Origin of the sequence: Neorhizobium galegae bv. orientalis str. HAMBI 540 (assembly GCF_000731315.1) — a bacterium.
GTDB lineage: Bacteria > Pseudomonadota > Alphaproteobacteria > Rhizobiales > Rhizobiaceae > Neorhizobium > Neorhizobium galegae.
Genome location: NZ_HG938353.1, coordinates 1,339,103 through 1,562,065, shown reverse-complemented (window position 1 = coordinate 1,562,065; position 222,963 = coordinate 1,339,103). Strand labels below are relative to the sequence as shown.

Sequence of the window (222,963 nt, the reverse complement as noted above, 5' to 3'; positions counted from 1 at the left end):
GTCGCGAAGTGCCGCCATCTCCTCGCCGGCGCGACCATAGACCAGCGGATCGCCGGACTTCAGGCGGACGACGCGCTTGCCTTCACGGCCGAGCCTGACCAGCAGCCTGTTGATCTCGTCCTGGGATTTCGAATGGCAGTTCTTGCGCTTGCCGACCGACAGGCGCTCGGCATCGCGGCGGCCCATGTCGACGATCGCCTGTGGCACCAGCGCGTCATAAACGATCGCGTCGGCTTCCATCAGCACGCGCTGGGCACGCAGCGTCAAAAGGTCTTCGGCGCCCGGGCCGGCTCCGACCAGCCAGACATGGCCTGCGGCGCGACCGGTGGTCGACAGAAGCGCATTGGCCGAGCGGCGGGCGGCGGCGATATCGTTGGCGTCGACGGCGCTCGCGACATCGGCGGAGAAAAAGCGGCGCCAGAAGATGCGGCGCGACACGCCGCGCGGCACCAGGCGTTCGGCGGCATCGCGATATTCGGCGGCGAGGCGCGCCAGTAGCCCAAGCGACGGCGACAGCATCCGGTCGATGCGGGCACGGATCATCTGGGCGAGAACGGGGCCGGCGCCTTCGGTGCCGATGGCGATCGCGACCGGCGCGCGGTTCACGAGAGCCGGCGTGTAGAAGTCGCAGAAATCGGGCTGATCGACCGCATTGGCCGGAATCTTCTCAGCGCGGGCGGCAGTGACAATCGCACGGTCCAGGGCGGCGTCGCCGGTTGCAGCAAACACCATCACCGCGCCCTTGACCTGATCTGCGAGCTGATCCGGCGAAAAATCCGAATGAACGGTGCCGATGCCCTGAGCGACCAGCCAGTCCGCATAGTCCTGATCCGGTGCGGAGACGCAAGCAACGATCTCCGCATCGGTGTTGCGCAGCAGCCGGGCCTTGGCATAGGCTTCGTCACCATTGCCAAACACGACAACGCTCCGTCCGCTGACGCGGAAGAAAGCCGGAAAGACCGACAGGCGTTGTTGGCTTGGAGACATGCGGTTATCCTGAATCATATGACAGCAATATCCACAATAAGACAGCGGAATTGAAGGAATGGATATGCGAAGTGGATTGTGAGCCGGTATTTCTGTTTTACGATCAACCGGTTCTTGAGCAAAAGCCACCGCAGACGATATTTCTCCAGTATTTCTGTAGACTACAGTGTTTTTTTGCCCCGATCCTTTCGTTCCGCGCCATAAACTGCCTAGACACCTTGCGATAAAGAGTTCCCATGACAATCGCCGCCCGCCTTCTCGACGTCATCGAAAACGACATCCTGCCCCTGACGGAAAAGAGCGTCGCCACCGGCAACAAGGTTTTTGGCGCGGCGATCCTGAAAAAATCCGATCTGTCGCTGGTAATTGCCGAGACCAATAACGAGCTCGAAAATCCGCTGTGGCACGGCGAAGTGCACACGCTGAAGCGCTTTTACGAAACCACACGAGATCTTCCTACCAAAGACCTGATTTTCCTATCGACTCATGAACCGTGCACAATGTGCATGTCGGCGATCACCTGGGCCGGTTTCGACAATTTCTACTATTTTTTCAGCCACGAGGATTCCCGCGACGCCTTCGCCATCCCGCATGACCTGAAGATCCTCAAAGAGGTTTTCGGCCTGGAGCCTAGCGGCTACCGGCGCAACAATGCCTTCTGGCATTCCTACGCAATTGCCGACCTGGTCGAAAGCGAAGACGAGCCGCTCCGTGCCGGCCTCAAGACCCAGACCAGCCGGATCAAAGCCCGATATGACGGGCTTTCCGGCGTCTACCAGTCCGGCAAGGACAAAAACACCATTCCGCTCGCCTGACATCCGGCATTGAAGGACAAGATGATGGAAGCATCGAAGGATATTTCGCGGCTGATCGAGATCATGGCGGCGCTCAGGACACCCGTCACCGGCTGCCCCTGGGACCTCGAACAGAATTTTTCGACCATCAAGCCCTATACGATCGAGGAGGCCTATGAGGTCGCCGATGCGATCGAGCGCAACGACATGGACGATCTCTGCGAGGAGCTGGGCGACTTGCTGCTGCAGGTGGTCTTCCACGCCCGCATGGCCGAGGAAGCCGGCGAATTCTCTTTCGGCGACGTCGTCCAGGCGATCACCAAAAAGATGATCCGCCGGCATCCGCATGTCTTCGCCGTCTCCGATGCGGCGACGCCGGACGCGGTGAAGCTGCAGTGGGACGACATCAAGACGGAAGAGAAGCGCGCGCGGGCCGAGCGGCGGGCGCGGCGCGGCATTACCGAGGATTTCAAGCTCGGATACCTTGGAAGCGTCCATCGAGCCCAGCCAGCGCTGACCGAGGCGCTGAAGCTGCAGCAGCGGGCGGCAAAGGTCGGCTTCGACTGGTCGGCGGCCGAACCGATCCTCGACAAGATCGAGGAGGAGATCGGGGAATTGCGCGAGGCTCTGCGCGACGGCAGGCAGGACAAGGTGTCGGACGAACTCGGCGACCTGATCTTCGCGCTGGTCAATATCGGCCGACATGTGAGGGCCGATCCGGAAGAGGCGCTTCGCGGCACGAATACAAAATTCCGGCGACGGTTCAATTATATAGAAACATCTCTTCAACAATCGAATGAGACGCTGGAGGCTGCCACGCTGGAACGCATGGAAGAACTCTGGCAGGCCGCCAAGGCGATCGAACGGAAGCTCGACTGACGGGTGCGTTGGCCAGCCAAGCCGTCAGGACATGATCGTCTCCTGATCCTCAACGCACCGACAACCGCCACGATGGACGGCGATGGCAATTTCTATGCCGTTCGGCCAGCGGTAACGACTTTCTCCACGCGGTTCTGGAAGAAGCGATTGAGCGCCGTTCGGGAGGGTTTTTCCACGAGGTAGAAGCTGACGAGCGCGACAAGCACGGCAGCCAGAAGCAACAACGGGGTTGGAGCCGCTCCCTCGCGATAGAGCTTGTAGAAAGGCTGTTGCCACAGATAAAGCGAGAAGGACCACAGGCCCGCATAGGTGAGAAGCTTGGCGGACAGGATCTTGCGGAAGACCGGAGCCGCGCTGTCGATCGTAGTGATCGATAGCGCCAGCATGGTGGTCGACAGGCCGAAGGAGAGGACCTGAAAAGGCGCCATTTTAGCCACGACCGCGATCAGCAGCGCCAACGGGGATACCCACCAGGGGGCCTGACGCTTGCGAAGCAACAGCCACAGGCCGCCGGCAATGAATATCCCGGCGACGGAGACGTCGCTGCGCCAATGGGTATACAAGACGCTGGCGCCGAGTTCGGTGCGGATGAGGCCATTCAGCGTTGCCGCGGCGCCAAGGGCGATGATGAGAGCGCCGACCGGAAACAGTCTGCGGCGGGACAGGAACGCGACACCTGCCAGAAGGATATAGGCATGCTCCTCGACGCAAAGCGACCAGAGATGATCAAGCAATGCCACCGGATGGGTATAGACCATGGCATAGTTAAGCGTGAACGTCAGGGCCAGCAATGCTGCAACGGGGCCATGCGAGATCTCGCTACCCTGGAAAGCAAGCGTGGTGATGACCACGAATGCGAAGAGAGCCGGATAGATGCGTGAGAAGCGCCTGAAGAAGAAGGTCGGCAATTCTGCCCGCTTGACGAACAGGATTTCGGACATCAACCGGCCGGACAAGACAAAGAACAGGTCTACACCGAATGTACTGAACCCGGGCTTGAAATCATCCAGCCAGAAATGGCCGACGATCACGAAGATGACCGCAATACCTCGCCATCCGTCGAGATAGTCCAGATGTTTTCCGGTCTCTTCGTGCGGCTGACTCTGTATCATTACGCCACCTTGTTGCCGGCCCGTGAATGAGAACTGCGGGAATCGCGGCCGTCCTCGTCGGCTTATGTTGCACCGCAAAAAACGGGCAACATCATGGCGCTGCCGCCCGGTACCAAGTCACGTAACCGGGCTTCCTATCGTTCCCAGTCTTCCTTGTCCGCTTTTGGACCATTGCCGAGCTTGCGCTCGAACTCGGCAGCCTCGGCTTCGGACATGCGGACATCCAGGGTCACCGAACCGTCCTCGTTGTCCTCGCGGCCGTCGACGACGGCATTGCCGTAGACCCAGGAGACGAGGCCAAGCTTTTCCGGCGGGATGGTGATCGAGGTTTCGGTGAGAACGCCGGAAAGGCGTTTCGAAATCTCGTCCATCAGGGGCTCGACGCCCTCGCCCGTGATCGCCGAGACCGCCATGACGTTCTCGCGGCCGACGGCGCGTTCGGCGATTGCCTCGTGGGCCTCCGGATCAAGCCGGTCGATCTTGTTCCAGACCTCGATGATGCGAGCGGCTGCTTCCTTCTCGTCGATGCCAAGATCGGCAAGGATGCGCATCACGTCGCTGGCCTGCGCGGCATTGTCCGGGTCGGACATGTCGCGCACATGCAGGACGAGATCGGCTTCCAGCACCTCTTCCAGCGTGGCGCGGAAGGCAGCGACCAGGTGGGTCGGCAGGTTGGAGATGAAACCGACCGTATCGGAGAGGATGACCGTGCGGCCATGCGGCAGCTTCATGCGGCGCAGCGTCGGATCGAGGGTGGCAAACAGCATGTCTTCGGCGAGCACGCCGGCACCGGTGATGCGGTTGAACAGCGTCGACTTGCCGGCGTTGGTATAACCGACCAGCGCCACGATCGGGTGCGGCACCTTGCGGCGTTTGGCGCGGTGAAGCTGGCGGGTGCGCACGACTTGTTCGAGCTCGCGCTCCAGCTTGACGATGCGCTCCTGCAGCAGCCGGCGGTCGGCCTCGATCTGGGTTTCACCCGGGCCGCCCATGAAGCCGGCGCCACCGCGCTGGCGTTCAAGGTGGGTCCAGCTGCGGACCAGGCGGCCCTTCTGGTAATTGAGATGCGCCAGATCGACCTGCAGCGTGCCTTCCTTGGTGGAGGCGCGGCGGCCAAAGATTTCGAGGATCAGGCCGGTCCGGTCGATGACCTTGGCCTGCCATTCCTTTTCGAGATTGCGCTGCTGCACCGGGGTCAGCGGATGATCGACGATGACGAGGCCTGCGTCGTGCTCGTCGAGCAGCGCCTTGATTTCCTCGATCTTGCCGCTGCCCATCAGCGTTCCCGGACGCGGCTGGCTGATCGGCACGATCAGGCCCTGGACGATCTCCAGGTCGATCGCTCGTGCCAAGCCGATCGCCTCTTCGAGGCGGGCTTCATTGGAGCGCTGCGGTGCGGGTGCCTGACTTGAGTCGCCCTGCCCGGCCTTCGACCGTGCCAGCTTGAGGACCGGCACGATGACGAGCGCGCGCATGTCGTCCCGGCGCTTTTCAGCCTCCGGGACCATGGATTCGTTGGAAGTATCGCGATTTGAAATCTGTTCTGTCCTGTTAGGCGGCGTTCTCTTCGGTTTCGAACATCTGCATGGGCTGGCCCGGCATGATGGTCGAGATCGCGTGCTTATACACGAGCTGAGAATGGCCGTCACGGCGCAGCAGGACGCAGAAGTTGTCGAAAGAGGTCACGACACCTGTCAGCTTGACCCCGTTGATCAGGAAAATCGTCAGGGAAATCTTCTGCTTGCGAACGGTATTGAGAAATAAATCCTGCAGGTTCTGAGAACGTTCCGCCATAGCGCCGCTTCTTTCTTTTTTGCCGGCGAATAGCCGGGATCATGATCAAGCTTGATAAGAGGCGACCGGAAAGCGCCCCGTGCTTCCCTTCCCCGATGTTTGACTATCAAATCGCCGTCTTTTCCGCAACGTCGAAAAAGGTGTCGCGAATACTTGACGACACGGTGCCCGGATGGCCGTTGGCGACGGGCTTTCCGTCGATTTCGACGATCGGCACGCAGATCCCGGTGGCGGAGGTGAAAAACACCTCGCGGGCGGCCAGCATCTCTTCCGTCTTGAACTCGCGCTCGACGACCTTGAGGCCGAGCTTCTTTGCGACGTCGATGAGCGTCGTGCGGGTGATTCCCTTCAGGATGCCGTGTTCGGCCGGGCGGGTGACGAGTTCGCCATCCGGCGTGACGATCCAGACATTGGAGGACGCGCCTTCCATGACGATGCCATCGCGGTCGATGAAGATGGCGTCCTGGGCACCGGCTTCCTTCGCCTGCTGCTTGGCGAGCACGTTCGGCAGCAGGCCGACCGTCTTGATGTCGACGCGGTCCCAGCGGTTCTCGGGCAGAGTGATCACCTTGATGCCGTTTGCATATTTCTTGGCGGCGGCCGAGGGATCGGTGCTCTTGGCAGTGATCGTGATGGTCGGCGGCGTGCCCTCGGCGGGGAAGTAGTGATCGCGGCGGGCGGCGCCGCGGGTCACCTGCATGTAGAAGATGCCGTTCTTGACCCGGTTGCGGCGGAGCACTTCGCGGATGACGAAAGTGAGCGCTGCGCGGCTCATGGGAGCGGCCATCCTCAGTTCGCTCAGCGAACGATCGAGGCGGCTCAGGTGGCGGGTCAGGTCGACGATCATGCCGTGACGCACTTCGCAGACCTCGTAGACGCCGTCCGCGAACTGGAAACCGCGATCCTCCACATGCACCGCAGCTTCGGAATGGCGAACATATTGTCCGTTCACATAGGCAATTCTCGACATCGATATCCCCTGCTCTCTTCAGAATGCTGGTCAGAAATACTGGATGGAAACGCGGAAAAGCTGTTCCACATGGCGCACGGCTTCGGCGGCGGCAAACAGCACCACCCGGTCTCGCGCCTTGATCCTGGTGTCGCCGTTCGGGCGGATCACCGCCTCGCCGCGATAGATGGCGCCGATACGGACGCCGTCCGGCAGGTCGAGCTCGCGGAAAGCCCGGCCGACCAGCGGCGACGTTTCGAGCGCCTCGGCCTCGATGATCTCGGCAGCACCATTCTGCACCGCATAGACCGAGCGGATGCGGCCCTTGCGGACATGTTGCAGGACGCGGGAGATCGTTACGGCGCGCGGATTGATCTGCGCATCGATGCCGAGCGCGTCGGTGACCTGATGGAAGGACGTGGAGTTGATCAGCACTAGGTTCGACTTGCAGCCGAGCGATTTCGCCATGACCGCGCCTAGGATGTTGATCTGGTCGTTGTTGGTCAGCATCACGATCAGGTCGGTATCCTGGATATCCGCCTGGGTGAGGATGTTCTGGTCGAGCGCCGAGCCGTGCAGCACGATCGTATTGCGCAGCTGCTCGGAAACCGCCATCGCCTTGTCACGGTCGCTCTCGATGATCTTCAGCCGGGTCCTCGGCTGGTGTTCCTCGATGGTGCGGGCGACGTAATAGCCAATATTGCCGCCGCCGGCGATGATGATGCGGCGTGCCTCCTGCTCCTCGTGTCCGAACAGGCCGAGCGTGCGGCGAATGTGTTCGCGCTGGCAGATGACATAGGCGAGATCGCCGACCTCGAGCTCATCAGCCGAACGGGCAACGGTCAGAACACCGTCCCTGAAGATGCCGACCACCGTCGCCATCAGGTCCGGGAAGAGGTCGGAAAGCTGATGCAGGGGCGTGGCGACGACCGGGCAATCCTCCATGCACTCGATCGCCACCATGGCGATGTGATCCTCGGCGAAGCGGACGACATCGGTAGCGCCGGGAAAGGATATCCGACGCAGCACCATCTTGCCGACCTCGATCTCCGGCGAGATCGTCACGTCGATCGACATGTTCTGGCGGCTGAACAGATCGGCATATTCCGGCTTCAGATAGCTCTGGGCGCGGATGCGGGCAATCTTGGTGGGCACGGAGAAGAGCGCCTGCGCGACCTCGCAGGCGACGATGTTGACCTCGTCGTAGAGGGTCACCGCGATGATCATGTCGGCGTCTTCGGCACCAGCCTTTTCCAGCACGTCCGGATGGGCGCCGTGGCCGACATAACCCTTGACGTCGAGGGTCTCGGTGATCGCGGCGATCAGGGCCGCTGAGGTATCGATGACGGAGACGTCATTGTCCTCCTGCGACAGCCGTTCGGCGATGCCGTAGCCCACCTGCCCCGCGCCGCATATGATCACTTTCATAGGTTACATACCGGCATCGGCTACACACCGAGCGACTTGAGCTTGCGGTGCAGTGCCGAGCGTTCCATGCCGACGAATTCCGCGGTGCGCGAAATATTGCCGCCGAACCGGTTGATCTGGGCGATCAGATAATCGCGCTCGAACATTTCGCGGGCTTCGCGCAGCGGCAACGTCATGATGTGGTAGTCGCCCTTTGCCGACACCTTCGGCAACATGTCGCCGAGGTCGGTTGGCAGCATGTCGGCAGAAATCGGCGAATCCGGGCCGTCGGAGCGGGCGAGGATCATCAGCCGCTCGATATTGTTGCGGAGCTGGCGGATATTGCCCGGCCAATCGTGGGCCTGCAGGACGGCCATGGCGTCCTCGCCGATCTTGCGGGGGCGGATACCGGCCTGCTCGGAAATCTGGCGCATGAACATATCGACCAGGAAAGGAATGTCCTCGCGGCGTTCGGCGAGCGCCGGCACCTTGACCGGCACGACGGCCAGCCGGTGATAAAGGTCTTCGCGGAACGAGCCGTCGGCGATCAGGCTTTCGAGATTGTAGCAGGTCGAGGAGATGATGCGGACATCGACCTTGACGCGCTTGGAACCGCCGACGCGCTCGAACTGCTGGTCGACCAGCACGCGAAGGATCTTGTTCTGCGTCTCGCGCGGCATTTCGCCGACTTCGTCGAGATAGAGGATGCCGCGATGGGCCTCTTCCAGAGCGCCGATCTTGCGCGCCTGGCCGGGAGCGCCTTCGGTGCCGAACAGAGCAACCTCCATGCGATCGGGCGTGATCGTCGCGGCGTTCAGCGCCACGAACGGACCGGCGACGCGCGACGAGCGCTTGTGGATCATCCGCGCCACCAGTTCCTTGCCGGAGCCGGAGGGGCCGAGGATCATCACGCGGCTGTTGGTGGGCGCGACCTTTTCGATCGTCTGGCGGAGCTGCGAGACGGCAACGGAGGTACCTACCAGCTCGGCGGCGTCGCCGGTGCGCTTCTTGAGCTCGGTCACCTCGCGCTTCAGCTTGGAGTTTTCGAGTGCCCGCTCGGCGATCAGGATCAGACGGTCGGCCTTGAACGGCTTTTCGATGAAGTCGAAGGCGCCGCGCTTGATCGCCGACACCGCCGTCTCGACATTGCCGTGGCCGGAGATCATCACGACAGGCAATTCGGGATGCCGGCTCTTGACTTCGTCGAGCAGCGCCAGGCCGTCGAGCCTGGAGCCCTGCATCCAGATATCCAGGAAGATCAGCCGCGGCACGCGATCGGATATCGCTGCCAGCGCGCTGTCGCTGTCATGTGCCGTGCGGGTTTCATGGCCCTCATCGGACAAAATACCTGAAACGATATCGCGGATATCCGCCTCGTCATCTACGACCAGAATATCAGACGCCATAAGCCAATTCCTTGTTATTATCCGTTCCCGGCACGACCGCCTGCTCCAGATGCGGCAGCAGCACCCTGATCATGGCGCCCTTGCCATGATCGAAATCGGCGGGAGCATCGTGGAGTTCGAGCTGCCCGCCGTGTTCTTCAATGATCTTCTTGACGATGGCGAGGCCCAGTCCCGTGCCCTTGTCGCGCATGGTCATGTATGGCTCGAGGATGCGGTGTCGATTTTCGCTCGGCAGGCCGCTGCCATTGTCAATGATGTCGACCACATAGGTGTCGCGCTCCGCATCGTAGACCGAGCGCACCTTGACCTTGCGGCCGTCGCGTTCCTGATCGCTCGGCACCGCCTCGATCGCCTCGACGGCGTTCTTGATGAGATTGCCGAAGGCCTGGCCGAGCATGCGCGCATCGAACATGCCCTTCAGCGGCTCCTCGCCGAGTTCACGGATGAAATCGACATGGGTCGTGCCCATCTCGCGCAGGAAGATCGCGTCGCGCAGGATATCGCGCAGATCGGCCTCTTCCTTGGCGGGTTTCGGCATGCGGGCAAAGGAAGAGAATTCGTCGACCATGCGGCCGATATCGCCGACCTGGCGCACGATCGTGTCGGTGCACTGGTCGAATACGGCGCGGTCATCCTCGGCGATCTGCTTGCCGTAGCGACGCTTGAGGCGCTCGGCGGAAAGCTGGATCGGGGTAAGCGGGTTCTTGATCTCGTGGGCGATGCGGCGGGCGACATCCGCCCAGGCGGTGGAGCGCTGGGCGATGACGAGATCAGTGATATCGTCGAGCGTCACGACATAACTGTCGTGCGCGGCGCGCTGTTCCTCGCGGGTGACCTGAACCGACAGCGTCCGCTCCTTGCCGCCGCGCATCAGGTTCACCTGTTTGCGGAATTCGCCGCGGGCCCTGCTGCGCGCCTCGGTGAGGACGTGGTCGATCTCGGGCGCAACATCCTGCAGCTTCTCGCCCATCAGCTTTTCGGCGGGAACGTCGAGGAGATGTTCCGCCGACGGATTGACGATGGTGATACGGCGGTCTTCCTCGACGCCGATAACGGCAGCGGTGACGCCGGATAGTACCGCCTCAATGAAGCGGCGGCGGTCATCGACCTCGTCCTTGGCTTCGAGGATCTCGTCGCGCTGGCTGCGTATTTCGGAAATCATCTTGTTGAAGGTACGCGACAGGCTGCCGACGTCGCCATCGGCGGCGCGCACCGGCACGACGACGTTGAGATTGCCGGTCGCCACGCTGTCGGCGGCGCTGATCAGCAGCCGGATCGGCCGGACGATGCGGTCGGCGACCGCGATCGCCGTCCAGATCGCCGCGAGCAGCACGATCAGCGCGAAACCGAGATAGAGCACCGCAAAGGCGATCTGCAGCGATGTGCGGCCAGCCTCCATCGCCTGGTATTCGGCGGTGTTCTCCTCCATCAGCCGCATGGCCGAGATGACCTTCGGATCAACGGCGCGGATCGTATAGAGATAGGAGCCCGGAATGGCATCGAGCTTGATGACGGCGCCGACGAGATTGGTGACACCAGGCGGGATCAGGGTCGGCTGGCCGGCCGCCGCGGTCTTCAGCGCATCCGCCGGGATCGCCGGCAGCGGCTTTTCGGTCTTGATGTCGGCCTGAACGATCGCCTGGCCGTCTTCGCGCACCAGGAAGGCGCCGAGCATGCCGCGGCCGCGTGCCTGGCGGGTCATCAGCTCCACGAAACCGGTACGGTCGAGATAGAACATCGGCCGGTTGCGCTCGAGGTCGTTCGACATCGACACCGTCTGGCCCTGGAGATAGCTGGCATTCTCGAGCATATAGGCGCGGGCGACGTCCTGGGAGGACTGCACGATCGACTGGGTGCGCAGCGAGAACCAGCGGTCGAGACCAACATTGAGCGTGAGGCTGGCGAAGATCGCCACCAGAACCGCCGGGGTGATCGCCACGATCGAGAACAGCACCACGATACGGACATGCAGGCGGGCCGCGGCGCGGCCGCGGTTGCGCGCCTTCACCAGCCGGACGATCTCACGGCCAATCAGATACATCAGGCAGAGGATGAAAAGCGAATTCAGCGCAGCCGACGCGATCACCACATTGGTGGTCGGGGCGATCGGGGTCAGGCCGAGCAGGATGAACAGCGTCACCGACGCACAGATCAAAGCTCCGCCGGCGAGCAGAAGGCCGGGGAGCGCGAAGGACGCGCGCCGATCCTGCACTGACACCAATGGCTCGTCTTCGGCCATCGGCGCTGTTACGCCTTCAGTCATCGAATCCACTCCGATCCCCAAAACCCTCGCGGGAGATCATTTCAACCCGGTCAGACCGAGCGAAGCGACAGCCACTTTCCAGAAAAAGGGCCGGCCTACCCCCTCGACGGCCGCCACTCCGTCGAGCATTCACCAAACCCTGCGTGACCTTTAAGCAACGCAATGTGGCGAAAATGCAACGATGAGCGGAAGGTGTCAAGCAGCTGGGAACAAACTAACGCATCAGGCGCCACGAGAGCTGCGATAGACCGAGACACCCAGTTCCCGGATCTTCTTTCGCAGGGTGTTGCGATTGAGGCCGAGGAGATCGGCCGCCTTGATCTGGTTGCCGCGAGTGGCCGTCAGCGCCGCCAGGATCAGCGGATATTCCAGCTCCGTCAGGACGCGATCGTAGAGGCCGGGCGGCGGCAGGTTATCGCCGAAGCTCGCGAAATAGCTGCGCATGTTCTCTTCCACAGCCTGCGCGATGGTGAGCGAACCGTTGCGCGTGCCCATTTTATCGATCGGGCTGTCGGGAACGTCCGAGCGCAGCTCCGATTCGATGATCTCGCGGCTCATGACCTCCTGCGGATACAGCGCCATCAGGCGGCGGACCAGGTTTTCCAGCTCACGCACGTTGCCCGGCCAGGCATAGGCCTTCATGAGATCCAGCGCCTCGGTGTCGAAACGCTTGCCGTCGAGTCCCTCCTTTTCGGCCATCTGCATGAAATGGCGAACGAGATCGGGAATATCCTCGGCGCGGTCGCGCAAGGGAGGCAGGCGCAGCGGCACGACGTTCAAGCGGTAATAGAGGTCCTCGCGGAACAAGCCCTGGTTGATGAGGTGCTTCAGGTCCTTGTTGGTGGCCGCGACGATGCGCACGTCGGTACGGATCGGCGTGCGGCCGCCGACAGTGGTGTATTCGCCCTGCTGCAGGACGCGCAAAAGACGCGTCTGGGCGTCCATCGGCATGTCCCCGATCTCGTCGAGGAAGAGCGTACCGCCCTCGGCCTGCTCGAAGCGGCCGGTGGAGCGGTTCTGAGCGCCGGTAAACGCGCCTTTCTCATGCCCGAAAAGTTCCGATTCGATCAGGTCGCGCGGGATAGCAGCCATGTTGATCGCCACGAACGGGCCGTTGCGGCGCTTGCCGTAGTCGTGAAGCGCACGGGCGACCAGTTCCTTGCCGGTGCCGGACTCACCGGTGATCATCAGCGTCAGGTCGGTCTGCATCAGACGCGCGAGGACGCGGTAGATTTCCTGCATGGCGGCGGAGCGGCCGACCAGTGGCATGCCGTCCTGCATGTCGTCGTCGAGGCGGGCGGGCTTACGCTTCGGTTCCGCAAGTGCCCGGCCGATGATGGCGATCAGCTCGGTCAGGTCGAACGGTTTCGGCAGGTAATCGTAGGCACCCTTTTCGGAGGCCTTGATGGCGGTCATGAAGGTGTTCTGGGCACTCATGACCAGCACCGGCAGATCGGGCCGCGCCTTCTTGATGCGCGGCAGCAGGTCGAAGGCGTTCTCGTCGGGCATGATCACGTCGGTGACGACGAGATCGCCCTCGCCGGCCGAGATCCAGCGCCACAGGGTGGCGGCATTGGAGGTGATGCGCACTTCGTAGCCAGCCCTGGTCAAGGCCTGGTTCAGAACAGTGCGGATGGCCGCGTCGTCGTCGGCGACAAGGATCGTGGCAGTCATTTTAAGTTTCCTGTGGAGTTCAAGGCGCGGCCGTCGATGGCCTCTTCCTTGTGCATGGGCATCAGAACACGGAATATCGTCCGGCGCGCCTGGCTGTCGCATTCGACGATGCCGCCATGGCCACCGATGATCTTGGCGACCAGGGCCAGGCCCAAGCCGGAGCCGTTTGTCTTGGTGGTGATGAAGGGATCGAAGAGATGCGGCACGAGATCGGTCGGAACGCCGGGTCCGTTGTCGATGACGCAGAATTCGAGCGGCAGGGAAATCTTGTCCCGCGTGCCTGCGACCGAGAGCTTGATGCCCGGGCGATAGGCGGTCGTCAGCATGATTTCGCCATCCGGCTGGTCACCGACGGCTTCGGCCGCGTTCTTGATGAGGTTGAGGAAGACCTGCACCAGCTGGTCGCGGTTGGCAAAGACCGGCGGCAGCGACGGATCGTACATTTCGGAAATCTTGATCTTGCGGGCAAAGCCGGCCTTGGCGACCGCCTTCACGTGATCGAGGACCGAATGGATGTTGAGGGCTATGCGATCGACCGGACGTTCGTCGGAGAAGACTTCCATGCGGTCGACCAGCGAGACGATGCGGTCGGTCTCGTCGCAGATCAGCTGGGTCAGCGCCCGATCGTCGTCGGGGACGACGCTTTCGAGAAGCTGGGCGGCGCCGCGGATGCCCGACAGCGGGTTCTTGATCTCGTGCGCCAGCATGGAGGCCAAACCCGTCACCGAACGGGCGGCGGCGCGATGGGTGAGCTGGCGGTCGATCTTGTCGGCCATGGAGCGTTCCTGGAAGACGACGACCACCGAGCCCGGCTCGCTGACGACAGGCGCGACATAGAGGTCGACCAGTTTATCCTGGCCGAGGCGGGGCGACGACAGGTCGACGCGGTACTCGTTGACCGGCGCTTTACGCTCGCGCACCTGGTCGATCAGGGCGAGCAGCGGGCTGCCGAAGGGGATGAAGGTGGAGATCCTGTTCTTGGCGAGATGGGCGGCGCTGGCGCCGAAGAAGGCCTCCGCCTCCCAGTTTGCGAACGCGACCTTGCCCGCCGCATCGACCAGGATCACCGGGTTCTGCACCGAATTGAGGACCGCCATGGCGAGCGCATTGCCGATCGTGGCATCCTGCGCCTGGGACTTGCTCATGCGGCCTCCTTCTGGGCGGCGACGGATTGACCGCCGAGCGCTGCTGTCATCCGGCGCGAGACATCGGCCGGGTCTTTCGAAATCATGATGGCGGCCTTTTCTTCGACCGGCAGGCCGGCCGCATAGCGGTCGAGATACCAGCCGAGCTGTTTTCGCGCATGCCGGAGGCCGGCCTCGCGGCCGTAAAGCTCCAGCATCGCCTCGTAGTGTTCGACGACCAGGCCGGGGATTTCCGACCTTGTAGGCCCCGCATGACCGGCGAGCCAGCCGACATGCCAGGGCCGCCCCTGCGCGCCGCGGCCGACCATGACCGCATCGGCGCCTGAGCGCGCCAGGATAGCTTGAGCGTCCTCGGGTGATTCGACGTCGCCATTGGCGATCAGCGGAATGGAGATCGCGTCGCGCACCGCGCGGATCGCATCCCAGTCCGCCCTGCCCTCGTAGAACTGCATGCGGGTGCGGCCGTGGATGGTCACCAACCGGACGCCGGCCTGTTCGGCGCGGCGGGCGATCTCCGGCGCATTGATGGAATTTTCGTCCCAGCCGAGCCGCATCTTCAGGGTCACGGGCACGCTGACGGCGTTGACCGTCGCCTCGATCATGGACAGCGCGTGGTCCGGATCGCGCATCAGCGCCGAGCCGGAATAACCGCCCGTCACCTTCTTGGCCGGACACCCCATGTTGATGTCGATGATATCGGCGCCGTTGTCGGCAGCGATTTTCGCGGCTTCCGCCATCGGCTTCGCCTCGCGACCGGCGAGCTGGACCATATGCGGCGAGATGCCGGCCCCCTTCAGCCGTGCCCATGATTCGCCGCGGTTCAGAATGAGCTCACCGCTGGCAACCATTTCCGTCACGACGAGCCCGGCGCCATAACGCCAGGCAAGCTGCCTGAACGGCAGATCGGTGACGCCGGACATCGGCGCCAGGACGACGCGATTGCGAATGGCGACAGGCCCGATCTGAAAAGGCTTGGCAAGATCTTGGAAACTCAAATGATGATCTTTCGGGCACATGAGATAGTTGCACTATTTTTATTCATGTCTCGGGCGTTTGCCAAGAGCAATTCCGGAACTGCGTTATTTTTGAGCGGCATGCTGGAATTCAGGCTTTTGGTCCTATAGTTCTGCGCCTGTCAATCCAAAACGAGTTACGGGTCGAGGACGACAAAGCCATGACAATCGGTTCCATGACAATCGGTATCGTCATCGTCGCCGCGGGCCGCGGGGAACGAGCAGGCTCCCTGCAAGACGGTCCCAAGCAGTACCGACGGATCGGCGACAGACCGGTCATCGCCCATACGCTCGAGCGATTTCTGACCTGGCGCCGAAGCGGCCCGATCGTGGTCGTCATCCACCCGGACGACGAGGCGTTGTTTGCGGCGGCAACGGCCGGCATCCAGGGGGCGGCGGCCGTGATCACCACGTTCGGCGGCGAGACCCGGCAGCGCTCGGTCTACGAAGGCCTGCGGGCCCTCTCCGGCACCGAGGCCACCCATGTGATGATCCACGATGCGGCGCGCCCCTTCGTCGATCACGGCGTGCTCGAGCGGGTGGCGCAGGCGCTCGACGAGGGACAGGACGGCGTGCTGCCGGCCATTCCCGTCAGCGATACGCTGAAGCGCAGCGGTTCCGACGGGCTGGTGCACGAGACCGTGCCGCGCTCCGGCCTCTACGCCGCGCAGACGCCGCAGAGTTTTCTTCTCTCCGAAATCCGCACCGCCCACGAGAAAGCGGCGGCACTGCGCCGCGAGGATTTCACCGACGACGCCTCGATCGCCGAATGGGCCGGCCTGCCGGTGACCCTGGTGGAAGGATCGGTCGACAATATCAAACTCACCGTAAAGCGGGATATCGCCATGGCCGACGAAAAACTCTCCCAGAGCCTGTCCTCGGCCGCCCTCCCCGATGTACGCACCGGCAACGGTTACGATGTGCACCAGCTGGAACCAGGCGACGGCGTGACGCTCTGCGGCGTGTTCATTCCCCACGACCAGAAGCTCAGCGGCCATTCGGATGCGGATGTCGCGCTGCATGCGCTGACCGATGCGCTGCTCGCCACCTGCGGCGCCGGCGATATCGGCGACCACTTTCCGCCGTCCGACATGCAGTGGCGCGGTGCGCCGTCGAAGATTTTCCTCGACCATGCGGCAAAGATCGTCCGCGAGCGTGGCGGCACGATCATGAATGCCGATATCTCGCTGATTGCCGAAGCGCCAAAGATCGCACCGCACCGCCAGGCGATGCGCGAAACCCTCTGCGAGATTCTCGGCATTTCGCTCGACCGCTGCTCGGTCAAAGCGACCACCAACGAAAAGATCGGCTTCATCGGCCGCCGCGAGGGCATTGCGGCGATCGCCACGGCGACCGTCGTTTATCGCGGAGATGCTGCGTGAGCCTGTTTCCCGCCGATATCGAGGACCAGGCCAGACGGATCATCATGGATTTCAGCGCGCGCGGAAAAATGGTCGCGACCGCCGAATCCTGCACGGGCGGGCTGATCGCCGGGGCGTTGACGGAGATTTCCGGCTCGTCCGCCGTCGTCGACCGCGGTTTCGTCACCTATACGAACCAGGCGAAGATGGACATGCTCGGGGTGGCGGACGCCACGCTCGCGACGTATGGCGCGGTGTCGAAAGAAACCGCGCTGCAGATGGTGCACGGCGCGCTGTATCGCTCAAAGGCCGCCGTGGCGGTTGCGGTCACCGGCATCGCGGGGCCTGGCGGCGGATCGGCGGAAAAACCCGTCGGGCTGGTGCATGTGGCTGCGAAAAGCCGTTCGGGAAATATCCTGCACCGGGAAATGCACTACGGCGATATCGGCCGCACGGAGGTCAGGCTTGCGACCGTCAGAACCGCGCTGGAAATGCTGACCGAGGTGGCCGCTCAGGCGTAGATCTTGTCGGCCCGCTTTTCGAAGGCTTCGGCGAACATGCGGAAGGCGCGGTCGAACATCGACCCCATCAGGGCGCCGAGGATCATGCTCTTGAACTCGTAATCGATGTAGAAATGCACGACGCACCCCTCTGGGCCGGCATTCGGCGAGCCGTCCGCCGGCTCGAAGCTCCAGCGGTTGTCGAGGTATTTGAACGGTCCCTCGATATATTTCACGTCGATGATCCGCTCGGCCGGATTGAGCAGGACCTGGGTGGTGAAGGTCTCGCGGATCGCCTTGTAGCCGACCGTCATGTCGGCCACGAGCAGCGTCTTGCCGTCACGCTCCTTGGAGGAGCGCACGGCCAGCGCTTCGCAGAGCGGCAGGAATTGCGGATATTTTTCGACATCAGCGACGAGCGCGTACATCTTTTCGGCGCTGTGCTTCACGGGACGGCGGATTTCGAACTTTGGCATGATCCCGAGTTAAGCGCCCGCTCCGATAAGATCAAGAAGATCGCGCATTTCGCGACGGGATTTCAACACCAGAACCGGCTTGCCGATCGCGTGTGCCGCCAACCCGGCAGCCACGCGCGGGCCATAGACCTTCTCCCAGGTCCAGACGAAGCGGAGGAATTGCCATTCCATCTTCTCCGGGCAACCGGGCGCCACTTCCGGACGGGTGCGGCCCCTGTTCGTGATCCAGCGGCTGAGAATTCCCCAGACGCACAGCCAGCGCGGCATGCGCACCCAGATGACCAGATCGCTGCGCGGCACGCGAATGTCGAACGTGGAGGTATTGGTGCCATCCATGATCCAGCGTTCGCCAGCGGCCAGCTCGACGATGAGGCGATGCTGTTCGAGCTTGTCCCGCTGCACCCAGCCCGGCAACCAGAGCACATCGCGGTCGATGGAGATGTAAGTAAGCTTGAAACGGCGGGCGATCTTCTGCGCCAGCGTCGATTTACCGCCGCCGGAACAGCCGATGACCAGAATTCTGTCCGCATTGGAGACCTTGTCTGCCGCCTCGGCAATTCCCACGTAACGGATCGCATTCACGCCAGATTCCATATCCATGATGATCTCCCGTGAATCAGACTCGCTGCGTCGTGATTGGCGGTAGACGCCGATGATGACAGGAGGATTTCAATGTCGCGCAGACGGCGCTATAGAGGTCGCCGAACGCGATTGTGACGTAGCTTTGACACGGATGTCAGAGTGGCTGGTTCAACCACCGGTCATTTGTCGATGTCAGATGGCATTCAGATTAATAAGATTTAATGTAGGATTCATCCGGTTGTAGTGATCCAGAGTCGCAAGCCAGCGTACAATTGGTATAATCAACCGATAGCAGACCGGGCGCACCCGAAAGAAGCATCCATGGACGATTTCTCGCAGATGATAAAGCTGCTCGAATCCGCAAAGCAGCTTGCAGACATGAACCAGCTTCCCATGCTGGTCTATCTTATTGAAATGGCGAAGAGCGAAGCGCGCGGACACCGTTTCACGCTGCGCGAACGCCGGCGTGGCCAGGACAAGCACGAAAAGGTTCAGGCAGCCGAATAAGATTTAAGACCGGCTCGCCGCCCTACTCGGCGGCGGCCAGCACTTTCCTCTCGCGTGCAGCCCTGAGGCGAGCGAAATCATCACCAGCGTGATGCGAAGACCGGGTCAGCGGGCTCGAGGACACCATCAGGAAACCCTTGGCATAGGCCACCGTCTCGTAGGACTTGAACTCTTCCGGCGTGACGAAGCTTTCTACCTTGTGGTGCTTGCGGGTCGGCTGCAGATACTGGCCGATCGTCAGGAAATCGACGTCGGCCGTGCGCAGATCGTCCATCAGCTGCAGCACTTCGTTGCGCTCCTCGCCGAGCCCCACCATGATGCCCGACTTGGTAAACATGGTTGGATCCAGCTCCTTCACCCGCTGCAGCAGCCGGACGGAGTGGAAATAACGGGCGCCGGGGCGCACCGTCAGGTAGTTGCCCGGCACGGTTTCCATGTTGTGATTGAACACGTCCGGCTTGGCGGCGACGACGCGCTCCAGCGCACCGGGCTTCTTCAGGAAGTCGGGCGTCAGGATCTCGATGGTCGTTGCCGGCGATGCGGCGCGGATCGCCCAGATCACCTTTTCGAAATGCTCGGCACCGCCATCCGCCAGGTCGTCGCGGTCGACGGAGGTGATCACCACATGGGTGAGGCCCATCTGCTTGACGGCCTTGGCGACGTTTTCGGGCTCTTCCATATCCAGCGCGTTCGGCTTGCCGGTCGCGACGTTGCAGAAGGCGCAGGCGCGGGTACAGATCTCGCCCATGATCATGAAGGTGGCGTGCTTCTTGTCCCAGCACTCGCCGATATTGGGGCAGCCCGCTTCCTCGCAGACCGTCACCAGCTTGTTTTCCTTCACGATCGCGCGGGTTTCTTGGTAGCCCTTGGAGACCGGCGCCCGGACGCGTATCCATTCGGGCTTGCGCATGACTTCCTGATCCGGCCGGTGGGCCTTTTCCGGATGACGGACGCGCTTTTCATCGCCGGATGCGATCGTGTCGAGAATGGTGACCATAAGAACCTGCTTTCAACCGCCTGTATCGCGGGGTTCGTCAGCGCCTGACGAGTTTGGCAAGAAATAGCAAAATGCAGGAGCCGATGAAACCTGCAACCAGGTAACCCAGCCATCCGTCTGCAACATGGATGTTGAACCAGTTGAAGATGCCGTTGGCCAGCACCGCGCCGACGATACCGATGACGATGTTCATGAAAATGCCGAAACGGACGTCCATCAGCTTGCCGGCGAGCCAACCCGCCAGGCCGCCGATGATGATCGCCGCAATCCAACCTACCTGCATGCTACGCTCCCGTTCCAGAGACACTCATATGGGCGGCGCCCGGCCGTGGAACAATCCCCGGCAGGGCGATCTCGTCAGGCATTCAGCGCCCGGCCGTAGGCGTCGAGCACGCTTTCCTTCATCGTCTCGGAAATGGTCGGATGCGGGAAGATGGTGTGCATCAGTTCCTCTTCCGTCGTCTCCAGGTTCATGGCGACGACGAAGCCCTGGATCAGTTCGGTGACTTCGGCGCCAACCATGTGGGCGCCGATCAGTTCGCCGGTCTTTTTGTCGAAGATGGTCTTGACGAGGCCCTGGTCCTCGCCGAGCGCGATCGCCTTGCCGTTGGCGACGAACGGGAAGCGGCCGACGCGGATGTCGCGGCCTTCGGCCTTGGCCTTGGCTTCGGTGAGGCCGACGGAGGCGACCTGAGGGTTGCAATAGGTGCAGCCCGGGATCTTCAGCTTGTCCATCGGATGGACATTCGGCAGGCCGGCGATCTTTTCGACGCAGATGACCGCTTCGTGCTCGGCCTTGTGGGCGAGCAGCGGCGGACCGGCGACGTCGCCGATCGCATAGAGGCCGGGCACGTTGGTCTTGCCGTAGCCGTCGATGACGAGGAAGCCGCGGTCGGTCTTCACGCCGAGCGCCTCGAGGCCGATGCCTTCGATATTGGCCTGGACGCCGACGGCCGAGATCATCCGGTCGGCGGTGATCTCCTGCGTCTTGCCGTCCTTCAGCTCGATCGTCGCGGTGACCGAGTTGGCGCCCTTCACGACCTTGGCAACCTTGGCTTCAAGCAGGATCTTCATGCCCTGGCGCTCGAACTGCTTCTTGGCAAGCGCCGAGATGTCCGCGTCCTCGACTGGCATGACCTGGCTCATGATCTCGACGACGGTGACCTCGACGCCCATGGTGCGATAGAAGCTCGCGAATTCGATGCCGATGGCGCCCGAGCCCATGACCAGCAGCGACTTCGGCATCTCTTCCGGCTTCATCGCCTCGAAATAGGTCCAGATCAGCTTGCCATCCGGCTCGATGCCGGGCAGCGCGCGCGGACGGGCACCTGTCGCAATGATGATGTGTTTGGCGGTGTAGGTGCCCTCGCCGAGCGTATTCTTCGGGATCGGGCCGATCGGCTCGACCGGTTTCTTGGTGGTCTTGGAAACGACGATCTCGCCGGGCTTGGTAAGCTTCGCCTCACCCCAGATGATGTCGACCTTGTTCTTCTTGAACAGGAAACCGACGCCGTTGTTCATGCGGTGGGCGATGCCGCGCGAGCGGTCGACGATCGCCTTGACGTCCGGCTTGATCGTGCCTTCCAGCGTCAGGCCGTAGTCCTTCGCATGGGTCGCGGTGTGCATCACGTCGGCCGAGCGCAGAAGCGCCTTGGTCGGAATGCAGCCCCAGTTGGAGCAGATGCCGGCGAGGTGCTCGCGCTCGACGACGGCGACTTTCAGCCCGAGCTGGGATGCCCGGATGGCGGCGATATAACCGCCGGGACCGGAACCGATGACGATGACGTCGTAGGATTGAGCCATTGCTTTCCTGCCTTCTCATTGGGGGGCCAGCTCCAAGCGGCCCGCCTCGGGAAATCTTGTTCTAGATACCCAGCATCATCCGGACGATCGGCTCAAGGCCGCGTCCGATCGCGCGGGTATTTTCTGCATCGAGATGCACGCCGTCGATCGGCGTCGTTTTCGCCACCGATCCCGCATCGAAGAAACCGCAGCCGAGGTCGTCGGCGAGGTCCCGATAAAGCGAGGCGAGCATGGAAGACTGCTCGACGCCGCCCTTGAAGATCGCCGAAAAAATCGGGTCGGCGGTCTCGCAGAGCGGCGGCGGCGAAACGATCAGGATATCCGGCGCGTCGTAGTCGAACGAATATTCGTGGTGACGGATCAGCCCCACCAGACGCTGAATGCCGGCACGCGCCGCATGGGCAGTGCCGGCGATCATCGGCTTCATGTCGTTGGTGCCGAGCATGATGATCACCAGATCGAGCGGCATGTGGGTATGCAGCACAGTCGGCAGGTTCGTGACGCCGTTGCGGTCGCAGTCGGCAAGGTGATCGGCGTAACCCGTCGTGCGGCCGTTCAGCCCCTCGGCGATGACGGTGACGTCGGAACCGAGCGCAGCTCCGAGGACGCTCGACCAACGGTCCTCGAACGCATGCCGGCCCGGTCCTTCAGGATCGAAACCCCAGGTGAGCGAGTCGCCGAAGCACAGAACGGTTTTCATGGATATGTCTCCGCTTCCCCTCCCTTGCGGATACCTCTCCGCAAGGGCGAGAGAAAACCGTTTACACCAGCATCGCCATCGGGTTTTCGATGTAGCGCTTGAAGGCGGACGCGAGTTCCGCACCGAGCGCGCCGTCGATGACACGGTGGTCGAAGGCGAAGGTTGCGGTCATCACCGTGCCCACCTTGATTTCGCCGTTCTTGACGATCGGCTTCTCGACGCCTGCGCCGATCGAGACGATCGAGGCCTGCGGCAGGTTGACGATCGAGGTGAAGTTGGAGACGCCGAACATGCCGAGGTTGGACACGGAGGTCGTGCCGCCCTGGTACTCTTCCGGCTTCAGCTTCTTGTCGCGGGCGCGTCTCGCAAGATCCTTCACCTCGTTGGAGATGACGGACAGCGTCTTCGTTTCTGCCTTGCGCACGATCGGGGTGATCAGGCCGTCGGGGATGGATACGGCCACGCCGACGTCTGCATGTTTGTGCAGCACGCGGGCCGTCGAGGTCCAGGAAGCATTCGCCATCGGGACATCGCGCAAAGCGAGCGCCATCGCCTTGATGATGAAGTCGTTGACCGACAGCTTGAAGGCGGGAACATCGCCCTTGTCGGTCTTCTTCATCGGCGAAGACTTGTTGATCTCGGCACGCAGTTTCATCAGCGCATCGAGCTCGCAATCCATCGAGACGAAGTAGGAGGGAACCGTCTGGCTCGACTCGGTAAGGCGCGAGGCGATCGTCTTGCGCATGCCGTCATGCGGCAGAAGCTCGTACGAACCCTCGGGGAAAAGCTTCAGGACGGTATCGTCTGCCGGACCCTTGGCGATCGCCGGAGCCGGTGCGCCGGCAGTTTGCTGAGCAGCAGCCGGAGTAGCCTTTGCGCCGCCGGAGGCAACTGCCTTTTCGATATCGGCCTTGACGACACGGCCGTGCGGGCCGGAGCCGGAAACGGCCGAAAGATCGAGGCCGGCTTCCTTTGCGAGGCGACGGGCGAGTGGAGACGAGAAGGTCTTTGCGCCGGACGACGATGCCGGAGCAGCAGCCGGAGCCGGTGTCGCGACAGCAGGCGCCGGTTCGGACGCCTTCGGAGCCGGAGCGGCTTCCGCCTTCGGAGCGGGTGCAGCCTCGGCCTTCGGAGCCGGAGATGCACCACCGCCCGAAGAGGCGGCAGCCGAGACATCCTCGCCGTCGGCGGCAAGAATGGCGATCAGGGCATTGACCTTGACGCCTTCGGTACCGGCCGCAACGACGAGCTTGGCAACTGTGCCCTCATCGACGGATTCGACTTCCATGGTCGCCTTGTCGGTCTCGATCTCGGCGAGCACGTCGCCCGACTTGACCTTGTCGCCTTCCTTGACCAACCACTTGGAAAGATTGCCCTCTTCCATGGTCGGGGAAAGGGCAGGCATGGTGATGTTGATCGGCATCGAAACATCCTCCCCTTATTTGTAGCAGACGGTTTTCACCGCCTGGACGACTTCGCCGACATTCGGCAGCGCCAGCTTTTCGAGATTGGCCGCATAAGGCATCGGAACGTCCTTGCCGGCGATCGTCAGGATCGGCGCGTCGAGATAATCGAAGGCCTGCTGCATGACGCGGGTGGCGATTTCGGTGCCGACCGACGACTGCGGATACCCTTCCTCGACGGTGACTAGGCGGCCGGTCTTCTTGACCGATTCGATGACAGTCGGCAGATCCATCGGACGGATGGTGCGAAGGTCGATCAGTTCGACGTCGATGCCTTCCTTTTCCAACTCGGCGATTGCCTTGAGGGAATAGGTCATGCCGATGCCGAAGGACACGATGGTAACGTCCTTGCCCTTTTTGTGGATGCGGGCCTTGCCGATCGGCAGGACGAAATCGTCGAGCTTCGGCACCTCGAACTGGTGGCCGTAGAGGATTTCGTTTTCGAGGAAGATAACCGGGTTCGGATCGCGGATGGCCGCTTTCAGGAGACCCTTCGCGTCGGCTGCGGTGTACGGCATGACGACCTTGAGACCCGGGATCTGGCTATACCATGCGGCATAATCCTGGCTGTGCTGGGCGCCGACGCGGGCGGCGGCACCGTTCGGGCCGCGGAACACGATCGGCGCACCCATCTGGCCACCCGACATGTAGAGCGTCTTGGCGGCCGAGTTGATGATCTGGTCGATCGCCTGCATGGCGAAGTTGAAGGTCATGAACTCGACGATCGGCTTCAGGCCCGCCATTGCGGCACCGACGCCGACGCCGGCAAAGCCGTGTTCGGTGATCGGGGTATCGACGACGCGGCGAGCACCGAATTCCTGCAGCAACCCTTGGGTGATCTTGTAGGCGCCCTGGTATTCGGCGACTTCCTCACCCATGACGAAGACGTTCTCGTCGCGGCGCATTTCTTCGGCCATCGCGTCGCGCAGTGCTTCGCGAACGGTGGTCATGACCATTTCGGTGCCGGCCGGAATATCCGGGTCGGCAGCGGCCTCGACCTTCGGCTGGGCCGGGACCGAGGCGGCAGCAGGCGTCTCTTCCGTTGCTTCGCGGGCCTTGCCGCCTGCGGCGTCGGACGTTGCAGCCGGCGTATCCGCGTCAGCCTTCGGGGCTTCTTTGGCAGGAGCCGAAGACCCGATCGAATCAACGCTCTCGCCATCTTGCAGGAGCACGGCGATCTTGGTGTTGACCTTGACGTTTTCGGTGCCGGCCTCGATCAGCAGCTTGCCGATCACGCCTTCATCGACGGCTTCCACTTCCATGGTCGCCTTGTCGGTCTCGATTTCGGCGATCACGTCGCCGGAGGTGACCTTGTCACCCTCTTTTTTCAGCCACTTGCTGAGCGTGCCTTCCTCCATGGTCGGAGAAAGGGCGGGCATCAGGATATCGATTGGCATTGGGTTCCCTCCCCGCGATCAGAGCAGAATGTCGGTGTAGAGCTCGGACGGATCCGGCTCCGGATCGGCCTGGGCGAAATCGGCGCTATCCGAAACGACGTCGCGGATATCCTTGTCGATCGCTTTCAGCTCGTCCTCGGTGGCCCAGCCCTTTTCGATCAGGCGCAGGCGCACCTGCTCGATCGGGTCGTGCTCGGAACGCATCTTCTGCACCTCGTCCTTGGAGCGATATTTCGCCGGGTCGGACATGGAGTGGCCGCGATAACGGTAGGTGAGCATTTCGAGAATGATCGGGCCCTTGCCGGAGCGGCAGTGCTCGAGCGCCTCGTCGCCGGCGGCCTTCACGGCGCGAACGTCCATGCCGTCGACCTGGATGCCCGGAATACCGAAGCCGGAACCACGCAGCGAGTAGTTCGACTGCGCCGTCGCACGGGCCGTCGAGGTGCCCATCGCATAACGGTTGTTCTCGACGATATAGACGATCGGCAGCTTCCAGAGGGCCGCCATGTTGAAGCTCTCGTAGACCTGGCCCTGGTTGGCCGCGCCATCGCCGAAATAGGCGACCGAGACGCTGTCATTACCACGATACCTGTTGGCGAAGGCGAGACCGGTTCCGAGCGAAACCTGGGCGCCGACGATGCCGTGGCCGCCGTAGAAATTCTTTTCCTTGGAGAACATGTGCATCGAGCCGCCCTTCCCTCGGGAATAGCCGCCCTTGCGTCCGGTGAGCTCGGCCATGACGCCACGCGCGCTCATGCCGGTTGCCAGCATATGCCCATGGTCGCGATAGGCGGTAATAACCTGGTCACCCTCCTGCTGCGCCATCTGCATGCCGACGACGACAGCTTCCTGGCCGATATAGAGGTGACAGAAACCACCGATGAAGCCCATGCCGTAGAGCTGGCCGGCCTTTTCCTCGAAACGGCGGATCATCAGCATCTCACGATAGGCGTGAAGATCCTGATCCTTGCCGAAATCCGGGGTGTTCTTACCCGTAAACTCCTTGGCGGAGGATTTCGAGGCTGATTTGATTGCAGACTTTGCCGCTGGTTTGCGGCCGGATACAGACGCGGTTTTTGTCGGCGCCATTCATCCCTCCCTTTGAGTTCTGCGTTGAGAGCGAGATTACGCCCTGACGTGTATCGCCAGATTCCCACTCTGGTGTCGGGCCGTACCATAGGCAAGAAAAGCTGCCCCAGCAATGCCATAAACGCATGGCTCACATTCCGCGCAACACGATGAAAAGGTTACAGAAATATGAAATTAACTGGATTTCGGTTAATTTAGAAGTAGTTGTTGAAGATGACGATTTCGTCGCCGCGCGAGACATTCAGCTGATAACGGGCGATCTCGTCCAGCATATCCTTGTCAAGCGAACCATCGCTCATCAGCTGAACCTGCCGCTCCAGCGTCTCGCGCCGTGCGGTCAACTTTGCGAGCTCGCCTGCACGCGCCTGCCGCTGACGTTCGAATTCCTCCGTGGCGATCAAGCCGAGATCGCCGTGGATGGAATGATAGCCGAAGTAGCAAAGAAACGCGACTGTGATGGCGGGAAGAACAAAACGGCCGAATTTTCTTTTCTTATGATGCTTTGTCCACATACCGCTCTAACGCCTTGCCACGCTTACGGGATCTCAAATCGATCCGAAACAGAGCTTCAAATTCGCAGAACTTGCTTAAGCAATCGTTGACCAGAATCGAGTCCGAAAAAAGCCCGCGTCTTTCGGCGCGGGCTTCCATGAAAATGTCGAACCTAGGAGGCTGTCAGGCCTTCAGGACGCTGCGGCCGGCATAAACGGCCTGCGGACCGAGCATTTCCTCGATGCGGATAAGCTGGTTGTACTTGGCAAGCCGGTCGGAGCGCGACAGCGAGCCGGTCTTGATCTGTCCGCAATTGGTGGCGACGGCGAGGTCGGCGATCGTCGAGTCTTCGGTTTCGCCCGAGCGGTGCGACATGACGGCGGTGTAGGCCGCCTTGTGGGCAGTCTCGACGGCATCGAGCGTTTCCGACAGCGAGCCGATCTGATTGACCTTGACGAGGATCGAATTGGCGACGCCCTGCCTGATGCCATCGCGCAGGCGCGACGAGTTGGTGACGAACAAATCGTCGCCGACGAGCTGGCACTTGGCGCCGATCTTGTCGGTCAGGTACTTCCAGCCGGCCCAATCGTCTTCGGCCATGCCGTCTTCAATCGAAATGATCGGATATTTGGCTGCAAGCTCGGCGAGGTAATCGGCCATGGCTTCCGGCTCGAGCGTGCGGCCCTCGCCTTCCATCTCGTACTTGCCGTTCTTGAAGAACTCGGTCGAGGCGCAGTCGAGCGCCAGGCAGACGTCGTCGCCTGGGGTGTAGCCGGCCTTCTCGACCGACTTCATGATGAAATCGAGGGCTTCCGGAGCGCTCTTCAGGCCCGGTGCGAAACCGCCTTCGTCGCCGACATTGGTGTTGTGGCCCTGGGCCGCCAGTTCCTTCCGCAGGACGTGGAAGATCTCCGAGCCCATGCGCACGGCGTCCTTCAGCGTGTCGGCGCCGACCGGCATGATCATGAATTCCTGGAAGTCGATCGGATTGTCGGCATGAGCGCCGCCGTTGATGATGTTCATCATCGGAACCGGCAGGACATGCGCATTCGGACCGCCGACATAACGGTAGAGCGGCAGGCCCGAGGTCTCGGCGGCAGCCTTTGCAACGGCGAGCGAGACGCCGAGGATGGCATTGGCGCCGAGGCGCGACTTGTTCGGCGTGCCGTCGAGCGCAATCATGGTCTTGTCGATATGGATCTGGCTCTCTGCATCGAAACCGCCGATCGCATCGAAGATCTCGGTGTTGACGGCTTCGACCGCCTTTTCGACGCCCTTGCCGTGATAGCGCTTGCCGCCGTCACGCAGCTCGACGGCTTCATGTGCGCCGGTGGAGGCGCCCGACGGAACGGCCGCACGGCCCATCGAACCGTCTTCCAGATAGACATCCACCTCAACGGTCGGATTGCCGCGGCTGTCGAGAATTTCGCGGGCGATGATATCGGTGATGGCGGTCAAGGGTCTCTCCCTGGGTTTGGACTTGACGTCACGAGGTCACTGAAAATGTCTCATAATCAATGACACGAAAATTACAATCGAAGCAGTTTGCGTGCTTTTTGTGGGCGCGCTCAGGCCGCCTTGGCGACGGCGTCGAGGGCGAGCAGCTTTTCGAGGAGCTGCGGCATGTTCTTCAGATGCACCATGTTCGGGCCATCCGACGGAGCGTTGTCCGGATCCTCGTGAGTTTCGATGAACAAGCCCGCAATGCCGACGGCAACCGCTGCCCGTGCAAGGACCGGCACCATGCTGCGGTCTCCTCCGGTGGAGCCTCCCTGCCCGCCAGGCTGCTGCACAGAATGCGTCGCATCGAAGATCACCGGTGCGCCCATGGACGCCATGATCGGCAATGAACGCATGTCGGAAACGAGTGTGTTGTAGCCGAAGGACGCGCCGCGTTCGCACAGCAATACGTTGGGATTGCCGCTCGCGGTGATTTTGCCGAGTACGTTCTTCATATCCCAGGGCGCCAGGAACTGGCCCTTCTTAACGTTGATGACGCGGCCGGTCTTGGCAGCGGCGACAAGCAGGTCCGTCTGGCGTGACAGGAAAGCCGGGATCTGCAGGATGTCCACCGTCTTTGCGACGACAGCGCATTGTTCTTCCGTATGAATGTCGGTCAGAACCGGAAAGCCGAACTCCTGCTTCAGGTCTGCGAAGATTTCCATCGACTCTTCGAGCCCGATGCCGCGCTTGCCGGAAATCGACGTGCGGTTGGCCTTGTCGTAGGAGGACTTGTAGACGAGGCTGATGCCGAGCTTGCCGCAGAGTTCCTTCAACGCGCCTGCCATCATGAAGGCGTGGTCGCGGCTTTCCATCTGGCAGGGACCGGCGATCAGCGACAGTTTTGCGTTCTGCGCGAAAACTACCTTGCCGCCTCCTTCGCCGACGGAGACGCTGGAGTTTGCGGTAACTTCCATGATCTATTCCTCGAAGCCGAACAAAACACCCTGGCCGGGTGCCGCCGAGACGAGAACGCGGCCCTCCCGGCGGACGAATGCGACGTCATTAGCAGCAAGGGTGATCTCTGTCACGGCAAGATCGGCGGTTTTGAAGATGACCGCCCGGCCGCGCAGTCCTTCGGCGCCCGGGGTCGGCTGAAGCGCAAATTCCGCCTCGAGCTCCCGATCCTGCAGTATCCGGATGCGGGCATTGGCCGCGGCAAGCTGGAGCGGTGCAGCCTCCGGCGCGGCCTTGGTCAGCAGCACCTGTTCGACCAGCGGAGCGAAATCGGCAGGCGTCGGGGCCGACAGGATGATTTCGCTCAGGCCGGTAACGGTATTGGCATGCCGCTCCAGCCCACTGCGATCTGCGGGCAGCGGGTTGATGCGCTGGCAGGAAAACAGGAAGAATTCGGGCGCGCGATGATCGCCGGCGAATGCCAGCCGGAAGCTCGCCTGCGTCTCGGAACCGTCAGCCAGGGTCATGCCGCGGGAAAATTCCAGCACCTCGCCTGCCGAGACGCCGCGCATCTTGAAACGCGCATGATCGGCCATCGCGTCCCGGGTCGCGACAACGAGAGCGGAAAAGCCCTGCCGGTTGGACGTCTTGCGGAAGGCGAGATCGCGGGCGGTGAAAACGTTGCCGCGCTTTGCCGCAACACCCGCATGGCGTCGGTTGGCAAGAGCCAGCGGCTCCAGGTAGGTCCCATCCGAGAAGAACACACAAGCATTGGCGGTGCCGAAAGGATGAAAAGCGTCCGGCGCAACTGTAAAACCGAGCTCCGTGAGCCTGGAACGCGCAGCGGTAAGTCCCGCCACCGGCAGCACGAGATGATCGATCGGTCTTGCGTTCACGCGAGGGCCCCCTGAATTGGAATCGCAAAGCTACTTTGGCAGCGGGCTGGCGCCGCGCAAGTGGTGTGACACCAGATATCTGGCACGCATCTATGAAGAAAAAATCATCATACTTCACAGAAATTTAGGGACTTGCGGAACACATATGGAACATATAGTGTCCGTTCTGGATTTGTTTCCGACTCTGAGGGTGCCAAAAGATGCTCACGCGCAAACAACAGGAATTGCTTCTGTTCATTCACGAACGCATGAAGGAATCCGGTATCCCGCCGTCATTCGACGAAATGAAGGACGCGCTCGACCTTGCTTCCAAGTCCGGAATCCATCGTCTGATCACGGCGCTCGAGGAGCGCGGCTTCATCCGCCGCCTGCCGAACCGGGCCCGCGCGCTGGAAGTCATCAAGCTCCCGGAGGCTTATTCGCCAAGCATCCAGCCGCGGCGCGGTTTTTCGCCTAGCGTCATCGAGGGCAGCCTCGGCAAACCGCAGCCGGTCGCAGCACCTCAGAAACTCGCAGCCAACGATGGCTCGTCGAACGCCACGACCGTTCCCGTCATGGGCCGCATCGCCGCCGGCGTGCCGATCTCGGCGATCCAGAACAACACGCACGACATCTCCGTGCCGGCCGAGATGCTCGGCTCCGGAGAACATTACGCGCTGGAGGTCAAGGGCGATTCGATGATCGAGGCCGGCATTCTCGACGGCGACACCGTGATCATCCGCAACGGCACGACAGCCAATCCCGGCGACATCATCGTGGCGCTAGTGGACGATGAAGAAGCGACGCTGAAGCGTTTTCGCCGCCGCGGCGCCTCGATCGCGCTCGAAGCCGCCAACCCCGCCTACGAAACCCGCATTTTCGGGCCTGATCGGGTGAAGATCCAGGGCAAGCTCGTCGGCCTCATCCGCCGTTATCACTGATCAGCTGCCGGAGCGGTTCCGGCAACGCGTTGTCGAAACTCTGGCTTCGCCAATCATGGTGGCGGTGCCGGGTCCAGGGCCTGTCCTCGGCTGCCATTGCGGCACGGACCTGCCAGCGTCGTATGTCGCCCGTGCCGTTCAACGAAATCTCCAGCGCGCCGGTCTTTCTGAGCGTCGTGCCATTGATCATCAGTCCGCCGGACCGGCATCGGTCGAAGCGTGCCCGCGGGGCGATGACAAGATCGGCGGCGTCGCAGGCAGCGCCGGCATAACGGCCGTCTTCTACGGCCACGATGATGGCGTTGTCCGTGCTTGCGGCGCACCAGGCCTTCGGTTCGCAGGTGAAGCGGGCGGAAGTCACCTGGCTTATTCGCAACCTCACGGTTTCGAGTTCCGCCGAGGTCAACTCACGGCGCTTATCGTTTTTTGCGCCTGATGGCTTGCGGTCGGGCGGCTTGTCTCTGGCTGGCGACATATCCGGTTTGGTCGGGTCGCCGAGCAGAAGCGCCCTCTTCCACTGATCATAGATGAAATCAGGCGGGCGGGCGCGATTGGTAGTAACCCGTCCCTCGTCTACGAGCGCCACCATCGTCCCGTCTTCCGAGACCAATATATCCGCCAGGGGCATCGATCGCTCATGCCAGGAAAACAGCAGAGCGGTCACCATCAGCGGCGGGCCGATCAGCCTTAGCTTCGTCCTGAGCAGGGTCAGCAGCAGGAAGCCTGCCGTCGAGACCGTCAGGAACCATGGATGCTGGCGGCCTATCCCGACATCACCGCCCCAGGCGGCCACGTGCCCGGCAATGGCGATCACCGCTTCCAGACCGAGGCCCATGAGCTTCATGAAAGGAGCATCAAGACCGAAGGGCATCAGCAGCATGCCGACCAGACCGGCCGGCATCACCACGAAAGAGATGATCGGCATGGCTGCGAGGTTTGCGGCGAGGCCATAGGTGGCGATGCGATGAAAATGCTCGACCGAAAACATCGCGGTCGAAACGCCGCCGATCAGCGAGGTGACGAAAACGCCGGCTGCGAAATTCCGGGAGGCTAGGACGGGCATCACCATGGGGTGACGGAACGGCAGAGGCTGAGGATCGCGGCCTTCGGCTCTCTGTTTCCAGAGCGCGTAACCGGCGACCAAGGCGGCGGTGGCAGCAAACGACATCTGGAAGCTCGGCCCGAGCATTTCCGAGGGCGACATGGCGATGATGACGAGCGCGGACAGCGCCACATTGTGCAGGCTGATCGACGGTCGGTCGAAGAGGACGGCAACCAGCATGATGGCCATCATGATGTAGGCCCGCTCGGCCGAAACGCCGAAACCGGAGATCAGGTAATAGGCGGTGACCATTATCAGGGCGCCGAGTGCGGCGATCTTCTTCACCGGATAGGCATGGCCGAAGCCCATAAAGACCGAAAGCGCCGTCCGCACGCCGACAAAGAAGATACCGGCGGCGAGCGCCATGTTCAGCCCGGAAATGGCGACGATATGGGCTAATCCCGAAAGCCGCAAAGCCTCGGTCGTCCCTTTGGAGATCGCCCGGCGTTCGTCCGTCACGATTGCCGCGGCAAAGGCGCCGGGATCTCCCGGCACGGTCTCACGGATACGAGTGGCGATTGCGCTGCGGAGATCGAAAAGCCGGCTTTCGATGTCGGCAATCCAGCTCCGCCCGGACGGACCGGCAGCCTGTTTTTTCGGCGCTCCATAAAAAAATCCGACCGCGCCGATGCCGTCGAAATAGGAGGAGAAGGCAAAGTCGTTGAGGCCAGGCAGTGCCGGTCCGGAGGGCGGTGAAAGGCGCGTGCGGCCGCTGATCGTCTCGCCGATCTGGGCGGGCTCATGTCGGGACCTTGCAAGCAGCGATACACGCTCCGGCGGGCGCCTGACTTCCGGATTGGATGTCCGGTCGATAAGGACGACATAGCGCCAACGGCCCTGGGCATCGATCTCCCTGCGCTCGACCACGCCGGCAAGCTCGGTGGTCACCGGCATATCGAGAACGACGGTGGACCGTCGCCAGGTCTCGAACTGTGCCAGCATCATGCCGCCCAGAAAGAGTGCGACACCGAGCGGCAAGAGATGGATCGTGCCGGAGCGATGGCGCGAGGCGATGACGAAGATTGTGCAAACGCAGAAAACGAGGAAAAACGGCCAGAAAGCGGGGTTCTGGGGCAGTGCGAACCAGCAGACGGCCCCTGCCCCGACGACGACCGGCAGGAAAAGGAAGCCATGGCCGTAGACCGTCTCCTCCTCCAGCATGACCGGGAGACGGCGTCGCAGCCGATCGAGGCGTCGGCTTGCGGAGCGGCGAAAGCCTCCGTCCAGCGTATGGACCGGCGGGCGGCGCTCGATCGCGGGGAAAAGCTCGGCCAGATTTCGGAGCTTGCCCGAGTCGGGAGCGCTTGTGTTTATGCGGGGGTCCGGCGGCCGGGATATCAGCTTCCCTGCCTCGGCATGCGTCGGAAATGCATCTTCCTCCGGCATGAAACGCTCTGTTCGCCCCACCGCCAGACATGCGGCAATACAACCTGCGCGTTAATTCCTCGGTCGTCAACTGGCGGTTAAATATCGGGAATTCCGAGGCGTCGAGAGGGCATGCAACAGGAAGTTGGACATCCAAGCAAAAGCTGTTGCCCAATAATTTTTCGCGCTGCACAAAATGCCGTCACGACAGCTTGGCATCAGCTTTCGGATCATATAGCTAAACTGGTGGACGCTTAATTCTTGTGGCGCTTTTAGGGCGCCATGCCGCCAAAAGGTTGGAGGATCAGCATGACGGAAACAAGCGCAAATCTGGTAATCGGTGACAGACAAGTCGATCTGCCGGTCAAGTCGGGGACCATCGGTCCCGATGTGGTCGATATCGGCGCTCTCTACAAGCACACTGGCACCTTCACCTACGACCCCGGCTTCACCTCGACGGCGTCTTGCGAATCCAAGATCACCTATATCGATGGCGACGCCGGCATCCTGCTGCATCGCGGTTATCCGATCGAACAGCTGGCCGAGCATGGCGACTTCCTGGAAACCTGCTACCTGCTGCTTTACGGGGAACTGCCGACCGCTGCCCAGAAGAAGGACTTCGACTATCGCGTGACCCATCACACGATGGTGCATGAGCAGATGAGCCGCTTCTTCACCGGCTTCCGCCGCGACGCCCATCCGATGGCCGTCATGTGCGGCTGTGTCGGGGCGCTGTCTGCCTTCTATCACGACTCCACCGACATCACCGATCCGCACCAGCGCATGGTCGCTTCGCTGCGCATGATCGCCAAGATGCCGACGCTTGCCGCGATGGCCTACAAGTACCATATCGGCCAGCCCTTCGTTTATCCGCAGAACAACCTGGACTATGCGTCGAACTTCCTGCGCATGTGCTTTGCGGTTCCGTGCGAAGAGTATGTGGTCAATCCGGTGCTGTCGCGCGCCATGGACCGCATCTTCATCCTGCATGCCGACCATGAGCAGAACGCTTCGACCTCGACGGTCCGCCTCGCCGGCTCGTCGGGCGCCAACCCGTTCGCCTGCATCGCGGCCGGTATTGCCTGCCTCTGGGGCCCGGCTCACGGCGGCGCCAACGAAGCTGCGCTCAACATGCTGACGGAAATCGGCACGGTCGACAAGATCCCGGAATATATCGCCCGCGCCAAGGACAAGAATGATCCGTTCCGTCTGATGGGCTTCGGTCACCGCGTCTACAAGAACTACGATCCGCGCGCCAAGATCATGCAAAAGACCACGCATGAAGTGCTCGGCGAACTCGGCCACAAGGACGATCCGCTGCTGCAGGTCGCGATGGAACTGGAACGCATCGCGCTTACAGACGAGTATTTCATCGAGAAGAAGCTCTACCCGAATATCGACTTCTATTCGGGCATCACGCTGAAGGCGATGGGCTTCCCCACCACCATGTTCACCGTGCTCTTCGCTCTCGCCCGTACCGTCGGCTGGATCGCCCAGTGGGCCGAAATGATCGAAGATCCGCAACAGCGCATCGGCCGCCCGCGTCAGCTCTATACCGGCGAAGCGCAGCGCGACTACATCCCGGTTTCCAAGCGTTAATCGGCAATCATCACCAAATAAAAACCCGGTCAGAAATGGCCGGGTTTTTTCATGTCCAGAACCTGGAGAACGATGCCGGCGGCCGCCTCGCCGGGTGGCACGGGCACCTGCAGACGCTCCCACGTAAGATCGAAACCTTCGATCATGGCGCGACGCTGCATCGTGTCGGAGGACAAGCGCTCGGCCCAGCGGCATAAGCTTGCCGGCCGCACCACCTCGTTGACGTATTCCGGCACGACGACATAGTCGGCGATGAGGTTCGGCAGGGCGCCGGACCAGGTCTTGATGCGTTTTGCGAGCATGGTGATCAGCCAGTCGGTCTTATAGGCCGAGACCAGCGGAATTCCGGCTAGACCGAGTTCCAGGATAACGGTGCCCGAGGCTGCAAGCGCTGCATCGGCTTCGGCGAATGCCGCCCATTTGCCGTCCGTATCAGCGGTGATCTCCGGCTTGACCTCGAAGCCGGCAACGATCTCGCGCACCAGCTTTTCCTGGCGGGCAACCGTTGGCAGCACAAACCGGGTCGGTCCGTTGCGGGCGACGAACTCACGGGCCGCCTCGCCGAAGATCGGCAGCAGCGCCTTGATCTCAGCCGACCGGGATCCCGGCAACAGCATGATCGTCCTCTGTTCGCCCTGCGCCTTTACGGGGCGTTCGGCACGGATACCGCGGACCTTGAGGAGCGACCGATCGGCGGTCAGGCGGTGACCGACGAATGTTGTTTCGGGTCCGCCAAGACGCTTCATGGCCGCGGGCTCGAACGGCAGCACAGCCAGGACATGATCGACATAGGCGAGCATCGCCTTGGCGCGGTACTCCTTCCATGCCCAGACGCTCGGGCAGACATAATCGACGATCGGCAGGTCCGGCAGAGCGGCCCGCACCTTCTTGGCGACGCGATGGGTGAAATCGGGACTGTCGATGATGATCAGCACATCCGGCTTTGCAGCCACGATGGCCGCCACCGTCTGATTGATCCGCTTGATCAGGTTCGGCAGGCGAGCGATCACCTGGGTAAACCCCATGATCGACAGCTCCGAAAAATCGAAGAGCGGATTGAGGCCCTGCGCTTCGAGCGCCTCGCCGCCGACGCCGATGAGTTCGACCTCGCCGCCACAAGCTGCCTTCAAGGCCGTAATCAGATCGCCGCCGAGGAGATCGCCGGATACTTCGCCGGCGATGACGCCAACCTTCAAGGTCTTGACCATCACAATCCTCCTTGCGGCAGGCCGGGATCGATACCGCAGACGAAAATACCGGCAGCATCGGCCGCGGCAATCATCTTCGCTTCCTCCAGCACAAGTGCGCGTCCCGCCTCCACCGCGATGCCTGCGAGCCCGGCGCGGACAACATTCTCCACGGTCGACGGCCCGATCGTCGGCAAGTCGGCGCGCATATCCTGCTGCGGCTTGCAGAGCTTGACGAGGACGCCCTTGCGGCGGGCCGAAATACGGCCCTCGGCGCGCAATGCCGTCACCCGTTCGAGCATCCGGTCCGTGCCTTCGACGCCCTCAAGCGCCACGACACGTCCACCGACGCTGACGGCGCCCTGGCCGATATCGAGTTCGCCGAGACGCTTGGCAGCTTCGGACGCGCTATCGATGTCGCGGCGATCATCATCGGATGGCGTATTAGCACCGATCGGTCCGGTCTTGGCGAGTAGGCCGGGGACGATGTCGTGGGCGCCCAGCACCTCGCAGCCCATCGCCTCGATGAGCTTGATGACCATCTGGAGCACCGAATCGTCACCGCCGGACAATAACGTGCGAACTACCGAGGGGACTTTCAGGATGGTGCGGAAGGTCGGGTGGATGTCACGCCAGTCAGGCCTTCGCGCCACGCCTCCCGACAGGATGACGCGGGTGATGCCCTTCTCGCGAAACAGACGCTCGATCGCCGAAAGATCACCGACGCCGACGGAAACCGCCTCGAAACCATCAAAGCTGTGATCGGATTCATTGGCGAGCGCGAGAATGAGCGGCGCTTCACCGGCTTGCTGCGCGGCTTTTGCTACATAGAGGGGTAAAAAGCCCTTCCCGGCGATGATCGCCAGCCGGCCCTTCGGCGCAAGGCTCGGGAGGCCGGCCATCGCGGGTCAGCCCTTGCCGCGGAACGTCGAGGAAATGGCGCGATCGCTATCGGCCGCGATAAAATCAAGGATTTCCATCGCTTCCTTGCAATCGGCGTAGTCGTTACGGATCGCCGCTGCGTTGGCGCGGATATTGCTCTCGCCTTCGAAGATTTGCTTGAAGGCGCGGCGGACGACATGGATGGTCGCCCGTTCAATGCCGGCGCGGGTCATGCCGACCACGTTCAGGCCACCGAGCACCCCGGGATTGCCGTTCAGCATGCCATACGGGATGACGTCGTAATTGACGGCGGTAAGTCCCCCGATGAAAGCCTGGCGACCGATGCGGGTGAACTGATGCACGGCGCAGCCGCCGCCGAGGATCGCCCGGTCCGCCACATGGACATGGCCTGCGAGCATAACATTGTTCGACATGATGATGTCGTTGCCGAGCTGACAGTCATGCGCCACGTGCGAATTGGCGAGGAATAGGCAGTTGTTGCCAACGACGGTCTTGCCACCGCCGCCGACCGTGCCGCAGTTCATCGTAACGCCTTCGCGCATGACGCAATTGTCGCCGACCGTCAGCGTCGAATCCTCGCCAGCCTCGTGAAGACTCTGGGAGACGCCGCCGATGATAGCCATCGGAAAAATTCGGCAGTTGCGGCCGATCTCGGTGCGGCCGCTTACCACGGCATGCGAAACCAACTCGACGCCATCCTTCAGCACCACACGCGGGCCGACATGCGAAAACGGGCCGACGACGACATTTTCGCCGATGACGGCGCCGTCCTCGACCAAAGCTAACGGATGGATGCGTGCGCTGGCTGCGATGCTTTTCATTCTTCTTCCTTGCGCCGGATCATCGCGCCGATATCGGCTTCGGCAACAAGTACGCCGTCTACCTTCGCGTCACAATGGAATTTCCAGATATTGCCGCGCTGTTTCTGCTTGGTGACATGGAACTCGACCCGGTCGCCCGGCACGACCGGCTTGCGGAAGCGGGCATTGTCGATGGTCATGAAGTAGACGAGATTGCCACCCTCGCCTTCCTTCCTGGCGCAGATTGCGCCTGCGGTCTGCGCCATGCCTTCGATCAGCAGCACGCCCGGCATGATCGGCCGCTCCGGGAAATGCCCGGTGAAATGCGGCTCGTTGGCGGTGACGTTCTTGATGCCGATCGCGGAATTGTCACCATCGATCTCGACGATCTTATCGACCAGGAGAAAAGGATAGCGATGCGGCAGCAGCTTCATGATTTCCTGAATATCGGCCGCGCCGAGCACCGGCTTGGTCTCATCAGTCATTCTTCTTTTCTCCTCTGCGTTTCGCCCGCTCGTCCGAACGCATCAAGACTTCCGCGGTATCGCGGAGGAAATCCGGCATCGGGCGGGCGGGAATACCGCCATAACGCGCGCCGGCGGGAATATCTCCCACCACACCGCTCATCGCAGCGATCTGCACGCCGTCTCCAATCGAAATGTGTCCATTAATACCGGATGCGCCACCGATCAATACTCCGTCGCCGATCCGCGTCGAACCGGCAATACCTGCGCCGCTCGCAATGCCGCAATGACGGCCGATGCGGACGTTGTGGGCGATCTGAACCTGGTTGTCGATCTTGGTGCCTTCGCCGATGACCGTATCATCCATGGCACCGCGATCGACGGTCGTGTTGGCGCCGATCTCGACATTGTCCTGGATGATGACGCGGCCGATCTGGACGATCTTCAGCATGCCTCTCGGACCCGGAGCAAAACCAAAACCGTCCTGGCCGATGCGAACGCCATTATGGATGATCACGCCATTGCCGATGAGAGCTGCAACGACGCTCGCACCCGCAGCGATCGTGCAATCCCGGCCGATCTTGACGTCGGCGCCGATGATGCTGCCGGCACCGATGCGGCTGCCGGTGCCGATTTCCGCCCGCGCGCCGATCACGGCCATGGGCTCGATTTCGACGCCGGGTTCGAGTTTTGCGGTTGGATCCACGAAAGCGGCCGGCGAAATGCCCGGCGGAAACGAGGTGATCGGAGACGGTCGCATCGCGATCGGATGCAGGATAGCACCTGCCTGCGCAAACGCCGTGTGCGGCGTCTTGGTCAGCACAACCGGGATATGGGCCGGAATGATCGAACGGATCGCCGTGTCACAAATAATCGCGGAAGCCTTGCAGCTTTCCAGTTCGCGACGGCTTTTCCGGGACAGGATATAACAGATCTCGCCTTCGCCGGCCCGCGCAACGGGTGCAACGGAACGGATCAGCCGATCTCCGGCGCTGCCATCAAGCAACTCGGCCCCAAGAAGGGCGGCCAACTCGCGTAGGCTCACGCCATCATGGGGCGGAAAGAATTCATTGTGGTCCATAAAGCTAAAGCTCCAGAACAGATTTCCGCCCGCAACCGCGAGCGGAAATGATCAGAACTGGTTCGCCATGCTGAACCGGAATTCCTGGGTTTCGTCGAAGTCTTCCTTCATGACGGGATGCGCGTAGTCGAAGCGGATGTTGCCGAACGGCGACGCCCACATGATACCCGCACCGACCGAAGCACGCCAGTTCATGCTGGTGCCCTGCGCGGTGCTGGTGCCGAGCGGAACATCGTTTCCGTAAAGTGTACCAGCATCGGCGAAGACAGCAGCACGCAGGCCGAAGTCCTCCGGAACAGCCGGCATCGGCATCGTCATTTCGGCAGAGGCCGTAAAGTAGGTCGTGCCGCCAAGCGCGTCGCCATGATCGGTCGTACGCGGACCGATACCGTCGTTTTCGAAGCCGCGGACCTGACGACCGCCGATCGTGAACTGGTCGAAGACATGCAGATTGTCGCCGGTGGAAACCACATGGCCGGCGCCGACTGCGATGGAGCCGATCAGGTCAGCTTCGGTCGACAGAAGCTGGAAGTAACGGGCACGACCGGAAATCTTGTAGAAGTCCGAGTCGCCACCGAGACCTGCATATTCATGCGTGATCGTCGCGTAGATGCCTTCGCGCGGCAGCGTCTGGCTGTCGAGCGTATTGTAGGTCAGCGTCTGCGAAATCGACGATTGAACGAACTTGCCGTTGTCGATCATCGAGATGTAAGGCGACGAAAGATTATCGTCTACGGTGCCAGGAACGCCATCAGCGCCGAAGGCACCGTCGTTGGAGTATTCGATTTCCTTGTAGGTGTAGCGGAACGTCGTCGCCAGATCTTCGGTGATCGGCGCCGTAACGCGCAGGGTGATGCCCTGCTCGTCGTAATCGTAATAGCTGTTCGAAGAGGTCTTGCTCTTGAAGAGGTCGAAACCGGCAGCCAGACGATAACCGAGGAAGTACGGCTCGGTGAACGAAAGATTGTAGCTGCGGGCTTCGTCAAGACCACCGCCGACTGCAACGCGGATGAACTGGCCGCGGCCGAGGAAGTTCTTTTCTTCGATCGAGGCTTCGAGCAGGAAGCCATCGCCGCCAGCGGAGTAACCGGCACCGATACCGAACGAACCGGTCGGCTGGTCTTCGACATCGACAACGATGACGACTCGGTCGGGCGACGTGCCCTGCGAGGTCGAGATGTTGACCGAGGTGAAGTAACCGAGCGCTTCAAGGCGACGCTTGGCGCGCGAAATCATTTCCTGGTTGAAGGCGTCGCCTTCGCTGAAATCGAATTCGCGGCGGATGACATAGTCACGCGTGCGGGTGTTGCCACGGATCTCGATACGCTCGACGTAGGCGCGCTCGCCTTGGTCGACCAGGTAGGAAACACCGACCGTATGGTTTTGCATATTGCGGTCGCCGCGCGGCGTGACGCGGGCGAACGGATAACCGGCCGCTGCGACGCGCTTGGAGATCGCTTCCATGGTCTTCTGGATTTCGCGGGCATCGTAGACGTTGCCGGCACGGGTCTTAACCAGACCTTCGAGGTCCTGGCTGCTGATCCCCTGGACCGTGGATTCGACCGAGACGTTGCCGTATTCGTAACGCTGGCCTTCCTCGACCGTGAAGCTGATATTGTACTTGTTGCCCGATGCGTCGAGCACAGCTTCCGACGAGATGACGCGGAAGTCCGGATAACCGTGATTGTAATAGAACTGGCGCAGCGCTTCTTCGTCGGCGCGCAGCTTGTCCTCGCTATAGACGTCCTTGCGGGTCAGGAAGGACAGCGGACCGGATTCCTTGGTGATCAACACCGACTTCAGGCGGCCATCGCCGTAAGCCTGATTGCCGACGAAATTGATGTCGGCGATCTTGGTGCGGTCGCCTTCGTTGATGACGAAGGCGAGGTTGACGCGTCCCTGGCCGACGTCAGCGGTCTGAGTGGTGATCTGGACGTCGCTGCGGCCGATCGCACGATAGGCTTCGCGCAGACGCTGGATATCCGCATCGATCAGGGCCTGATTATACGGGCCGAGCGGCTGGGTCTGCACCACGGCCTGGAGCTTCTCGTCGGTGATCTTGCGGTTTCCGTTGAACACGACCTGGTTGATGAGCTGATTTTCGCTCACCGACACGACGAGCGTGCTGCCGGAAACACTGATTTTGACATCCGAGAAGTAGCCGGTCGAATAGAGCTTGCGGACCGATTCATCGATGTCATTGTTGGAGAAGTTGACGCCCGGGCGGATGGTCAGGTTGGAACGGACGGCCTCCTCGCCGGCGCGCTGTGCGCCGCGGACCTGAACGCTCCGGATAACCGCCGCTTCGGCAGAAAGTGCGGAAGCAAGTACCAGTACACCTGCGCCCGATGCAACAACACTAGCAGACAGCGCAAACGCCGACACTGCGTTCAAAAACTTTGAACCAGCCTTCATTTCAATTCTTACCTTTTCCCGTTGTCCCTCGGCGGGTGGTGCCCGACTCCGGCCACGTGTGTCGTTTTACCTTCTTTTGACCTACAAGCAAGGTATCGCGTTAATTTCTGTTTACTTACTTCCCTTGCGTGACCCAATGGCCACGCAACTGTTGGAAACATGGTGAATAAACGGTTTCTTTTACGATTTGAAGGACATCAGCCGATCAGATTGCTGATGTCGTTGAAGGTCGCGAACACCATCAGGCTCAAAACCATCGCAAGCCCGATACGAAAGGCGATCTCCTGCGCCCCCGCGCCAAGCGGTCGGCCACGGATGGCCTCGATCGCGTAGAAGACGAGATGGCCGCCGTCCAGAACTGGCACAGGCATAAGGTTCAAAAGCCCGATCGAGACGGAAAGAACAGCTGCGAGCTGGACCACTGCTGCAAAGCCGAGCGACGCCATCTGCCCCGATGCCTGGGCGACCCTGACCGGCCCGCCGAGCTGGTCGGCCTTCATCCGGCCGGTCACCAGATTTCCGATATAGCGGAAGGTGCCGGTGACGATATGGCCGGTCTCGGTGACGCCTTCGGCAACGGCCTGCAGCGGCGTGAACGTCTCGATGCGGAAATTGCCGCGCTGTTCGTTGGTGACGATGCCAATCAGGCCGAGCTCGACCTTGTTGCCGAACTGGTCGGTGACCTCGGAGCGCTTCGGCACCATCGGCAGATCGAGATCCTGGCCGTTGCGCTCGACCGTCACGACGATCGGGGTCTCCGGCCTGATGCTGACATAACGCCGCACGTCGTCGAAAGTCCGGATGCGCGAACCGTCAAGCGCCACCAGCCGATCGCCGGGCTGCACGCCAGCGGCAAGGGCGGCGCTATTCGGCTGAACTTCGGCAACCACCGGATCGGCGACCACCTTGCCATAGACGCTGAAGAGGACGGCGAAAATCGCGATTGCCAGAATGAAATTGGCGATCGGGCCGGCCGCAACGGTGGCGGCCCTCTTCCAAAGTTTGGCGCCTGCAAGCGTCCTGGCCTTGTCTTCCTCGCTCATGCCCGCAAGGCCGCTCGCATCCGGCATGCTCGCGGCGTCCTCGTCGCCGAAGAATTTGACATAGCCGCCAAGCGGGATCGCCGAGATCTTCCAGCGGGTGCCGTGACTATCGGTGAAGCCTATGAGTTCCGGGCCGAAGCCGACCGAGAAGGCGGTTACCCGGATGCCGCACCAGCGCCCGACGAGATAGTGTCCCATCTCGTGCACGAAGACGAGCAGGGACAAGACCAGCACGAAGGGGATGATGTAGCCGGTGAAGAAGCTGAGGATGGCCATCAAAGTTTCCGTTTCAACATTGTAGCGGCCGCCCAGTCCTCAAAACCCGAAGAGAAAGCCTGCAACCGATATATCAAGATGGCCCGTCGTGGCCGCATAAACAAGCGTCAGCAGGAACGCTGCGAAACAGGCGAAAACGAGGCCGTCGACACGGTCCATGACGCCGCCATGCCCCGGGATGAGGTGGCTGGAATCCTTCACCCCAAACCGGCGCTTGATGAACGATTCGAACAGGTCGCCTATCTGGCTTGCGACCGAGAGCAGAAATGCGATCGCCACCGTCCAGATCGACAGCCGGGAAAACACGCCGAGCGTCAGGGCCGAGCTCGCAATCACGCCCGACACAGTGCCGCCGATCGCGCCCGACCAGGTCTTGCCGGGAGAAATCCGCGGCGCCAGTTTTGGCCCCTGCAGGGCACGACCGACAAAATAGGCGAGAATGTCGGTCGCCCAGACGACCGCGAAAATGAAAAGCGTCGCGACGAACCCCGCCTGGTCCTCGGCACGGATCGCGGCGAGCGAGATACCGCTCAAGCCTGCGTAAAAGATGCCACCCGGCAGCCACCAGCTTCCCTTGCGCAGCAGCACGAGAAGAATGGCGGTGATCATCGCGCCGCCGAGAATCGGCACAGAGAGCTCACCTTCGTCAGCGACGAGGTCAATGGCGATCAGAACAATGGAGAGCCAGCCGAAGGCGTTGGCACGAAAATCGCGCTCGGCGGCCCGCGTGATCGTCGACCATTCGTAATAGATCAGCACCGCCATGACGGCCGCCACGATGCGGAATGTCAGGCCGCCATACCAGGTGGCCGTCAGCACCACGACCGCCAGAACCAATGCGGATGCAATGCGGCGCTTCAGTTCAGCGCTCATCAACCGCCCACCGCTATCGTCTTGTCCGACAGGCCACCGAAGCGGCGGTCGCGCGAGGCATAGATCTTCAGGGCGTCGAGGAAGAGCTTCCGATCGAAATCCGGCCAGTAGTCCGGCAGGAAGACAAGTTCGGAATAGGCCGCCTGCCACAGCAGAAAATTCGAAAGCCGTTCCTCGCCGCTGGTGCGGATGATGAGATCCGGATCGGGAATGCCGGCGGTATCCAGCTTTGCGCTGATCTTGTCCGGGTCGATCTCGGATGCCTTGAGGATGCCGGCCTCGACGTCGCGGGCAAGCATCGCGACGGCACGGGCGATCTCGTCGCGGGCACCGTAGTTGAAGGCGATGATCAGTGTCAGCGACGTATTGAACTTTGTGGTTTCCTCGGCCTCGAGAAGAAGCGGGAGGATGTCGCTACGCAGTTTTTCGCGCTCGCCAATCACCCGGATGCGGATGTTCTCGCGGTGCAGTTCGGCCAGATCCTGGCGGATGAAGCGCCGGAGCAGACCGAGGAGATCCCTCACCTCGGTTTCAGGCCTGCTCCAGTTTTCCGAAGAAAAAGCAAAGAGCGTCAGATATTTGACGCCCGCATCGCCGGCAGCCCGCACCGTTTCGCGAACCGCTTCGACGCCCTTGCTGTGTCCGACCGTACGAGGAAGCCCGCGCTTGTTGGCCCAGCGTCCATTACCATCCATGATGATGGCAACGTGTTGAGGGATGATTGCAAGCTCGGGGTTCACCATATTCTATGCGGCTCCTTTGGCCGCCGGGAATATGGCGGCAAACCAGGCCTAAATTAGACCTGCATGATTTCCTTTTCCTTGTCGCCAAGCAAGCGGTCGACTTCGGAAATCGTATCATCCGTCATCTTCTGCACTTTTTCCGACTGCGAGCGACTTTCGTCCTGGCCGATGTCGCCGTCCTTTTCGGCCTTTTTCAGGCCGTCCATGCCATCGCGGCGGACGTGACGTACAGCAACCTTCGCCTTTTCCGCATAATCATGCGCGACCTTGACCAGCGACTTGCGGCGCTCTTCATTGAGCTCGGGGAGCGGAATGCGCAGGCTCTGGCCATCGACGATCGGGTTGAGGCCGAGGTTTGATTCGCGGATCGCACGGTCGACGGCGCCGACCATCGACTTGTCCCAGATGGAGACGCCGAGCATGCGCGCTTCCGGAACGGTGATGTTGGCCACCTGGTTGAGCGGCACGCGCGAACCATAGGCTTCGACCATCACCGGATCGAGAATATTGGCCGAGGCGCGGCCGGTGCGCAGCGACGCGATATCGCTTTTGAACGCGTTGATCGCGCCTTCCATGCGACGCTTGATGTCGTTGAGGTCGATTCCACTCATCCGTCTACTCCCGTATGTTGTCTGGGCGGCCCGCGACGCCGCGCCTCAATTGTCCGCTACGATGGTCTTGCGGCCGCCGCCGGTCAAGATTTGGGCGAAGCCGCCCTTCTCATGGATCGAAAAAACAATGATCGGGATGGAATTTTCGCGAGCGAGCGCCACCGCCGCCACGTCCATCACCGCCAGACCCTTTTCGAGCACTTCGCCGTGCGTCAGCGTCTCGAACCGGGTCGCCGTCGGGTCCTTCTTGGGATCGGCCGAATAGATGCCGTCCACCTGGGTGCCCTTGAAGATCGCTTCCGCACCGATTTCGGCCGCGCGCAGGGCGGCCGCCGAATCGGTCGTGAAGAAGGGATTGCCGGTGCCGCCGGCGAAGATCACCACCCTGCCCTGCGCCATGTGATGCAACGCCTGGCGCTGCGAAAAGCTCTCGCAGATTTCCGGCATCGAGATCGCCGACAGAACCACGGTGTCAACGTTCAGCTTGCGCAGCGAGGTGGCCAGCGCAAGCGCGTTGATCACGGTGCCGAGCATCCCCATGTGGTCGCCGGTCACCCGGTCGCCACCCTTGGAAGCGACCGCGACGCCGCGAAAGATATTACCGCCGCCGACGACCACGCCGACATCGACGCCCATGGCGCGCGCTTCGGCGATATCGGAGGCGACCCGATCGGCAACTGCGACATCGATGCCGAAACCCTGGCTGCCCATCAGAGCTTCACCGGAGGCCTTGAGCAAGACACGCTTGTAGAGGGGCTGAGGCGACATGGGGGCTCCTTGAAATCGAAATGCGGGCAGAGGGGGCAAACGGGTTGCGGATACACGAAGGGCACCGGCTTGTCACCGGTGCCCTTGCGCTTTCGACAGCTTTAGCTAACGAATATCAGCCTTTGGCGACTGCCGCGACTTCAGCGGCAAAATCCGTTTCTTCCTTTTCGACACCTTCGCCGAGCAGAAGACGGGCCATGCCGACGACTTCGATCGAAGCGCCGGCGAGCTTTTCAGCGTCCTTGACGGCCTGGCCGACGGTCACTTCCGGGTTGACGACGAAGGCCTGCGACAGAAGGGCAACTTCTTCGAAGAACTTGCGCATGCGGCCGTCGACCATCTTTTCGATGATGGCGTCCGGCTTGCCGGAAGCGCGCGACTGCTCGATGAAGACGTTGCGCTCGCGCTCAGCCACAGCCGCATCGACTTCTTCGGCGCGGATGGCGAGCGGGTTGGTGGCAGCAATGTGCATGGCGACCTGGCGGCCGATCGAGCTCAGGACTTCCTTGTCGCCGACCGACTTCAGGGCGACCAGAACGCCAAGCTTGCCGATGCCGTCGCCGGCAGCGTTATGGACATAAGTCGCAACGACGCCGTGCTCGACCTGCAGCAGGGCGGCGCGACGCAGCGTCATGTTCTCGCCGATCGTGGCGATCGCGTCCTTGATGGTGTCGGCAACCGGCTTGCCGGAAGCCGGATAGGTGGCAGTCGAGATTGCTTCGACGGAACCGTCGGTTGTCAGGGCGACGCTTGCAATGCCGCGGACGAGGTCCTGGAAGGCATCGTTGCGGGCAACGAAGTCGGTTTCCGAGTTGAGCTCGATGACGACAGCCTTGTGGCCGGCGCTGGCGATGCCGATCAGGCCTTCAGCTGCGGTGCGGCCGGACTTCTTGTCGGCCTTGGAAATGCCCTTGGCACGCAGCCAGTCGATCGCCGCTTCGATGTCGCCGTTCGTTTCGGTCAGCGCCTTCTTGCAGTCCATCATGCCTGCGCCAGACTTTTCGCGCAGTTCCTTTACCAGTGCAGCGGTGATTTCAGCCATTGTTTTGCCTCTTGTCGGTTCAAGTGCTTCTCGCCGGAAAAACGTCGGCGGACTCAAAAGTTTTGGGACGAATGTACCCGGAAGTGTGACAGCGTGATGAAGACATCACGAAAGCGATCGCCTCGACGACCAAGCGGTGGCGGCTCGCCTTGAAACGACCAAGGCCAGGGATCGGTATCTCTGGCCTCGATCGAATTTCAGAAAGGAGGAGCGGCCAGGCCGCTCCATCCGAGCTTTAGGCTTCTGCTTCTGCTTCGCCTTCGAGCGCCGGCTCGATCGGAGCTTCGGCAGATGCGCCGATGTCGCGGCCCGAAGCGCCCTGCTGGCGCGCGATGCCGTCGATGGCGGCGCGAGCGATCAGGTCGGTGTAGAGAGCGATAGCGCGCGATGCGTCGTCATTGCCCGGGATCGGGTAATCGATGAGGTCCGGATCGCAGTTCGAATCGATGATAGCAACGACCGGGATGCCCAGGCGCTTGGCTTCGTCGATGGCGATCTTTTCCTTGTTGGTGTCGATGATGAACATCAGGTCCGGAGTGCCGCCCATGTCGCGGATACCGCCGAGAGCCTTGTCCAGCTTTTCGCGTTCGCGCTCGAGGTTCAGGCGTTCCTTCTTGGAGTAGCCGGACTGTTCCGAGTTCAGGATTTCGTCGAGCTTGCGCAGGCGCTGGATCGAGTTCGAAATGGTCTTCCAGTTGGTCATCATGCCGCCGAGCCAGCGGGAGTTGACGTAATACTGGGCCGAACGCTTGGCCGAGTCAGCGATCAGTTCGGACGCCTGGCGCTTGGTGCCGACGAACAGAACGCGGCCGCCGCGGGCGACGGTGTCGGACACGACCTGAAGGGCGCGCGACAGCATCGGAACGGTCTGGGCCAGGTCGATGATGTGGATGTTGTTACGGTCGCCGAAGATGTACGGCTTCATCTTCGGGTTCCAGCGGTGAGTCTGGTGTCCGAAGTGAACGCCTGCTTCGAGAAGCTGGCGCATAGAGAAATCGGGCAATGCCATGCCTTGTTATCCTTTTCCGGTTGAACCTCCGCAAGGCGAACAGCACTCTCTTCGAGAATGCCACCGGGCGGAACAGTCCGGATTTCTCCCGGACAATCCCATGCCTTACGTGTGGAATGCGGCTGCCCATACATTCGATTTGCCGCAAAAGCAAGTGCTTTTGCCGGAAATTCCCTCAGCGGACCAGCCCGTGACCGGCAATTGACAGAGGACGGCTATTTCGCCGGCGCGGGGCACGGATCCTGCGGTTTCAGGAGCTCCAGTTTGACCAGGCTGCCGGACAGCACGAAGTCGCCGTAATCCATAGTGAGATCGCGGGTGATGCCGTTTTCGTAGAGCTTGAACGACATATTGTAGACCGGGGTGGGATCGCCGGCGGCATTTTCGTTGAAATAGGCGATCGTCACCGGCCAATAGGGCGTCTTTGCGAACTCGCCCGCCTTGTCGGCATCCACATCGTCCTTCTGCACCGTCTGCGACTTGCCGATCACCGTCGTCGTCAGGAGCGCCTGGTCGCCGTTTTCCGAACCGTCGAAGACCCGCGCCTCGAAGAAGTTCTTACCCTGCTTGGCATTCGCGATGACGTCCAGCATATGGCTGGTCGGAAAATCGCTCGCCGGCAGGTCGATCTCGCGGCCGTCGGGCTGGGTAATTGCCACCTTGACGCCCTTGTCGGCGATCGACGCATCGCCGGTCAGCTGCTTGTCGAGCTGCTCGTCGGTGAAGGACTTGGTCTCGAAATGGAACTGGTTTGCGGCCATGTCCTCGAAGGTCGTGGTCTGCTGGTCGCTGAGGCGCGTCTCCTCGCCCGTGTCGATCTTGGTGACCAGCCGGAAATTGGTGGAAAAACCGGTGCAGGCCGAGCCGGTGAACTCATAGACCATGCGGCCGAACATGCCTTCGATGCCGGAACGTTCCGAGGCATTCTTGAGCTTCAGGTCGTAAATGGCGCGATGCGGGACGAGCAGCCGGGCGGCACCGTCGGTAGTCGCGTCCGCGGAGGTGGCAGCCGCAAGGCTCAGACCGCCGGCAAGGATCACCCCGAGGCTCATTCGCAACATTCACATTCTCCTGTTGGACTCAGTCGGGGATGTTATAAGAACGCCATCTGACCAAGCTAAGGCCTTGATGCAGGATTTTTGAAGAATTTACAACAAAACGGGAGTCGAAAATGACCGAAGCCATCGAAGGCCGCCTGAAGGAACTGGGGATCGAACTCCCCGTCGCGGCCGCACCCGCTGCCAATTATCTGCCCTATGTGATCACGGGCAACCTGCTGTTCATCTCCGGCCAATTGCCGAACGAAAATGGCAAGGTGGCTGTTACAGGCCTTGTGGGGGCGGATGTCGACGTGCCGGCGGCCAGCCGTGCTGCGGAACTCTGCGCCATCAATATCCTCGCCCAGGCGAAGGCGGCATTGGACGGCGATCTCGGCCGGATCAAGCGGGTGGTCAAGCTTTCGAGCTTTGTCGCCTCGGCGCCCGGCTTTACCGAACAGCATATCGTCACCAACGGCGCATCGAACTTGATCGCCAATGTTCTCGGCGACGCCGGCAAGCATGCGCGCGCCGCCGTTGGCATGGCGGCGCTGCCGTTCAACGCCTCCGTCGAAATCGAAGCCATCATCGAGATCGAAGCATGACCGACGCCACCTGGATCAAAGACCTTCCGGTCGCCCATCGTGGCTATCACGACATGAACCAGCAGGTCTGGGAAAACACCCTGTCGGCGTTTTCCCGCGCGGTCGAGGCCGGCTTTGCGATCGAATGCGACGTGCAGCTTGCCTCCGACAGCGTGCCGGTGATCTTCCACGATCACGATCTCGAACGGCTCTGTGGCATCAAGGGCGATATCCGCGAAAAGACCTCAGCCGAACTCGGCATGCTTTCGGTCGGTGCGACCAAGGACAAGGTGCCGACGCTGAAGCAGATGCTTGCCCTTGTCGCCGGCAAGGTGCCTCTGGTGATCGAGGTCAAGGGACGCGAAGGCGACGGCGACGATGACGGATTCGCCGAGGCGGTGCTCGAGGTCCTCGAAGGTTATCAGGGCAAGGTGGCGCTGATGAGCTTCGACTACCACATCCTGCGTGACCTTAAAAATGCCGGTTCGCCCTACCCGCTTGGCCTCACCGCCATGGGCGACAAGCCGGAGGAATTCTTCGAGCACGACGAGGCCATGCAGCTCGGCCTCGACTTCATTTCCTACCACTACCCCCACCTGCCGAACACGTTCATCACAGCCCAGAGGGCGACCGGAATTCCGGTCATTACCTGGACCGTGAGGGATGCAAACGGCCGCGAACATACCTATAAATATGCAGACCAGATGACCTTCGAAGGTTTTGATCCGCGGGAGGTTTCCTCCCCCTCCCTGTAAAGCAGAGCATGACCGGCAATCTTACCATCCGCATCGAAAAATCCCTCTGCGCGATCAGCCCGGCAAGCTGGTCGCGCCTTTCGGGCACTTCCAAGTCCTCCTCTTCGGAAACGCCCTACAATCCGTTCCTGTCGCACGCCTTTCTCTCGGCGCTGGAGGAATCGAGCTCCGCCACCGCCAAGACCGGCTGGCTCGGCCATCACCTTCTCCTCGAAGACGACAAGGGCACGCTGATCGGCGCGGTGCCCGGTTATCTGAAAAGCCATAGCCAGGGCGAATACGTCTTCGATCACGGCTGGGCCGACGCGTTCGAGCGCGCCGGCGGGCGTTATTATCCCAAATTGCAATGCACCGTGCCGTTCACGCCGGCGAGCGGGCCGCGCCTGCTCGTCTGCGAAGGTTACGACAGGGATTCGACCGAACTGACGCTGGCGGCCGGTCTCCAGGAGGTGACACGCCAACTCGGCATCTCTTCCGCACATGTGACCTTCGTCGCGGAGGACCAGGTCGCCGCTTTCGAAGAGGCCGACTACCTGCACCGCACCGACAAGCAGTTCCATTTCATCAACGAAGGCTACGAGAACCACGACGCCTTCCTCGAAACGCTCGCCTCGCGCAAACGCAAAGCCCTGAAGAAGGAACGGCGCTCGGCCCTGGAAAACGGTATTTCGATCGATTGGCTGACCGGCAAGGACCTCACCGAGGACATCTGGGACCAGTTTTTCGAATTCTACATGGACACCGGCGGTCGCAAATGGGGCCGGCCTTACCTGACGCGAAAATTCTATTCGCTGATCGGCGAGCGCATGCCCGAAGACATCCTGCTGGTGATGGCCAAACGCGAGGGGAAATACGTCGCCGGCGCGATCAACTTCATCGGCGGGGACGCGCTCTACGGACGCCACTGGGGTTGTGTCGAGGACCATCCCTTCCTGCATTTCGAGGTTTGCTACCATCAGGCGATCGATTTCGCACTCGCCAAGGGCTTGAAGCGCGTCGAGGCGGGCGCGCAAGGGGAACACAAGCTGGCCCGCGGGTACCTGCCTGTCACCACCCATTCGATGCACTATATCGCCCATGCGGGGCTGAGGCGCGCGATTGCCGACTATCTGGAACACGAGCGCGAAGACGTGGAGCAGATGACGGAATATCTCGCCGAGCACAGCCCGTTCCGCAAGGGCGAACGCCAGCAGGAACAGGATTAGGGCCCGGAAAGATCGGGCCGGCAAAACAAGGAGAGGACATCGCGATGAGCGGCCAGGCTTACGACAGCAACAACATCTTCGGAAAAATCCTGCGCGGCGAGATCCCGTGCCATAGGGTCTATGAGGATGCCGATACGCTTGCCTTCATGGATGTCATGCCGCAGTCGCCCGGTCACCTGCTGGTGCTCCCGAAAGCCCCGTCGCGCAATATTCTCGATGCCGATCCTGCCGTGCTTTCGAAGGTCATCCCGGTGGTGCAGAAGCTCGCCAGAGCTGCCAGGCAAGCCTTCGAGGCGGACGGCATCACCGTCATCCAGTTCAACGAACCGGCCGCCGGACAGACCGTGTACCATCTGCATTTCCACGTCGTCCCGCGCTACGAGGGACAGCCGTTGAAACCCCATTCGGGCCAGATGGAAAACAATGAAGTACTCGCGGCGAATGCCGAGAAGATCATCGGCGAATTGGGCAATTAAGCTTTCTAAAAGCCGACCCACCAGAGACCGGCAACAAGCAGCGTCATCGGCACCGCAACGCCGATCCAGACCTTGCGGCCGGTCGCCAGGAAGATGGCGAAACCGATGCCGGCCGCCGCCAACCTCAACCAGAGCGGCGAACCGGCGAGCGTGCCGTTCGGGAAAACGATCAGTTTTGCGGTGACGGCCATGACTAGCGCAGTCGCCACCGCCCTCACCCAATAAAGCGCTTCGGAGTCTTCGTTTAGCCGGTTGCCGGTAAAAACCCCGAGCCACCGCCAGATATCGGTCGCCAGGAAACCGGCGACTGCGATGACGATAAAGGTCCAGTATTCGGCAATCATCGCCTGGTCTCCTGCCCGGCACGCTTTCTGTTGCGGCGCGCCCTGTCGATCAGATAGGCGGTCGTGCCGCCGCCGAGGCCGGCGCACAGCACATCGAATTGCGGGATCACCAGCGCCAGCGTCGGGCCGAGGATCACCCCCATGACGAAAGCTATCTGCACCACCGGCTGGCGCGCGCTCGCCCAGATGGAGGCGTTGAAATAGACGGGCGTCAGGAAGAAGAGCACGCCCGCGACGGCCGGCGGAAAGGCTGAAACGATATCGTAGAAGACCGCGACGACCAGCGTGCCGGTCAAAGTCAGCGTCACGCCGAAACCGGCGAAATAGATCGCCCGGTGCTCGCGCGGCACGTTGCGAAGCGTGGTGATCGCAAAGACCCAGGACGTGATGGCGATGAAATGCGACAGGATCAGCAGCAGCCAGATCGGCGTGCGCCTTGTTCGCATCTCCGGGACGACCGAGGCGACCATCGGCGTCATGCGAATCGAGGAGAGCGTCACCGCGAGAAAGCAGGCGGCAATATTGGCGCCGCTCGCCATTGTCCCGATCAGGATGACCTGCGCCGGCAGCGCCCAGATCGCCAGCGACATGAACACCGCCTCGCCACGCGTCAGGCCCGATTCCAGCGCAAAGGCGCTGAAGCCGACGATCGAGGTTAGAAGAATGAGGGCCGGAAGCGAAAGCAGCCCCCGCATGCCGGTAAAAAACCAGGATAGGGCGCTGCGATCGTCACTGTCTGGAGACATAAGTATTCCGGCGGGTATGGGAAACGGTCAGTCATGAAAACAGCGATGCCGGGACAAGCCCGGCATCGCCAAAATTCCATCCGAAAGAGTTATTTGCTCTTCGGCACGCGCGGCACCGTGGTGCCCTTGCGGGGCGGCGTCTTGGGCGCGTCATCCGAAGCGATCACGTCCGCATCGACCATGGCGCGAGCCCTGGCCGGGCCGCCGTCCTTGTCCTTCGGCGCCGACTTCTTCGGCGCCTTGGCCTTGACGACCTTGGTTTCGGCTTCCTCGGCGGCCTCTTCCACCTCGGCCTCCGGCTTCGGCTTCACGGGGGTCGCCTCGGAGATCGAGTCGAGGACGAGCTTGTCCTTGCCATCCTCGCCCTTGCCCACCGTGACGCGGACCACACCACCCTTACGCAGCTTGCCGAACAAGATCTCGTTGGCGAGCGGCTTCTTGATGTATTCCTGGATGACGCGAGAGAGCGGACGGGCACCCATCTTCTCGTCGTAACCCTTTTCCGCCAGCCAGGCGATCGCGTCCTGATGCAGGTCGAAGGTGACGTTGCGTTCCGAGAGCTGCGTCTCGAGCTGCATGACGAACTTCTGAACGACCTGATGGATGACCTCGGTCGGCAGCGGTGCGAACTGGATGATCGCATCGAGGCGGTTGCGGAATTCCGGCGTGAACAGGCGGTTGATCGCCTCTTCGTCCTCGCCGGTGCGCTTGGACGAACCGAAGCCGATGGCGGCCTTGGCCATTTCCGATGCGCCCGCATTGGTCGTCATGATCAGGATGACGTTGCGGAAGTCGATCTTCTTGCCGTTGTGATCGGTCAATGAACCATGGTCCATGACCTGCAGCAGGATATTGTAGATATCCGGATGCGCCTTCTCGATTTCGTCGAGCAGGACCACTGAGTGCGGATGCTGGTCGACGCCATCGGTCAGGAGACCGCCCTGGTCAAAGCCGACATAGCCGGGAGGTGCGCCGAGCAGCCGCGAGACCGTGTGGCGTTCCATATATTCCGACATGTCGAAGCGCAGTATCTCGACGCCGAGCGAGGCGGCAAGCTGTTTGGCGACTTCCGTCTTGCCGACGCCGGTCGGGCCGGAAAAGACGTAGGAGCCGATCGGCTTGTTCGGTTCGCGCAGGCCCGCACGGGCAAGCTTGATCGCGGTCGACAGCGCTTCGATTGCCGCATCCTGGCCATAGACGACCGAACGCAGTTCCTTTTCCAGGTTGGCGAGAACCATCTCGTCATCCTTGGAGACGGTCTTTGCAGGGATCCGCGCCATCGTGGCGATCGTAACTTCGATCTCCTTCTCCGTGATCAGCTTGCGGCGCTTGGAAGCGGGCAAGAGCATCTGGGCCGCACCGGTCTCGTCGATCACGTCGATCGCCTTGTCCGGCAGCTTGCGGTCGGAGATGTAGCGAGCCGAAAGCTCGACGGCCGCCTTGATCGCGTCGTTGGTGTAACGAAGCTTGTGGTATTCCTCGAAATAGGGCTTCAGGCCCTTCATGATTTCGATCGCATCGTCGATCGACGGTTCATTGACGTCGATCTTCTGGAAGCGGCGAACCAGAGCCCGGTCCTTTTCGAAGAACTGGCGGTATTCCTTGTAGGTGGTCGAACCGATGCAGCGGATCGCGCCCGAAGACAGAGCCGGCTTCAAGAGGTTCGAGGCATCCATCGCGCCGCCGGAAGTGGCCCCGGCGCCGATGACGGTGTGGATCTCGTCGATGAACAGAACCGCACCCGGATACTCTTCAAGTTCCTTGACGACCTGCTTCAGCCGTTCTTCGAAGTCGCCACGATAACGGGTGCCGGCGAGCAGCGTACCCATGTCGAGCGAGAAGATGGTGGCGTCGGCGAGCGCCTCCGGCACCTTGCCTTCGATGATCCGCTTGGCGAGGCCTTCAGCGATCGCCGTCTTGCCGACACCCGGATCACCCACGTAGAGCGGGTTGTTCTTGGACCGGCGGCACAGGACCTGGATCGTCCGGTTGACTTCGGCATGGCGGCCGATCAGTGGGTCGATGCGGCCGTCGCGGGCCTTTTCGTTCAGATTGACGCAATAGGCCTTGAGGGCATCCTGCGGTTTCTTGGCCGAACCTTCCTCCTGGTCGCGAGCGGAGGGCTTGGCTTCCGACTCGCTGTCCTCGGCGCCGCGCGGCGTGCGGGTCTGGGAGGTGCCAGCACGCTTGCCGATGCCGTGAGAAATGTAGTTGACCGCGTCGTAGCGGGTCATTTCCTGCTCCTGCAGGAAGAAGGCCGCATGGCTTTCCCGTTCCGCGAAGATCGCGACGAGAACGTTGGCGCCGGTCACTTCCTCGCGGCCGGAGGACTGGACGTGGATGACGGCGCGCTGGATGACGCGCTGGAAGCCGGAGGTCGGCTTGGAATCCTCGTCATAACCGGTGATCAGGTTGGCAAGTTCATTATCGACATAGTCGGCGACAGTCTTGCGCAGGGTTTCCAAATTGACGTTACAAGCGCCCATGACCGCGGCTGCATCGGCATCGTCGATCAACGCCAAAAGCAGGTGCTCGAGCGTGGCATATTCGTGATGCCGCTCGTTGGCAAAGGTCAGTGCCTGATGCAGCGCCTTTTCTAGACTAGGCGAAAATGTTGGCACGTCGGGTTCCTCACTTCTTTTCCATGACACATTGCAGCGGATGCTGGTGTTGCCGGGCGAAGTCCATGACCTGGGACACTTTGGTTTCCGCTACTTCGTATGTAAATATTCCGCATTCCCCCACGCCGTGATTGTGGACGTGGAGCATGATACGTGTCGCTGCCTCCCTGTCCTTCTGAAAGAAACGCTCCAGAATGTGGATGACGAACTCCATCGGCGTATAATCGTCATTCAGCAGCAGTACGCGGTAGAGATTTGGCTTCTTTGTTTTCGGCTTCGTACGAGTGATGACCGAGGTACCGCGATTTGCGTTGTCTCCGTCGCCACCCTTTTCAGCTTGCATCAAGATCGGCAGTGCGATCATCTTCATTCATTCCCCAGTCATCCGGCGGGTTCGTCCGAATGGCCGAACGGCCGGACTTTAGTCTTCCTAACTTAGTTCATTGAACGCGGATTTTAAGCCCCCTTTGCGGCCACGCAATCACTATTCCGCTAAAGAGATGATGGAACACGCCGAAAGTCGGGTATTTCCGCATTGGCATGAATCAAAAAGGCCGGCAGCGCTGAACGCCGCCGGCCTTCTATGATAAAGGCGTCGCTTGGAGGGGCCGCTATGCGCGTTACGCGGCGTTTGCGGTCACCACGGCGGTCGACTTGGCGACCGGCGCTTCGTAGGGCTTGTAGGCCGTCTTGGCGAGATCGGCATACATGTCGGTGATCTTGGTCGACTCGGCAATGAAGCTTTCATAAGCCGATTTCACGTACTTGGTCTGGAGCTCGAAGGCCGCCTCGACGCTGCGGGTGGAGGCGAGCTCTTCCATGAAACCCGTCATATCCTGGAAGGACTTCTTGGAATAGTCGGTCGCTTCGGTGGCGATCGCCTGATAACTCTTGGCGATCTCGGAATAGCTCTTCAGCATTCCGTCCATCGCTTCCTTGCTCTTCTTATTGGCCTCATCGAAATTGAACATCGCCTGTCCCTTTGTTCTATTCGTAGACGCTGATAGAAAGCGGCATGCCGATAAAAGTCAAGGCTGATTTGTGCGGCGCAAAATCACCTTTGGTTGCAACAGGATTCATGCAAATGCATAGATGGATTCAGGCGTCTGATTTTGCGAAGATATATCAGCGGATCGCGACCTGCCGCGCAAAAACGCCGCAGCCATTTTCTTTCCACCTGGCGGTGCCCTCCGCACGAATCAAAAAGCGGGCCTGTGAGCCCGCCCTGAGGTGCCGCGGTCGGTTCGATCAGAGATCGACCTCCAGGATCGCCATGGAAAAATTGTAAGAGCGGTCGCCATCCTCGTCATCGATATAGACGACGCCGAGAAACTCGTCTCCGAGGTAAACTTCGGCCGAGTCGTCCTTGCGCGGACGCGCCTTGACGATCGCCTGCGGATTGATCACGCGCTTGAAATAGGCGTCGAGCTTCTTGATTTCGTCCGGTTTCACGTTTCTCTCCGTCAGCGGTTCTCGATTGCGGCGCTTTTGGCATGGGACAAAGGCGAAAGTAAAGCCGCCAGAAATAGCCTTTGCCGCTCTTTCCCCGATGTTCAGTGGCTCACGATATTCCGTGAGCCGTCGATATCGGGCGAGCGGCAAGGCGAACGCAGACGAATCAGTCGTCAGCCCCGAGAATCTGGTCCATCAGGCGCGACGGTTCCGAACACCCGGCACTCCCGACCACCTTTGCCGGCACGCCGGCGACGGTCGACTTCGGCGGAACGGCCTTCAGCACCACCGAGCCCGCGGCAACGCGAGAGCACGAGCCGACCTCGATATTGCCGAGGATCTTGGCGCCGGCACCGATGAGGACGCCGTTGGCTATCTTCGGATGGCGGTCGGCGCCTTCCTTGCCGGTGCCGCCGAGCGTCACGCCGTGCAGGATCGAGACGTTGTCGCCGATGACGGCCGTCTCGCCGACCACCAGGCCAGTGGCGTGATCGAGGAAGATGCCCTTGCCGATGCGGGCTGCCGGGTTGATGTCGGTCTGGAAGACGCTGGAGGAGCGGCTCTGCAGATAGAGCGCGAAGTCGCGGCGGCCGCGGTTGAACAGCCAATGCGCCAGCCGGTGGGTCTGGATCGCGTGGAAACCCTTGAAATAGAGGACCGGCTCCATGAACCGCAGGCAGGCAGGATCGCGGTCGTAGACCGCCTGGATATCGACGCGCATGATCGCGCCCCATTCCGGCCAGTCGGCCAACATTTCCATGAAGGTCTGGCGCAGGAGAACGTCCGGAATATCCGCATGAGCGAGGCGCTCGCAGATGCGGTGCACGACGCATTCCTCAAGCGAGCGATGGTTGAGCACGGCAGAATACAGAAATGCGGCGAGCAGCGGGTCCTGCTCGGTCGCCGCGCGCGCCTCCTGGCGCAACGTATCCCAGATGGGATCCATCGTCGCGACCGGCTCCTGGCGGATTTCAGTTCTCGCGGCCATCGCCGTCTCCTCGTTTGCCGTATGGCAGAGCTTCGTACGGCCAGTATATAGAATAAGTTTACGCCGAGACCAATGGGCGCAAAATCGCATTCCGTTGATCGTAAGAATGAAGAAACCTACGGCCTTGCGGAGAGTTCCGCGTAAAAGTCCAGAACCGCCTTCTTGAACACCCGGTCGCCGACTGCGAGCATATGGTCGCGGCCGGGGATATCGAGGGCAATCGCATGCGGCATCAAAGCGGCGAGCTCCTGCGCGGAACCGGCAATGTCGTCGTTGGTTCCGACGCCGATCAACGTCGGCGCGTCGATACGGCCCATGTCGGCCCGGGTCACCAGATCCCTCGAACCGCGGATACAGGCGGCCAGAGCTTCCCTGTCGCTCTTCGTCTGGTCGGCAAAGGCGCGGAACATGCGGCCGCGGGCATGGCTGACGTCATCGAGCGAGGGGGCAAGCAAGGCGTCTGCGATCGGGTCCCAATCCCCTACCCCGTCGGTCATGCCGATGCCGAGGCCTCCAAGCACCAGCGAACGTACCCGATGCGGATGCGCAAGTGCGGAAAAGACCGAGATGCGGGCGCCCATCGAATAACCGAAGACATGCGCTTCCGGGATCCTCAAATGATCGAGGAGCGCCATCGAATCGTCGGCCATCACCCACGGCCGATAGGCTTCCGGATCGAGCGGCTTGTCGCTTGCTCCATGCCCGCGATTGTCCATGGCAATCACCCGGTAGCCAGCGTCGCCCAGCGTCTTCAGCCAACCCGGATGTACCCAGTTGACCAGCGCGCTCGAGGCAAACCCATGGATGAGCAATACCGGATCGCCGGACGGATCGCCTTCGTCGAAATAGGCTAGATCAAGACCCTCATGGGAAAACGTGGAGAAGGCAGGGGCGTTGAGATTCATCGGGCAGTCCTCATTGACGCCCGGAACATAAGGGATGATCCGCGGCGTTTGAACCCGTGCCCGACACGAAATCGACGCGCCTGCGGCGGTTTTCCCACTACACAATCGCCAAGCGGGCGGCTAATGTCCGGCGCAAATCAGACGCGCCGCATTCAAGTATCGGAGACCATCATGGCCGGGCACAGCATTCCCCATTTCCAGAACGACGGCGGACATCGCTTGATCCAGATCGGCGTCAAGGAATTCATGTGCACTGGCGCTTCGGTTCCCTTCGACCACCCGCATATCTTCATCGACATGGGCGACGACAACGAGAAGGTTTGCTCCTACTGCTCGACCCTCTACCGCTACAATCCGTCGCTGAAGGCCGAACAGACCGACCCGCCAGGCTGCGTCTTCCACGTCAAGGCCGCCTGATCGGCATTCCGACATGCCCATTGAAAGTGTAGCGATCATCGGTGCCGGCATGGCCGGGCTGACGGCCGCGCTCGCCTTCGCCCACCACGGCATAGCCTGCGACATTTTCGAAGAAGCAGCCGCCCTGATCGAGGTCGGGGCCGGCCTGCAGATATCGCCGAACGCGTCGCACGTGCTCTCCGAACTCGGTGTCCTGCCCGCACTTGAAGCCGTCTGGACCGAACCGGAACGGATTGCGCTCGTTTCGGGGACATCGCTCAGACCGCTTGCGCATGTGCCGGCCGGGCGTTTCGCCCGCGAGCGCTGGGGTGCGCCCTATGGGGTCCTCCACCGTGCGACGCTTCAAAAGGCGCTGCTTGAGGCCGTCGAACAAAGCCCGCTCTGCAAAATCCATCTGGATACGCCTGTCCGCAAGGATCCGCACGGGACGCTGGCCGGGATCACCGGCAGAACCTATCCCCTGATCGTTGGCGCAGACGGCGTCTGGTCCAATCTGCGCGCCGACATGCCGGACAGCCCGCAGCCGGATTTTTCGCGCAATGTCGCCTGGCGCTTCACAATTCCCGGCAGCGCCAGACCCGACTGGCTGGCCGCGGACCAAGTCACCGCCTTTCTCGGGCCGTCGACCCATGTGGTTGCCTATCCGCTCAAGGAAATCGACGGGTTCAACGTCGTCGCAATCGCCTCCGGCATCAGCCCCGGCAAGACGTGGGATGCACAAGCCAGCGATGCGCAGCGGCGCATGCTGCTCGGCCAGTTCCATCGCTGGGACCGGCGTATCATTCAACTGATCGAAAGGGCCGAACAGCCGACCTTCTGGCCGCTCTACCAAGTCGGCGCCGGCCGCTGGCACAACGGTCGTGACAGGGTGCTGATCGGCGATGCGGCGCATGCGATGATGCCGTTTGCGGCCCAGGGCGCATCGATGGCGATCGAGGACGCGTTCGTGCTGGCAAACCGTGTGGCCGGTCCCCTGTCACTTACGCAGGCGCTGGCCGATTTCGAGAGCGAACGCACGCGGCGGATCGCCAAGGTTCGCGCCCGCGGCCTGTTCAACCGCTTCGCCTATCACGCCCGCGGCCCGATCCGGCTCGGCCGCGATATCGTCCTGTCGCTGCGTCCGCCGCAATCGCTCGCGGCGGATTTCGACTGGCTTTACGGCTTCAAGGCGCGGTGATCAGATCTCGGCCGCGGCCGCGAAACCGATTTCCAGGTCCTTCTTCAGGTCCGCTACGTCTTCGAGGCCGATCTGCAGGCGAATGACCGGACCTTCCGGCGGCGCTTTGCGGATGGTGCGGTCCGACAGATTGACCGGCACGGCGAGGCTCTCGTAACCGCCCCAGGAATAACCGAGGCCGAAAAAGGACAGCGCGTCCAGGAAAGCGTGCGCCTTGGCTTTCGCCTTGTCGCCCTGCGCCTTCAGCACGAAAGAGAAGACGCCGCTGGCGCCCTTGAAATCGCGCTTCCAGATCGCGTGGCCCGGAAAGCTCGGCAGCGCCGGGTGCAGGACGCGCGCGACGTCGTCTCGGCGCTCCAGCCACGTGGCGATATCGAGTGCGCTCTTCTGATGATGTTCGAGACGTACGCCCATGGTGCGCAGGCCGCGCAGGATCTGGTAGGAATCATCCGGTGCGCCGCAGATCCCGAGCGCAATGCGGGCCTCCTCGAGCTTGGGCCAGTGCTTGGCATTGGCCGAAACCGAGCCCATGATGATGTCCGAATGGCCGGACGGATATTTCGTCGTCGCATGGATCGACACATCGACGCCGAAATCGAGCGGCCGGAAATAAAGCGGCGTTGCCCAGGTATTGTCCATCGTGACGACGCAGTCGTGCCGGTGAGCCGCGTCGGCGATTGCCCTGATATCCTGCATCTCCATGGTGTTGGAGCCCGGAGCTTCGGTATGGATCAGCCTGGTGTTCGGCTTGATCAACGCTTCGATGCCGGCGCCGATTTCCGGATCGTAATACTCGATCGAGACGCCGAGGCGCTTCAGCATCGTATTGCAGAAATTACGGCACGGCGTGTAGACGGAATCGACGATCAGGGCGTGGTCGCCGGCCGAGAGATAGGCGAGAAACGGCACCGAAATCGCTGCCAGGCCCGAGGGAACAAGAATGGTGCCGGCCGAGCCCTCCAGCTCGTCGAAGGCCGCGCAGAGCGCATCTGTCGTCGGCGTGCTGCGGGTCCCGTAGGTGTATTTCTGGGCCCGCTTCTCCATCGTCGCAGCGTCGGGAAACAACACGGTCGAAGCGTGGACGACCGGCGGATTGACAAAACCGTGGTAGTCGGACGGATCGTTGCCCATATGGGCGAGACGCGTGTTGGGGCCAGCACCGGTGAACAGGGACTCGTTCGTCTTTTTCATGTCGGGGAGAGCTTTCTTTGGCAATGGAGGCACAAAGTTTTGCCGCCGCAACAGGGCCCGGTCAACCCCGCGACAGGCGCTTAAATCAGATACATCAGGCAACCTTCCATCTCACGGAAAACGCACCTCTTTTGATCATATGCTGCCTAAACTTTAGGTAACTGAGCGTTTTCTGAGCCGGGTTAACGAATTTACCTCATTTCAGACGCAATTCGAAATGGCGACACTTGACCCTGCGTTGTTTTGCGAATGAGATAGCAACGCCTGCACCGGGAGGGTTAGCGGGCGGCCGGCCGTATTCGAAAAGACAGGGGAGCGGTTGGTGCCATCAAGTCACAGAAAACCACAGATAAAGGTTGGGAAAATGAAAAAGACGCTTCTGTCAGCCGCGATTGGCGCAGCGGTCCTTGGCTTCGCATCGGCGGCATCGGCCACCACGCTGGATACCGTCAAGTCCAAGGGTTTCGTTCAGTGCGTCGTCAACACCGGTCTCGCCGGCTTTGCCGCACCGGACGCATCGGGCAACTGGTCCGGTTTCGACGTTGACTACTGCAAAGCCGTTGCTGCTGCCATTTTTAATGACGCAACGAAGACCAAATACACCCCGACCACCTCGCAGACCCGCTTTACGGCGCTGCAGTCGGGCGAAGGCGACGTCCTGTTCCGCAACACGACCTGGACGATCAACCGCGATACCGCGCTCGGCTTCAACTTCCGTACCGTCAACTATTACGACGGTCAGGGCTTCATGGTACCGAAGAGCCTCAACGTAAAGTCGGCTCTGGAACTCTCCGGCGCTGCCGTCTGCGTTCAGTCCGGCACCACCACCGAGCTTAACCTCGCCGACTTTTTCAAGGCTAACAAGCTCGAATACAAGCCGGTCGTCTACGAAAAGCTGCCGGAAGTGAACCAGGCCTACCAGGAAGGCCGTTGCGACGTTTACACGACCGACCAGTCCGGCCTCTATTCGCTGCGCCTGTCGCTTTCGAACCCGGATGAGCACATCATTCTGCCGGAAATCATTTCCAAGGAGCCGCTCGGCCCGGCCGTTCGCCAGGGCGACGACCAGTGGTTCGACATCATTTCGTGGACGCATTACGCATTGGTGCAGGCTGAAGAATTCGGCATCACCAAGGCCAATGTCGACGACATCCGCAAGTCCTCCACAAACCCGGACGTCCGCCGCTTCCTCGGCGTCGAGAAGGATACCAAGATCGGTACCGACCTCGGCCTGACTAACGACTGGGCCTACAACATCATCAAGGCCGTCGGCAATTACGGCGAAGTGTTCGAGCGCAACATCGGCCAGAACACTCCCCTCAAGATCCAGCGCGGCCTCAACGCGCTCTGGACCAAGGGCGGCCTGCAATACGCTCCGCCGGTTCGTTAATCGGCCAAACCAAGACGGGATAAGGCGGCTCAGCCGCCTTATCCCCGGCATAAAAAGAAAAACGCATAAAAAGAAAAAGACCTCAAAAACGAGGTCACAGGGGAAAAGGCCAGCATGACAGATCACGCTGCAATTGCGCCTTCCGAAGCGCGAACTCTCAGATCCTATATCTACGACCCAAAGATCCGGGCTATTTTCTTCCAGATCCTCACGCTCGTCATCGTCGTCGGCGTCGGCTGGTCGATTTTTGACAACACCGTCGCCAACCTTGCGCGCTCCGGTACCGCTTCCGGATATCAGTTCCTCAAAGGCCGCGCCGGTTTCGACATCGGCGCTTCGCTCATCGATTATTCGAGCGATTCGACCTACGGGCGCGCCATCCTCGTCGGTTTTCTCAATACGATCCTGGTGGCGTTTTTCGGTATCATTACCGCCACGACCATCGGCTTCATCATCGGCATCGGGCGTCTTTCGAAGAACTGGCTGATCGCAAAACTCTGCACCGTCTATGTGGAAGTCTTCCGCAACATTCCGGTGCTGCTGATCATCTTCTTCTGGTACAAGGGCGTGCTTTCGTCCCTGCCGCAGGTTCGGGACTCGGTCAAACTGCCGCTCGGCATGGTGCTCAACAACCGCGGGCTGGCCTTCCCGAGGCCCGTCTGGGGTGACGCCGCATGGGTCATCCCCATCGCGCTGCTGGTCGCCATCGTCGCGACTTTCTTCGTCGCGCGCTGGGCAAAACAGCGGCAGATGCGCACCGGCAAGCAGTTCCACACGATCTGGACGGCGATCGGGCTGATCGTCGGCCTGCCGGTCCTCGTCTTCCTGGCCGCCGGTGCTCCGCTGACCTTCGATTTCCCGATCGCGGGCCGCTTCAACCTCTCCGGCGGATCGGTGATCGCCCCGGAATTCGTGGCCCTCTATCTGGCCCTGTCCTTCTATACGGCCTCGTTCATCGCTGAGACGATCCGCGCCGGCATCCGGGCCGTGGCCAAGGGGCAGAGCGAAGCGGCCGCGGCACTCGGCTTGCAGCCCGCCACCACGACCCGCCTCGTCGTCGTACCGCAGGCAATGCGGGTCATCATCCCGCCGCTGACCAGCCAATATCTCAACCTTACGAAAAACTCGTCGCTCGGCATTGCCGTGGGCTTTCCGGAACTGGTCGCAACCGGCGGCACCACGATGAACCAGACCGGACAGGCGATCGAAGTCGTGTCGATCTGGCTCGTCGTCTATCTCAGCATCAGTATCACGACCTCGCTGTTCATGAACTGGTTCAACTCCAAAATGGCCCTGGTGGAGAGGTAAGATCATGAACACGAAAAACCTTGCCTATGTCCGCCCGGAAATGATCGCCCCCGCACCCGCTCCGCTCAGCACCAGGAGTGCCTCGGGCTGGATCCGCATCAACCTTCTGGCCACGCCGAAAGATGCCGCGCTGACGATCCTTGCGGTTGCGCTTCTGGTCTGGCTCCTGCCGGGCATGATCAACTGGCTGTTCGTCCAGGCTGCGTGGTTCGGGACGGACCGCTCGTTCTGCACCACCGCCGTGCAGGGCGGCATCAAGCCGAACGGCTGGAGCGGCGCCTGCTGGGCTTTTGTCGGCGACCGTTTCCAGCAATTCATGTTCGGGCGTTATCCGCTGGACGAACGCTGGCGGCCGGTGCTGGTGGCGATCCTGTTCATCGCCCTTCTGGTGCCGATCCTTATGCCGAAACTGCCTCGCAAGGGCCTGAATGCGCTGCTGCTTTTCGTCGGCCTGCCGATCGTCGCATTTTTCCTGCTGCATGGCGGTGCGTTCGGGCTCCAGAAGGTCGAAACCCCGCTGTGGGGCGGCCTGATGGTGACGCTGATCCTGTCCTTCGTCGGCATCGCCGTCTCCCTCCCCGTCGGCATTCTGCTGGCGCTCGGGCGACGCTCGACGATGCCGGTGATCCGGGTCATCTGCGTCACCTTCATCGAGGTCATCCGCGGCGTGCCGCTGATCACGGTGCTGTTCATGGCGAACGTGATGCTGCCGCTCTTCCTGCCAACCGGCTGGACGATCGACAACTTCCTGCGCGCATTGGTCGGCGTGGCGATATTCGCCTCTGCCTACATGGCCGAAGTGGTTCGCGGCGGCCTGCAGGCGATCCCGAAAGGACAGTTCGAAGGCGCCGATTCGCTCGGCCTCAGCTACTGGCAAAAGATCCGGCTGATCATCATGCCGCAGGCGCTGAAACTGGTAATTCCGGGCATCGTCAACACCTTCATCGGCCTCTTCAAGGATACGTCGCTGGTATCGATCATCGGCATGTTCGATCTTCTCGGGATCGTACAGCTGAACTTTACCGACACGACCTGGATCAGCCCGGTCACGCCGATCACGGGCCTCATCTTCGCAGGCTTCATCTTCTGGCTGTTCTGCTTCGGCATGTCGCGCTACTCCGCCTTCATGGAGCGGCACCTCGATACCAACCTGAAGCGATAGCTGGCCTGAAGCAATAACCGGCACAAACGATAACTAAGGGGATATAAATGGCAGACGCCCAACCCAAAAAAATGACCGTCTCGGCTACCGACGTTGCCGTCGAAATCATCGGCATGAACAAGTGGTACGGCGATTTCCACGTGCTGCGCGACATCAACCTGAAGGTGATGAAGGGCGAGCGCATCGTCATCGCCGGCCCGTCCGGCTCCGGCAAGTCAACGATGATCCGCTGCATCAATCGTCTTGAGGAACACCAGGCCGGCAACATCATCGTCGACGGCATCGAGCTTACCAACGACCTGAAGAAGATCGACGAAGTGCGCCGCGAAGTCGGCATGGTGTTCCAGCACTTCAACCTCTTCCCGCACCTGACGATCCTGGAGAATTGCACGCTCGCGCCGATCTGGGTCCGCAAGATGCCGAAGAAGCAGGCGGAAGAGATCGCCATGCATTATCTCGCCCGCGTCAAGATCCCGGAACAGGCCAACAAATATCCGGGCCAGCTTTCCGGCGGCCAGCAGCAGCGCGTGGCGATCGCCCGCTCGCTGTGCATGAAACCGAAGATCATGCTGTTCGACGAGCCGACCTCGGCGCTCGATCCGGAAATGGTCAAGGAAGTGCTGGATACGATGGTGAGCCTTGCCGAAGAAGGCATGACCATGCTGTGCGTCACCCACGAAATGGGCTTTGCCCGCCAGGTCGCCCATCGGGTGATTTTTATGGACCAGGGCCAGATCGTCGAACAAAACTCGCCGGCCGAATTCTTCGACAATCCGCAGCACGAGCGCACGAGGCTCTTCCTCAGCCAGATCCTGCACTGATCGGGCTTGTCTGAGATGCAATCACGGGGCGCTTCGGCGCCCCGTTTTCGTTTCACCAGCGGAAGGAATAACGAGCATTGACGCTCGTGACCGGGTCGGGCGCATCCGAGGTGCGGTCGAGCGCGCCGCTGACCGTCATGTACCGGCCGAGCCTCTTCTCCACGGAGACGCCTGCCCCGACCGTGCGAAACCCGTTGCTGCCGCTTGCCCGTCCGACCAGCGCCGTGCGGCTTGGGCTGTGCAACAGGCGAACCGACTGGCTCGCATCGAGGCCTCGCCATTCTCCCGAGGTCCCGTCATACCGCAGGCCGTAGCTGCTGCGCCTCTCGATATCGATCGTCGGCGTGGCGATTTCCTTTTCGTAATAATTCATGGTGATCCCGGCGCTGCCGGTATTGCCGTCGAGATCGACACCGACGCCGCGGTTCAGCTGATAGGCGGGCGTCTGGATCTTTTCCGCCGTGAAATTGCTCCAGAATTTGATGGGCGTATCGACCGGAGTTCCGCTCGTCGACGTATCGACACCCATCGAGATGCCGGCCTCGGTTTCGAGCCGGGTCGGCAGCTTCAGGCCGAGCTTGACGGAATAGCTGGTTTCGGAGTTGCGGATCGGCTTCCAGATCAGCGGCTTATCCTCCGCAAACCCCGGACCCGCCGTCAAAAAACACGCAAGCGCAAGACCCGCGCCGGCAGACAATATCCTGTTCATATCAAATCCCCACTCGAAGGCTCAAAAACAATGCAAGGGGTCCGGGCAGTCTGAACTGCCCGAATGAAAACCATTTCAATGTGTTGAAGGCGTTTGCCGAGGCCTGTGGCCGCAAGATCGCCGGTCTGCCTTCCGCGCGCGTGACGCTACGGAACTGACATCACCCATAATACGAAACAATGCGGCCATTCCGAATCCGCAATGCGGCAAGAATAGGATTTCGTGGGTCCGGCCATATTGGCGGCCGTGGCGTCTTGCGCGTCGGTCTTAGCCGAACCGCTCGTCTATGTGTTGCACCGACGCCGATATCACATTGTCGATGACGACGTGGGAGAGAAGTGTTGGCCCCACTTCCCAAAGCGCTCGCATGTGATCGGTATCCTCGTGTCGGCGATGCGCTTCCTCACTGGTAAAGGCCTCCGCGAGCAGGATCTTGTCGGGATGATCCGGCATCGGGACTAGTTCGATATAGAGGCAATCGGGGTCGAGCCGGCTTTTCTCCCAGATGATCACGCGCCGCCTCGAGATATTGCTCACACTTGCCAGGCTTGGTCGTGAAAAATCCGATGATGCATTTCATCTTCCCCTCCCAAGGTTGAACCGCGCCGACCGACGATGGATCGGAGATAGGGTGCCTTAGAATATAGGACACCGAGCTTAGGAACAAATCGCCCGACATCGCGTTCCCCGCGGCATCGTATCAAGCGGAGAGCGAACAGATGAACCTCAAGCTCGCAATGGGCGTGGCGCTTAGCCTGATGTGCATACCGATGGTGGCAGAAGCCCGGTCGAATTTGCAGCTCTACGGAGCAGTGCCCGTGGAAAGCAGCCCTCAACTTATGCAGGCGTACAACAGGGCGCTGGCGCGATGCCTTCCGGAAGCGGGTCTGGCAGAGGCAGGAGCGATCGCTGAGGCCAGCCTGCCAGCGGTGCGGCTGCGGGGTTGTCTGTATCGCAAAGGGTTCTTTTACCGAGGCGTCTATGCCTACCCGGTGGGTATCTCTGTTTATTATGTCAGGTAGTCGCGCGGCTCAGTCTCCGGCTGCGAAACATGACAGAAAATCCAACGATTTCAGCAATAAAGCGTGGCGACCCCTGCAGGACTCGAACCTGCGACCTGCTGCTTAGAAGGCAGCTGCTCTATCCAGTTGAGCTAAGGGGCCGATCTCGGCAGCAGCGCTCGGGAAGGCCCGAGCGGCTAAAAATCAATGCGTCCAGGGCTGGGTGCGGCTGAAGCGGAAATTGTCGGTGTAGGAAACGATCTGGCGATTCGGATCCTTCGGCTGGATGACGCGGTATTCGATGCCTTCGCGCTTGGCATAGGCTTCGGCCTGTTCCTGGCTTTCAAAGGTCAGGCGAAGCTGCTGTTTCATGTCGCCGGAGGAGGTGTAGCCAAGGATCGGATCGATGCGACGCGGCTGTTCCTGGTCGAATTCCAGCACCCAGAGATGGGTCTTGGCCTTGCCGGACTGCATGGCGGTCTTTGCGGGACGATAGATCTTGGCGGCCATTCCTGTAACGCTCCATGGAATGGAACGGATAAGGAGCCTCACCCAAAAGCGTGGTCGGAGTGGAGAGATTCGAACTCCCGACCCTCTGGTCCCAAACCAGATGCGCTACCAGGCTGCGCTACACTCCGTTCCTACGGTGGTTGCGAGATACACGGTTCCCCCTTGTGTCGCAACTGCAAAATGGACCCTTGGCCATTCTGAAGCCAAGAGTTTGAAAATTACCACTGATTGCCGATGCGTTTGCTGATCACCTTGTCGCCCACCTTTATCCCGAGCGCCTTCGAGCGGCCGGCATTGAGCTCCAGCACGAATTTCACCGGACCGTGCGAATCGATGATGTCGCGCGCATAGGGCACGGCGTTCTCGCGGATATGCGAGATCGTGCCGTCGCCTTGGATGAACAGCATGTCGAGGGGAAGGATGGTGTTCTCCATCCACATGGAGACCGGCCGCGGCGTGCCGAAATCGAACAGCATGCCGGCATCCGGCGCCATCACCTTGCGGTACATCAGTCCGCGCTCACGCTGCGCGTCGGTGAAAGCGAGTTCGATCGTGAACTTGTAGGTCTGGCCGGCCGCGGTCTTGATCGACAGCTCGTCGCGCGGGAAGGTCACGTCCTGCGCAACCGCACCGCCTGCCAAGATAAGAAAAAGCGCCGCAAGGGCGCTTTTGAGAAATGCTGGAAACGAGATACGCATCAGTGCGACCGGCTCACGGGATTTGGATTGTCGGGATGGATTTCCGCCGCCATCAGACCCTTGTCACCCGGCCCGAAACGGACCAGCACGACCTGGCCGGGGCGCAGCTCGGTGAGGCCGAAACGTCGCAGCGTTTCCATATGCACGAAGATGTCTTCCGTCCCCTCGCCGCGCGTCAGGAAGCCGAAACCCTTGGTGCGGTTGAACCACTTCACCAGAGCCCGTTCCAGACCGCTGGTCGCGGTCACCTGCACGTGAGTGCGCACCGGTGGAAGATCCGACGGGTGGACGGCGGTGGACTGGTCCATGGAGAGGATGCGGAACGCCTGGTAGCCGCGATCCCGCTTCTGGATCATCGCGACGATGCGCGTGCCTTCCAGAATGGTCTGGTATCCGTCGCGGCGAAGGCAGGTGACGTGCAGAAGCACATCCTGCATGCCGTTGTCGGGAACGATGAAGCCGAACCCCTTCGCCACATCGAACCATTTGACGACGCCGGTGATTTCGATCAGCTCGACCGGCTCGCCCGGAAGCTCTTCGAAACTGCCAACGTCTTTCGATGACATTCTGTCTGCCATATCCTGTCGGCCCCTCGATTACGCGTTACGACGTGACGATCAACTGATTCTCAGAGGATAGATTAACATCTTGCTAACCATTTAGCGCAAGTCCCTGCCTTGGCTTTATCCACCTTCATCTCTATCTAGAGTGGCTTGCTCCAGGCTGGCGTCTGCGCCATATCCAGCGCGGGCCCGCTGAGGGGTTCATCGGCGACCGGCCTTGTCGGAGGGAGACACCATAATGCGTTATCTTCATACCATGGTCCGGGTGAAAGACCTGGACGCCTCGCTTCATTTCTACACGACGGTCTTCGGCCTCAAGGAAGTTCGTCGCATCGACAACGAGAAGGGCCGCTTCACGCTGGTTTTTCTCGCGGCCCCCGACGATCTCAGCGACGCCAAGGACGTTCTCGCTCCCTGCGTCGAGCTGACCTACAATTGGGACACCGAGGATTATACCGGCGGTCGCAACTTCGGTCACCTCGCCTATGAGGTCGATAACATCTACGATTTCTGCCAGCATCTTTCGGACAACGGCATCATCATCAATCGTCCGCCGCGCGAAGGCCGGATGGCTTTTGTCCGCTCGCCGGACGGCATTTCGATCGAACTCCTCCAGAAGGGCGACAACCTGCCCGTCGCCGAACCCTGGGCTTCTGCACCGAATATCGGCAGCTGGTAGGATTTTTCAACGCGGCGGCATCTTTTTACTCAACCGCCGCGTTCTTTCCCCAACCTTGCCCCAGGCTAACCTCGTCACGGCTCGCCTGCCCCAAGCGGCTTGTCCGTGCCGCTCTTCCGCGAGATGCTCCAACACGATGATTCGCGACATGACGTGCGCGAGACGAGCTGACGGGGCACATCTTGCCGAAAACGCCTTTCCTTTGTTCGAATGTCCGCATGACGCTGGCGATCGCCTGTCTTTCTGCGTTGATGCTCGGCGGCTGCACCACCACGAAAAAGACGGCTGACGCCACGACGCCCGCGCCGCGCACCACGGTACCGGCGAGCGCCAAGGGCATCTTTGCCAAGGGCGGCACCACCGCCGCTAACCGTTATGTCGATCCAGCGATTGCCAAGGGCTCAGCGCAGCAGGCCCAGACATCGGCGGCGCCGGCTGCCGTTCCCACTGCGGAAAATACGTTCCCGCCAGCGCCTGCACAGCCGCAGCAGGCCTCGATCGCGGGTCTTGCGACGCAGCCGACCGGCGTGCGCGCCGATAGCGGCACGATCTTTTCGTCAAACCCGCCGATGGCCGCCGCTGCACCGTCCGGCAACGGTCCGGTTCCGGCCAACCTGCCGAGGCGGAATTTCAACGCCACCACCGCCAGCGTCTACAGCACCCAGCAGGCGACGCCTGCGGCCGCTTGTGGTGCAGACGCACAGGGCAATCCTTTAAGCTGCTGATTCGGCGCGATTTTCGCTTGGGTGACCGGCAACAAAAGGACCGTCATTTTTTTGTAAAAAAGATGGCTTTGGCGCTTGCGGGAAAGAAATCCCCTCTCTATAAGAGCGCCACGAAGCGCAGGCGCCCTTCGTCTATCGGTTAGGACACCAGATTTTCATTCTGGGAAGAGGGGTTCGACTCCCCTAGGGCGTGCCACTTCAACCTCCCCCAAGCTTTTGTTTTTATTCCTGTATCCAGCTTTCGCGCGCCGTTTTTCAGCCGTGTGATTTTTTGCGTACGCAAGCGCTGGAAAATGCAATTTTGCGCTTGCGAGATAGAAACACCCTGACTATAAGGGCGCCACCACGAAGCGCACGCGCCCTTCGTCTATCGGTTAGGACACCAGATTTTCATTCTGGGAAGAGGGGTTCGACTCCCCTAGGGCGTGCCACTTCTCTCACCGCAAAAGCAGATCCCATCCCAAAAAAAATTGACACGCCTCCTTACAGCGCCTTCACGGCGTCGAGCAAGCGAAGCTGCATGCGGCGCGTGCCCTGCCATTGGTCGGCAGTGAGGCAGCCGGCGGCGTGGATCTGCGCGCCCCTCGAATTCAGCAGCATATTGCCGAGCGGCGTTTCGGAGGCCCGGAAGGCGATCCCTTCGAGCCGTGAGCCGTCGGCCGCCTCCAGCGTCACCTTGATATGCGCGGTGCCAACCAGGCGGGCATCCTTCAGCCGGTGGGCAGGTATCGCGAAAACGGGCTGCGAATGACCGGAACCATAGGGGCCGGCCTGTTCGAGCTGGTCGAAGAGTTCGACCGTCGCACCGGAAGCCGAAAGCGCGCCATCGATCTTCAGTACGTGATTGGCGACCAGTGCCGGCACGCCCTCGCCCGCCATTTCCTCGAAGAAAGCCCGCAGGCGGCCGAGATTGCTGCGCTCGACGGTCAACCCCGCCGCCATGGCGTGGCCGCCGCCCTTGACGAGCAAACCTGAGTCCACCGCAGCGCGGACCATGCGGCCCATGTCGAAGCCGTTGATCGAGCGGCCGGACCCGGTGCCCCTGCCAGACGGATCGAAGGCGATCGCAAAAGCCGGGCGCTTGAATTTCTCCTTCAGCCGCGCCGCGATCAGCCCGACGATGCCGGGATGCCACTTGTCGCGCGCCGTGACGATCACGTTTGCCCCCTCACCGTTGCCGTATTCGGCCAGCACCTCGGCTTCCGCCTCCGCGAGCATGGCGGCTTCCATCGCCTGCCGCTCGCGGTTGAGTTCGTCCAGCCGCTCGGCGATCACCTCCGCCTCGATCGGATCTTCCAGCGTCAGCAGGCGGCTGCCGAGCGCCGCATCGCCGATCCGTCCGCCGGCATTGATGCGCGGGCCGATCAGGAAGCCGAAATGATAGGGCGTCACCGGGCCGCCGAGCCCCGCCTTGCGGAACAGCGCCGAAAGCCCGGCATTGCCCATATGGCGGGCCGCAAGCAGGCCCTTGACCACGTAGGCACGATTGAGACCCTTCAGCGGCACCACGTCGCAGACGGTGGCCAGCGCGACGATGTCGAGCCAGGCGAGCAGATCGAGCGATCCGGCGCGCGGATCGCCGATTTGCCGCATGTGGCGCGCGGCGGCGACCAGAACCAGGAAAACGACGCCGGCGGCGCAGAGATGCCCCTGGCCCGAGAGATCGTCCTCGCGGTTCGGATTGACGAGCGCCAGGCATGGCGGCAGTTCGTGGCCTAGCTGGTGGTGGTCGATGACCACGACGTCGCAGCGTTCGTCGCGCGCTGCGGCAAGCGCATCGTGGCTGGTGGAGCCGCAATCGACGGTAACGATGAGGCTTGCGCCATTTGCGATCAGCTGACGGATCGCCGTCGGATTGGGGCCGTACCCTTCGAAGATGCGGTCGGGAATATAGATTTCCGCCTCGACGCCGAAATGGCGGAGGAACCGGTAGAGCAATGCTGAAGAAGACGCGCCGTCGACGTCGTAATCGCCGAAGATCGCCACCTTCTGCTGCCGGGCGATCGCATCGGCGAGCCGCAGCACCGCCTTTTCGCAATCGGTGAGTGTGTAAGGATCCGGCATCAGCGAACGGATGGTCGGGTCGAGGAAAGCGGGAGCATCGTCGAGCGTAACGCCGCGGCCGGCCAGCACCCGGGCGACGAGATCGGGTATGCCGTGGACCTGGGCGATCGCCAGCGCCCGGTTCTGGGCCGCCTGATCGAGGCGCGACACCCAGCGCTGGTCGCCAGCGGAGCGTTCGACGCCGAGGAATGCGCGCGGGACGGGATCAACCGTTTCCGCCGTGGACGAAAGCGCGGAGAAAATTCTGGTCATGGAGCGCTTTTAGCGTATCGCGAGGGCGAGAGGAATCGATTTGACAGGATCGCCGGGCGGATCGGGCCATCTTTCGGTAACCGGCCGTTCACAACATCGACCAGACGAATGCCGAGCCGCTGATACCGGCCGCGGCGGCGAAGAATACCAGCAGGAAAGCGAAACTGCGCCGCCCTGCAAACTCGTCTCTGCCGGGCTGATCGTTGGCGTGGATGCGACGCGTGGGCCGCGAGCCATGTGGCTTGGGGCAGGCTCCACCGAGCCGCAGCCGGTATCCCTTGTTCCGCGTGTTCAAGTTTCGCGTCTTGACGGCCCGCGTATTCATGGCGATCGCGCAAGTGCCTCCTCGACGGTGATTGCCATTGGCAATTTACGTCCAGAGGCCCCCGAGCGGCCAGTCCGAGAGCCTTTGCGGCCCTTGTTTTCGAAGATGTTCTCGAAAAGTTCCGGCGTTACCCACAGGAAACAGCAGCGCCGGCTTTTCGAAGCGATCCGCTTTCTTAAAAAGCCTTGGGCCGCTCGATGCGAATCACCTGGGGCTCGCCGACGAGATAGCTCTCGGCCTTGATCGCATCGACCGCCTTGCGCACCGAATGCTCGGTGGTCGCGTGGGTGACGAGGATGATCGTCTTCGGTGTGTCAGTCGCGGCATCCGGCTTGGATCGCTGCATGATCGATTCCAGCGAGATGCCGTTTTCAGCCATGCGGGCAGCGATGCTGGCAAACACGCCGGTGCGATCGGCCACCGTCAGGCGGATGAAGTAGCCGCCCTCATGGCTCTGCATGCGAGCCCGCTTGTAAGGCGCCAGCGATGCGGCCGGGGTTCCGAGGACTGGAACGCGCTGCGCGCCCGGGCTGCTCTTAGCGATGTCGGCGATATCGCCAAGAACGGCGGAAGCGGTCGCGTTGCCACCGGCGCCGGGGCCGACCATCAGCAGTTCGCCTAGAATATCGGATTCGATCGCCACCGCATTGGTGACGCCGTCGACCTGGGCGATGACCGAGTCGTGCGGCACCATGGTCGGATGGACACGCTGCTCGATACCGCTGTCAGTCAACTGCGCAACGCCGAGCAGCTTGATCCGGTAGCCGAGGTCGGCGGCCGCATGGATGTCCTCGATCGAGATATTGCTGATGCCCTCGAGATAAATCTCGTCGGCGGCGATCTGCGTGCCGAAGGCGAGCGTCGTCAGGATGGCAAGCTTGTGAGCCGTATCGTTGCCCTCGATGTCGAAGGCCGGGTCGGCCTCCGCATAACCGAGGCGCTGCGCTTCCTTGAGGCAATCGGCAAACGACAGGCCTTCCTTCTCCATCCGGGTCAGGATGTAGTTGCAGGTGCCGTTCATGATGCCGTAGACGCGCGACACGGTATTGCCGGTCAGCGACTCGCGAAGTGCCTTGATGACCGGAATGCCACCGGCGACGGCTGCTTCGAAATTGAGAAGGACACTTTTCTCTTCGGCGATCTTGGCAAGCTCGACACCGGACGCTGCAAGCAGCGCCTTGTTGGCTGTCACCACATGAAGACCACGCGTCAGCGCTGCCTTTACGGAATCGGCGGCAGCACCCGAGGCGCCGCCTATCAACTCCACAAAAACGTCGATATCGGCCTCGTTGGCCATCTTTTCCGGCGTGTCGAACCAGGCGATGCCGGAAATATCGATGCCGCGGTCGCGCGACCTGTCGCGTGCCGTGACCGCCGTGATCTCGATCGCACGGCCGCACGTCGTTGCCAATTCATTCGCGCGGGTCTGGATGATCCGGACGAGCGAGGCACCCACAGTGCCGAGACCCGCAATGCCGACTTTGAGGGCGTCTGCCATGCTATTCTTCCTGATTACCTGGGAGGTGGCGGCCCAAGCGGGCCGCCGGAAATGCTGGTCCGATCAGCGGCGCGTGTTGAGCGAGATGACGTTGTGCATCGTCTCGTCGGCCGTCGACAGGAACTTCTTGATGTTGCGGGCCGCCTGACGGATGCGGTGTTCGTTCTCGACCAGCGCCAGACGAACATAGTCGTCGCCCATCTCGCCGAAACCGATGCCCGGCGCGACGGCAACGTCCGCCTTCTCGACCAGCAGTTTTGAGAATTCGAGGCTGCCGAGGTGGCGGAACTTTTCGGGGATCTTGGCCCAGGCGAACATGGTGGCTGCCGGCGGCGGCACTTCGAAACCGGCCTTGCCGAAAGCATCGACCATCACGTCGCGGCGGCGCTTGTAGACGTTGCGGACTTCGGCAATGTCGGCACCGTCGCCGTTGAGCGCATGCGTCGCGGCGACCTGGATCGGCGTGAAGGCGCCGTAATCGAGGTACGATTTGACGCGGGTCAGCGCCGAGATCAGCCGTTCGTTGCCGACCGCAAAGCCGATGCGCCAGCCGGGCATGGAAAAGGTCTTCGACATCGAGGTGAACTCGACGGCGATATCCATCGCGCCGGGTACCTGCAGCACCGACGGTGGCGGTTCGCCGTCGAAATAGATTTCCGAATAGGCAAGATCGGAGAGCACGATGATGTCGTGCTTCCTGGCAAAGCTCACCACTTCCTTATAGAAGTCCAGCGAGGCGACATGCGCCGTCGGGTTGGACGGATAGTTGAGGATCAGCGCCAGCGGCTTCGGAATCGAATGCTTCACCGCGCGTTCGAGCGGCGGGAAGAAGCTGTCGTCCGGCTCTACCGACATCGAGCGGATCACGCCGCCAGCCATCAGGAAGCCGAAGGCGTGGATCGGATAGGTCGGGTTGGGGCAGAGGATAACGTCGCCAGGCGCGGTGATCGCCTGCGCCATGTTGGCGAAGCCTTCCTTGGAACCGAGTGTCGCCACGACCTGGGTATCCGGGTTGAGCTTCACGCCAAAACGGCGAGCGTAGTAGGCGGCCTGGGCGCGGCGAAGGCCGGGAATGCCCTTGGACGACGAATAACGATGGGTGCGCGGGTCCTGAACCACTTCGCACAGCTTGTCGACGATCGCCTTCGGGGTCGGAAGGTCGGGATTGCCCATGCCGAGATCGATAATGTCCGCGCCACCCGCTCGCGCGCTCGCCTTCAAACGGTTGACCTGTTCGAAGACGTATGGCGGCAGGCGTCGGACTTTATGAAACTCTTCCATCTTTCTCCCCGTGGAGGGCGCGCAGCGTCAGACGCGACGCGCCGGTGTCGCATGATTGGCGATTTTTTGCTTTGCGACCAAAAGCGCCGAAAGGCAAGTGCTATTTGCCGATACCGGGTGGCCCGGATGACTTGGTTTGCCCAGACTACTTGGCGATATGAGCTACTTGGCGATATGCGCCAATGCGTCCTTGCCGTGCTCAGCGGCAAGCTTGCGGTATTCGGCGACCCGGCGTTGATATTCGGCTTCGGAGATCGAACCGGATCTGCGCAGGCGAGCGAGCGATGCAAGGCGCGGCTCGCTCTTGTTGTAATCCTCGTCCTCGATCTGCTCGGCCGCAGCGCGCAGCGTCGGATCGAAGCTCGGATAAACGCCGGTGTTCTGCCTAGTGACAGGGCCTGGCGGCGGCGCGGTCTTGGTCTGGACGACCACGGCCGGCGGTGCGGTGTTCGGAATACCGTCATCCAGAGCAAAGGTGTTGCTGTTGCAGCCGGCCAGCAGAGAGAGCGCGCCAAGACCGATGAAAAGCGGTAAGCTGCCGATCCGATGCCTCAGTTTTTCCATTTCCGTAACCCAGTTTCCGTCATCGGCCAAATGCACCTGAAGGCGCCGATCGCTGGCACTTGTATTCGCTTTCAGGCACAATGTACAAACGAAAACAACTAACAAACTGTGGGGAGGCCGCACGTGGCGGAAAAGACCGACGACAAAGGGCAGACCGGACAGGAATTTCCGGGATTCGACCCCAAATCGGTCGAGGCCTATGTGGTCAAGGACCCGCAGGCGCTCGCCATGAACTTCGCCCGGGCGCTCGAGAATCTCGGCAAAGCGGCGTCGGAATGGCTCGGCCCGCGCGAACGCGGCGAGATCGGCGATTCGGTCGCCGACCCGATGACCGACCTCGTGAAGACCCTTTCCAAGGTCACCGAATACTGGATTTCGGATCCGAAGCGGACGCTCGAAGCCCAGACCCTGCTGTTTTCCAGCTATATCGGCATCTGGACGCGGACGCTCAATCAGTTTTCGGGGCAATACTCCGGCCAGCCGGTCGCCTCCGAGACCGATACCCTGCCGAAGGACAAACGTTTCGCCGACGACGACTGGATGAAGAACCCGTTCTTCGCCCTCCTCCGGCAGCTCTATCTCGTCACTGCCTCCTGGGCGGACAAGCTGGTCAACGAAGCCGAAGGGCTTGACGAGCACACCCGCCACAAGGCCGCCTTCTACGTAAAGCAGGTGACGGCAGCCCTTTCGCCGGCCAATTTCGCTCTCACCAATCCGGAGGTGTATCGCGAGACCGTCGCCAGCAACGGCGCCAACCTGGTGGCGGGCATGAAGATGTTCGCCGAGGACATCGCCGCCGGCGGTGGGGACCTCAGGCTGCGCCATACCGACGCGACCAAGTTCGCGATCGGCCGCAACATGGCGCTGACGCCGGGCAAGGTGGTCGCCCAGAGTGAGGTCTGCGAGGTCATCCAGTACGAGCCCTCGACGGAAACGGTGCTGAAGCGCCCTCTCCTCATCTGCCCGCCGTGGATCAACAAGTTCTATATCCTCGACCTCAACCCGCAGAAGAGCTTCATCAAGTGGTGCGTCGACCAGGGCCACACGGTGTTCGTGATCTCCTGGGTCAATCCCGATGAACGCCACGCGAAAAAGGACTGGGAATCCTACATGCGCGAAGGGATCGACTTCGCGCTGACGACGGTCGAGAAGGCAACCGGCGAACGCCAGGTCAATGCGATCGGTTATTGCGTCGGCGGCACGCTGCTTGCCGCAACGCTTGCCTATCACGCCCAGAAGAAGAACAGCCGCATCGCGTCGGCAACCTTCCTCACCACCCAGGTGGATTTCACCCATGCGGGCGATCTCAAGGTGTTCGTCGACGAGGAACAGATCGCGGCGATGGAAAAGCAGATGAATGCGGTCGGCTATCTCGACGGTTCTAAGATGGCGACCGCCTTCAACATGCTGCGCGCCTCGGAACTGATCTGGCCCTATGTCGTCAGCAACTACCTCAAGGGCAAGGAACCGATGCCCTTCGACCTGCTCTACTGGAATTCCGACAGCACGCGCATGGGGGCGGCCAACCACGCCTATTACCTGCGCAACTGCTACCTCAACAACACCCTCAGCAAGGGCGAGATGAAACTCGCCGGCAAGACGATCTCGCTCAAGGACATCAAGATCCCGGTCTATAATCTCGCCACCCGAGAAGACCATATCGCGCCGCCAAAATCGGTCTTCCTCGGCTCCTCGCTGTTCGGCGGGCCGGTGGATTTCGTGCTGACCGGCTCGGGCCACATCGCAGGCGTCGTCAACCCGCCCGACAAGCAGAAATACCAGTACTGGACCGGCGGCAAGGCCGAGGGCCAGTACGAAGATTGGCTGAGGGGCGCCGAGGAAAACAGGGGATCATGGTGGCCGCACTGGCATGCATGGGCCGAGGCAAAGGACGACGAGCGCGTGCCGGCGCGCAAGCCCGGCGGCAAGGCGCTCAATGCGATCGCCGATGCGCCCGGCACCTACGTGCTCGAACGCGTCTGATCCTTATCCCGATGCGTTTCGATCCGCCGCTGGTGCCTGCGACACTCCTGCAACGCTACAAGCGCTTCCTGTTCGACGCCGTGCTGGAGGACGGCACGCCGTTTACCGGCTCCTGCCCCAATACCGGTTCGATGCGAGGGCTGACGACGCCGGGCTCGAAGATCTGGGTGTCGCTGCATGACAGCCCCACCCGCAAATACCGGCACATGTTCGAGATGGTCGAGGTGGACGGCGAGCGCGTCGGCATCAATACCGGCCTGCCGAACCGGCTCACCGAAGAAGCAATCCGCGCCGGGCTGATCCCGAGCCTTGCTGGTTACGAGACGATCCTGCGCGAACAGCGCTACGGCCGCAATTCACGCATCGACTTCCTGCTTCTGAATGGCGATCTGCCGAATGTCTATGTGGAGGTCAAGAACGTCCATTTCTGTCGTGAGCCGGGGCTGGCCGAATTTCCCGACACCGTCACCAAGCGCGGTGCCAAACATCTGGAAGAGCTGGGCGACATGGCGGAGGCCGGCCACCGAGCGGTGATGATCTACCTCATCCAGCGACACGACTGCTCGCGTTTCCGTATCTGCGGAGATCTCGACCCATTCTATGCGCTCGCCTTCGAGCGCGCCAAGTCCCGCGGCGTTGAGGCCTATGCCGTCGATTGCCACGTTTCGCCGGAGGAAATCGCGCCGTCGGGGCTGATCCCGATCGAAGATCTCGGCTATCGTTTTTCGGCCCCTTTGTAGACCGCATCTCGATCCCGTCTGCCGACGGCGACTACCAAGACGATCAGTTGCGTATCGCGAACTTCATAGACGAGGCGATAGCCGATGGAGCGCAGCTTAATTTTGTAGCGGTCCTTGGATACATGAAGCTGGGCGGCAGTGACGCGCGGATCTTCGAGGCGTTCGGCCAATTTCTTCTTGAACTGCTCGCGGATATTCGAGTCGAGCTTGCGCCATTCCTTCAGCGCAACATCCAGAAACGCGAGCTCATAGCTCATCCAGCGTTACCTTGATGACGGTCTCGCCTGCCCGGCTGTCGGCAAGCGCATTGAGCTCAAAGTCTTCCAACCGGTCCATCATAGCTTCGTAAGCCTTTGCAGGCACGCAGTAGAAGGCGGGCTCGTTGCGATTGAGGATGGCGACAGGAGCTCCATCTCCTGCTGCGACGGTACCCATCGGGTTGCGCTTCAGTTCGGAAACACTAGCGGTGACCTCGGCGAGGACGATGCTGACCATGGTGGCTCCAATGCTCCAATTCGCACCTTATATAGACCCATAAGAAGCACTTTAAAAGGCTCGTTTTAAATCCCATCATTCGGATTGTCGGGAAGAAAAGCGCTGAAATCTCCGATCGCCATGGACGAACCGGGGCCGGCTGCTTTATGAACGGAGAGATTGCGAGAGAAGAACCATGGTCAACTATATCGAGGCGGTTTCCGCCCCCCTCAAAAACACGGGCGCGATCCGGCTCTACACTGCGGACGACTTTGCCGGCATGCGCAAGGCGTGCCTGCTGACGGCGCGCTGCCTCGACGAGCTGGCGGCGATCGTGCAGCCCGGCGTCACCACCAACGCGATAGACCGCTTCGTCTTCGAATTCGGCATGGACCATGGCGCGCTGCCGGCGACGCTGAACTATCGCGGTTACACGAAGTCTTCCTGCACCTCGATCAACCACGTCGTCTGCCATGGCATTCCGGACGACAAGCCGCTGCGCGAAGGCGATATCGTCAATATCGACGTCACCTACATCCTCGACGGCTGGCACGGGGATTCGAGCCGGATGTATCCGGTGGGGGTGATCAAGCGCGCCTCCGAGCGCCTGCTCGAAGTCACCTATGAATGCCTGATGCGCGGCATCGAGGCGGTCCGTCCCGGCGCCCGCACCGGGGCGATCGGCGAGGCGATCCAGACCTATGCGGAAGCGGAACGCTGCTCGGTGGTGCGCGATTTCTGCGGCCATGGCGTCGGCCGGCTTTTCCACGATTCACCGAACATCCTGCATTACGGCCGTGCCGACGAAGGTCCGGAAATGAAGGAAGGGATGATCTTCACCATCGAGCCGATGATCAATCTCGGCAAGCCGCATGTGAAGGTGCTGTCCGACGGCTGGACCGCAGTCACCCGCGACCGGTCGCCGTCGGCGCAATACGAACACGCAATCGGCGTCACCGCCACCGGCTGCGAGATTTTCACGCTCTCGCCGGGGGGCTTCGACCGGCCCGGCCTGCCGCCGCTTTCGAGGTAACGGATGGCCAACCGCTCCGCTCCTCCGCCGGACGAACAGGCGTCCTTCGTCGAGGACGAGCGCGGCTTTTTCGCCGAACAGCTGACAAAGCCAAAGGCCATCAAGAAGCCCGCACTTGCGGAGGACGACGAGCCGGCGGCGCATTACCATGGCCACCGCGAACGTCTCAAAACCAAATATCGCGAACATGGCGATACGGGGCTTGCGGACTACGAGATCCTGGAACTCCTGCTCTTCCGATCGATCCCGCGCCGGGATACAAAGCCGCTTGCCAAGGCGCTGATCGCCCGCTTCGGAACGCTTGCCGGAGTTCTGGGCGCGCCGCTGGGATTGCTGCAGGAGATCAAGGGCGTCGGCGAGGCGGTGGCGCTCGACCTGAAGCTCGTTGCGACCGTCGGGCAGCGGATGCTGAAAAGCGAACTGCGCGGCAAGCAGGTCCTGTCGTCCTGGTCTTCCGTGATCGACTATTGCCATGCGGTCATGGCGTACGAGCCCCGCGAACAGTTCCGCATCCTTTTTCTCGACAAGCGTAATGCTCTGATTGCCGACGAGGTGCAGGGCCACGGTACCGTTGATCATACGCCGGTCTATCCGCGCGAAGTCGTGCGCCGGGCGCTTGAGCTGTCAGCGACCGCGATCATCCTCGTCCACAACCACCCGAGCGGCGACCCCACGCCTTCCCGTGCCGATATCGACATGACGAAGACGATCGTCGACACCGCGAAACCCTTGGGTATCACGGTGCACGACCACATCATCATCGGCAAGGACGGCCATGTCAGCCTGAAGGGACTGAGGCTGATCTGAGTTTTGGAGTGGCGGTGCCGAGTATCCGCATGCCTAATCCGATCCGGCGGCTCCAGGGATTGAGCACTGGCAGTCTACCGAAAGAGCATCTTTCGCTGCAGGTTATCGTTGCGTCACGCCACCTGCACCATGTGGCCTGCGGACACTTCGCGGTATTCGCGCGCCGGCGGCTGGAAACCCATCGGACGAACCGGGCTCTTCAGCTCGTCGTTCGAAATGCTCCGACGGATGCCACGGCGGGCCGGGTCCGGCACCGGAACGGCGGCCATCAGCTTTTTCGTATAGGGATGCTGCGGATTGTCGAAGACCGCGGCGCGCGGGCCGATCTCGACGATCTCGCCGAGATACATGACCGCCACCCGATGGCTGACCCGTTCGACGACCGCCATGTCGTGGCTGATGAACAGGAATGCGAGGTTGAGGCTCTGCTGCAGGTCGAGGAGCAGGTTGCAGACCTGTGCCTTGATCGACACGTCGAGCGCCGAGACGCTTTCGTCGGCGACGATCACCTTCGGATCGAGCGACAGGGCGCGGGCAATGGCGATGCGCTGGCGCTGGCCCCCGGAAAATTCGTGCGGATAACGGCCTGCCATGTCGGGCGACAGACCGACCTTGCGGAGCAGGTCGGCGGTCTTTTCCCTGGCGTCCTTGGCGTTGCCGAGCTTGTGCTTGACGAAGGGCTCGGAGATTGCGGCGCCGACCGTCATGCGCGGATTGAGCGACGAGAACGGATCCTGGAAGATCATCTGGATGGTCTTGCGCATGTCGCGCAGGCCCGTCTGGTCGAGGCGCAGGACGTCGTAGCCATCAAGCGCCACGTCGCCGCTGGTTGGCTCGATCAGCCGCATGATCGAGCGGCCGGTCGTCGACTTGCCGCAGCCGGATTCACCGACCAGCGACAAGGTCTCGCCCTGGAAGAGATCGAAGGAAATGTTCTCGACCGCATGGACGGAACCCGTCTGCGTCGCGAACAGGCCGGAGCGGACGGCGAAGCGGGTGACGAGGTTCTTGACCGCCAGCACAGGGGTCTTGCGGGTATCGACGGTGCCGGCGACTTCCTTGGGCTCGGCGGTCTCGCCGGTCGCGATGTCGACGACCGGGAAACGGGTGGGCCATTTGCGGTCCTGCATTGAGCCGAGCCGCGGTACGGCGGAGAGAAGCGCCCGCGTATACGGGTGCTTGCCGCGATGGAATATCTCTTCGGTCGGACCGCTTTCGACAGCCTCGCCGCGATACATGACTATGGTGCGGTCGGCGATCTCGGCGACGACACCCATGTCATGGGTGATGAAGAGCACCGACATGCCCTCCTCCTCCTGCAATACCTTGATCAGATCGAGGATCTGTCCCTGGATGGTGACATCGAGCGCGGTGGTCGGTTCGTCGGCGATCAGCAGCCTCGGCTTCGATGCCAAGGCCATCGCGATCATCACGCGCTGGCGCATGCCGCCGGAGAACTGGTGCGGGTAGTCGTCGAACCGGGCACCGGCGTTCGGGATGCGGACCTTTTCGAGCAGCCGCACGGTTTCGGCGCGCGCCTGCGACTTCGACAGTCCTTTGTGGCGTGTCAGCACTTCCGAGATCTGCCGCCCGATCGTGAAGATCGGATTGAGCGAGGTCATCGGCTCCTGAAAAATCATCGAGGCGTCGTTGCCGCGCACGCCGCGCATCTCCTTTTCGGAGATCGACAGCAGATCTCGCCCGGAAAGCAGGATGCTGCCCTCGATCTTGCTCGTGTTGGCCGCAAGCAACCGCATGATCGACAGCGAGGTAACGCTCTTGCCGGAGCCGCTCTCGCCGACGATCGCGACCGTTTCGCCGGGATGGACATCGAAGGAGACGTCGCGGACGACGCTTTTCCATTCGCCGTCGACCAGGAAGGATGTCGTCAGGTTCCTGACGGAAAGAACAGGTGTCTCGGTCATTGGGGCTTCCGTCTTGGGGGCTTCCGTCATTGGGGCTTCCAGGGGGTGGCAAAGGAGGCCGAGGCGCGGCCTTCCGCCTCGCGGGTGGCTTCCAGTTCGGCGATCTTCTGGTCGATGACCCGGCGGTCGATCATGCCGTGCGGGTTTTCTCGGGTCGGCATGGTTTCGGCGACATGTAGGAAACGCTCCTGCGCTACCGCATAGAGCCGGCGCAGTTCGCCGAGCGGGTCGGCGTGATCGTCGGCATTGATGCGCAGCCAGGGGTAATCCTGGTTGCGATAGAGAACCATGGCGGCAGACTGCTTGCCGCGCTTGTCGCCGCCGGCGGCCTCGCCTGCATCCATGGCGGCGAGCAGGCGTTCGGCAAGCGGCGCCCCTTCGACCGTCTTTTGCTTATAGACCCGTAGCGTCTCGGCGATCACCTGCGGCCCGGCCAGCATGTTGCCGGCGACGGAGACGTTGTCGTCGACCAGATGGCCGGCCCAGTCGACGCAGATTTCGCCGGTATAGGCGGCGTTGCGGCCGCTGGCGTCAATCAGGTGGAACTGGCGCTGGCGCCGGCCGTCATCGCGCGCCGTCAGCACCTCGATGATCTCCTGCGGGCTCTTGCCCTCTTCCAGAAGCTTCAGCCCGTCCGTGCCGTAGAGCGGGTTGACGAAGGCCTGGGTGGCAACGGCGCCCACCCTGCCCTTGATATGCGGGACCGCGGCGCCGACCGCGAAGAAGCGGCTGGCGACTGCGATGCCGAAATGACCCGTCGCGGGGTCGCGTGCGACGATCGACCAAGTCATGGCTTATCTCCCGACCGCATAGGCCTGCATCAGGCGCGGCGTCGCTGCGGCCCGCAGCAATCCGTCCGCGTCGCGGCGTGCGGCGGTCAGCCGGCCGACGCTCCAGGGATCGGCAACGGTGATCTGATGGCCGCGGCGGCGCAGTTCGGCTAGCACGTCGGCGCCGATATTGCTTTCCACCATGATGTTTCCCGGCTGGCTGGTGCGCGGATAGAAGGAGCCCGGGAAATGGGTGGTGTGGAACAGCGGCATGTCGATCGCCGCCTGCAGGTTCGGCTTGTGGTGGACGTAGCGCAGGAAGAAGGGCAGCTGCCACTGGTCCTGCTGGTCGCCGCCGGGTGTGCCGAACACCAGCGTCGGGCGGCCCTGATGCAGCGCCAGCGACGGGGTCAGCGTCGTGCGCGGACGTTTTCCCGGTTCCAGCGAGGTCGGCAGGCCGGGTTTCAGCCAGAACATCTGCGCGCGGGAGTTCAGCGCGAAACCGAGGCCGGGCACGATCGGCGAGGATTGCAGCCAGCCGCCGGAAGGCGTGGTCGAGACCATGTTGCCCCAGCGGTCGATGACGTCGATATGCACCGTGTCGCCGCGCTTTTCGGTAAGGTGCGACATGGTCGGCTCGTAGACCGCGCCCTTGCCGCTCACTTCCGCCAGCATGCCCATGGTGAGGTCGAACTGGCGGTCGTAGCCCGGCACGCGGCCCGGCCGCAATTCGAGCGAGGCTTGGCTGCCGATCAGCTTGCGGCGCTCGGCATTGTAGCCTTCCGATAACAGATATTCGGTCGGGATCTGCGCGAAATCCGGGTCGCCGTAATAGACTTCGCGGTCGGCGAAGGCGAGCTTCATGGCCTCGACGACGACATGCACGAAATCCGGGCCGGCCGGATCCATCGCCGAGAGGTCGAAACCCTTCAGCAGCGCCAGCGATTGCAAGAGCACCGGCCCCTGCCCCCATGCCGGCGTCTTGGCGACGGTCCAGTCGTGATAGTCATAGGTCTGTGGCGCCTCGACGGTGGCCCGCCAGTTGGCCATGTCGTCGGCGGTCAGCACGCCCTTGTGGCGGGCGCCGCTCGCGTCCATGACTTCCGCCGTCGAGACATAACGGTCGATCGCCTCGGCGACAAAGCCGCGATAGAAAGCGTCCCGAGCGGCCTCGATCTGGTTTTCGCGGCCGGTCTTGGCTTCGGCCTCGGCAATGAGGCGCTTCCAGGTCTCGGCGAGCACCGGGTTTTTGAAATTGCTCTGCGCCTCGGGCGCCACGCCGCCGGGTAGCCAGGTCGCGTAGGAGGTCGGCCATTCCGTCTCGAAGAAGCTCGCCAGCCCCTTGATGGTCGCGGAAACGCGGGCAAGCATCGGGTGGCCCTGTTCGGCATAGTAGATCGCCGGCTCGAGCACGTCGCGAACGCTCATCGTGCCGTAGTCGCGCAACATCAGCATCCAGCCGTCGAAGGCGCCGGGGATGACGGTCGCGAGCAGGCCGTCGCCGGGGATCAGCTTCAGGCCTTCCGACGTATAATGCTCGATGGTGGCGCCAGCCGGCGCCGGCCCCTGGGCACAGATGACTTCGACCTTGTCCTTCTTCTTCGAATAGAAGACGGCCGGCATGTCGCCGCCCGGGCCGCAGAGATGCGGCTCGACGATCTGCAGCACGAAGCCGGTTGCAACAGCCGCATCGAAGGCATTGCCGCCCTTTTCGAGGATCGCCATGCCGACGGCCGAGGCGATCCAGTGGGTCGAGGTGACGACCCCGAACGTGCCGAGGATTTCCGGCCGTGTGGTGAATTCAGTCATGGGTATAGGTCCTTTCACATCACGCTTCGCGCGGTCATCATGCTTCGCGGGGATCCAGCGCATCGCGCAGGCCATCGCCCAGGAGATTGAAACCAATCACGACGAGGAAGATCGCCGCACCCGGCCACATCGCCATCCAGGGCGCCTGGCTCAGGAAGTTCTTGGCAACGTTCAGCATCGAGCCCCAGGACGGGGCCGGCGGCTGCTGGCCGAGGCCGAGGAAGGAAAGGCTCGCCTCGGCGATGATCGCGGTTGCGATCGTCAGCGTCGCCTGGACGATGATCGGGGCAAAAACGTTGGGCAAGATGTAACGGGTCATGATTTCAAAGTGGTTCAGGCCAACGGCGCGTGCGCCTTCGACATAATCCTCCGTCTTGACCGCCAGGACCTGACCGCGGGTCAGCCGCACGAAGATCGGCATGGCGGACAGGCCGATGGCGATCATCGCGTTCATCAGGCTCGGGCCCAAAAATGCCGCAAGCGCGATCGCCATGATTAGAAATGGCATGGCGAGCAGCGCCTCGGTAATGCGCGAGATCACCATATCCACCCAGCCGCCGAAATAACCGGAGACGAGGCCGAAGGGCACGCCGATGCCGACCGCTATCGCAACCGAGAACACGCCGGCCATCAGCGACGCCCGGGCGCCCCAGATCATGCGGGACAGGATATCGCGGCCGAGATCGTCGGTGCCGAGCCAGTGCATGGCCGAGGGCGCCTTGCGGATCGCCGTCCAGCTCGTTGCGACGGGATCGATGATCGGCAGGATCGGCGCGCTGGCCGCCAGGATTGCGAAGAACAAGACGATGACGGCGCCGACGAGCGCGCTCCGGTTCTTCTTCATCTTTCGCCAGGCGCGGCTCCTGTCGCGCTTGGCTGCCGCAACCGGCGGCGCTTGGTCGATCGTGGTCATAGGGTGGCCCTCAGACGCGGATTGAGCAGGACATAAAGAACGTCGGCGACGAGGTTCATCAGGATGAAGCCGACTGCCGTGCAGAGCACGACGCCCTGCACGACCGCATAGTCGCGGTTGAAGACGGCATCGACGATCAGCTTGCCGAAGCCCGGAATGGTGAAGATCTGTTCTGTCAGGACGGCGCCGGCCAGCAGTTCGCCAAACAGCAGCGCCGACAGGGTCACCACCGGCAGCAGCGCATTGCGGAAACTGTGGCTCAGAATGACTTCCCGCGGAGAAAGCCCCTTGGCGCGGGCGGTGCGGATATAGTCGGCGCTGAGCACGCCGATCATCGCCGAGCGGGTATGGCGCATCAGGGTCGCGGCCAGCGCATTGCCGAGTACGAAGGCCGGCATGACCATGGTCTGCAGGGACCGGACAGGATCGACGAAGATCGACTCAAAGCCCGAGGCCGGCAGCCAGCCAAGCTGCACCGAGATCAGCAGGATGAGCATGATGCCGAGCCAGAAATTCGGGATGGACAGGCCGGTCAGCGCCAGCACATTGGCGATGTAGTCGATAAAGGTGTTCTTCTTGACCGCTGCCAGGATGCCGATCGGAATGCCGATCAGCATGGCGAAGAACATCGCCATCACGGCAAGCTGGATCGTCACCGGCAGCTTCTGAAGGATCAGCTCCAGGACAGGCTGGTTGGTGCGCAGCGAGATTCCGAAGTCACCCACCAGCACGCCGCCGAGCCAGTAGAAATATTGCACCACGACCGGATCGTTCAGCCGGTATTTGTCGCGCAGGAACTCGATGACGGCAGGGTCACGCTCCTCGCCGGCCATGGCCAGAATGGGATCGCCGGGCAACAGTTTCTGCAGTGAAAAGACAAAAATGGAGATGATCAGCAAGGTCGGGATGGCGACCAGCAGACGCTTTCCGATGTAGACAGGCATGACGCCGTCCCCCGTTGAGCAACGTTGTTACAAAATGATGCAGGAAAAGTGCCGCATGGGTCCACTCCCATGCGGCACGGGAGGCTTAGCCTTTCTTGACGCCTTGCAGGCGGATCATGCCGTCAGGGCTGGGCACGAAACCCGTGACGTTCTTCTTGTAGGCCCAGATCCACGACTGATGACCGAGATAGATGACCGGCATGTCTTCGTTGAGGATCACGCCCGCAGCATCATATTTCTGCTTGCGGACCGCATCGTCGGTCGAGGCGCGTGCTTCATTGAGCAGCTTGTCGACGTCCGGATTGCAGTATTTCACGTCGTTGATGCCGCCCTTGCAGGTGATGAACTGATGGATGTTGCCATCGGGATCGACACGGCCAGACCAGTCGGAGCGGCTGAGCTGGAAGTTGCCACGGGTCTGCTCTTCGAGCAGGGTGGCGAACTCGGTCGACTTCAAGCTGACGTCGAAACCGGCTTCAGCGACCATCGACTGCAGGATCTGCATCATCTGCTGGGCGACCGGGTTGTTCGGGATCTGCAGTTCGACCGGCACGCGGTCGAAACCGGCGGCCTTGATCAGAGCCTTGGCCTTGGCGACATCGCGGGCCGGAACCGGGATTGCCTTGTTGAACCACGGGCTGTTCGGCGGGAACGGCTGATTGCCGCCAACGGCGGTGCCTTCATAAACGATCTGGTTCATGGCGTCGCGGTCGATCGCCAGCGAGAAGGCCTGGCGCAGGCGCTTGTCCTTACCGAACGGATTGTCGGCACGCGCGCCGTTGGCGATATTGGCGTAAAGCGCCATATAGCCGATGTTGACGGTCGCATCGTATTTAAGGCCCGAATTGCCCTTGACGGCGGTAACGTCGGTCGGAGCCAGACGCTCGATGAAGTCGAGGTCACCCGACTGCAGGTTGGCAAGGCGCACGGTCGTATCCGGGATCGGCAGGTAGGTGACCTTGTCGACGAAGATCTTGTCCTTGTTCCAGTAATCCTTAAATTTTTCGAGCACGATGCGGTCTTGCTGGACGCGCTCGACAAACTTGAACGGACCGGCGCAGACAGGCTTGGAGCCGAAATTGGCGCCGAGCGCCTTGGCGGCGGTCGGCGAGACGATCATGCCGGCGCGGTCGGAGAGCTGGGCGAGCAGCGTCACGTCTGGTGCCTTCAGCGTGAACTTGACTTCCAGCGGACCAGATGCCTCGACCTTGGCGACGGACGTCAGTTCGCTCTTGCGGCGAGATTCCGGCAGGGTCATGTTACGTTCGATGGTGGCAACGACGGCGGCGGCGTCGAGCGGGGTGTCGTCATGGAACTTGATGCCCTCGCGGATCTTCATCGTCAGTTCCTTGCCGTCGGCGGACCATTTCCACTCGGTGGCGAGTTGCGGAACGATCTTCAGATCGGGCGAAACGTCGACCAGCTTGTCGCACAGGGCGGTATAGACGATACGGCCGACGAAGGTGCGGGACTGGGCCGGATCGAGAACGTCGGCATCGTCCTGCAGGCCGATGCGCAAATCGACCGCAAGCGCCGGAAAGGCGAAAAGCGCGCCGGCCAGCAGCGCGGTCGTAAGCTTGGTAAGTCGCATCATGATGAACATTCCTCTCTTGTTTTTAGGTTCCTGTTTTTTAGTCTTGGCCGGTTTCCGGCTTCTGGTGGTGGGCCGCGTGGCGACCGTTCAGCTTGCTTCGCTGAGCGATCCCTGTTCCACGGAGCCAAGGGACGTCGCGCGGATGAGCCGCTCCTGAAGCATCAGCAGATGTTCGCGCATCGCCTCCCCTGCCCGTACCGGATCACGTTCGGCGATCGCCTCGATAATGATCTTGTGCTGCGCAAACGAGATGCTGACCGCGTCGCCGCTCGAACGGGCACGCTCGCGGATCGCCCGCCATGCCTCGTCCTGGCGGACGCGATTGATGACGTCGAAGATTGACAGGAAAAGCTGGTTGCCGGCGCTCTGGGCAATCAACCGGTGTAGCGTTCCATCCCACAGTTCGCGGGCGTCAGCATCGCTGCTCTCGATGATCTTCAAGGCGATCTCTTGCATCTTGACGATATCCGCCGGCTTGGCACGCATGGCGGCCAGTTGGGCAAGCTGCGGTTCGATCCTCAGACGGACTTCCATGATCTCCATGAAGTCCGTGCCGGCGACGATCGCGCTCACATGGTTGCTCCACTCACTCGGTCTTTCGCCGATAAAGGTGCCTGAACCCTGGCGGCGCCAGATGAGGCCTTCGGATTCAAGCACTTCGAGTGCACGTCGCACCGCGCGGCGGCTGATGCCGAGCATATCGGTCAAAGCGCGTTCGGTCGGCAGGCGGCCTTCCGAACCCAGTTCCCCCGCTCTCAAAAGCTCTCTCAAGCGATCCAGCGCATAGCTCGAATTATCGTGAGCCTCGCCCGCTTTCCCCTGTACCATTCTCTGTACCAATTTTTAATTGGTTCGAATGGACGGCATTTGCCCACCTCCGTCAAGTTAATTTTTCGGCAATTCTTGCGGTGCACAAAATTGATGCATGCAGATTGAAATCAAGGCTTGGACGAGCCGCAATCAAAACTTTAGAATAGGCGGCTACAAAGGGATTCGTGAGTGCTGCCGCATCGCGGCAGCCGACAGATTCGGAGCGGAGCATCCCATGAACCAATACGACCTCATCGTCGTCGGCAGCGGACCGGCCGGTCGCCGTGCGGCCATCCAGGCAGCCAAGCTCGACAAGAAGGTTCTGGTCGTCGAACAGGGCAAGAGGGTCGGAGGCGTATCGGTCCATACGGGCACGATCCCGTCGAAGACGCTGCGCGAAACGGCGCTCAACCTGTCCGGCTGGCGCGAACGCGGTTTCTACGGCAAGGCCTACCGGGTCAAGCAGGAAATCAGCGCCGAGGACCTGCGTCGCCGCCTGCTGATCACGCTCGACCATGAAGTCGAAGTGCTGGAACACCAGTTCGCCCGAAACCGCGTCCAGAGCATCCGTGGCAAGGCGACTTTCGTCACGCCCGACACGATGGCAATCGCCAAGGACGACGGCGACGTCATGCATGTCATGGGTAAGTCGATCCTGCTTGCGGTCGGCACCAAGCCTTTCCGTCCCGACTACATGCCATTCGACGGCAAGACGGTTCTCGACAGCGACGAACTGCTCGAAATCGAGCAGCTCCCCCGGTCGATGGTGGTCATCGGCGCCGGCGTCATCGGCATAGAATATGCGACCATCTTCAGCGCGCTGGACACGGCGGTCACCGTAATCGACCCCAAGTCGACGATGCTGGATTTCATCGACAGGGAGATCGTCGAGGACTTCACCTACCAGCTGCGCGACCGCAACATGAAGCTGCTGCTCGGCCAGAAGGCGGACAAGGTGGAACGGCTGCCGGATGGCAAGGTTATGGTGCACGTGGATAGCGGCCGCCAGATCATTACCGACATGGTGCTGTTCGCCGCCGGCCGCATGGGCGCCACCGACACACTGAACCTCGCCGCGGCCGGCCTTGAGGCCGACAGCCGCGGCCGCCTCAAGGTCAATCCGGAAACCTTCGAGACTTCCGTTCCCAACATCTATGCCGCCGGCGATGTCGTCGGGTTTCCGAGCCTTGCTTCGACCTCGATGGAACAGGGGCGCGTCGCGGCCCGTGTCGCCGTCGGCGCGATCGCCAAGGAACCGCAGAAATATTTCCCCTATGGCATCTATGCCGTGCCGGAAATTTCCACCTGCGGCCTCACCGAGGAGGAAATGAAGGAGCGCGGCATTCCCTACGAATGCGGCATCGCCCGCTTCCGCGAGACCTCGCGTGGCCACATCATGGGCCTCGATACCGGCCTCCTGAAGCTGATCTTCTCGCTGAAGACCCGTCGCCTGCTCGGCGTCCACATCGTCGGCGAAGGTGCGACCGAACTCGTCCACATCGGCCAGGCCGTCCTGAACCTCAAGGGCACCGTCGAATATTTCGTCGAGAACACGTTCAACTACCCGACACTCGCCGAAGCCTACAAGATCGCCGGCCTCGACGCCTGGAACCGCATGGGCGAAGGCCCGAAGGAAGCACCGGTTGCAACCTCCCAGTCCACGGACACGACCGCGACCACCACGGAACCTGCCAGCGAGAAGAAAAAAGCCGCCTCCAAGTGAGGCGGTAGTTCTCGCCAAGCCATCCGGTCAAACGAAAAAAGCCGCCTCGAAAGGCGGCTTTTCTTTGGTGTCGCGGAACCGCCCCGAAGGGCAATTCATCAACGCGAGTAGAATTCGACGACCAGCTGCGGTTCCATGATGACGGCGTAAGGAACGTCGCTCAGGCCCGGAACGCGGGCGAAGGTGGCAACCATCTTGTTGTGGTCGGCTTCGATATAGTCCGGAACGTCGCGCTCAGCGAGCGAAACGGCTTCGAGAACCGTAACCATCTGCTTCGACTTCTGGCGGACTTCGATGACGTCGCCGGCCTTGCAACGGTAGGAACCGATGTTGACGCGAACGCCGTTGACGGTGACGTGGCCATGGTTGACGAACTGGCGGGCAGCAAAGACCGTCGGAACGAACTTGGCGCGGTAGACGATCGCGTCGAGGCGCGATTCGAGCAGACCGATCAGGTTTTCCGAAGTGTCGCCCTTGCGGCGGTTGGCTTCGTCATAGATCGAGCGGAACTGCTTTTCGCGCAGGTCGCCGTAATAGCCCTTGAGCTTCTGCTTGGCGCGCAGCTGCACGCCGAAGTCGGAAAGCTTGCCCTTGCGGCGCTGGCCGTGCTGGCCAGGACCGTATTCGCGGCGGTTCACCGGGGACTTCGGACGACCCCAGATGTTTTCGCCCATACGGCGGTCGATCTTGTATTTAGACGATTCGCGCTTGCTCATCGTATTTCCTTTCAACAGGTTACACCGACTTGTTGCCAAGTCGGATCAAGGAAACACGCCCTCCTCTGAGCCCTGATTTAAGAGCTCTGACAGGTCTCTCACGAAAGCGTCCGGAGAAAACCACGGGACATGTCAGTGAAACACCGGGTCTTTCGGCCCGGCGTTGGCGCGGTGTTTAGGCGGATGTCACAGGAATGTCAACTGCACCGGTCTCTTAACCTTTTGGCAAGGCTGTCTGCAGGCTTTTTTGACGGGGCAAGCGGTTCGCACCATCTTATGGAAAGGAGGTGTCGTGTCATGAAACCGAAACTTTGGAGCAGCCCGATCAGGATCGAAAATCCCGAAACCGGCATGGTCCGCACCGTCAAGACCGTACGCGAAGCGAAGACCGTCCTCGACCGCTTCTGGCCTGCTTATCACGGCAGTCAGCATCATCTGGCGGAACAGGTCTGCGACGAAGCACTGAAGGGAAAGTCGAGGCCTTCGGAAGCCCGGCGCGCCTTTATCGCCGCGGCGGTGGAAGCGCATTTTCACATCCACTGACGGCTTATTCGGCAGCGGCCCTTGCCTCGCCCTCATCCGGCGCGTCGGCACTGCCGGGCGCAGTCTCCGCCTGCAGGTCCGGGAAGGCAACGATGCGCTTGCCCGAAAAGTCCGCATGCACGACAATCAGGCCCTGTTCCTCGAAATAACCGAGCAGGCGACGGGCGCGACGCGCCGAGTGGGTGCCGTAGGCGCGGGCGATCCGTGCGTCCGAGGGACACGGCTCCCCTGATATCGCCGCCTTCGCCATCAGCAGGAAAACGCCCTGCAGGTCATCCGAAACGCCTGATGACAGCGACAGCGCTGTCCCCCAGGCCTCGCCGGAAGCGGTTTCCACGTCGACGCCGGAACGGGTGATTGCCGTGCGGCGACGGAATTCACTGAGCGAGAGCGGCGGACCCGGCAGGCGCCGCATCCGGGCGCGTACCAGAAAATCCTGATATAGGACGGAATCCGTCCGGTAGGCGGATTGCGGATCGTCGAGAATTTCCGACAGCACGGCGGACAGCCGGTCTTCGCGCTCTTCGGCGGACAATTCCGGCTGGGCGACACGCGGCTCCTGCGGTGCCGCCACGGCAGCAGGCGTCGAGCGCGACAGTTCGGCCAGGATATCCGTCGTCGGCCGCGGCGCTGGCGGGGCACGGCGGACCATCGGCCGAGTGAACTCTTCCGGATCCGGCGTGAAGATCAGGTCCTCGACGTCCTGCGGCGCATCCGGCAGCGGCATCAGCTTCGGGCTCGAAGAGCGCGCCGACGTCTCGACCGTACCGATGACGATCGGCAACGGCCGGCGCGACAGAGCCGGGCCGAGAGCGACGAAATTGCCCCGTTTCAGATCGCGGAACATTTCCGCCTGGCGGCGATCCATGCCGAGCAGATCGGCGGCGCGGGCCATGTCGATATCGAGGAAGGTGCGGCCCATAAGGAAGTTCGAGGCTTCGGCGGCGACGTTCTTGGCGAGCTTTGCGAGGCGCTGGGTCGCGATGACGCCGGCAAGGCCGCGTTTTCGGCCACGGCACATCAGGTTGGTCATCGCACCGAGCGAAAGCTTTCTGGCGTCTTCCGACACATCGCCGCCGACCGATGGCGCAAACATCTGCGCCTCGTCGACCACGACCAGAACCGGATACCAGTATTCGCGGTCGGCATCGAACATGCCGTTCAGGAAGGCGGCGGCGGCGCGCATCTGCTCTTCGAGATCGAGGCCTTCGAGCGTCAGGACGCAGGAGACGCGATTCTTGCGGATACGGTTGGCGATGCCGGCAAGCTCCGCCTCGCTGCGCTCGCCATCGACCACCACATGGCCGAATTTTTCAGACAGCGTGACGAAATCGCCTTCCGGATCAATCACCACCTGCTGCACCCAGGGCGCGGACTGTTCCAGAAGGCGGCGCAGGAGATGTGACTTGCCGGAGCCGGAATTTCCCTGCACGAGCAGACGGGTCGCCAGAAGCTCCTCGATATCGAGCTTGGCCGGATCGCCCCCGGACACAATTCCCATATCGATGCCGACCTGCAATGCACTTACCTCGTATGCTGTCTCTTCGCGGTGACCGTTAGAAGCCGCGACTCCGGAACTCTAACAGAGATCGGGATTCGTTTCGCCGGGCAAGATCGAAAATGCACAGGCCTTTAGGAGCTACTCGAAATTGAGCTGCCAGGAGATGCCGAAACGATCCTGAAGCCAGCAGAATTTCCGGCTGAACCCGTAATTGTCGGTGGGCATCAGGAACATCCCACCCTCGCTCAGAGCCTCGGCCAGCCGCGTGAGCTCCTCTTCCGCCCCGCATTCCACAAAAAAGGAAAAGGACGGCGTGAAATCGAAGACATGTTTTACCGGGCTGTCGATGCAGACCACCTGCTGGCCCGCGACCTCGAAGGTGGCGCGAAATACGCTGCCTTCCGGCCCCGCCTCGCCCGGTCCGTAACGCCTGATGTCGACGATCCTGCCGGCCGGCAGCACCGAGGTATAGAAGGTGATCGCCTCCTCGCAGGTGCCGCCCTGGAACATCAGGAACGGGCGAACGGATTTCACGGGACCAGACATCGGGTTCTTCCTTTACGAAGCCGCCCTTCGGTAGAGCGCGAGAGACCCCGCGAGCGCCAGAAGCGCGCCGCCGCAGAGCCGGTCAAGCCAGAGCGCGCCTTTCTTCTTCAACAGATGCACCGCCCGCGAGCCGAGCAACGCATAGGCGAACATAACGGCGAAATCGATGAGCGCAAAAACGAGCGCCAGGATCGCATATTGCGGAAACTGCGGCGCCTCCGGCGCTATGAACTGCGGCAGGAAAGCCGAGAAGAACAGGTATCCCTTGGGATTGGTAACCGCGACGAGGAAGCTCTTCAGGAAGATTGACGTCGCGGAACCCGAACCGGCCGCAGCATCGCCTGACGTTACGTCAAGCGAGCCTTTCGAGCGCAGAAGCATGAACCCGAGAAACGCGAGATAACCGGCACCCAGCCACTTGACGACCGAAAACCAGAATTCGGAGGCCGCAAGCAGAGCGCCGAGGCCGAGCGCCACCGCGCCGATCAGCACGAAATCGGAGATCATCGCACCGGCCATGCCAGGCAGCGCACGACGCAGGCCGTAGCGCGAGCCATTGGTGAGCGCCAGGAGCACGGTCGGCCCGGGCGTGGCGATGCCGATGAACGCAACGATCGCAAAAGCAAGCAAGGTAACGTCACTCATCGCTTTTCTCCTACCAGAGATGCCGGCCGTCGATGACCGTGTGAGGCCATTCCTCGGCGTCGAAATCGTCGAACAGCCGCGCATTCACGGCGATGCGCCGGGTCTTGCCGTCCCAGGTGCCGTCCATCTGGAAATCCGGGCTGTCGCTATAGGTGGTGCAGCCGCATGTGCCGCAGAAATGATGCGCCACCATTTTCGAATTCCAGCGATAGACCTTGTCGCTCGCGGCATTGGCCGTGACCTTCAGCTGCGCCGGCTCGTAATAGGCATGCAATGAGCCGCGCCTTGAGCAGTAAGTGCAGGTGCAGCGGGTGAGCGCCTGCGGCAGTTCGCCCTTGATCTCGAAAACGGTCTCGCCGCAATGGCAACGCCCGGTGATCATCAGTTGCTCCTCCTTGACGACGCTCAGACGGCTGCGCGCTTGAAGCCGACCGACAAGAGCCCGGCGCCGATCATCAGCGAACCGCCGGTGCGGTTGACGATCCGCTGGACCTTCGGCTTGCGGATCGTGTTGCGGGCCATCGAGGCCAGCAGGCCGTAGAGCATGGCATTCAGGGTTGCGAGCACCAGGAAGGTCACTTCGAAGACCACCATCTGGAAGAACAGGGGCTGGCTGAGGTCCAGGAACTGCGGCAGGAAGGCCACGAAGAAGACAATGCTCTTCGGGTTCAGCGCCGTGACCACATAGGTATGCAGGAAAATCTTGAACGGTTTTACCGACGTCACCTCGGCCTCGCCGAGATCGGCGGCCCGCTCGGAAACCGGTGCGCGCCAGAGCTTGATGCCGAGATAGATGAGGTAGGCGGCACCCACCCATTTCAGCACGGTGAAGAGTGCAGCCGAGGTCGCAAGCAGAGCGCCGAGCCCGAGCATGGAAGCGGTCATCGCCGTGAAATCGCCGAGCGCCGTGCCGGCGACGGTAGCCGATGCCACCTTGCGGCCATGGCTCAGCGCATAGGAAATGACGAGCAGGATCGTCGGCCCCGGAATGGCTAGGAGAACCGACGAAGCGGCGACGAAAGCGAGCCAGTGTTCAAGCGACATGCGGATTCTCCTCCATGGAATAGAGGGAGCAAGCCACCGAATCTTTAGGTTTGCAAGTGGGTTCTTGGCAGGCATCGCTTTCGCGATCAGGCCGCCTTGGGATCCAGGGGGCGAACCGGCGGCTGCTCGCGTTCCATGGCCTGCGCCAGGTCATAATTCGCCTGCATCGACAACCATGCGCGGGCAGTGCTGACGCCCGCTCGCTCCAGGCGTACCGCCAGATCAGGGCTGATCCCCGCGCGTCCATGCAGCACGCGCGACAGAGCGACCCGTGACATGCCGAGACGTGTCGCCGCTTCCGTCACCGACAGAGCGAGCGGGACAAGTACATCCTCTCGCAGAAGCTCGCCGGGGTGTGGAGGAGATTTCATCATCGTCACGGCTCCTTTCAGTGGTAATCTTGATAATCGACGAGTTCGACGTCCGGGCAGACAAAACGAAACGTCACCCGCCAGTTGCCGTTGACCCAGATCGACCAATGGCCTTTCAGGTTTCCTTTGAGCAGATGCAGCTTGAACCCAGGTAAGTTCAAATCTTCCGGACCGACGGCGACATCGAGCAGGCCCAGAATGCGCGCCAATTTAGCAGCATGAGCGGCCCGAATGCCTTTCGTCGTACCGGAACGGTAAAAAGCCTCGAGTCCCTTGTGTCGAAAGCTGACGATCATGGCGCACCGTATCGTGTATCGCAACGCGATACAAGCTTGACTATGCGGTCCGGCGGTGGAGTCGCAAGTCGCGAAGAGATGCCCTCTCCAGTATCCGCGATCTTCCTCCGGCGTGTGAAGCTGAGCCAGCCAGGGCAGCCGCTCGTCGAAGGAAGTACGGTGAACGCTCGCGGCTTCCGTCATATCGTCACGGCAAAGCTTGCGGAAGACGGCCGTCATTCTTTCAGCTCCAGACCCATAGGACCTCCACGTGAGGCCCCGGCGGAAGCCCCGCCGGGGACCCATCTCAGTCCATTCACAGCCGGAGGTCCCAAAGGATGAACCGGACATTGCCGCGGTCATCCTCGAGTTCGGGGAAACCGACATCGCGGCGCATCCGATTGGAAAGATCAGAGATTTGGTTCACTTCCTGACGACGTCTCCAGGCTGCCAGGAGCAGTGCACCGGCCGTCTTCCAGACGCCATGTTCGCGGCAGAGGTCATGAACCGCAGCCGAAAGGGTGTCAGCAACCATAAATTGTGATTCACGCATGATTTTCCGTCCCGGCGCAAGTCGCGACCAGGTCCTCTGAGATGAAGAAAGACGTGCGGATGCGGACGAGGAAACGCGGTAAATCGCTTCGTCAGCCGGTCACGTCAGATCAATGGGAAAGTGCCAAAAACGGCGTAAATCCAGTCTTACATAGACTAGAAGCACATGCCGGCCGGCATCGATGTGCGATACACCGAAGCCATAATAGCCGTTCCGCCAGAAAGGCGCATATACATGGTAATGGACTTCATTTCACGCCTCCTGTGTTCGATTTGCGGAATAGATAAATAATACACGAGATCGCCCGCCGAGCAAGCACACAATCGCGAATTGCAGTCATCACCAAAAAAGCGTGGCAAATAAGCCACATTGCTCGATAGCGCTCAGGCCCTCAGCCCAAAACCCTGCATCAGACGGCGGGTGGCGAAGTCGGGATTGCCGGAGGTGAAGACCGCGAAATCGTAATTATCCGGATGCTCGGCGCCCTCGACCAGCGGCACTTTTCGACGTGCCTGTCTGGCGATCGCCTCGGCCGGGTCGAGCCAATCCACCGGCCAGGGGGCGAGCCGGCGGAACACATTGGCCATGAAGGGGTAATGTGTGCAGGCGAGCACGACGATATCGGTTTTCCTGCCGTCCTTCTCGACGAAACACGGCGCGATCTCGGCCAGCACCGCTTCGTCGGAAATCGTCTCACCGCGGATATAGGCTTCCGCCATGCGGGCGAGGTTCTGGGAGCCGACGAGGCGCACGTGACATTGAGTGGCGAAGGACTGGATGAGGTCGCGCGTATAGGCGCGCTTGACGGTGCCCGGGGTCGCGAGAACGGAGACGAGGCCGGAACGAGTGCGTTCGGCAGCCGGCTTGACCGCCGGAACGGTGCCGACAAAGGTCATCTTCGGAAAGGTTTCGCGCAGGTCGGCGCCGACCAGGGTGAAGGCGGTATTGCAGGAGATGACGCAGACCTCGGGATCGTATTCGTCGAGCAATTTTGCAAAGAGCGTGATGATCCTCTCGCGCAAAGCCGGCTCTTCCCAGTCGCCATAGGGAAAACCGGCATCGTCGGCGACATAGATGAAGCCGCGTTCCGGGATCAGCACGCGTGCCTCGCGCAGCACCGTCAGCCCGCCGATGCCCGAATCGAACATCAGCACAGGTTTCGATTCATTCGTCTGCGTCATTCCCCGTCTTCTCCCCAGATGCCCCTTTGGGCAGATCCGCCTTTTCAGGCTTCGGCCCGTCCTTTTTCGACCATCCGCGGGGAAAACGGTCGAGCGAGTTGATGACGCCCCGGAACACGCTGATCTCCTGTTCCGTAAAACCCCGCCGCGAGATGACGGCGCGGAGGTTGTCGATCATTCTTGGCTTTTTCGCGGGCGGATGGAAATAATTGCGGGCGTCCAGCGCCTCTTCGAGGTGCTCGAACAGGCCAATGACCTGTTCCTTGGTGGAAGGACGCTGTTCGATCGGTAGAAAGACTGTCTCGGTAAGATCTTCCATGCCCGATTTCATCCATTCATAGGACATCAGCAGCACGGCCTGAGCGATATTTAGCGAGGCGAAAGCGGGATTGACCGGAAAGGTGACGATCTCGTCGGCGAGCGCCACTTCCTCGTTGGTGAGACCCCAGCGTTCGCGTCCGAACAGAATGCCGGTCTTCTCGCCCACCTTGAACTTGGTGCGCAGGGTCTCGGCCGCGGTCACCGGCGAGCGCACCGGCTTGAAGCCGTAACGCTCGCGCGCCGTCGTCGCGTAGACGAAATTGAGATCGGCAATCGCCTCTTCCAGCGTCTCGAACACCTTCGTGCCGTCGATGACGTGGTCGGCCTTGGAGGCGGCGGAGCGAGCCTTTTCGCTCGGCCAACCGTCGCGCGGCTTGACCAGGCGCAGTTCCGCGAGGCCGAAATTGGCCATGGCGCGTGCCACCATGCCGATATTCTCGCCGAGCTGCGGCTCGACCAGGATGACCGCCGGTCCTTCGGCTATGAGTTCGCGCTCGCTGTTAGTGCCTGACATGTCTGTTTCCGTATCCAAATCCAAGGCCGGAATACCGGTGACCGGGGCAATCGGCAAGTCTTATGCGGCTGCGGGATAAAGCCTACCCAGCATCGTGCCGATCATCTCGACGCCAACGCGACTGCCGTGCTTGAAGATCGGCAGATGGCGGCTGCCGCCGCGGCTCAGCTTACGCGTCACCACGAAACATTCCGAGCCACGCGCGGAAAGCGCGTCGATATTGGCCAACGTATCCTCCAGTGCCGTCAGCACAGGGCCTTCTGGTTTGTGTCCCGCCTGGACCGCATTGCGGGCGAAGATCCGCGCCCAATAGGTGGCGCCGAGAAAGATGCCGAGCGTCTGGCGAACCTGGCCCGGACGACTGACGACCGACCAGGTGGTGCCAAGCGGACGCGCGGCGAGCGTGATCTCGCGATAGGCGGCATCGAGCTTGTGAGAAAGCGCGATGATCTCGAAACCGCTCCGGCCCTCCCTGACCGCGGAAAGAAGCTCGTGAAGGCCATCGAACCAGCGCCCCAACGCAAGATCGAGGGTCGAGCGTGTTGATGCCGGGAAAACGAGGAAGGCGACGATGGTTCCCGCTAGAGCGCCGATCAGCGTTTCCTCGATCCTAAGCTGCAGGAGGTCGAGGGTCAGCACGCCGGTCATGCCATAGATCAGGCAGAGCACGATCGAGATGAAGAAGGTCATTGCCGCATAGGAGATCTGCAGGCAGTAGAATCCGAGGAATATGCAGAGCACTGCGATCGGCGCGGACACCAGCGGATAACTGCCAACCAGCGTTGCCAAGACGAGCCCCGCCGCGATGCCGAGCAGCGTGCCGATAGAGCGCTGAAGGGCTCTGATCGCCGCGTCACCGCGCGACTTGGTGTTTGTGAAGATCAGGAAGGCGGTCAGCACGGCCCAGAACCAACGGTCACGCGACAACATCAGGCCAAAGGCCATTGCCAGGCTCGACGCGATGGTGATCTGCACCGCGGATCGCATCACTGGGTTCTTGAGCGAGAAATCGATCTTTGCCGAGGCCGGCGCGGCAACCGCATCGTCGATGGCCCGGAAACGGTCCCGCCGCCCCTCCTCGATGGCTTCCGTCAAGGCCACCCTCGCCGTCTGCAGCCAGATTAAAGCGCGGGCGTTCTCCGCCACCCGGTCGTCGCCGGCGACCGCCGGGCTGGCTGCGATCTTCTCGGTCATATCCCCGTCGTCCTCGATCAGGGCGTGAACGAGCAGGAAGGGCGGCAGCGCCTCGAAGGAGAGCACGATCACGCTTTCCGCAGCGAGATGCACGTCGAAGATCTTCATCGTGAGAGACGTGAGCGGCTCGTCTTCCGGATCGATCGTGCCGTCGGCCGTGCGGGGAAGGAAACCCTCGGCCATGAGCACCACGTCCTTCAACCGCTCCTCGAGTTGCCGCAATTCGCGCCGATCGCCGTCGGTCATGGCCCCGCCGCTCGACAGAACCGCGAGCTTCATCAGGATATCGCCCACCCTGCCCTGGATCGCCACCAGCGACTGCAGAAGGTCGCGCCGCCAATCGTCCGGCAGAAGATAGGTGCGGACCAAATGGCCGGTGACGACCGCAATCACCGGACCGATGGCCCCCAAAGGAAGGTCGGAAAGGTTCGGCTTGAGGTAGGCGCCCATGAAATAGGACGTAAACGCGAACATGCCGACTGCAAATCCGCGCGGCCCGTAGACGCGCCCGACGGTAGCGCCGGCGATGACCACCAGGAACATCGGATCGGAAATATAGCGGTAGTCTTCCAGCGCCGCGGCGAGCCCGACACAGAGCAAGCTGACGGCGCCGCCGATCAGCCGCGTCTTCAACTGGTCCGACGGCAGCCGGTCGCGGACAGCAACGCCTCCTTCGATCGAAAGGATGATCGCAAGCCCGTAAGCGATCGTCGGCAGCGCCAGGCCGGCGATGTGGATGAGCACAAGGCAGGCCACAGCGGCGATGACGGTCAGCGTCACGCGTCCTGCCATGCGCAGGCGCGACAGCGCCGGGTCGTTGGCGAGCAGCCAGTCTCGGATCTTTGCGGCAAACGTCATCAACTACCCCAGGCGGATGCCGGTACCCGCTCCTGGCCAGGGAATATATCGCTTTGATAAAGTTTGGCGATACCGTGCATGGGGCTGAGGGCCACGATCGACAGATCGGCGGACTGCCCGATCACCGGCGCAGTTACTCGCCCTTGGCGATCGAATGCATCTCTTCGATCACCGAATCCCGCTCGCCGTCGGCGACGCGGTGGATGTCGTCGATGACAGGCTTGCCGGCTTCCTGGATGACGTCGAAGTGCAGTTCGTTGACGCTGTCCTTCACCGCCGCCTCATCGACGCAGGTCCACATCTTGAAGGTCACCGTAACATCGGTCATGCCGTTGGCGCCCGGTGCAGAGGTGGTCTTGATTTCCTTCAGCGGACAGCCGTCCTGCGATGAGGTGATCACATCGTAGCCGAAGGGGTCGCCCGGCTGGTTGTTCTCCGTGTCATAGGCCGGGTGCTTGGCGGCTTCCGCATAGGCGCCCTGGAATTTCTTGCTGAACAGGCGCGACAACGGATCGGCATCGAAGATGTATTTCCATTCGCTGTCGACGGTGTTCCAGTTGTCCTCGGTGATCTTCATCACCTCTTTCACCGGATCGGTAACATCAGCCGCCGAAGCGAAGGTCGAGATTAATGAAAAGGCAAGGGCAAGCGGCAAGGTCCGCATGAGATCAAATCCGGCTGTTGGAGAGCGATTTCGCCGGACATTAATCAGGCTTTGTGGTTTGGCAAGGGCAATCGTCCGCAGGTCCGGACGCACCGCGATTTCTCGCGCGAAAAGCCGCATATGATGGCCTCAATGCCTTTGCGTTCCGGCCCGGCGATGTTATAGCGCACCCACTGGTGTCCACCCGTCGGGACCTTGAGGTCCCTTCTATGTCCAAGAGGAATTCCATGCAAAAGATCAAGGTAGCCAACCCGGTCGTCGATCTCGACGGCGACGAGATGACCCGCATCATCTGGCAGCTCATCAAGGACAAGCTGGTCCTTCCCTATCTCGATCTCGACATCGAATATTACGACCTCTCGGTCGAGAACCGCGACGCCACCAACGACCAGGTGACCATCGACGCCGCCAACGCCATCAAGAAGCACGGCGTCGGCATCAAGTGCGCGACGATCACGCCGGACGAAGCCCGCGTCAAGGAATTCAACCTCAAGGAAATGTGGAAGAGCCCGAACGGCACGATCCGCAACATCTTGGGCGGCGTCATCTTCCGCGAGCCGATCATCTGCAAGAACGTGCCGCGCCTGGTTCCGGGCTGGACCAAGCCGATCGTCGTCGGCCGTCACGCTTTCGGCGACCAGTACAAGGCGACCGACTTCAAATTCCCGGGCAAGGGCACGCTGTCGATCAAGTTCGTCGGCGAAGACGGCCAGGTGATCGAGAAGGAAGTGTTCAAGGCTCCGGGCGCCGGCGTGGCAATGGCCATGTACAACCTCGACGAATCGATCCGCGATTTCGCCCGCGCTTCGCTGAACTACGGCCTGATGCGCAAGTGGCCGGTCTACCTGTCGACCAAGAACACCATCCTCAAGGCCTATGACGGCCGCTTCAAGGATATCTTCGAGGAAGTCTTCAACGCCGAATTCAAGGAACAGTTCGACGCGCTGAAGATTACTTACGAACACCGCCTGATCGACGACATGGTCGCAGCGGCCCTCAAGTGGTCTGGCGGCTACGTCTGGGCCTGCAAGAACTATGACGGCGACGTCCAGTCCGATATCGTTGCCCAGGGCTTCGGCTCGCTCGGCCTGATGACCTCGGTTCTGCTTTCACCCGACGGCCGCACCGTCGAAGCGGAAGCTGCCCACGGCACCGTTACCCGTCATTATCGCCAGCACCAGAAGGGACAGGAGACCTCGACGAACTCGATCGCTTCGATCTTCGCCTGGACCCGCGGCCTCGCGCATCGCGCCAAGCTCGACGATAATGCAGCGCTTGCCAAGTTCGCCGCCACGCTCGAAACCGTCTGCGTCGACACAGTCGAAGCCGGCTACATGACCAAGGACCTGGCACTGCTCATCGGTCCGGATCAGCCGTGGCTCTCGACCACCGCCTTCCTCGACAAGGTGGACGAAAATCTCAAGGTTGCCATGGCTGCCTAAGTCCGAAAAATCGGCTAATCATTCGACGGCGGGGAGCAATCCCCGCCGTTTTCTTTTGTGAGGGAATTTCGCCATGACCGCCACGACGACGCCTGCGATCATCCGTCCGCTCGAACCAGCGGACCGCACCGCCTGGGAGCCGCTCTGGGAAGCCTATCTGCGCTTCTACGAGACCGTGTTGCCGAAGGAGATGTACGATCTCACCTGGAGCCGGTTTCATGATCCTGCCGAGCCGATGCATGCGCTCGGCGCATTCGACGAGACCGGCAAGATGATCGCCATCGCACATGTCATCTTCCACCGATCCTGCTGGCTGCCCGAATCGACCTGCTATCTGCAGGACCTCTATGTCAAGAACACGTTGCGCGGCCGCGGAACCGGCGCAGCCCTGATCGAAGCGGTTGCAGATCTCGCGCGGGCAAACGGCGCCGGGCGGCTCTATTGGCTGACGCAGGAGAGCAATGCCGCGGCGCGGCGACTTTACGACCGCATCGCCCAAAACTCCGGCTTCATCCAGTACCGAAAGGCGCTCTAATTCGCCTTGGCGCCTTGATTGAAAAGCAAGCTGCACCAAAACATAGACATCACTGCCCGGAGGACCACATGTCAGATGAACTTGTGCTTTACACGAACCCGATGTCACGCGGCCGGATTGCCCGCTGGATGCTGGAGGAGGTCGGCGTCCCCTATCGTACCGAAATCCTGCATTTCGGCACGACGATGAAGGGCGACACCTACAGAAGCGTCAACCCGATGGGCAAGGTGCCGAGCATCACGCACGGCAAGACTGTCGTCACCGAATGCGCAGCGATCTGCGCCTACCTGGCGGATGTCTTTCCGCAGGCGGGTTTTGCGCCCGCCCCCTCCAAGCGAGCCGACTATTACCGCTGGATGTTCTTTGCGGCCGGTCCACTGGAAGCAGCCATCAGCAACCGCGTGCTCGGCTTTGAGGTGCCGAAGGAACGCGAGCGGATGGTCGGTTACGGCACCTATCAGGATGTCATGGATACGCTGGAAGCGGCCGTTCGGGCGAACGCCTATATCGCCGGCGACACGTTCAGCGCCGCGGATGTCTATGTCGGCTCGCAGCTCGGCTACGGACTGCGGTTCGGCACGATCGAAAAACGCGCAGCATTCGAACAGTATTTCGGACGACTTGCGTTACGCGAGGCTTATCAGCGGGCCAACGACAAGGACAATGCCGCGGCTGCCGAGCTGCAGAACGCGGGATAGGCTTCAGGGATCAGCGGTCGACACCGCCCGGCGATCGCTTGGGCGACGGGGTGGGTGTCGGCTTTGCATTGCCGGCGTCGAAACGCAGCATCCACTCATTGCTCATGGAGCTGGCAAGGATCACCGGCCCGACAGGAGGCTTTACGGATTGCGTACCAGTCGGCTGGATGCTGGCCGAACGGACCGCCAATGGATCCGGCCGCTCGATCGGAACCGGGACATTCATCGCTACCATCGGATCCGTGCCGGTTGATGGAATGGACGCAACGTCGAATTCCTTGGCCTGGATCAGGCTGAACGGGTCGGGATTGCTCCGCACGAGTGCGAGCACGTATTCGTCGGCGGGTTTCGGCGGCGGCGTCTGCAGCTCTCCGTCCCTGTCGCGCTTCTCGTAGAAGGCGTTGCCGCCGGCGACCGTCACATAATGCATGTTCTGATAGGGGAATCGTAAGCCGGCCGTGTGAAAGAACATGGCGTCCCTGACTTCCGAGTTCCGCTCGCCGCGAATGATCGCATCGACCGCCGCATCGAGCTCCGGAACGGTTTCTTCGTTGATCGGTCGCGTCAGGACACCCGGCGCAAACTGCTTTTCCTGAGCAACGATGCCGCAAATGCTGGGCGGATAGGCATCCGAGGTCAACCTGTTCATGATCACGGTGCCGACCGCCATCAGTCCCTCACGACTCGACCGCTGCGACTCGAAATACATTGCCCGCTTCATGCAGTCACGATCGGCCGGCGTGTAGTGATAGACCAGTTTCCTGGAGACCGGCGCAGGCTTCACGGTCGTGCTCGCGGGTGAGATGGACGAAGTCGTCTGCGCCGACGTGCATGCCGATAGAAGCATCATTCCAACCAGGCCTACTGCCGGCCGGAGAAGGGCCTTATCGTTCGCCGTCATTGAATATCCCCCCTGCGGTATAATTCCAGAAATCGCTACGGCGCGAAAAGGGATACCTTAAAAACTGATTCAGATCAAACGGCATATGAGACAATCAAAACTGTGCAGAAAATCGTTCCGAGCGCGGGCCGGCCCAGCGGCAAACCCCTTCGAAACCGAGGCCTTGCCAGACGTGCCGGAACGACGTCTTACGACGCTCTCCCTAACGGAAAGTTGACTTCCCACCCTGCCGTCCACGGAGATTCGGCGTAGAGCAGTTCTGGAACCAAAAGCGTCCGGAGCTGGAATCCAAAGCCAGAAGCGATAGGGGCCGACGCCGCTCCGCCTCTATCCGCTTCCCTAGCTCCGCAGCCCCGGCGCCTCGTAACCGGTGCGTTCCACATATTCCGTATAACCGCCGTCATAACGGTGGATGCCCTCGGGCGTCAGTTCGAGCACGCGATTCGACAGTTCGGCGAGAAAATGCCGGTCGTGGCTGACGAACAGCATCGTGCCCTCGTATTCCGACAGCGCCTTGATCAGCATTTCCTTGGTGTCGAGATCCAGGTGGTTGGTCGGCTCGTCGAGGACGAGGAAGTTCGGCGGGTCGAACAGCATCGCAGCCATCACCAGACGGGCCTTCTCTCCGCCGGACAACACCCGGCACTTCTTCTCGACATCGTCTCCTGAAAAGCCGAAGCAGCCGGAAAGTGCCCGCAGCGCCCCCTGCCCCGCGCGCGGAAACTGTTCTTCCAGCCATTCGAAGACGGTCAGATCGCCGTCGAGGAGATCCATGGCGTGCTGGGCGAAATAGCCCATCTTGACGCTGGCGCCGATCGAGACACTGCCTTCGTCCGGCTCAGTCGAACCCGTCACCAGCTTCAGTAGCGTCGATTTGCCGGCGCCGTTGATGCCCATGATGCACCAACGCTCGCGCCGCTTCACCATGAAGTCGAGACCCTCGTAGATCGAGCGGCTACCGTATCGCTTGGCGACATTCCTGATGTTGACCACGTCTTCGCCGGAACGTGGCGCCGGCTGGAATTCGAACGCGACCGCCTGGCGGCGCTTCGGCGGCTCGACACGCTCGATCTTGTCGAGCTTCTTGACCCGGCTCTGCACTTGGGCTGCATGACTGGCGCGGGCCTTGAAGCGCTCGATGAACTTGATCTCCTTGGCAAGCATCGCCTGCTGGCGCTCGAACTGGGCCTGCTGCTGCTTTTCGTTCTGGGCCCGCTGCTGCTCATAGAAGCCGTAGTCGCCGGAATAGGTGGTGAGCGATCCGCCGTCGATCTCGATGATCTTGGTAACGATTCGGTTCATGAATTCGCGGTCGTGCGAGGTCATCAGCAGCGCGCCGTCGTACCCTTTGAGAAACTGTTCGAGCCAGATCAGGCTTTCGAGATCGAGATGGTTGCTCGGTTCGTCGAGCAGCATGACGTCCGGGCGCATCAGCAGGATGCGGGCGAGCGCCACGCGCATCTTCCAGCCGCCGGACAGCTTGCCGACATCGCCGTCCATCATCTCCTGGGTGAAGCTGAGGCCGGCAAGCACTTCGCGGGCGCGGCCTTCGAGGCCGTAGCCGTCGAGCTCCTCGTAACGCGCCTGCACCTCGCCGTAACGCTCGATGATCTGATCCATCTCGTCGAGGCGGTCCGGATCGACCATCGCCGATTCGAGTTCGTGCAGTTCGGCGGCGACGACGCTCACCGGACCGGCGCCATCCATCACCTCGGTGACCGCACTGCGGCCGGCCATCTCGCCGACATCCTGGTTGAAATAACCGATCGTCACGTTCTTTTCGACGCTGACCTGCCCCTCGTCCGGCGCCTCCGAACCGGTGATCATCCGGAAGAGCGTCGTCTTGCCGGCGCCGTTCGGGCCGACGAGACCGATCTTCTCGCCCCGGTTCAGCGCCGCGGAAGCCTCGATGAAGAGAATGCGGTGGCTGTTCGATTTGCTGATGTTTTCAATACGGATCATGGGGGGCGGGCTCGAAAGGTTTCATCACAACAAAAAGCCGGGTCGTCGCCGACCCGGCTTTTCTACACAATCAATGCGAAGGTTATTCGGCGCTGTCTTCAGCGGCCTTCTTCTTCGGGGCAGCCTTCTTCTTCGGAGCGGCAGCTTCTTCGCCTTCGGCGGCTTCATCAGCAGCCTCAGCCTTTGCAGCCTTCTTCGGGGCGGCCTTCTTCTTGGCCGGCTTTTCAGCGCTTTCCGAGCCTTCCTCGTCTTCAGCCATCAGCTCTTCCTTGGTCACGACCTTGTCGGTGACCTTGATCTCGGAGAGCAGCTTGTCGACGACCTTCTCTTCGAAGATCGGCGCGCGGAGCGAAGCCGATGCGCCGGGGGTGTTGCGGAAGAAGTCGAGGATTTCCTTCTGCTGGCCCGGGAACTGCTGGAGCTGCGCATAAAGGGCGCGCTGCATTTCCTCTTCGGTCACCTCGACGCCAGCCTGTTCGCCGATTTCGGAGAGAACGAGGCCGAGACGAACGCGGCGCTCAGCCAGCTTGCGATACTCGACGCGTGCGTCTTCCTCGGTCGTCTCTTCGTCTTCGAAGGTCTTGCCGGACTGCTGCAGGTCGGTGTTGATCTGGCGCCAGATGTTTTCGAACTCGGCGTCGACGAGGCCCTGCGGGGTGTCGAACTGGTACATGCCATCAAGCTGGTCGAGGATCTGACGCTTGACCTTCTGGCGGGTGACGCTGCCGTACTGGCTTTCGATCTGGCCGCGGACGATTTCCTTGAGGCGATCGACGGATTCGATGCCGAGCTTGGAGGCGAGTTCGTCGTTGATCTCGAGAGCGGCGGGAGCGGCAACTTCCTTGACGGTGACGTCGAAGGTAGCTTCCTTGCCGGCAAGGTTCGCAGCCGGATATTCGGCCGGGAAGGTCACGGTGATGGTCTTGTCTTCACCGGCCTTGACGCCGACGAGCTGGTCTTCGAAGCCCGGGATAAAGCGGCCGGAACCGAGAACCAGTTCGGCATCTTCGGCGGTACCGCCGTCGAAGGCAACGCCATCGACCTTGCCGAGATAGTTCATGGTAACGCGGTCGCCATCGGCGGCCTTGCCGCTCTTGGTTTCGAAGGTACGGGCGCTCTCGGCGATCTTCTCGATCTGCTCGTTGACTTCGTCTTCGGTGACTTCGACGACTTCACGAACGACGGAAAGGCCGTCGGTCGACTGCAGCTCGATGTCCGGGATGACTTCGTAGGAGAGCGTGAATTCGAAATCGACCTCGGCGTTGAGGATCTTTTCGGCTTCGTTCTCATCCTCGGTCATGGCGACCGACGGCTGGGTCGCCGACTTCTCGCCGCGGTCGGTGAGGATCTCGGTCGGGCGTTCACGGACAATCTCGTTGACGAGATCCGCCATGATCGACTTGCCGTACATCTTCTTCAGATGGGCGATCGGCACCTTGCCCGGACGGAAACCGTTGATGCGGACCTTGTCCTTGGCGTCGGCGAGGCGCACGTTCAGCTGCGCTTCCATATCCCGCTTGGGGATTACGACCTTGATTTCGCGCTTCAGCCCTTCAGCGAGCGTTTCGGTAACCTGCATTTTCATACCTTCATATCGTGGCGGCGGTGCTCAGACAGCCGTTGGTTTCAATGAGCACATCGCCGGAACTTTGAGAGACCGGCCGCGGCTTCAAGGAGCGCCGATCCTTTAGCCAGAACCGGCTCGGACCGCACTCCTGGCGGTTTTGATGCGGGGCGGTTCTGGTGCGGGTAGAGAGACTTGAACTCCCACGCCTTGCGGCACCAGAACCTAAATCTGGCGTGTCTACCAATTTCACCATACCCGCGCCCCAGCCGCGTCGAAAATCCTCGTCGCACAAGGCCTTCCGGAGCGCGCGTCTCTATATCACCCGTTTCGGCGCACGCAAAGGGAAAATGACGCTTTTTTGGCAGCTCCGAGAAACCGCAGTGGATAGGCGAATTTGCTCCCGCCGCACCCGGTCGAACCAGCGATTATCGGGATATTTAACTTTTTATTAAATTCTAATGTGTACATTGGAATCAACGGCGATATGAGCCATGCAATAACCGCATGCCATCCATACGGATATTGCACTGCACAATTTCGCTGCAATCTCATATTATGCAAATACAGAGATTGATTGAAGGTTTCGGTCTCTCTGGTCTGGACGGCTTGGCGCCCGCCCTGAACGATGCAGATGCCCTCGGGGAGTTTCCCGTGACAGGAATTCGAGCCGCGCACTCCTCCTCCCAGCGCGGGCTTGATGGGACTGGCGATCCTCCTCCTCCCAAGTCGCCAGTCGTTACAAATGACGCCCACCGGACCTCCTCCCCCGGTGGGCGTTATTTTTTGTCCTGCAGCATGCGATCTGCCTAAAACTCGCGCATCATTTCATCACTGGTGCATGGTAAACGATCTCGTAATGCGTCAGATGCATAGGTGGCATTCCGAATAGGCGCTGTTACTTTTTGCAGCGCAACATATATTGGTTGTCATGAGATTGAAGTCAGCGCCGAACGGGCTGCTGGCAAGGGCCTAGAAAGGGACAAGATCATGAACATCGCACAGAAGCTCACCACCTGGCGCAAGTACCGCGAAACCGTCAACGAGCTCGGCCGCATGAGCGACCGCGAACTCAGCGACCTCGGCATCGGCCGCGCCGACATCCGCCGCGTTGCACGGACCGCCGTCGGCTTCTAAGCCTCGCGCAGACATTGCTACACCATCCAAAAGCGCCTCCTCCGGGAGGCGCTTTTCTTTTTGTTCATAGAAATTTCACACTTGAAGCATCTGCCTGATTTTTGGCCTCCGCCGCAAACTTCAGCGATCCCCTGCACATTTGCATGGCAGTCGCACATTTTTTGCACTGCACATTCTTATTATGCGGATGTATAAGACCCTCATCGCTGATGACGACAGAGCATCAGGAAAAATCTTGAGGAAACAACCATGAACCCGATCCGTATCGCCAAGAACTGGATCAGCTACCGCCGCACGATGAACGAGCTTGGAAATCTTTCGAGCCAGGCCCTCAGCGACATCGGTCTGACCCGCTACGACATCCGCCACATCGCGGCTCGCTCTTTCCGCTAATCCGGTTCTCGCAGGCGGACCCGCACGGCTCGAGGCCTTGCGGCGAGGATCAAGCGGTCCGAGAGGACATCCAAGGACGTATCAAAGGCACCTTTTCGGGTGCCTTTTTGATTCCGGTCCGGCAAATGGCGTGATAATGAGCCGGCCATGAGCAACATTTCTTCCTCCCCTACCTCTCCTGCCGCCATCCACGTTGTCGGCGGCGGCCTCGCGGGTTCCGAAGCCGCCTGGCAGATCGCCTCGGCCGGCGTCCCGGTGATTCTCCACGAGATGCGCGGCGTGCGCGGCACCGACGCCCACAAGACGGACGGACTTGCCGAGCTTGTCTGCTCGAATTCCTTCCGCTCCGACGATGCGACCGCGAATGCCGTGGGCGTCATCCATGCGGAGATGCGGCTGGCCGGTTCACTGATCATGGCATGTGCCGACAGACACCAGGTACCGGCCGGCGGGGCGCTTGCCGTCGATCGCGACGGATTTTCCGACGCGGTGACCGAAGCGATCGAAAAACACCCGCTCATCACCGTCGTGCGCGAGGAGATCCAGGGCCTGCCGCCAAAGGAATGGGATCTGGCGATCATTGCCACCGGCCCCCTCACCTCGCCGGCGCTGGCAGCCGCGATCCAGGTGGAGACGGGCGAGGACCAGCTCGCCTTCTTCGACGCCATCGCACCGATCGTGCACCGTGATTCGATCGACATGGACATCTGCTGGTACCAGTCGCGCTACGACAAGGTCGGCCCCGGCGGTACCGGCAAGGACTATATCAACTGCCCGATGGACGAGGCTCAGTACAATGCCTTCGTCGACGCGCTGATCGCCGGCGATTCGATCGGTTTCAAGGAATGGGAAGGCACGCCCTATTTCGACGGCTGCCTGCCGATCGAGGTGATGGCCGAACGTGGCCGCGAAACGCTGCGTCATGGGCCGATGAAGCCGATGGGTCTCACCAATGCCCATAACCCGACGGTCAAGGCCTATGCGGTCGTGCAGCTCCGGCAGGACAATGCGCTCGGCACGCTCTACAACATGGTCGGTTTCCAGACGAAGCTGAAATACGGCGCCCAGGCGGACATTTTCCGGATGATTCCGGGCCTGCAGAATGCCGAATTCGCAAGGCTCGGCGGCCTGCACCGCAACACCTACATCCATTCACCTGTTCTTCTCGACAAGAGCCTGGCGCTGAAAAGCCGGCCGGGCCTGCGATTCGCCGGCCAGATCACCGGCTGCGAAGGGTATGTGGAAAGTGCAGCGATCGGACTTCTTGCCGGCCGTTTCGCGGCTGCCGAACGCAAGGGCGAAACGCTCCCCGCACCGCCTGCAACGACCGCTCTAGGTTCGCTGCTCGGCCATATAACCGGTGGGCATCTGGTTTCGGACGACGAGCCGGGCAAGCGCTCGTTCCAGCCGATGAACGTCAACTTTGGGCTGTTTCCTGATCTGGAGCCGGGCTCCATCGTCAAGCCGGAGGGGGTCAAGCGTTTCCGCGGCAAGGACAAAACGGTAATGAAGCGGCAACTGCTCGCCGTCCGGGCGCTCCGGGATTGTGCTAGTTGGCTTGATCGGGGCTGATATCCCCGGTCGGCGGCCTCGGCTTTTCCTCCAGATCGCGATCGGCAACGCTGACATAGTTGTCGAGCAGCCAGAGGGCGACTTCGGCCGCCTCCTTTTCCGTGGAAAACAGGTAGGTGCCGTTCTGGGTCGACGCGTCCAGGAATTCGACGGTGAAACCCTTGGCGTTCGGCAATGGGGTGACGCGGACCCTGCCCGGCTCGATCAAAAAGCAGGCGTAATGGTTGCGGTGGCTGCGCATGAAGCCGGCCTTGTTGTCGTGCAGGCGTACGAAGATCGCCTCACCATTGGCGGTCACATGCAGGCTACGGATCGCTTCGTTGGGAAAGGCGCGGCCGAATTCGAGAATGGCCATGCCTGTATCGTGCAGGTTGCCGTCCTTGTCCCGGTCCTTGCCCGACATCCGCGTGATGTAATAGGCGAGCGCCATGAGGAGTACGAAGATGATGGACCAGACGACAACGGGGCTCACACCGCTTCTCCTTATGATGGCGCCGGATTTCTAGTCTCGTCCCTTAGCGCGCGAGCCTTGCGCGAATTTGACGTCCATCAAAAGCGCCTGGTAACCGAGGCCTTCAAGAGCCGCAATTGCCGCCGCCACTGCGGAAGTTGCAGCGCCGTATCGAACACCGAGGCACCGGCGCGCGCCGCGCGGCGCAGCACTGGTTCGGCGAGCGCCACCGGCAGATAGGCCGGAAAGACGGCGGCCGGGACGGTTCCTGACTTTCTGGCCTTGGCCAGATGTTCCAATCCAAGGCCGGCAAAGGCCTCGATCGCAGCGGAAATGCGCGACCTATCCTCGCCGCGCAAGAATGTATCACGGTCGAGCCCGGTCGCCGAGAGGATATCGAGCGGCAGATAAAGCTGATGACGACGTCGATGGATGGGCATCAGCAGCAGGAAGCCGGCGATCGACTGGGCGACACCCGCGTGTCCAGCCGCCTCCGAAGATTTTGCCGCGTCGGTGGGAGAGAGAATCAGGCTCGCGAGCTGGATGACTGCCGAAGCGGTCTCGCCTGCATATCCTTCGAGTGCATTCCGGTCGGTCAGCGGGTCGTCGTAGAGATCGAATATGCGCGCCTCGATCATGTCGACGAGCGTCTGGCGCGGCAGGCGATAGGTCTCGATCGCCTCAAGCAGGCTGGCGGCGATGGGGTTGCCGGTGCTGTCGCCTTGAGCGTTGCCTTCGAGGAGGTCGCGCCACCATTGCAGGCGGATTTCGCCGGGAAGCGGTTCACGCACCACGTCGCGGACGCGGGCGATCTCGGCGTTGAAGGCATAAAGGGCCGCAAGTGCGCCGCGCTTGTCTTCCGGCGACAGGAGGCAGGCGAGATAACGGTCGCGGTCCGTATCCCTAAGCGTTGCGAGGCAGATGTCGCCGTTCTGTCTGGCTGGATCGGCCATCTGTCAGACGGCAATCAGAGCTGCGGCGACGGCGCGCGATTCGGCGAGCATGATGTTGAACGTGCGCACGGCGGCACCGGTGCTCATCGGATCGGAGGCGATGCCCTTGGCCTTCAACGCCGCCTTCACATCCGCCGGAATGGGCTTGAGGTTGGCGCCCATGCCGACAAGCAACACTTCGATCTCGTTTGATTCGGCGAGCACCTTCATCAGGGAAGCGACCGTCAGCGGTTCACCTTCCTGCAGTTCCCAGCCGTGGATACCCGAGGGAAGGCAGAGCAGCGAGCCGCGATGCGACATGTCTGCAAAACGGAAACCGCCATTGCCATAAGCGTCGATCGGAGCACGACCGGGAAAATGGGCGTCGCGGATTTCGATGCCTTTCACCATGGGCCGCATGCTTTCTCGAAAAGGTTACGAGCCGGATGATGGCCCGGCTCTTTGGATCCAAGGCCCTGCAGCACACAGGGCCTTTACATCGGCGATAACGTTCAGGAAGCCGTTCCGGTCTTCGCCGGTTCGGTCTTGACCGGCTCGCCCTTGACGCGGACTTCGGCAATATAGGCGCGCATGGCGCGGATCTTCACGCCTTCGGCGATTTCGACTTCCACTTCGGCGTCGTCGATAACCTTGGTCACCTTGCCGGTGATGCCGCCGCCAAGAACGACCTGGTCGCCGCGGCGGACGTTAGACAACGTCTCCTGGCGCTTCTTGGCAGTGGCGCGCTGCGGACGGATCAGAAAGAAATACCAGACCACCATCAGAGGCGCGAAGAGGAAGAGCATCTCAAGGCCGGAGCCGAACGCGGAAGCTCCCGGTGCTGCGGCTGGGGCCTGGGCGAATGCTTCGGTAATGAACATCGAAAACTCCTAAGATTACCGGAGGCGCCGGGCCCCCGTTTCAAGCCGCCGGAATATAGTTGCGATAGGCCGGAATGCAACAGAAACACGCCGAGCGGCGTACCGAATTCGCGGCTCTCAGGCTTTTGATGCACCAACGAGCATGTTACCGCAGCGAAAAGGCTCAAAAACTGGCCGATGCGACCGGAGAAACACCATGAGCGACGACTTCAACACTCTGATCCTGACCGAGGTCCGCAGGCTTGCGGATGCGCTGGAACGGCTTGCCGGCCCTCCGCCCGCCGTCAACGACTGGAATGCCGCCGACTGCTTCGTCTGGATCCCGGCAAACCAGCGCCTGCAGCCGGTGCCGCGTCCGAACCGGGTCGCCCTGACGCTGATCCGCGGCGTCGATCACGTGCGTGACATTCTTCACGAAAACACCCTGCGGTTTGCGGAAGGCTTTGCCGCCAACAACGTGCTGCTGTGGGGCGCCCGCGGCATGGGCAAGTCCTCGCTGGTGAAGGCCGTGCACGAAGACGTGCGCGCAGCGACAGGGATCTCGCTGAAACTCGTCGAGGTGCATCGCGAAGACATCGCCTCGCTCCCCGCCCTGCTCGATATCCTCAAGGCTTCCGGCCAGCGCGTCATCGTCTTCTGCGACGATCTGTCCTTCGACCACGACGATACCGCCTACAAGTCGCTGAAGGCGGCACTCGACGGCGGCATCGAGGGCCGGCCGGACAATGTTCTGTTCTACGCGACCTCGAACCGCCGCCATCTCCTGCCGCGCCACATGATGGAGAACGAGCAGTCGACGGCGATCAATCCGTCCGAGGCGGTCGAGGAAAAGGTGTCGCTGTCGGATCGTTTCGGCCTGTGGCTCGGTTTCCACAAATGCAGCCAGGACGACTATCTGAAGATGATCGATGGTTACGCCGAACATTTCGAACTTGGCCTCGACCAGGAGACCCTGCATCACGAGGCGCTCGAATGGGCGACCACCCGCGGCGGGCGCTCGGGCCGTGTCGCCTGGCAATATATCCAGGATCTCGCCGGGCGGCTGCGGAAACCGCTTTCCCGAGATTGAAACCTGAAAAAACACTGAGAACGCAAAAAGCCCGGCACTGCCGGGCTTTTCTCCGTCCCCTGAAACGCACTACTTATTCAAGGAAGGTAATCGGGTTGACCGGGGTCGCGTCCTTGCGGACCTCGAAGTGGACCTGCGGGCGCTTGGCGTCGCCGCTCATGCCGGAGGCGGCAACCGTCTGGCCGCGGGTGATCTTCTGCCCGCGGGTGACGTTGATGCTGCCGGCGTGGCCGTAAACGGTGACCTTGCCGTCGTCGTGACGGACGAGAACCGTGTTGCCGAGCTGCTTCAAGCCGTTGCCGGCATAGATGACCACGCCGTTTTCGGCAGCCTTGATCGGGGTGCCTTCCGGAACCGAGATGTCGATGCCGTCATTGCGATTGCCGTCGACGTTCTGGCCGTAGCCGGCGATGACCGCACCATTGACCGGCCAGCGATACTTGCCGATGCCGGTGGACTGCGGCGCCACGGAGGCGGTGTCCGACTTCTTCTCGACATCGGCGACGGAGGCGCCATCGACAGCGGCCTTGGCAGCGGCAGGCGCCACAGCAACCTGAGCGACCTGGGCCGTGGCAGGAGCAGCCGGCTTCGGTGCCGCGGCTGCGGCCTTTTCGACCGGCTTCTGCGGAATGGACGCGGTCTTGACCGGATCGGCGACAGGAGCCGCAACGCCGTTGGCGACCTTCAGCGTTTGCCCGATCCGGACGCCGCCGGAGGTCAGGTTGTTGGCCGCTTTCAGCTGATCGATCGGCGTGCCGGTCTCGCGAGCGATCTTGTTGATCGTGTCGCCCGGCTTGACCACATAGGTACCACCAACCGGCTTGCCGCCCGGAGGCGTCAACTTGGCGGGTTCGGCCATCGCCTTGTCGCGTGCCGGGGTCGGCAGAACCGCGAGTTTCTGCTCGGGCTCGTGGGCTGGTGCCGGAGCCTTGTTCTGGAGGTCGATCGTGCCGGCGGCGTTCTTCGCAGAATTCTGCGCCGTGCCGAAGGTCGGGATAAGGACAGACTGGCCGGGAGCAACGGCGCCGCCATTGGCCTTCAGGATTTCCTTTTCCGGAACGCCATAACGCTTGGACAGCGTCGAAACCGTTTCACCGGGCCTCAGCGTCACCTTCGGCGCGTTGACCGCGGACCAGCCGGACATCGGCTTTGCGGTCGTGCCGGTGACGACATTGTCGGCCTTCAGCGTCGATGAAGACGGAGCGACGAGCGTGTGGCTCGCTGATTGACGACCGGGGAATGGTTGGGCGAGCGCTTCCTGGCGGTTCGCCGGATCACGGCCCATCGGTGCGGTGTTACGCTGCGCCGTGGCGCCGGTCGGGGCCGCGAGTTCGGAGCGCTGGACGGCGACGGGAGCGGATGCGGTGCGCGCCGGCGAGGTATAACCGCCGGAATTACCGGGATACGGTTGAGCCATGGCGGTATTGCGTGAACCGTAGTCGTTCCGCGGAATTGGCGGCAACGCCTGAGCCTGGCCGGATCCAAGATCGGCCTGCGGCGTCGGTGCTTGGCCATAGGCCCCACCCCCCTGCCGCTGCGGAATGGACGCCGTCGTTATGTTGTCGGACTTCGAAAAGAGCCCCGAGAAACGCGTCGCGTCCGAACTGCACCCTGTCGCTGCGCTGGCAAGCAGTGCCGCGACAGCAAATTTGATTACGGATTTTCCGAATTTCGGAGAACTCTTCATACGCATGACTCGCTTACAGATACGCCACCATCGTGAGAGTCATTAAAGCGCGTTAGTCTTACTGCACTGTTAAAGGGCAGGCATTGTCCTAAATTTTTTGGGAAATTGATAACCATGACCGCCAAAAGGCCGGCATGGCATGGAACCAACCGTCTACAGCGCTGCAGCGATATGCGGAACGATCGGCAGAAAAGGCACCGGGAACAGGTCTTCACGTTCGAATCGGCTGCCGGTCTTGGTGAGGCGCACCATCATGCAGGCCTCGCCATCCATCAGCGGAGCAAGCATCGAACCGCCGTGCGTGAGTTGCTCGGCGTAGAATCGCGGCAGTGACGGAAAGGCTGCCGTGACGAAAATGCGGTCGAACGTGCCCTCGCCCGGCATGCCGTTGCCACCGTCCGCCTGACGCACGACGACATTGCGCAGCCCCAGCGCATCCATGCGGCTCTGGGCTGCGGTGACCAGGGTGCGGTAGCGCTCAACGGTCAGCACCCGCTCGGCGATGCGGGCGATAACGGCGGCGGTGAAGCCGCTGCCCGTGCCGATTTCGAGCACCCTGTGCCCGGGCTTGACCTGGAGGCGATGCAGCAACCGGACGGCGAGATCAGCGCCTTCCATGAAGGATCCGCAATCGATCGGCACCGTGCGGCTGGAATAGGCATCTTCGGCAAGCGGCGGTGGCACGAACTGTGAGCGCTGCGTCTGTTCAACGGCGGTCAGCAGATCGAGGTCGGAAATGCCTTCCGACCTGAGGCGCAGCACGAGCGCCGCAAAACCTTCTTTTTCGACCATGCCCGATTTCAATCGGCAGCTCCGAATCCCAGTGCTTTCGCCACACGATCCTGAACCGAATGATCGGTCAGGTCCAGCTTCAGCGGAGTCACGGAAATCTTGTTTTCCTTGAGCGCCTGAATATCGCTGCCCTCGCGGAAATGCCCTTTCCGTTCGCCGAATCGCAGCCAGTAATATGGCAGACCGCGGCCGTCGTTGCGGGCGTCGATCGTCAGGCCGAAATCGAGCTTGCCCTGCGACGTCACCTCGACGCCCTGAACCTCGCTGGGCTCGCAGTTCGGGAAATTGAGGTTGAGGAAGGTGCCGTCGGGCAGGTCCACGTCGATCAGTTTGCGAATGAGGTCCGGTGCATAGGATTCGGCGACTTCCCAAGGCGCAAAACGACCGTTCTCGCGACGCACTGCCTGGCTCAGCGAAAACGAGCGCACGCCCTGGAGCGTGCCTTCGATAGCGCCGGCGATAGTACCGGAATAGGTGACGTCATCGGCCATGTTGGCGCCGTCGTTGACACCCGACAGTACCAGATCCGGCTTCTCGGGCAGGATTTCGCGGATGCCCATGATGACGCAGTCGGTCGGCGTGCCGCGCAACGCAAAGTGCTTGTCGCCGACTTTGCGCAGACGGAGCGGTTCGGAAAGCGTCAGCGAATGGGCAAGACCGCTCTGGTCGGTTTCCGGTGCCACGATCCAGACGTCGTCCGAAAGTTTCCGGGCTATCCGCTCGAGAACGGCGAGGCCTTCGGCGTGAATGCCATCATCGTTGGTCAGAAGTATCCGCATCAGGCCGCCCGCTCGATCTTGGTCAGACCACCCATATACGGCAGGAGCGCGTCCGGAATTGTGACCGAACCATCCTCGTTCAGGTAATTTTCCATGACCGCGATCAGGCAGCGGCCGACCGCGACACCGGAGCCGTTCAGCGTGTGAACGAACTTCAGCGCCTTGTCGTCCTTGGACCGGTAGCGCGCGTTCATGCGGCGCCCCTGGAAATCGCCGCAGACGGAGCAGGACGAGATTTCGCGGTAGGTATCCTGGCCCGGCAGCCAGACCTCGATGTCATAAGTCTTGCGTGCGCCAAAACCCATATCGCCGGTGCAGAGCGTCATGGTGCGGAAATGCAGGCCAAGGCGCTTCAGCATATTCTCGGCGCATTCAGTCATACGCTCGTGCTCGGCGATCGAGCTTTCCTGATCGGTGATCGATACGAGTTCGCACTTCCAGAACTGGTGCTGGCGCAGCATGCCGCGCGTATCGCGGCCGGCGGAACCGGCTTCCGAGCGGAAGGATGGCGTCAGCGCCGTGAAGCGCAGCGGCAACTTTTCCTGTTCCAGGATTTCCCCGGAAACGAGGTTGGTGAGCGTCACTTCAGCCGTCGGGATCAGGTAGCGGCCATCCGTCGTCTTGAAGAGGTCTTCCTCGAACTTCGGCAGCTGGCCGGTGCCGTACATGGCGTCGCCCTTCACCATCAGCGGCGAAGAAACTTCCGTATATCCGTGCTCCGTGGTGTGCATGTCGATCATGAACTGGCCGAGAGCCCGTTCGAGCCTGGCGAGCTGGCCGGTGAGCACGGTGAAGCGCGAGCCTGAGAGTTTCGTGGCCCGCTCGAAATCCATCATTCCGAGCGCTTCGCCGATCTCGTAGTGCTCCTTGGCCGCATGGTTCCAGCGCGGCTTTTCGCCGACAACATGCTTGACCACGTTATCGTGCTCATCCTTGCCGACCGGTACGTCATCAAACGGGATGTTCGGGATACGCGACAGGGCGTCTTCGAGCGCCGCGACGGCCTCGCGCTCTTCCTGCTCGGCAACCGGCATCGTGTCCTTGATGACGGCGACCTCTGCCTTCAGCTTTTCGGCAAGCTCGGAATTCTTCTGCCCGAGCGCGATGCCGATCTCCTTGGAAGCGGCATTGCGGCGGGACTGCATGTCCTGAAGCTTCTGGATGACGGAACGGCGCGTGTCGTCCAGCGCCAGGAGGGTTGCCGCCATGGGCTCTGCGCCACGCTTGTTCAGCGCTGCGTCCAAAGCCCCTTCGTTTTCACGGATCCACTTGATATCGAGCATCTTGCCTTGCCTTTAGAGCGGAACGCCGCGGACTCGCAAGGCAGGCCGGAAGGCTTCAGGCCTTGTCCGTCTCCGCAACATCCGAAGGTTCCTGCTCCGAAAGCTTTTCCTCGGCACGTTTGCGCTCGACGAGTCGTGCGGCGTAGATGGAAATCTCGTAGAGAAGGATGGTCGGCAGTGCAAGACCGATCTGGGACATCGGATCGGGCGGCGTCAGCACGGCGGCTACGACGAACGCAAGCACGATCGCGTATTTGCGTTTCTGCCGAAGCCAGTCGCTGGTGAGAATGCCGACGCGGGCGAGCAGCGTAGTGACGACCGGAAGCTGGAACACCAGTCCAAAGGACAGGACCAACGTCATGATCAGGCTCAGATATTCCGAAACCCGTGGCAGAAGTGAAATGCCGACTTCGCCTTCGGTCGGCGCCTGCTGCATGGCAAGGAAGAACCACATGACCATGGGAGTGAAGAAGAAATAGACCAGAGCGCCGCCCATCAGGAAGAGGATCGGCGAAGCGATCAGGAACGGCAGGAAAGCCGCCCGTTCGTTCTTGTAGAGACCCGGTGCCACGAACTTGTAGATCTGCGAGGCGATCACCGGGAAGGCAATCACCAGCGCGCCGAACATCGCCACCTTCACCTGCGTGAAGAAGAATTCCTGCGGCGCGGTATAAATCAGTTCGGACTTGGCAAGATCGAGGTGGGCCCAGAGAACCGCCCACTTATAGGGGACCACGAGCAGGTTGAAGAGCTGCTTGGCGAAGAAAAAACAGACGACGAAGGCGACGAAAAACGCGCCGATCGACCAGATCAGCCTCGTGCGCAGCTCCATCAGATGCTCGATGAGCGGCTGCGGCTTGTCTTCGATGTCACCGCTCATGCGTCGTCCTTCGGAGTATCGGCCTTCTTCGGCGTGCGCTTACGGGCCGGAGCCTTGACGACCGCCTCTTCCACAGCCTGGGTCACGGGCGCCGGCTTGGGCGCCGCGCGGCTGCGCTTCGGTTTTTCGACAATAGCGGCCGGGGCCGCAGGAGCTTCAGCGGCCTCGGGAACCGGCTTTGCCTTGGAGGCGGTCTTGCGGACCGGCTTTGGCTTTTCAGCAACAGCTGCCACAGCCTCCGCCTCCGCCGCGGCCGGCACGGACTGGGCCGGAGCGGTGGTAACCGGCGGCATTGTCGACGTCGGCGTCGCAGTCGGGAAGTTTGCCGGGATCTCGGGAGCCGCATCGACGGGCGACGTGCCCTCGACAGCCTGCTGAGCCTCGGCATCGGTCTGGCTTACCCCCGCCGTCGGCAGCTGCGTCGCCTTCTGCAGGTCGGCGCGGATTTCCTGCCCCATCTGCCGGAGCGGGTTGATCGCGTCCCTGAGCGCATTCGTCGGGTTCAGCCGCTGCGCATCCGAAATCGTCTTGCGCACGTCGTCGAGTTCCGACTCCTTCAGCGCTTCATCGAATTGCGCGCGAAAATCGCCGGCCATCTTGCGCAGATTGGTCGTCATCTTGCCGAAAGCCCTGAGCATGGGCGGCAAATCCTTAGGACCAACCACGACGATCAGCACGATCGCTATGACAAGAAGCTCGGTCCAGCCGATATCAAACATTCAATGAGGCTCCTGGAACCCGCCACTCGGACATTACGACCGGTTGGTTTCCTTGGCCTCTTCAGCCTTGAGATCAACGGTCTTCGTCGTGGTCGTCGCGCCGTTCGCCTCAGGGGCGTCCTCGTCGCTCATGCCCTTCTTGAAGCTCTTGATGCCCTTGGCGAAATCGCCCATCAGTTCCGGAATCTTGCCGCGTCCGAAGAGAACGAGCACGATGACCAGAACGATCAGCCAATGCCACACACTGAAAGAACCCATAAATCCAACTCCATTGGTACCGTTTCATCGATGTAAGCTTTTTATGATGCTTTTTCAAACACCAAAATGTCCTCGGACGGCACCGGTATCGAGACGTCGTTTACCTCGGCCGACAACTGGCCGGCACGGAACGATTCCGAAGCTCCGAGAACCCAAGTTGCCAGGTACTCCACACCGCCGAGGAGCGGTCGCATCCGGAGCCCAGCAAGGCAATCACCAGCCAAATGCAACACGCTGCTGCACTTCGCCGGAGAGCGCATACAGCTATTTCTGCATATGGCGCGACAGACCGACGCGCTCCGGGCTGAACCCTCTCCGATGGCTGGCACCCGCTGAGCCAAGCCTTCAGAGAAAGTTGGGTTCATTCCTCTGCATCACCGCCCGGCGTCAACAGGCCGAGTTCCTCGAGGTCGAGTTGCGTGATCGGGTCCTCGTCCTCGGAAAGATCGTCGACATTCAGCGGGATGGGTATCGCAAAGCCCGGCGGGATGCGACCGGAAAGCAGGCCTGCGCCCTTCAATTCTTCGAGACCGGGCAAATCACGCAGTTCCTCCAGGCCGAAATGATCAAGGAAATCAGGTGTCGTGGCGAGCGTGACCGGCCGTCCCGGAGTTCGGCGGCGGCCTCGAAAGCGAACCCAGCCAGCTTCCATCAGCACGTCGAGCGTTCCCCTGGAGGTCTGGACGCCGCGGATCTCCTCGATCTCGGCGCGGGTGACCGGCTGGTGATAGGCGATGATGGCCAGCACCTCGAGCGCCGCGCGCGACAGCTTCTTCGTCTCATTGCCGTCCTTGTGGATGACGAAGGAGAGATCGGCAGCGGTACGGAAGGCCCAGCGGTCGCCGGTCCGGATCAGATTGACGCCACGCGGCGCATAGACCTCCGCCAGCCGCTGCATCACGGCATTCACATTGGTGCCTCGCGGCAGGCGTTCGGCCAGAAACGCTTCCGAGACCGGCTCGGACGAGGCGAAAACCAGTGCTTCTGCGATCCGCTCGACCTCCACCAGTGAAAAAGATGAGGGTTCGGCCTCCTCTTCGTCAGCGATAGGCAGATCGTCGTCATCCTGCGGCGTCAACAACGCCTCCCGTGACGGGTTGCGGCGAAGCCGGCTGATGCGGCCCAGGCCCCTTGCGCAAATAGATCGGCTGGAAAGCGCCGTCCTGGCGGATTTCGAGCTTGCCTTCGCGCACCAGTTCCAGCGAAGCGGCAAAGGCGCTGGCGGTCGCCGTGACACGATCCTCCGGCGCAAGATATGGCAGGAGATAGTGCTGCAGCGCCGTCCAGTCGGCGACCTCGCCAAGCATGCGGGTCAAGAGCTCGCGGGCATCGACCAGCGACCAGACCTTGCGCCTTTCGATTGTCACTTGGGTGACGGCGGTGCGCTGGCGCAGGTTGGCATAGGCCGCAAGCAGGTCATAAAGCGTCGCGTCATAGGCGGATTCGACATTGTGCGGGATATGTTCCGGCGCGCCGCGGGCAAACACGTCGCGGCCAAGCCGGTTGCGGTTGACCAGCCGGGTCGCTGCCTCCCGCATCGCCTCCAGTCGCTTCAGGCGGAAGGCGAGCGTGGCGGCCAGTTCCTCGCCGCTCGGGCCGTCGTCGCCTTTGACCTGCTGCGGGATCAGAAGTTTGGACTTCAGGTAGGCAAGCCAGGCGGCCATGACCAGGTAGTCGGCTGCAAGCTCGATGCGGACCCGACGGGCGCTATCGATGAACAGGAGATATTGTTCAGCAAGCGCCAGGACAGAGATGCGGGCGAGATCGACTTTCTGGGTGCGGGCAAGGTGAAGCAGCAGGTCGAGCGGACCTTCGAAGCCACCGACGTCGATCACCAGCGCCGGATCGTCGGTCGCGCGGTTGGCGCCGGCATCCTGCCAGAGCTTGTCCATTGGAATGGCGTCCTGCGATGTATTTATGGCCATTCCCAAACCTTGTCCTGTCGACAGCCGTCAGGAGACGGCGAGAAGACCGTGGAATTCCGCGCGGATCGCGTCCTCGCTCAAGCCGTCGCCCGCGCCGAAGGCTGCCTCCACCGCCCTTGCCCGCCGTAGGGCTTCGCCGCCAAGCGGTATCGCTTCCTTCACGACAGCCTTCATTTCGTCCATCACACCGTTGCAATGCAAGACAATATCGCATCCGCCCCCAACGATTCTCGCCGCACGCTCGCCTATCGTGCCCTTCAGCGCATTCATCGACGTGTCGTCGGACATCAGCAGCCCGTCGAAACCGATATGGCCGCGGATGATCTCGTCGATCACCTTGCGGGAAATGGTCGCCGGCTCGTCCGGGTCGATGGCGGTGAAGACGATATGGGCGCTCATCGCCATCAACTCGTTCTTCATGGCAACGAAGGGCAGGAAGTCATGCGCTTCGAGCTCGGCGCGCGACACGGTGACCACCGGCAGTTCGTGATGGCTGTCGGCCATGCCGCGGCCATGGCCCGGGATGTGCTTCATGACCGGCAGCATGCCGCCCGCCTTCAGACCGTCAGCGGCAGCCTGCCCCATTTCCGCAACCGTCTTCGGATCGAAACCATAGGCGCGATCGCCGATGACGTTGCTCGCCCCTTCGATCGGCACGTCGAGCACCGGCAGGCAATCGACGTTGATGCCGAATTTCAGGAGATCGAAAGCATGCAGACGCGACATCAGCCAAGTTGCCCTCAGCCCCTTATCGCGATCCTGCCTGTAGAGTTCGCCAAGCACCGCAGCCGATGGATAACGCTCGATCATCGGTGGACGGATGCGCTGAACGCGCCCTCCCTCCTGGTCGATCAGCACCGGCGCATCCGGCCGGCCGATGGCATCGCGCATGGATGCGACGAGATCGGTGATCTGCGCCGGTTCGACGCAATTGCGGGCAAAGAGGATGAAGCCCCAGGGCCGTTCATCCCGGTAAAGCGCCACTTCGTCGGCGGTGAGGGTCGGGCCGCTGGAGCCCAGGATCATTGCTTTTGATTCGCTCATGGCTCGATCTTAGATCATTGGTGGGCCAACAAAAAACGGGGCGCCAGGCGCCCCGTCCGATTTCTTCGCTCTTCAATCCTTACCGGCCGACCAGGCAGGTTCCGCCAGCGGCGCGATACCGTTCGCAGAGCGCCACGGCCTCATTCTTGCCGCCTGCCGGAATACGGACGCGGTAGAATGTGCCCTTGCCGGCGATCTCGGCGGGTTTGATATCGACGCCACGGCCACCGATGACGCTGCCGAACTTTGCCGACAGGCTCTGATAGGACTTCTGGGCTTCCGCCTGCGACGGCAGCGAGGCGATCTGGATCACGTAGTCCCCAGGTCCCAGCGAAGCGACCTGGTTCGATGCGGACGCCGGAGCAGCGGCTGTCTGCTGGCCGGGAGCGCGGACATTGCCCTGATCCGTGACGGCAGCGACCACATTGACCGGCTGCTCAGCCGGGCGGGCGATCGGTACCGGAGCCTTCGATGCCGGTGCAGAGGCCTGAACCGGAGCGACGGGTGCCGGAGCCTGTGCGGCGGCCGGGGAAGGAGCCGCGGCAGCCGGGTTCGGCTGCGCGGGAGCCGCCGCGACGGCCGGCGTGATCGGGTTCGTTCTCACCACGTTGACGTGTTCGGCCGGAGCGGCCGGATTGGCTGGCGCGGAGACCGGAAGGACACCGGAAGAACCAGCATTCGAGGCGGTCGACAAGGGTTGCGGACGGGCCGGTGTGGCGGGCGTGGAAGCAGGAGACTTAGCGGGGAAGGCTGCAGCCGTTTCGACCGGCTTTGCGCCGGCGGCTGGCAGCTTCGGCGTTTCCGGTGCAGCGAGCGCTGGCGCTGCGATTTCCTGCTCGACCAGCTTGCCGTCCGGGCGGACGATCATCGTCTTGACCTTGCGCGGCATGACGGTCACGGGCTGCTGCTCAGCAGAAGCATTGTTTTGTGCAACCCGGTCCTGCGGCAGGAGGCGTGGATCCTCCGTCTCGCCGACATCGGTCGGCTCGATATCGTTCTCGCCTTCGAGCGGCAACGTATCGGGCATCAAGGTCTTCTGGACGACGTCGATCGGCTCCTCGTTGGAGGAGATCAGCGTGCGCTGCTTCGGATCCTTCGGCGAGACGCCGGCGACGCGATCGTAGACAGCCTTGTCCTGGTTGGGGACGGTCTTGCCGCCCGGATTTTCCGGTGCAATCTTGATCGGCTCTTTGTCGGCAGCAATGATCACCGGTTCGCCGCCCGAAACGACACCCGAAACGCTGCTGCCGAAGAACGCATAGGCGCCGGCGCCGCCAAGGATCACGACGCCGGCGAGAACCAGCGGCATGGCCCAGCTGCGGACGGAACGGCGGGCGTTCTCCACCGTCGCGATATAATCGGTGTCGGAATAATGCAGTTCCTCATGCTCCGCCGCCGGCAGGGGCGTCGTCAAGCTGCGGCGAAAATCCTCTTCCAGTGCACGCTCGAAATCGTCGAGATCATTATAGGCCGGCGAGCGGCTCGCTTCGGCAGCGGCCTGCTGGCCTTTCTGTGCGATATCGATCTCCGGCTTGCGCGCCGGCGCCGACTTGCCGGGGGCTGCCAGCAGCGTCGCAAGCTCGGCATCGATGTCGAGTTCGTAATCGGGACGATAGGCCGGCGGCTGTTCTGGCTCTTCTGCCGGCAGCGACGGCACGTCGAGCTCGGCGATCGCCTCCACCTGGTCTTCGGAATCGGCAATCTGAGCCGGATCGAACGGCAGGTCGGCCATAGATTCGGGCTCTTCGACAGCCTGCGTCTCCACAACCGGTGCCGCCACAGCGACGGGCGCAGCGCGCGCGATCGGCGTCGCCGAAGGGGCGGCAGGTTCGGCCTTTACAGCAGCTGCCGCCGCAGGCGTCGCCTGAACCGGATGTTTCTGCGTCTCTTCAACGACGATCTCGGCAAGGTCGAGTTCCAGGCCATCGAGCGCCAACTCGAATTCCTCATCAGAGAAGGGATCCTTGTCGTCTAGAGACGGCACCTCGGCAACCGGAGGCATGGCAACCGTCGCAGTGGCAATCACGGGCGCAGCGGCTGCGACAGCAGGCGTTGCGGCAAGCTCGGGCGCGTTCGCCACAGGGGTCGCGAGCGGCTGTCCGTTGGATGTCGGCAGCGTATAACGCTGGACGTCGTAGATCAGCTCATCGAGCGCGGAGAACCGATCCGTCTGCGACGCAGCGGCACTCTCGCCGGTCGATGCAACAGGCGCGGCTGCGACGGGCGCAGGCTGCAGTTCCTGCGGCTCCGGGGCTTTTGCAGAAACCTGCAGTTCGGCAGCCGGTGCCGGCTCGATCTTCGGACTCGGGATATCGTCCAGAACCGGAGGCTCTACAGCATATTCATTCAGTACAGGTGCAGCCGCCTGAGAAGGGATTACAGCCGTCTGTGCAGAGGCCGCAGAGACATCTCGTGCCACGCTGAAATTGGTGAGCGGCATGCGGAAGCCGGGAATATAGGCGCCCTTGCCCCTCTCCGCCTTTGGCTCCAGTTCAAACTTCGCCTCGGGTTCTAATTTCGCTTCAGGCTCGAACGCTGCCTCGGGTTCGGGGGCTGCTTCAGGCTCGAAGGTCGCTTGCGGCACGAACCGGACCTCCGGCTCGAACTTCACTTCGGGCTGGCTTGGAGCAACGGGCTCGGCCGCGATCGAGTTTTCCAACTCAGCCGCGAGATCGAATTCCTCCGCCGGCTCTTCTATCGACGTGGCGGGAGACATCGCGCCGGCCGTCGGAAAATCGGGCAGATCGAAGACGGGTTCCACACGTGCGGTTTCGAAGGCCGGTTCGGCTATCGGATCGGAGACAACGCTCTCGTCGACAGCATCAAACGCCAATGGCGGCTCTTCGTCACCGAACTGCCGATCGTCTCGTTCGCTGATCGCACTATCGGCCGGCAGAAAAGCCTGCGGCAGTTCGATCGCGGCCGGCTCAGCCGGAACAAACTCCAATTCCTCCGGCTCTACCGGCGGCGCAGCCACCGCGGCATCGGAAGCAGGCTCGGCGAATGACCGGGGCGCATCGTCAAGCGCGATATCGTGAACAGGATCGAGCCGCGGCGCGTCATAGCGCTCGAACTCCTGAAGAAGCTCGTCTTCGAGATTGAATGCCGGCTCTCGCCGTCCAGACGCTGAAGTATCGGCGGAAGATGATCCGGGCTTGGCGGCGACGGGAAGATCGTCGTAGCCTACGATGCGGGCGAGTTCTGCCAGCGGATCATCATCGGCAAAGAAGTCCGGTAAATCATTCCGGTTACGCGCAAGGTTGTTATCGGCCATTACCTCGTCCACTCACCTACATTACAACGCATATGCCAGTGCAATGTGGGGAAATGGTGGCGATATTTACCGCATTTCTTCCGGTGCCGCAGTGCCCGTGATCCCAAGTCCTGACTTCAAAACAGAGGCGACAGCATGCACCAGCCCAAGCCTGGCAATACTCAATTCTCGGTTTTTATCGTTAACAAAGCGTAATTCCGGTTGTTCTTTACCCTTATTCCAATGCGCATGGAAGAAACTTGCCAGATCATAGAGGTAAAAAGCAAGCCGATGAGGCTCCTGCGCCTGGGCCGCAGCCTCAATGATCCTGGGGTATTCCGCAAGTTTGGCAACCAGCTGCATCTCGTTCGGATCGTTGATCAGGCTGCTCGAACCTTTTAGGTCTAGCGAATCGAAATCGAGACCCGGAAACGCTTCCTTTGCCTGCCGGAACACCGACGAGCAGCGCGCATGGGCGTACTGCACGTAGAAGACCGGATTGTCCTTCGACTGCTCGGTCACCTTGGCGAAGTCGAAATCGAGCGGCTCGGAACTCTTCCTGTAGAGCATCATGAAGCGCACCGCGTCGCGGCCGACCTCGTCGACCACTTCGCGAAGGGTCACGAAGTTGCCGGAACGCTTCGACATCTTCACCGGCTCGCCATTGCGGTACAGCTTGACGAGCTGGCAGAGAAGCACGGTGAGCTTCGCCTTGCCGCCGGAGACGGCACGCGCGACGGCTTCCAGGCGCTTGACATAGCCGCCGTGATCGGCGCCGAGCACATAGATCATCTCGTCGTAACCACGGTCGAACTTGTCCTTGAAATAGGCAACGTCGGCTGCAAAGTAAGTATAGCTGCCGTCCGACTTGATCAGCGGCCGGTCTATATCGTCGCCCACCTCGGTGGAGCGGAACAGCGTCTGCTCGCGATCCTCCCAGTCTTCCGGCAACTGGCCCTTCGGCGGTGGCAGCGTGCCCTTGTAGACGTGCCCCTTGAACGTGAGGTCGTTGATCGCCTGGCGGATGCGCTGCGCGCCATTGGCATGCAAGGTCCGTTCCGAATAAAAGACGTCGTGATGGACGTTGAGCGCTTCGAGATCGTCGCGGATCAGCGCCATCATCGAGTCGATCGCCTTGTCCTTGACGATCGGCATCCAGGCGTCTTCCGGCATGTTGTGCAGCCGCGAACCGTATTCCTCCGCCAGGGCCTGCCCGACCGGCACGAGGTAATCGCCCGGATAAAGGCCTGAGGGAATCTCACCGATCGTCTCACCGAGAGCCTCGCGGTAACGCAGGAAGACCGAACGGGCCAGAACATCGATCTGGCTGCCGGCATCGTTGATGTAGTATTCCTTGGCCACGTCGTAGCCGGCAAATTCCATCAGGTTCGCCAGCGCATCGCCCACGACAGCACCACGGCAATGGCCGACATGCATCGGGCCCGTCGGGTTGGCCGAGACGTATTCGACATTCGCCTTCTTATCGGCGCCGATCGTCGAGCGGCCGTAATCCGTGCCCTCGGCAATCATCGAGGCGAGCAGGCGCTGCCAGTAGGGAGCACCGAGCCGGATATTGATGAAGCCGGGACCGGCCACGGAAACTTCGCTGACATCGGCATCCGAACGCAGCGCTTCGGCGATGATATCGGCGAGCGCACGCGGATTGGTGCCAAGCGGTTTTGCCAGAACCATGGCGGCATTGGTCGCCACATCGCCGTGGCTCTGGTCCCGCGGCGGCTCGACTGCGATACGGCCGAAATCAAGCTCACTTCGCTTTTCCTTGATAATATCAAGGCTTTCCAAAGCGTTCTTAATTCTTGTTTCGAAGTCGGCAAAAAGATTCATGTTCAATCATCCCCGAAACATGCCCGAGGACCCTTGCTGGCCAGTGTCATTGGTGGCGGTGCCTAGCGCAAATCCGGAGTCTGGTCAAACAGCTCGCCATGCGCCTTGATGGCGAAGGTATCGGTCATCCCAGCGAGATAATCGCCCACATGCCTGGCTCTTGCGGTCTCGCCGAGACCGGCAATGTGGTTGACCCAATAGTGGCTGCGCATCAGCGACGGATCATTCATATAGGCGCCGAACAGATCCGAGACGATCTGGGAGGCGCCGGCGCGGATGCGCATGATGTCCGGATGCCGGTAGATGCGCGAAAACAGCAGCTTCTTGATGCAGCGGTCGGTCTCGGCCATCTCTCCGGAGAACGTGGCGATGACATGCCCAGCGGAGCGGACGTCAGCGGCGCTCTGCGGATCCACCTTATCGAGGTTGCGCTGCGCCACGCCGATAACATCCTCGACCATATGAGTGATCTGCCGGCGCATGATCTCATGGGCGAAACGGCTCGGCTCGAGATGCGGATAACGTGCCCTCACCTCCGCCATCAGCTTGGCGAGGAAGGGCACATCATCGAGCATCTCGAAGGTCAACAGGCCGGAGCGCAGCCCGTCGTCGATGTCATGGGTGTTGTAGGCGATATCGTCGGCGATCGCGGCAACCTGCGCTTCCAGGCTGGCATAGCTGGCGAGTTCCAGATCATGCAGCTCACAATAGTCGCGGATCGGCTGCGGCACGGGGCCGCGGGTGCCCTCGCCGGTGGCGCTGAGAAGCGGACCATTGTGCTTGACGAGGCCTTCGAGGCTTTCCCAGGTGAGATTGAGCCCGTCGAAATCAGCATATCGGCGCTCAAGTTTGGTGACGATGCGTAGCGACTGGGCGTTATGGTCGAAGCCGCCATAGGGCTTCAGCATCTCGTCCAGTGCATCTTCGCCGGTATGGCCGAATGGCGTATGGCCGAAGTCGTGGACCAGCGCCACGCCTTCGGCGAGATCCTCGTCGAGCTTCAGGGCGCGGGCAAGCGCACGGGCGATCTGCGCCACCTCGATCGTATGGGTCAGCCGGGTGCGGTAATGGTCGCCGTCTGGACTGATAAACACCTGCGTCTTATGCTTCAGCCGCCGGAATGCGGTGGTGTGGACGATGCGATCGCGGTCGCGCTGGAATTCCGAGCGCGTCAGGCTGCCGTCTTCGGGAAACAGACGCCCGCGCGACGCCCAGGGGTTGGCGGCGTAGACCGCGCGCTCGCCACTGCCGAAACCCAGCGCCCTGGTATCGATCGTCATGCCGTCACCTGTTTGTTCATCCGCCGCCTGCCGCCCATTGACGTGCCCTTCACGTCTTCATACCTATAGTGAAGCTGTGCGCAATGCCGGTGACAGGAATCTCTCCGGGCCTTGAACCCGGCAGGAGGCGGATAATATGGAAACCAATGTAACTCTTTCAAATGCGGCGGCCAAGCGCATCGCCGAAATCGTCGGCAACGAAGCGGGCAAGCAGGCGCTGCGCGTCTCGGTCGAAGGCGGCGGCTGTTCGGGCTTCTCCTACAAGTTCGATCTCGCCGAGGCGCCTGGGGACGACGATGTGGTGGTCGCCAACGGCAATGCCAAGGTGCTGATCGACAGCCTCTCGCTCGTCTATATGGCAGGCTCGGAGATCGACTTCGTCGACAACCTGCTCGGCCAGTCCTTCCAGATCAAGAACCCGAACGCGGTTGCCAGCTGCGGCTGCGGCACCAGTTTCTCGATCTGATAACATCCTCCCTCACGCACTTCGCCCTTCCCAACGCTTCCTCTTTCGCTAAAAGAGGAAGCGAACAGTGGGAGGCAAGGGCCGATGAAGATCGCCACCTGGAACATCAACGGCGTCAAGGCGCGCATCGACAACCTGCGTCAGTGGCTGGCCGATTCCTCCCCGGACATCGTCTGCCTGCAGGAAATCAAGTCTGTCGATGAGACCTTCCCGCGGCTGGAGATCGAGGCGCTCGGTTATCATGTCGAGACCCACGGCCAGAAAGGGTTCAACGGCGTTGCGCTGCTGTCGAAAACCAGGCCCGACGAGGTGATGCGCGGCCTGCCGGGCGGTGAAGGCCCGGACGGACAGACGGACGAGCAGTCGCGTTACATCGAAGGCGTCTTTTCGGTGCCGGGCGGCGCGATCCGCGTCGCCTCCATTTACCTGCCGAACGGCAATCCAGCCGACGATCCGGTCAAATATCCCTACAAGCTGGCCTGGATGGAGCGGCTGCGCCTGCATGCGCAGAATTGCCTTCTGCTCGAAGAGCCGCTGATCCTTGCCGGCGACTACAACGTCATTCCCGAGCCGCATGACTGTTTCGACCCGGCCGCCTGGGCGACGGACGCGCTTTTCCTGCCGCAGACACGCGCTGCTTTCCGCAAGCTCGAAAACCTCGGTCTCGTCGACGCGGTGCGCGCCACGACCGATGCCACCAAACTCTACTCTTTCTGGGATTATCAGGCCGGTGCCTGGCAGAAGAACAACGGCATCCGCATCGATCATCTGCTGCTATCTGCGGAAGCCGCCGACAAGCTGAAATCCACGGCGATCGAGAAACATGTGCGGGCCTGGGAAAAGCCGTCGGACCACGTGCCCGTCATCGGTATGTTCGATTTCGGCTGATCGTCCGGAATGATCGGCGAGGCGTCGGTTATTCGACGCCTCGGGCAAATTCTTGCGACAGGGCAACCGCGCCGCGGCGATCCTCTTCGCCGACGACCGAAAATGCCTGCTCCTGCAATTGCTGCATCCAGACACATTCCTTGGCGGTACATTTGTCGAGTGCCGCCGTCATGAAGGCGAGCCCCCGCACCGTCTGGCCTTCCTGGAAGAGGACATTGCCGAAAACCGACATGGCGCCCGCATGGCCGCTCTTGCGGGCCTGGTTCAGCCATTTCTTCGCCTGCTGGATATTGGCGGTACCGCCCTCGCCTGCGAGAATCATCCGGGCGAGTTGGAACTGTGCCTCCGCCACGCCGAATGTGGATGCCGCCTGGAAATAAAGTTGCCGTGCCTGTGAAAGATCCGGCTTGATCGGGCTGCCGGGAATGCCGCGGCGATAATAGTTGGCCAGCGACAGAAGCGCGTTGACGAAGAAGCCGGTATCTTCCGAACCGGGTTCGACGCCTTGCGCGGCGATCTCGTTATAGATCTTGAAGGCCTCGAAATCGTCCTTCGCGACGCCGTCGCCATAGGCATACATATTGGCAAGCGCCCAGCGCGAGCCGGTGTGGCCTTTCTCGGCGGCATAACGATAGGCTTCGACCGCATCTTCCTTCTGGCCGTTCTTATAAGCCTTGAAGCCGAACTTGAAGAGATCGAAGGGACCGGACTCCTTCGTCACGCCCGACTTGATATCGAAGGCCGCAGCCGATCCCGCCAAAATCAAGGCGAGCGACGCTCCAAGAAGCAATACTCTCATGGATCCGATGTCACACTTCGGCATGGTTCAGTTTCTTTCACTCCGCGCGCGACGACCCGCCGCAGCCCGAGCATCGCTCGCTGCCGGAACAAGATTTATCCGGGAATATCCCGCGCCTGCTCCTCCCGAGAGACGAATGAAACTGTAGCTGCCGTTTTCGGCAAGACTAGGACCCATAACCGCAGCAATTGCGGCAGGACAGGACGGCATCAGAATCCGCCTGCCTGAGCGCAAAAAGCCCGGCTTTTCATGAAGAAACCCGCCCATGATACTCCAATTACGCGCCCCGCCCCCGCGTTCCGCGCCTGTTCTTCCTCTATCGCTGCTCCCCGTTTGTGGCGGGAAGTGGACAGAAACGCCCCTCTCAAGGGCCCTGACAATAGTCTCGAAAAAGTGTTGCTAAATCGTCACAAGAGAACCGACGAGACTGTTCCTCATCTGATTTAAAATCCGCCACAAAAAAGCCCGGTCGCAACCGGGCTTTCAAGCTTCAATCAAGTGAAGTCAGAATTTGACCTTCAGAGAAGTGGAGAGAGCAGCGACCAGATCGTTGCCGAACCGATAGCTTGCTTCGTCGCCAGCAGGAACGCCGTCGATGGTCACGACACCTGAGCTGCCGCTGGTCAGGATGCCAAGCACGCCGGCCAGGCGAATCTCGACATTCTTGTTCGGCGAATAGGAGACACCTGCGCCGACAGTCCAGGTATCCGTCAGGGAGCCGAAGCCCTGCGAAGTCCCACGATCCCAGGTGAGGCTAACCGCGCCGCTCCACTGTTCGTTGAACTTGTGGCCTACGCCGCCTGTAACCGTCCAGCCGTCCCGGTAGCCGAGCTCAAGGGCGGTGACTTCCACCCCGCCGGCATTGTAGAACGGGATCCGCTGCAACACGCTCCAATTGGTCCATTTGACCGATCCGAACGCGAGCCAATCGGGAGCGATCCCAGACTGCAGCTTCAGCTCGATAGCCTCCGGCATAGCGGTTGAGCCCTCGACCGGAATGACTGAGCCGGCGCCTGGGACCACACCCGCTGGAAGGTTCGAAAGGTCAACCTGGCCGGTGACGCTGTCCAGTTTCACCTGGCTATAGTACATCAGGCTGGCGCGCAGCGCGTATTCCGGAATTTCGTAGGCAACACCTGCCCGCCAGCCCCAGCCGTCACCTTCAAGATCGAGGCGACCCACACCAGAGCCTAAACCGCCAAGAAGTTCCGGCGCCACGACTAGGCGTTCCTTAAAGCCGTCCATCTGGAGATAGTTTCCGCCGGCGATGACACGCAGATCGCCCGGACCGGCGTCGAATTTGTAAGAGCAGGTCAGCGCGTAGTTGTCGCTGTTGATCTTTGTTTCGATGTTCTGGTTTGCACCGGCCCAACGGGCGCCTGGATTGGTATGAGCGCCGTAGGGCTGCGAGTAATCGACCATGCAGTCGAAACCCTGGAAGCCCGCCTTGGCGCCGATACGCGGAGACCAGTAGTCCTCCGTCTCCTCTGCCGAATTGGAATAACCTAGGGCATTGAGTGAACCATCCGTCGCGAAGGTATCGGTGACGTTCTTGAGTTTCCTCTGGGGCATCACGAAAGTAGCCGTGGACTCGATCACGACCGGAGACGGATCAAAAAGCAGATCGATATTGTATCCGCCCCGCTCGATGCCGCCTGCAAGCGCAGGCGACTGAAGGGTGCATCCGGCTACGAGAGCAAAGACGCCCCTTGAGATTATTTTGCTTACCATAAAATCTCCCACTCCCTGGTAAGTGACCCAAATCACTCTAGATGGTTCGCTCCGATTGACAACTTTCGGCTGTCCAGCGCTTCGCGGCGCAAACGAGTTATAGATTTACGTAAGCAAACCAGGAACCCAGGCTTCGATGCCGATTTCGGCACAAAATTACTCTTTCTCTCCTAATGGGGTCGTTAAAATTAGAATTATATTATTTTAAGCCGGCTACCTGTGACAATGTGGCAACAATACGGCTTTCTGCTTGTGAGCAGTTGCACACATGCCGAACCATACCAACAAACGGTTGCGAAAAATGAAAATGCCGCGTCCGTTTTCGGCGCGGCATCCCTTATCGAACTGATTCACGATGAAAACGGTCAGCCGGCTTCGCTGATGCGCAGAAGAGCGATCTTCAGGTTCGCCATCTGAACTTCCAGTTCGGCAAAGCGCTCGCGCTCGGCAGCAACCACTTCTGGATCGGCATTGGCGACGAACTTCTCGTTGGCCAGCTTCTTGCCGATACGGTCCATCTCGGCCTCGGTCTTGCCCACTGCCTTCTCGATGCGCGCCTTTTCGGCCACCAGGTCGATCAGGTTGCCGAGCGGCAGGCAGGCGGTCGCCTCGCCGACGACGATCTGGGCAGAGCCCTTCGGCGCCACGTCGGCAAGCTCGATGGTTTCGACGCGCGCAAGGCGGCGGACAGCCGCCTCATGACGGCGCAGACGCGCCTGGGTCAACTCATTGGCGCCGACGACGATCAGCGGCGCAACGGCCGATGGCGGCACGTTCATCTCAGCGCGGGCCGAGCGCAGGCCGGTCACGAGGTCGACCAGCCAGTTTATCTCCTCCGCAGCCGCCTGATCGGCGAATTCCGGTGCCGGCCAGTCGGCATGGCAAAGCAGTCCGTCGCGCGTTTCGGTATGGGCCCAGAGCTCTTCCGTCATGAACGGCATGAACGGATGGAGGAGCTTGTAGGTCTCTTCCAGTACATAGGCCGCGCAGGCCTGCGCCTCCGCCTTGGCACCCTCGTCCTCGCTCATGAAGATCGGCTTCAGCAGTTCAAGATACCAGTCGCAGACCTGGTTCCACACGAAGCGATAGAGAGAAGCCGAAGCTTCGTTGAAACGCTGGGTCTCGATCGCCTCGGTGACGTCGCGGATCGTGGTGGAAAGTTCGGTCAGGATCCAGCGGTTGACGGTGAGCTTCGCAGTCGCCGGCGAGAAGGCCGGATTGCGCTTGACGCCGTTCATCTCGGCAAAGCGGGTGGCGTTCCAGAGCTTGGTACCGAAATTGCGGTAACCGGCAATGCGGGCCGGATCGAGCTTCACGTCGCGCCCCTGGGCGGCCATGATCGCCAGTGTGAAACGCAGCGCATCGGCGCCGTATTCGTCGATCAGGTCGAGCGGGTCGATGACGTTGCCCTTCGACTTCGACATCTTCTGACCGTTCTTGTCGCGCACCAGGGCGTGAATATAGACGGTGTGGAAGGGCTCGACCGGATTGCCCTCTTCGTCCTTCATGAAGTGCAGACCCATCTGCATCATGCGAACGACCCAGAACGGAATGATGTCGAAACCCGTGACGAGAACGTTGGTCGGATAATACCGCTTCAGTTCCGGGGTGTGTTCCGGCCACCCCAAGGTCGAGAACGGCCACAGTGCGGACGAGAACCAGGTGTCGAGCACGTCCTCGTCGCGGGTCAGGATTTCGCCGGGCTTGAAGTTCTCCAGCAAATCCTCGACGAGAGCCTTCATCGGTCCCTCATGCGACAGGTAGTGCTGAATTGCCGCCTGCAGCGCCTCTTCCTCGCTCTTTTCGACGAAGACCTGGCCGTCCGGGCCGTACCAGGCCGGAATTTGGTGTCCCCACCAAAGCTGGCGGGAAATGCACCACGGCTGGATATTCTCCATCCACTGGAAATAGGTGTTTTCCCAGTTCTTCGGAACAAACTTCGTGCGGCCTTCGCGAACAGAGGCGATCGCCGGCTGGGCAAGCGTCTTGTTGTCCACCCACCATTGTTCGGTCAGGCGCGGCTCGATCGGCACGCCGCCGCGGTCGCCATGCGGCACCATGTGCTTGTGCGGCTCGATCTTGTCGAGCAATCCGGCTTCCTCGAATATCTCGACGATGATCTTGCGGGCCGTGAACCGATCCTGGCCTTCCAGTCGATCCCAGGCACCATGCAAGGCCGCGGGATTGTCCAGGCCCTCCAGAAAATCCTCGTTGTCCTTGATGGTGACCGTTCCGTCGATGTCGAGGACATTGATCCGGCGCAGCCCTGCCCGCTTGCCGACTTCGAAGTCGTTGAAGTCGTGAGCCGGCGTGATCTTGACCGCGCCGCTGCCGGCGGTCGGATCGGCGTAGTCGTCCGCAACGATCGGGATCCTGCGGCCGACGATCGGCAGGATGACATGTTTGCCGACGATCGACCTGTAACGTTCGTCATCCGGATTAACCGCAATACCGGTATCGCCGAGCATGGTTTCGGGGCGCGTTGTCGCGACAACGATATAGTCGCGCGTCTCGAATTCGGTCGCGTTGCCGTCTTCGTCGAAGGCGACCGGATACTGATAGGTGACGCCGTCTTCGAGCGGATAACGCAGGTGCCACAGATTGCCGTTGACCTCGATCTGCTCGACTTCCATGTCGGAGATCGCCGTCAGCAGCTTCGGGTCCCAGTTGACGAGGCGCTTGTCCTTGTAGATCAGGCCCTGCTTGTAGAGCGTGACGAAGACTTCCAGAACCGCAGCCGAAAGCCCCTCGTCCATGGTGAAGCGCTCGCGCGACCAGTCACAGGAGGCACCGAGACGCTTCAGCTGGTTGAAGATCAACCCGCCCGATTCTTCCTTCCACTCCCAGATTTTGTCGACGAAGGCCTCGCGGCCCATCTCGCGGCGTCCCGGAAGCTGGCGCTCCATCAACTGGCGCTCGACGACCATCTGGGTGGCGATGCCCGCATGGTCCATGCCCGGCTGCCACAGCACGTCCTTGCCGCGCATCCGCTCGAAGCGGATCATGATGTCCTGCAGCGTGTTGTTGAGCGCATGGCCCATATGCAGCGAACCGGTCACGTTCGGCGGCGGGATGACGATCGTGAAGGTTTCCGCGCCCGGCTTGGCGTTGACGCCGGCGCGAAAAGCGTCGGCCTCGTCCCAGGCCTTGGCGATCCTCGGTTCTACTTCTGCGGAATCATAGGTCTTTTCGAGCATTTCCTGACCCGTTTTTGTTCTTTGAGAGCTATCGGGGTGTAAATAGGATGGGGTGTTCCAAGTCAATAAAAAAGCCGCCCCGTCACCGGAGCGGCCGTATCGATCAGCCTTACGGGCGGGTTGGCTAGGCCAACCGCTGGCTTAGCGGCGCGTGCCGCGGGATACGCGTTCGATTTCCTCGCGCACCAGGCGCTCGACCAGCGTCGGCAGGTTGTCGTCCAGCCATTCCTGCAGCATCGGGCGCAGCATGTCGCCGGCCATGTCCTCGAGCGAACGGCGCTCCATGCCGTTGAACACCGAGGCAAGTTCGCTGAAGGATTTTGCGACCTGGGCGCCGGCTTCGGCGGACAGGAGGTTGGCGGTCTCCTCGATCTTCGCCGGCAGGCTGCGCGGGGCCTGTTCCGCGGCGAATTTCGGTTCTGCTTTCGGCTCGACCTTTGGTTCAGGCCGGGTCTGCGCCTCGGCCCTGCTGGAAGCCGACAGCGGCGGATCGAAGACCGGCATCATGACGCGCTGGACCGGCTCCGGCTGGGAAGCCGGTGCTGGCTGCGTGACAGGGGCAGCCTGGGTGACCGGTTCGCGGAATTCGGGCATGCGCGGCATCTGGGGACGAAGCGGAGCCGGCTCTTCCTGGCGTGCCGCCGGTGCGGGCGAAGACGGTGTTTGCGCCGGAGAGATCGTCGCTGACAGCGTCGGCGCAGTCGAAGCGGTGGAAAGGCGCACCGGACCGGTCTCCTGCTGGCGGGCCGAGGCGGCGCGGACCCTTGCGGCGACATCGGCGAGCGACAGGGTACGATCCTGCTGCGCCGGCTGGCCCGACGACCCTTGTGCGTAGCTCATCGGTTCGTTGCGGGAGGGGGCGCCGCGGTCATTGGCAGCCATATCCGGGACGAAGCTCGGTTCTTCGCCGTCCTCGATCTCGTCCTCGGTATAAACCGGGGAGAGCTGGCCGTTCAGCGCGTTCTCGGCGTTCGGCTCATTGCTTTCAATGATCCGGCGAATGGACGCCAAGATTTCTTCCATGGAGGGTTCACGCGCTACATTTGGCTGAGCCATTTTCATCCCCGCTGTTACCGGCACTCGACTCGGCCCCGTGGAGGGTGAACCGAATCGACGTTACTCTAAGGTCTTGGGGGGGCTGGAAACAATGACAAGTGCCCCAGGCTTCCTACCGATACACAGTTTTGTTGGCGTTGTGAATCCCGTTAGTCACACTTACCGGAACAGATGACAGCGAGATGAAATAACCGGATGGCGTCGACGGAAACGACAAAGGGGCCGCAAGGCCCCTTCCATTCATGATGTTCGATCACGTCGGAGTGATCAGAACACGAATTCCTTGGCCTTGCGGAAGCCCGGCAACGGCTTGACCGACGCATTGAAATAGGCGCTTTCGGAAATCGAGCCCTGTTCCTTCACCAGCACCTTCGCCTGGGCGGCATTGCCATAACCGACGACAACGATCAGCCGGCCGCCGTCGCGCAGCTGTTCCAGAAGAGCGGCGGGCACTTCCTCGACCGCGCCGTTGACGAAGACCAGATCGTAGGGGGCCTCGGCGGCATAACCCTTTTCGAGTTCGCCGGTAACGACCGCGACATTGTCGTAGCCGAGCGAGGAGAGCGTTCCAGTCGCCTGCGAGGCCAGCACCTCATCCGCTTCCAGCGAAACCACGGAGCCGGCGATCAGCGACAGGACGGCGGTCGCATAACCGCTGCCGGTGCCAATTTCGAGCACGACGTCGTCCTTGGTGATCGCCGCAAGCTGCAGAAGCTTGGCAAGCGGCGAAGCCTCCATCAGGTAGCGGCCAGACGCCACCTCGATATCCTTATCGATATAGGCGAGCGACTTTGCCTTGGCCGGCACGAAGGCCTCGCGCGGTACATTATAGAAGGCCCGCAGAACCGAATGCGACGTGACATCGGTGGTGCGGATCTGATTTTCGACCATCTTTGTCCGTGCTGCTTCGAAATCCATCATCTCAGTCGTCCCAAATCACCGGCGATGCGCCGGCTCACGTATGTCCGTCTTACTGACGGCGAGACGTGCTTTCAAGACACTGGTCGGTTTCGAAGCAAAAAAGCCGAGGTGAACGGCCCTCCCCTGCAATCCCGATGCTCAGGCGTAGGCCGGCGGCGCTTCTTCCAGTTTGCGGACGGTCACATAATCACGGCCATAGGAGGAGCGCAGGCTATGGCCCTTGTCGAAGGCGGACTGTTCGGCGGAGGTCAGCGGGAACATGCCGTCGGCGAACGTTCCAGTGCCTTCGACCTCGTTGGCCGCCTGGCGATGTACATTGATAATCCTGGTGATCATGACGCCTTCCCTCCGTTCCGCCCAATAATCGCTGAGCAGGCCTTTCTGTTCCGAGCCTAGGAGGAGAAGGTTAAAAAATTAACCATGTTGCACCGCACACAAAAATGCGTGGTAAATGCTTGGTATCAAAGCATGTTTGGATTTGAGGGATTGATCCGGAAAGAAGGGAAAATTGGAGGCCTCGCCCGGAATCGAACCGGGGTGCAAGGATTTGCAGTCCTCTGCGTCACCACTCCGCCACGAGGCCGTCCGAACGCATAAAGAGCGAGTGGTGTCGGGCGTTTAGAACGAATCGAATAACCGCGCAAGCGCGGTTTGGCCCGATTGCCATTTTTTTCCTGCACAAGATGACGGACGCCGATGCGGGCGGACCGGTTCGCATCTCTGCCCACAGTCCACGTTCGGAAAAAAACCGGCCGGAATGTCAAAAAACCGGCTCGATTGGATGCCGGCCGGCGTTCTGGGTTTGGCTTCATAAAAAATTCACCAAAATTACGGAACCAACCGCTTCCGGATGAGTTCTCTACGCCGCAATGCAAGGTGTGGACATGACGAGTAACGTAACTGAAGCAGATGACTCCGTGTGGAGTTCCCCGGTCAGAGTACGCGTTGGATACGGTTTCCCAGAAACCATCCACGGACCAAAAGAAGCCCTGGAGTACCTCAACTGGCGCTGGCCGGTGCGTGAAGGTACCTATTATCTCAAAGCCTTAAAGGAATGCGCCGCCTGCCTGCAGCGCAAGCTTCCCTTGGAAAGGGTGCGGGAGACCTTCATTCTCGCCAGCATCGAAGCGAAGATGCTGAACTGATCTCACCTTTTAGGCGACGGCGATGATCAGTGTGAAACTCTGCCGACCGGACGGCGGCGCTTACGCTGGCCAATAGAAATCGGAACGAAAGTCAGCCGGAATGTCGGACAATCTGCCGATGGCTTCAGCGACGAAACCGATCTGCATGGCCAGATAACGGATTTCGCGTGGCACCGGTAAGCCGGTCATTGTTTCGCGATTGCGCCAGGTCTCGTAGCCGGTCGACCTGATCCGCCGTTCGGCCTCGCGCAGCACGTCGTCGCGGCTCGGCATATGCCCGTCGGCCAGATCGGCAGGCTTCGCCACGCAGGCCGCAAGCCCGCCTTCGATCACTCTCAGACCCATGGTCACCCTCGTCTTCAATCCCGGGAGCAATCCTAGTGATTCGGGGAGGGATGCACCAGAGTCTCTGAGGCAACACTGAAGTAGCGATGGCCCGGCGACTGTGCTAAAATGACGTCGTTGCTGGGTGGGGGAGCACCGGGCGGCGAACATGCGGTAGGAGGAGACCGTCATGCAGTATCTGGAATTCATCACCACCCTCAATCCGGTCGTGCTGGCGATTCTCGTGATCGTGCTGGCCTGCGGAGCCTATGACTATTGGGCGCGATCTCGATAACGGCCCGATAACGGATGGCGTAGCCTTTTGATTGTCCATGAGACGCCGGGCGTTCACGTTTCCGGCGGGTTGTGGCTTGCGCCTTTGCGAGGACACGGTTTGTTGTTACCCGTACCGCTGGTTTGAAGCGGAATGGAGAGACGAACAGTGAGCGCAAGCATCGAATTCGACGATACCTCAACTTCGCTGAGCGGTACGCTGCGCCAGCTTATCGACGGCATCAAGGGTCAGTCGGTGACGCTGCGGCAATTGATGGATGCAGTCGGCGAACAGGGCCTGTTGCTGATCTGCGCCATTGCCTCCCTGCCCTTCCTCCTTCCCGTGTCGATCCCCGGGGTCAGCACCGTGTTCGGCGCGGCGATTATCCTGATCAGCTTGGCGATCACCGCCAACCGGCTGCCCTGGTTGCCCAAGAAAATCCTCGACCGCGAACTTGATACGAAGAAACTGCTGCCGGCGCTGGAAAAGGGCGTCAGCATCGTTTCGCGCCTCGACCGGTTCCTGAAGCCACGCATTTCAGCGCTGACCACCGGGCGGCTTGTCAGCCGGGTCAACGGCCTGGCGATCGCGGCCGGCGGCGTGCTGTTGATGTTTCCGCTGGGGCTGGTCCCCTTCTCCAACACCCTGCCGGGAATCGCCATCCTGCTTCTGTCGACCGGCATGATCCAGCGCGACGGGCTGATCGTGCTTGGCGGCTACCTCTTCAATGTCGTGACGGTGATCTATTTCGGCGTGCTTGCCTACGTGGCGTTCAGCGCCGGCCAGGGCATCGCGTCGATGTTCGCCTGATCGTGCAGCCTTATCGCTGTTCGGCCTTACGCCCCCGCCGCCTTGCCCACCAGAGTGCGATGCGGCGACGCTGACGCCGCACGAAGGGCAGATCGTGCGAGAGCACCAGGAAGCCGAGCGGCAACATCCAGAAGCCAAGGATCGGCAGGAAGCCGAGCAGGCCGCAGAAAATCAGGACGAGACCGACGATGACCCGGCCGATCCGCGAGCGCGGCATGGGAATCTGTACGCTGCCAAGCGCCAGCTTGCCGCTTTGCGGGTCCATTCCAAATCGCGTCGACTTCCGTTCGCCTGCCACTCTCGATTATCCTCACCGGTTGAAGGCCTAACTTTGCCCGGGAAATGGGGCTTTACCGGGGATAAAACAACCAAGTTCGTTTTTTTTGCAAAAACCGCTTGGCAAAACGACAAAGCATTTGTATTACCCGCCGCACACGCCGCGACCCTTCGCGGATGATCCCTGGTAGCTCAGCGGTAGAGCATTCGACTGTTAATCGACAGGTCGCCGGTTCGAATCCGGCCCGGGGAGCCATTTTATAAAGGTCGTGATGAAAATCACGGCCTTTTTAATGCGCTTTTCAAGCGGATAGCCGCTTTACCTCAGATTTCAGCGAGTTCGATCATCGGGGCGGCCTTGCCGTTCTCATTACATTTTGATTACATTTCCCCATACAGGCGATGGGGCAGGACGTTCGATGGCTATGTGCTCTGAAATGGATGCACAAGGAATCCGTAAAACGGCGCATATGCAGATCATGGCCTTGTTATTATACCCCTATGCATATCGGACAGTAAATAAATATTGAACATTGCATCTGACGGATACCTTCATCGATTGCAATATTACTCCATCGTCACCGGTCTTGTTATGATTCCAGAGATATCAATGAAGATATTCTTCGGAATTATATTCGGCGTCGCCTTTATTGTTAGCGTAGTGTCGGAGATTATGGAGATATTATTTTATAGGAAAAACGATTGGGATTTTGATTTGGATAGCGGCACAAAATTACAGGTCTATCGAGGAGATTCTGATGAAAAGAAAGACATAATCTCGAGTAGAGAGCGGGTTATTTACGCCAAGCCAATCATGATACTTGTGTCCGGAATGTCCTTTGTACTTAACATTATGTTATTCTGAGAATAACTCCATGGATGAAGCCCCGCGCAAGCAAATTGAGGACTTGACTGTCAAATCGATGGCTCCTCCGTGGATTTAAAGGCCGTCGATGGATTTAACCGATCTTTTAAGGGTGCGAGGATCACGACTACCTTCAGCGCGGACGGCGTGTCGATCCAAGTAAACGTTGGAACCCCGCGATCGGCGAGCTCGGCCCACAGTTCGTCCAGCGTCACCTCGCCATGGGCCGACACACGTTCGCCAATCCACCGGCTATGTGGTGAGAATAAGGCCCCTCGATGAGCCTGGCGCCGTGTTCCAGTGGTGGCAAGCTGCCGGGCGCCGTTCCGGGACCGGGTTCTCTGCCTCGCCTATTTCAGGCCGAACAATTCCACCGCGTTGTCACGGAAGATGGCGGAACGCTCGGCCGGCGTCAGCGGCACCTTGAAGGCGAAGCGCGGATCGTCGAAATCCCAGTGCGGATAGTCGGTCGAGAACATCAGCCGGTCGGTGCCGATCCAGCGCAGGATATCGAGGAGATGCCGGTTGTTCTCCGGCTCCTCGATCGGCTGCGTGGTGTACCAGAAATTCTCGCGCACATATTCGGACGGCTTGCGCTTCACATGCGGAACCTCGTCGCGCATGCGCTTCCATTCCCGGTCGAGCCGCCAGACGAGCGACGGCAGCCAGGAGAACCCGCCTTCGACGAGCACGATCTTCAGCTTCGGGAATTGTTCGAACACGCCTTCGAGGATCATGCTGGAGAGCACGGTCTGGAGGCTGTTGGAGGCTGCGTAGTGTTCCTCCAGATAAAACGAGCTCCAGCCGGACGGCGTATTCGGGCGGTAGCCGAAGGCGCTGGTATGCAGCCCGATCGGCAGGCCGTAATGTTCGGCCGCCTCGTAGATCGGCCAGTAGCGGCGGCGGCCGCAAGGTTCCAGCGTGCGCGGCGGCATGGCGATCTGCACGAAACGGCGGTCGGTGACGCGCCGGTCGATTTCCGCAACCGATTCCCTCGCGTCCTCCTGGGAGATACAAATGGAGGCTTTCAGCCGAGGTTCCGGCCCGGCAAACTTGTCGATCTGCCAGTCGTTCAGCGCCGCGCAGAGCGCTGCACCGAGTTCCTGGTTGAATGCCATGCTGCCGGCTGCGAGCGGCTGCAGGATGCCGTAGTCGATATTGCACTGGTCCAGCAATTGTTCCCGCAGGAAAGCAAGGTCCGATGCCGGCGGGCCACCATTCGGCGGCCAGGAATCGCGGCGCATTCCGTTGCCCGGTGTCATGCGCGGATAGGGCAGCGTGCCAAGCAACGGGTTTGCCGTGCGCACCGCGAAATCCCGCACATGCGTTTTCCAGCGTTCGGGCAGGTAGTCGAGCAACTGGTCCGGCCGGGAGAAAGCCGGATGCACGTCGCAATCCACCACGCCCTGCATCTGCGATTTTTCGGAGCTACGTTCGAGTACTGGGGTTTCCATGGGTCAGCCTCCAAATCTCGGATAGGTGGCGAGAACGTTGTCGCGAAGGATCTTGTTCACCTTGGCTTCCGGCAGGCCCTCGGGCAGCACGTCCAGCCCCTCGAAATGCCAATGCGGGTAATCCGAGGAGAACAGCAGCATATCATCGCTGAGCAGATGGTCGAGCGTCTTGGCAACATCCTCGACATCGTCAGGGCCATCGAAGGGCTGCGACGTCATGCGGATGTGCCTCCTGATGATGTCGGCAGGCGCGTCCTTGACCCACGGCACCTCGATGCGGGTGCCGCGCCAGTCCTTGCTCATGCGCCACATCAGCGCCGGCATCCAGGTAACCCCGGACTCGATCATCACGGCCTTCAAATTGGGATATTTGACGAAGACGCCCTCGGAAATCAGGCTCGCGACCTGGGTGGCGAAACCCTGCGGCTGAACTACATGGTCTTCGATCAGGAAGGAATGGAAGCCGCTATGGCTCGGTGCGTTGCGGAAGTTCGATCCCGCATGAATGCCGATCGGCAGGCCGTGTTTCTCGGCCGCCTCGTAGATCGGCCAATAGGTGCGGCGGCCAAGCGGCAACTCGGTCATCGCAAGCGTCAGGACCTGCACGAAGCGCTTGTCGTCGGCACGACGCTCGATCTCCTCGACCGCAGCCTCGACATTCTGGAACGGCACCAGCATCGATGCCCTCAGGCGGCTATCGCGGCTCAGCCACTTGTCGGCGAGCCAGTCGTTGGTGGCGCGGCATATGGCGGCTGCGAGGTAGGGATCGAACAGGGCGTGGGCGCCTGAAACCACATTGAGGATGGCGCCCTCCAGGCCGAGCGGGTCGAGCAGGTTCTTCTGCATCTGCGCGAGCGGATCGCCGCTCCACGTCCAGTCAGGCCGCATATAGGGACGCGTGCGCTCAGGATAACTCATCAGTTCCAGCACGTCGACTTCGCGCGAAGTCACGATCTCCTGCCAGTAGTCGTCGAGATAGGGAAGCAGGTCGGCGCGACGCGGTGTCGGCGGGTGGACGTCGCAATCGATCGCCCCGGCGGTTTCGAATCTAGCCATCTTCGTGTGCGTCTCGCTCATCGTTGACATCTGTGCTGCTTTCGTCTGTGCGGCCTCACGCCGCCTGCGTCCCCATCTTTTCCTCGAGCCCCAGCCTTTCCTCGCGGATGAAATCCGCCGCCTTTTCCGCGATCATCACGGTCGGGGCCTGGGTATTGCCGGAGACGATGGTCGGCATGATCGAGGCGTCGACGACGCGCAGGCCGGTGAGACCGTGGACCCGCAGCCGATCGTCAACCACCGCCATCCGATCGCGGCCCATCTTGCAGGTGCCGACCGGGTGGAAGGTGGTGTTGAGGGTCCGGCGCGCGTAGTCGAGCATTTCGTCGTGCGACTGCACGGCTGCGGTCGGCGCGATTTCCTCGGGCTTGAAAGGCGCCATGGCGGGGCTCGCAGCGATCCTCCGGACAGCCTCGATCGAGCGTATCAGGATTTCGCGGTCGGCCTCCTCTTTCAGGAAATTGTGCAGGATGCGCGGTTGGGCGGAAGGGTCCCTGCCCCCGAAATGGCAATGGCCGCGGCTCTCCGGCCGCAGGATACAGGCCGACGAGGTGATGCCGGGGAACGGATGCATGGCGCCGCCGAAACTCGGCGAGGTGGAGCCGGAGACATGGATCTGGATTTCCGGCGCCGGGGCATCCGGCGTGGTCTTGAGGAAGGCGCCGAGCAGCGTCGGCGACCCGCCGAGCGGCCCGCGTTTGGTCGCAAGATACTGCATGCCGAGCAGCATCCTGCCAAGCCGCGTGCCGGCGCGGGTATTCAGCGTATGAGTGTTGTGAAGACGATGCTGAACCCTGATGTGCCAGTGGTCCTGCAGGTTTTCGCCGACACCCGGCAGTGCGTGAAGCACCTCTATACCGGCAGGTGCAAGCACGTCCGGCGCGCCGACGCCGGAGCGCTCGAGGATGGCCGGCGAGCTATAGGCTCCAGCCGACAGAATGACTTCCCGCCCCGCCTTCGCCTCGTGATTCTGGCCATCGATACTAAACGCGACACCGCTCGCTCGCCTGCCGTCGAAGGTGATCCTGTCGACGAGAGCGCCGGTGATGACTGTCAGGTTGCGGCGGTTGCGGACAGGCTCCAGAAATGCGCGGGCGGTGGAGTGGCGCACGCCGTTCTTGATGGTGGCAACAAAGAAGGCCACTCCTTCATTGTCGCCGGAATTGTAGTCGTCCGCAGCGGGAATACCCTGCTCGATCGCCGCCCGGCGATAGGCCTCCAGGGCCTTCCAGCGCACATTGGGATCGGAAACCGCCCATTCCCCCTCGGTGCCGTGCGCCTCGGTGCCGGCCCGATGGAATGCTTCGGAGCGCTTGAAATAGGGCAGCACGCTTTCCCACGACCAGCCGCGATTGCCGAGCTGCGCCCATTGGTCGTAATCGTAGGCATGGCCGCGCACATAGATCAGGCCGTTGATCGCGGAACTGCCCCCGAGCATTTTTCCGCGCGGCAGTGCAAGCTGGCGTCCATCGAGATAAGGTTCAGGCTCGCCCTTGTAGAGCCAGTCATATTTGGGCCTGCCGATGAGATAGGCGAGACCGAGAGGCATATCGACGTAGAAGCCGCGCCCCTCGCCGCCGCCCTCGATCATCAGCACCTCGACCGTCGGGTCCGCCGATAGCCGGTTGGCCAGAACGCAGCCTGCCGTGCCACCGCCCACGATGACGTAATCGTAGGTACGGGAATGCTCGAACGCACCCATGATCTCTCCTCCACTTCCCGCAACAGACACCGTCGCGTGCTTCGCGGTTACGGCGCCGGACCAGGCACCGAAAGAGCAAAAGACACAACGGCCGCGCCGTCGCAGCCTCCCATACAACCATGGCATATGGCCCGGTTGAAAGGAAGTCATTTGCTGCAAAAACCGAATGCAAAAGTATACATCAGCATCCTCCTGCTGTAGGTTTCCCCTACGGCAGGTTGCCGCAATTCGGGAGGAGGAAGCCGAATCGCGGGCGCGATGTATGCATCACCAGCCTTGTCGGCATGAGTTTGTTTCATCAGTTTGTTTCATTGGGGAGGAGCCCAGAGATGAGCAAGACGAAGGACGGCGTGCCGTCTGTCATCCATAACAGCAGGATCAACCGAAGAACGCTTCTGGCGTCGGCCGCAGCGCTGGGAGGCGCGATGCTGTTGCCCGGGCAGGTGTTCGCCCAGGCGTCGACGCCCAAACCGGGTGGCACCTTGCGCATTGTCATGCCGTTCAATCCGGCGGCTCTCGACCCGATGACCGGTCGCAATGTACCGGACTTCAACGCGCTTTACGCTCTGTTCGACGCGCTGATCGCGTTCGACCCGGCGACGCTCGAGCTGAAGCCGATGCTGGCCAAGGACTGGACCTTCACCGATCCCACGACGCTGGTGCTCAACCTCATCGACGGCGTGAAATTCCACGACGGCACCCCGTTCAACGCCGAGGCCGTGAAGTTCAATCTCGACCGTTTCATGAACGACCCGCGCTCCAACGTGAAATCGGACCTGGTTTCGGTCGGCTCCGTGACGGTGACCGGCCCGAGCCAGGTGACGCTCAAACTCAAGCGGCCGAACTATTCGCTGCCGACCATCCTGACGGGCCGCGTCGGCTGCATCATCTCGCCCGCCTCCATCAAGGCTGCCGCGGACGGCAATGTCGACCGCAATCCCGTCGGCACCGGACCGTTCAAGTTCGCCGAGTGGCGCGACAACGACCTGATCCGCGTCGAGAAGAACCCGAACTACTGGCAGCCGGGCCTGCCCTATCTCGACGGCATCAACTTCCGCATCATCAACGAGTTCAACACCGCCGCCCGCACGGTCACCGCCGGCGAAACCGATCTTGCGCTCAACATGGCCGCGCAGCAGATCGCCACCGCCCGCCGCGTGCAGGACCTCACCGCCGAAGCCAATCCTTCGATGATCTTCTTCACCCTGATGATGAATTTCGCCAAACCGCCGCTCAACGACATCCGGGTCCGGCAGGCGATGAACTACGCCATCAACCGCACCGAACTGAACCAGGTTCTGATGCTTGGCCTCGGCGAGCCGACCTCGACCATGTTCCCCAAGGATTTCTGGGCGGTGGATGCCGGAACGGCGCAGTTCTACCAGCACGATCCGGAAAAGGCGCGCAAATTACTGGCGGAGGCCGGGTATCCGAAAGGTCTGGAAGTCGAGACCTGGAGCTGGCCGGACCAGACCTCCGTTCAGCGCCTCGAAGTGGTCGGCAACCAGCTTGAGCAGGTCGGCATTCGCCTCAAGGTCACGCCCTCGCCGCCGCAGGTCGTAAACCAGGCCTTCTATATCGAGGGCAAGGGCGCGATGATTCTCAATCCGCAGGGCGGCTGGCTCGACCCCAGCCAGACCTACGAGCGGCTGTTCGGCGCGACCGGCCAGTTCAATGCCGGCAAAATCGAAGACCCGCAGTTCCGCAAGCTGCTGGACGCGACGGGGACCTCGGCCGATGCCGGCAAACGCAAGGAAGCCTTTGCCGCACTCCAGCGCTTCGTCGTCGAACAGGCGCTGCACCTGCCGCTGGTGACCTCTGCCGCCATGTCGATCCGCAACAAGAAGGTCAAGGACTTCAAGTACGACCGGCTGCACTCGCCGCGGTTCCACCGCGTCTGGCTCGACCAGACCGTGTGATCCGCAGCCAAGATGCGATAGACGCGACGAAACAGCCCGGCCTCGCGGCCGGGCTGTTCTGCATCTGAGCCATCGGAAACGCCGACTTAACGGCGCTTGATGGTCGGATCGAGAAGCACGCGGATCGACTCGCCGAGCGTGTTGAAGGCGAGCGCCGTGAACAGGATGGCGAAACCCGGCGCATACATCTGCTCGGGCGCCACCTCGACATAGTGGTAGGCGCGCGCCAGCATGCCGCCCCAGCTCGATTCGGGCGGCTGGACGCCGAGCGACAGGAAGCTCAATCCGGCTTCCGCCAGAAGCGCCACGGCCAGCATCAGGGTCACTTCGACGATCACGGGCTGGATCGCATTGGGCAGGATATGGCGCAGGATCAGATGCAGGCGTGACGCGCCGAAGCCGACAGCCGCCTCGACATAAATCGCGTTCTTCACCACCAGCGTCTGCGCCCGCATCGTCCGGGCAAGCACCGGCGCGAAGGCGAAACCGACGGCGATCATCGCATTGGTGAGGCCGATGCCGAGCGCGCCGGTGACGGCGACGGCCAGCACGAGCGGCGGAAAGGCGAGGACACCGTCGATAATGCGGCTGCCCACCTGGTCGACCCAGCCGCCGACAAAACCGATGAAGACGCCGAGCGGCACACCGATCGCCACGCCGATGCCAACAGCGAGGCTCGCGGCGTAGAGAGCATTGTAGGAGCCGTATATCAGCCGGCTCAGCGTATCGCGGCCAAGGTCGTCGGTGCCGAGCCAGTGCGCGCCGCTCGGCGGCGCCAGAAGGTCCATCAGGTTCTGCTTGTTAGGCGCATAAGGCACGATCAGCGGCGCAAAGATCGCCGCCAGAACCAGGACGGAGAGATAGGCAAGGCTGATCAGCGCACGCTTGTCGCCCCACAGCCAGGCCCAAAAGCGGAAGCGCACGGGAGGCGGAAGGGTCGCCTTGGCTGACGGCGCGGCAGCGGTTTGGGTCATCGCGGTCATGTTCGTATCGGTCATGTGGAGGCCGCCACTCTGGGATCGAAAGTCGCGTTGAGCACGTCGACCAGGAGATTGGTGAGGATAACCACCAGCACGAGCACGAGCGCCACACCCTGCACCACAGGGAAATCCTTGTTGAGCGCCGAATAGCTGATCAGGTTGCCGACGCCGGGGATGGCGAAGACCGCCTCGATGATGACGGCGCTGGAAAACAGCCGGTTCACCTGCAGGCCGGCAATGGTCAGCATCGTCGCCGCCACGTTGCGAAGCCCGTGCTTCCACAGGATGGCGCCGGAACCCAGCCCCTTGGCGCGCAACGTGCGGATATATTGCGAGCCAAGCACCTCGAGCAGCGCGCTACGTACCTGCCTCGCCAGAACCGCGACGACGCCGGTCGAGAGCGCTACCGCCGGAAGGGTCGCGTAATAGAGCGCCTCCAGCGGTTTTTCGAAGACGGATACGGCACCGGTCGCCGGGAACCAGCGATAACCGAGCGAAAACAGCGTCACCAGAATGATACCGAGCCAGAAATTGGGAACGGCGACACCGAGCGAGGCGACGCTGGTGATGATCTTGTCGAGCGTGGTGCCCTGGCGCGTCGCGGCAAGAATGCCGAGCGGAACGCCAAGTGCCGCGCCGAGAACCAGCGCATAAAGAACCAGCAGGACCGTATGCGGCAGGCGCGACAGGATCAGCCGCAGAACGGATTCGTTCGAGAACAGCGAATGACCGAGATCGCCCTGCACGGCATTTCCCAGCCAGAAGAAATATTGCACCAGCATCGGCCGGTCGAATCCGTAGATATGACGGATTTCCGCGATGCGTTCCGCCGTCGCATAGTCACCCGCGATCATCATGGCCGGGTCGCCGGGCATCATGTAGACGAGCGAAAACACCACGAACGTGGCCACGATCATCACGGGCACGAGTTGCATGAGCCTTTGCGCAACCATCCCGGGGACGCCGTACATCATTGATACTCCGTCAATCCGCATTTGACGCCGGCCGTTTCAATGGCCCGCGAAAGGAACATCGGAGGCGCAGAACCACTGCCTTCCGATGCGGGGAGCGGCACAGGCGAACCCGCCCCGCTCCGGTTTCCGGGCGATCACCCGACGCGACGGCCGCATCGGGTGATCGCATGGCTTGAGCCTCAGGCTTCCATCCACACCTTGTGGAAGCGCGGGCGCTGCAGCAGGCTGAAATTGAAGCCGTGCACCTTCGGGGTACGTATGATGATGCCGGCGGACGAGAACTGCGGCAGGTGCAGCGCGTTCTCCAGCACGAAACGCTGCATCTTGTGGAGCACGTCCTTTCGCTTGGCGTTGTCGAACGTGTTCATCGACGCATCCATGAGTTCGCGATAGCCGGGCAGTTCGATCTTGGCCGCGTTGCGATAAGCAGTCGCTGAGAACTGGCGATCGTAGGCCGTTGCCGGATCCGGAAGACCGCCGGTTGGGGTCATCAGCATCTGACCCTTTTTCTCGGTCAGGAAGTACTGCATCGTCTGCGCCGGTTGCGCCGGAGTGACCTTCAGCCGGATGCCGGCCTCGGCAAGCTGAGCGCCGAGGACTTCCTGACGCTGTACCGCAGCCTGGTCGGCCCAGGTGAAGGTGGCTATCTCGATGCCATTTGCGAAACCTGCCGCCTTCAGCAGCGACTTGGCGCGGTCGAGGTCCAGCTTGTAGAAGTTCTCGGTCGCGGGATCGTTGGCCCAGAAGCCTGACGGGAACATGCTGCAATGCCCGCCGCCGAGGCCACCCCACAGGACCTGATTGAGCACCGGCCGGTCGAGCGCCCAGTTCATCGCCTGCCGAACGCGCACGTCTTTCAGCGGCCCCTCACCGTAATTCAGGAAGGCCGTGTAGTAGATCATAGATGGCGTCGCTTCGGCGACCAGCTTCGGGTCGCGCTTGGCTACGGCCATCTGCTGCGCGCTCATGTTGAGAACGATATCGGCTTCGCCGGCGGTCACCGTGCGCACAGCCGTATTGAACTCGTTGACGATGCGCATGTCGACGCCGTCGAGATAGGGCTTGTCACCCCAGTAGTTGGCGTTTTTCACGACTTTGATCAGGGTATTGTCCTGCCATTCGACGAACTTGAACGGCCCGGTGCCAACAGGCGCGCGATCGACATTGCCGCCCGCGGCAGCCTTGACCGAAGCTGGCGACACGATGAGACCCGCGCGGTCGGTCAGGATCGCAGGCAGCGTGGCGTCCGGGTATTTCAGTTTCAGCGAAACCTGATAGGGGCCGGTCGCCTCGACCTTGTCGACGACTGCAAGGTCCGATTTCACGTTCGAGCGATCGTAGGTGCTGCAGCGCTGCAGGTGGAAGACCACCGCCTCGGCATTGAACGGCGTGCCGTCATGGAATTCGACGCCCTGGCGCAGTTCGAGAACCAGCATCGTCGGGTCCGTGAACTTCCAAGACGTCGCCAGCATCGGCTGCAGTTCGAGCGTCTGCGGATCAAAGCCGATCAGCGCGTCGAACATCAGGAGAAGGGCGTTGAAGTCGGGATTGTTGCGACCTGTCAGCGGGTCGAGTGCGGCGGGGTTGAACGGCATCACTGCCCTCAGAGTGCCGCCGGATCGCGGCTGCGGGGCCTGAGCACGCACCGTTGCAGGCAGCAGGGCCAGGCCGCCGGCAGCGGCCGTTCCAGCCAACAGCGAACGACGGGTAATATCCGGTATCTTTCCAAATAAATCTGTGGTCACGTCTTCTCCTCCATCATCCATGACCGGCCATGCTTGGCCACTATATCAGCGTCACATTATGTCAGCGCCCTGTGCGGCGGCGCCTTGGCGGGAGCCGTCCCTTTCCGCAAGATCAAGACTTCTCCTCTCCTTTTCGCCGAGCATCTCCTCGGCGAAATGGCATGCGACATGCCGCCCGGGCAGCAATTGGCGCTGCTGGGGTTCCTGCGTGCGACAGATGTCGCGCACCCGCGGACAGCGTGTATGGAAACGGCAGCCGCTCGGCGGCGCGATCGCGCTCGGTATCTCGCCCTGCAGGATGATCCTCTCCCGGGCATCGGCGGCCGTCGGGTCGATCTCCGGTTCGGCCGAGCGCAGTGCCTCCGTATAGGGATGCAGTGGCGTTTCGATCACGGCGTGCGCCGGACCGACTTCGACGATCTTGCCGAAATACATCACGGCCACGCGGTCGCTGATATGACTGACCACCCGCAGGTCATGGCTGATGAAGACGTAGGTGAGGCCGAACTGCTCCTGCAGCCGGGCGAAGAGATTGAGCATGTCGGCTTGGATCGACACGTCGAGGGCGGCCACCACCTCGTCGCAGACGATCACGTTCGGATCCAGCATCAGCGCCCGGGCGATATTGGCGCGCTGCTTCTGGCCGCCGGAAATCTCATGCGGGTATCGGTTGGCCATTTCGGCCGACAGCGACACCCGGTCCAGCATCGCGAACGCCTTTTCGCGCCGCTCGGCCTTCGTCCCCTCGCCGGCTATGTACAAGGGTTCGCAAATGCTCTGAAGGATGGTCATGCGCGGGTCGAAGGCCGCATTCGGATCCTGCGAGACGATCTGATACTTGCGCCGGTGACGGTTGAGTTCGCGGCGGGAAAACTTGAACGGATCGATACCGTCATGCAGAACGCCGCCACCGCTTGGGCTGAGCAGGCCGACGAGACAGCGCCCCAGCGTTGATTTGCCGGAACCGGACTCGCCGATCACGCCAAAAATCTCGCCCCTGCGGACGCTGAAGCTGACCCCGTCGACGGCGCGGATCAGCGAGCCGCGCCGTGGATTGCCGAAGGTGACATGCAGATCGTCGACATCAAGCGCCGGTTGCTCGGAAGACGTGGCCAAACTCATGCTCCGACTCCTCTCAATGCGAGCTCTTCCCAGCGATTGCAGCGCACTTCCCTGCGATCGATATCCTCTATGCCCTCGCTCTCGATGCTCTGAGGCAATTCGCAGGGCTGCGTGGAATAGGAACAGCGCGGCCCGAAGCGACAGCCCTTCGGCATGTGACGCAGCGACGGAACCCGGCCGGCGATCGAAGGCAGTGTGCCGCGTGCGCGGTTGCTATCGGGGATCGAATGCAGGAGCCCGGCCGTATAAGGGTGGCGGGGACCGGCGATGACGTCTCTTACGGGACCGCCCTCGACGACCTGCCCTGCATACATCGTGACCATCCGGTGGCAGGTTTGCGCGACCAGGCCGAGATTGTGGGTGATGAACATGATGGCCGTGCCGGTACGGTCGGCGAGGCCCAGAAGCAGGTCCATGATCTGCGCCTGGATGGTCACGTCGAGAGCCGTCGTCGGCTCGTCGGCGATGAGCAGGCGCGGTTCGCAGACCAGCGCCATGGCGATCATCACTCGCTGGCGCATGCCGCCCGAGAGGTTCATCGGGTAAAGCGTGGCGACGTGGCGCGGCGATGCAATGCCGACCGAATCCAGCGCCGCAATGGCGCGCTCCGCCGCCTCTCGGCGGTCCAGCTTGAAATGCCGCTGGAGCGTCTCTTCGATCTGGTAACCCACGGTGAATACGGGATCGAGCGCGCTCATCGGCTCCTGGAAAATCATGCTGATGTGCCGCCCGCGAATGCGATTCATCTGCGATTCGGAACAGGAGACGAGGTTCTGGCCGCCGAACATGATCTTGCCGCCAAGGCGGGAATCGCGCGGCGGCAGGAGCCGGAGAATGGAGAGAGCGGTCATCGATTTGCCGCAGCCACTCTCGCCGACGACACCGAGAATTTCCTTCGGCTTCACCGAAAGCGAAACATTATTGAGGACTTCAACCCAACCCGATTGATCACGCAGCGACAATGTCAGGTTCTGGATATCCAGAAGCGCGTCCTGGCTGGCCACCATGGTCTCGGCAAGCTGCTGCATCCGGTCCTGATCCTCCCTATCGGCCGCTGCCCGCAAGATCAGTATCTAACATGCAGGCGGCGGCTATGCATTCCCATCACCGCAGCGAAACCCCATCAGGGATCCTGATACGTGATGCAGACTCCTCCCGAGAGCCTAGGCATGTATACATTACATGTGATGATGACGAAAGCCAGACTGAAAATTGCCGTCCTCCGGAAACCTGGCTTTCAGCTCAAGCTGGCGCGGATAGCCTCCCAGCTCGCCGCATCGGGCGCCAGCAGCAGCCGCCCTTGTGTCATCGCCGGCCGATAGGTCTCGCCGCTCAGGAGGCCGCTATGGCCGCCGGCTTCGCGGTGGATCAGTTCGCCGGCCGCATGATCCCAAGGTTTCATGTCGGCATTCAGCGAGAAGCTCATCGCGCCGGTCGCCACCATTCGGTATTCGAAGGCGGAGCATCGCCATGTGGTGGTGCGGCCGAACCGCAAAACCCGCGGCGCGAACGCTGCCTGCTCTTCGGCTGAGAACATGTGCAGCGGCACGAAACCGCTCATTTCGCTGACCGGAACCGGCGTAGCGACTGCAAGGCGGGTTCGAGTTCCATCGCGGGCGACATGCCAGGCCCCCTGGCCCGGTCGGGCCACGAGAAAATCGCCGGTCAACGGATAGTGGATCAGCCCAGCGACGGTTTTTCCGCCGGAAACGATCGCCACGATCATGCCGAACAGCGGCACGCCATGGGCGAAATTCCAGGTGCCGTCGACGGGATCGATGATCGCCGCGACTTCGGCATCCACCAGGCGGTCGAGCAGCGCCGGATCGGCAGACACGGCCTCCTCGCCGACGATCAGCGCTTCGGGAAAATGGGCAGAGAGTGCTGCGGAAAGCCGCCGTTCCGCACCCAGATCGGCATCGGTGACGATGTCGTCCGGAGCGGTCTTGGCGCGGATGCCATCTGCCGTTACGCCGAGGAAACGGGGCAGAACCTCCGCCTCCCCCGCCTGGCGCATATCCCCCATCAGGGACCGGAGCACGGTATCGGAAATGATCGTCATGCTTGGCGGGCCCTTATGTAGGATTTCAATGCAGCGGGCTGGTCCGTCTGGATAACGCTGATGCCCGCGTCCATCAACCGACCCCAGATCAGGTCAGGGTTGGCAAGCGCCGCACTGTCCGTCCATTCGCCGCTGCCGGGCTGGTCGAGCGTGTTGACCCACAGCGCCATGCCGGCCTTTGCGAAGGCCTCGCGGTGATACGCGATCGTCTCGAGGCTGTCGAAGCGGATTTCGCACATGAAGGGCGAGAGTTCGGCAAGAACCGCAAGCGCGTCGCCGGTGTTTTCGGCGGTCAAACGCGCCATGCCCATGAATGGCACGTCGTCGATCTTCTGGGCGCGCACCCATTCCACATCAGCCAGAGTGTAAACCTTCGTCTTGAGGTCGACATCGGCGGCCGCACCCATCTCGCGGACGCAGGCAGCGACTTCGGGGAACAGCCCGCGATCCTTGAGATCGAGATCGGCGAAGATGCGGCCGCGGATGATCTCCAGCGCCTGTCTGAGGGTCGGGATGCACTGATCGCTCACCGCGCGGCCCTCGCCGCCGTCGTCCTCGCGCAGCATGATCGCCTGCAGCTCCGCCATGGTGAAAGTCTCGGCATCGCGGTCGATGCCGGCCACACGTTCCAGCGTATCGTCATGCATCAGGAAAAGCTGGCCGTCGGCGCTCTTGCGGATGTCCAGTTCGACGATCTCGCAGCCGATCGCAATGGCGTTTTCGATGGCCGCCAGGCTGTTTTCCGGGGCACCGTGCCAGGCGCCGCGATGGGCAACGACGGCGCAGCTGCGCGCCGGATCGGCGATGAAGTCTTTGTAGTTCATGAGGGTTTCTTTCATAGGGCGCTTTTGGCGCCGGGCTTTCATTGGGCGCCAAGGGCACCGGGTATGGCCCTGCCCGTCGCTGCATCGAAGAGATGCAGTCGGGAGGCCGGGAAGTTCAGGAGAAGTTCGAGCCGGTCGGCGATCTCCGCGCCGAAGGGTGTCGCGACACGGACGATCGATCCGCCGAGATCGGCGGCCAGCACGGAGTGGGAGCCGAGATCCTCGCGGAACCGGAGTGCCGCCTTGACCCCATGGCCGTCCGCCTTGCCGTCGACGACGATATCCTCGGGCCGGATGCCGAGCTGGTAGGTGCCGGTCAGCGGGGCGTTCGCCACCACCTGCCCGTCGGCGAGTCTCAGCGCCGACCCGTCACCGGTCACGGCTAAGATATTCATCGGCGGAGCACCGATGAACTTGGCGACGAACACCGAGGCCGGATGGTGGTAGATCGCCTTCGGCGTATCGAACTGCTCGATCCGGCCCTTGTTGAGAATAAGGATACGATCGGCGAGCGTCATCGCCTCCACCTGATCGTGAGTGACGAAGACGGTGGTGGCGCCGATGCGGCGATGCAGGTCGGCCAGTTCGACGCGCATGTCGTGGCGAAGCTGCGCATCGAGGTTGGAGAGCGGTTCGTCGAACAGCAGCACGCCCGGTTCGCGCACGATGGCGCGGCCGATCGCGACGCGCTGGCGCTGGCCGCCGGAGAGTTGTCCCGGCTTGCGATGCAGATAGTCGGCAAGGCCGAGCATCTTGGCGACCGCCGCGACCCGCTCGGCACGTTCCGCCTTCGCCATACCGGCAACCTTGAGGCTGTAGGCCATGTTCTCGAACACGCTCATATGCGGATAGAGCGCATAATTCTGGAACACCATGGCGCAGCCGCGATGTTTCGGTTCGAGGTCCTGAACCTCGCGGGCGCCGATCAAAATCTTGCCGCCGCTCACCCGTTCGAGCCCGGCAATCATCTGCAGAAGGGTGGACTTGCCGCAGCCGGAAGGACCGAGCACGACGGTGAATTCGCCGGCCTTCAGCTCGACATCCATCGGCGGGATGACCACCGTCTGGGGATCATAGGCCTTGGTCAGGCCTTTTACCGTGATGCTCGCAGCGGCGGCGCGGATGGCTGTATCGATGGCGTTCATCGCTATTTCTCCGAAAGCACGAGGCCCTGCACCAGATACCGCTGCAGCAGCGCGATCATCAGGAGGGGCACGAGGGAAACGATCACGGCGCCCGCCATAATCATCGGAAAGTCGGGCACTTCGCCGTCCGAATCCGGCAGCAGGCGCGCCAGGCCGACGACGGCGGTCTGCATGTCGGGCGTCGAGGAGGCGACGAGCGGCCAGAGATACTGCGTCCAGCCGCTCAGGAAGGTCAGCACGAACAGCGCCGCGAAACTGGTACGCGACAGCGGCAGCAGGATATCGAACATGAAGCGGACCGGCCCCGCCCCGTCCATGCGGGCGGCCTTGAACAGATCGCCCGGCAGGGTGCGGAAGAACTGGCGGAACAGGAACGTGCCGGTGCCATGAGCGGCAAGCGGCGCCACCAGGCCGAAACGGGTGTTCAGAACGCTCAACTCGAGCTGCACCGGCGCACCGAATACCCCTGCGATCAGTCCGTTGAGGCCGGTGACGTCGAGCAGCGCATTGATCGGCGAGAACACGTTCGAAGCTACCTGATAGGTGGTGATGACGCGGATATCGACCGGCAGCATGATGGTGGCGAGGATCAATGCGAATGCGACGCCCGCCCAGCGGATGCGGAAATAAACGATCGCGTAGGCCGACAGGAAAGACAGAATGCAGGTCGCGATCGCCAGGCTGAAGGCCACCACGAGGCTGTTGAGCATCTGGATCGGGATACGCGTCTCGGTGAAGATACGCGCCACATTGTTGAGGAACTGGTCGCCGGGATACCAGGCAAGCCCGTTGCGCAGCAGGAATTCGTAGGATTGCGATGCCGTCGCCAGCGTCAGATAGAGCGGGCCGAGGATGTAGAGCATGCCGACTAAAAGGATCAGGCTCGCGACGATGTTGAGGGAGCGTGCGTTCTCGATCATCTGTCAGCGCTCGTAGTTGATGCGCCGGCCGAGGAAGACGAACTGGGCGGCGGTGAGAAGGATGACGAAGACCATCAGGATCGCGGTCTGGGTGGAGGCGCCGGACAGATCGTAGCCGCTGAAGCCGTCTTTGTAGATCTTGTAGACCAGCAGCGTGGTCGCCCCGCCCGGACCGCCATGGGTGATCGTATCGATCAGCGCGAAGGCCGAGGTGACGCTTTCGGTGAATTCCAGAACCAGCGTCAGGAAGAGCTGCGGCATGATCAGCGGCAGCTGCACATCGAAAATCCGCCGCCAGGGCCCTGCCCCGTCCATCGCTGCCGCCTGATGCATGGTGCGCGGGATCGATTGCAGGCCGGCCAGCAGAATGACGAAATTGAACGGGATGCCGCCCCAGACATGCGCAGCGATCAGGGTGATGAAGGCGTCCGTGCCGTCGATGCCCGGCGCCCATATGCCCGGAAAGGCCTTGTTGAGCGGCGCCAGGATGCCGACGAACGGATTGAAAACGAAAGCGAAGACGACGCCGATCGAGGCACCCGCGACGCCCTTCGGCCAGACCAGCACGTTGCGAGCGGGCAGCGATAGGCGGAGCTTGCGATCGGCCGCGACCGCCAGGATCAGCGGAATCAGCACGGCGAGCGAGGAGGCGGTCACCATAAACACGAGGGTGCGCCAGCCCGCCTGCCAGAACTCCCGGTCGGAAAGGACGCGGGCGAAATTGTCGAGGCCGACGAACATCGAACCGCCGCCGAACGGCTGTTCGAGAAAGAAGGACCAGTAGAAGGCCTGGAAGATCGGCACGTAGAAGAAGAGGACGATCAGCAGCATGAACGGCGCGACCAATAGGATCGGCAGCCAGCGATTGCTGAAGAGTGTGGATTCGGAGGTCATGGGAAAAGCCCGCAGTGAGGGACAGGCACGGACGGGACTTGTGTCCCTGCCCGCGCCGATCAAGCTTGGATCAAGGCAGCTTGACGCCCTTGTAGGTCTGCTCGAAGCGGTGCAGCAATTCGTCGCCACGCTTCTTGGCGTTGTCGAGCGAGACCTGCATGGTCTGCTGCCCGCTAAATGCCTTCTGGGTCTCTTCCATGAAGATTTCGCGGAACTGCACGTAAAAGCCGAGACGAATGCCGCGGCTGTCGGCGGTTGGCGGCTGGTTCATCGACTCGATGCCAATGGCAGCGGTTGCATATTTCGCAGCCTTGGCGTCGCCGCTCTTGTTGATCGCGTCGAGCACGTCGTTGGTGACGGGGACGTAGCCGGTCGCCGCGGTGAAAGCCATCTGCTGTTCCGGCTTGCGCAGGAAGTCGAGGAAGGCCTTGGCGCCATCGACTTCAGCCTGGTCATGACCCTTCATGACGTAGATCGAGGCGCCGCCGACCAGCGTGTTGTGGCGCTCGTAACCCTTGTACATCGGCGCCATGTTGACGGTGAGCTGGTACTTGCCGTCGAAGGCCTTGGTGGAGGCTGCGTAGGAGCCCGAGGAGCCTTCCATCATCGCACATTCGCCGGCGTTGAAGGCGGCGGTGTAATTGCCAGCCTTGGTATCGGCATTGAGCTTGACGAGGCCTTCCTTGCGCCAATCCACCAAGTTCTGGAGATGCTTGGCGACGAAGGTGGTGTTGAAGACGTATTCGGCGTCGAGGCCGTCATAACCGTTGTGCCTGGAAGCGATCGGCAGGCCGTGGCGGGCGGAGAACTGTTCCAGCACGCGCCAGGTATCGCCATCGGTAACGAACGGGCAGGCATGGCCGGCGGCCTTCAGCTTGCGGGCGGCGTCGATGACGTCTTCCCAGGTGGTCGGCGTCTGCATGATGCCGGCCTTCTCGAGCTCGGTCTTGTTCGTATAGAACAGCAGCGTCGAGGCATTGTAGGGCTGTGCGAACAGCTTGCCGCCGGACGTTTCGTAATAGGCACGGGCACCGGCGATATAGCTGTCCCACTTGACGTCGGGCAGGATTTCCTGGACCGGCACGACGGCGTTCGACAGCATCAGGTCGAGCGTGCCGGCGTCGAAGAACTGGATCAGCACCGGGTGGTTCTTGGCGCGATAAGCGGCAATCGCCTTCTGCATCGACACTTCGTAGCTGCCCTGGCCGACGCAGGTGACCTTGTGCTGGGTCTGTGCGGCATTGAAAGCATCACACTGGGCCTTGATCGCGGTTTCGACAGGGCCCGTATTGCCGTACCAGAACTCGATATTGGCGGCCTGCGCGGAACACGCGCCCGCCATCAGGGCGGCAGCCGCCGCCAGAATGGAAATCTTCATCATTGCCCTCGCCTGTTGGGATGATCGGCCGAGTGGGATCGGCATCGGAACGCGGCATTACTACACTTTACGTGTAACAATTAAATGACGAGCTGAAACCCTTGCCGCGCAAGGCATTTCCATCTAAGCAAGGAAAATGCGAGGTAGACGGCGGCATACAACCGCGATTATTACACCTCGATGGTAATTGTCGGCGAACGGAGGTGGATCAGTGGCCTATTTTCCCGAAGCTCTGATCCCGCCCCAGTTCCTGCGCGCAGGTGAAAGCGGCGTCGTGTCTCCGAACGAGCGCAGCCTGCTCAAGCTCATCTGGCGTCACCCCGGTCTCTCCCGCTCCGAAGTGACCGATCATACCGACCTCACCCAGCAATCGGTCTATCGGATCATCGACCAGTTGGCGGAACGCGGCATCGTCTTGCTCGGCTCTCCGAAACCTGGCGTCGGCCGCGGGCAACCGAGCCCGACGATCCGCCTCAACGCCCGCTACGCCTATTCCTGCGGCATCTCGGTCAATACCGACGTCATCGGCATCTGCCTGATGGACCTTGCCGGGAATGTTCTTTCGGAAAGCAGCGTGACGCTGCGCGAACACACGATGGCGCAATCTCTCGATCTGGTCAGAGCGCGGCTCGTGGAGGCTCAGAAACTCAACAACCTGTCCGCGGAAGCCCTTTTTGGCATCGGCTTTGCAATAGCGGGCTATCATGTCGGCGGAACCCGCTACAACGCGCCCCTGCCGCTGCATGAATGGTCGCTGATCGAGCTCGGTCCGCTGCTCGCTGAGTTTTTCGGCAAGCCGGTCTGGGTGCACAATGGCGCCAATACGGGGTCGATCGCCGAAGCGATGTTCGGCGTCGGGCGTTATATCAAGCATTTCGCTTATCTGAGCTTCAACTACGGTTTCGGCGGCGGACTGATCAGCGACGGGGAATTGCTGCTTGGCGGCAATGGCAATGCCGGGGAGTTCTCCGGGATCTACGACGCGGAAGAATCGAAACACCGGCCGGCGCTGCAGTACCTGATCGAGCGACTGAACCGCAACGGTGTCGACGTGCCCTCGATCAGCTACATGCGCAAACATTTCGACCGGAACTGGCCAGGCGTCACCGAATGGGTGGACGAGGTTACGCCCGCCTACAATCGCCTCATCAACGCCATCCGGGCTATCGTCGATCCGCAGGCGATCGTGTTCGGCGGCCAGATTCCCTCGGACTTGGCGCAGATGATGGTCGATCGGACGCGCATTTATGATCGACCGCGCTATGGCGTGCACCGCCCCGGCCCCAAGCTGATCATCTCGGAAATCGCCAGCGACGCGTCGGCGATGGGAGCCGCGGTCACTCCTTTCCACTCGACGTTCTACTGATACGCGGTTGCGGCCTATCTCTCGTGCGCCCGGATCACCGCCAGGAAGGCGTCGCCATAACGCTCAAGCTTCGATTGTCCGACGCCGGAAATGCCGAGCAGCGCGTCGCGGCTCGTCGGGCGGGCGGTCGCAAACGCGACCAACGTCGTATCCGGAAAGACGACATAGGGCGGCACCGAAAGCTCCTTGGCGATCCCCAGGCGCGCGACGCGCAGTGCTTCGAAGAGTTCTGCCTCGGCCCCTTCCAGCGTGGATCTTGCGTTTGCCGCGCTCGGCGACGCGCTTCGCGATGCCTTGCCGGTCGTCGGGCGGTCCTTGCGGAAGCGGACCTCGCGTTCGCGTTTGAAGACGGCGCGCGCGCCCTCTTCCAGTTTCAGCGCGCCAAACGCCTCATGATCGACACTGACGAAGCCGGCCGCGAGGAGCTGGCGATAAACCGATTGCCAGGTCTTCGACGGAATATCCTTGCCGACCCCGAAAACCGGCATGTCCGCATGGCCGAAGCGAGCGGTCTTCTCGTTCCGGTTCCCGAGCAGCACGTCGATCAGGTGGCCGGTGCCGAAACGCTCGCCGGTTCGATAGATTGCCGCCAGCGCCTTGATGGCGGCGTCGGTTCCATCCCAGGTTTCGACCGGCTTGAGGCAGGTATCGCAATTGCCGCATTGGCCGCGATGGGCCTCGCCGAAATGGGCCAGGATCGCCTGTCTTCGGCAGCCGGGGGTTTCGCAGATGCCGAGCAGCGCATTGAGCTTGGCGCGCTCGACGCGCTTGATATCGTCGCCCGACGTGCCGCCGTCGATCATCCGGCCCCGCTGGATGACATCGGCCATGCCATAGGCCATCCAGACGTCGGACGGCAGCCCGTCGCGCCCGGCGCGGCCGGTCTCCTGATAATAGGCCTCGACGGAACCGGGCAGATCGAGATGGGCGACATAACGCACGTTCGGCTTGTCGATGCCCATGCCGAAAGCGACAGTGGCGACGAGGCAGAGGTCCTCTTCCTTGAGGAAAGCGTCCTGGTTGGCGTCGCGCATGCTGCGGTCCATGCCCGCATGATAGGCGAGCGCGCGAATACCCTGCCCGTTCAGCCACTCTGCCGTATCCTCGACCTTGGCGCGAGACAGGCAATAGACGATGCCGCTCGAGCCCTTGTGGCGGGACAGGAAGCGCAGGAGCTGCTGGCGCGGCTGATCGCGTTCGACGATCTCATATGCGATGTTGGGGCGGTCGAAGGAGGTGGTAAAGACCTCGGCCGAGCGCAGCGCAAGCTTGTCGATAATGTCTTCGCGGGTATGCGGATCGGCGGTGGCTGTCAGCGCCATGCGCGGCACGCCCGGATAATGCTCGGCGAGATGACCGAGCTCGCGATATTCGGGACGGAAATCGTGGCCCCATTGCGAGACGCAGTGCGCTTCGTCGATCGCAAACAATGCGATCTTCGCATTGCCGATCATCTCCTTGAAGGCCGGCGTGACGATGCGCTCGGGTGTCACATAGAGGAGATCAAGATCGCCATTGGTAATCGCCCGGCGGACGTCGACGAATTCTTCGCGCGTCAGAGAGGAATTGAGGGCGGCGGCCCGCACGCCGAGCTGCTTCAGCGCCTCCACCTGGTCGCGCATCAGCGCGATCAGCGGCGAAACGACGATGCCGACGCCGTCGCGGCAGAGGGCGGGGATCTGGAAGCAGAGCGATTTGCCCGCACCGGTCGGAAACAGCACTACGGCATCGCCGCCTGACACGACCTGTTCGACGACCGCGGCCTGCTTGCCCCGGAACGACGAATAGCCGTAAACGCGCTTCAGCACGTCGAGCGGGTTTCTCGTGCCTTGTCTGTCAAACAGGGGATCGATGCGGTCTGGGGTCGGTGGCATGGAATCGCTTTCGTCGGAAGGACCGCACTATGGCACAGGTCCGGCAGCCAGAGCGAGCACCTGGGCACTCGACCATGGGTATCCCGACATGAATTGGCCTAGCAATTCCCGACGCACCGGCCGCCCGTTTTGCTTGAAGCATCTTTCGCGGACGTATAAGCCTCGTCTACCTCACTTCTCGCCCCGTCACTGGCATCGATATTCCGCATGGCTGCAGACTCCGAACCGGATCAACCCGCCGACGCCAAACCCGATCATGCCCGCGTGGCGATCAAGGTCGATATCGTCGTGATCGGAGCGGGTCAGGCGGGCCTGTCTTCGGCCTATCACCTGCAGAAACTGGGTCTTGTGCCGGACAGAGACTTCGTGGTCTTCGACCAGTCTCCGGAGCCGGGCGGCGCCTGGCAGTTTCGCTGGCCATCCCTGACGCTGGCAACAGCCAACCGCGTCCATGACCTTCCCGGAATGCGGTTCGAGGAAGTGGTCGATACTTCAGCCGATCTGGTTAAGGCGTCGGTCGCCGTGCCTCAATATTTTGCGGCCTATGAGCGCGCCTTCGATCTGCGCGTTCATCGTCCTGTTAAGGTGACGGTCGCCTGCAACCGGGGAGAACGGCTGAGGGTCGAGACCGACCGGGGCGCCTTCTCGGCGCGAGGATTGATCAACGCTACCGGCACATGGGAATCGCCCTACATTCCGGACTATCCCGGCGCTGACCGATTCCATGGGCGACAGCTCCACACGAGGGATTATCGCACCGCCGAGGAATTTCTCGGCCAGCATGTCGTCGTGGTCGGCGGCGGGATTTCGGCGATCCAGTTGCTCGACGAGATCTCCCGGGTCACCTCGACCACCTGGGTGACGCGACGGGAACCGCAATTCCGTGACGAGCCGTTCACGCCGGAGGTCGGACACGCTGCCGTGGCGCTGGTGGAAGACCGTGTCCGCCAGGGCCTTCCGCCAGGCTCGGTGGTTTCGGTCACCGGCCTGCCCGTCACGCCTGCGATCCGGGCGGCACAAGAACGCGGCGCGCTGAAAAGGCTGCCAATGTTTTCCGAGATCACCGAACACGGGATGCGCTGGGCTGACGGCTCCGAACAGCGGGCCGACGTGATCCTCTGGTGTACGGGTTTTCGCAGCTCACTCGATCATCTCGCCCCGCTGCAGCTGCGCGAGACGAGCGGCGGCATCCTGATGACCGGCCGGCTGGCGACGCAGGTCGCCAAGGATCCGCGCATTCATCTGGTCGGTTACGGCCCGTCTGCTTCAACGATCGGCGCGAACCGCGCGGGTGGCGCAGCCGCGCGGGAACTGACAAGCTTCCTCAGCGCTCCAGTCAATTCCTAAAGATGACTGGGTTCAGCTTGCCCGCCGCACCAGCTTACCCTCTTCCGCCTTATAGAAATACTGGCTCGCCACCAGCCAGCCCTTGAGCGGCCGTAGCGGCGGAATGCAGGTCAACAGCATGAAGGGCAATGTCACCAGCAGGTGAACCCACCAGGCCGGCTGGAACTGCACTTCCAGCCAGACGCCCAGAAGCACACTCGGCACGCAGGCAAAACAGATCACGAAAAAGGCCGGACCGTCAGCGGGGTCGGCGAAGGAGTAGTCCAATCCGCAGGCCTCGCACTTCCGGCCAAGCGTCAGGAAGCCGTTAAAGAGATGCCCTTGGCCGCAGCGCGGGCAGCGTCCGCGGATACCGGTCTGCATGGGAGGGAGAGGAGGCCATTCGTGATCCATGATCATCGTCCTTGAAACAAAGCGATCAAATCGACTATTTGGTGCAGTCATTTATATAGGTTTATGCATTCAATACGTCGATTGGCCAGAATGCCGCAGGGCATTCCGGTCACGGATCGCGGGAAGAGGAGAGATCAGAAGAAGGAGCCGGCCATTTCGGGAGAGGTCTCCAGCGCGTGCCCCATGAATTCCAGAGCGGCCTTGAGTGCCGGCCGCTGGATGGGGCCGCCGAGGCATACGCGCACCGCTTCGGGAGCCGGCCCGTCGACGGTGAAGGCATCGCTCGCCACGACGCCTATGCCGGCGGAGCGCATGTGACTGCCGAACGTCGAGCGGGTCCAGCCCTCGGTCAACGGCAGCCAGATGTTGAAGCCGAGCGGGTCGCCCCGATAGCTGCCCTTTGGCAATATGCCAGCGACCAGCGCCTGGCGGGCCGCCGCTTCCGCCCGGATAAACTGCAGCATGCTGTCGGCCGTGCCGTCCTCGATCCAGCGGGTGGCGAGCGCTACCGACAACGGCGATGCCATGACGGTGTTGGCACGCATGGCACTGACGAACGGCCACGCCGCCTTGGTATCCGGGGCGACGACATAAGCGAGCCTGAGGCCGGCGCCGATACATTTCGAAAGCCCGCCAATATGCCAGGTCAGGTCCGGAGCCATTGCCGCGAGCGGTGCCGGAGCGTGGAGAGGGACAAAACCATAGGCATCATCCTCGACGATCGGCACGCCGTATTTGCGTGCCACCGCACAAATTTCCTCCCGACGCCGCTCCGGAATGGTCAGCGTCATCGGGTTTTGCAGGATCGGATTGAGATAGAGCGCCTTCGGCTTGTTCATCTCGCAGGCTTCCGCAAAGGCTGCCGGCAGAATGCCGTCTTCGTCCATCGGCAGGCCGACAAGATTCAATCGCAACTGGGCGGCGATCGACCGCATGCCCGGATAGGTGATGTTTTCCGACAGCACCGTCTCGCCCGGTTTTGCCAGGATGCCGAGGATCGCCAGTAGCGCCGGATGCGCGCCGGGGGTGACGAAAATGCGCTCCTGCGAGGGAACCAGGCCGCGGCGGCTGAGCCAGACGGCGGCCGCTTCCTTATCCATGCCGGCACCGCCGAAACCCTGATACCGCAGCAAAGGCAGGAGATTGGTGGCGACTGCGGTGAGCCCTTCCCGCATCCGCGCTATCAGTTCCGGATCATCCGGCTCCGGAGGCATGTTCATCGAAAAATCGACGATCGAGGCCCGGCGCGGATCCGGCGCGGCCTCGGAAACGAAACCCCGGCGTTCCTTATCAGCGCCGCCGGTCACGAATGTGCCGCGTCCCACATGCGAGCTGACCAGACCGCGCTTCTGGGCTTCCAGATAGCCGCGCGCCACGGTGGTGAAATCTACGCCGAGCACCTTTGCCAACTCGCGTTGCGGCGGCAAACGGTCGCCGACGACGAGGTTGCCGCTCCTCAGGTCCATCTCGATGACATCGGCGATCGCCATGTATCGCGGGGAGCGGCTGCGGGTCAGGTCAGGCTTCCAGGTCTTCATCCGTGACGTCCGATAGTTAGTCCTGGATTGACGGTATATTGTTGCTCAGTGAGTCTGTCATCAGGAAAAGAGCGGACATTGCGCCGCAGCCTAGAGACTGAGGATATCCACAGCGTCCCATCCGCCGAGGCCACGGCCTCTCTGCACTTTTAACGTGCTTTTTAGAGAAATAACTGAACCATACGTTGCTGACCATCCTGGCTGCGTCTTTATGCCGCCATGTTGGATCTGAAAGCCACCATCGATAATTGATGGCATGATTGAGGGAAATTCGACCCGGCTTAATCGCTCGGCGAAGTCTATGTGTGGCGGGGATCGCTCTCACCCGAAACACCCTTGGCCACCTGGCTCTTGTTCTGCTTGTCGGGGACATTGCCGTTCCCCTCCGCCCGGTCGCGGTGGAGGGCTGCGCGCGCCAGCAGCATGAAGGTGATCGGCGTGGTCACGGTCACGAAGATGCCGATCAGGATCTCGTGGAATACGAGGCGCCCCGACGAAACCGTGAAGAAGATCATCGAAGCCAACATGACGCCGCCGATCCCCCAGCTGGTGCCGAGCGTCGGCGCATGGATGCGCTCGTAGAAGGTCGGCAAGCGCAGGAAGCCGATGGCACCGATCAGCGCAAGACCCGAACCGATCAGCAGGAAAAACGCGACCGCGACGGCGGCCCAGACCGGGATATCGGCTGCAGCCTGCATCATTCGATCACCTCCCCGCGCATCAGGAATTTCGCAAGCGCCACGGTCGCCACGAAGCCCAGCATGCCCATGACCAACGCCGCCTCGAAATAGATCACGCGGCCCGTGCCGATGCCGAAGGTCACCAGCAGCAGCATGGCGTTGATGTAGAGCGTGTCGAGGCCGATGATGCGGTCCTGTGCCCTTGGGCCCCGGAACATGCGCACCGAGGCAATCGCCATCGCCGCCGCCAGCATCAGCTGGGCGAGCGAGACAGCACTGAAGAGAATGATGGCGCTCATGCGAAAATCTCCATCAGCAGCTTCTCATACCTGTTCTTGATCGTGTTGCGCCACTCCGCCTCGTTGTCCAGGTCAAGGATATGCAGCAACACCGTCTTGTCGTTTGAATCATACTCCAGCCAGGCAGATCCCGGCGTGCTGGTCAGCACGACGGCCAGAACCGCGATTGCCGTATGGTTCTCGATATCCAGCTCGACGGTCAGGAAACCGGGATTGTGGCTGCGGCGACCAGCTTTGAGGATAATCAGCGCGACGGCGATGTTCGATTTGACGATATCGTAGAGTACGATCCCGAACAGTTTCGGCAGCAGGTACCATTTGCCGAGCCGCGGCTTGTCCGGGCGCAGCGATGCCATCGCCCACGAAGCGAACACGGCAACCAGGATGCCGAGCACCAGATGGCCGGGCGTGAAGCCATTGAGCAGCAGCCACATCAGGACCAGCGACAGGGTGAGCAGCGGATAGGGCAGCATCATTTGCCCCCTGCTTCGGTCGACGCAGCGCCGTCGTAGTCAGGGATAGGCGCCGCTTTGCGCACTGCATCGATATAGATCCGCGGATTGCTGAGGCTGCGGATCGTCGTATCCATATACTGCATCGCCGGTCCGGCCTGGACGGTGAGGGCGAGCGTCAGGAACAGCAGGAACATCACCGGCACGATCTCGATGACGAGGACGCGCGGCACGGTTCCTTCGAGCGAGCTCCAGAAGGTGCGGATGCCGGCGCGCGTCATCGAAATCAGCGCTGCGATGCCGGAGAGGATGACGAGGAAGACCAGAACCCAGACGGTCGCCGTCGGCGGCACGCCGATCGCTCCCGTCCCCATCATCGCCGACAGCATCGCGAACTTGGCGATGAAGCCGGAAAGCGGCGGCAGGCCGGACAGCAGGATACCACACGCCGCAAAGCAGATGCCGAGGATCGCCATCGTGCCCGGCATGGTGACGCCATCACCCTCCTCCGGCTCGTCCTCGTCCGCGTCGCCATAGGCTTCCATGGTGACTGCAAGGACAATCGCACCGGCATCCTGCCCGCGTTCGACCAGTTCGATCAGCATGAAGAAGGCGCTGATCGTCAGCGTCGAGCTGACGAGATAGAGCAGCGCGCCGGACGAGATCGCCCCATCATTGATGCCGAGCACCATCAGCAGCGTGCCCGACGAGACCAGAACCGAGAAACCGGCAAGCCTTCCCAGCGCCTGCGACGCCAGCACACCGATCGTGCCGAAGATCAGGGTGGCGACGCCACCGTAGAGAAGCACGTCCGCACCGAAACCGGCAGACGGTCCTTCGCCGAAGAGCAGCATGGTGAGCCGCAGGATGATGTAGATGCCGAGCTTGCTCATGATCGCGAATATGCCGGCGACCGGTGCGGATGCGGCGCTATAGGCCGTCGGCAGCCAGAAGCAGAGCGGCCACATGCCGGCCTTGATAAGGAAGGCGATGCCGAGCACGCCCGCTCCCGCTTCCATCAGCATCCGGCGGTCCGGCTCGATATCGGGAATTCGTGCGGCGAGATCGGCCATATTGAGGGTGCCGGCGGTGCCGTAGATCAGGCTGACGCCGATCAGGAACAGAAGTGCGGCAGCTAGGTTGACGGCGATATAGTGCATGCCCGCCTTGACGCGCAGCGGACCGGAGCCGTGCAGCAGCAATCCATAGGATGCCGCCAGCATCACCTCGAAGAAGACGAAGAGATTGAATAGATCGCCGGTCAGGAAGGCGCCGTTCAGCCCCACCAACAGCAGCTGGAACATCGTGTGGAAATGCGCGCCGACCGCATGCCAGCGGGCGAGCGAGAAGACCAGCGCCGCGACCGAGAGCACCGCGGTCAGCAGCAGCATCAGCGCCGACAGCGCGTCGAGAACCAGCACGATGCCGAACGGCGCCGCCCAGTTTCCGAGCAGATAGACGCCGTCGAATTCGCTTGGACCGCTTTCGATCCGCAGAAGCGTGAGCGAGACGGCGACCAGAATCAGCGTCGACGCGAGGCTGATCATCGCCTTTACGACGCGCTGGCGCTCGTCGACGAACAACAGGAGTGCGGCGGCGACCAGCGGCACAAGGATCGGCGCGATAATGAGGTGATGGATCCAGCCATTCATTTCGGCTCGCTCCTCCCATCGACATGGTCGGTACCGGTCAGCCCACGGGAGGCGAGCATGACGACCAGGAACAGCGCGGTCGTCGCAAACCCGATGACGATGGCCGTCAGCACCAGAGCCTGCGGCACCGGATCGGCGAGCGTCGAGGTGGGAACGCCGTCAACGAGGATCGGCGGGACATTGGTCTTCACCCCGCCGACACCGAAGATGAAGAGATTGACGGCATAGGAGAGTAGCGAGAGGCCGACGATGACCTGGTAGGTACGCGGACGCAGGATGAGCCAGACGCCGCAGCCCGTCATCACGCCGATTGCGGTGGCAAGAACGAGTTCCATCAGCCCTCCTCCGTCCGCGCTGCATCGATCGCCCGCAGGCGGTTGATGCGGATCGACTGGTGCGCTAGGGCCACGAGAATAAGGACCGTGGAGCCGACCACCAGCGAGAACACCCCGAAATCGAAGAGCAGCGCCGTGGCGGCCGGCATCTTGCCGATCAACGACAGCTCGACATACTGGAAATGCGAGGTCAGGAACGGGTAACCGAAGAACCAGGCGCCTATGCCCGTCGAAACCGCGGTCAGCAGGCCCGCCCCCATCCAGCGCAGCGGAAGAATGCGCAGGCGATCTTCCGCCCAACGCGTGCCGCCGGCCAGATACTGCAGCAGGAAGGCGATCGACAGCGTCAAGCCTGCCGAGAAGCCGCCGCCCGGCATATCGTGACCGCGCATGAAGATGTAGACGGCGAAGGTGATGATCACCGGGAAGAGCCAGGTCATGATGACGGAGGGGACAAGCAAGTAGTCGCGCACCGTATCGCCGGCCGAACGCTCGGGACGATCCTCATCGAAACGGTTCTGGATGCGCTGCTGTTCCGGCAGGTCCATGCTGTCGTCGGCCGGGCGGAAACGGCGAAGCAGCGCGAAAACGGTCAGCGCCACGACGCCGAGCACCGCGATCTCCCCGAGCGTGTCGAAGCCGCGGAAATCCACCAGGATGACGTTGACGACGTTGCGCCCACCGCCTTGCGAATAGGCATTTTCGAGGAAGTAGTTGGCGATGGCATCGGGCACCGGCATGGTCATGACGGCATAGGCGATGAAGGTCATGCCGATGCCGCAGACGACGGCGAGCGCCAGGTCGCGGAAGCGGCGGAAGCGCGCCCGGAGACTGATCGCCTCGACCATTCCTTCCGTGCGCTTCGGCAGCCAGCGCAGGCCGAGAAGGATGAGGACGGTGGTGACGATCTCGACGAGAAGTTGGGTGATCGCGAGATCCGGCGCCGACAGCCAGACGAAAGTGATGCAGACGATCAGCCCGACTCCGCCGAGCATGACGAGTGCTGCGAGGCGATGATATTTGGCAAGATAGGCGGTACCAAAGGCCAGGCAGATGCCGAGCAGCCAGATCGCGGCGAAGGCGGGATCGATGCCGGAAAAGGCGATTTCGCGCGTTTCGAAACCGGAGAGATAGAGCGGCAGGAGCCCCGCGAGGAAACCGGTCGCCACCACCCAGCGGAGCTGAGGCTGCAGATTTCGGGTGCCGAAGCGCCGTTCGAGCGTGCGGGCCCAGCGCCAGGACACTTCCACGAGAATGCGCTCGAAGATGCGTTGGCCCTTCAGGTTGCGCAGGATCGGCGGACCGTCCTCGCAGGTCGCGAGATATTTCCGGAGCGAGAGATAGAGTAGCGTGCCGCCGCCGAGTGCGATGGCGCTCATGATCAGTGGCAGGTTGACGCCATGCCATATGGACAGGCTGTATTCCGGGGTCTCAGGCCCCAGCACGCTGACGACGGCGGTATGCAGGAAAGGCCCGATCGAAATCGCCGGAATGATGCCGACGATCAGGCAGGCGACGACCAGAAGGTCGATCGGAAAGCGCATCCAGCGCGGCGGCTCATGCGGCTTCGGCTTGGGTAGATCCGTCGGCGGCGGTCCGAAGAAGACGGTGTGGATGAAACGCAGCGAATAGGCGACGCTGAAGGCGCTGGCGAGCGTCGCCACATAGGGCAGGATGCGGTCGAGAATGGAATCCGCATGGGTTTCGACCGCCTCGGCGAAGAACATTTCCTTCGAGAGGAAGCCGTTGAGCAGAGGAACACCCGCCATGGCGGCACTTGCCACCATGGCCAGCGTGCCTGTGATGGGCAGATACCGGAAAAGCCCGCTCAATCGTCGCATGTCGCGCGTGCCGGTCTCATGATCGATGATGCCGGCCGCCATGAACAGCGACGCCTTGAAGGTCGCGTGGTTGACCATGTGGAAGATCGCCGCGACCGTCGCCAGCGGACTTCCGAGGCTGAGCAGCGTGGTGATGAGGCCGAGATGGCTGATCGTCGAATAGGCGAGCAGGCCCTTCAGGTCCTGCTGGAACATCGCGAAATAGGCGCCAAGCACGAGCGTGATGATGCCCGCCAGCCCGACCAGGTAGAACCATTCATAGGTTCCCGACAGGGCCGGCCAGAAGCGCACCAGCAGGAAGACGCCCGCCTTCACCATGGTCGCCGAATGCAGGAAGGCCGAGACCGGGGTCGGCGCCGCCATGGCATTGGGCAGCCAGAAATGGAATGGAAACTGAGCGCTCTTGGTCAATGCGCCGAGCAGGATGAAGACCAGTGCCGGCACGTAGAGGGAATGGCCGCGGATGACGTCACCGGCCGCCAGGATCTTGTCGAGGTCGTAGCTGCCGACGATGTTGCCGAGCAGCAGCAGCCCGATCAGCAGGCAGAAACCGCCGATCCCGGTGATCGTCAGTGCCATGCGTGCGCCGTCGCGCGCGGCGGCATTGTTGTGCCAGTAGCTGATCAGCAGGAAGGAAAAGATGCTGGTCAGTTCCCAGAAGACCGACAGGAGAATGACATTGCCGGAAATGACGATGCCGAGCATCGCGCCCATGAAGGCGAGCAGGAAGGAGAAGAAGCGCGGAACCGGATCGTCTTCCGACATGTAATAGCGGGCATAGACGACCACCAGAAAGCCGATGCCCGCGATCAGCATGGAGAAAAGCCAGGCGAAACCATCCATGCGCAGCGTGAAGTTCAGGCCAAGCTGCGGCAGCCATGTGCCCTCGAAGCGAAGCACGCCGCCATCGGTAACGCTTGGATAGAAGGCCGCGATGATCAGCAGGGACAGGAGCGCAGTGGCGCCGGCGACCCAGGACGGCAGCACGCGCGAGCGCGTTCGCAGCAGAGATACGGAGACCAGGCTTCCGAGGAAAGGCAGGACCAGAAGAACAAGAAGAAGATATGGTCCTGACGTTATCCCAATGCTCCGGCCTTCCTATGTGCTCCGCATCCGCCAGGCGCCTCCTCCGAAGGGCTTTGCGGTGCTCCATCTAGCAATCGAATCCAAATTGCCATATATGAGAGATATTGACCAATATGGGCAGTTTGGTGAGATGGGTCAAGCCGCAAAGAACGTAATTTTGACACCGGCCTTGTGTCGCGCCGCCCGTGGGTTTCTGGACTGGACACAGACCGATCTTGCCGACCGGTCCGGGGTGTCGCGCAGTACTATCCGTGACTACGAAGGCAGCCGGCACGACCTCCATCGTGCGACGGAGGCGCAGCTGCGCCTGGCCTTCGAAGACGGCGGCGTCGCCTTCGTCCACATGGAAGGCGGTTGCTTCGGCGTCTGTCCGAGAGCCGTGCAGACACCGCAATAGGTCGAGCGGAGCGCGGCCCTAACCGGGCATCACCAGTTGTGACCGAACCATCCCGCCGCCGTTCACACCCTCGGCATGCCTTCGGGCCGCAGCGCCTTCTTGAGCGCGGCGATGCGGAAGATGGCGTTCGGGGCGCCGTAGCCGCAATAACCGCGCCGCTCGACGATCTCGAAGAAGAACCCCTCGCCATAGGTCATGCTGTAGAGCTGGAAATATTCGCCGTGCTCGTCGCGGTCGTAGAGGATGTTCTCTTCCTTCAGCCGCTCAGAAAGCTCGGCATCGAGGCCGAAGCGGGCTTCGACGTCGCCGTAATAGTTGGGCGAGATGGCAAGCGGCTTGAACCCGTTCTTGCGCAACGCGGCGGCCGTCGCAAAGATGTCGTCGGTCTGGAAGGCGAGATGCTGGACGCCGGATCCGAATTTTTCGGCGATGAAATGCCCCGCCAGCGTGCGGCGGTTCTCGGCGCCGTTCAAGGTGATGCGGAGCGTGCCGGAGGCGTTTTCGACCACCTGGCTGCGTACCACGCCGGCCGGATCGATGATGTCGACCATCGCCGTCTTCTGCGTCTCGAAGATCGAGGTGTAGAAGAGCAGCCAGGTCAGCATCTCCTCGTAGGCGACCGTCTGGGCGATATGGTCGACATGCCCGAGATGCGCCGGCGCCATCTCGGCTTCGCCCTCTTCGCTGGCGGGCAGGAAATCGATCTCGGAAAAGCGGCCGAGATTGCTCTTGTCGTCGATCAGGTAGACGAGGCCGCCGCCGACGCCGCGGATCGCCGGTATCTCCACTTCGCCCTCCGCCACCTGCTGCCTGAACGGTTCGGCCCCCAGCGCCACCGCCCTTTCGAACGCCTGCCCGGCATCGTCGACGACGAGGGCCATCGCATAGGCGGAGGTGCCGTGGACGGCAAACGAGGCGTTGGCAAACCCCTTCTCGTCGGTATTGACGAGGAGACGGATATCGCCCTGGCTGTAGAGGCTGACCTTCTTCGACTTGTGTTTCGCCGTCTTGCGGAAACCGAGCGTTCGCAGGATCGCAGCAAGATCGGCCGCATCCTTCTCGTCGGAAGAGAATTCCACAAAACCGACACCCTTCACGGCCGCGCGGTCCGGCATGTCGCGAACCGTCAGGCCCGATGCATTCGGGCTGCGCCGCACCTGGTCGCCGAGATAGATCAGCGAACGGTAGCCGTCATCGGCAATCGCCCGGCTGGATCCACCGCGGAACTGGTCGTTGAAAATCTCCAGCGAGAAATAACCGTCGTAGCCGGTTTCGGCGATCGCGGTGGTAAAAGCCGTCACCGGCAGATCGCCCTCGCCGGGCATGTTGCGGAAATGCCGCGACCAGTAGAGCAGGTCCATGTCGATCAGCGGCGCATCGGCGAGCTGGACGATGAAGATCTTGTCCTTCGGGATCGAGCGGATCGAATTGATGTCTATCTTCCGCGACAGGGTGTGAAAGCTGTCGAGGATCAGCCCGATATTCGGGTGGTCGGCACGCCGCACGATCTCCCAGGCATCGCGATGATCGTTGATATGCCGGCCCCAGGCGAGCGCCTCGTAACCCACTTTCAACCCACGCCTGGCGGCCCGTTCGCCGAGTTCGTGAAAATCCGCCGCCGCCCGGTCGATGCCGCCGAGAGAGACCGGCGAAACGTTGGAGCAGACAAGGACGAGGTCGGTGCCGAGTTCCTGCATCACGTCGAACTTGCGCTCGGCACGATCGAAGGTGCGGCCGCGATGCGTGGCGGGCATGCCCTCGAAATCGCGGAACGGCTGGAACAGCGTGATCTCCAGCCCGTGATCGCGCACCATCTTTCCGACATCGGCGGGGCTGCCGTCGAAGGCGAGGAAATCGTTTTCGAAGATCTCCACCCCATCGAAGCCGGCCTTGGCAATCGCTTCCAGCTTCTCGGGCAGTTCCCCGCTGATCGAAACCGTGGCTATCGACGTTTTCATGCGGTCCTCCCTTTTCCTCGGAATGCGACCGAAGAAGCTCCTCAGATGCACCGGCGAGCGACCTCCCGCTTCGAGCCGGCATCAAGTAACGCCATTTTGTACTAAACAGTTCGTAACATCAAATGAGAAGTTTTGGTCTGCAGATATAGCCGATATCGTGGGCCGGATCGGACGCTGCCAAGGCGGCGAACCAAGAGGCCTGGAACAGAGTTCAGGGCTTCAATTTTGTGATCCAGGCCGACACGCCTTGCGCCATCGTTGTCATATGGTCAGCGGCGGAAAAACCGGAAATCGTCTTGCGCGGCTTCAGGTCGTGATCACCCTCCTCCAGCCAGAGGATTTCGATGGCCTTCGAGAGTTCGTAGCCGGATACTTCTTCGCGGGTGCCGAATTCATCGCGGGTTCCCTGGCAGATCAACGCCGGTGCCTTGAGACCTTTGAGATGCTGGGTGCGGAGCTGCTCCGGTTTTCCCGGAGGATGGAACGGATAACCAAGGCACAACAGGCCGGCAATCCCGCCCTTGTCGTAGAACTCGTCGGCAATCATGCTCGCCACCCGTCCGCCCATCGACTTGCCGCCGATGATCAGCGGTCCCTTCGCGTCGAGTTCGGCGATCACCGCCCTGTATTCGGGATTGAGCGTCTCTGCCCGCGGAGGCGGCTTGCGATCGCCCGATGTACGCCGGGCAGCCATATAGCCGAATTCGAAACGCGCCACGCGAAAACCCCTGGCCGACAGCGCTTTCGCCGCAGCCGTCATCGATGCGGAATCCATCGGCGCGCCGGCGCCATGCGCAAGCAGGATCGTGACGCGTGCGTCTTCCGGTCCCTCGATCAGAAATCGCCCTGACATCTTGCTCCCTCAATTCAGGTTCACTTTTCACATGCGCCCGTCGGACCACACCGTTGGCGCACGTTCTTTGTATGGGCGAGCCATGGCCGCCCGCAATTTGGCGACTATATCAGCGAGAGCAAGGCCAAGTCTCCTGCCCGACCATTACAGATGGAGGAATGTCATGGATATGCAGAGCCTCACACCAGCAGTCGAACTTGCGAGAAAGAACGGTGTGCACTTCCCGAACGAAAGCGCCGCATACAGGGAGGCGCGGGATGCGCTTCTCGCCGAGGAAATCGAGCTCCGCCGCCATATCGAGCGCGTCGCCGAGCAGAGACGCCATCTGCCGCCGGGCGGGCATGTGCCGAAGAACTATACGTTCGAGGGCGTGAACGGCAGGATCTCGTTCGAAGAGCTGTTTGCGGACAAGGAAACGCTGGTCATCTACAGCTATATGTTCGGCCCGGAGCGCGAGCGGCCCTGTCCGATGTGCACCTCGCTGCTTTCTTCCTGGGATGGCGAGGTTCCCGACATTCAGCAGCGCGTCGCATTCGTGGTCGTCGCACGTTCGCCGTTGCAGCGCCTCACCGATTTCGCACGCGAGCGCGGCTGGCACCATCTGCCGCTCTATTCGGATACGAGCGGCGAGTTCAGCCGGGATTACCACGCGATCGGCAAGGACGGCAGCGACGACGCGGCCTTCAACGTGTTCACCCGCCGGGACGGAACGATGCGGCATTTCTGGGGCGGCGAGATGGGCGGCGCCACCGCCGACCCCGGCCAGGACCCGCGCGGCGCACCCGATCTGATGCCGATCTGGACGATCCTCGACTCCACCCCGGAGGGCCGGGCGCCGCACTGGTACCCCAAGCTGTCCTATTAGGACTGAAGTCCTACGCGCCGATCAAGGCGGAACGAAAGATGATGCCGCCACGTTCTCCGGCCACTTCAACTGATAAGGAAGTGACCATGAAAAAGCTTATCATTCTCTCCGCCGCGATCGGCCTTCTCGCGACCGGCGCAATGGCCCAGCAGAGCACGGTTAACGGCGCTGTCGGCGGTGCTGTTACTGGTGCAATCGTCGGTGGTCCGGTCGGCGCTGCCGTTGGCGGCGTGGTCGGTGCAGTCGCCGGTACGGCGATCGATCCGCCGCCGGAACGTGTCGTCACCTATGTGCGCCAGCAGCCGGTACAGCAGTCCGTTGTGGTGCAGGAGCGCGTCGTCGTCGGCCAGCCGATCCCGCAGCAGGTCGTCCTCACTCCGATCCCGGAATCGCCGACCTACGCCTATGCGATCGTCAACCAGCAGCGCGTCATCGTCGATCCGCGCACCCACACGGTGGTACAGGTCGTCGAATGATCGTTCCGCATTGCTGATCGCAAGCCGTCGTATCGAGAGGTGCGGCGGCTTGTTTTTGAGAATCGACCGCCCGACAGCATTTTTTTAAATCTCGCGGAACCAAATGCCGACTGCGTCGTTTTGTAAGGTTGGTATCCAGGGAGGACATGAAAGATGCCGCAAGCAAGTTGGCAAAAACCGGTGCGCGTCGCCTTCGGGCAGCTCGGTACTGAGGTCATCAACGGACCGTTTGAGGCGCTTGCGCTTTTGACGGACCGCTGGCCGGACATGCGCGGACCACACTTTGTCAAGGCGCGTAGCGTCTGCCGGGCAGCGCTCGACGGACGCAGGTCGCCGGAAGAGGCGCGTCAACAGTTTGAGGAAGCTGTCAGCGAAGCGCAATTGCATCTGAACTGAACGAATAGGCCGGCAATCCGCCGGCCTGCATGGTTCAGAGACCGATGATATCGCCTAAAAGCCGGAGGGTGGAGCCGGAAAGGGCGATCGGCGCGAACAGCACGGAGAAACACAGACACGGCCCGCGCTTACCCGCGATCGGCCGATGGTCCAGCATTTCGTCTGCGACCGAGACGTCACCCTCACCGAAATTGCCGCGATGGTCGTGAAACTCGCCCTCGAGCACCAACGTCAATTCAAGCCCATGATGGCCGTGCTGCGGGAGAGCCCTTCCCGGCCGCACCCATAAAAAACTCGTCTCGACTTCCTTCGATTTTTCGATGACGTGATGCCGCAGCCCCGGCAGTTTCGTTTTCCACCTGATATCGGCGAGATCGGCGCCGACATAAGCCCGTAGCGATGCGGGGAGCCTCGATTTTTCGAAGATCCTTGGCCGATGCTCCGGCGGCGGTGCAGACGCGAAGATTTCGGCCAACCGTCGCTTGGCGTCGGACAATGCCACGGGTGGAGTGATATTCAGGGCATCGCCTGCATACTCCTCCATGACACCGGCCAGTTTCGCAGACGGCGAGTGCATTTCCAGATGCGAACCGACGAGAACATGAGCCGGCTCAGGAAGAGAGCCGGACACGTAATGCGCGATCAGAAGATCCAGCCGTTCGAGGTTCTGCAGCATGTCCAAATGCCAGTTTCATGCAGGAAATCGGGTCAAAGCGCCCTCACTTCATCGCGCAGCACGGATCCGTATCTGCTTCAACTCTACGTCTATACGTCTGGAGAGAAATTTGGATTACTACTTCCAATATAATAGCGCCGTTTTTTTTAACGGCCCGTCGATACATTAGAAGGCGGCGCTTGAAGCGCCCCTTTAGCCGCCGTCGCAACCATAGATCCGGCCACGAAAAGACGGATTTTACGGGGGCAAACCCTTTCCGGAAACAGAATTTCTTGCCCTCTGGTCCTTGTCCGTCGAAAAGACCCTGTTTACATGTGCGATGAACAAGAAGGCACCGCGATGACCTCCCATTCCTCCGTCCTCGACGTGATCGGCAACACGCCCCTCATCCGGCTGAACGGCGCTTCCGAAGCGACCGGCTGCGAAATCCTCGGCAAGGCGGAGTTCCTGAACCCCGGCCAATCGGTCAAGGATCGGGCAGCGCTCTACATCATCCGCGACGCCGAAAAGAAGGGGCTCCTGCGCCCCGGCGGCGTCATCGTCGAAGGCACGGCCGGCAATACCGGCATCGGCCTGACGCTGGTCGCCAAGGCGCTCGGTTACCGCACCGTCATCGTCATCCCGGAAACCCAGAGCCAGGAAAAGAAGGACGCGCTGAAACTGCTCGGCGCCGAACTGGTCGAGGTTCCCGCCGTCCCCTACAAGAACCCCAACAATTACGTGAAAATCTCCGGCCGCCTTGCCGAGGAGCTCGCAAAGACCGAGCCGGCGGGCGCCATCTGGGCGAACCAGTTCGACAACATCGCCAACCGCGAAGCCCATATCCAGACCACGGCGCCGGAAATCTTCGAACAGACCGGCGGCAAGGTCGACGGTTTCATCTGCGCGGTCGGCTCGGGCGGCACGCTTGCCGGCGTCGCCATGGGGCTGAAGGCCCGCAACCCGGATATCAAGATTGGCATCGCCGACCCGGAAGGTGCTGCCCTTTATGAATTCTACGCCCATGGCGAGTTCAAGTCGGAAGGCAATTCGATCACCGAGGGCATCGGCCAGGGCCGCATCACCGCCAATCTCGAAGGTTTCAAGCCGGACTTCGCTTACCAGATCCCGGATGCGGAAGCGCTGCCCTATATCTTCGATCTGGTCGAGCACGAAGGCCTCTGCCTCGGCGGCTCGACCGGCATCAATATCGCCGGCGCTGTCCGTCTCGCCAGGGATCTTGGCCCCGGCCACACGATCGTGACGATACTTTGCGACTACGGCAACCGCTATCAGTCCAAGCTTTTCAACCCGGATTTCCTGAAGTCGAAGGGTCTGCCGGTTCCCGCCTGGCTGGTGCAGAAGCGGCAGATCGACATTCCCTTCCAGACGGTCTGATACCTTTGAAGAACGAGTGATTTATGCCCGTTGAAGCTCTCTACCGCGACGACTTCTATCTATCGACAGCAGAAGCGGTGGTGACGGCCATCCACGAGGACGGCGGCATCGAACTGGATCGCACCTGTTTCTATGCGGCATCCGGCGGCCAGCCCGGCGATACCGGCTTTCTCGAACGGGCCGACGGCACCAGGATCCAGCTCGGCCAGACGAGGCACGGCGGCAGCAAGGATATCGTCGTCCACGTGCCGCTCGAAGGCGAGGTGCTGCCGCTGGCCGGCGAAAACCTGGTCATGCATATCGACTGGCAGCGCCGCTACAGGCTGATGCGCATGCACACCGCCTGCCATCTTCTCTCCGTCGTCTGCCAGTATCCGATCACCGGGGCCGCTGTCGGCGAAGAGGAATCGCGCGTCGATTTCGACATGGCCGAGACGATCGACAAGGACGAAGTCACGGCGAAACTCATGGAGCTCGTCGGCCAGAACCATCCGGTCTACCTGCAGTGGATCACAGACGAGGAGCTCGCCGCCAATCCGGGCATCGTCAAGTCGAAGAATGTCCGCCCGCCGATGGGGCTCGGCCGCGTCAGCCTCGTCTGCATAGGCGAAAATTCCAGCGTTGACAGCCAGCCCTGCGGTGGAACACATGTCTCCGAAACGCAGGAGGTCGGGGCGATTCACATCGCCAAGATCGAGAAGAAGGGCAAGGAAAACCGCCGGTTCCGCATCCGGTTCGGCGAGCCCGGCGCAGAGGCCTGATATCGGGCCCAAAGGAGATTTGACATGAGTGAAACCAGCCGTTTCGTCGTTTCGTCCGAGTGGCTTCACAATGAGCTCGGCAGTCCCGACCTCAAGATTCTCGACGCCTCCTTCTATCTCCCCGCGCAGAACCGCGATGCCGACGCCGAATACGCAGCCGGACATATTGCAGGCGCCATCCGCTTCGACCACGACAAGGTCGCCGACCACTCGACCGGGCTGCCGCATATGGTGCCGGCGCCGGACGTGTTTGCCGAGGCCGTGGGCCGGATGGGCATCCGCGAGAACGACCGGATCGTCATCTATGACGGCCCCGGTATCTTCTCCTCGCCGCGCGGCTGGTGGCTGTTCCGCATCATGGGCGCAAGACAGGTCTTCGTGCTCGACGGCGGCATCGACGGCTGGAAGGCCGAAGGCCGGCCGCTCGAAACGACCGTCCCCTCGCCCGAACTCGTCACCTTCACCCCGAATTTCCGGGTCGACAAGGTGATCGACTTTCAGACCATGCTGTCGATCGTCAGCGACGGCACGCGCCAGATCGCCGATGCGCGGCCGGCCGGCCGTTTCGCCGGCACCGACCCGGAGCCACGGGCCGGCATGCGTTCCGGTCACATGCCGGGTGCAGCCAGCCTTCCGTCCGGCACGTTCTCGGTCAACGGCAAGCTGCGTTCGCTGCCCGAATTGCAAAAGGCGATCGAGGATGCCGGCATCGATTTCGGGCGACCGGTGGTGACGAGTTGCGGCTCCGGCATCACCGCCGCGATCATCACGCTGGCACTCGAATCCCTCGGCCATGAAGATAATGCGCTTTACGACGGCTCGTGGACCGAGTGGGGCAGCCGCCAGGATACGCCGGTCGTCACCGGCCCGCCCTCGCCGAAAGCGGCGTGATCGCCATGGCGAAGAAGCCAGTTCCGCTGAAAGCCCATGTCACCAGCCTGGAAATGACCGCACCGCCGAAGACCAGCTTGGCTGTGCCGGTCAATATCCAGACGGCGATCATCCGCGCGCCCGAAATCCCGCTTCACTATTACCGCTATCTCTATCGGCAGGTGGGAAAACGTTGGCACTGGTACAAGCGCCTTCGCATGAGCGACGAGGAACTTGCGTCCGCCATCCACAATCCGCGAACCTCCGTGACGGTGCTCTACGTCAACGGCGCGCCGGCCGGTTTTTTCGAGCTGTTCAAGGAAAGTGACGACGTCATCGAACTCTCCTATTTCGGGCTGTTCGAACGGGCGATCGGGCTTGGCATCGGCAAGTGGTTCCTGCTCCAGGCGCTTTACTCCGCCTGGCAGGACAATCCGCAGAAGGTAACCGTCACTACCAATACGCTCGACCACCCGCGCGCCCTGCAGCTCTACCAGATGATGGGTTTTTCACCGGTTTCAACCTATGAAGCGCTGGTTCAGCCGATGACGGATGCCGAGCTCCTGAAAGCGCTCGACGGCTGATGCCGCGATTTTCACCCAAGGCGATGTTGATCGCTTTGGTGATGATGACGCTGACGCATTTCATATTCTTGAGGCCCGGCAAGTATCGGGTGGCGAGACGCGTCCTGTAGGCGCATCTCTTGTGCAACACGCGCCACAGGAGAGCCCGATGACCATATCCTTCAAAGCCATGCCCGCCGCAGATGCCGAACACCTCTGGAACGGCGGCGCCGACGCCTACGGACGCCAGCCCGAAACGATGACCTCCGACGGCCCCGGTTATCCTTGCCGCCATTGCCTCAAGAATATCGATGCCGGCGAGGAATTGCTGGTTCTCGCCTACCGCCCCTTCCCCGAACTGCAGCCCTATGCGGAAACCGGGCCGATCTTCCTGCACAAGCAGCCCTGCCGGCGTTACGCAGCGGAAGAGGTCCTGCCGCCCATGCTGGCGAGCACGGACTATATCGTGCGCGGCTACGGACGGGACGACCGCATCGTCTATGGCAGCGGCGCCGTGACGCCGACCGAGAGGATCACCTCGCACGCCGAAGAACTGCTGGCCCGCGACGATATCGCCTATGTGCATGTCCGCTCGGCCCGCAACAATTGCTACCAGTGCCGGATCGACAAGGTCGAGGTGCGGGCGTTCGCGGACGCCGCTCTCGCAATCTGAAACGCGAAAGCGCGCCGTTCCATCGAAGCGGCGCGCCATCATGTTCGTTCTGAAGCCCGCTTAGGCTTCAATTCTGGGTATTGTCGGCCTGCTCATTGTTGCGTTCAAGGTTTTCGGCGAAATCGAGCAGCAGCCTGACGATCTCGCCGCCTTTCTTTTCGTCACCCTCAAGCTTGCGGGCAATCACCTCGCGAAGGTTGAGCATGGCCGCATCGACGCTGCGCGGCAGTGACGGACCGCTGTCGCGGCCGCGCTCGTGGCGTTCCTGTCGCTGTTTGATGCGCTCGGCGAGCTGCGACAGCCGATCGAGGATCGTCGCGGCAAAGCTGCGGTTCTCATCGAGATATTTGCGGCCTTCATCGGTGATAGCGTAGCGCTTCTTGTTGCCGTCCGCCTCGGCGACGACGTAACCCGCCTCTTCGAGATAGGTCAGCGTCGGGTAAATGACGCCGGGGCTCGGCGCATAAAAGCCATAGGTGAGATCCTCGATATGCTTGATGATCTCATAACCGTGGCGCGGCTCCTTCTCGATCAGCGCCAATACGACGAGGCGCAGGTCGCCCTGCATCAGGAAGCGGCCAATCCGGCCATCGCCGTCATCGCCGAAACCGCGGCCGCCGCCGGGACCACCCCGGCCGCCGCGTCCAAATCCCCCGTCTAACGGGCCGCCGCGCGCGGCAAACATTTCCTCGAAACCCTTGCGGTCGCCGCGTTCACCGCAGCCATTTCTTCCATCGAACCTGTGTTTGAACATTTCTTGTCTCCTCAGACTGTCTTTCGATATATCTAAAGATAGCCATCTCGGAAATTTCGTCAACATGTTCGATATATCTAAATCATATCTGATTGATTCTGAAAATAGAAAAACGCCGGACGCGAAGCGCCCGGCGTCTCTCCAGCCCCTAACTGATGGCTCTGCGGCCCGCAGTTCTTCCGGTTACGCGACGCTCAGCAGGCTTTCCGGCGCGAACGCCTCATAGCCCAGCGCTTCCGCGACCGGCTTGTTGGTGACGCGGCCTCTATGAACATTGAGGCCGTTGCGCAAGTGTCGGTCTTCGGCGATTGCCCGCAGACCGCGATCGGCCAGCGCCAGACCATGCTGCAGCGTCGCATTGTTCAGCGCATGCGCCGACGTAACGGGCACGGCACCCGGCATGTTGGCCACACAGTAATGGACGATGCCGTCGACCTCGTAGGTCGGTTCAGAATGGGTCGTCGCATGCGAAGTTTCAAAGCAGCCGCCCTGGTCGATCGCGACGTCGACCATGACTGCGCCCTGCTTCATGCCCGAGAGCATTTCGCGGCTGACCAGTTTTGGCGCGGCAGCGCCCGGAATGAGGACGGCACCGATGATCAGGTCCGCGGAGAAGACTTCCTCTTCCACCGCGTCGATCGTCGAATAACGGGTGTGAACGCGGCCGTTGAAGATGTCGTCGAGCTGGCGCAGGCGCGGCAGCGACCGGTCGATGATCGAGACGTCAGCACCAAGGCCGGCGGCCATCCGCGCCGCATGCAGGCCGACGACGCCGCCGCCGAGGACGGCAACCTTGGCCGGCAGCACGCCGGGCACGCCGCCGAGCAGGATGCCGCGGCCGCCATGGGCCTTCTGCAGCGCGGTCGCGCCCGCCTGGATCGCCAGGCGGCCGGCGACTTCCGACATCGGCGCCAAAAGCGGCAGCCCGCCGCGATCGTCGGTGACGGTCTCGTAGGCGATGGCGGTGACGCCGGACGCGAGCAGACCCTTGGTCTGTTCCGGATCGGGCGCGAGATGAAGATAGGTATAGAGAAGCTGGCCGTCGCGGAGCTGCGCCCATTCGGAGGGCTGCGGTTCCTTGACCTTGACGACCATGTCGGATTTTTCGAAGATTTCCTTGGCCGAACCGACGATCCTGGCCCCGGCTGCCACATAGGCGCCGTCATCCGCGCCGATGCCGGCGCCGGCCTTGGTTTCGATCAGGACCTCGTGGCCGTGGGCCACATATTCACGTACCGCGCCGGGCGTCAGCCCTACGCGGTATTCATGGTTTTTGATTTCCTTCGGGCATCCGACACGCATACAGCGTTCCTCTCAAGTTGTGGCTTTCGCCGATTGATGTTCCCGCTGGGAGCTAACCAGAGAATCGTGCGAATGTCCTTGCGAAGACGAATTGCGAAAGCTCGCATTTTCGCAGATAATTGCGCTAAGCAGGAATATTTCGAAGGATCCACGAATGAGCGCCATGGATGCCATTGATCTTGCGATCATGCGGACCCTGCAGCAGGACGGCCGCATCTCCAATGCGGAGCTTGCCGAGCGGGTCGGGCTGTCTCCGTCCGCCTGTTCGCGGCGGCTCGACATCCTTGAAAAAAGCGGCACGATCAGCGGTTATCACGCCCGCCTCTCCAACAAGGCGCTCGACTACAAGATGATGGTGATCGTCCACATCTCGCTGTCCGGCCAGTTCGCCAAGACGCTCACCGAATTCGAGGCGGCGGTGAAGCTCTGCCCCAACGTTCTGGTCTGTTACCTGATGTCCGGCGAGTACGATTACATCCTGCGAGTCGCCGCCAAGGATCTGGAGGATTACGAGCGCATCCATCGAGACTGGCTCTCGGCGCTGCCGCACGTTGTGAAGATCAATTCGAGTTTTGCGCTGCGCGAAATCATCGACAGGCCGAATGTAGGGCTGTAATCGGGATCGCTCGACTTTTACGGATCGTCCTAAAGGGATTTCAAGGCGGGACATGTATCTTCCGCGCTTAAGGAACAACGAGGGATGAGACCATGATCAACGGACGAATGAAGACCCGCAGCGCGGAGCGCAAGAAGACTCGCATCCTGGGTACGGTCAAATATTTCAATCAGGCCGTGGAAGGGCGTGTCACGGATCTCTCGGCAACCGGCATGGCGCTTGATCTCGGAGGTCGCGTTTTCCATGCTGCGGATGGCAGTCAGGTCCGGGTCGAAAGCGAGGAATTCGGCATCCTGGAAGGCACTGTCAAGTGGCGCCGCAGCGGCCGGCTCGGCGTGCAGTTCAGCATCAACAGCAATGCGGTGGCGCAGGTCTCGTCCTATTTCCGCTTCTTCCACAAGGATGCGCCGGCCTCGCGCTGAGATCGGCCGGTGCATTCCCGCCGCCATCCAATTTTCAACACATTCGCGATCCTTCGAATCACCACGCATAAACAGCGACAATGTAAAGGTCATGGAAGCCCGAAATATCCAGGCGAAGTGAACGTTTACCAAATATTTACTACTTGCCGTTGAGTCCATAAATGATAAAGTCCTAATTTATCCGGAGCAAGAAAACCAAAACCCGCCCTCGTTGAGAGTAGGTGGCTGTTCAAGTGTCCCAGTTTTTCCCGCCTGCATTGAGCGCGTAGTCACAGCGCGCAGGCAAAACCAAGGATGCTTCGATGGTTGCGGTTCCTTTTGCCTCGCCCTCCACCACATCGCGGGCGGCTCGTATGCGGGCTACCCTCGTTACATGGCTGACAGCTGGCCTCCTGGGGCTGGTCGGCCTTCTGGCGGCGTTGGGTGGGTCGTTCCTCTCGACCTATACTTTGAGCGGGGCGATCATCCTTCTGGCGCTTGCTGCGGCTGCTTTCGTAGCGTCCATCTGGGCGAAACGAAGGATGCGGCGCGATATCGATGCCAAACTCGGACGGCTCGAAAGATTCATGCAGACATTCGGGCAGACGCAGGGCACCTTGCACGGTCTCGACGGGAGGATCGTGCTGTGGGGGAGCGGCGCAGAACGCCTGTACGGCTATTGCGAAAAAGAAGCCCGGGGAAAAAGCGGATCCGACCTTTTCCACACCCGTTTCCCCATCCCGGCGGAGGAAATCAATGCGATCCTCGCGCGCGACGGCGAATGGCAGGGTGAACTCACGCGTCGCCACAAGGATGGCAGAGAGATCCACATCATCGGCAAATGGTCGCTGATCCGCGGCGAAGCCGGGGAGCCGGAAGTTGCGATTGAAGTCAGCAGCGACATCACCTCCATCAAGCTCGCCCAAAGGCAGCTCCATCAGACGAACGCCCTGCTCCGCGCCATCCTGGAGACCGCGCCGGGGCTGATCTACGCCAAGGACCTGCAGGGCCGCATCATCCTGGCGAATGTCTCGACGCTCGACCTGATCGGCAAGCCTTGGCCCGAAGTCGAAGGCCGCACGGACCTGGAGTTTCTGGACAGCAAAGGCCAGGCCGAAGCGGTGATGGTCAACGACCGTCGGATCATGGATCAGGCGAGGACCGAAGAATTCGAAGAGGTCATCAGCCGCGAGGGCCGCCACCCACGGGTCTGGTCGTCGACCAAAGCTCCGTTGCGTGATGCCGATGGCAAAGTCATCGGCCTGGTCGGCGTCTCGGTCGAAATCACCGAGAGGAAACGGATCGAGGAACGGCTGCAACTCATGGTCAACGAGTTGAACCACCGCGTCAAAAACACGCTTGCGACCGTCCAGGCCATCGCCTCCCAGACCCTGCGGGGCGGCGACCCGATCGTGCGCCAGAATCTGGAGCGGCGCCTCATGGCGCTGGCGGCCGCGCATGACGTGCTCACCCGCGAAAAATGGGAGGGAGCTGATATCGACGATGTGGTCACCGGTGCACTGGCGCCGTTTGGCGAGGGCGGAGACCATCGCTTCGCGGTCTCTGGTCCGTCGCTGCGATTGCTGCCGCGGGCGGCGCTCGCGCTTGCCATGGGTCTGCACGAACTGACGACCAATGCCTTGAAATACGGCGCGCTCTCGACGCTTAACGGTCATGTCGCGATAAACTGGCAGATTGTCGAGGGTGCCAAACCTCTGCTGCGATTGACATGGATCGAAAGCGGCGGACCGCCTGTCGCCGTGCCGTCGAGACGAGGGTTCGGCGTCAGGCTGATCGAGCGCAGCCTTGCCCAGGATCTCGGCGGCAAGGCATCAGTGATATTCGATCAGCCTGCCGGGATCGTCGGGACAATAGAGGCGCCGCTCTGCGACGTCGTCGTCTCGGCCGAGGTGACACCCTTCCTGCAAGCGGGTGCCCTGCAAGCGGGTGCAAGGTGAACGATGCCCAGATCTTTGTCGGAATTCGCGTCCTCATCATCGAGGACGAGGCACTTGTTTCGATGATGCTCGAAGAGTTCCTGGAGCAGATCGGCTGCAGGATGATGGGGACGGCCTCGCGGCTCGATGATGCGATCATCAAGGCTCGGTCACTTCCCCTGGACATGGCCCTGCTGGACGTGAACCTTGCCGGCGAAGCCAGCTTTCCGGTCGCCGAGATCCTTACCGCGCGGGACATCCCCTTCATTTTCGTGACCGGATACGGGGCGCTAAGCCTGCCTGCCGAAATGCGCCATATCCCGATCCTTCCCAAACCCTTCCAGATGGCCCAACTCGTCGACGCGATGCGGATGGCGGCCTATTGACTCGTCGGGTTCGCACCTCTTCCTGACCGCCTTCAGGACAGAGCCCGCGATCGTCGCACCATCTCCTCCACCGCTTCAGAATCCGCTTGGAGATACAATCCTCGCGCGTCAATATGGCGCCGAATTGTCGCTCACCGGTCCGTTCCAAGGAGGCTGCCCATGTCGTCGCTTAACGATCTTCACCCGATCACCCGCCGCTCGCTGCTCGGAGGTTTTGCCGCCTCGTCGGCGCTTGTCATGCTGCACCCGTTCGCTGCACGCGCCGCCGGCAATCAGGCGCATCTGCGCATCATGGAAACGACCGACATCCACGTCCACGTCTTCCCTTACGATTATTATGCCGACAAGCCGAACGACACGCTTGGCCTCGCCCGCACCGCCTCGATCATCGACGCAATCCGTGCCGAAGCCGGCAACTCCATGCTGATCGACAATGGCGACTTCCTGCAGGGCAACCCCATGGGCGACTACATGGCCTATGAGCGCGGCATGAAGGACGGCGACAAGCACCCGGTCATCAAGGCGATGAACATACTCGGCTACGATGCCGGCACGCTCGGCAACCATGAATTCAACTACGGTCTCGACTTTCTGTTCAAGGTGCTGGCTGGCTCCGGCTTCCCTTACGTCTGCGCCAACCTCACCAAGGGCATGCTGGCATCCGACGCCAAGAAGGACGACCTTTTCCTCAAACCCTACGTGATCGTCGAAAAGCAGATCCGTGACGGTTCCGGCGCCACGAGCGCGGTCAAGGTCGGCTTCATCGGCTTCGTGCCACCGCAGATCATGACCTGGGATGCGAAGAACCTCGAAGGCAAGGCCCAGACCCGCGACATCGTCGAGGCGGCCAGAGCCTGGGTGCCGGTCATGAAGGAGGAAGGCGCCGATATCGTCATCGCACTCTCCCATTCCGGCATCGACGGCGGGGGCCTGGGCGACCGTATGGAGAACGCGTCGCTCTATCTCGCCGGCGTCGAAGGCATCGACGCGATCTTCACCGGGCACCAGCATCTGGTCTTCCCCGGCACCAAGGATTTCGACGGCATTACCGGTGCGGACACGAAAAAGGGCAAGCTGATGGGCAAGCCCGCCGTTATGGGCGGCTTCTGGGGTTCGCATATGGGCCTGATCGACCTGCTGCTCGAAAAGGATGGCAAGAGTTGGAAGATCGTCGATTCCACCTCCGAAGCCCGGCCGATCTATCACCGCGACGATGCCCGCAAGATCGTCGCCGACGTCAAGGACAAGCCGGAAATCATCGCTGCCGCCAAAGAAGAGCATGAGGCGACGCTTGCCTATATCCGCCGCGCGGTCGGCAAGAGCTCGGCGCCGCTCTATTCCTATTTCGCGCTGGTCGCCGACGATCCGTCGGTGCAGATCGTCGCCAATGCGCAGACCTGGTATATCAAGGAGATGCTGAAGGAAGGCCAGTACAAGGATATTCCGGTGCTTTCGGCCGCAGCACCCTTCAAGGCCGGCGGCCGCGGCGGTGCCGAATATTTCACGGATGTCCCGGCAGGCGACATCGCCATCAAGAACGTCGCCGATCTCTATCTCTATCCGAATACCGTGCAGGCGGTGCTGATCACCGGAGCGCAGGTCAAGAACTGGCTGGAAATGTCGGCCGGGATGTTCAATCAGGTTGCGTCAGGCGCCAAGGACGCGCCGCTGCTCAACAACGATTTCCCGTCCTACAATTACGACGTCATCGACGGCGTCACCTACCAGATAGACCTGTCGCAGCCGACCCGCTTCGACAAGGACGGCAAGCTCATCAATGCCAACTCCAACCGCATCGTCGACCTCAAGTACAACGGCAAGCCGATCGATCCGGCCCAGAAATTCGTGGTGGCGACCAACAATTACCGCGCCGGCGGCGGCGGCAAGTTCCCGGAAATTGCCGGCGACAAGGTGATTTTCGTGGCCCCCGACACCAACCGCGACGTGATCGTCCGCTATATCGTCGAACAGGGCACGATCAACCCGTCGGCCGACGCCAACTGGTCGTTCAAGCCGCTGCCCGGCACAAGCGCGATCTTCGAGACCGGCCCCAAGGCCCGGCAGTTCGCTACCGCGGTCAAGGGTGCCAAGATCGAGGACGCCGGCGACGGCGAGAACGGTTTTGCCAAGTTCCGGCTGGTGCTGTAACGGCCAATATCACCTTTCGGCAATATTTGGACGGCAGCCTTGGCTGCCGTCTTTCTTTTCAACTGCATGAGGCAAGGCAATGCTCAAATTCTCCTTTCAGCAAGTCGACGTCTTCTCCAGCCAGCCGATGCGCGGAAATCCGCTTGCCGTGGTGATCGGCGCCGACGGACTGAGCGACGCGCAGATGCAGTCCTTCGCCAACTGGACCAATCTCAGCGAAACGACATTCCTGCTCGAGCCGACCGATCCGAAGGCCAGCTACCGGGTGAGGATTTTCACACCGTCGCAGGAACTGCCTTTCGCCGGCCATCCGACGCTCGGCAGTGCGCATGTCTGGCTCTCGCAGCAACAGACATCACCGACCGGTGACATCGTGCAGGAATGCGGCGCGGGCCTCGTCCGCATCCGCCGTGACGGCAACCGGCTTGCGTTTGCGGCGCCGCCGCTGACGCGCAGCGGCCCGGTGGATCCGGCGCTGGTGGAGAGGATCGCCAAGGCGCTCAGCCTGCCCACCAACCTGATCGAGGATTCCAGCTGGTGCGAGAATGGCCCGGACTGGATCGGCGTCCGCCTGCCCTCGCGCGCCGATGTGCTGGCGGTCAAGCCGGACTATTCCGCTCTCGCCGGCACCCGCGTCGGGCTCGTCGGGAGCTTCAATCCCGATCTTGACGGCAAGGACGCGCAATTCGAGGTGCGTGCCTTTACCCGCAACGGCTATGAGGATCCGGTCACCGGCAGTCTCAACGCCGGCCTTGCCCAATGGCTGATCGGATCCGGTGTCGCGCCGGAAAGCTACGTTGCGGCGCAGGGCACTGTGCTTGGCCGCGCCGGACGGGTGTATGTCGACAAAGTCGGCGACGATATCTGGATCGGTGGAGACGTAGTCACATGTATTCAGGGCGCGTTGGAACTCTGATTCTATCGGAGAGGCCATCGGCAGGGAAGTCCCAACCGATGGCTCACGATCGCGATTTGGACCGATCCGGAATGAGCCGACTGACGGTTATGCCGCCGTTGCCCTGGCGAGGCCGAGCCGCGACAGCAGCAGCTTCAGTTCGGCTGGCGGCTTCTTTTCGATGCGGCGGTATTCCCGGCCGTCCCGCGTGCGCTGGACGAGACCGAAATCGAAGAGATCGCGGCGCAGCATCGCGGCATCGCCGAAGAAGTGCAGCGTGTTCAAGAGTTCACTGATCTGCCGTTCGGTGAACTCCCGGTCCGCCGGTATCTTCGACCACAGGAACCACAGGCAGATTTCCTGCTGCCCGCGCTTGCCGGGCCAGCGCACCAGCCTGCCCTCCTCGTCGAAATGGCGAGCTGTCTTCAGCACCCGCGCCTCGTCGGGCGCCGGCGTGTCTTCCAGCACCGGGCGCCACTCGGCGATGACGTCGGCTGTTTTGGCAACGGCGCGAAAATGCTGGTAGTTGCGGAAGCCCGCTGCGCGCGTCAGGAGATTGAGCATCTCCAGATGGCTCGGCTTGTGATCGAACCTGGCGATCCCGTCGCGGACGGATTTGGCGAAAGCCGACAGGTCGGCGATCTCCATGGGAAAGATGGATCTCGGCATGTCTTATCCTTAAACGTGCCATTCCCTAAAAATCAGGGTGTCGCTGGTCGCCGGCTTGTCGACTCTAGCACGGGATAAGTGCTGATCATCTTTGTCATGAGCAGGTTTAGCTTCCCTTTCGGGACGGCAACGCCTCGGTGAACTGCAGACCGTTGTGCCGTTATAGCAGAGGTCGACACGTCGTCAACTCGCAGCCGGTGACTGCCGATCGTTCCGCCGTTGTTGAGGGAATGCTTACCCTTCGCGGGCACAGTATTTGCTGGTAGAATCGATCCGAAATCGGCGGGGAGGACGCACACGGATGCTCGAAAAGGCAAAGACCGCAGTAAGCTACGGAGACGAGCCAGGCCTGCGCTTCGTCCTTGTCCTCGATGGCCACGGCGGCTGCAGGACGATGAACATGTCCGAGGCCTGCAGCTGGAAGCCGGGCGACGGTATCGTCTGGCTGCATTTCGAGCGCGATCATCCGGCGACCGCGGAATGGATAAATACCAATGGCGGCTTCGATCCGCTGGTGGCGGAGGCGCTTCTTGCGGAGGATTCCCGCCCGCGCGTCGAGCCCGTCGGCGACGGACTACTGATCATCCTGCGGGGTGTCTGCGCCGCTCCGCCGGAAGAAGCAGAGAAAAACTCCGACGAGATCGATCTCGTGCCGCTGCATATCTGGGTGGACGAGCACCGACTGGTGACATTGCGCGACAGCGGCCACTATATCACCGCGCTGCGCGATATCCGACGGGCGCTCGATAATGGCAAGGGTCCCCGGCAGGCGGGAGAACTGCTGGCGCTCGTCAGCGACAAGCTCGTCCGCGATCTGGAGCCGGTGCTCGACGACATGGACGAAGAGGTCGACGAACTTGACGAGCTGATTTTCAAGGGTGAAGCAAGCGAAGTCCGGCTGAGGCTCAAGCTGCTGCGCCGCCGCGCCGTACAGCTACGCCGCTATCTCGCGCCGCAACGCGACGCGCTCAACAGGATCGAGCACGACGATGCACCATGGCTAAAGGAACGCGACAAGCTCCGCTTTCGCGAGGTGATCGACAAGCTGATGCGGTTCATCGAATATCTTGACGCGATCCGCGACCGCACCGGCATCCTTCATGACGACCTTTCGACGGTTATCGGCGAACGGATCGCGCGCAATTCCAACAGGCTTGCCGCTTTGGCGGCCCTTCTCCTGCCGCCGAGCGTCGTCGCCGGCCTCTTCGGCATGAATGTTGGTGGCATTCCCGGTGTTAACGACACCTGGGCTTTCCTGGTCATCGTTGTGCTCGTCGTCGTTATTTCTGCGGGCACGCTGTGGATCCTCAAGCGCATCGACTGGCTTTGACCCCGCGTTGATGCGCCCTGGTCGGCATCGCTTCGGCTATTCAGCGGCTTGAGGCATTCCTTCCCGAAGTTCGATGCCGAGCATCTGCTTGAAGTCGTCATGGCTCGGGCAGGTCGACAGCCGACGCTCCATGGCATCGACCAGCCATTGGCCCGCAGGTCCCAGAGGGTTTGCTGCTTTGCGCATGGCATAAAGCGGGTATTGGCTCTGCTCGTAGGCTTCGAGATCGAGCGCGACGAGAGTTCCGTCCATGATGTCCCTTCCGGCGACCGAAGCGGGCAGGCCGCCCCAGCCAAGACCACCCTTGATCAACTGGTGCTTGGTGGCGATATCGCTGACGCGCCATGTCTTATAGGACAGGACATTGAAATCGCGGCCATTCGTCAGGCCGGACGTATCCGTGACGACCAGCTGGACTTCCTCGCGCACGTCCGCGAGCGTCAGGGGCCGACCGAACTTCGCAAGCGGATGTTCGGCAGCCGCGACCGGAATCATGAAGGAGTAACCGATCTTCTCCATCACCACCGAATCCTCCTGCCGAAGGATCGATCCGCCTATGCCGATATCGGCCTTCCCGGAAATGACCATCTCCATGACCATGCCCAGTTCGCCGATATTGAGATTGAGCGCCACGCTCGGGAATCTGTCCCGGAATTCACGCAGCTCCGTCACAACGGCATCCGACGGAACCATCACGCTCAGCGCCACTGTCAGTTCTGCCTCCAGCCCCTGCTTGATGCTCTTCGCCCGGGCGCGCATCACCTGGAGGTCGGCGACGATGCGCCGGGCGTCAGTCAGCAGTGCCTTGCCCGCTTCCGTCAGCTTCGGCTGGCGGGCGCCGCTGCGCTCGAAAAGCGCCACTTCCAGCTGGGTTTCGAGATTGCCGATCGTATAGCTGACCACCGATTGCGCCCGGTTCAGCACGCGCGAGGCTGCGGAAAAGCTGCCTGTTTCGGCAACCGCCAGAAACACCTGCAACTGATCGAGGGTGGGATTGGCATCCATGGTGGTCATCCAAATTTTCGATAGATAGCTTCTATATTATCTCAGTTTTATCGATGGGCGTCCACGCCTATCTATTCTCTGGAACACAGCGAATCCACCGCTCCCCAATCCTTCTGCAGGCACAAGACTGCAGATAAGATCTCCAGATAAGGAAAAAACATGTCCTCTATCCTCCTCGTCACTTCCAGCCCGCGCGGCGATGACTCGCTGTCCAGCAAGGTCGCCCATGACCTCGCCAACGAACTGAGCGCCCGCGACAACGGCACGTCGGTGGTCCATCGTGACCTTGGCGTTAACCCGATCCCGCATCTCGACAGCGTCACCACGTCCGCCATCCGCAAGCCCGCTGCCGACCGCACCCCGGAAGAAGCTGCTGCCGCCGACTATTCCGACAAGCTGGTTGCCGAACTGATGGCTGCCGATACCGTGGTCATCGCCACCGGCCTCATCAACTTCAACATCTACTCGACGCTGAAGAGCTGGATCGACAACATCGCCCGCGCCGGCCAGACGTTCCGCTACACGGCCGAGGGGCCTGAAGGCCTCGCCAAGGGCAAGAAGATCTATATCGTGCTTGCATCCGGCGGCGTCTATTCCGAAGGCCCGGCCACCGGCATGAACCATGCCGTCCCGTACCTCACGACCATCCTCGGCTTCCTGGGTATGACGGATGTGGAAGTCATCTATGTCGAAGGCCTTGCCTTCGGCCCGGAGGCTGCTGAAAAGGCTATCGCCAGTGCCCAGCAGCGTAATCGGCAGCTCGCTCTCGCCGCTTAAGCCGTCCCTGCGCCTGACGGGACGAGCCTGCCAAGACGGCCGTGGACATTGTCCCGGCCGTCATTTTTTGCGCGATAGAGCCGCTCGTCGGCGCGCCCGAGCAGCGTATCGAGCGCGTGTCCGTCTTCCGGGGCCGTCGCCACGCCAATCGAGACGGTCACGCATTGGCCGTCAGGACGTATGACCGATCGGCAGATCGCAATGCGCAGACGCTCGGCGATCGTCAGAGCGCTGTCGTGATCGGTGTCAGGCAGGATCAGCACGAACTCTTCGCCGCCGAAACGGGAAAGATGGTCGCTCGGGCGCGAGCCCGCCTGCAGAGACAGCGCAATTTCCTTCAGCACCTCGTCACCCTTCAGATGGCCGAAAAGATCGTTCACCTGCTTGAAATGATCCGCGTCGACGATGATCAGGCTGAGCCCTGTTCCACGATCGAGGCAGCGATGAATGAGCGTCGGAACATCCGCCTCCAGCCGGCCGCGATCGAAAAGGCCGGTCAGCCCGTCGACGCCGCTCTTGGCAAGCAGCGCCTGGTAACGCTCGCGGAACGTCAGGTCGTTGAAGATATCGGTGATCTCGCGCGTCGATCTGGCAAGCCGCGGAATCTGCTCGATCTTGAGATAGACTGCAAAAAGCAGCGAATAGAGAACGACTGACAGCAGCTTGGCGTACCATCCGCCGAAGAAGACCGAAGGCGGCGCACCGAAGAGGATGTTCAGCGCCGAATAGAAGCCGATCTGGTCGAAGGTCAGGATAGCTGCGCCGCTGATCGCGAAACGCAACACCACATTGCTGCGCAGCACCCGCCCCAGCCGCTCGTAGAGCAGGATGATGCCGATCGCGTCGACGTAGAGGAGCGCCGTGCCCCACACCATCAGCCAGCCCATCTCGCTCAAGAACGCCATGTCCGCGGCCCGGCCGCCCGGCAGCGCCACGACCTCATGCACCTGGAGAATCTGGGCGATGCCGACGGTCAGGAGATTGCCGAGGAAAAGCCCGTAGATCGGCTGGCGGACGACTGCCGCATCCTCTTTCAGATAAAGGAGTAAGATCATCATCAGCTTGCCGGCAAAAAAGACCGACGAGCCGGGAGACACGGTGCCGAATGGAAGTTCGATGTAGAAGACCGCAGCAAGATAGGTCTCCATGAAATGCATGACGCCGAGTGCGGCAAGAAATACGCCGAGGCCGAGCTGACGGCGGTAATGCAGGAAGGCGGTCATGACGGCGAAATAGATCACCGCATCCAGAAGAAAGAGGGCGAGATTGAACACCTGCATTTCGATCCGCTTTACTCCCTGCAGGTGCTATGCCGCTGTAACGGCTATCGTTTTACGTGTTCAACCCGTGGAGATTATGGTCATTATGCATGACTATGCAATAACGGCTGGTAGGTTTCCCCTTCGAACGTCGGGTAATCCTGGATTTCCGGCAGCTTCTTCGGCACGTTGCGCAACTGGGTGGCGATTGCCGGATCGATTTCCCGCGTGATCTCGCCGAGTTTCCGGGGCTTGCCGAGAAGATAACCCTGTAGCTCGTCGCAGCCTGCATGAGCGAGGAACAACGCCTGTTCGGTCGTCTCTACACCTTCCGCGACGACCTTCATGCCGAGGCCGCTGCCGAGGTCTATAATGGTGCGTACGATGATCTGCGCGTTGTCGACCAGGTTCAGGTTGTTGACGAAACTGCGGTCTATCTTGATCGTGTCGAACGGGTAGCGGCTGAGATAGCTCAGCGACGAATAACCGGTGCCGAAATCGTCGAGCGCGATGTGGAAGCCCATGCGTTTCAGATCGTTGAGGATCTGCACGGCGCGCTTGTCGTCCTCGATCAGCACGCTTTCCGTGATCTCGAGCTCGATCCGGTGCGGATCGGCACCGGTGGTCTTCAACAGATCGGCGAGATCGGTGACGAAATCCGCATGGCGGAACTGCAGCGGGCTGACGTTGACGCTGATATGGCCGTCGATACTGTCCAGGATCTTGCAGGCTTCGGCGAGCACCCAGGCACCGAGCCGGATGATCTTGCCGGAGGCTTCGGCGACCGGAATGAAATTGCCCGGACTGATCATGCCGCGCCTCGGATGGAACCAGCGCAGCAGCGCCTCGTAGCCGATGATGATGCCGCTTTCCGCCTCGACACGAGGCTGCAGATAGAGTTCGAATTCGCCCCGCTGCAAGGCGATTTCCAGATCGACTTCCAGCTCCCGGCGTTTCTCGATCAATTCGTTCATGCCCCGCTTGAACATGCGGCAGGCATTCCGGCCGGCGTTCTTGGCATGATAGAGTGCCACGTCGGCGCAGCCGATCAGCGCGTCCACGTCTTTTGCATGTTCGGGGCAGAGCGCGCCGCCGATGCTGACGCTGATATTGACCTGTTCACCGTGGCCGATATCGATGGGATCGGCCATCGCGGCCAGCAGCCGATCGCCGAAACTCTCAAGCTCGTCGGTATCGGATGTATGGGCGATGATGACGGCGAACTCGTCCCCACCGAGACGGGCGACGATATTGTCCGGACCGGCTTCGGCGGCAAGGCGCGCGGCGGTTTCGCGGATCACCGCATCGCCGGCCTGGTGGCCATGGATGTCATTGACGTCCTTGAAGCGATCGAGATCGACCATCAGGACGCCGCAACCCCTGCCGTTTCCGGCCTCATCCACAAGTTCGGTCAGCCGTTCGGAAAACAGCACGCGGTTCGGTAGCCCCGTCAGCGGGTCGTGGAGAGCGAGGTATCGCATGCGGCTCTCCGCCAGCTTGCGCTCCCTGAGGTCGACGAGGCAGCCGATACGGGCCTTCTCGCCGCGATAGAGGATGTCGCGGCCGCGCGCCTCGACGGGGATTTCCTCGCCGCTTGCCAGCGCCACCAAGATCTCATGGCTGTTGTCGTCGTTGAGTTTCATCATGTCGACGACACGGATCGTCTTGCCGTCATGCAGGAAATCGAACGCGGAGCGGCCGATGATCTCGGCAAGCGGCAGGCCGATCATCTTGCCGAGCTGCTCGTTACCGTCGACGATGATGCCGTCCCGGTGGATCAGGATCGCCTCGAACGTGGCGTTCGCCAGCGCTGCGACGCGCTCGGATTCCTCGTTGTCGCGGCGGAGCTCGGTCAGTTCTCCGCGGCTGCGCTCCTCCTCCTCGACATTATCCATCAGCCGGTTGAAGAGGCCGGTCAGCTTTTCCGCCTCGTCGCCCTTGACCATGGGAAGCCGCTTGCGCAGGTCGGCATTGCCGCCGAGAAGATCGGCCAGTGCATCCTCCACATGGCCGACGCCGAGGCGGGTCGCGTGTTCGGCAAGGTTCAGCCCGTCCTCTTCGTCCTTGGCCGAAACGCGGATGCGCATCAGCCAGTCGGCCGCCCAGAAGAAGGCGTAGCCGAGACCGAAGGACCAGTAGAAATTGACGCCGACGCCGACCAGCTGCACGTGCAGCTGCGCCAGCCTACCGCCAGCCGGAAGCTGATCGACCGGCGCGAGAAGCGCCAGGAGCAGGGTTCCGGCGACACCGGCAAAGGCATGCACGCCGATCGCGCCGACCGCGTCGTCGATCTTGAGCGTTCTCTCAACGAAGGCGTTGCCGAAGATCGCCACTGCGCCGCCGACGGCGCCGACCATCAGCGCGTTTGCCGGATCGAGGATATGGCAGCCGGCGGTGACCGCAACCAGTCCGCCGAGCATGCCGGAATTCGATTTTTCCGGAAGGATGACGCCATCCTGGTAGAAGCCGATGACATAACCGACGCAGGTGCCCATGCCGCCGGCCAGCACCGTGTTCATGATGATTGGCGCCAACTGGTCGGAAACGCCGAGCGTCGAACCGCCGTTGAAGCCGATCCAACCTATGAAGAGAAGCAGTGCGCCCGTGGTCGACAGGACCGGGCTATGGCCGGCGATCCTGACCGGCGTTCCGTCGGCATTGAACTTGCCAATGCGCGGGCCGATGACCATGCAGGCCGCAAGCGCCACCCAGCCGCCGGTCGAATGGACAACCGTGGAGCCGGCGAAATCGACGAAACCCATCTGCGACAGGAAGGCAGATGCATTGGGAAACAGCGCTGCGCCCCAGACCCAATGCACGAAGACCGGATAGATCAGCCCAGACATGAACAGCGAGCCGAACACATAGGCCGGCAGCTTCATGCGCTCGGCGACGGCGCCTGAAACGATCGTCGCGGCGGTGCCGCAAAACATCACCTGGAAGACGAAAAACGCCGACTGCCAGCTATCGAGATCCCGTAGGAAATAGAACTCGCTCTGCTTCCCGAATAGGAAACCGTTCGAACGGCTGAAGGCGATCATGAAGCCGACCGCGGCGAACGCGACGACGCCGAAGACGAAATCGAGAAGGTTCTTCTGCGCCACGTTGATCGAGTTCTTCGAGCGCACCATGCCGGCTTCGAGCAGAAGGAAGCCGACTTGCATCATCATCACCAGTCCGGCGGCGACGAGCACCCATGTCATGTCCAGCCGGGAAGTGTGCGAAAGGGGATCATCCGCGAAGGCAAAGCTCGGAACAAGGCTGCCGGAAAGGCCCGAGCCGATAAAGAGCATAAAATATGACCAGCGAGATCGCATTAAAAGTCGACCGCAGAAAAGACATCGGAATAGATGCTTCAAGCTATCGCTAATGATTTAATTTTGAGTGAGAATCACAATTTTTGCGATCACAATGCGGAACGCATGTCACGCGGAGCGCGACTTCTCCCCATCGGAAAACAGCGACGGACCATTCTGGTCGATGATCTGCTGCGCCTTGCGGACGGTATATTCGACCGCATCGTCCATGGAGGTGAAGACGTCGGCGCGGACGAAACTGCGCACCAGCGTCTCGCCTTCGACGTCCTTCTCGATCCGCCCTGCCAGCCGGAACTGCGAACCCTCGCGGATCGGCGCCGGATGGATGACGCAGCCGCCATGCTCGACAGGCTTGACGGAAGCAGCAGGTGCTTCGGCAGCTTTGCCGCCACCGGAGAACATCGAGAATATGTTAGACAGAAACGAAGCCATGGCGGCTGCCTAGCATATTCCTGCCCTGGCCGGAAGCGGGGCACCCAAGGAAAAGTCGCGCTCGAACGTCTCATGTCCATCCGCACGCTTCAGGAGCCCGTCCGCATGAAATGGAAGATCGCCGCAGCATTTCCCCTCGCCCTCGCCGCCGCCCTATGGATCGGCAATACCTCCCTCTTCTCCCGCTTCCCAGACGGCAAGCCGCTCAGGATCATCGCTCACCGCGGCCAGCACCAGCTTTTCGACACCTCCCATGTCGAAAACGACACCTGCACCGCGAGCCTGATGCTGCCACCGACGCATGCCTTTCTGGAGAACAGCATTGCCGGCATGAAGGCCGCCTTCGATGCCGGCGCTGACGTCGTCGAACTCGACGTGCACCTGACGCCAGACAAGCAGTTCGCCGTTTTCCACGACTGGACGCTCGATTGCCGCACCGAGGCCAAGGGCGTCACGGAACAGACGCCGATGCCGGTTCTGAAGACACTCGATATCGGCTACGGCTACACCGCCGACGGTGGCCGGACCTTTCCGTTCCGAGGCCAGGGCAAAGGCCTGATGCCGACTTTGCCGGAGGTCTTTGCCGCCTTGCCGGACGGCCGTTTCCTGATCAATTTCAAGAGCCGCCGCCGGGAAGAAGGCGAGGCTCTGGCCGCGCTTCTCAATGCGGACGCGGCCGCCCGGGCGGCAACCTTCGGCGTCTATGGCGGCAACGAACCGACCGAAACGGCGGTCGGATTGGTGACAGCCCTTCCCGGTTACTCCAACCGCTCGGCCAAATCCTGCCTTCTCAACTACCTGGCTCTCGGCTGGAGCGGTCATGTGCCGGAGACCTGCCGCAATACCCTGGTGCCGGTCCCGGCCAATCTTGCCTTCCTGCTCTGGGGCTGGCCGGAGCGCTTTTATGATCGGATGCGGGCAGCGGGATCGGACGTGGTGCTGATCGGCCCCTTCGAGGCCGGCGACGCAGGGTCCTCTGGCATAGACGACAGCAGGACGTGGGCCATGGTGCCGCCAGGCTTTCCGGGTCTCGTCTGGACCAATGTGATCGAGAAGGTAAAGCCCGAAGTGGAGCGCCGCGGCTTCTGCGCCCTGCCCTCCAAGCCGCTAATCTGCGGTTAGGCCGTAATCTACGGGCAGATAGACTTCCCGTCGTCACGAAGCCCGCCTATCATCTCCTTCGGTTCGGAGGGAGCGCCGGATGCGGAGGAGATTCTTGTCATGGCGGGCGATCATTTATGTCTGCGCAATCCTGATCGCCGCCTTCGGAGTGCTGTTGATGTCCGGCCCGCGCATGCCCGCTGACGGTTTTCCGGCTTTCGACAAAGCCCGCCTCGGCGCCGATATCGATGCCTATCTTGCTGCCAGCGAAAGCCGCTACCCAGATATAAGGCCCGGTGCCGCCAAACGCGTCGTCTGGGCCGATCCGGCGACGAAGGCAAAGACGACCTTTGCGATCATCTACGTGCATGGCTTCTCGGCTTCCGCCGAGGAGATACGCCCACTGCCCGACCGTGTCGCGGCGGCACTCGGCGCCAATCTTTATTTCACCCGGCTCGCCGGCCACGGCCGCAGCGGCGACGCAATGGGCGAAGCGCGTCTCGAGGACTGGCTGGCGGATTTTTCCGAAAGTCTCGCGATCGATGAAGCGCTTGGCAATCGCGTCATCGTCATCGGCACCTCGACCGGCGCCTCGCTTGCGACGCTGGCGCTTGCCGATCCGAAGATCGCATCCCGCATCGCGGCCTCCGTCTTTGTGTCGCCGAACTACGGCATCAACGGCTTTGCCGCCTTTCTGTTGACGACACCGATCGCACCGCAGCTTTCAAAACTGCTGCTTGGCGAAAGCCGCGGCTTCACGCCCTATAACGACCGCCACGCCGCCCACTGGACAACCCGGTATCCGACAAGCGCGCTGCTGCCGATGGCGGCCCTTGTCAAACTCTCCGTCGAGAGCCCGGTCGAGCAGATCAAGACGCCGGCGCTGTTTCTCTATTCGTCGCTCGATCAGGTCATCCGTCCCGACAAGGTGCGCGAAGTCGCCGGGCGCTGGGGCGGACCTCACGCGCTTTTCGATGTGGGAAAGACCGGCGATCCCGGCAACCATGTGATTGCCGGCGACATCATCTCGCCGACGACGACCGGGCCGCTTGCCGACCGGACCATCGCCTGGCTCAACGGCATCCTCAAATGACGAGGTTCGCCAGGATTTCGTTCTCGGTAATGTCTTGATAGCCCATGCCGGCGGCTTCGAAGCGTTCGAGCAGGCCAGCGAAATTTTCCGGCCTTGCCGTTTCGATGCCGATCAGGATCGAGCCGAAATTGCGCGCCGATTTCTTCAGATATTCGAACCGGGCGATGTCGTCTTCCGGCCCCAGCAGGTTGAGGAAGTCGCGTAGCGCGCCAGGGCGCTGGGCGAGCCGCAGGACGAAGTATTTCTTGACGCCGGAATAGCGCATGGCACGTTCCTTGACGTCGGGCAGGCGCTCGAAATCGAAATTGCCGCCTGAGACGACGCAGACCACCGTCTTGCCGGCAAGTTTTTCGCGTCCGAGCATCTCGAGCGCGGTGATCGACAGGGCGCCGGCCGGTTCCAGCACGACCCCTTCGACGTTGAGCATTTCGGTGATCGTCACGCAGATGGCGTTTTCCGGCACCAGCAGGACCTGATCCGCGGAAAAGCCCTTCAGCGCTTCGAAATTCAGGTCGCCGATCCGCGCCACCGCAGCACCGTCGACGAAATTGTCGAGCTTGGCGAGCGTGATCGGTTCGCCGGCTTCGAGGCTTTTCTTGAGGCTCGGCGCGCCCTCCGGCTCGGTGAAGAGAAAGTCTTCCCGCTTGACGATGTCCTTCAAATAGCCCGTCGTTCCGGAGGAAAGCCCCCCGCCGCCGACCGGCAGGATGATCAGATCGGGTGTTACGCCGTCGGGCAGTTGTTCTAGCAGTTCGGCCGCGACCGTCGCCTGGCCCTCGATGATGTCGGCGGCGTCGAAAGGCGGCACCATGACGCCGCCGATCTCTTCCACATGGGCACGGGCTGCCGCATAGCACTGGTCGAAAATATCGCCGATCAGCCGGATGGTGATGAACGGACCGCCGAACATGCGGGTCTTGTCGATCTTCTGCTGCGGCGTCGTCACCGGCATGAAGACCACGCCCGGCACTTCGAAATGGCGGCAGACAAAGGCGAAACCCTGCGCGTGATTGCCAGCCGAGGCGCAGACGAAGGTCTTGCCCCTGGCGCCCGACGCGATCGCCTTGCGCAGGAAATTGAAGGCACCGCGGATCTTGTAGGAGCGGACCGGAGACAGGTCCTCGCGTTTCAGCCAGATCTCGGCGCCGTAGCGGCGGCTCAGGTGCTCGTTCATCTGCAGCGGCGTCTCGGGGAAAATCTCCCGCATCGCAATTCTCGCTCCGTCCACGCCCGCTTTCGTCACGCCCGCCTTGGTCACACCCGCCTTGGTCAACTCTGCCATCCATTGAATTTCGAGAATGGTCCCGCTATGCCATAGGCTTACGGCTGAGACAAAGCTTCTTTCAGTTGCCGCGAACTTCGGGACAACCCTTTTTGAACGCCAATCTTCTCCGGTCGGTCATCTACATGACGGCGCTCTGCGCGCTCTACCTGTCGCTGGCCATGTTCCTGCCGGCCATGGTGGATCTCTATTACGGGCACCGTGACTGGCAGGTCTTCGCGATGTCCGGCTTCATGGTTGGCGGGCTTGGGGCGGCAGCGGCGCTCGCGACCCATGGCCCCCCGCCGGTCTTCAACAAGCGGCTGGGCTTCCTGCTGGTCAATGTGTTGTGGGCGATGTTTTCGGTGGTGGGCGCGATCCCGCTTTTTCTTGCCGAACACGAACTCTCCTTTGCACAGGCGCTGTTCGAATCGATTTCCGGCATCACCACTACCGGCTCGACGGTGATCGTCGGGCTGGATACCATGCCGCCCGGCATCCTGCTCTGGCGCTCGCTGCTCTCCTGGCTCGGCGGCATCGGCATCGTCGGTCTTGGCCTGTTCGTGCTCCCGTTCCTGAAGGTCGGCGGCGCCTCGATCTTCAAGCTCGAATCGTCGGAGACCAACGACAAACCGTTCGCCCGGCTTGCGAGCTTCACCCGTGCCTTCCTGATCGTCTACGTGCTGCTGACGCTTGCCTGCACCGTCGCCTACGATCTTGCCGGCATGGACCATTTCGATGCGCTGAACCATGCGATGTCGACGATCGCCACGGCCGGCTTCTCGACGCACGACATGTCGTTTGCCTATTTCGACAACAACGCGCTGCTGGTCGTCGGCACCGTCTTCCTAGCGATCTGCAGCCTGCCGTTTTCGGTGCTGATCCTGCTTGCCGTGCGCGGGCGGCTGGATACGCTGCGCGATCCGCAAATCCTGGTTTTCCTAGGTTATCTCTGCGTCATCTCGATCGCCGTTGCGGTCTACCATCACCTGAGGAATGGCATCGAACTCGATGACGCGCTGATCCATTCGTTCTTCAACATCACCTCGATCCTGTCGACCGGCGGCTTTGCAAGCGACGACTACACACTCTGGGGACCGTTCGCGGTGCTCGTCGCCTTCTTCGCCACCTTCATGGGCGGCTGCTCCGGTTCGACCGCCGGCGGCATCAAGGCCTATCGTTTCGTGGTGATGGTCAACGTCATCCGCGCCGGGCTCAACAAGCTCATCTATCCGAACGCGATCTATCCGGTGCGTTACGGCAGCCTGACGGTGGATGCGGAGACCCAGCGTGCTGTCTTCCTGTTCGTGAGCCTCTATATTTTCCTCTGGGTGGTCGGCAGCATCGGCATGGCGCTGTTCGGCTACGACGTCCTGACCGCCACGTCCTCGGTCATCACCGCGCTGTCGAATGTCGGTCCCGGCATCGGCCCGATTGTCGGCCCCGTCGGCAATTTCTCGACGATCAGCGATCCCGCACTCTATCTTCTGTCACTGATGATGCTGCTCGGGCGTCTCGAAATCCTGACCGTGCTGGTCCTGCTGACGCCGGTTTTCTGGCGGCACTAACCCGGCACGCGCAGGAATTCGACCGGCCCGCCCGGCTCCTCGTCATCGAAGACGGCGCAGGTCAGTTCGCCACCGAACACGCAGCCGCTGTCGATATTGGTGCGGTTCCCGAACGTCTGTGGATTGCCGGGGAGCGGCGTGTGGCCGTGGCAGAGATGCCGCCCCCAGAATTCGCCGTCGTCGTCGCTCGCAAATCGCTTCCAGATCAGGTCGCGCTCCCGCTGACCGTCGAGCGGCAGCGTCTCATCGACGCCCGCATGCACGAAGATGCGATGCTCGTCGACATGGATCAGCGGACGATGCGCGCACCATGACAGCACCTCGGGCGGCACGTAACCGTCGAAGGATTCCATCGTCTCGCGGCCGCCATTGTCGATCCAGAGGATCTCGTCGTGCCCGCCGTTCTGGTGGGCGCGGACCATCATGTCCTCATGATTGCCCTTGAGCGCCGTCCACCGCCATCCTTCCTTGCGCGGGCCCGCCATGACGAGGTCGAGCACGCCCCTGCTCCTCGGCCCGCGATCGATATAGTCACCGATGAACACCACGTGCCCGCAAGGCGCGTGATCCTCCACCCGCCCGAGCAGTTCCTTCAACTGCGCAAGACAGCCATGAATATCGCCGATCGCAAAGGTAAAGCCCAAAGCACACCTCATCGAAGTGGATATCAAACGGTCTTCATGGAAAACGGTTGCAGGCGGGGGTCACGTTTGGTGCGGACGGCGGGGATCGAACCCGCATGACCAAAGGCCGAGAGATTTTAAGTCTCTTTGGGGGGAGTTGCTGCGCCCTTAGGGACTTGTTTTAAAAGGGAATTTCCAGCCGAAAAAAGGCTTTACTTTCCGCGTCTCCGAGGGTGTGGCCACATGATCTGCCACAAGATACCCACGGAGATTATTTTCGGATGGTCGCTAAAAGAGCATCGAGTTCGGCCGCAGGTAGCGAGGCGAGAGCCTTGGACAGGGCATCGATCTCATCGGTGATGATGAGGTCAGCCCTGGTTCCCCGGATGCTCCCCTCTGCCTTCTCCAGGCGCTCGATTGCGCCGTCCAACTCTCCTCCGAAGAGGTGAACGTATCGTTGGGTGACGGCCAGGGTCGAGTGACCGGCGAGCTTCTGAATGACCACCGCGTTCTCGCCATTGGCCGCGAGCTTCGAGCAGAACTCATGCCGCAGGATATGAGGAACGAACTGCTTGTCAGCCTCCAGGCCGAGAGCTTCCGCCATCCGGCCCCAGTAGTGCGAGACTTGGTTCTTGTTGAGGCTGGGGAACACCTCTTTGCCCTTGGCCGTCTCCTTGCGACGGTCGAGGACCGCTTGAGCGCGGCGCGTGAGTGGAACCGTGCGGCTCTTGCCGGACTTGGTCCGCTGGGTTCCGGCCCCGACACCCCAAACAGTCACCCTGCCCTCCTGCGCGTCACCGAAGTGCAGCGAAAGGACTTCCCCTTGACGCATCCCTGTATCCAAGGAGAGGACCAGATAATCGGCCATGTCCTGGTTCCCGATGCGGTCGAAGTAGGCCAGCGCCAGACGCTCTTCCTCGGAGGTGAACCTGCGGACGCGGTGTTCGCTTTCCTTATATCTGGTGAGCTTCGGCTTGTGATCGATCAAGCCCAGGTCTTCGGCCTCGCTCAGGGCTTTCGAGAGGGCCGCGACCTTGCGGTTTACAGTACCGGGTGAATTGCCATCCGTCAGGAGCTTGGCACGGGCCTTGTCAATGTCTGCCTTGCCGAGCTTATGGACCGGGAGGTTCGCGCCGATGATGCCGATGATGGAACGGGCGTTGATAAGCGCCTTCTGGCCTCCAGGCATCGGTGCCCAATGGGTATCGTAGACGTGCTGGACCAGTTCATCCAGGGTGTACGGGAGGTTGCCCTTACGCTTCGCCTGGGCGTTCTCACCCATGTCGATGGGCTCACCCCGGATAAGCTTCGCTTTGCTCTCCAGCGCCCAGGCATCGGCCTGCTGCTCAGTTGTGAAGCTGCGGCGATACCGCTGCCCCTTATGGTTCACTGTCCCCTCCCAAGAGGAGCCTCTTTTAGCGGCCATCAATAGCCTCCTATGTTGACATGCGAAAGCGCACGGCATACCGGTTCCGGTGCCGCCCGCATGGTGAAATTGGTAAACACAGCGGACTTAAAATCCGCCGCCATAGGCTTGCCGGTTCAAGTCCGGCTGCGGGCACCAGCCCCCTTAAACAGGCTTCTTCGCCCGTCCTCGGGTCGAGGTGCTTTCCTCTTCCTTAGCCCTTGCTTCTTCGTGCATCCGCTCGATTTCAACACGCGCGTCTGTCTCGCGGTCGATGGAGAAATTCTCATCCACCATGCGAAGCAGCTTCGTGATGAAGAGCTTGCCGTTCTGCGTGAGGAACACGAGGCGGCGTCGAGGTTCCCGAGGGTCGATAGCCGCTTCGACTAGATCAAGACCGGGCTTCCCCAGTCGGTGGAACTTGGACATTGCCGACACGTTGCGGGAGACGGAGGACTGGGACAAGCCGGTCCTCTTTGTTATCTCGGCCATCGTGATGCCGGGGTGCAAGGCAATATGCAGCAGGACATCAGCCTGTTGCATTGGCATGTCGGGGCTTAGGGTGCGGAGCATGTGAACGACGCGAGACACCGTAAAGGCTGCATCGCGCGTACTGCGTTCGGTCGTGGTCTGCATGGGTTCTCTCCTGTTGAACCGCTGGTGAAATCATATCCGCTCATGGATAGACCAGCCGAGGAGCCATGTTGTCCAGCCCTTTAGTTCGACTGCCAGCGTTTTTCCAAAACCAACTCGTTGCTGGGATTTAGCTTGGCCACCCAGTCTGTGAGCCTTTCGGTCGCCATTCCGTAATGTACGGGGATAGCCAACCCGAGGAGGAATGCGGCAGCAATTGCCCGCTTTCTCCCTACTTTTTCGGCGTGACCTCTGGACCGAGAGACCGTCGCCTGAACAAGGCCCAGGTAAATTTCTCTATCATCCCGGTCGCCACTCCAACCAAAGCCAACCCATTCTTTCCGCAGTTCTAGGAAGCCCTCATGGCCCCCTGGTAAACGCATTTCAAAGCCGATCATCAGCCACCTATTTTCGTGTGCGGGTACTTTCCCGCGCGTGGATATGACACTAGCTCAGTTGGTTGGCAATGGATGAATTATCGCCCATCTATTGTTGTACTGCGACCAGCCTTCCCGTGTAGCAGTCCAAGAAATAGACCACCGTAAAACGCTTGCGGCGGCGCGTCCTGTACTTCCGGAACCGTCCGCAGTGTAGCGGTATCATGCTTCACCTCTTCGTTCTGGCAACCATCATCAGGCGGGGCATGCCAAGCCCCACGACCGACCCAGGGAGGCCGGTTTCGGTGTTATCGGGTGTTTCGGGAGAACCAGAGGGCCGCGACCAGGGAGGCAGGCACCCAGGCGAAATAAAGGACGAGCAACAGCGTCTCAGGAGCCATTTGCGAGCCCCCGAGCGTAATCCCTGAGGCAGGCCATGTAGCCGCGATAGTCCCGCGAGGCCCGAGCATTGGTGAGCCATGCGACGACCTGGGTTTGGCGACCGGCCCCGAGGAACCGGCCCCTGGGGCTATCCAGGCCAGGGCCAGCGGTTACCCACTGACCGACCGGAAGCTTTGCCCGTTGTTCGTCTGAAAGGGTCCAGAGGTCGATTGTGGGGGCGTACCTCATGCGTAAACCCTTCCGTCATCCCCAACGTAAAGGTCCACATTGCCGAACGCACGAGCCGCCCTGTCCAACTTGTTTGCATAGGGCTCCGGCCAATCACCATCCCAAAAGCCCGCACCATGCCCGCATCGGGTCAGCCAGAAATCGTGTCCGGCCATTCCATCGGAACCTGTCCCGTCACCCGCCTCTGGAGCGCCCAGGCAATTGATGGCCGATGCGTTCGCGTCATAGAATGCGTGGCAGTCGGCTTCCATACGTGCCCGTGTGTCCGGGTCGATGTCGCTCATGTCAAAGCGAGCATCCAAGGGCTCACCCTCGTCATCGGTTGAAGACCACAAGGCGGTGTTGAGGTAGGAAGAAACGAAGTTCCACGGCGCGGCCATTGCATAGCTCCTTAGTCGCTGCTCATCAGGCCCAGGGCGCGACCCCAGGGCGACCGGAAGCAAGCCTCCGGTTTCGCATATGTTTGCGTGGGTGGATGGTTACGGCCAAAAGAGAGCCAAGCCGGTGCTGATTTCCACGATGGTCATGTCGTGTTTCAGGTCACGGGCGTAGCTTTCATAGTCGAAGTAGCGGACTGCTATGCTCTCCGGGTCGAGACCGGCCAAGGCTTCGTCCGCTATCTCATCGGCATAGCTCCGGAAGCTGTCGTAAACCCCAGCGAAGTGGTCCCGCATTTCGGTTTCCGCGTATTCGAGACCGCCGAAATGGTCCACGATGGTGGCCACATCTTCCGCGTCGAGATGATCAAACTCTTCGGCCAGCTCAACAAAGGCGGCGATCTTCTCAAGACCGGGATATTCCCCGAAGCAGCGCGGCAAGCCCTCACTGTCATGGATTGCCCACTCTTCCGCGCTGGCGACCTTTCCAGCTCCCGCACATTCGAAGCAGGTATCTTCCCTGATTGCCCCTGTTTCCGAATTGTGGAACGTGACCTTTCCAGTCCCCTCGCAATGTGGGCACTTGACCGAGACATTCGGGAAGCGGCTCTCCCGGAGCATCGCGGCAATCTCTTCCTGCATTTCGTCAACATCGGAAGAGGCATCAATCCAGCGCCCATGCAGGACACCGTTGTTATAGCTGGCTAGGCAAGCGACATAGAGGCGCATTCTCGTTTCTCCGCTAGATAGGCAACCGACTTGCGGTCTGGTTTGGCTTTGACTATCTTGTGGGAACCGAGGAGCCCTAAGGCCCCCCGGCCCCTTCGCTAGAGGGTTAGATAAAGGGTCACGGTGATGCGCACCGTGGCCTTTTTCGTTTTCCAGCTCAGGGTGAAGGACCATGCTGTCATGGTTCAATCTCCCCACAAGTTGCCCCTGTATCGTCGGGACGTTCCGGCTAGATCAGCGGGGCCACCCGCCTTCCCTGTTCCGCTAGCTCATCAGACCCATGGCGCGACCCATGGATGACCGAGGATACCCCCGGTTTCGCCTAGTTATGCAATGGTGGTTAGATCAGGCCGCAATTGCGACCACAGACCGGACGCGCTCTAGCTCATTGCGGGCCGCTGCGAAGGCCTCAGGAAGCAACTCGTTCGCGACTGTCCGGAAGTAGCGGTTGGGGTTCTTGCGGCGGCTGGGGAAGTTCCCCTCAATCCCCCAAAGGCTGGCGAGATAGTCGCCTAGATCAATGCCTTCGAGTTCCGCGCTGATCACCACCCCGAAGAAATGCCATTCATCGCCGCGCCATGCTTCAACCTGACGCTTCGTGTAGCACTCGAAATCAGTGGGCTTGCTATCCCAATCATGCTCTAAACGAGCGGTGAACTCGATACCATCAACGGTGCAGGTGATACGGTCGCCTTCGCACACAAACGGCTGAAACTCTGTCTTGAACACGGACGTTGCTCCTATGGATTGTTTCGGCCTGCTTTGGCCTCATCAGCGGGCCAGCCTTAGGCCCGTACAATGTCCCCGTTATTCCTTGCGCACGGTGGACTGGCGCTATTCAGTTGAGAGAGAACCCGGTGGAGATAGTCCCCGCCGCCCCGGTGTCGTTGTCCGGTGACGAATAACTATGCGATAGTGGGTAGTTGTGCAATAGGGCATATCAAAAAAACAGACAGTCTCCCGTGGTTTGCGGGATAACCGTCTGTTTTGACTCGCAAATAATTTCAGCGTGACCGGCTTGTGGCATACCTGAGGATGGCCTGAGGATGGCCTGAGGTGCGGCCTTGGGGTTGCCTGAGGTGTTCCTGAGGTGGACGAAAACGAGTAGACGCCCCGACAAAAGGAGACGAACGGATAAGGCCGCGCCGGTCCCCAGCGGACGGCCACGGGATAGCCTCATGCACCCCTGAGGATGGCCTGAGGTGGTGTCATGGGATGCTTAGTCTCTCGGGCATGCCTGCAAACGCTGGGGTTTCGGGTGGTCCGTGGCAGAATGCGTGGCAAGACATGGCAGCGCAGGCCCGCGCATCACGCTCGCCCGAGCTATTCTGTGCGCCCCCAGGGGCACGGGGGGACGCGCCCGAGCCTTCCTATCGATTGCCGCCTCGGATTTTTTCGGTAAAAAAGGCGCATCCTAAGGAGAACCTCATGCGCCATAAGATCGCCCTCATGCTTGCCCTTGTCGCCCTGGCTGGATGCCAGAGTTCCACCGACCCTTCTAATGCGAACGTCTATGGCTCGCCTGTAGGCCAACGGGTGGTCGGCAATAAGGAAGGCGTGATGATCTCGAATGTCTGGAACGAGCTGGACGCCTTCCCGGTCGCTGAGAGGCATTGCAAGCAGTATGGCCGTAGCGCCAAGTTCAAGAGCAGCCAGGGCTACCGAGCTTCCTTCGATTGTGTCTGATGGTTGCTTTACATTCTCTTGCGAGGGCGTCAGCCCGAGAAAGAGAAGGCGACCTGGAAAAACTGCGCGGGCTTAGAGCCAGAGATCGCGGAACAGACCGGCTACGCCGCAAATGACCATGAGCGGGACAAGCCAGAACCAAAGGTTTCTTGGCCCGAGGCTCTTCCATCCGTCGAGCAGCATGCGAAAGAACGTTAGCGGAGCTGAGCTAAGGGGCTTGTTGGAAGGATGATAATCGGGGGAAGACATGACTAAGACCTACCAGATGATGATGGTCACCATCCCTATGATCTCCCTTCCCTAGTGGATTGATTCCAACGCTTGGTGCCCACGTTTGACGGCCGCAATGATCTCATTGGGGTCGGCTTTCCAGACGAATGGCTTTGGTTCCTGATTGTGTTCTTTGATGAAGCGTTTGATGGCAGCCTGCAGGTCGACGACGGAATGAAAGACACCGTGCTTGAGCCGTCGTCGGGTCAGTTTCGCGAAGAAGCCCTCGACAGCGTTGAGCCATGAGCAAGAAGTCGGGACGAAGTGGAAGGTCCATCGTGGATGCCGTGATAACCAGGCACGGACCTTCGGTTGCTTGTGGGCAGCATAGTTGTCGAGAATGACATGAACGGCCTTGTCCTTCGGCAGTTCAGCCTCGATAGCATTGAGGAATCGAATGAACTCCTGATGCCGGTGGCGCTGCATGTTGCGGCCGATCACCGAACCATCGAGAACGTTAAGAGCAGCAAACAGGGTGGTGGTGCCATGGCGCTTATAGTCATGGGTCATCGTGCCACCGCGGCCTTTCTTGATGGGCAGGCCCGGCTGTGTCCGATCAAGCGCTTGGATCTGGCTCTTCTCATCGACGGATAGGACGATGGCATGGGCTGGTGGCGAGACGTATAGCCCGACGACGTCATGCAGTTTCTCGGCGAAAGCCTTGTCATTCGATAGTTTGAAGCTGCGCCAGCGGTGCGGCGCAAGACCATGCTCGTGCCAGATTTTGACGACCGAAGACGCTGCGATCCCAACGGCTTTTGCCATCGCACGAACGGTCCAGTGGGTGGCCTCCTGTTTCGGCGTTTCAAGCGTCAGCGTGACCACTCGATCGACCAACTTGGTATCGAGTGGCGCTATGCCGGGCGGGCGGCTCTTGTCGCGCAAAAGACCATCCACCCCTTCGGCCATGAAGCGCTCCTGCCAGCGCCAGACGCAGGTCTTGGACTTGCCGGTCGCGTCCATGATCGCGACCGTTCCAAGGCCATCGCCGCTCATCAAAATAATCTTGGCCCGCCAGACATGCTTCTGCGGCGAACTTCCCGCGGAAATAATCGCCTCAAGCCGATCCCGGTCGGCGGACGAGACTTCAAATATGATCCCTGTACGCATGCGGTATCGTCGCACACCGCATGCCGAAAAGGAATCCCAGACCGGACTCCTTTGTCTCGATCAATCCACTAGATGCAATGTATGGAGATGATCATGTCCCTACATAACTATATGAACCGGAGGGGATAGGTTTCCTCCTCCTATGGTGGGCTGTAATCGATGAGCGGAGGAAGCTCTCACTTCCTCGCCCGTTGCGAAATGATCTCAGCTATGAGGCGATCTCTCGCCTCCTCCTTCATATCCCTCATCATCCTCTTGGGCGTCTCGGGATCGAACGATTTTGTAATCTTCATTAAAGTCGTTATGTAGTTGAACTGTGCAGGTTCGCATGCACCGAACACCCCTGAGGCAACAACGTCCGCGCTATCCGATGAGCTTCGGGCGAATAGCGCCGCTGTGTTCAGTTTGCACTGCTCCCAGCTTTTCATAGCTTGATCCATATCCTGTGCCGTTGCCGGATATACTATCGCTATCAAAAGGAAGGCGGCTGTCCTCAGGGTTCTCATGACTACCTCGCTCGGATTTCTAAGCGGCTATACACCATTTCGCGACTACCAAGTCTAGGTGACTTGTTGTCAGTTCAGCCAACTCGGCTCATCGATCTCGTAACCGCTGTTGGTGTTGCGGTGAACCAGTTCGATGAAGTCCTCATAGGCTTTGTCCCGGAGGCTCTCCAGGTGTTCCTCATGGGCCTTGTCAGTGTCTCGGGCCATGCTCTCCGCCCAGTACCCCACCGCCATCGCTAGAACGTCCAGGCGGTCATCCTTGGCCAGCGAGCCACGGTCGCGGGTGATGCGGCTCATCTGATACATGAGCTGCCTAATAGGCTCAGAGGTGCCCTTGTGGTCATGCTCGATCACGGCTTGGTCGAACACGAGGCGGTGCTGGTTCATGACCGGCTCCAGGGTGTCGCAGATGCGGCGCTCCTTCTGCTGGTTATGCTTCACCTCCTCGATCTCCACGGCATGGATGCGGGAGACCACGGGCTTGAGGAGCTGGGTGAACATGCCGTCACCGAAGTTGGCTTCGACTATGATCTTGTTCGCCCCGTGCTGCTTCGCCAGAAGCGCCAAGCCCTTGAGGGTAGCCTCGCCATAGCCGTCCTTGAAACCGCCACTGGCGACCACGTAGAGCCAGCCATTGAGGTGTTTGACGATGGCGTAGGCCGTCTCGTCCTTGCCTCGGCCAGAGGGGTCGATGGCCATAACGCAGCCGGTGTATTCGGCCATCTCCGGGGCCATCCACATGGGACGGTGATAGGCATCGCCCTGGAGGCCCACCATGGGGATGTCCAGGCGCTTGTCGGGGTCCGAAGCCCACATGAGCTTCACTGGGGCCATCCTCGGGTCGAGCGAGGTCACCATGAGGTCACGGAACTTGAGCGGGTAGCGGTCCTGGTCGGACAGGCTGGTATCAAGCATGAACTGCAAGGCGAAGCCCGAGCGGCCATAGGACGCCTCACGCTCCAGGAGGTCGAGGTCGTGGAACCGCTTGGGGTCCACGGGGGTGCCCGGTCCCTTGCCGTCCTGGATCATCCTCATCACGAACGGAGCTAGTCGGCCCTGGTATTTATCAGGGTCGGCCGGGATGCGGGCTGGCCAGATGCGGATTTCATAGCCGCGCTCAGGGAGGCGATTGTAGATCGACATTTCCGTCTGAGGAGTGCCGAGGTAGATCACTCGACCACCTGGCTTCAAGACGGCATCGAACTCCTTGATGCGCTCAGATAGGAGGTCTCGCATTGTGGAGGTCATGGCGTTGTTGAGGCTCTCCACGTCATCCGCGATGATCACGTCTGCACGGGAGCCGGTGAGCTGGCCGGTGATGCCCACGGACTTGACCGAAGGCGACTGAGAAGCGCCAGCCGGTCCCACGTCGAAGGCGATGTTACTATCGCGCTGCCCCTTCCCTGGCTTGAGGTGTTCCAGGATGGGCATCTCAGCGATGAGACGCTTGGTGAACGTCGAGAAGGCGTCAGCTCGGTCCTTGGCTGCGGAGACAACCATGATGTTGAGCTGGGGGTTATTGAGGAGGAGCCAGCAGACGAATGCGGAGGTGACCCAGGATTTCCCCACGCCTCGGAAGGCTTCGATGACGGAACGCTTTGGTCCCTTCTGGAGATAGGCTGCTAGGTCATATTGAACGTCTGTCGGCTCGGGGAGATTGAGGTGCTTCCAGACCAGGAATAGGAAGTTCCGAAAGTCGCGCAGCACCGGGTCAGCGGGGGCCATAGCGGTGCCCGACTTGAGTTCGATTTGGGATGTCATGGAGTTTCCAAGAAACGCCAACGCAGAAAGGCGGACCTTCATAGAAAGCCCGCCCGCGTCAGTGTTTTAACTGTGGTTTAATCTTGGCTTGAGTTGCAGCTCTACTTCACGTTCGGATATATTGACCGAATCAAAGGAGCCCGCTCATGCCTGTTGAGATCCAAGCCGCCTACGTCAAAGCCCTCGACCAAAGCTCGTTCGGCTACGCCATCACCTGGAGGGTGGACGGCGAAGAGAAGATTGAGAACCTTGATCGGGAAACGCGCATGTACTTTCCCATCGAGGTCGTTGGTGCCGCCGAAGAGGAACGCGTCGAAGCCATGCGGGTGGGCGTAAAGTTCGATCTACGCCGCTCATTCGAGAACAAGCGTCAGTGGCTCGGTTGCTCGCCCGAAGAACTTACGGCGGCCATCGACGGCTGGGATGGGGAAGTCGCGGTCGTTAATTAGGTAGGTAGCCCGCTGTTTCGTCATCCTCCGGCCCAGTGAACGGCAGGGTATGGCTTAGCCTCTCCAGCGGGTCGCCCTTCTTGGGTACGCTGTCGATGCCGTTATCCTTGAGGAATTGACGGACTACGGAAAGATCGGATGCGGTTGCCGTCTTGCTGTTCACCCGCTCCAGCAGTTCGTTGGCAAGTGCGGAGTGGAGGTCAGCCATGATCTTGGCTAGATCACTCATCGGAATATCAGTCCTTTGATGTCGTCGGAGAATGCCCCGATGCCTGCGGCGATGATCACATAGCCCCAGCGGATTGAGGATAGGATGCCGGTGCCCTGGGCCTTCAAGGTCTCCAGGGAAGACACGCGAGCGTCTAGGTCATCCATGCGTTTGTTGATGCCGCCCTGCTGGGAGAGCAAGGTGTCAACCTTACCCTCCAGCCTGCCGAACATCAGATAGAAGTTCGAATTGTCGTCCATGTTAGGTTCCAGAGGCGTAGCGCCAAGCGGCATCGATCTCGTCTGAGGTCTTGCCCATGATGGCGGCGATTTCCTCGATCAGCGGGTCATCGCGCAGGAACTTCCGAGCGGAGGTCCAATAAATCTTGGCGATCGTCCGGTCGGGTTCCGGCATCTTCTCGATGATGTCATCGATCTGATCGGGGGTGATGTTGAGTGTCAGCATGCCGAGCTTGAAGTCGATAGGCGTCAGCGGTGGGAACTGAACTAGAGCGTGTGCCTGCTCTTCGGCCCGCACACGTTCGTTAGCTTCGTCCAGTTCCAGTATCTCGTAGTCTGCAACAGGAACTACCCTAGCGGCCATGCGTCTAAGGTAGTCAGTGGCACTCTCTCCCGGCACCCTAAAGTTCTCGGGGATAGTTGCGGTCACCATCCGGCCATCAGGACCGGTCCAGGCGTAAACTTTCATGGGCTAGTCCTCCCTTTCGTAAACAGTGAAACCCCAAATACCGCCGTCCGGGTTCTTCTGAACAAGCTGGTTGTTTCCGTCCGTGGTGAGTAGTGCGAAATCAAACCCGTTCCTGCGCTTTCGATAGGTTCGCAGCTCCCAAGAGGAGTAGTCGCCATTGGTGAGCGGGTTGAGGCGTGGCCAACTATCGAAGACAACATCGTAATAGATGTCCTTCGCAGGCGTCTCGAAGCGGACTTCATACCAATAGGCGCTGGGACGAGCGATGCTGAGAACGCCTTCCGACCTGTTGATGACCGGCGTGTTTCCGCCGTTGCCGTTGGCCCATGCTTTCACCACCTTGCCTGACGACATGGTGCGGGACGAGACATCGATTGCGTCTCGCGTCTTGTAACAAACGGTAGACGTGACCGCCGTTGCGTTCGTAACCGCTTCGCCAACATAACACCTGTTTACCTCGGTCCCCTGGGGCCAAGTCTGCATCTTGTTGGTTGCCTCGAAGAACACGTCATGCGCCATGTCATTCGGGGTGAACGGTGCAACCGCTGGCGTGAACGCTGCGGTGTAGCGAGCGAAGGGACTGACGCGGATTTCATCGAAGTAACCAGCAGTGATGTAATCAGCATTGCCCTGGAAATTCCCGAAGTTAATGCGGGTAGCACGGGGGCTGACCTTGATGGCTGAGGTGACGGTCCACTGTAGAACACCGTCAATAAAGCCGCGATAGGACGTGCCATCGTAGCTCACGGCGTAGTGGTGGAAGGTGGTCGTGTCGGTGATTGCGGTCGCGCCCGTCTGGACGTTGTTTGCGATATCCCAAGCAGCGCCAACCAACATGTCCGAGCTTGCGTAGAAGAACATTTTTCCCGTGGTCGTGAGACCGCAGAGCAAGGTCGCATTGCCGTACCGAGTTTCCTGCTCGGAAAACGTGAAGAGGGTCTGGACGCCCGCGTCCTTCTTGCGAAACCACGTCTCGACCGTCCAGCCGCGAGTGGTATCCGTAATGGCGACCCCGGTGTCGATACTGAACCAGTTGGCCTGCGCCCGGGTCAGCTCTACGGAATAGGTGCCGAACTTGGAGATCGTATCGTTGAAAATGGGCAGCGCGTAGGTGAGCGTGCTATCCCACCGCTCGAAAGAGACATTGTTGCCAAAGTCGTCAACCTGCGAGTTTTCGCAATGCCAGAGAAAGCCGGGGTTCCTTGCCGGACGCAGATTGTTCATCACCCGCTCGGGAGGGAAGATGGTAGCACCCGGATTACCGTTTTCGTCCAGATAGAGGTAGTTCCTCGCATTCGGCGTGAGGCCCGACCACGTAACGTTTGCGGTCTTGGTGACGAGCGTATTCTTGACGCCTGCCACATCAAACCCTTTACCGATCACCGCGAGCAGTGGCGACGAGGCGGATACTCCCTTGGACGCGATGGCGAGAGAGCCGGAAGTCGCGTTCAGAAAGTCAGTGCCACCCACGCCGGACGGCGCGGTCAGGATGACGTTCCCGAGATCGCCGGTGTGCTTTGGAACAGCGTCAATAGCGGTCTTGACGAAGGCGGTCGTGGCGACCTGCGTGTCGTTGACCGTCTGTGCTGGCGTAGGTGCCTTAGGCGTCCCGGTGAACGTAGGTGATGCGAGGTTCGCCTTGGGGCTGACCTTGGCATCCACCTCCGCCTTCACATAGTAGCTATTGGGGTCAAACAGGGCGGCACGATCTGCCGACGCAGCGGCGGAAGCAGCAGAAGATTGAGCCTCACCGGCCTTCGTAACTGCTGTATCTCTAGCCGTCTCCGCACCGGAACGTGCAGTTTCGGCACCGCCGCGAGCTGTCTGCGCTTCATTGCGGTAGGTGAGCGACAAGTCCCTCGCCGCCTCTGCTCCGGTTCGGGCGGTTTCAGCACCGTTCCGTGCCGTCTGCGCGTTGGATTGTGCGGTTTCAGAACCCGCCCTCGCTGCCTCAGCGGCAGTCTTTGCGGATACAGCACCGTCCTTGGCGGCAACCGCTGCGGAGACATTGGTATTCGCAGTGTTGAGAGCCCACGCCTTGGTCACGGCGTCCTGATCGTTCAGGGGGTCCGCAAGGTTGGCGAGGCGTCGATTGAGTGCCGAGAATTGGCCATCCTCGG

At 61.4% G+C, this 222,963-nt stretch carries 218 protein-coding genes, 8 tRNA genes and 2 other RNA genes (2 of these 228 only partly in view); 66 read left to right on the top strand and 162 right to left on the bottom strand.

Annotated features, from left to right (window positions below; all coding sequences use genetic code 11):
• Positions 1-987, bottom strand: partial view of a siroheme synthase CysG gene (gene cysG, locus RG540_RS07995; protein WP_051909282.1) — the 5' portion only. It extends 468 nt beyond the left edge of the window; 987 of the gene's 1,455 nt are visible here — the first part of the coding sequence; it begins with the start codon at positions 985-987; its stop codon lies beyond the left edge, outside the window.
• 236 nt (positions 988-1,223) lie between these two features.
• Between cysG and RG540_RS07990 the strand changes: the two genes are divergently transcribed.
• Both RG540_RS07990 and mazG read left to right on the top strand, forming a co-directional pair.
• Positions 1,224-1,802: a deaminase gene (locus RG540_RS07990; protein ID WP_038586434.1), complete on the top strand. Its 579-nt coding sequence runs from the start codon at positions 1,224-1,226 to the stop codon at positions 1,800-1,802.
• 24 nt (positions 1,803-1,826) lie between these two features.
• A complete protein-coding gene (gene mazG, locus RG540_RS07985; RefSeq protein ID WP_038593309.1) occupies positions 1,827-2,660 on the top strand; it encodes a nucleoside triphosphate pyrophosphohydrolase in 834 nt (277 codons plus the stop codon).
• A 92-nt stretch (positions 2,661-2,752) separates the two neighbouring features.
• On the opposite strand, the gene RG540_RS07980 is transcribed toward mazG, so the two are convergent.
• The 10 genes from RG540_RS07980 to dusB form a co-directional block, all read right to left on the bottom strand.
• Positions 2,753-3,772 carry an acyltransferase family protein gene (locus tag RG540_RS07980; RefSeq protein WP_051909280.1) on the bottom strand — a complete coding sequence of 340 codons (1,020 nt, stop codon included), beginning with the start codon at positions 3,770-3,772 and terminating at the stop codon, positions 2,753-2,755.
• 134 nt (positions 3,773-3,906) lie between these two features.
• Entirely contained in the window at positions 3,907-5,280 is a 1,374-nt protein-coding gene (gene hflX, locus RG540_RS07975) for a GTPase HflX (protein WP_151042068.1), read from the bottom strand.
• A 43-nt stretch (positions 5,281-5,323) separates the two neighbouring features.
• Positions 5,324-5,566, bottom strand: coding sequence for an RNA chaperone Hfq (gene hfq / locus RG540_RS07970; protein WP_007757453.1), 243 nt, complete (start codon positions 5,564-5,566; stop codon positions 5,324-5,326).
• 106 nt (positions 5,567-5,672) lie between these two features.
• Positions 5,673-6,536, bottom strand: coding sequence for a D-amino-acid transaminase (locus tag RG540_RS07965; RefSeq protein ID WP_038586432.1), 864 nt, complete (start codon positions 6,534-6,536; stop codon positions 5,673-5,675).
• A gap of 30 nt (positions 6,537-6,566) precedes the next feature.
• The gene (gene trkA / locus RG540_RS07960; RefSeq protein ID WP_038586428.1) at positions 6,567-7,943 is read right to left on the bottom strand and encodes a Trk system potassium transporter TrkA; all 1,377 of its coding nucleotides are present in this window, start codon (positions 7,941-7,943) and stop codon (positions 6,567-6,569) included.
• Positions 7,944-7,963: 20 nt separating this feature from the next.
• Positions 7,964-9,328, bottom strand: a complete 1,365-nt coding sequence (ntrX, locus tag RG540_RS07955; protein WP_038542664.1) for a nitrogen assimilation response regulator NtrX — start codon at positions 9,326-9,328, stop codon at positions 7,964-7,966.
• The gene (locus tag RG540_RS07950; RefSeq protein ID WP_038586425.1) at positions 9,318-11,591 is read right to left on the bottom strand and encodes a sensor histidine kinase NtrY-like; all 2,274 of its coding nucleotides are present in this window, start codon (positions 11,589-11,591) and stop codon (positions 9,318-9,320) included. The genes ntrX and RG540_RS07950 overlap by 11 nt, the downstream gene beginning before the upstream one ends.
• 222 nt (positions 11,592-11,813) lie before the next feature.
• On the bottom strand, positions 11,814-13,265 hold the full coding sequence (gene ntrC, locus RG540_RS07945) for a nitrogen regulation protein NR(I) (RefSeq protein WP_038586422.1): 1,452 nt from the start codon (positions 13,263-13,265) through the stop codon (positions 11,814-11,816).
• Positions 13,262-14,410, bottom strand: coding sequence for a two-component system sensor histidine kinase NtrB (locus tag RG540_RS07940; RefSeq protein WP_038586419.1), 1,149 nt, complete (start codon positions 14,408-14,410; stop codon positions 13,262-13,264). The genes ntrC and RG540_RS07940 overlap by 4 nt, the downstream gene beginning before the upstream one ends.
• Positions 14,407-15,426 carry a tRNA dihydrouridine synthase DusB gene (gene dusB / locus RG540_RS07935; RefSeq protein WP_038586416.1) on the bottom strand — a complete coding sequence of 340 codons (1,020 nt, stop codon included), beginning with the start codon at positions 15,424-15,426 and terminating at the stop codon, positions 14,407-14,409. The genes RG540_RS07940 and dusB overlap by 4 nt, the downstream gene beginning before the upstream one ends.
• 158 nt (positions 15,427-15,584) lie before the next feature.
• Here dusB and RG540_RS07930 point away from each other — a divergent pair, with 158 nt between their 5' ends.
• Together RG540_RS07930 and RG540_RS07925 are read left to right on the top strand one after the other, a co-directional pair.
• Complete coding sequence (locus tag RG540_RS07930) at positions 15,585-16,805, top strand: bifunctional 2-C-methyl-D-erythritol 4-phosphate cytidylyltransferase/2-C-methyl-D-erythritol 2,4-cyclodiphosphate synthase (protein WP_038586413.1); 1,221 nt, start codon at positions 15,585-15,587, stop codon at positions 16,803-16,805.
• Complete coding sequence (locus RG540_RS07925; protein WP_038586410.1) at positions 16,802-17,305, top strand: CinA family protein; 504 nt, start codon at positions 16,802-16,804, stop codon at positions 17,303-17,305. The genes RG540_RS07930 and RG540_RS07925 overlap by 4 nt, the downstream gene beginning before the upstream one ends.
• Here the strand turns inward: RG540_RS07925 and RG540_RS07920 are convergent.
• Both RG540_RS07920 and RG540_RS07915 read right to left on the bottom strand, forming a co-directional pair.
• Positions 17,296-17,760, bottom strand: a complete 465-nt coding sequence (locus RG540_RS07920; protein ID WP_038586407.1) for a type II toxin-antitoxin system RatA family toxin — start codon at positions 17,758-17,760, stop codon at positions 17,296-17,298. The genes RG540_RS07925 and RG540_RS07920 overlap by 10 nt on opposite strands.
• 9 nt (positions 17,761-17,769) lie before the next feature.
• Positions 17,770-18,360 carry a P-loop NTPase family protein gene (locus RG540_RS07915; RefSeq protein ID WP_038586404.1) on the bottom strand — a complete coding sequence of 197 codons (591 nt, stop codon included), beginning with the start codon at positions 18,358-18,360 and terminating at the stop codon, positions 17,770-17,772.
• Positions 18,361-18,663: 303 nt separating this feature from the next.
• On the opposite strand from RG540_RS07915, the gene RG540_RS07910 reads away from it, so the two are divergent.
• Positions 18,664-18,849 carry a hypothetical protein gene (locus tag RG540_RS07910; RefSeq protein ID WP_007758868.1) on the top strand — a complete coding sequence of 62 codons (186 nt, stop codon included), beginning with the start codon at positions 18,664-18,666 and terminating at the stop codon, positions 18,847-18,849.
• A 22-nt stretch (positions 18,850-18,871) separates the two neighbouring features.
• Here the strand turns inward: RG540_RS07910 and lipA are convergent, their stop codons facing one another.
• The 11 genes from lipA to RG540_RS07855 form a co-directional block, all read right to left on the bottom strand.
• On the bottom strand, positions 18,872-19,846 hold the full coding sequence (gene lipA / locus RG540_RS07905; protein WP_038586401.1) for a lipoyl synthase: 975 nt from the start codon (positions 19,844-19,846) through the stop codon (positions 18,872-18,874).
• 37 nt (positions 19,847-19,883) lie between these two features.
• A complete protein-coding gene (locus RG540_RS07900) occupies positions 19,884-20,129 on the bottom strand; it encodes a GlsB/YeaQ/YmgE family stress response membrane protein (protein WP_038586397.1) in 246 nt (81 codons plus the stop codon).
• A gap of 74 nt (positions 20,130-20,203) precedes the next feature.
• On the bottom strand, positions 20,204-21,649 hold the full coding sequence (gene lpdA / locus RG540_RS07895; protein ID WP_038586394.1) for a dihydrolipoyl dehydrogenase: 1,446 nt from the start codon (positions 21,647-21,649) through the stop codon (positions 20,204-20,206).
• Between the two features lie 61 nt (positions 21,650-21,710).
• On the bottom strand, positions 21,711-22,349 hold the full coding sequence (locus RG540_RS07890; protein WP_038586391.1) for an SGNH/GDSL hydrolase family protein: 639 nt from the start codon (positions 22,347-22,349) through the stop codon (positions 21,711-21,713).
• Positions 22,350-22,410: 61 nt separating this feature from the next.
• Positions 22,411-23,772, bottom strand: coding sequence for a pyruvate dehydrogenase complex dihydrolipoamide acetyltransferase (locus tag RG540_RS07885; protein WP_038586388.1), 1,362 nt, complete (start codon positions 23,770-23,772; stop codon positions 22,411-22,413).
• A gap of 15 nt (positions 23,773-23,787) precedes the next feature.
• Entirely contained in the window at positions 23,788-25,209 is a 1,422-nt protein-coding gene (locus RG540_RS07880; RefSeq protein WP_038586386.1) for a pyruvate dehydrogenase complex E1 component subunit beta, read from the bottom strand.
• An 18-nt stretch (positions 25,210-25,227) separates the two neighbouring features.
• On the bottom strand, positions 25,228-26,298 hold the full coding sequence (gene pdhA, locus RG540_RS07875; RefSeq protein WP_038586383.1) for a pyruvate dehydrogenase (acetyl-transferring) E1 component subunit alpha: 1,071 nt from the start codon (positions 26,296-26,298) through the stop codon (positions 25,228-25,230).
• 194 nt (positions 26,299-26,492) lie between these two features.
• Complete coding sequence (locus tag RG540_RS07870; protein WP_038542632.1) at positions 26,493-26,810, bottom strand: FtsB family cell division protein; 318 nt, start codon at positions 26,808-26,810, stop codon at positions 26,493-26,495.
• 163 nt (positions 26,811-26,973) lie between these two features.
• Positions 26,974-28,248 (bottom strand): phosphopyruvate hydratase, encoded by a 1,275-nt coding sequence (gene eno, locus RG540_RS07865; protein WP_038542630.1) that lies wholly within the window; start codon positions 28,246-28,248, stop codon positions 26,974-26,976.
• A 110-nt stretch (positions 28,249-28,358) separates the two neighbouring features.
• A complete protein-coding gene (kdsA, locus tag RG540_RS07860; RefSeq protein ID WP_038586380.1) occupies positions 28,359-29,207 on the bottom strand; it encodes a 3-deoxy-8-phosphooctulonate synthase in 849 nt (282 codons plus the stop codon).
• A gap of 3 nt (positions 29,208-29,210) precedes the next feature.
• The gene (locus RG540_RS07855) at positions 29,211-30,083 is read right to left on the bottom strand and encodes a VOC family protein (RefSeq protein WP_038586377.1); all 873 of its coding nucleotides are present in this window, start codon (positions 30,081-30,083) and stop codon (positions 29,211-29,213) included.
• Positions 30,084-30,283: 200 nt separating this feature from the next.
• Here RG540_RS07855 and lexA point away from each other — a divergent pair, with 200 nt between their 5' ends.
• Positions 30,284-31,003: a transcriptional repressor LexA gene (gene lexA, locus RG540_RS07850; protein ID WP_038586375.1), complete on the top strand. Its 720-nt coding sequence runs from the start codon at positions 30,284-30,286 to the stop codon at positions 31,001-31,003.
• On the opposite strand, the gene RG540_RS07845 is transcribed toward lexA, so the two are convergent.
• Positions 30,984-33,491 (bottom strand): ComEC/Rec2 family competence protein, encoded by a 2,508-nt coding sequence (locus RG540_RS07845; RefSeq protein WP_038586372.1) that lies wholly within the window; start codon positions 33,489-33,491, stop codon positions 30,984-30,986. The two genes, lexA and RG540_RS07845, sit on opposite strands and share 20 nt — an antisense overlap.
• 288 nt (positions 33,492-33,779) lie before the next feature.
• On the opposite strand from RG540_RS07845, the gene gltA reads away from it, so the two are divergent.
• Complete coding sequence (gene gltA, locus RG540_RS07840) at positions 33,780-35,069, top strand: citrate synthase (protein WP_038542622.1); 1,290 nt, start codon at positions 33,780-33,782, stop codon at positions 35,067-35,069.
• Between the two features lie 29 nt (positions 35,070-35,098).
• On the opposite strand, the gene lpxB is transcribed toward gltA, so the two are convergent.
• The 14 genes from lpxB to RG540_RS07770 all read right to left on the bottom strand — a co-directional run bounded on the left by lpxB (position 35,099) and on the right by RG540_RS07770 (position 49,345).
• Complete coding sequence (lpxB, locus tag RG540_RS07835) at positions 35,099-36,277, bottom strand: lipid-A-disaccharide synthase (protein WP_038586369.1); 1,179 nt, start codon at positions 36,275-36,277, stop codon at positions 35,099-35,101.
• On the bottom strand, positions 36,277-37,158 hold the full coding sequence (locus RG540_RS07830) for an LpxI family protein (RefSeq protein WP_038586366.1): 882 nt from the start codon (positions 37,156-37,158) through the stop codon (positions 36,277-36,279). The genes lpxB and RG540_RS07830 overlap by 1 nt, the downstream gene beginning before the upstream one ends.
• Before the next feature lie 6 nt (positions 37,159-37,164).
• Positions 37,165-37,980 carry an acyl-ACP--UDP-N-acetylglucosamine O-acyltransferase gene (lpxA, locus tag RG540_RS07825; RefSeq protein WP_038586362.1) on the bottom strand — a complete coding sequence of 272 codons (816 nt, stop codon included), beginning with the start codon at positions 37,978-37,980 and terminating at the stop codon, positions 37,165-37,167.
• Positions 37,977-38,444, bottom strand: a complete 468-nt coding sequence (fabZ, locus tag RG540_RS07820) for a 3-hydroxyacyl-ACP dehydratase FabZ (protein ID WP_038542613.1) — start codon at positions 38,442-38,444, stop codon at positions 37,977-37,979. Before fabZ ends, lpxA begins: the two co-directional genes overlap by 4 nt.
• Positions 38,437-39,504 carry a UDP-3-O-(3-hydroxymyristoyl)glucosamine N-acyltransferase gene (gene lpxD / locus RG540_RS07815; protein WP_038586358.1) on the bottom strand — a complete coding sequence of 356 codons (1,068 nt, stop codon included), beginning with the start codon at positions 39,502-39,504 and terminating at the stop codon, positions 38,437-38,439. Before lpxD ends, fabZ begins: the two co-directional genes overlap by 8 nt.
• 51 nt (positions 39,505-39,555) lie before the next feature.
• Positions 39,556-41,919, bottom strand: a complete 2,364-nt coding sequence (gene bamA, locus RG540_RS07810) for an outer membrane protein assembly factor BamA (protein ID WP_038586355.1) — start codon at positions 41,917-41,919, stop codon at positions 39,556-39,558.
• A 197-nt stretch (positions 41,920-42,116) separates the two neighbouring features.
• Entirely contained in the window at positions 42,117-43,238 is a 1,122-nt protein-coding gene (rseP, locus tag RG540_RS07805) for an RIP metalloprotease RseP (RefSeq protein WP_038586352.1), read from the bottom strand.
• A gap of 39 nt (positions 43,239-43,277) precedes the next feature.
• Entirely contained in the window at positions 43,278-44,111 is an 834-nt protein-coding gene (locus RG540_RS07800; RefSeq protein ID WP_038586349.1) for a phosphatidate cytidylyltransferase, read from the bottom strand.
• Positions 44,111-44,854 carry an isoprenyl transferase gene (locus tag RG540_RS07795; RefSeq protein WP_038542604.1) on the bottom strand — a complete coding sequence of 248 codons (744 nt, stop codon included), beginning with the start codon at positions 44,852-44,854 and terminating at the stop codon, positions 44,111-44,113. Before RG540_RS07795 ends, RG540_RS07800 begins: the two co-directional genes overlap by 1 nt.
• 53 nt (positions 44,855-44,907) lie before the next feature.
• Positions 44,908-45,465 (bottom strand): ribosome recycling factor, encoded by a 558-nt coding sequence (frr, locus tag RG540_RS07790; protein WP_038542602.1) that lies wholly within the window; start codon positions 45,463-45,465, stop codon positions 44,908-44,910.
• 45 nt (positions 45,466-45,510) lie between these two features.
• Positions 45,511-46,233 (bottom strand): UMP kinase, encoded by a 723-nt coding sequence (gene pyrH / locus RG540_RS07785; RefSeq protein ID WP_038542600.1) that lies wholly within the window; start codon positions 46,231-46,233, stop codon positions 45,511-45,513.
• 115 nt (positions 46,234-46,348) lie between these two features.
• Positions 46,349-47,275 carry a translation elongation factor Ts gene (gene tsf / locus RG540_RS07780; protein WP_038586346.1) on the bottom strand — a complete coding sequence of 309 codons (927 nt, stop codon included), beginning with the start codon at positions 47,273-47,275 and terminating at the stop codon, positions 46,349-46,351.
• 235 nt (positions 47,276-47,510) lie between these two features.
• On the bottom strand, positions 47,511-48,284 hold the full coding sequence (rpsB, locus tag RG540_RS07775; RefSeq protein ID WP_007758342.1) for a 30S ribosomal protein S2: 774 nt from the start codon (positions 48,282-48,284) through the stop codon (positions 47,511-47,513).
• A 215-nt stretch (positions 48,285-48,499) separates the two neighbouring features.
• Positions 48,500-49,345, bottom strand: a complete 846-nt coding sequence (locus RG540_RS07770) for a cell envelope integrity EipB family protein (RefSeq protein WP_038586343.1) — start codon at positions 49,343-49,345, stop codon at positions 48,500-48,502.
• 110 nt (positions 49,346-49,455) lie between these two features.
• Here RG540_RS07770 and RG540_RS07765 point away from each other — a divergent pair, with 110 nt between their 5' ends.
• From RG540_RS07765 to RG540_RS07750, 4 genes are read left to right on the top strand one after another with little or no spacing between them, the layout of a single operon-like run.
• A complete protein-coding gene (locus RG540_RS07765) occupies positions 49,456-49,926 on the top strand; it encodes a RidA family protein (protein ID WP_038586340.1) in 471 nt (156 codons plus the stop codon).
• Positions 49,923-50,660, top strand: a complete 738-nt coding sequence (locus tag RG540_RS07760; protein WP_038586337.1) for a glycerophosphodiester phosphodiesterase — start codon at positions 49,923-49,925, stop codon at positions 50,658-50,660. The genes RG540_RS07765 and RG540_RS07760 overlap by 4 nt, the downstream gene beginning before the upstream one ends.
• 8 nt (positions 50,661-50,668) lie before the next feature.
• Positions 50,669-51,865 (top strand): GNAT family N-acetyltransferase, encoded by a 1,197-nt coding sequence (locus tag RG540_RS07755; RefSeq protein WP_038586334.1) that lies wholly within the window; start codon positions 50,669-50,671, stop codon positions 51,863-51,865.
• Between the two features lie 44 nt (positions 51,866-51,909).
• Entirely contained in the window at positions 51,910-52,341 is a 432-nt protein-coding gene (locus tag RG540_RS07750; protein ID WP_038586332.1) for an HIT family protein, read from the top strand.
• Positions 52,342-52,346: 5 nt separating this feature from the next.
• On the opposite strand, the gene RG540_RS07745 is transcribed toward RG540_RS07750, so the two are convergent.
• The 8 genes from RG540_RS07745 to RG540_RS07710 all read right to left on the bottom strand — a co-directional run bounded on the left by RG540_RS07745 (position 52,347) and on the right by RG540_RS07710 (position 59,397).
• The gene (locus tag RG540_RS07745) at positions 52,347-52,685 is read right to left on the bottom strand and encodes an AzlD domain-containing protein (protein ID WP_038542585.1); all 339 of its coding nucleotides are present in this window, start codon (positions 52,683-52,685) and stop codon (positions 52,347-52,349) included.
• Positions 52,682-53,431: an AzlC family ABC transporter permease gene (locus tag RG540_RS07740; RefSeq protein WP_038586329.1), complete on the bottom strand. Its 750-nt coding sequence runs from the start codon at positions 53,429-53,431 to the stop codon at positions 52,682-52,684. The genes RG540_RS07745 and RG540_RS07740 overlap by 4 nt, the downstream gene beginning before the upstream one ends.
• 89 nt (positions 53,432-53,520) lie before the next feature.
• Entirely contained in the window at positions 53,521-56,052 is a 2,532-nt protein-coding gene (gene clpA / locus RG540_RS07735) for an ATP-dependent Clp protease ATP-binding subunit ClpA (protein WP_038586326.1), read from the bottom strand.
• A 10-nt stretch (positions 56,053-56,062) separates the two neighbouring features.
• Positions 56,063-56,416 carry an ATP-dependent Clp protease adapter ClpS gene (gene clpS, locus RG540_RS07730; RefSeq protein ID WP_007758328.1) on the bottom strand — a complete coding sequence of 118 codons (354 nt, stop codon included), beginning with the start codon at positions 56,414-56,416 and terminating at the stop codon, positions 56,063-56,065.
• 256 nt (positions 56,417-56,672) lie between these two features.
• Positions 56,673-57,023, bottom strand: a complete 351-nt coding sequence (locus RG540_RS07725; protein ID WP_038586323.1) for a phasin family protein — start codon at positions 57,021-57,023, stop codon at positions 56,673-56,675.
• Between the two features lie 277 nt (positions 57,024-57,300).
• The gene (locus tag RG540_RS07720) at positions 57,301-57,504 is read right to left on the bottom strand and encodes a DUF3126 family protein (protein WP_037088580.1); all 204 of its coding nucleotides are present in this window, start codon (positions 57,502-57,504) and stop codon (positions 57,301-57,303) included.
• A gap of 166 nt (positions 57,505-57,670) precedes the next feature.
• Entirely contained in the window at positions 57,671-58,492 is an 822-nt protein-coding gene (gene cysE / locus RG540_RS07715; protein WP_038586319.1) for a serine O-acetyltransferase, read from the bottom strand.
• Between the two features lie 116 nt (positions 58,493-58,608).
• Positions 58,609-59,397, bottom strand: a complete 789-nt coding sequence (locus RG540_RS07710) for an alpha/beta fold hydrolase (RefSeq protein WP_038586316.1) — start codon at positions 59,395-59,397, stop codon at positions 58,609-58,611.
• A 171-nt stretch (positions 59,398-59,568) separates the two neighbouring features.
• Here RG540_RS07710 and RG540_RS07705 point away from each other — a divergent pair, with 171 nt between their 5' ends.
• A complete protein-coding gene (locus tag RG540_RS07705) occupies positions 59,569-59,814 on the top strand; it encodes a zinc-finger domain-containing protein (RefSeq protein ID WP_007758304.1) in 246 nt (81 codons plus the stop codon).
• Positions 59,815-59,827: 13 nt separating this feature from the next.
• Positions 59,828-60,991, top strand: coding sequence for an FAD-dependent monooxygenase (locus tag RG540_RS07700; protein WP_038586314.1), 1,164 nt, complete (start codon positions 59,828-59,830; stop codon positions 60,989-60,991).
• Here the strand turns inward: RG540_RS07700 and RG540_RS07695 are convergent, their stop codons facing one another.
• Positions 60,992-62,182, bottom strand: coding sequence for a cystathionine beta-lyase (locus tag RG540_RS07695; RefSeq protein WP_038586311.1), 1,191 nt, complete (start codon positions 62,180-62,182; stop codon positions 60,992-60,994).
• A 364-nt stretch (positions 62,183-62,546) separates the two neighbouring features.
• Here RG540_RS07695 and RG540_RS07690 point away from each other — a divergent pair, with 364 nt between their 5' ends.
• The 4 genes from RG540_RS07690 (at position 62,547) to RG540_RS07675 (ending at position 66,863) form a co-directional block, all read left to right on the top strand.
• Positions 62,547-63,572 (top strand): amino acid ABC transporter substrate-binding protein, encoded by a 1,026-nt coding sequence (locus RG540_RS07690; protein ID WP_038586309.1) that lies wholly within the window; start codon positions 62,547-62,549, stop codon positions 63,570-63,572.
• 114 nt (positions 63,573-63,686) lie between these two features.
• The gene (locus RG540_RS07685; protein ID WP_038586306.1) at positions 63,687-64,880 is read left to right on the top strand and encodes an amino acid ABC transporter permease; all 1,194 of its coding nucleotides are present in this window, start codon (positions 63,687-63,689) and stop codon (positions 64,878-64,880) included.
• 40 nt (positions 64,881-64,920) lie between these two features.
• The gene (locus RG540_RS07680; RefSeq protein ID WP_407668901.1) at positions 64,921-66,042 is read left to right on the top strand and encodes an amino acid ABC transporter permease; all 1,122 of its coding nucleotides are present in this window, start codon (positions 64,921-64,923) and stop codon (positions 66,040-66,042) included.
• A gap of 47 nt (positions 66,043-66,089) precedes the next feature.
• The gene (locus RG540_RS07675; protein WP_007763130.1) at positions 66,090-66,863 is read left to right on the top strand and encodes an amino acid ABC transporter ATP-binding protein; all 774 of its coding nucleotides are present in this window, start codon (positions 66,090-66,092) and stop codon (positions 66,861-66,863) included.
• Positions 66,864-66,915: 52 nt separating this feature from the next.
• Here the strand turns inward: RG540_RS07675 and RG540_RS07670 are convergent, their stop codons facing one another.
• Entirely contained in the window at positions 66,916-67,572 is a 657-nt protein-coding gene (locus tag RG540_RS07670) for a hypothetical protein (protein ID WP_157884597.1), read from the bottom strand.
• A gap of 267 nt (positions 67,573-67,839) precedes the next feature.
• Positions 67,840-68,085 carry a putative quinol monooxygenase gene (locus tag RG540_RS07665; RefSeq protein ID WP_244446636.1) on the bottom strand — a complete coding sequence of 82 codons (246 nt, stop codon included), beginning with the start codon at positions 68,083-68,085 and terminating at the stop codon, positions 67,840-67,842.
• A gap of 206 nt (positions 68,086-68,291) precedes the next feature.
• Here RG540_RS07665 and RG540_RS07660 point away from each other — a divergent pair, with 206 nt between their 5' ends.
• Positions 68,292-68,594, top strand: coding sequence for a hypothetical protein (locus RG540_RS07660; RefSeq protein ID WP_038586298.1), 303 nt, complete (start codon positions 68,292-68,294; stop codon positions 68,592-68,594).
• A 64-nt stretch (positions 68,595-68,658) separates the two neighbouring features.
• On the opposite strand, the gene RG540_RS07655 is transcribed toward RG540_RS07660, so the two are convergent.
• The 5 genes from RG540_RS07655 to RG540_RS07635 form a co-directional block, all read right to left on the bottom strand.
• Positions 68,659-68,735: transfer RNA gene (locus tag RG540_RS07655), tRNA-Arg, on the bottom strand.
• A 42-nt stretch (positions 68,736-68,777) separates the two neighbouring features.
• On the bottom strand, positions 68,778-69,083 hold the full coding sequence (locus RG540_RS07650) for an ETC complex I subunit (protein WP_038542496.1): 306 nt from the start codon (positions 69,081-69,083) through the stop codon (positions 68,778-68,780).
• Positions 69,084-69,134: 51 nt separating this feature from the next.
• A tRNA-Pro gene (locus tag RG540_RS07645) sits at positions 69,135-69,211 on the bottom strand.
• Between the two features lie 90 nt (positions 69,212-69,301).
• Positions 69,302-69,781 carry a DUF192 domain-containing protein gene (locus tag RG540_RS07640; RefSeq protein WP_038542494.1) on the bottom strand — a complete coding sequence of 160 codons (480 nt, stop codon included), beginning with the start codon at positions 69,779-69,781 and terminating at the stop codon, positions 69,302-69,304.
• A complete protein-coding gene (locus RG540_RS07635; protein ID WP_037084473.1) occupies positions 69,781-70,359 on the bottom strand; it encodes a cold-shock protein in 579 nt (192 codons plus the stop codon). Before RG540_RS07635 ends, RG540_RS07640 begins: the two co-directional genes overlap by 1 nt.
• Before the next feature lie 223 nt (positions 70,360-70,582).
• Here RG540_RS07635 and gloA point away from each other — a divergent pair, with 223 nt between their 5' ends.
• The 4 genes from gloA to RG540_RS07615 all read left to right on the top strand — a co-directional run bounded on the left by gloA (position 70,583) and on the right by RG540_RS07615 (position 72,179).
• Complete coding sequence (gloA, locus tag RG540_RS07630; protein ID WP_038586295.1) at positions 70,583-71,023, top strand: lactoylglutathione lyase; 441 nt, start codon at positions 70,583-70,585, stop codon at positions 71,021-71,023.
• 218 nt (positions 71,024-71,241) lie between these two features.
• Positions 71,242-71,748: a hypothetical protein gene (locus tag RG540_RS07625; RefSeq protein WP_038586291.1), complete on the top strand. Its 507-nt coding sequence runs from the start codon at positions 71,242-71,244 to the stop codon at positions 71,746-71,748.
• 121 nt (positions 71,749-71,869) lie between these two features.
• Positions 71,870-71,944 (top strand) — tRNA-Glu (locus RG540_RS07620).
• Between the two features lie 160 nt (positions 71,945-72,104).
• Positions 72,105-72,179 (top strand) — tRNA-Glu (locus RG540_RS07615).
• 52 nt (positions 72,180-72,231) lie between these two features.
• Here RG540_RS07615 and recJ read toward each other — a convergent pair.
• The 5 genes from recJ to RG540_RS07590 form a co-directional block, all read right to left on the bottom strand.
• A complete protein-coding gene (gene recJ, locus RG540_RS07610) occupies positions 72,232-74,064 on the bottom strand; it encodes a single-stranded-DNA-specific exonuclease RecJ (protein ID WP_038586289.1) in 1,833 nt (610 codons plus the stop codon).
• An 88-nt stretch (positions 74,065-74,152) separates the two neighbouring features.
• Complete coding sequence (locus RG540_RS07605; protein WP_038586286.1) at positions 74,153-74,389, bottom strand: hypothetical protein; 237 nt, start codon at positions 74,387-74,389, stop codon at positions 74,153-74,155.
• Positions 74,390-74,564: 175 nt separating this feature from the next.
• Complete coding sequence (locus RG540_RS07600; protein ID WP_038586283.1) at positions 74,565-75,887, bottom strand: homoserine dehydrogenase; 1,323 nt, start codon at positions 75,885-75,887, stop codon at positions 74,565-74,567.
• Positions 75,888-75,950: 63 nt separating this feature from the next.
• A complete protein-coding gene (locus tag RG540_RS07595) occupies positions 75,951-77,168 on the bottom strand; it encodes an LL-diaminopimelate aminotransferase (protein ID WP_038586280.1) in 1,218 nt (405 codons plus the stop codon).
• A gap of 162 nt (positions 77,169-77,330) precedes the next feature.
• Positions 77,331-77,732 (bottom strand): hypothetical protein, encoded by a 402-nt coding sequence (locus RG540_RS07590; protein WP_038586276.1) that lies wholly within the window; start codon positions 77,730-77,732, stop codon positions 77,331-77,333.
• Between the two features lie 123 nt (positions 77,733-77,855).
• Between RG540_RS07590 and RG540_RS07585 the strand changes: the two genes are divergently transcribed.
• Together RG540_RS07585 and sfsA are read left to right on the top strand one after the other, a co-directional pair.
• Positions 77,856-79,715, top strand: a complete 1,860-nt coding sequence (locus tag RG540_RS07585) for a PHA/PHB synthase family protein (RefSeq protein WP_038586274.1) — start codon at positions 77,856-77,858, stop codon at positions 79,713-79,715.
• Between the two features lie 11 nt (positions 79,716-79,726).
• Positions 79,727-80,455: a DNA/RNA nuclease SfsA gene (gene sfsA, locus RG540_RS07580; protein ID WP_038586271.1), complete on the top strand. Its 729-nt coding sequence runs from the start codon at positions 79,727-79,729 to the stop codon at positions 80,453-80,455.
• On the opposite strand, the gene RG540_RS07575 is transcribed toward sfsA, so the two are convergent.
• Positions 80,431-80,712, bottom strand: a complete 282-nt coding sequence (locus RG540_RS07575) for a type II toxin-antitoxin system RelE family toxin (protein WP_038586268.1) — start codon at positions 80,710-80,712, stop codon at positions 80,431-80,433. The genes sfsA and RG540_RS07575 overlap by 25 nt on opposite strands.
• Complete coding sequence (locus tag RG540_RS07570; protein WP_038586265.1) at positions 80,702-80,950, bottom strand: type II toxin-antitoxin system Phd/YefM family antitoxin; 249 nt, start codon at positions 80,948-80,950, stop codon at positions 80,702-80,704. The genes RG540_RS07575 and RG540_RS07570 overlap by 11 nt, the downstream gene beginning before the upstream one ends.
• A 175-nt stretch (positions 80,951-81,125) precedes the next feature.
• Here RG540_RS07570 and map point away from each other — a divergent pair, with 175 nt between their 5' ends.
• The gene (gene map / locus RG540_RS07565; RefSeq protein ID WP_038586262.1) at positions 81,126-81,962 is read left to right on the top strand and encodes a type I methionyl aminopeptidase; all 837 of its coding nucleotides are present in this window, start codon (positions 81,126-81,128) and stop codon (positions 81,960-81,962) included.
• Positions 81,963-81,965: 3 nt separating this feature from the next.
• On the top strand, positions 81,966-82,769 hold the full coding sequence (gene radC, locus RG540_RS07560) for a RadC family protein (RefSeq protein ID WP_038586259.1): 804 nt from the start codon (positions 81,966-81,968) through the stop codon (positions 82,767-82,769).
• 113 nt (positions 82,770-82,882) lie between these two features.
• Here radC and RG540_RS07555 read toward each other — a convergent pair whose 3' ends face one another.
• The 7 genes from RG540_RS07555 to RG540_RS07525 all read right to left on the bottom strand — a co-directional run bounded on the left by RG540_RS07555 (position 82,883) and on the right by RG540_RS07525 (position 91,552).
• Positions 82,883-84,694, bottom strand: coding sequence for an ABC transporter ATP-binding protein (locus RG540_RS07555; RefSeq protein ID WP_038593297.1), 1,812 nt, complete (start codon positions 84,692-84,694; stop codon positions 82,883-82,885).
• 26 nt (positions 84,695-84,720) lie between these two features.
• Positions 84,721-85,485: a DUF1028 domain-containing protein gene (locus RG540_RS07550; protein WP_038586255.1), complete on the bottom strand. Its 765-nt coding sequence runs from the start codon at positions 85,483-85,485 to the stop codon at positions 84,721-84,723.
• 3 nt (positions 85,486-85,488) lie between these two features.
• On the bottom strand, positions 85,489-87,273 hold the full coding sequence (locus tag RG540_RS07545; protein ID WP_038586252.1) for a gamma-glutamyltransferase family protein: 1,785 nt from the start codon (positions 87,271-87,273) through the stop codon (positions 85,489-85,491).
• Positions 87,274-87,310: 37 nt separating this feature from the next.
• Positions 87,311-88,186 (bottom strand): ABC transporter permease, encoded by an 876-nt coding sequence (locus tag RG540_RS07540; protein ID WP_038586249.1) that lies wholly within the window; start codon positions 88,184-88,186, stop codon positions 87,311-87,313.
• Positions 88,183-89,130, bottom strand: a complete 948-nt coding sequence (locus tag RG540_RS07535; RefSeq protein ID WP_038586246.1) for an ABC transporter permease — start codon at positions 89,128-89,130, stop codon at positions 88,183-88,185. The genes RG540_RS07540 and RG540_RS07535 overlap by 4 nt, the downstream gene beginning before the upstream one ends.
• An 85-nt stretch (positions 89,131-89,215) precedes the next feature.
• Positions 89,216-90,721, bottom strand: coding sequence for an ABC transporter substrate-binding protein (locus tag RG540_RS07530; RefSeq protein ID WP_038593293.1), 1,506 nt, complete (start codon positions 90,719-90,721; stop codon positions 89,216-89,218).
• A 90-nt stretch (positions 90,722-90,811) separates the two neighbouring features.
• A complete protein-coding gene (locus RG540_RS07525; RefSeq protein ID WP_038586243.1) occupies positions 90,812-91,552 on the bottom strand; it encodes a FadR/GntR family transcriptional regulator in 741 nt (246 codons plus the stop codon).
• 217 nt (positions 91,553-91,769) lie between these two features.
• Here RG540_RS07525 and sthA point away from each other — a divergent pair, with 217 nt between their 5' ends.
• A complete protein-coding gene (gene sthA / locus RG540_RS07520) occupies positions 91,770-93,257 on the top strand; it encodes a Si-specific NAD(P)(+) transhydrogenase (protein ID WP_038586240.1) in 1,488 nt (495 codons plus the stop codon).
• 98 nt (positions 93,258-93,355) lie between these two features.
• On the opposite strand, the gene rpsD is transcribed toward sthA, so the two are convergent.
• A complete protein-coding gene (gene rpsD, locus RG540_RS07515; RefSeq protein ID WP_038542451.1) occupies positions 93,356-93,973 on the bottom strand; it encodes a 30S ribosomal protein S4 in 618 nt (205 codons plus the stop codon).
• A gap of 297 nt (positions 93,974-94,270) precedes the next feature.
• Here rpsD and RG540_RS32335 point away from each other — a divergent pair, with 297 nt between their 5' ends.
• Positions 94,271-94,516 (top strand): DUF982 domain-containing protein, encoded by a 246-nt coding sequence (locus tag RG540_RS32335; RefSeq protein ID WP_038586237.1) that lies wholly within the window; start codon positions 94,271-94,273, stop codon positions 94,514-94,516.
• Between the two features lie 4 nt (positions 94,517-94,520).
• Here RG540_RS32335 and RG540_RS07505 read toward each other — a convergent pair whose 3' ends face one another.
• From RG540_RS07505 to RG540_RS07450, 12 genes are all read right to left on the bottom strand, one after another.
• Positions 94,521-96,035 (bottom strand): ATP-binding protein, encoded by a 1,515-nt coding sequence (locus tag RG540_RS07505; protein WP_038586234.1) that lies wholly within the window; start codon positions 96,033-96,035, stop codon positions 94,521-94,523.
• Between the two features lie 120 nt (positions 96,036-96,155).
• A complete protein-coding gene (locus tag RG540_RS07500) occupies positions 96,156-96,563 on the bottom strand; it encodes a VOC family protein (protein ID WP_174479279.1) in 408 nt (135 codons plus the stop codon).
• Positions 96,564-96,575: 12 nt separating this feature from the next.
• Positions 96,576-97,208 carry a LysE family translocator gene (locus RG540_RS07495; RefSeq protein WP_038586232.1) on the bottom strand — a complete coding sequence of 211 codons (633 nt, stop codon included), beginning with the start codon at positions 97,206-97,208 and terminating at the stop codon, positions 96,576-96,578.
• A gap of 10 nt (positions 97,209-97,218) precedes the next feature.
• Positions 97,219-97,593, bottom strand: a complete 375-nt coding sequence (locus tag RG540_RS07490) for a GFA family protein (protein WP_407668899.1) — start codon at positions 97,591-97,593, stop codon at positions 97,219-97,221.
• A 20-nt stretch (positions 97,594-97,613) separates the two neighbouring features.
• Positions 97,614-98,252: a LysE family translocator gene (locus tag RG540_RS07485; protein WP_038586226.1), complete on the bottom strand. Its 639-nt coding sequence runs from the start codon at positions 98,250-98,252 to the stop codon at positions 97,614-97,616.
• An 86-nt stretch (positions 98,253-98,338) separates the two neighbouring features.
• Positions 98,339-98,626 carry a HigA family addiction module antitoxin gene (locus tag RG540_RS07480; protein ID WP_038586223.1) on the bottom strand — a complete coding sequence of 96 codons (288 nt, stop codon included), beginning with the start codon at positions 98,624-98,626 and terminating at the stop codon, positions 98,339-98,341.
• Positions 98,627-98,640: 14 nt separating this feature from the next.
• The gene (locus RG540_RS33460) at positions 98,641-98,919 is read right to left on the bottom strand and encodes a type II toxin-antitoxin system RelE/ParE family toxin (protein ID WP_038586220.1); all 279 of its coding nucleotides are present in this window, start codon (positions 98,917-98,919) and stop codon (positions 98,641-98,643) included.
• A gap of 295 nt (positions 98,920-99,214) precedes the next feature.
• Positions 99,215-99,451 (bottom strand): DUF1127 domain-containing protein, encoded by a 237-nt coding sequence (locus RG540_RS07470; protein ID WP_038586217.1) that lies wholly within the window; start codon positions 99,449-99,451, stop codon positions 99,215-99,217.
• 383 nt (positions 99,452-99,834) lie between these two features.
• The gene (murI, locus tag RG540_RS07465; protein WP_038586214.1) at positions 99,835-100,632 is read right to left on the bottom strand and encodes a glutamate racemase; all 798 of its coding nucleotides are present in this window, start codon (positions 100,630-100,632) and stop codon (positions 99,835-99,837) included.
• Positions 100,616-101,467, bottom strand: a complete 852-nt coding sequence (locus RG540_RS07460) for an RNA methyltransferase (RefSeq protein WP_038586211.1) — start codon at positions 101,465-101,467, stop codon at positions 100,616-100,618. The genes murI and RG540_RS07460 overlap by 17 nt, the downstream gene beginning before the upstream one ends.
• Positions 101,468-101,527: 60 nt before the next feature.
• Positions 101,528-103,519, bottom strand: coding sequence for an FUSC family protein (locus RG540_RS07455; RefSeq protein WP_038586208.1), 1,992 nt, complete (start codon positions 103,517-103,519; stop codon positions 101,528-101,530).
• A 133-nt stretch (positions 103,520-103,652) separates the two neighbouring features.
• The gene (locus RG540_RS07450; RefSeq protein WP_038586205.1) at positions 103,653-104,183 is read right to left on the bottom strand and encodes a hypothetical protein; all 531 of its coding nucleotides are present in this window, start codon (positions 104,181-104,183) and stop codon (positions 103,653-103,655) included.
• A gap of 227 nt (positions 104,184-104,410) precedes the next feature.
• On the opposite strand from RG540_RS07450, the gene RG540_RS07445 reads away from it, so the two are divergent.
• From RG540_RS07445 to RG540_RS07435, 3 genes are all read left to right on the top strand, one after another.
• Positions 104,411-105,625: an NADP-dependent isocitrate dehydrogenase gene (locus RG540_RS07445; RefSeq protein ID WP_038542422.1), complete on the top strand. Its 1,215-nt coding sequence runs from the start codon at positions 104,411-104,413 to the stop codon at positions 105,623-105,625.
• Positions 105,626-105,698: 73 nt separating this feature from the next.
• Complete coding sequence (locus RG540_RS07440; protein WP_038586202.1) at positions 105,699-106,160, top strand: GNAT family N-acetyltransferase; 462 nt, start codon at positions 105,699-105,701, stop codon at positions 106,158-106,160.
• 68 nt (positions 106,161-106,228) lie between these two features.
• On the top strand, positions 106,229-106,858 hold the full coding sequence (locus RG540_RS07435) for a glutathione S-transferase family protein (RefSeq protein WP_038586200.1): 630 nt from the start codon (positions 106,229-106,231) through the stop codon (positions 106,856-106,858).
• A 10-nt stretch (positions 106,859-106,868) separates the two neighbouring features.
• Here RG540_RS07435 and RG540_RS07430 read toward each other — a convergent pair whose 3' ends face one another.
• From RG540_RS07430 to RG540_RS07415, 4 genes are all read right to left on the bottom strand, one after another.
• Positions 106,869-107,642, bottom strand: coding sequence for a cell wall hydrolase (locus tag RG540_RS07430; protein ID WP_244446634.1), 774 nt, complete (start codon positions 107,640-107,642; stop codon positions 106,869-106,871).
• A 456-nt stretch (positions 107,643-108,098) separates the two neighbouring features.
• The gene (locus tag RG540_RS07425; RefSeq protein ID WP_038586197.1) at positions 108,099-109,721 is read right to left on the bottom strand and encodes an ABC-F family ATP-binding cassette domain-containing protein; all 1,623 of its coding nucleotides are present in this window, start codon (positions 109,719-109,721) and stop codon (positions 108,099-108,101) included.
• Positions 109,722-109,803: 82 nt separating this feature from the next.
• The gene (tig, locus tag RG540_RS07420; RefSeq protein WP_038593285.1) at positions 109,804-111,300 is read right to left on the bottom strand and encodes a trigger factor; all 1,497 of its coding nucleotides are present in this window, start codon (positions 111,298-111,300) and stop codon (positions 109,804-109,806) included.
• A 162-nt stretch (positions 111,301-111,462) separates the two neighbouring features.
• Positions 111,463-111,547, bottom strand: a tRNA-Leu gene (locus RG540_RS07415).
• 728 nt (positions 111,548-112,275) lie between these two features.
• Between RG540_RS07415 and RG540_RS31390 the strand changes: the two genes are divergently transcribed.
• The 3 genes from RG540_RS31390 to trmFO all read left to right on the top strand — a co-directional run bounded on the left by RG540_RS31390 (position 112,276) and on the right by trmFO (position 114,387).
• On the top strand, positions 112,276-112,422 hold the full coding sequence (locus RG540_RS31390) for a DUF1127 domain-containing protein (protein ID WP_065814416.1): 147 nt from the start codon (positions 112,276-112,278) through the stop codon (positions 112,420-112,422).
• Between the two features lie 249 nt (positions 112,423-112,671).
• On the top strand, positions 112,672-112,815 hold the full coding sequence (locus RG540_RS33575) for a DUF1127 domain-containing protein (protein ID WP_007762204.1): 144 nt from the start codon (positions 112,672-112,674) through the stop codon (positions 112,813-112,815).
• 147 nt (positions 112,816-112,962) lie between these two features.
• Positions 112,963-114,387: a methylenetetrahydrofolate--tRNA-(uracil(54)-C(5))-methyltransferase (FADH(2)-oxidizing) TrmFO gene (trmFO, locus tag RG540_RS07410; protein ID WP_038586195.1), complete on the top strand. Its 1,425-nt coding sequence runs from the start codon at positions 112,963-112,965 to the stop codon at positions 114,385-114,387.
• Here the strand turns inward: trmFO and RG540_RS07405 are convergent.
• The 4 genes from RG540_RS07405 to yajC all read right to left on the bottom strand — a co-directional run bounded on the left by RG540_RS07405 (position 114,365) and on the right by yajC (position 116,651).
• A complete protein-coding gene (locus RG540_RS07405) occupies positions 114,365-114,817 on the bottom strand; it encodes a BRCT domain-containing protein (RefSeq protein WP_046601449.1) in 453 nt (150 codons plus the stop codon). The genes trmFO and RG540_RS07405 overlap by 23 nt on opposite strands.
• Positions 114,818-114,936: 119 nt before the next feature.
• Positions 114,937-115,791: a phytoene/squalene synthase family protein gene (locus tag RG540_RS07400; protein ID WP_038586189.1), complete on the bottom strand. Its 855-nt coding sequence runs from the start codon at positions 115,789-115,791 to the stop codon at positions 114,937-114,939.
• Between the two features lie 3 nt (positions 115,792-115,794).
• On the bottom strand, positions 115,795-116,181 hold the full coding sequence (locus RG540_RS07395; RefSeq protein ID WP_038586186.1) for an Mth938-like domain-containing protein: 387 nt from the start codon (positions 116,179-116,181) through the stop codon (positions 115,795-115,797).
• Positions 116,182-116,282: 101 nt separating this feature from the next.
• Positions 116,283-116,651: a preprotein translocase subunit YajC gene (yajC, locus tag RG540_RS07390; RefSeq protein WP_038542405.1), complete on the bottom strand. Its 369-nt coding sequence runs from the start codon at positions 116,649-116,651 to the stop codon at positions 116,283-116,285.
• 196 nt (positions 116,652-116,847) lie between these two features.
• Between yajC and RG540_RS07385 the strand changes: the two genes are divergently transcribed.
• The gene (locus RG540_RS07385; protein WP_038586184.1) at positions 116,848-117,720 is read left to right on the top strand and encodes an ATP-binding protein; all 873 of its coding nucleotides are present in this window, start codon (positions 116,848-116,850) and stop codon (positions 117,718-117,720) included.
• 73 nt (positions 117,721-117,793) lie between these two features.
• Here the strand turns inward: RG540_RS07385 and RG540_RS07380 are convergent, their stop codons facing one another.
• The 13 genes from RG540_RS07380 to RG540_RS07315 form a co-directional block, all read right to left on the bottom strand.
• Positions 117,794-119,413: a peptidoglycan DD-metalloendopeptidase family protein gene (locus RG540_RS07380; protein WP_038586182.1), complete on the bottom strand. Its 1,620-nt coding sequence runs from the start codon at positions 119,411-119,413 to the stop codon at positions 117,794-117,796.
• A gap of 147 nt (positions 119,414-119,560) precedes the next feature.
• Complete coding sequence (locus RG540_RS07375) at positions 119,561-120,199, bottom strand: protein-L-isoaspartate(D-aspartate) O-methyltransferase (RefSeq protein ID WP_407668875.1); 639 nt, start codon at positions 120,197-120,199, stop codon at positions 119,561-119,563.
• Positions 120,200-120,207: 8 nt separating this feature from the next.
• Positions 120,208-120,978, bottom strand: coding sequence for a 5'/3'-nucleotidase SurE (gene surE, locus RG540_RS07370; protein ID WP_038586177.1), 771 nt, complete (start codon positions 120,976-120,978; stop codon positions 120,208-120,210).
• Positions 120,978-122,261, bottom strand: coding sequence for a serine--tRNA ligase (gene serS, locus RG540_RS07365; RefSeq protein WP_038586174.1), 1,284 nt, complete (start codon positions 122,259-122,261; stop codon positions 120,978-120,980). The genes surE and serS overlap by 1 nt, the downstream gene beginning before the upstream one ends.
• Before the next feature lie 55 nt (positions 122,262-122,316).
• Positions 122,317-123,141 (bottom strand): twin-arginine translocase subunit TatC, encoded by an 825-nt coding sequence (tatC, locus tag RG540_RS07360; protein ID WP_038586171.1) that lies wholly within the window; start codon positions 123,139-123,141, stop codon positions 122,317-122,319.
• On the bottom strand, positions 123,138-123,860 hold the full coding sequence (tatB, locus tag RG540_RS07355; protein WP_038586168.1) for a Sec-independent protein translocase protein TatB: 723 nt from the start codon (positions 123,858-123,860) through the stop codon (positions 123,138-123,140). Before tatB ends, tatC begins: the two co-directional genes overlap by 4 nt.
• 33 nt (positions 123,861-123,893) lie before the next feature.
• Positions 123,894-124,118, bottom strand: coding sequence for a twin-arginine translocase TatA/TatE family subunit (locus RG540_RS07350; protein ID WP_038542389.1), 225 nt, complete (start codon positions 124,116-124,118; stop codon positions 123,894-123,896).
• A gap of 361 nt (positions 124,119-124,479) precedes the next feature.
• Positions 124,480-125,172: an SMC-Scp complex subunit ScpB gene (gene scpB / locus RG540_RS07340; protein ID WP_080725012.1), complete on the bottom strand. Its 693-nt coding sequence runs from the start codon at positions 125,170-125,172 to the stop codon at positions 124,480-124,482.
• A gap of 7 nt (positions 125,173-125,179) precedes the next feature.
• Entirely contained in the window at positions 125,180-126,043 is an 864-nt protein-coding gene (locus RG540_RS07335) for a segregation and condensation protein A (protein ID WP_038586161.1), read from the bottom strand.
• Positions 126,044-126,070: 27 nt separating this feature from the next.
• Entirely contained in the window at positions 126,071-127,087 is a 1,017-nt protein-coding gene (nagZ, locus tag RG540_RS07330; RefSeq protein ID WP_038586159.1) for a beta-N-acetylhexosaminidase, read from the bottom strand.
• A gap of 79 nt (positions 127,088-127,166) precedes the next feature.
• A complete protein-coding gene (locus RG540_RS31100; RefSeq protein WP_051909276.1) occupies positions 127,167-130,361 on the bottom strand; it encodes an SPOR domain-containing protein in 3,195 nt (1,064 codons plus the stop codon).
• A gap of 66 nt (positions 130,362-130,427) precedes the next feature.
• Positions 130,428-132,185 carry an arginine--tRNA ligase gene (gene argS / locus RG540_RS07320; protein ID WP_038586157.1) on the bottom strand — a complete coding sequence of 586 codons (1,758 nt, stop codon included), beginning with the start codon at positions 132,183-132,185 and terminating at the stop codon, positions 130,428-130,430.
• Between the two features lie 62 nt (positions 132,186-132,247).
• Complete coding sequence (locus RG540_RS07315; RefSeq protein ID WP_038586155.1) at positions 132,248-133,465, bottom strand: deoxyguanosinetriphosphate triphosphohydrolase; 1,218 nt, start codon at positions 133,463-133,465, stop codon at positions 132,248-132,250.
• Positions 133,466-133,601: 136 nt separating this feature from the next.
• Between RG540_RS07315 and erpA the strand changes: the two genes are divergently transcribed.
• Positions 133,602-133,931 (top strand): iron-sulfur cluster insertion protein ErpA, encoded by a 330-nt coding sequence (erpA, locus tag RG540_RS07310; protein WP_038586153.1) that lies wholly within the window; start codon positions 133,602-133,604, stop codon positions 133,929-133,931.
• 84 nt (positions 133,932-134,015) lie between these two features.
• Positions 134,016-134,819 (top strand): exodeoxyribonuclease III, encoded by an 804-nt coding sequence (xth, locus tag RG540_RS07305; RefSeq protein WP_038586151.1) that lies wholly within the window; start codon positions 134,016-134,018, stop codon positions 134,817-134,819.
• Between the two features lie 28 nt (positions 134,820-134,847).
• Here xth and exoR read toward each other — a convergent pair whose 3' ends face one another.
• From exoR to RG540_RS07270, 7 genes are all read right to left on the bottom strand, one after another.
• A complete protein-coding gene (gene exoR, locus RG540_RS07300; protein ID WP_407668874.1) occupies positions 134,848-135,618 on the bottom strand; it encodes an exopolysaccharide production regulator ExoR in 771 nt (256 codons plus the stop codon).
• 504 nt (positions 135,619-136,122) lie between these two features.
• The gene (locus RG540_RS07295; RefSeq protein ID WP_038586145.1) at positions 136,123-137,349 is read right to left on the bottom strand and encodes an OmpP1/FadL family transporter; all 1,227 of its coding nucleotides are present in this window, start codon (positions 137,347-137,349) and stop codon (positions 136,123-136,125) included.
• Between the two features lie 365 nt (positions 137,350-137,714).
• Positions 137,715-140,546, bottom strand: a complete 2,832-nt coding sequence (locus RG540_RS07290) for a valine--tRNA ligase (RefSeq protein ID WP_038586141.1) — start codon at positions 140,544-140,546, stop codon at positions 137,715-137,717.
• Between the two features lie 141 nt (positions 140,547-140,687).
• Positions 140,688-141,602: a PopZ family protein gene (locus tag RG540_RS07285; RefSeq protein WP_038586138.1), complete on the bottom strand. Its 915-nt coding sequence runs from the start codon at positions 141,600-141,602 to the stop codon at positions 140,688-140,690.
• 267 nt (positions 141,603-141,869) lie between these two features.
• Complete coding sequence (locus RG540_RS07280; protein ID WP_155414780.1) at positions 141,870-142,523, bottom strand: protein-L-isoaspartate O-methyltransferase family protein; 654 nt, start codon at positions 142,521-142,523, stop codon at positions 141,870-141,872.
• 138 nt (positions 142,524-142,661) lie between these two features.
• Positions 142,662-142,859 carry a hypothetical protein gene (locus tag RG540_RS07275; protein ID WP_038542362.1) on the bottom strand — a complete coding sequence of 66 codons (198 nt, stop codon included), beginning with the start codon at positions 142,857-142,859 and terminating at the stop codon, positions 142,662-142,664.
• 173 nt (positions 142,860-143,032) lie between these two features.
• Positions 143,033-143,106 (bottom strand) — tRNA-Cys (locus RG540_RS07270).
• Positions 143,107-143,407: 301 nt separating this feature from the next.
• On the opposite strand from RG540_RS07270, the gene RG540_RS31585 reads away from it, so the two are divergent.
• On the top strand, positions 143,408-143,668 hold the full coding sequence (locus RG540_RS31585; protein WP_046601450.1) for a DUF982 domain-containing protein: 261 nt from the start codon (positions 143,408-143,410) through the stop codon (positions 143,666-143,668).
• A gap of 60 nt (positions 143,669-143,728) precedes the next feature.
• On the opposite strand, the gene RG540_RS07265 is transcribed toward RG540_RS31585, so the two are convergent.
• Positions 143,729-144,013 carry a hypothetical protein gene (locus RG540_RS07265; protein ID WP_038586136.1) on the bottom strand — a complete coding sequence of 95 codons (285 nt, stop codon included), beginning with the start codon at positions 144,011-144,013 and terminating at the stop codon, positions 143,729-143,731.
• A 421-nt stretch (positions 144,014-144,434) separates the two neighbouring features.
• Here RG540_RS07265 and RG540_RS07260 point away from each other — a divergent pair, with 421 nt between their 5' ends.
• Positions 144,435-145,076, top strand: coding sequence for an exopolysaccharide biosynthesis protein (locus RG540_RS07260; RefSeq protein ID WP_244446633.1), 642 nt, complete (start codon positions 144,435-144,437; stop codon positions 145,074-145,076).
• 10 nt (positions 145,077-145,086) lie between these two features.
• Here RG540_RS07260 and RG540_RS07255 read toward each other — a convergent pair whose 3' ends face one another.
• Positions 145,087-145,341 (bottom strand): hypothetical protein, encoded by a 255-nt coding sequence (locus tag RG540_RS07255; RefSeq protein ID WP_244446660.1) that lies wholly within the window; start codon positions 145,339-145,341, stop codon positions 145,087-145,089.
• A gap of 192 nt (positions 145,342-145,533) precedes the next feature.
• Between RG540_RS07255 and RG540_RS07250 the strand changes: the two genes are divergently transcribed.
• Positions 145,534-145,608 (top strand) — tRNA-Asn (locus RG540_RS07250).
• 959 nt (positions 145,609-146,567) lie between these two features.
• Here RG540_RS07250 and RG540_RS07240 read toward each other — a convergent pair.
• The 3 genes from RG540_RS07240 to RG540_RS07230 are packed head-to-tail and all read right to left on the bottom strand — an operon-like array spanning position 146,568 to position 150,429.
• Positions 146,568-147,671, bottom strand: coding sequence for an amidohydrolase family protein (locus RG540_RS07240; RefSeq protein WP_038586125.1), 1,104 nt, complete (start codon positions 147,669-147,671; stop codon positions 146,568-146,570).
• Positions 147,672-147,674: 3 nt separating this feature from the next.
• Positions 147,675-148,727 (bottom strand): amidohydrolase family protein, encoded by a 1,053-nt coding sequence (locus tag RG540_RS07235; protein ID WP_038593280.1) that lies wholly within the window; start codon positions 148,725-148,727, stop codon positions 147,675-147,677.
• Between the two features lie 55 nt (positions 148,728-148,782).
• Positions 148,783-150,429 carry a GMC family oxidoreductase gene (locus RG540_RS07230; protein WP_038586121.1) on the bottom strand — a complete coding sequence of 549 codons (1,647 nt, stop codon included), beginning with the start codon at positions 150,427-150,429 and terminating at the stop codon, positions 148,783-148,785.
• A 329-nt stretch (positions 150,430-150,758) separates the two neighbouring features.
• Here RG540_RS07230 and RG540_RS07225 point away from each other — a divergent pair, with 329 nt between their 5' ends.
• Positions 150,759-152,348 (top strand): ABC transporter substrate-binding protein, encoded by a 1,590-nt coding sequence (locus tag RG540_RS07225; RefSeq protein ID WP_051909273.1) that lies wholly within the window; start codon positions 150,759-150,761, stop codon positions 152,346-152,348.
• Positions 152,349-152,434: 86 nt separating this feature from the next.
• Here the strand turns inward: RG540_RS07225 and RG540_RS07220 are convergent, their stop codons facing one another.
• From RG540_RS07220 to RG540_RS07170, 11 genes are all read right to left on the bottom strand, one after another.
• On the bottom strand, positions 152,435-153,346 hold the full coding sequence (locus tag RG540_RS07220; RefSeq protein WP_038586118.1) for an ABC transporter permease: 912 nt from the start codon (positions 153,344-153,346) through the stop codon (positions 152,435-152,437).
• On the bottom strand, positions 153,343-154,263 hold the full coding sequence (locus tag RG540_RS07215; RefSeq protein WP_244446632.1) for an ABC transporter permease: 921 nt from the start codon (positions 154,261-154,263) through the stop codon (positions 153,343-153,345). Before RG540_RS07215 ends, RG540_RS07220 begins: the two co-directional genes overlap by 4 nt.
• Positions 154,264-154,481: 218 nt before the next feature.
• Positions 154,482-156,047 (bottom strand): ABC transporter substrate-binding protein, encoded by a 1,566-nt coding sequence (locus tag RG540_RS07210; RefSeq protein WP_038586112.1) that lies wholly within the window; start codon positions 156,045-156,047, stop codon positions 154,482-154,484.
• A gap of 51 nt (positions 156,048-156,098) precedes the next feature.
• Positions 156,099-157,169 (bottom strand): ABC transporter ATP-binding protein, encoded by a 1,071-nt coding sequence (locus RG540_RS07205; RefSeq protein ID WP_038586109.1) that lies wholly within the window; start codon positions 157,167-157,169, stop codon positions 156,099-156,101.
• Positions 157,166-158,197 (bottom strand): ABC transporter ATP-binding protein, encoded by a 1,032-nt coding sequence (locus RG540_RS07200; RefSeq protein WP_038586106.1) that lies wholly within the window; start codon positions 158,195-158,197, stop codon positions 157,166-157,168. The genes RG540_RS07205 and RG540_RS07200 overlap by 4 nt, the downstream gene beginning before the upstream one ends.
• A gap of 209 nt (positions 158,198-158,406) precedes the next feature.
• Positions 158,407-159,231, bottom strand: a complete 825-nt coding sequence (locus RG540_RS07195; RefSeq protein WP_038586103.1) for an inositol monophosphatase family protein — start codon at positions 159,229-159,231, stop codon at positions 158,407-158,409.
• On the bottom strand, positions 159,228-160,055 hold the full coding sequence (locus RG540_RS07190) for a glycerophosphodiester phosphodiesterase family protein (protein WP_038593275.1): 828 nt from the start codon (positions 160,053-160,055) through the stop codon (positions 159,228-159,230). The genes RG540_RS07195 and RG540_RS07190 overlap by 4 nt, the downstream gene beginning before the upstream one ends.
• Before the next feature lie 38 nt (positions 160,056-160,093).
• Positions 160,094-161,200: an ABC transporter ATP-binding protein gene (locus tag RG540_RS07185; protein ID WP_038586100.1), complete on the bottom strand. Its 1,107-nt coding sequence runs from the start codon at positions 161,198-161,200 to the stop codon at positions 160,094-160,096.
• Positions 161,201-161,202: 2 nt separating this feature from the next.
• A complete protein-coding gene (locus tag RG540_RS07180) occupies positions 161,203-162,120 on the bottom strand; it encodes an ABC transporter permease subunit (protein ID WP_038586098.1) in 918 nt (305 codons plus the stop codon).
• 3 nt (positions 162,121-162,123) lie between these two features.
• Positions 162,124-163,014, bottom strand: coding sequence for a carbohydrate ABC transporter permease (locus RG540_RS07175; protein WP_038586095.1), 891 nt, complete (start codon positions 163,012-163,014; stop codon positions 162,124-162,126).
• Between the two features lie 70 nt (positions 163,015-163,084).
• Positions 163,085-164,392, bottom strand: a complete 1,308-nt coding sequence (locus tag RG540_RS07170) for an extracellular solute-binding protein (RefSeq protein WP_038593271.1) — start codon at positions 164,390-164,392, stop codon at positions 163,085-163,087.
• Positions 164,393-164,603: 211 nt separating this feature from the next.
• Between RG540_RS07170 and RG540_RS07165 the strand changes: the two genes are divergently transcribed.
• Entirely contained in the window at positions 164,604-165,758 is a 1,155-nt protein-coding gene (locus tag RG540_RS07165) for an ROK family transcriptional regulator (RefSeq protein WP_038586091.1), read from the top strand.
• Positions 165,759-165,772: 14 nt separating this feature from the next.
• Here RG540_RS07165 and recQ read toward each other — a convergent pair whose 3' ends face one another.
• Positions 165,773-167,632: a DNA helicase RecQ gene (gene recQ, locus RG540_RS07160; protein ID WP_038586088.1), complete on the bottom strand. Its 1,860-nt coding sequence runs from the start codon at positions 167,630-167,632 to the stop codon at positions 165,773-165,775.
• Positions 167,633-167,839: 207 nt separating this feature from the next.
• Between recQ and RG540_RS07155 the strand changes: the two genes are divergently transcribed.
• Positions 167,840-168,979 (top strand): NAD(P)-binding domain-containing protein, encoded by a 1,140-nt coding sequence (locus tag RG540_RS07155; RefSeq protein WP_197560177.1) that lies wholly within the window; start codon positions 167,840-167,842, stop codon positions 168,977-168,979.
• Between the two features lie 12 nt (positions 168,980-168,991).
• Here RG540_RS07155 and RG540_RS07150 read toward each other — a convergent pair whose 3' ends face one another.
• The 8 genes from RG540_RS07150 to RG540_RS07115 form a co-directional block, all read right to left on the bottom strand.
• A complete protein-coding gene (locus tag RG540_RS07150; RefSeq protein ID WP_151046178.1) occupies positions 168,992-169,375 on the bottom strand; it encodes a DUF983 domain-containing protein in 384 nt (127 codons plus the stop codon).
• 131 nt (positions 169,376-169,506) lie between these two features.
• On the bottom strand, positions 169,507-170,910 hold the full coding sequence (locus RG540_RS07145; RefSeq protein WP_038586081.1) for an aminotransferase-like domain-containing protein: 1,404 nt from the start codon (positions 170,908-170,910) through the stop codon (positions 169,507-169,509).
• A gap of 299 nt (positions 170,911-171,209) precedes the next feature.
• Positions 171,210-171,611 carry a monovalent cation/H(+) antiporter subunit G gene (mnhG, locus tag RG540_RS07140; protein WP_065814415.1) on the bottom strand — a complete coding sequence of 134 codons (402 nt, stop codon included), beginning with the start codon at positions 171,609-171,611 and terminating at the stop codon, positions 171,210-171,212.
• Entirely contained in the window at positions 171,608-171,889 is a 282-nt protein-coding gene (locus tag RG540_RS07135) for a K+/H+ antiporter subunit F (RefSeq protein ID WP_037084596.1), read from the bottom strand. Before RG540_RS07135 ends, mnhG begins: the two co-directional genes overlap by 4 nt.
• Positions 171,886-172,362 (bottom strand): Na+/H+ antiporter subunit E, encoded by a 477-nt coding sequence (locus RG540_RS07130; RefSeq protein ID WP_038593261.1) that lies wholly within the window; start codon positions 172,360-172,362, stop codon positions 171,886-171,888. The genes RG540_RS07135 and RG540_RS07130 overlap by 4 nt, the downstream gene beginning before the upstream one ends.
• On the bottom strand, positions 172,362-173,993 hold the full coding sequence (locus RG540_RS07125; protein WP_038586079.1) for a monovalent cation/H+ antiporter subunit D: 1,632 nt from the start codon (positions 173,991-173,993) through the stop codon (positions 172,362-172,364). The genes RG540_RS07130 and RG540_RS07125 overlap by 1 nt, the downstream gene beginning before the upstream one ends.
• Positions 173,990-174,328: a Na+/H+ antiporter subunit C gene (locus RG540_RS07120; RefSeq protein WP_038586076.1), complete on the bottom strand. Its 339-nt coding sequence runs from the start codon at positions 174,326-174,328 to the stop codon at positions 173,990-173,992. Before RG540_RS07120 ends, RG540_RS07125 begins: the two co-directional genes overlap by 4 nt.
• Positions 174,328-177,249 (bottom strand): monovalent cation/H+ antiporter subunit A, encoded by a 2,922-nt coding sequence (locus tag RG540_RS07115; RefSeq protein ID WP_038586073.1) that lies wholly within the window; start codon positions 177,247-177,249, stop codon positions 174,328-174,330. Before RG540_RS07115 ends, RG540_RS07120 begins: the two co-directional genes overlap by 1 nt.
• A gap of 91 nt (positions 177,250-177,340) precedes the next feature.
• Between RG540_RS07115 and RG540_RS07110 the strand changes: the two genes are divergently transcribed.
• Positions 177,341-177,652, top strand: a complete 312-nt coding sequence (locus RG540_RS07110; RefSeq protein ID WP_038593258.1) for a helix-turn-helix domain-containing protein — start codon at positions 177,341-177,343, stop codon at positions 177,650-177,652.
• Positions 177,653-177,714: 62 nt separating this feature from the next.
• On the opposite strand, the gene RG540_RS07105 is transcribed toward RG540_RS07110, so the two are convergent.
• Together RG540_RS07105 and RG540_RS07100 are read right to left on the bottom strand one after the other, a co-directional pair.
• Positions 177,715-179,610, bottom strand: a complete 1,896-nt coding sequence (locus RG540_RS07105; RefSeq protein WP_038586070.1) for a bifunctional sugar phosphate isomerase/epimerase/4-hydroxyphenylpyruvate dioxygenase family protein — start codon at positions 179,608-179,610, stop codon at positions 177,715-177,717.
• Between the two features lie 211 nt (positions 179,611-179,821).
• A complete protein-coding gene (locus RG540_RS07100; RefSeq protein WP_038586067.1) occupies positions 179,822-180,463 on the bottom strand; it encodes an alpha/beta hydrolase family protein in 642 nt (213 codons plus the stop codon).
• A gap of 163 nt (positions 180,464-180,626) precedes the next feature.
• Here RG540_RS07100 and RG540_RS07095 point away from each other — a divergent pair, with 163 nt between their 5' ends.
• The 3 genes from RG540_RS07095 to RG540_RS07085 all read left to right on the top strand — a co-directional run bounded on the left by RG540_RS07095 (position 180,627) and on the right by RG540_RS07085 (position 182,200).
• On the top strand, positions 180,627-181,328 hold the full coding sequence (locus RG540_RS07095; RefSeq protein WP_038586063.1) for a DUF899 family protein: 702 nt from the start codon (positions 180,627-180,629) through the stop codon (positions 181,326-181,328).
• Between the two features lie 86 nt (positions 181,329-181,414).
• Positions 181,415-181,804 (top strand): DUF1236 domain-containing protein, encoded by a 390-nt coding sequence (locus tag RG540_RS07090; protein WP_038586062.1) that lies wholly within the window; start codon positions 181,415-181,417, stop codon positions 181,802-181,804.
• A gap of 153 nt (positions 181,805-181,957) precedes the next feature.
• Positions 181,958-182,200: a DUF982 domain-containing protein gene (locus tag RG540_RS07085; protein WP_007772754.1), complete on the top strand. Its 243-nt coding sequence runs from the start codon at positions 181,958-181,960 to the stop codon at positions 182,198-182,200.
• Positions 182,201-182,234: 34 nt separating this feature from the next.
• On the opposite strand, the gene RG540_RS07080 is transcribed toward RG540_RS07085, so the two are convergent.
• Positions 182,235-182,876 (bottom strand): ChrR family anti-sigma-E factor, encoded by a 642-nt coding sequence (locus RG540_RS07080; RefSeq protein WP_038593255.1) that lies wholly within the window; start codon positions 182,874-182,876, stop codon positions 182,235-182,237.
• A gap of 339 nt (positions 182,877-183,215) precedes the next feature.
• Here RG540_RS07080 and RG540_RS07075 point away from each other — a divergent pair, with 339 nt between their 5' ends.
• The 5 genes from RG540_RS07075 to RG540_RS07055 all read left to right on the top strand — a co-directional run bounded on the left by RG540_RS07075 (position 183,216) and on the right by RG540_RS07055 (position 187,120).
• Complete coding sequence (locus RG540_RS07075) at positions 183,216-184,253, top strand: cysteine synthase A (protein WP_038593251.1); 1,038 nt, start codon at positions 183,216-183,218, stop codon at positions 184,251-184,253.
• Positions 184,254-184,276: 23 nt separating this feature from the next.
• Positions 184,277-185,014, top strand: coding sequence for an alanyl-tRNA editing protein (locus RG540_RS07070; RefSeq protein WP_038586059.1), 738 nt, complete (start codon positions 184,277-184,279; stop codon positions 185,012-185,014).
• Positions 185,015-185,038: 24 nt separating this feature from the next.
• The gene (sseA, locus tag RG540_RS07065; RefSeq protein WP_038586056.1) at positions 185,039-185,905 is read left to right on the top strand and encodes a 3-mercaptopyruvate sulfurtransferase; all 867 of its coding nucleotides are present in this window, start codon (positions 185,039-185,041) and stop codon (positions 185,903-185,905) included.
• Between the two features lie 5 nt (positions 185,906-185,910).
• Positions 185,911-186,468 (top strand): GNAT family N-acetyltransferase, encoded by a 558-nt coding sequence (locus RG540_RS07060; RefSeq protein WP_038593248.1) that lies wholly within the window; start codon positions 185,911-185,913, stop codon positions 186,466-186,468.
• Between the two features lie 148 nt (positions 186,469-186,616).
• A complete protein-coding gene (locus tag RG540_RS07055; RefSeq protein ID WP_038586053.1) occupies positions 186,617-187,120 on the top strand; it encodes a DUF1203 domain-containing protein in 504 nt (167 codons plus the stop codon).
• A 67-nt stretch (positions 187,121-187,187) separates the two neighbouring features.
• Here the strand turns inward: RG540_RS07055 and RG540_RS07050 are convergent, their stop codons facing one another.
• Complete coding sequence (locus RG540_RS07050) at positions 187,188-187,874, bottom strand: PadR family transcriptional regulator (RefSeq protein WP_080724896.1); 687 nt, start codon at positions 187,872-187,874, stop codon at positions 187,188-187,190.
• A 183-nt stretch (positions 187,875-188,057) separates the two neighbouring features.
• On the bottom strand, positions 188,058-189,176 hold the full coding sequence (gene ald, locus RG540_RS07045) for an alanine dehydrogenase (RefSeq protein WP_038586049.1): 1,119 nt from the start codon (positions 189,174-189,176) through the stop codon (positions 188,058-188,060).
• A 154-nt stretch (positions 189,177-189,330) separates the two neighbouring features.
• On the opposite strand from ald, the gene RG540_RS07040 reads away from it, so the two are divergent.
• The 6 genes from RG540_RS07040 (at position 189,331) to RG540_RS07015 (ending at position 195,580) form a co-directional block, all read left to right on the top strand.
• Positions 189,331-189,792, top strand: coding sequence for an Lrp/AsnC family transcriptional regulator (locus RG540_RS07040; RefSeq protein WP_038542299.1), 462 nt, complete (start codon positions 189,331-189,333; stop codon positions 189,790-189,792).
• A gap of 92 nt (positions 189,793-189,884) precedes the next feature.
• Complete coding sequence (locus tag RG540_RS07035; RefSeq protein WP_038586046.1) at positions 189,885-190,214, top strand: PilZ domain-containing protein; 330 nt, start codon at positions 189,885-189,887, stop codon at positions 190,212-190,214.
• A gap of 353 nt (positions 190,215-190,567) precedes the next feature.
• Complete coding sequence (locus RG540_RS07030) at positions 190,568-192,151, top strand: sensor histidine kinase (RefSeq protein WP_052755256.1); 1,584 nt, start codon at positions 190,568-190,570, stop codon at positions 192,149-192,151.
• On the top strand, positions 192,148-192,516 hold the full coding sequence (locus RG540_RS07025; protein ID WP_038586043.1) for a response regulator: 369 nt from the start codon (positions 192,148-192,150) through the stop codon (positions 192,514-192,516). Before RG540_RS07030 ends, RG540_RS07025 begins: the two co-directional genes overlap by 4 nt.
• Before the next feature lie 159 nt (positions 192,517-192,675).
• The gene (locus RG540_RS07020) at positions 192,676-194,664 is read left to right on the top strand and encodes a bifunctional 2',3'-cyclic-nucleotide 2'-phosphodiesterase/3'-nucleotidase (RefSeq protein ID WP_038586041.1); all 1,989 of its coding nucleotides are present in this window, start codon (positions 192,676-192,678) and stop codon (positions 194,662-194,664) included.
• Positions 194,665-194,743: 79 nt separating this feature from the next.
• A complete protein-coding gene (locus RG540_RS07015; protein ID WP_038586038.1) occupies positions 194,744-195,580 on the top strand; it encodes a PhzF family phenazine biosynthesis protein in 837 nt (278 codons plus the stop codon).
• 87 nt (positions 195,581-195,667) lie between these two features.
• On the opposite strand, the gene RG540_RS07010 is transcribed toward RG540_RS07015, so the two are convergent.
• Positions 195,668-196,228, bottom strand: coding sequence for a DUF2087 domain-containing protein (locus RG540_RS07010; protein ID WP_038586036.1), 561 nt, complete (start codon positions 196,226-196,228; stop codon positions 195,668-195,670).
• 301 nt (positions 196,229-196,529) lie between these two features.
• Here RG540_RS07010 and RG540_RS07005 point away from each other — a divergent pair, with 301 nt between their 5' ends.
• On the top strand, positions 196,530-197,558 hold the full coding sequence (locus RG540_RS07005) for a CorA family divalent cation transporter (RefSeq protein WP_038586035.1): 1,029 nt from the start codon (positions 196,530-196,532) through the stop codon (positions 197,556-197,558).
• Positions 197,559-197,594: 36 nt separating this feature from the next.
• Here RG540_RS07005 and RG540_RS07000 read toward each other — a convergent pair whose 3' ends face one another.
• Positions 197,595-198,563, bottom strand: a complete 969-nt coding sequence (locus RG540_RS07000; protein ID WP_038593240.1) for a LysR family transcriptional regulator — start codon at positions 198,561-198,563, stop codon at positions 197,595-197,597.
• 159 nt (positions 198,564-198,722) lie between these two features.
• Here RG540_RS07000 and RG540_RS06995 point away from each other — a divergent pair, with 159 nt between their 5' ends.
• A complete protein-coding gene (locus RG540_RS06995) occupies positions 198,723-199,340 on the top strand; it encodes an FMN-dependent NADH-azoreductase (RefSeq protein WP_038586033.1) in 618 nt (205 codons plus the stop codon).
• On the opposite strand, the gene RG540_RS06990 is transcribed toward RG540_RS06995, so the two are convergent.
• The 3 genes from RG540_RS06990 to RG540_RS06980 form a co-directional block, all read right to left on the bottom strand.
• On the bottom strand, positions 199,337-200,620 hold the full coding sequence (locus RG540_RS06990) for a GGDEF domain-containing protein (RefSeq protein ID WP_038586030.1): 1,284 nt from the start codon (positions 200,618-200,620) through the stop codon (positions 199,337-199,339). The genes RG540_RS06995 and RG540_RS06990 overlap by 4 nt on opposite strands.
• Before the next feature lie 83 nt (positions 200,621-200,703).
• A complete protein-coding gene (gene amt, locus RG540_RS06985; protein ID WP_038586028.1) occupies positions 200,704-203,892 on the bottom strand; it encodes an ammonium transporter in 3,189 nt (1,062 codons plus the stop codon).
• A gap of 132 nt (positions 203,893-204,024) precedes the next feature.
• Positions 204,025-204,348: an HlyU family transcriptional regulator gene (locus tag RG540_RS06980; protein WP_038586026.1), complete on the bottom strand. Its 324-nt coding sequence runs from the start codon at positions 204,346-204,348 to the stop codon at positions 204,025-204,027.
• 105 nt (positions 204,349-204,453) lie between these two features.
• Here RG540_RS06980 and RG540_RS06975 point away from each other — a divergent pair, with 105 nt between their 5' ends.
• On the top strand, positions 204,454-205,470 hold the full coding sequence (locus RG540_RS06975) for a glycerophosphodiester phosphodiesterase family protein (protein WP_038593237.1): 1,017 nt from the start codon (positions 204,454-204,456) through the stop codon (positions 205,468-205,470).
• A gap of 79 nt (positions 205,471-205,549) precedes the next feature.
• Complete coding sequence (locus tag RG540_RS06970) at positions 205,550-206,542, top strand: alpha/beta hydrolase (protein ID WP_051909265.1); 993 nt, start codon at positions 205,550-205,552, stop codon at positions 206,540-206,542.
• Here the strand turns inward: RG540_RS06970 and ilvA are convergent.
• Positions 206,535-207,749, bottom strand: coding sequence for a threonine ammonia-lyase (gene ilvA, locus RG540_RS06965; protein WP_407668898.1), 1,215 nt, complete (start codon positions 207,747-207,749; stop codon positions 206,535-206,537). The two genes, RG540_RS06970 and ilvA, sit on opposite strands and share 8 nt — an antisense overlap.
• Positions 207,750-207,916: 167 nt before the next feature.
• Here ilvA and RG540_RS06960 point away from each other — a divergent pair, with 167 nt between their 5' ends.
• Entirely contained in the window at positions 207,917-209,371 is a 1,455-nt protein-coding gene (locus RG540_RS06960; RefSeq protein WP_038586023.1) for a TrkH family potassium uptake protein, read from the top strand.
• Here RG540_RS06960 and RG540_RS06955 read toward each other — a convergent pair.
• Positions 209,368-210,015, bottom strand: coding sequence for a metallophosphoesterase family protein (locus tag RG540_RS06955; protein ID WP_038586020.1), 648 nt, complete (start codon positions 210,013-210,015; stop codon positions 209,368-209,370). The genes RG540_RS06960 and RG540_RS06955 overlap by 4 nt on opposite strands.
• Before the next feature lie 250 nt (positions 210,016-210,265).
• Positions 210,266-211,384 (bottom strand): tyrosine-type recombinase/integrase, encoded by a 1,119-nt coding sequence (locus RG540_RS31095; protein ID WP_162182798.1) that lies wholly within the window; start codon positions 211,382-211,384, stop codon positions 210,266-210,268.
• A 90-nt stretch (positions 211,385-211,474) separates the two neighbouring features.
• On the opposite strand from RG540_RS31095, the gene RG540_RS06945 reads away from it, so the two are divergent.
• Positions 211,475-211,558 (top strand) — tRNA-Leu (locus RG540_RS06945).
• Positions 211,559-211,564: 6 nt separating this feature from the next.
• Here RG540_RS06945 and RG540_RS06940 read toward each other — a convergent pair.
• The 7 genes from RG540_RS06940 to RG540_RS06915 all read right to left on the bottom strand — a co-directional run bounded on the left by RG540_RS06940 (position 211,565) and on the right by RG540_RS06915 (position 214,874).
• Positions 211,565-212,035 carry a MarR family winged helix-turn-helix transcriptional regulator gene (locus RG540_RS06940; protein WP_065814414.1) on the bottom strand — a complete coding sequence of 157 codons (471 nt, stop codon included), beginning with the start codon at positions 212,033-212,035 and terminating at the stop codon, positions 211,565-211,567.
• Between the two features lie 80 nt (positions 212,036-212,115).
• On the bottom strand, positions 212,116-212,430 hold the full coding sequence (locus tag RG540_RS06935) for a hypothetical protein (RefSeq protein ID WP_038586017.1): 315 nt from the start codon (positions 212,428-212,430) through the stop codon (positions 212,116-212,118).
• Positions 212,431-213,035: 605 nt separating this feature from the next.
• Complete coding sequence (locus RG540_RS31090) at positions 213,036-213,419, bottom strand: hypothetical protein (protein WP_051909261.1); 384 nt, start codon at positions 213,417-213,419, stop codon at positions 213,036-213,038.
• A 12-nt stretch (positions 213,420-213,431) separates the two neighbouring features.
• Positions 213,432-213,498, bottom strand: an RNA gene (locus tag RG540_RS31375) — hammerhead ribozyme type II.
• A gap of 20 nt (positions 213,499-213,518) precedes the next feature.
• A complete protein-coding gene (locus RG540_RS06920; RefSeq protein WP_051909259.1) occupies positions 213,519-214,145 on the bottom strand; it encodes an antirestriction protein ArdA in 627 nt (208 codons plus the stop codon).
• 258 nt (positions 214,146-214,403) lie between these two features.
• An RNA gene (locus tag RG540_RS31370) (hammerhead ribozyme type II) lies at positions 214,404-214,469 on the bottom strand.
• Positions 214,470-214,490: 21 nt separating this feature from the next.
• A complete protein-coding gene (locus RG540_RS06915) occupies positions 214,491-214,874 on the bottom strand; it encodes a hypothetical protein (RefSeq protein WP_051909258.1) in 384 nt (127 codons plus the stop codon).
• A 699-nt stretch (positions 214,875-215,573) separates the two neighbouring features.
• Between RG540_RS06915 and RG540_RS06910 the strand changes: the two genes are divergently transcribed.
• Positions 215,574-215,831, top strand: coding sequence for a hypothetical protein (locus RG540_RS06910; protein WP_038586012.1), 258 nt, complete (start codon positions 215,574-215,576; stop codon positions 215,829-215,831).
• A gap of 300 nt (positions 215,832-216,131) precedes the next feature.
• Here RG540_RS06910 and RG540_RS06905 read toward each other — a convergent pair whose 3' ends face one another.
• The 3 genes from RG540_RS06905 to terL all read right to left on the bottom strand — a co-directional run bounded on the left by RG540_RS06905 (position 216,132) and on the right by terL (position 219,478).
• On the bottom strand, positions 216,132-217,211 hold the full coding sequence (locus RG540_RS06905) for an IS630 family transposase (protein WP_038586009.1): 1,080 nt from the start codon (positions 217,209-217,211) through the stop codon (positions 216,132-216,134).
• Positions 217,212-217,387: 176 nt separating this feature from the next.
• Positions 217,388-217,717, bottom strand: coding sequence for a hypothetical protein (locus RG540_RS06900; RefSeq protein WP_038586006.1), 330 nt, complete (start codon positions 217,715-217,717; stop codon positions 217,388-217,390).
• Positions 217,718-217,786: 69 nt separating this feature from the next.
• The gene (terL, locus tag RG540_RS06895) at positions 217,787-219,478 is read right to left on the bottom strand and encodes a phage terminase large subunit (protein ID WP_197560175.1); all 1,692 of its coding nucleotides are present in this window, start codon (positions 219,476-219,478) and stop codon (positions 217,787-217,789) included.
• A 146-nt stretch (positions 219,479-219,624) separates the two neighbouring features.
• Here terL and RG540_RS06890 point away from each other — a divergent pair, with 146 nt between their 5' ends.
• On the top strand, positions 219,625-219,927 hold the full coding sequence (locus tag RG540_RS06890; RefSeq protein WP_038586003.1) for a hypothetical protein: 303 nt from the start codon (positions 219,625-219,627) through the stop codon (positions 219,925-219,927).
• Here the strand turns inward: RG540_RS06890 and RG540_RS06885 are convergent.
• The 4 genes in view from RG540_RS06885 to RG540_RS06870 are tightly spaced (at most 3 nt apart) and all read right to left on the bottom strand, a layout consistent with a single transcriptional unit that may run on beyond the window.
• Positions 219,920-220,156, bottom strand: a complete 237-nt coding sequence (locus tag RG540_RS06885) for a hypothetical protein (protein ID WP_038586000.1) — start codon at positions 220,154-220,156, stop codon at positions 219,920-219,922. The two genes, RG540_RS06890 and RG540_RS06885, sit on opposite strands and share 8 nt — an antisense overlap.
• Positions 220,153-220,395, bottom strand: a complete 243-nt coding sequence (locus RG540_RS06880; protein WP_038585996.1) for a hypothetical protein — start codon at positions 220,393-220,395, stop codon at positions 220,153-220,155. Before RG540_RS06880 ends, RG540_RS06885 begins: the two co-directional genes overlap by 4 nt.
• Before the next feature lies 1 nt (position 220,396).
• Positions 220,397-220,843 (bottom strand): hypothetical protein, encoded by a 447-nt coding sequence (locus tag RG540_RS31085; RefSeq protein WP_051909257.1) that lies wholly within the window; start codon positions 220,841-220,843, stop codon positions 220,397-220,399.
• 3 nt (positions 220,844-220,846) lie between these two features.
• Positions 220,847-222,963, bottom strand: the 3' portion of a protein-coding gene (locus RG540_RS06870; protein WP_038585993.1) for a phage tail fiber domain-containing protein. Its footprint extends 331 nt past the window's final position; 2,117 of the gene's 2,448 nt are visible here — the last part of the coding sequence; its start codon lies off the right edge, out of view; the stop codon is at positions 220,847-220,849.

What these genes read in the sequence shown, in the direction of transcription:
- RG540_RS07990 (WP_038586434.1), top strand. Translation starts at nt 1,224, where the DNA reads ATGACAATCGCCGCCCGCCTTCTCGACGTCATCGAAAACGACATCCTG.
- mazG (WP_038593309.1), top strand. Translation starts at nt 1,827, where the DNA reads ATGGAAGCATCGAAGGATATTTCGCGGCTGATCGAGATCATGGCGGCG.
- RG540_RS07980 (WP_051909280.1), bottom strand. Translation starts at nt 3,772, where the DNA reads ATGATACAGAGTCAGCCGCACGAAGAGACCGGAAAACATCTGGACTAT.
- hflX (WP_151042068.1), bottom strand. Translation starts at nt 5,280, where the DNA reads ATGGTCCCGGAGGCTGAAAAGCGCCGGGACGACATGCGCGCGCTCGTC.
- hfq (WP_007757453.1), bottom strand. Translation starts at nt 5,566, where the DNA reads ATGGCGGAACGTTCTCAGAACCTGCAGGATTTATTTCTCAATACCGTT.
- RG540_RS07965 (WP_038586432.1), bottom strand. Translation starts at nt 6,536, where the DNA reads ATGTCGAGAATTGCCTATGTGAACGGACAATATGTTCGCCATTCCGAA.
- trkA (WP_038586428.1), bottom strand. Translation starts at nt 7,943, where the DNA reads ATGAAAGTGATCATATGCGGCGCGGGGCAGGTGGGCTACGGCATCGCC.
- ntrX (WP_038542664.1), bottom strand. Translation starts at nt 9,328, where the DNA reads ATGGCGTCTGATATTCTGGTCGTAGATGACGAGGCGGATATCCGCGAT.
- RG540_RS07950 (WP_038586425.1), bottom strand. Translation starts at nt 11,591, where the DNA reads ATGACTGAAGGCGTAACAGCGCCGATGGCCGAAGACGAGCCATTGGTG.
- ntrC (WP_038586422.1), bottom strand. Translation starts at nt 13,265, where the DNA reads ATGACTGCCACGATCCTTGTCGCCGACGACGACGCGGCCATCCGCACT.
- RG540_RS07940 (WP_038586419.1), bottom strand. Translation starts at nt 14,410, where the DNA reads ATGAGCAAGTCCCAGGCGCAGGATGCCACGATCGGCAATGCGCTCGCC.
- dusB (WP_038586416.1), bottom strand. Translation starts at nt 15,426, where the DNA reads ATGTGCCCGAAAGATCATCATTTGAGTTTCCAAGATCTTGCCAAGCCT.
- RG540_RS07930 (WP_038586413.1), top strand. Translation starts at nt 15,585, where the DNA reads ATGACAATCGGTTCCATGACAATCGGTATCGTCATCGTCGCCGCGGGC.
- RG540_RS07920 (WP_038586407.1), bottom strand. Translation starts at nt 17,760, where the DNA reads ATGCCAAAGTTCGAAATCCGCCGTCCCGTGAAGCACAGCGCCGAAAAG.
- RG540_RS07915 (WP_038586404.1), bottom strand. Translation starts at nt 18,360, where the DNA reads ATGGATATGGAATCTGGCGTGAATGCGATCCGTTACGTGGGAATTGCC.
- RG540_RS07910 (WP_007758868.1), top strand. Translation starts at nt 18,664, where the DNA reads ATGGACGATTTCTCGCAGATGATAAAGCTGCTCGAATCCGCAAAGCAG.
- lipA (WP_038586401.1), bottom strand. Translation starts at nt 19,846, where the DNA reads ATGGTCACCATTCTCGACACGATCGCATCCGGCGATGAAAAGCGCGTC.
- RG540_RS07900 (WP_038586397.1), bottom strand. Translation starts at nt 20,129, where the DNA reads ATGCAGGTAGGTTGGATTGCGGCGATCATCATCGGCGGCCTGGCGGGT.
- lpdA (WP_038586394.1), bottom strand. Translation starts at nt 21,649, where the DNA reads ATGGCTCAATCCTACGACGTCATCGTCATCGGTTCCGGTCCCGGCGGT.
- RG540_RS07890 (WP_038586391.1), bottom strand. Translation starts at nt 22,349, where the DNA reads ATGAAAACCGTTCTGTGCTTCGGCGACTCGCTCACCTGGGGTTTCGAT.
- RG540_RS07885 (WP_038586388.1), bottom strand. Translation starts at nt 23,772, where the DNA reads ATGCCGATCAACATCACCATGCCTGCCCTTTCCCCGACCATGGAAGAG.
- RG540_RS07880 (WP_038586386.1), bottom strand. Translation starts at nt 25,209, where the DNA reads ATGCCAATCGATATCCTGATGCCCGCCCTTTCTCCGACCATGGAGGAA.
- pdhA (WP_038586383.1), bottom strand. Translation starts at nt 26,298, where the DNA reads ATGGCGCCGACAAAAACCGCGTCTGTATCCGGCCGCAAACCAGCGGCA.
- RG540_RS07870 (WP_038542632.1), bottom strand. Translation starts at nt 26,810, where the DNA reads ATGTGGACAAAGCATCATAAGAAAAGAAAATTCGGCCGTTTTGTTCTT.
- kdsA (WP_038586380.1), bottom strand. Translation starts at nt 29,207, where the DNA reads ATGGAAGTTACCGCAAACTCCAGCGTCTCCGTCGGCGAAGGAGGCGGC.
- lexA (WP_038586375.1), top strand. Translation starts at nt 30,284, where the DNA reads ATGCTCACGCGCAAACAACAGGAATTGCTTCTGTTCATTCACGAACGC.
- RG540_RS07845 (WP_038586372.1), bottom strand. Translation starts at nt 33,491, where the DNA reads ATGCCGGAGGAAGATGCATTTCCGACGCATGCCGAGGCAGGGAAGCTG.
- gltA (WP_038542622.1), top strand. Translation starts at nt 33,780, where the DNA reads ATGACGGAAACAAGCGCAAATCTGGTAATCGGTGACAGACAAGTCGAT.
- lpxB (WP_038586369.1), bottom strand. Translation starts at nt 36,277, where the DNA reads ATGGTCAAGACCTTGAAGGTTGGCGTCATCGCCGGCGAAGTATCCGGC.
- RG540_RS07830 (WP_038586366.1), bottom strand. Translation starts at nt 37,158, where the DNA reads ATGGCCGGCCTCCCGAGCCTTGCGCCGAAGGGCCGGCTGGCGATCATC.
- lpxA (WP_038586362.1), bottom strand. Translation starts at nt 37,980, where the DNA reads ATGAAAAGCATCGCAGCCAGCGCACGCATCCATCCGTTAGCTTTGGTC.
- fabZ (WP_038542613.1), bottom strand. Translation starts at nt 38,444, where the DNA reads ATGACTGATGAGACCAAGCCGGTGCTCGGCGCGGCCGATATTCAGGAA.
- lpxD (WP_038586358.1), bottom strand. Translation starts at nt 39,504, where the DNA reads ATGGACCACAATGAATTCTTTCCGCCCCATGATGGCGTGAGCCTACGC.
- bamA (WP_038586355.1), bottom strand. Translation starts at nt 41,919, where the DNA reads ATGAAGGCTGGTTCAAAGTTTTTGAACGCAGTGTCGGCGTTTGCGCTG.
- rseP (WP_038586352.1), bottom strand. Translation starts at nt 43,238, where the DNA reads ATGGCCATCCTCAGCTTCTTCACCGGCTACATCATCCCCTTCGTGCTG.
- RG540_RS07800 (WP_038586349.1), bottom strand. Translation starts at nt 44,111, where the DNA reads ATGAGCGCTGAACTGAAGCGCCGCATTGCATCCGCATTGGTTCTGGCG.
- RG540_RS07795 (WP_038542604.1), bottom strand. Translation starts at nt 44,854, where the DNA reads ATGGTGAACCCCGAGCTTGCAATCATCCCTCAACACGTTGCCATCATC.
- frr (WP_038542602.1), bottom strand. Translation starts at nt 45,465, where the DNA reads ATGAGTGGAATCGACCTCAACGACATCAAGCGTCGCATGGAAGGCGCG.
- pyrH (WP_038542600.1), bottom strand. Translation starts at nt 46,233, where the DNA reads ATGTCGCCTCAGCCCCTCTACAAGCGTGTCTTGCTCAAGGCCTCCGGT.
- tsf (WP_038586346.1), bottom strand. Translation starts at nt 47,275, where the DNA reads ATGGCTGAAATCACCGCTGCACTGGTAAAGGAACTGCGCGAAAAGTCT.
- rpsB (WP_007758342.1), bottom strand. Translation starts at nt 48,284, where the DNA reads ATGGCATTGCCCGATTTCTCTATGCGCCAGCTTCTCGAAGCAGGCGTT.
- RG540_RS07770 (WP_038586343.1), bottom strand. Translation starts at nt 49,345, where the DNA reads ATGTTGCGAATGAGCCTCGGGGTGATCCTTGCCGGCGGTCTGAGCCTT.
- RG540_RS07765 (WP_038586340.1), top strand. Translation starts at nt 49,456, where the DNA reads ATGACCGAAGCCATCGAAGGCCGCCTGAAGGAACTGGGGATCGAACTC.
- RG540_RS07760 (WP_038586337.1), top strand. Translation starts at nt 49,923, where the DNA reads ATGACCGACGCCACCTGGATCAAAGACCTTCCGGTCGCCCATCGTGGC.
- RG540_RS07755 (WP_038586334.1), top strand. Translation starts at nt 50,669, where the DNA reads ATGACCGGCAATCTTACCATCCGCATCGAAAAATCCCTCTGCGCGATC.
- RG540_RS07750 (WP_038586332.1), top strand. Translation starts at nt 51,910, where the DNA reads ATGAGCGGCCAGGCTTACGACAGCAACAACATCTTCGGAAAAATCCTG.
- RG540_RS07745 (WP_038542585.1), bottom strand. Translation starts at nt 52,685, where the DNA reads ATGATTGCCGAATACTGGACCTTTATCGTCATCGCAGTCGCCGGTTTC.
- RG540_RS07740 (WP_038586329.1), bottom strand. Translation starts at nt 53,431, where the DNA reads ATGTCTCCAGACAGTGACGATCGCAGCGCCCTATCCTGGTTTTTTACC.
- clpS (WP_007758328.1), bottom strand. Translation starts at nt 56,416, where the DNA reads ATGATCGCACTGCCGATCTTGATGCAAGCTGAAAAGGGTGGCGACGGA.
- RG540_RS07725 (WP_038586323.1), bottom strand. Translation starts at nt 57,023, where the DNA reads ATGTTCAATTTCGATGAGGCCAATAAGAAGAGCAAGGAAGCGATGGAC.
- cysE (WP_038586319.1), bottom strand. Translation starts at nt 58,492, where the DNA reads ATGGCCGCGAGAACTGAAATCCGCCAGGAGCCGGTCGCGACGATGGAT.
- RG540_RS07710 (WP_038586316.1), bottom strand. Translation starts at nt 59,397, where the DNA reads ATGAATCTCAACGCCCCTGCCTTCTCCACGTTTTCCCATGAGGGTCTT.
- RG540_RS07705 (WP_007758304.1), top strand. Translation starts at nt 59,569, where the DNA reads ATGGCCGGGCACAGCATTCCCCATTTCCAGAACGACGGCGGACATCGC.
- RG540_RS07700 (WP_038586314.1), top strand. Translation starts at nt 59,828, where the DNA reads ATGCCCATTGAAAGTGTAGCGATCATCGGTGCCGGCATGGCCGGGCTG.
- RG540_RS07695 (WP_038586311.1), bottom strand. Translation starts at nt 62,182, where the DNA reads ATGAAAAAGACGAACGAGTCCCTGTTCACCGGTGCTGGCCCCAACACG.
- RG540_RS07690 (WP_038586309.1), top strand. Translation starts at nt 62,547, where the DNA reads ATGAAAAAGACGCTTCTGTCAGCCGCGATTGGCGCAGCGGTCCTTGGC.
- RG540_RS07685 (WP_038586306.1), top strand. Translation starts at nt 63,687, where the DNA reads ATGACAGATCACGCTGCAATTGCGCCTTCCGAAGCGCGAACTCTCAGA.
- RG540_RS07680 (WP_407668901.1), top strand. Translation starts at nt 64,921, where the DNA reads ATGATCGCCCCCGCACCCGCTCCGCTCAGCACCAGGAGTGCCTCGGGC.
- RG540_RS07675 (WP_007763130.1), top strand. Translation starts at nt 66,090, where the DNA reads ATGGCAGACGCCCAACCCAAAAAAATGACCGTCTCGGCTACCGACGTT.
- RG540_RS07670 (WP_157884597.1), bottom strand. Translation starts at nt 67,572, where the DNA reads ATGAACAGGATATTGTCTGCCGGCGCGGGTCTTGCGCTTGCGTGTTTT.
- RG540_RS07660 (WP_038586298.1), top strand. Translation starts at nt 68,292, where the DNA reads ATGAACCTCAAGCTCGCAATGGGCGTGGCGCTTAGCCTGATGTGCATA.
- RG540_RS07650 (WP_038542496.1), bottom strand. Translation starts at nt 69,083, where the DNA reads ATGGCCGCCAAGATCTATCGTCCCGCAAAGACCGCCATGCAGTCCGGC.
- RG540_RS07640 (WP_038542494.1), bottom strand. Translation starts at nt 69,781, where the DNA reads ATGCGTATCTCGTTTCCAGCATTTCTCAAAAGCGCCCTTGCGGCGCTT.
- RG540_RS07635 (WP_037084473.1), bottom strand. Translation starts at nt 70,359, where the DNA reads ATGGCAGACAGAATGTCATCGAAAGACGTTGGCAGTTTCGAAGAGCTT.
- gloA (WP_038586295.1), top strand. Translation starts at nt 70,583, where the DNA reads ATGCGTTATCTTCATACCATGGTCCGGGTGAAAGACCTGGACGCCTCG.
- RG540_RS07625 (WP_038586291.1), top strand. Translation starts at nt 71,242, where the DNA reads ATGACGCTGGCGATCGCCTGTCTTTCTGCGTTGATGCTCGGCGGCTGC.
- recJ (WP_038586289.1), bottom strand. Translation starts at nt 74,064, where the DNA reads ATGACCAGAATTTTCTCCGCGCTTTCGTCCACGGCGGAAACGGTTGAT.
- RG540_RS07605 (WP_038586286.1), bottom strand. Translation starts at nt 74,389, where the DNA reads ATGAATACGCGGGCCGTCAAGACGCGAAACTTGAACACGCGGAACAAG.
- RG540_RS07600 (WP_038586283.1), bottom strand. Translation starts at nt 75,887, where the DNA reads ATGGCAGACGCCCTCAAAGTCGGCATTGCGGGTCTCGGCACTGTGGGT.
- RG540_RS07595 (WP_038586280.1), bottom strand. Translation starts at nt 77,168, where the DNA reads ATGGAAGAGTTTCATAAAGTCCGACGCCTGCCGCCATACGTCTTCGAA.
- RG540_RS07590 (WP_038586276.1), bottom strand. Translation starts at nt 77,732, where the DNA reads ATGGAAAAACTGAGGCATCGGATCGGCAGCTTACCGCTTTTCATCGGT.
- sfsA (WP_038586271.1), top strand. Translation starts at nt 79,727, where the DNA reads ATGCGTTTCGATCCGCCGCTGGTGCCTGCGACACTCCTGCAACGCTAC.
- RG540_RS07575 (WP_038586268.1), bottom strand. Translation starts at nt 80,712, where the DNA reads ATGAGCTATGAGCTCGCGTTTCTGGATGTTGCGCTGAAGGAATGGCGC.
- RG540_RS07570 (WP_038586265.1), bottom strand. Translation starts at nt 80,950, where the DNA reads ATGGTCAGCATCGTCCTCGCCGAGGTCACCGCTAGTGTTTCCGAACTG.
- map (WP_038586262.1), top strand. Translation starts at nt 81,126, where the DNA reads ATGGTCAACTATATCGAGGCGGTTTCCGCCCCCCTCAAAAACACGGGC.
- radC (WP_038586259.1), top strand. Translation starts at nt 81,966, where the DNA reads ATGGCCAACCGCTCCGCTCCTCCGCCGGACGAACAGGCGTCCTTCGTC.
- RG540_RS07555 (WP_038593297.1), bottom strand. Translation starts at nt 84,694, where the DNA reads ATGACCGAGACACCTGTTCTTTCCGTCAGGAACCTGACGACATCCTTC.
- RG540_RS07550 (WP_038586255.1), bottom strand. Translation starts at nt 85,485, where the DNA reads ATGACTTGGTCGATCGTCGCACGCGACCCCGCGACGGGTCATTTCGGC.
- RG540_RS07545 (WP_038586252.1), bottom strand. Translation starts at nt 87,273, where the DNA reads ATGACTGAATTCACCACACGGCCGGAAATCCTCGGCACGTTCGGGGTC.
- RG540_RS07540 (WP_038586249.1), bottom strand. Translation starts at nt 88,186, where the DNA reads ATGACCACGATCGACCAAGCGCCGCCGGTTGCGGCAGCCAAGCGCGAC.
- RG540_RS07535 (WP_038586246.1), bottom strand. Translation starts at nt 89,130, where the DNA reads ATGCCTGTCTACATCGGAAAGCGTCTGCTGGTCGCCATCCCGACCTTG.
- RG540_RS07530 (WP_038593293.1), bottom strand. Translation starts at nt 90,721, where the DNA reads ATGCGACTTACCAAGCTTACGACCGCGCTGCTGGCCGGCGCGCTTTTC.
- RG540_RS07525 (WP_038586243.1), bottom strand. Translation starts at nt 91,552, where the DNA reads ATGGTACAGGGGAAAGCGGGCGAGGCTCACGATAATTCGAGCTATGCG.
- sthA (WP_038586240.1), top strand. Translation starts at nt 91,770, where the DNA reads ATGAACCAATACGACCTCATCGTCGTCGGCAGCGGACCGGCCGGTCGC.
- rpsD (WP_038542451.1), bottom strand. Translation starts at nt 93,973, where the DNA reads ATGAGCAAGCGCGAATCGTCTAAATACAAGATCGACCGCCGTATGGGC.
- RG540_RS32335 (WP_038586237.1), top strand. Translation starts at nt 94,271, where the DNA reads ATGAAACCGAAACTTTGGAGCAGCCCGATCAGGATCGAAAATCCCGAA.
- RG540_RS07500 (WP_174479279.1), bottom strand. Translation starts at nt 96,563, where the DNA reads ATGTCTGGTCCCGTGAAATCCGTTCGCCCGTTCCTGATGTTCCAGGGC.
- RG540_RS07495 (WP_038586232.1), bottom strand. Translation starts at nt 97,208, where the DNA reads ATGAGTGACGTTACCTTGCTTGCTTTTGCGATCGTTGCGTTCATCGGC.
- RG540_RS07485 (WP_038586226.1), bottom strand. Translation starts at nt 98,252, where the DNA reads ATGTCGCTTGAACACTGGCTCGCTTTCGTCGCCGCTTCGTCGGTTCTC.
- RG540_RS07480 (WP_038586223.1), bottom strand. Translation starts at nt 98,626, where the DNA reads ATGATGAAATCTCCTCCACACCCCGGCGAGCTTCTGCGAGAGGATGTA.
- RG540_RS33460 (WP_038586220.1), bottom strand. Translation starts at nt 98,919, where the DNA reads ATGATCGTCAGCTTTCGACACAAGGGACTCGAGGCTTTTTACCGTTCC.
- RG540_RS07470 (WP_038586217.1), bottom strand. Translation starts at nt 99,451, where the DNA reads ATGCGTGAATCACAATTTATGGTTGCTGACACCCTTTCGGCTGCGGTT.
- murI (WP_038586214.1), bottom strand. Translation starts at nt 100,632, where the DNA reads ATGACGCAGACGAATGAATCGAAACCTGTGCTGATGTTCGATTCGGGC.
- RG540_RS07460 (WP_038586211.1), bottom strand. Translation starts at nt 101,467, where the DNA reads ATGTCAGGCACTAACAGCGAGCGCGAACTCATAGCCGAAGGACCGGCG.
- RG540_RS07455 (WP_038586208.1), bottom strand. Translation starts at nt 103,519, where the DNA reads ATGACGTTTGCCGCAAAGATCCGAGACTGGCTGCTCGCCAACGACCCG.
- RG540_RS07450 (WP_038586205.1), bottom strand. Translation starts at nt 104,183, where the DNA reads ATGCGGACCTTGCCGCTTGCCCTTGCCTTTTCATTAATCTCGACCTTC.
- RG540_RS07445 (WP_038542422.1), top strand. Translation starts at nt 104,411, where the DNA reads ATGCAAAAGATCAAGGTAGCCAACCCGGTCGTCGATCTCGACGGCGAC.
- RG540_RS07440 (WP_038586202.1), top strand. Translation starts at nt 105,699, where the DNA reads ATGACCGCCACGACGACGCCTGCGATCATCCGTCCGCTCGAACCAGCG.
- RG540_RS07435 (WP_038586200.1), top strand. Translation starts at nt 106,229, where the DNA reads ATGTCAGATGAACTTGTGCTTTACACGAACCCGATGTCACGCGGCCGG.
- RG540_RS07425 (WP_038586197.1), bottom strand. Translation starts at nt 109,721, where the DNA reads ATGATCCGTATTGAAAACATCAGCAAATCGAACAGCCACCGCATTCTC.
- tig (WP_038593285.1), bottom strand. Translation starts at nt 111,300, where the DNA reads ATGCAGGTTACCGAAACGCTCGCTGAAGGGCTGAAGCGCGAAATCAAG.
- RG540_RS31390 (WP_065814416.1), top strand. Translation starts at nt 112,276, where the DNA reads ATGAACATCGCACAGAAGCTCACCACCTGGCGCAAGTACCGCGAAACC.
- RG540_RS33575 (WP_007762204.1), top strand. Translation starts at nt 112,672, where the DNA reads ATGAACCCGATCCGTATCGCCAAGAACTGGATCAGCTACCGCCGCACG.
- trmFO (WP_038586195.1), top strand. Translation starts at nt 112,963, where the DNA reads ATGAGCAACATTTCTTCCTCCCCTACCTCTCCTGCCGCCATCCACGTT.
- RG540_RS07405 (WP_046601449.1), bottom strand. Translation starts at nt 114,817, where the DNA reads ATGGCGCTCGCCTATTACATCACGCGGATGTCGGGCAAGGACCGGGAC.
- RG540_RS07400 (WP_038586189.1), bottom strand. Translation starts at nt 115,791, where the DNA reads ATGGCCGATCCAGCCAGACAGAACGGCGACATCTGCCTCGCAACGCTT.
- RG540_RS07395 (WP_038586186.1), bottom strand. Translation starts at nt 116,181, where the DNA reads ATGGTGAAAGGCATCGAAATCCGCGACGCCCATTTTCCCGGTCGTGCT.
- yajC (WP_038542405.1), bottom strand. Translation starts at nt 116,651, where the DNA reads ATGTTCATTACCGAAGCATTCGCCCAGGCCCCAGCCGCAGCACCGGGA.
- RG540_RS07385 (WP_038586184.1), top strand. Translation starts at nt 116,848, where the DNA reads ATGAGCGACGACTTCAACACTCTGATCCTGACCGAGGTCCGCAGGCTT.
- RG540_RS07380 (WP_038586182.1), bottom strand. Translation starts at nt 119,413, where the DNA reads ATGCGTATGAAGAGTTCTCCGAAATTCGGAAAATCCGTAATCAAATTT.
- RG540_RS07375 (WP_407668875.1), bottom strand. Translation starts at nt 120,199, where the DNA reads ATGGTCGAAAAAGAAGGTTTTGCGGCGCTCGTGCTGCGCCTCAGGTCG.
- surE (WP_038586177.1), bottom strand. Translation starts at nt 120,978, where the DNA reads ATGCGGATACTTCTGACCAACGATGATGGCATTCACGCCGAAGGCCTC.
- serS (WP_038586174.1), bottom strand. Translation starts at nt 122,261, where the DNA reads ATGCTCGATATCAAGTGGATCCGTGAAAACGAAGGGGCTTTGGACGCA.
- tatC (WP_038586171.1), bottom strand. Translation starts at nt 123,141, where the DNA reads ATGAGCGGTGACATCGAAGACAAGCCGCAGCCGCTCATCGAGCATCTG.
- tatB (WP_038586168.1), bottom strand. Translation starts at nt 123,860, where the DNA reads ATGTTTGATATCGGCTGGACCGAGCTTCTTGTCATAGCGATCGTGCTG.
- RG540_RS07350 (WP_038542389.1), bottom strand. Translation starts at nt 124,118, where the DNA reads ATGGGTTCTTTCAGTGTGTGGCATTGGCTGATCGTTCTGGTCATCGTG.
- RG540_RS07335 (WP_038586161.1), bottom strand. Translation starts at nt 126,043, where the DNA reads ATGGCCATAAATACATCGCAGGACGCCATTCCAATGGACAAGCTCTGG.
- nagZ (WP_038586159.1), bottom strand. Translation starts at nt 127,087, where the DNA reads ATGAGCGAATCAAAAGCAATGATCCTGGGCTCCAGCGGCCCGACCCTC.
- RG540_RS31100 (WP_051909276.1), bottom strand. Translation starts at nt 130,361, where the DNA reads ATGGCCGATAACAACCTTGCGCGTAACCGGAATGATTTACCGGACTTC.
- argS (WP_038586157.1), bottom strand. Translation starts at nt 132,185, where the DNA reads ATGAATCTTTTTGCCGACTTCGAAACAAGAATTAAGAACGCTTTGGAA.
- RG540_RS07315 (WP_038586155.1), bottom strand. Translation starts at nt 133,465, where the DNA reads ATGACGATCGATACCAGGGCGCTGGGTTTCGGCAGTGGCGAGCGCGCG.
- erpA (WP_038586153.1), top strand. Translation starts at nt 133,602, where the DNA reads ATGGAAACCAATGTAACTCTTTCAAATGCGGCGGCCAAGCGCATCGCC.
- xth (WP_038586151.1), top strand. Translation starts at nt 134,016, where the DNA reads ATGAAGATCGCCACCTGGAACATCAACGGCGTCAAGGCGCGCATCGAC.
- exoR (WP_407668874.1), bottom strand. Translation starts at nt 135,618, where the DNA reads ATGAGAGTATTGCTTCTTGGAGCGTCGCTCGCCTTGATTTTGGCGGGA.
- RG540_RS07295 (WP_038586145.1), bottom strand. Translation starts at nt 137,349, where the DNA reads ATGGTAAGCAAAATAATCTCAAGGGGCGTCTTTGCTCTCGTAGCCGGA.
- RG540_RS07290 (WP_038586141.1), bottom strand. Translation starts at nt 140,546, where the DNA reads ATGCTCGAAAAGACCTATGATTCCGCAGAAGTAGAACCGAGGATCGCC.
- RG540_RS07285 (WP_038586138.1), bottom strand. Translation starts at nt 141,602, where the DNA reads ATGGCTCAGCCAAATGTAGCGCGTGAACCCTCCATGGAAGAAATCTTG.
- RG540_RS07280 (WP_155414780.1), bottom strand. Translation starts at nt 142,523, where the DNA reads ATGATGGATTTCGAAGCAGCACGGACAAAGATGGTCGAAAATCAGATC.
- RG540_RS07275 (WP_038542362.1), bottom strand. Translation starts at nt 142,859, where the DNA reads ATGATCACCAGGATTATCAATGTACATCGCCAGGCGGCCAACGAGGTC.
- RG540_RS31585 (WP_046601450.1), top strand. Translation starts at nt 143,408, where the DNA reads ATGACGAGTAACGTAACTGAAGCAGATGACTCCGTGTGGAGTTCCCCG.
- RG540_RS07265 (WP_038586136.1), bottom strand. Translation starts at nt 144,013, where the DNA reads ATGGGTCTGAGAGTGATCGAAGGCGGGCTTGCGGCCTGCGTGGCGAAG.
- RG540_RS07255 (WP_244446660.1), bottom strand. Translation starts at nt 145,341, where the DNA reads ATGGACCCGCAAAGCGGCAAGCTGGCGCTTGGCAGCGTACAGATTCCC.
- RG540_RS07240 (WP_038586125.1), bottom strand. Translation starts at nt 147,671, where the DNA reads ATGGAAACCCCAGTACTCGAACGTAGCTCCGAAAAATCGCAGATGCAG.
- RG540_RS07235 (WP_038593280.1), bottom strand. Translation starts at nt 148,727, where the DNA reads ATGGCTAGATTCGAAACCGCCGGGGCGATCGATTGCGACGTCCACCCG.
- RG540_RS07230 (WP_038586121.1), bottom strand. Translation starts at nt 150,429, where the DNA reads ATGGGTGCGTTCGAGCATTCCCGTACCTACGATTACGTCATCGTGGGC.
- RG540_RS07225 (WP_051909273.1), top strand. Translation starts at nt 150,759, where the DNA reads ATGAGCAAGACGAAGGACGGCGTGCCGTCTGTCATCCATAACAGCAGG.
- RG540_RS07220 (WP_038586118.1), bottom strand. Translation starts at nt 153,346, where the DNA reads ATGACCGATACGAACATGACCGCGATGACCCAAACCGCTGCCGCGCCG.
- RG540_RS07215 (WP_244446632.1), bottom strand. Translation starts at nt 154,263, where the DNA reads ATGCAACTCGTGCCCGTGATGATCGTGGCCACGTTCGTGGTGTTTTCG.
- RG540_RS07205 (WP_038586109.1), bottom strand. Translation starts at nt 157,169, where the DNA reads ATGAGTTTGGCCACGTCTTCCGAGCAACCGGCGCTTGATGTCGACGAT.
- RG540_RS07200 (WP_038586106.1), bottom strand. Translation starts at nt 158,197, where the DNA reads ATGCAGCAGCTTGCCGAGACCATGGTGGCCAGCCAGGACGCGCTTCTG.
- RG540_RS07195 (WP_038586103.1), bottom strand. Translation starts at nt 159,231, where the DNA reads ATGACGATCATTTCCGATACCGTGCTCCGGTCCCTGATGGGGGATATG.
- RG540_RS07190 (WP_038593275.1), bottom strand. Translation starts at nt 160,055, where the DNA reads ATGAACTACAAAGACTTCATCGCCGATCCGGCGCGCAGCTGCGCCGTC.
- RG540_RS07185 (WP_038586100.1), bottom strand. Translation starts at nt 161,200, where the DNA reads ATGAACGCCATCGATACAGCCATCCGCGCCGCCGCTGCGAGCATCACG.
- RG540_RS07180 (WP_038586098.1), bottom strand. Translation starts at nt 162,120, where the DNA reads ATGATCGAGAACGCACGCTCCCTCAACATCGTCGCGAGCCTGATCCTT.
- RG540_RS07175 (WP_038586095.1), bottom strand. Translation starts at nt 163,014, where the DNA reads ATGACCTCCGAATCCACACTCTTCAGCAATCGCTGGCTGCCGATCCTA.
- RG540_RS07170 (WP_038593271.1), bottom strand. Translation starts at nt 164,392, where the DNA reads ATGAAGATTTCCATTCTGGCGGCGGCTGCCGCCCTGATGGCGGGCGCG.
- recQ (WP_038586088.1), bottom strand. Translation starts at nt 167,632, where the DNA reads ATGCCACCGACCCCAGACCGCATCGATCCCCTGTTTGACAGACAAGGC.
- RG540_RS07155 (WP_197560177.1), top strand. Translation starts at nt 167,840, where the DNA reads ATGGCTGCAGACTCCGAACCGGATCAACCCGCCGACGCCAAACCCGAT.
- RG540_RS07145 (WP_038586081.1), bottom strand. Translation starts at nt 170,910, where the DNA reads ATGAAGACCTGGAAGCCTGACCTGACCCGCAGCCGCTCCCCGCGATAC.
- mnhG (WP_065814415.1), bottom strand. Translation starts at nt 171,611, where the DNA reads ATGATGCAGGCTGCAGCCGATATCCCGGTCTGGGCCGCCGTCGCGGTC.
- RG540_RS07135 (WP_037084596.1), bottom strand. Translation starts at nt 171,889, where the DNA reads ATGAGCGCCATCATTCTCTTCAGTGCTGTCTCGCTCGCCCAGCTGATG.
- RG540_RS07130 (WP_038593261.1), bottom strand. Translation starts at nt 172,362, where the DNA reads ATGCTGCCCTATCCGCTGCTCACCCTGTCGCTGGTCCTGATGTGGCTG.
- RG540_RS07125 (WP_038586079.1), bottom strand. Translation starts at nt 173,993, where the DNA reads ATGAATGGCTGGATCCATCACCTCATTATCGCGCCGATCCTTGTGCCG.
- RG540_RS07120 (WP_038586076.1), bottom strand. Translation starts at nt 174,328, where the DNA reads ATGGAACTCGTTCTTGCCACCGCAATCGGCGTGATGACGGGCTGCGGC.
- RG540_RS07105 (WP_038586070.1), bottom strand. Translation starts at nt 179,610, where the DNA reads ATGAAAACGTCGATAGCCACGGTTTCGATCAGCGGGGAACTGCCCGAG.
- RG540_RS07100 (WP_038586067.1), bottom strand. Translation starts at nt 180,463, where the DNA reads ATGTCAGGGCGATTTCTGATCGAGGGACCGGAAGACGCACGCGTCACG.
- RG540_RS07095 (WP_038586063.1), top strand. Translation starts at nt 180,627, where the DNA reads ATGGATATGCAGAGCCTCACACCAGCAGTCGAACTTGCGAGAAAGAAC.
- RG540_RS07090 (WP_038586062.1), top strand. Translation starts at nt 181,415, where the DNA reads ATGAAAAAGCTTATCATTCTCTCCGCCGCGATCGGCCTTCTCGCGACC.
- RG540_RS07085 (WP_007772754.1), top strand. Translation starts at nt 181,958, where the DNA reads ATGCCGCAAGCAAGTTGGCAAAAACCGGTGCGCGTCGCCTTCGGGCAG.
- RG540_RS07080 (WP_038593255.1), bottom strand. Translation starts at nt 182,876, where the DNA reads ATGCTGCAGAACCTCGAACGGCTGGATCTTCTGATCGCGCATTACGTG.
- RG540_RS07075 (WP_038593251.1), top strand. Translation starts at nt 183,216, where the DNA reads ATGACCTCCCATTCCTCCGTCCTCGACGTGATCGGCAACACGCCCCTC.
- RG540_RS07070 (WP_038586059.1), top strand. Translation starts at nt 184,277, where the DNA reads ATGCCCGTTGAAGCTCTCTACCGCGACGACTTCTATCTATCGACAGCA.
- sseA (WP_038586056.1), top strand. Translation starts at nt 185,039, where the DNA reads ATGAGTGAAACCAGCCGTTTCGTCGTTTCGTCCGAGTGGCTTCACAAT.
- RG540_RS07060 (WP_038593248.1), top strand. Translation starts at nt 185,911, where the DNA reads ATGGCGAAGAAGCCAGTTCCGCTGAAAGCCCATGTCACCAGCCTGGAA.
- RG540_RS07055 (WP_038586053.1), top strand. Translation starts at nt 186,617, where the DNA reads ATGACCATATCCTTCAAAGCCATGCCCGCCGCAGATGCCGAACACCTC.
- RG540_RS07050 (WP_080724896.1), bottom strand. Translation starts at nt 187,874, where the DNA reads ATGTTCAAACACAGGTTCGATGGAAGAAATGGCTGCGGTGAACGCGGC.
- ald (WP_038586049.1), bottom strand. Translation starts at nt 189,176, where the DNA reads ATGCGTGTCGGATGCCCGAAGGAAATCAAAAACCATGAATACCGCGTA.
- RG540_RS07040 (WP_038542299.1), top strand. Translation starts at nt 189,331, where the DNA reads ATGAGCGCCATGGATGCCATTGATCTTGCGATCATGCGGACCCTGCAG.
- RG540_RS07035 (WP_038586046.1), top strand. Translation starts at nt 189,885, where the DNA reads ATGATCAACGGACGAATGAAGACCCGCAGCGCGGAGCGCAAGAAGACT.
- RG540_RS07030 (WP_052755256.1), top strand. Translation starts at nt 190,568, where the DNA reads ATGCGGGCTACCCTCGTTACATGGCTGACAGCTGGCCTCCTGGGGCTG.
- RG540_RS07020 (WP_038586041.1), top strand. Translation starts at nt 192,676, where the DNA reads ATGTCGTCGCTTAACGATCTTCACCCGATCACCCGCCGCTCGCTGCTC.
- RG540_RS07015 (WP_038586038.1), top strand. Translation starts at nt 194,744, where the DNA reads ATGCTCAAATTCTCCTTTCAGCAAGTCGACGTCTTCTCCAGCCAGCCG.
- RG540_RS07010 (WP_038586036.1), bottom strand. Translation starts at nt 196,228, where the DNA reads ATGCCGAGATCCATCTTTCCCATGGAGATCGCCGACCTGTCGGCTTTC.
- RG540_RS07005 (WP_038586035.1), top strand. Translation starts at nt 196,530, where the DNA reads ATGCTCGAAAAGGCAAAGACCGCAGTAAGCTACGGAGACGAGCCAGGC.
- RG540_RS07000 (WP_038593240.1), bottom strand. Translation starts at nt 198,563, where the DNA reads ATGGATGCCAATCCCACCCTCGATCAGTTGCAGGTGTTTCTGGCGGTT.
- RG540_RS06995 (WP_038586033.1), top strand. Translation starts at nt 198,723, where the DNA reads ATGTCCTCTATCCTCCTCGTCACTTCCAGCCCGCGCGGCGATGACTCG.
- RG540_RS06990 (WP_038586030.1), bottom strand. Translation starts at nt 200,620, where the DNA reads ATGCAGGTGTTCAATCTCGCCCTCTTTCTTCTGGATGCGGTGATCTAT.
- amt (WP_038586028.1), bottom strand. Translation starts at nt 203,892, where the DNA reads ATGCTCTTTATCGGCTCGGGCCTTTCCGGCAGCCTTGTTCCGAGCTTT.
- RG540_RS06980 (WP_038586026.1), bottom strand. Translation starts at nt 204,348, where the DNA reads ATGGCTTCGTTTCTGTCTAACATATTCTCGATGTTCTCCGGTGGCGGC.
- RG540_RS06975 (WP_038593237.1), top strand. Translation starts at nt 204,454, where the DNA reads ATGAAATGGAAGATCGCCGCAGCATTTCCCCTCGCCCTCGCCGCCGCC.
- RG540_RS06970 (WP_051909265.1), top strand. Translation starts at nt 205,550, where the DNA reads ATGCGGAGGAGATTCTTGTCATGGCGGGCGATCATTTATGTCTGCGCA.
- ilvA (WP_407668898.1), bottom strand. Translation starts at nt 207,749, where the DNA reads ATGCGGGAGATTTTCCCCGAGACGCCGCTGCAGATGAACGAGCACCTG.
- RG540_RS06940 (WP_065814414.1), bottom strand. Translation starts at nt 212,035, where the DNA reads ATGCAGACCACGACCGAACGCAGTACGCGCGATGCAGCCTTTACGGTG.
- RG540_RS06935 (WP_038586017.1), bottom strand. Translation starts at nt 212,430, where the DNA reads ATGATCGGCTTTGAAATGCGTTTACCAGGGGGCCATGAGGGCTTCCTA.
- RG540_RS31090 (WP_051909261.1), bottom strand. Translation starts at nt 213,419, where the DNA reads ATGGCCGCGCCGTGGAACTTCGTTTCTTCCTACCTCAACACCGCCTTG.
- RG540_RS06920 (WP_051909259.1), bottom strand. Translation starts at nt 214,145, where the DNA reads ATGCGCCTCTATGTCGCTTGCCTAGCCAGCTATAACAACGGTGTCCTG.
- RG540_RS06910 (WP_038586012.1), top strand. Translation starts at nt 215,574, where the DNA reads ATGCGCCATAAGATCGCCCTCATGCTTGCCCTTGTCGCCCTGGCTGGA.
- RG540_RS06905 (WP_038586009.1), bottom strand. Translation starts at nt 217,211, where the DNA reads ATGCGTACAGGGATCATATTTGAAGTCTCGTCCGCCGACCGGGATCGG.
- RG540_RS06900 (WP_038586006.1), bottom strand. Translation starts at nt 217,717, where the DNA reads ATGAGAACCCTGAGGACAGCCGCCTTCCTTTTGATAGCGATAGTATAT.
- terL (WP_197560175.1), bottom strand. Translation starts at nt 219,478, where the DNA reads ATGACATCCCAAATCGAACTCAAGTCGGGCACCGCTATGGCCCCCGCT.
- RG540_RS06890 (WP_038586003.1), top strand. Translation starts at nt 219,625, where the DNA reads ATGCCTGTTGAGATCCAAGCCGCCTACGTCAAAGCCCTCGACCAAAGC.
- RG540_RS06885 (WP_038586000.1), bottom strand. Translation starts at nt 220,156, where the DNA reads ATGAGTGATCTAGCCAAGATCATGGCTGACCTCCACTCCGCACTTGCC.
- RG540_RS06880 (WP_038585996.1), bottom strand. Translation starts at nt 220,395, where the DNA reads ATGGACGACAATTCGAACTTCTATCTGATGTTCGGCAGGCTGGAGGGT.
- RG540_RS31085 (WP_051909257.1), bottom strand. Translation starts at nt 220,843, where the DNA reads ATGAAAGTTTACGCCTGGACCGGTCCTGATGGCCGGATGGTGACCGCA.